Source organism: Gottfriedia acidiceleris, assembly GCF_050457485.1.
GTDB lineage: Bacteria > Bacillota > Bacilli > Bacillales > Bacillaceae_G > Gottfriedia > Gottfriedia acidiceleris_D.
Genome location: NZ_JBCMJM010000008.1, coordinates 1 through 230,686, shown reverse-complemented (window position 1 = coordinate 230,686; position 230,686 = coordinate 1). Strand labels below are relative to the sequence as shown.

Sequence of the window (230,686 nt, the reverse complement as noted above, 5' to 3'; positions counted from 1 at the left end):
GTCCATGAACTTTACTGCCTTTTTTAACAAGTAAAGATTGACCGGCATTAAAGTAAACATCAGTAAAATCAACTTCTTTTTTACGTTCTTCATTAATGGTCATTGTTGCGACTACCGCATCAACTTTCCCATTATTTAAGAGACCAACCCTAGTTTTTGACGTAACCTCTATGTACTCAGGTTTAACATCATCGCCAAACATTTCTTTAGCTAGTGCTTTGGAAAGGTCAATATCAAATCCTTCTACTTTACCTGTTGATGGGTTTTTCAATCCAAATAAACGAGTGTCATATTTTACACCAAATACGATTTTCTTATCATCCTTAATGCGAGCAAGAGCATCTTTGCTTTTTGAATCATCCTTACCACCACAACCTGCAAGAACTAAGGCGGCCGTTGTTGAAACCAAAGCCATTTTCATGAATTTTTTTAAAATCATTCCATTACCTCCTATTAATGATTTAATATACGGCTAAGAAATAAGCGAGCCCGTTCTTCACGCGGATTCTCATAAAACTCAGCCGGAGTTGCTTCTTCTAATATGCGACCCTCGTCCATAAAGACGATTCGGTCGGCAACCTCTCTGGCAAAACCCATTTCATGAGTCACGACAACCATCGTCATGCCCTCCCTAGCAAGGGTCTTCATAACATCGAGCACCTCACCAATCATTTCAGGATCAAGTGCAGAAGTAGGTTCATCAAAAAGCATAATATCCGGTTTCATCGCAAGCCCGCGAGCAATTGCCACACGCTGCTGCTGTCCACCAGAAAGCTGGGAAGGATAAGATTTCGCCTTCTCTAAAATGCCTACCTTTTCAAGAAAATGTTTGGCTGTTTCATCAGCCACTTCTCTAGATTGGCCCAGCGCTTTCATAGGAGCGAGAGTGATATTTCCAAGCACAGTTTTGTGCGGATACAAATAAAAATGCTGAAAAACCATTCCAATATTGCGTCTTAACTTATTGAGATCTGTTTTTTTATCCCCAACAGAAATCCCACTTACTGTAAGTGTCCCGTCATTAATTGCTTCCAAATGATTGATACAACGCAACAAGGTACTTTTACCAGAACCAGACGGACCAATTACAACAACAACTTCACCCTTATTGATTGTGAGATTAATATCTTTCAAGACTTGAAAATCGCCATAAAACTTATTTACATGTTTAAATTCAATCATTCCTGACCTCCTGTACAATTTTATTGAATATGTAAAATGGAGAATTTTGGGAATCAATATTTTATGTGTATGCTTGTTCACTTTTTCATATCACGATTATTTCGTTTTTAGTCTTTTTGGACGAGGACTTTTGTACTAGACATATGAAAAAAAAACAGTATTGGTCGATATAGATAAACGGGATTACCTATCAATCTAAAGGGAAGAAATTCGTCAAAGTAGTGAGACAATAAAATTTTAAAGATTAATTATAATAGTAAAAATTTACTAAAAAAATTCATTATTTTATCATAAATTCCATAATTTTCTACAAATTTATTATGTTAAGATTTTCACATAGAAAGAAATTATAACTCTTTAAGAAAGGGGGATACAAAATGAAAAGTAATAAAACATCAGATAAGCTACATTAATAAAATGATATTTATGAAAAATTGAAGATCATGTCATTTAATGACTGAAGAGTGAAAATATTAACTAACTCAAATTTTTACTAAAAAATTGGGGGAAGGCTATGAAAATAAAAATAGCAAAATTAGGCTTATTTATATTTATTATTTCTGGATGTTCAAATAAAGAAGTTATATATGAAGTTGGTAATTTAAATATAACTAATAAAGAATTTAATGATTATGTAAAAGAAAAATACCATGATATTGCTTTTGAAGATTTAATAAACTCAAAATTATTAGAGGCAAAAGCTGATGAAAAAAATCTTAAGTTTGAGTTTGAAGGCGAAAAAATTAAACCAACTGATAAAGACTTTTTACTAAAAGCCAAGCCAATTGTAAGGGAAATACTAAGAGATTACATTGATGAAGAGTCATTAGAAAATTATTATAAAGAGAATCTTAATAAATTTACAAATAAAGTTATAAAAGTAGACGTTTTTAAAATTGATCATAATTTGGCTCTTGATTTTATCAAGTTATATAACGAAGGGAAAACAATCAGTGAAGTTATGAAGAGTTTAAGTTTGAAGGATAACGTTAAAATAAGCATGGAAATTGATAGAGAAAATGAAATTTATAAAAAATTAGAGAAAATAGAGGAAGGAAAACTGACCATGATAATGGAAGAATCTGAGCATTACTTAGTTATTGTTAATGAAATTGTTAATTCGAATAAAATGAATTGGCCGAAAGACAAAGATAAAATTTTAGATAAGTATATTTCAAATAATTTAGGAGATGAATATTTAAAACTTTTAGGTACTTTAAAAGAAGAGTATAAAGTTGTAAAAAAATCTAATTAGAAGGAGTATAAGCATGAAGAAACTTAGTAAAATTTTAACAGTAATTTTGAGTAGTTTACTAGTATTATTTAGTTTTACAACCTTCACAAAAGCAGAGCAGATGAATAGTAGAGTTTTTGGAAAAGCTAAAGTTATTATGGTATTTCCAACAAATCTAGAGAATGTAGAAGGAAGCGAAGAAGATAAAAAGTTATTAGCAGCTTCAGGTTGGACAGAATCTTTGGATGGCTATATTCGCGAGTATCCTTTAGAAGAAACAGAGTTTACTATTAATGAAACAAAATACAAAACAGATAACAATGGGAATTTTGACATTGAATTAAAGAGCGGTGACCAATATGAAATGAAAATAAATCATCCCTCCTTTGAAGGACAGTCTATAAAGATAGATACGTCAGAGGAGAATGTTCATTTAAATCCAATAGTAAAAATTAATTTTTTAACTTTTATGGATACCTCTCCAGAAGAAATAGATGTAGAAGACGGTACAAAAAATCCTGTTGCTTCAAGAGCTAGTGGTCCACGTACCGGCGGATTCAATGGTGAAAAAATAACTAAACATGAAGGACATAATGATGCCACATATAAAAAGAATTCTTATGTGACATGTAATAGATTTAATGGATGGTTAGGGGATCAAAAATATTATGACAAATCTTCTCATAAAGTAAAATCTGGAATTAATTTTTCTTGGAGTGACTGTGACTGGGCAGTAGGTGATTTTGCTTCTCCGTGTTTAAGTACAACTAAAGGAGATTATGTAAAAGATCCTAAAAAACGTTATTGTAAATCCTTTTCTTTAAGTATATCAGGTTCTTCGACTTGTTCTATTGATATAGGACATAAGGCTCTATATCATGAGCATACTAAATCAAAATCACCTACTGGCTACTGACAACAGTATAAAGTTAAAAAATATTCTATGTCTATATATTAGAACTTCCTAAAAATATACATTTTAGTTAGGCTGTGAAAGCTCATGAAACTGTTATTAACTATTTTAATTCCTTGTATTAGTATATTTTTATTTACGATGTACGTAATATTTGCAGACAGTACAACTTCTAAAACTAGAATAAATGTAAGTGAGATTAGTACAAAACTAAAAACAAACAACCAAACTCTACTTATTCCTACCGGGTATAATTCATCTGTTGTATATTTACATGATAATGGCTTTACTTCTCCAAATGTTGAAGTGCGATTATCTAAAGATATTAAGATATATATATATACATCTAATGATTTAGAGATTAAAGATTCTTCTATACCTATTAAAACAAAAAAAATAAATAATACAATTATTAAAGAATATCAATCTCCGGGGAAGATTATTGATTATGTTTTTAGAGTAAATAAGCTTATCTATCTATATAGTTTTAATGAACCCTTACAAAAGGAAATAGATGAATACTTAATAAAAAACCTTCTAATTGATTCCTGTACAAAATAGCTAATAAAAGATTAAAAAGCCAAGGTATTCAACTTTTGCTTTTTTTTAACTCAATTATTTACTCCGGTTTGATACAGAGATTAATATCTTTCAAAAATCACTCTAAGAGTGTTGCTGCTTTAGCAAATTTTATTATCACGATCCTCTATAGAAAGCGTACTCCAAATGTGCACGCTTTCTATGGAGGACCGGTGAATTAGAAAAGGGGGATCTATTTTTGACACAGTATCATTTTATTTCTTCACCAATACCACTAAAAGATGGTATCTTTGGTGACAATCCTATTTCTCCTAATGTTTATGCAAATGAACTAGATTTTACACATTTATATATGGAGAAAAATTATGACCCAGAAGAAAAAAATTTTTAGTTTCTCCAAACACTTCAAATATAAATATCAAGTATGTATGATGTCTCAACAAGTTCCACTTAAAGGAGAAAAACGGATCACTCCAGAAGGTGAAAAATGTTTAAAGATTTTATATGAATATATCAAAGTTGCTGTTAATGAGAGTAGCGTAATAGAGTTTTACGCTTCATGCAATTCTGAAGAAGACTACCCAATTAACCTTAAACGCCAAATCGCACTAAAAGATTTAAAATCTCCAAGAGACTTAATAATAGCCGAAAGGGAATTTGTTACAATTTATAAGGACGTACTCTGAAGGAATTTAATAAAAAAAGCACCTTCAGGAAGAGTACTTGAATACTAGATTAATATAGGTTAAACCAAAAGCCAGGAACACTGTTAAAGGTGTTTCTGGTTTTTTTTATCTTAGATTAACTATTAAAATATTAGGCGAATTATTTTAATAGTTCTAGTTAAGATGTCTTGGATATTACCAACTATAATATTTACAAAACGATGTGGTAAAATTAAAATTAGATTAAGAAAATACTAAAATTTAGAGGAATCCATAGAAAACAGTTTAAGTTATCAAGATGAGCGAGATGTAGTTCTTAAAAGAAGGGGAGAAGTATGAATAAGATTAAACAATTAATAGTCAGTCTTTGTGTTGTGGGTCTTATTTTATCTTATTGGAAAAATGGAATCGTTTTTGCCGAGGATGAAACAGTTGTTGGAGGTAAAATTACAGCAAATACAGTTTGGACAAAGGAACATAGTCCTTACCGAGTAACTAATACAATTGTATTAGCTGATGGTGTAAATTTAACAATCGAAAAGGGAGTAACGATCCTCTTTAATGAGAACACACGTATTCTTGCAGAGAATGGGAAATTAACTGTTAACGGTACATCGGATGAAAAGGTTATCTTCCAATTTGCACAAACCTCAAACGACTTTAATGAAGATTTATGGCTAGGTTCAGAAAATCATTTAGTAAATTTTGAGATAAATGATGCAAGAATTGGACTAGATATCAATGGCCAAAATAATAAAATTGAAAATGGTTCGATTAACAATAGTACGTTACATGGAATAGAAGTAGAAGGTAAATATAATGAAATTTTAAATAATAGACTTAACTCTAACCGAACTGGAATCATGTTAAATGGTAACGAGAACCATATTATTGGAAATGAAATTCAATCCTCACTTGAAGATGGAATTAATTTACAACACTCGAATAAAAACATTTTCATTAATAATCAAATAACCCATTCTGAAAAATATGGAGTTTATTCTGATGCACCTTATTGGTCTCTAGTAAACTATTTTTATCATAATACGTTTAGTGAAAATAAATTAGGAATTAACACGTCAACTGCCAACGTTTTTACTAAAAATAATATTTATGATTTAGTAAATATTATAAAATCTGACCTGTGGATAATGGATTTGTCACAAAATTATTGGGGAACTACAGTAGAAAGTGAAATTAATCAAAGAATAACTTTGCCTGATTCTAGTTATATAGTAAATATTACACCGTACTTAACTGAAAGCTCGGGACTAGTTGAAAAAGTGATTCCTACTGAACCAGTATTGTATCCAATTAAAGATCATGATGATTTCATAAAGGGAAAAGCTGAACCACTAGCTAAAGTTACGTTTAACCAAAATGAGTGGGCACCTAAAATTGAAATTGTTGCCGATGAAAATGGGAATTTCCAGTCGCCGTATCGAAAGTTACCAGCTGGTGTAAAAGTTGAGGCATTCGTAACAAATGAATATGGTATGAAAAGTAATGTAGTTTCTACAATCGTATTAGATGAAACGAAGCCAACTCAACCAATCTTAGAAGAAGTATCGAATCAATCGAATAGTATTCGAGGAGTTGGAGAAATAGGTTCAAAAGTTTTAGTAAAAAATAGTGAACAAATTATAGCTGAAGGTGTAATAGGAGTAAATGGTCAGTTTGAAGTTAACATTCCTATCCAAAAAGCTGGAACGGTATTAACGATCATATTAACTGATTCAAGTGGAAATACGAGTGATCCATTATCAGTCAACATAAAGGATCGCATTGCACCTGAGAAACCAATATTTGTGCCAATCGACACCAGTTCAACTTCTTTAACGGGAACATCAGAGCCAGGAACTATTGTCAAATTGTATAATGAGAATGAAATGCTAATTAAGGAAGCTAAAACGAATGAAAAAGGGACTTATTTATTTAACATTGATCAATATTTTTTAGGGACAAAACTATTCCTAAAAGCAATCGATCAAGATAGTAATATAAGTGAAAAAACGGTTATCTCTGTGGGAATGGCTTCTCCAAATGTGGAAGAGTATTCTAATACATCGTCTATCTTAAAAGGAAGAACTGAACCTAATGCAACGGTCTGGATCAAGGCAGATAACTATTTAAAAAGTATTGTAGCAAATGAGAATGGTGAATTCGAAGATCCAATAGGGTATCAAAAAGAAGGAACTATCATTACGATTAGAGCCGTTAAAGATGGATTTACGAACGAAACAGTACTTGTTGTTTCTGATAAAACAGCTCCACTAATACCGGACCCCATAACTTCTGTAACAGATCTAACGAAAGAAATCATTGGATTTGCTGAGCCCAACTCCATAGTCACAGTTAAAGCGAATGGAGTATTGCTCGGAAAAGATGTAACTGATCTTGAATATATTTTTAAAATACCTATCACTATACAAAAAGCAGGGGTAAAACTTGAATTTCAAGCGATCGATCAAGCTGGAAATATGAGTGAAGTTTATGTGATTACAGTAGAGGATAGTAAGCCAGTGCTGAAGGCGACAACTAACACTTACAATAGTGTGAACTTAAGCTGGTCAGAAGTGGGTAATGTATCAGGGTATGAAATTTATAGGTCTACATCAAGTACAGGGACTTTTACTAAAATAGCAACTACTACGAATACATCGTATCTCAATACATCATTAAACACAGGTACAACTTATTACTATAAAATTAGAGCATACAAAACCGATACGCCTATACTTTACAGTGAGTTTAGTTCTATCTTATCCGTAAAACCATCATTATCTACTCCAACTTCTGTGAAAGCAGCTTCTTTATCATACAATAGTGTGAGATCAAGTTGGGGAGCAGTTAGTGGAGCAAGTGGGTATGAAGTATACCGAGCGACAACAAGTACAGGAACGTATTCAAAAGTTGGAACAACCACTTTAACAAGTTTCAATAATACTGGGCTAACAACTAATAAAGCATATTATTACAAAATTAAAGCATACAGAATGGTTGGTAGTACGAAAGTTTATGGAAATTACTCTTCAGTATTTAGTGCAAAACCAATATTAGGGACTCCAACATCAGTTAAGGCAGCTTCTTCTTCATATAATAGTGTGAAAACAAGTTGGGCAGCAGTTAGTGGAGCAAGTGGATATGAAGTATACCGAGCGACATCAAGCACAGGAACATATTCTAAAGTAGTTACGACAACTTCAACAAGCTATAGTAATACTGGTCTATCAACAAATAAAACCTATTATTACAAAATTAAATCATATAGAACTGTAGGAAGTACAAAATACTATAGCAACTATTCATCAGTAGTAAGTGCTAAACCAATTCCAGCAGTTCCAACTAATTTCAATGCGACCAGAGTAAATTCATCTAGCATAAAATTATCGTGGAGCACTGTATCCGGAGCAAGTGGTTATGAAATTTACAGATCCACGTCAAGTACAGGAACGTATAGTTTGGTTAAAACTACTACTGCATTGTCATATACAAATAGTGGTTTAACAAATGGAAAGACGTATTATTATAAAGTAAGAACCTATCGCACAGTTGGTACGATCAAAGTATATAGTGCGTGGACAGTAGTCAAAAGTGTTAGTCCTTGATTGCTTATAGATACTTAATAATAGCCGATCGGCAATTTTTTACAATATATAAGGACGTACGCTGATGGAATAATTTCAAACTAATAAAAAAGCATCTCCACCTTAAATAGTACCCTATAGAGTAGACAACTTAGTATTCTACTCTATGGGGTACTTTGTTTAAATTTAGAAAAAACGGGATCGATCGAGGAAATAAAATATTCATAAAAGTGTTTTTTCATAGATTTTTTAGTAAATGCGTACAGGTAATTTATTATTATAATCTTTACAAATTAGTTATGATAGAATTAAAATTAGATTAAGAAATATATATAATATATCTTTTGAACTTTACTACATAACGGAGGAATCCATGGAAAACCGTGAACGATTTTATAAATTAATGAAACTTCTAGAAAGTAAAACAGATATTGATCATGAGTTTACTTTTGAAGAAATAAAGAAGAAATTATCAAGTGGTGAAGAGGATTTTTCGTATAGTAAAAATACATTTTTAAAAGATATTTCGGTATTAATTGATGTTGGATTTGATGTAATTGAAAACGCTTCAGATGGGAAGGCAACGACTTATAGCCATCAGGAGCGACTATTCGAATTACATGAACTGCGTTTATTAGTTGATGCTGTTACGGCTTCAAGATTTTTAAACAAACAGGAAACGAAAAAAATAATAGATAAATTAAAAAATCTAACTAGTGAAAATCAAGCAAAAAAGCTTCATAACGGTATTATTCCTGATGCAGCAATTAAAAGTGAAAGCAATCGGATTCACTTTTCAATCGATCAAATTCATCAAGCAATTGCGGAGAAAAAGCTACTTACATTTCAGTATGGCCGATACAATGTAAAAAAAGAATTTGAATTAAGCCACGATGGAAAAGAGTATTTCGTTAGACCACTAGCAGTAATTTGGTCAAATGATTACTATTACCTTATTACGAGAAGCTTACCCGAAGATAAACTAAGACATTTTCGTGTAGACCGAATGCGTGAGGTTAAGAAATCAGAAGAAAAATTCCTAGATGAGCGCTTTAACGTTGAGGAATATTTGAGTACGGTTTTTAATATGTTTGCCGGTGAACCTGATTATGTAAAAATTAAATTCAAAAAAAGCTTATTAAATGTCGTTTTTGACCGTTTTGGATTAAAGGCTGAAATACAACAAGTAGATGAGGAACATTTCATATTAACTACTAAAGCTGCAATCAGTGATGGATTGATTACTTGGATTTTAACTTGGGGAAGGGATGCACAAGTAATAAGTCCTCCATCTGTAATTGAAAAAGTTCAGGAGCAAATTTTGGAAATGAATAAGTTGTATAGTATGAATCTACAATACTAATTTTTTACTAAAAAGAGTATCTTTTGAGGTTAAAGAGAATCTTTTATGGATTCTCTTTTTTGATGTTCAATTTTTTGAACACCTCACTTTATATAATAAAGTTATCAAATATAGGAGGTAGATTTACAAGGTATATAGTAGTGCAATAGAATGAAAGATTAAAACTTTTTAAGGGGGAAAATCATGAAAAAAAGCAATTTTATGTACTTATTTTTAACTTTTATCATTATGTTTTCATTTAATTTAAAATCGGCTTCTGCTGAAATAGGAGATCGTAGCACTCCTTATAGTGCTTGGTATAATTATAATTTTTTACTTCAAGAATATGAGTGGGATACACCTAGAGAGGTTGAATTACAATTATTCGATATTATAACTGGTGAAGAAGCAAATGAAATTGTTGCTGAAGAAAATATGTATAATCAGAAACCAGCGGAAGATGAAGAATGGATATTGATGGCTTATGACTTAAAATATGTATCAGGCCCAGAAGAACCTTTGTATGGTACGGAAGTGGTATCTAGTTACAATAGTTTTTATACAAATTCTGGACAAAAAATTACTCCAATTAGTACAGCAATTTTCTCAGATGAAATAGAGCCATACAGTGAATACAATGTACAATTATATCCTGGTGCTGAATCAGAAGTTTATTACGGAATTTTAGTGAAAAAAACAGTAGGATATCCTCTAATAAGAATTGGAATGGGATATGACTCTAATTCAGACCAAACAGTATATGGATGGTTCTCTACTGATCCAAATTATGAAGAACCGATACTAGCACCAACAAGTTTGAAGGCAACAGCTAGTTCATACAATAGTGTTAAATTAAGCTGGGGACAATCTGAAGATGCTACAGGCTATGAAATCTATCGATCTACTTCTAGTACGGGGACATATACGAAAATAGCAACTACTTCTACTAATTCGTATACGAATACATCTTTAAATACAGGTACAACTTATTACTATAAAGTAAAAGCTTATAAAACTGGTACATCAACTCAATACAGTGATTTTAGTTCTGTAGTATCCGCAAAGCCGGTATTATCGACTCCAACATCAGTGAAAGCTGCTTCATCTTCGTACAATAGTGTGAAAACAAGTTGGGCAGCGGTTAGTGGAGCAAGTGGGTATGAAGTATACCGAGCAACGTCAAGCACTGGAACATATTCTAAAGTTGGTACGACAACTTCAACAAGTTACAATAATACTGGTCTAACATTTAATAAACTATATTACTACAAAATTAGATCATATAGAATGATAGGAAGTACGAAAGTTTATGGAAATTATTCGTCAGTAGTAAGTGCAAAGCCGGTATTATCGACTCCAACATCGGTAAAGGCAGCTTCTTCTTCATACAATAGTGTGAAAACAAGTTGGGCAGCAGTTAGTGGAGCAAGTGGATATGAAGTATACCGAGCGACATCAAGCACAGGAACTTACTCTAAAGTAGGTACGACAACTTCAACAAGCTTCAATAATACTGGTCTATCAACAAATAAAACATATTATTACAAAATTAAATCATATAGAATGCTAGGAAGTACGAAATACTATAGCAACTATTCATCAGTAGTAAGTGCAAAACCAATTCCATCAGTACCAACTAATTTTAATGTAACAAGAGTTAATTCAACTAGTGCTAAGACGACATGGAGTTCAGTATCTGGAGCAAGTGGTTATGAAGTTTACAGATCAACTTCAAGCACAGGAACATATAGTTTAGTTAAAACTACGACGTCATTATCTTATACGAATAGTGGCTTAACTACAGGAAAGACATACTACTATAAAGTAAGATCATACCGAACAGTTGGCTCAACTAAAGTATATAGTGGGTGGACTGTGATCAAAAGTGTTAAGCCATAATCATTTAAAACAAAATATAGTTAAAAAAAGAGAATCTTTTGTAGATTCTCTTTTTAAATAAAGTCTTTTGTGACAAACAGAATGTATATATTTTTCTATGATGAATGTGTATAACCTGTTGAACTAATTTCAATCCAAACAATTTCGTTCGTTATGTCGCTATAGATCACTTTTAAAATTATTTTATTATTTTTATCATTATAAATGTGATGCTTAAGTTGTTGTTCACGGTCTTCCCAAGCTGCAACATAATTATCTTTAAGTAATTCAGTAATTTCACTAATACTTTTTAAATTTGATTTACCTTTTAACATTAAAAAAGTAAGTACATAATTAAAAAGGGGTAGTAAGTTGATTAAATAAAAATACTTAGTTTTTACGTATTTCTTTATTTTTCTATAAAGCATCTTTAAAACCTTTTAAAATTTCCTCATTTGGAAATCGATCATTTTTACCCTTAATTTTTACATTACCTTTTAACGGAACGATTATTCTATATCGTTCTTTGTCTTTTATATTACTTGTTGCAAATACATATGAATTTTCAGGAGATAAAAAATCATCATCGACTTCCATCTTTCTTATAGTTTTGTGACTACTTTCATAACCAATACGTTATTCAACTATAACTTCCTGATTTCCTTCCAATTCACCTTTTAAATTATTTTCGACTATAACCTTATATGGTGTATAAGGTCCGCCCTCATCTGTTTCTGTATCTAATTGTTCAACTACTCTTCCTACAAACAATTGTTTTGCTACTTCTGTAATATTTTCTTTTTTATTAATGTCAAATCCATATTCTGCATTTGAAATAATCACTCTATTAGGCGTATTAGTAGAATAAATTGCACCAACCACAAATAAAGCGATAGTTGAACTTAATGTAATCTTTGTAACCATATTCATTTGGATTCTCCTTTATAAATTAGTGGAATTACAGCTTCGATTTGTACTCGATCAATCAAATTCAATATAACATCTAATATAAAAGAGATTATAAGTAATTGTTACAATCTAAGGAACAAACGTTAATAATTAGTTCATCTTCATACATTTTTCAAATTTAGAACATTTTACCAGAAATTAATATGTTAATATAATCAAAAAACAAAACGTTTTCTCGGGGGTGGGTTAAATTTGAAAAGTTTCTACTATCTTATTTTTAGTTACTCAATTTTCATTTTAATGGATTTCCGAAAGAAGTCTCCCATCCTCAAAGAATATGAAGGTCGATAGCCCAATGAGTAGGTGGGAGATGAATTTCGGTTGGCTTTAGCCAAGAAGTTTTTGTCTGCTAACAACAGGAGGTGCTCCAATAGATACCATTAAAAAAACATTGAAAATCAAGGTCAAAAGGGAGGTGGAATGATATGGCAAAGCACAATAAAGCATATAAGTTTCGGTTATACCCAACAGAAGAACAAGCATTTCTTATGCGAAAAACTTTCGGTTGTGTGAGATTCGTATACAACAAAATGTTGGCAGAACGAAAAGAAACATACGAGAAATACAAAGATGATCAGGAACAACTAAAGAAACAAAAGTTTCCAACTCCTGCAAAATACAAAGCAGAATTTGAGTGGTTAAAAGAAGTTGATTCTTTAGCCTTGGCAAACGCTCAACTAAATTTGCAAACTTCTTATAAGAATTTCTTTAGTGGTCACAATGACTTTCCTACATTCAAGAACAAAAAGGGTAGAAATTCATATACAACCAATCTCGTAAACGGAAATATAATGTTATTTGCTCGCCATATCAAACTATCAAAGCTAAAAATGGTACGAATCAGACAACATAGAAAAATTCCACAAGACCACATAATCAAGTCATGCACGATCTCCATGACATCTACCGGTAAATACTATGTTTCTATTTTGACTGAATACGAAAAAGAAATTGTACAAAAAGAAGTGAAAAACGTTATAGGATTAGACTTCGCTATGGCTGAATTATATGTGAGTAGCGAGAATCAGAAAGCCAATTATCCTCGCTACTATCGTGTTATGTCAGAAAAATTAGCAAAAGCACAACGCATTCTGTCTAAGCGTAAAAAAGGTTCTGCACGTTGGAATAAGCAACGTCTATTAGTGGCTAGGTTTCATGAGAAAGTAGCGAACCAACGCAAAAATTTCCTTCACCATAAGTCAAAAGAATTAGCTTCTAACTTTGATGCTGTCGTGATAGAGGACTTGAACATGAAAGGAATGTCTCAAGGCCTTCACTTTGGTAAAAGCGTTCAAGATAATGGTTGGGGTATGTTCACTGCTTTCTTAGCGTACAAACTAAAAGAACAAGGAAAACAGCTTGTGAAAATTGATAAGTGGTTCCCTTCCACTAAAAAGTGTTCTTGTTGTGGTTTAGAAAAACTGATGAAACTATCTGAACGTACCTTCCATTGTTCATGCGGTTATGCGACAGATCGTGACTACAATTCAGCCGTCAATATCAAAAATGAAGGCATTCGCCTATTATTATTAGCATAGAAGCAAAAACTCTTGGAACAAGAGGGTTAGCTCGGTCAGTTTTCGTTGGCTAGTAAAAGCAACAATAAGTCGAGAAGCCCCCTCTTAAGTAGGCCGGAAGGTTAACTAAGTGGTGGGTAGTTCACATGTCACCTTCAACGGATTTAACAACTTCAATATATTTTTAATTTTAAATTGTATTAGTATCCTATTAAGCCTACTTAGTTTTCTGGTTTCAATCATTTCATCAGATAGGAGATGGAAAGAAAAGGTCAACATTGGTCTAAGTTTAAATTTAATTCATCACTTTGGATTAACATAGTATATGTTGGGGTTTAAATGGTTTTAAATAGTAATATCAAGAAATAGGTGAGTATAATAGAGAAGTTTTTTAGAGTAATATTATTTCTTATTTTAACTTTTACTGTGATCGTTTTTTTGTTGATTTTCTTTTTAAAACCAGTCAGTAATGAAATTAGCGGTTCTTCAAAAAGTGTTCATATTGTAGAAGAACAAAATTATTCTGAAGGTTTTAGTGGTGGAGATTTCTTTACAACAGTTACTGTTGAAGAGCAAAACAGGGTTGAAAATATTTCTGCACAGCAAGGTTTTGTTCCGCAAGAAAATGGAACAGGATTCTATTTTGTAAAAGAAAAAAATAACTTCAATTATCAAAATAAAACGACTGACTAACTAATAGCAGTCGTTTTACCTTATTATCTAAAACTCACTTCTTACAATCATAAGCAACCAAAGTAATATCCAATTCCTCTTCCAAATTCTCAATCTTACTCTTCGCATCATTAGTTAAATCTGCAATAAAAAAGTCACTACTTTTTAAATCTTTATTTTCATTACTCATTTCAAAAATCCCCTTTACCAAAATTTTACCTTTTCATTATTCCCTGTGGTAAAAAAACTATCCTAGTTCAAAGTTGGACAATAAAATAAATTTTATTACGTAAAAAAGCAATAAGACGGATAACTTACTTTAGTAATTCATATTTGTTAAACTATTTATATTATTTAAACAATTTAATGGGAATAATAGGTTTACAGAAAGGGTTGGATGTATGGTTAAGGATGCGATTTTTGCAATTGGAGATATACACGGAAGCACAAATGAATTAGAAATATTACTTAAACAATGGAATCCAGATAATGAAAGGTTAGTACTACTAGGAGATTTAGTAGATCGTGGTGAAAATCCATACGAGGTATTGATAAGGGCGCAGCAACTAGAAAAAGAATATGGAGCGGTTGTTATACTAGGAAATCATGAGCAAATGTTATTGGACTGGCTAGAGCAACCTGAGTTTAAACAAGCGTATTATTACGGACAAGGTGGTTTAGAAACAATTAATTCATTTTTTAAATTTGAAATTACAAATAAAAGAGGCCCTAATGAAGTAGCGCAATTAATGAAAGAGCAATTTGAATCTGAACTACAATTTATTAAATCTAGACCATTGTATTTCGAATGGGAAAATTATGTATTCGTTCATGCCGGAGTCGATCTGAATCTTGAAGATTGGAAAGAAACGACTGAGAAGGAGTTTTATTGGATTCGCGATGAGTTCCATTACGGAAAGAATGAAACAAATAAAACAATTATTTTTGGCCATACTCCAACGTCAATACTTCACAAGACTGAAGGTAAATTCGATATTTGGTATTCACCTTGTAAAACGAAGATTTGTATTGATGGCGCAGCTGCATATGGTGGGATTTTACATGGGATTAAGGTAAATAAAGATGGAATAATCTCGACTCATTCGATTTCTTCTCAAACAAGGTCTACTAAGTATGAAATATAATGATTAATTTTAATGAGGAAAGTGTTAAAAGAAAGCTAATAAAAGATATTACATGAGATTTTGGATTAATATTTCAATTTAATAATATATAGTTATAAGTCGTTGTCCTAAGATAACGGCTTTATTATTTTTAAGATATAAAAAAACAACTTTTCATAAAAAATTCTATTTTTGTATAATTTTTTAAGAGAGAATGGTCATAAAATATAGAAAACAAGTGATTTTATGGAGGTATTTCATGCATATATTTATTAAGTTATCACTTCTATTTAGGTCAGTTTGCAAATTTTATTGACGGGTTTGAAATGCGTATGATAGTATTCCTCCATAAAAATCTTTCTTGGATTGGTGGAAATCGTCCAAGTGATACAGCACGAGCTGCTTTAGATTGTGTGGAAAAAGGCTTACAAACTGTAAAAATGAATGGAATTTGGAAAAGTTGTTTCCCATAAGGTAATATTGATTAGCAAAACTCATTCAATACGAATGAGTTTTTTGTTTTTGAAACTTTATTTTTAAGGACTTCTTTCTTTTGATGAAATTGTATTTCATGAAAAAATAATCAGGTAATTCTAAAAAATTTGAAATTAGTTATTGACGTATTGAGAATTCGTTATTATGATTATCTTATGTAACCGGTTACATATAAGTTTTGTAAAAATGCTATCTTAAGATTAGCTTTTATTTTTACAGGATATGTAACCGGTTACACATAAACAAAAAATGACTATGTTAGAAGGTAGAAATGATGTCAGAAGAAATTAAAATCTTGTCCCCGTGTGGGATGCTTGGGTATGGATTTCCAGCCGCTTCATTTTTAAATGGACTAAAAGATAAAATACATGGAATTGTCGTTGATGCTGGATCTACGGATGCCGGTCCTCATAAATTAGGTGCAGGTGTTTCAATCGTTAGTGAACGAGCATTAATGAAAGATTTAGAATTAATCATTACAAATGGCGTTCCACGAAAAATACCAATTATTATTGGATCTGCTGGTGGAGCGGGAGCGCGACCACATGTAGAATCAACGATTTCAATTATAAAGAAGATATTAAAAGATAAAGAATTAAGTGCTAAGATCGCAGTGATTTGGGCTGATTTTACACAGGAGGAAATTATTGAAGCAAATCGTTCTCATAAAATTAAACCTTTAAGTCAGAATATTCCTGAATTAGAAGAAGAGACGATTAAAGAAACCATTCAAATTGTTGCCCAAATGGGTCATGAACCTATTTTAGAAGCTTTAGAGAATGATAGTGATATTATCATATGCGGCCGGGCTTATGATCCATCGCCATTTGCGGCAATTGGGATCTATCATCAAAAAGATCCAGGACTAGCATATCATTTAGGTAAAATTTTAGAATGTGGTGCACTGTGTGCCGAACCTGGAACTACAAAGGATAGTATTTTAGGAGTTTTAAAGGAAGATTCTTTCACAGTCGAATCATTAAATCCATTACGAAAGTGCACGCCGATTAGTGTGGCAGCTCATACTTTCTATGAAAAAGAACATCCATACTTATTACACGGACCTGGATTTAGACTAGATTTAAGTGATTGTGAGTTTCATGATGCTGGAAATGGCGTTGTAGAAGTTTCGAAAAGCCGTTTCATTCCTGAAGATACTACATTTATTAAACTTGAAGGTGCAAAAAAGGCTGCGTATCGAACATTTGTTATGGCAGGGATTAGGGATCCAATTTTAATCGAAAATATTCATGAAATTGAAGACCGAGTAATGGAACAAGTTTTTGAATATTATCCAGAGATTGACCGAAATGATTACAAAATTAACTTTTTAAATTATGGAATGGATGCAGTTCTTGGCTCAAAAGAAATAGAGTCATTTAAGGGCCATGAAATTGGTGTTTTATTTGAGGTTATTGCCAAGACTCAAGAACTAGCAAATAGTATATGTGCGACAGTCAGATCAACCTTTCTACACTTTGGTTATGAAAAGCGTAAGTCTACTGCAGGGAATCTAGCATTTCCATTTGCACCAAGTGATGTCGAATTTGGAGCGGTATACGAGTTCTCTATTTATCATTTAATGGAAATTAATCACAATCCGTTTCGAGTTGAGTACTTGTAGGAGGGCAAAGTAATGGTTACATTATTTGATTTAGCGAAAGTGCTTAGAAGTAAAAATTCAGGTCCATTTGAAGTCACACTGGACATTTTATTTGATTCAGAACGAGTTTATCAACTAGTAAAAAATTCAGGCAAGATTACGAAACAGACAATTTGTCATTTATATAATTTACGCGAAGAACAGGTTCACCATCTTGTTTTCTTTGACCAAGCTTTGGGAATCAAAATTACGATAGAAAGAGATGTCTCTTCAGGAAGTGTAGGAGACAGAGATGTATATGGTGCGCAACAACATGCACCGCTAATGAAGATTACTTTTGATGAGGCGGAGATAACTAGTGAGGAAGATTGCAATTGTAGGTAGTATTAATATCGACTATTTTGTTGAAGCAGAAAAATTACCGGAAATAGGTGAAACGCTATTAGGAAACCAATTCTTTTTATCTGTAGGAGGTAAGGGATCTAACCAGGCTGTGGCCGCTTCTCGTTTAGGTGCTGAAGTAGCATTATTTGGCTCAGTTGGTAAAGATGAGATTAGCGAAATCTTTATCGAAAATATGAAAAATGAAACAGTAGATATAACAAATTTAAATTTTGTAGAAGGAAGCCATACTGGTGTTGCATTTATAGAAATATGTAATAGTGAGAATCGAATTCTAGTTGTACCTGGGGCAAATGATTTTACAGATGTTAACTATATTACTAGAGTGTTAGACGAATTGCTTGCGTATGATGTCGTTTTATTCCAAATGGAAACACCGATCGAGTTGTTGGAGTATTTGATTCCTATTCTACATGAAAAAGGAAAAATAATAATTGTTAATCCTGCTCCTGCTCAAAAAATAGAAAAATATTTACTAGAAAAGATCACCTATTTAACACCAAATGAACACGAGTATGAAATCGTTTTTAATAGCAAACTTCCAATGGAAGAGATACTTAAGAACTATCCAAATCAATTAATTATTACATGTGGAACGAACGGTGTTGTTTATTATGATGGACAAGAAATTATTCGTGTACCCGTTATAAAAGTAGAACCAGTCGATACAACTGGTGCAGGAGATTCATTTTCTGGAGGGTTTGCTGTAGCGGTCTCTGAAGGGGAAAATCTTTATGACAGTATCCGATTCGGAAGCGTCGTAGCAGGATTATCTGTTACGAAAAAAGGTGCTCAAACCGGTATGCCATATCGAAGTGAAGTAGACCTGTTATGGAAAGAGGGGTTGAAACATGAAGGTAAAGACCACGTTATCGAAAATTAAAAAAGATTGGGTCATTTATTTAATGCTTCTTCCGGCAATTGTTTATTTCTTTATTTTTAATGTAATTCCTTTGCTAGGAATGAAGCTTGCTTTTCAGGACTATCGGATTATTGGAGACAATGTGTGGGTAGGGATGAAGCATTTCAAAGTTTTGTTTAACTCACCGGCTTTCTTAGATGTATTAAAAAATACGGTTATTATCAGCACGATGAAAATCATTTTTATTTTTCCGATTCCGATTATTTTATCACTGTTAATCAATGAAGTTCGAACAGGACCATTTAGAAAGTACGTTCAATCAGTTGTTTATTTGCCTCACTTTCTATCATGGGTTGTCATCGCCGGAATTTGGATTAGTCTATTAAATCCACAAGATGGTGGTGTCAATGTTATTCGTAACTTTTTTCATCTACCATCTATCGATTTTATGACTAGTAAGAGTCATATCCGTTGGGTTTTAGTCTTTTCAGAAATGTGGCGTTCTGCTGGATGGGACTCGATTCTTTACTTAGCAGCAATTATGAAAATCAGCCCATCTCTATATGAGGCAGCGCGGATAGATGGTGCATCAAGTTTACAACAAATGAGATATATTACTTTACCCGAACTAACAAGTACAATCGTAACTGTTTTTATCTTAAATTTAGGCTTCTTTTTAAACGCTGGATTCGATCAAGTGTTTAACTTAATGAATGACTCAGTTATTAGTGTTGTAGATATTTTAGATACGTATGTGTACCGAATTGGTATTTTAAATGCTCAATACTCCTATGCAACAGCGGCTAGTTTATTTAAGGGTGTAATTGGCGTAGTTTTAATTCTTGGAACGCACTTTATCTCAAAAAGGATTTCAGGTAAAGGTGTTTGGTAAAAGGGAGGTGTAGATTTGAAGAAGATTAATTTGACAAGAGCGGTTATCTATTTAGTGTTGTTTTTACTATCTTTATCAATATTAATTCCAATTTTAAACTTACTGGCAATGTCCCTTTCCGATCCTTTAAAAGTACATAAATTAAAAGGTTTAAGTATTTTGCCAGAAGGTTTTTCTTTGATTAATTATAAAATATTGCTTTCAAATCCACTAATTATACGTAGTATTTTCAACACGTTTTTAATCACAATTGTTGGTACTGCATTAAACCTGTTTTTGACTGCAATGGCAGCCTATGTTTTAGCTAGAACGAACTTTGTAGGAAAAAAAATTATCATGGTTTTCCTTATTGTTCTAATGGTTTTCGAACCAGGATTAATCCCGGAATTTTTACTTGTTAAAAATCTTGGATTACTCAATACTTACTCTTCTTTAATTCTTTACAAGGCAATTAATATATTCTATTTATTCATCTTAATGAGATTCTTTGAAGATGTTCCGGATAGTATTTTAGAGGCCGCAAGAATAGATGGGGCAGGACATTTCAAAATTTTTACTAAAATTATGCTACCCCTATCAAAACCTGCACTTGCAACATTGGGATTATTTTATGGGGTTTATCACTGGAATGAATATTTCAGAGCGACCATTTATATTACGGATCCACATAAATGGCCATTGCAAGTTGTGCTAAGACAATTTGTTGTAATGAGAGATAATACTTCAATGCTAGGAAACTTAACTGGTGGGTCTTATAAACAAATTGCTAACCTAGATTTTTCTTCCCTACAAGCAGGGACAATCATTATTTCAATGATACCTTTACTAATTTTGTATCCATTAATTTTAAAATATTACGCTAAAGGTGCGCTTGAAGGTGGAGTAAAAGACTAATAGCTAGTCTAATTTTTAAAAATAACACACATTAAATCAGGGGGTAAAAAAACAATGAAGAAATTACTTATGTTGATTTTTAGTGCATTATTAGTATTTACATCAGCTGCTTGTTCGAATGATAAAGCAACGAATGGGAATGACAAAACAGCCGATGGAAAAACAATTATCCGTGTGGTTGCAAAAGACGACTCACCATCAAATCCTGCTTCAGTAAAATATTACAATGCCTTAGAAAAAGCCTTAAAAAGGGACGAAAACATTAATGTGAAATTTAAACTAGTAGAAGTTCCACAAGGTGATTATGCTGAAAAATTAAATCTACTATTAACAGGTGGAGATATTCCAGATTTAATTTATTTCCAAGGTGGAGATCAACAAATTGCACAACAACAACTTTTAGAAAAATTAACTCCATATATTAATAAGTCTAAGTATATTAAAAATTTACTTCAACCATATAACGAAGAAAGATTAAAAAATTATCCTTACTTATTATGGATTAAACCTCTTGATAAAAAGACACCTGTTATTCGAAAAGACTGGTTTGACAAAATGGCTAGCTCTCAAGAATTAATGGCAAATCCAACAACAGATAATTATTATAAGTTTTTAAAAGAATTAGTTTCTACACATTCAGGAGGGGCTAAAAAACCTGCTTATGGTTTAACAGCTGCAGGAGATATTTCAGAATTAGATTCTATGTTTAAAATGGCATTTGGAATTAACCAAACATGGTTAAAAAATAGTGACGGCACATATGTTTACTCAAAAGTATCAAATAATGAAAAAGAATTACTAGCTTACTATAGTAAGCTTTATAAAGATGGGATCTTAGATCCTCAATACTTAACAAAACAATGGGATACAAAAGAAAAAGCTTTCTATGATGGTGAAGCAGCAATTATTACTGGAACGAATGGTAAAGTTATCGATCTTTACAATAGTAAAATGACTGAAGTGAATGGTAAGCAAGCTGAATTAGTCGTTCTTCCGGCTGCAAAAGGTATTTATCAAGGCTTTGGAGAGACAGATGTAACGAAAGAATCTCGTGGTTATGCGATTTCTTCTCAATCAAAACATAAAGATCTAGTGTTCAAAGTTTTAGATTACTTAGCAAGTCCAAAAGGTCAAATGTTAGATCGACTTGGATTTGAGAATGAAGAATATAAAATTGAAAATGGTCAAATTGCTTTAACAGATAAATATTATAGTGAATGGTTTGCTAGATATTGGGAACCTACAGAATTTAAAACAGAGCAACCATTAAAAACACCACTATTAAGCGAGCCTGCTTTAAAATCACAAGATTTAGTTAAACAATCTTATACAGAAGATAATAGTTTTATTTTGCCAGAGAAATTTGTAGCAAATTGGGATGCGATGGAAAATCTTTATAAAGAGTACGCAACTGATATTATTACAGGAAAACGTCCAGTAAGTGACTTTGACAAATTTGTGAAAGAATGGAAAAAAGCTGGTGGAGATGAGCTTACTAAATATGCAAATGACAATATAAAGTAAGGAGTTCTTAATATGGTATCGTTTCAGGATCGTGTAAGAGGTGTTATTCTGTCAACTGCCTTAGGTGATGCACTTGGGGCTCCGATTGAAAAGTTAACCTATGAAGAAATAAAAGAGAAATATAGACGAGTAGAATCATTGAATACAAGTTGGTATAAAGAAGATGCTCCATATGAAGTAACGCTTGGTAAAATGCGCGGACAAGGTATCGTAACAGACGATACCTTGATGACCGCAGCCTTAATTAATGTTTATTTAAAGGAAAAAAGACATCTTGATGCTTACGATGTTGGGAATGAATTCGTGAAAGAGATTGCTTTTAAGAAGACGTATATTCCTGAATTTGGTCGTGAAGCATTAATTATTGATCGACTTTTTTATCCTGAAAAATATATATTCATGCGTCATGTTTTAGCGAATTGTGAACCAAGGGAAGCTGGAATTGGAAACATGATTAATTGTGGAGCAGCTATGTACATAGCCCCGATTGGAATCGTTAATGCAGGCAATCCGAAAGCAGCTTATGATGAAGCTATTTTATTTGCGATGGGCCATCAAAGCAGTTACGGGCTTGAAGCAGCAGGTGTTTTAGCTGCATGTGTAGCAAAGGCTTTTGAAGAAAATGTTAGCATTGATGAAATTGTTGAGACGGCTATCTACTTTGCAAAAGACGGTACAAAACAAGCGATCATTGAAATGACTGAAGCGGCAAGAATACTACGTTCAGAGCATGCAGAAATGGATCAAGTCATTGAAACATTCCAAAACGTCATTGCTAAATTTTCACCAATGAAAGATGATGTCCATCGAAAAATTGAGAAAGTGGGCATTCCATCAAATCATTATACACCGAGTAGACTGTTTTCAATTGAAGAGCTACCAATGGCGTTGGCATTTATCGTTTTAAATAATGGTAAATTCTACAAATCAATTTATGATGGTGTAAATTCGGGGCGTGATACGGATTCCATTGGCGTAATGATTGGTGTGATCCTTGGCGCAAAATATGGATCTGAAATTATTCAACAGGAAGATATTTTACTATTAGAATCAAAAAATAAAATGAACTTAACCGAATTATCGGATACATTTGCTGAAGTTGCAAAAGAGATTATTTTACAAGATTTAAGTGTTAATGAACAAAGAAAAAGATTGCTGTGAGCATAAGTGTAACCTGGAAGTGGAGTGAATGAAATGATTTCGAATGATTATTTAGAGAAGGTATATGCTGGATTTTTAGGAATGAATGCTGGAATCCGACTTGGTGCTCCAGTAGAGCCTACTGAGTGGACACCAGAAATAATTCAAGACGTTTATGGCGATATAAAGGGATATTTAAAAGATTATCAAACGTTCTCAGCAGATGATGATGCAAATGGGCCGGTGTTCTTCCTTCGCGCATTATATGATGATGCAATAGATCGTGAATTAACTCCAGAAGACGTTGGCCGTGCATGGCTTAACTATACACGTGAAGGAATCGGAATGTTTTGGTGGGGCGGCGAGGGGATTAGTACAGAACACACAGCCTACAATAATCTGAAAAAAGGTATTTCCGCGCCAAAATCAGGTTCTGCTGAAGTAAATGGAATGGTCCTTGCAGAGCAAATTGGCGGACAAATATTCGTAGATAGCTGGGGGTTATTATTTCCAAATCAACCGAAAAAAGCAGCTGATTATGCTGAGATTGCAGCAAGCGTATCACACGACAAAAATGGGTTATTCGGGGCGAGATTTATTGCAGCATGTATTGCACAAGCATTTTCTGCAAAATCGATCAGTGAGATTATTGATGCTGGCTTAAAAGAGATTCCAGAAGATTCTACTTATGCTTTAGTTGTTCGAGCGGTTCTTGATTTTCATAAGCAGGTGCCAAACGACTTCCGCCTATGCCGTCAATATCTTGAGGACGAATGGGGATATGATAAATACCCAGGAATTTGTCATATCATACCAAATGCAGGTGTATGTGTCCTTTCTTTACTTTATGGAAATGGTGATTTTGCAAGAACAATTGAAATTGCAACAATGTGCGGCTGGGATACAGATTGTAATGCTGGCAACGTTGGGACAATTTTAGGCGTTTTCACCGGAATAAGCGGTATAACTGATGTTTATAGAAAGCCAATTAATGATTTTATTGCCACTTCAAGTGTTTCTGGTTATTTAAATATTTTAGATATCCCTACGTTCTCTAAATCTCTAGCAATCTTAGGATACAAGATGGCAAATCAAGAGCCACCTGTTGAATTAAGTGATAGTTATCTAGAAGAAGAAATTTATTTTGATTTCACATTACCAGGTTCAACTCATGGATTCCGAACGGACTTCCCTTTTAAAACCTTTTTAAGACACAGCTCCGAACAAGGGTATCAAAGAAAAGGATCACTTGAGATCTTTATCGACAGAATGATAAAAGGTGAAAGTAGTAAAGTTTTCTATAAACCGTTCTACCGAAGAGAAGAATTTAATGATGAAAAATATAAACCAACTTTTGCACCTCAGATTTATAGCGGACAAAATGTCTCTTTAAAAATTTATTCAGATAAAATTCAAGGTGAAGACTTTATTTTAACACCTTATGTACGAAAATCTTATTCGAAAGAAACGGTAAAACTGAATTCTATTAAACTGACAGATGATGAATGGAATTCGATCGAATTCGTCGTTCCAGATACTGGTGGAGATTTAATAGATGAAGTAGGCTTTATCATTGAAAGTCCGTCTGAATTAACAAAAAGAGCTTTTGGTAAATTGTATGTTGATGAATTCAGGATTTTTGGAAAGTCATGCTATTCTATCGATTTTTCTAAGCAAGCAATTGAATTTCTTAGCGTAACTCCATTTTCTCATCATAGAGGAGAGTGGACTCTTGAAAACGGAAAAATGAAGGTTAGTAGTTTAACAGACTGTGCATCATTTACAGGAAACTATTATACAAAGGATGTAATCGTACAGGCATCTATTTTCCCAAAGAAAGGTGACTCTCACAATCTACTATTTAGAGCGTCTGGTGTAGAACGTCACTACCAAGCTGGCTTTGATGGGAAAAATCAAGTTTCACTCATCGTGAACGATTTTGGAATTGAACGGTTATACTCTGTTCCTTTTGAATGGAAACATGAAGAAGAGTATCAGTTTGAACTGAAGTGCATAGGGAATGAAATCAACTTATCTATTAATAATGAAGAAATCCTCTCATTTGAGCACGATGGATTTAATCGAGGTATGATCGGATTTGCAATGTTAGAGCAAGGTGAATCGATAATCTCTCATTTTGCTGTAGAGGAATTATAAAGATGGTGTTTATGAAAGGTAGCGTTAGCTGCCTTTTCTAATACAATCAAACACATTTTTTGATTAATTAAACGAGGTGAATAGAATGAATCGAAAAGAAATCTACGAAAAAGTATATGGATGTCTAATTGGTCTTTCTGTTGGTGATGCACTTGGCGCGCCAACTGAGGGGATGACGCTAGAGGGAATTAGAGAGAAATACAATTGGGTGGATGGTTTCATTTCAGAAGATCCTGTTGGGACAGATGATACAGAGTACTCGATGTTAACTTCCTTAATTTTACTAAAATATGGTGAAAATTTAACTTATCGCGATATGACAAATGAATGGAGCCAATACTTATTAGACCAAAACGGTGGGTTTAAAGGTGGAGGTTTTAGCGAAGTTGATGCGATTTTTAATTTAAGAAAAGGTCTAGTTGCTCCTTATTCTGGTATGGATAATCATGAAATGTGGAGTGATGGTGTAGCCATGCGAATCGCTCCAGTTGGTGTTTATTTTGCTGGAGACCCAGAAAAAGCTGCAAAAATATCAGAAATTGAAGCAAGAATTAGCCACGACAGGGATGGGGTCTATTGTGGTATGGCGATTGCTGCTAGTGTTGCTTATGCGATGACTGGAGATTCGTGGGAAAAGGTTATTCAAAATGGACTAGACGTATTACCGAAAGATTCATGGTCTTATCGTAAAATAAGTGAAGCTGTAAATATAGGGATGAAATATTCCAATGTACAAGAAGCAATGGAAGAGCTTTACAATAAAGTGTCGATATTCTATTATCCATGGGCTGACGTTGCACCTGAAGCGACGGCTTTAGCGTATGGTGTATTCGCTGCGTCCAAGGGAGATTATAAACAAGCTGTTTTAGGTGGAACGAATATTGGTCGTGATTCGGATACGATTGCATCAATGAATGGTGCATTATCTGGGGCATTAAACGGTGCTAGTGTAATTCCAGAAGACTGGAAGAGTAGAATAAATGTTATTAAAGGAGTATGTGTAAAGAAAACAAAAGGAATTGACATTCGTGATTTAAGTGAAAAATTTACAGATGTCATAGTTGGGAGAGGATTTAATGAATAACCAAACTTTATATAGTAAAGCCTGTGGAGCATTTTTAGGACTCGCAGTTGGAGATTCATTAGGATTTCCGGCAATGTACCATCGCACGTCGGTTTTACCTACTAGAAGAAGGAATCGCCTTTGGGACTTTAGTAAACAGACTGATGAACATAAGATTAATAAGTTCTCATTACCATTTACACATGCAATGAATGAAAGTATTCTAGATTTTTCAGGTACTGATGATACTGAATTTGCGATGATTTCCGCACTTACATTACTTGAAAGTAATCAATTTAGTGATGAAGAATTTTTTAAACAGTGGAAAAAGCTTGTTGTTGATCACGAAAGCGAAATTTGGAGCGGAATTAGTGAGCGTGCTTCGATTGAAAATATTAAAAAAGGCTTGATTCCACCTGCAACTGGAAATGACAATCCTCATCATTTCGATGATGGAGCTGTTGCTAGAGCAGTACCAATTGGCATTAAGTTTAATGGGAATCCTGAAAAAGCGGCAGCAGTCGCAGAAAAAATGGCATCCATTACGAACGCAGAAGATGGAGTATATGCTGCAAAGGCAATGGCTGCAAGTATTGCAATTGCTCTTAGTGGAGCTTCACCAAGGGAGATTATTGATGAGGGTTTAAAACAAATCCCCGAAAATACATGGTTAAGTAGAAAAATTAACCAAGCATTTTCGATTTTGGATTCAACGAATAATGATGGATTTGCTGCTATTCCGCTTTGGAATAATCAATTAGTCAACTCAATTTATAACTATGGAAATATTGCTCCTGAGACATTAGCAGTTGCCTATGCTATAATTCTTGCTACAGAAGGAAATTTCGAAAAGAGTATCATGCTATCGCTTATGTTACCAAAACAAGCCGATAGTATGCCGGCAATGGTCGGAGCATTGGCAGGGGCAATGAACGCAATGGAATCGATTTCGAAAAGTTGGATAGATAGTGTTGATACACTTAAAGGATTCTGTGTCCCTCACTTAAAGGGCTTAACGATTACTGATACAGTAAAACGTTTAATTGAATCAGAATAAAAATATAATAAATAATCGAAAATCTGTTACATATTAGGGGAGTACAATCTAGTGAAGAATAAGAAAGCGACGATTCGAGATGTCGCAAAAGAAGCTGGTGTTTCTGTAGCTACGGTATCTAGATTTATAAATAACATAAGTTATATTAGTCCGGAAACAGAACAAAAAATTAAAGTAGTAATGAAAAAGCTTGATTATAAACCAAACGAGATTGCTAGAGGACTTGCGAAACAAAAATCGAAAACAATTGCTTTAATTATTCCTGATATTTCCAATCCGTTCTTTCCAGAATTGGTTGTCGCAATTGAAGAAGTTGCTAAGTTAAAAGGGTATAGTCTAATACTAGTTAATTCAAATAATGATGATTTAAAAAACCCTAAGTTTTGGAAGGAGTTTCAAAGTAGGTATATCGATGGTTTTGTTTTAGCTTCGTTTGAATTTAATGAAGAAATCCTAAAAAGCTTACAGAGTTTACAAATACCATTTGTTAGAGTAGACCGCGCTGTCGATACGCTTACGGCTAATTCAGTAGGCGTTGATAATTATCAAGGAGCTGTAATGGCCGTCGAACATTTGTATGAGCTTGGATGCAAGAAAATCGCTCATATCAGTGGTCCAGATGTTTTCATTCCTGCGATCGACAGGCTTAGTGGATATCGAGATACTTTGCAAAATTATTTTCCATTGCAAGAACCAATTGTTTACCAAGGGGATTTTACGATGGAAAGTGGCAAGCAATTAACCCAAAAGTTGCTTGAGGATCATCCAGATGTAGATGGTATATTTCTTGCAAATGACTTGATGGCAATCGGCTCTTTAAAGGCATTAAAAATGTTAAAGATCCATGTTCCGACTGACATTGCCATTATTGGATTCGATGGAATTAAAATAGCCGAAATGGTAGAACCAGAACTCAGTACAATTGTCCAACCCATTTATCGAATAGGCGTTGCTGCCACTAATAAATTAATCCATCTAATTGAAAATACAAATGACACCGAAGAATATCAACTAGAAGTTGCATTAGTTAAAAGAGAATCTACTTTAGGCTTTTTGCCTAAAGGTTAATGATTCAATTTTGCTTGGATCTATTTAGATTATAATTGGTAATAGAGCAAGCCAATCGAACGTAGAACTAAAGGGGTTAAGACTGTAAACAAAATCGATGAAAATCGAATTTGTTTACAGTCTTTTTTATATTTAAGGCGAGATACATACTTTTAATACATCATTGAAATCAATGAGATCAAGTAGAAATGATGGCGCTAAATTATATTCACTTCACCGAAATTAGAACTAGTCATCCAAAACTATATCTACATAGATTTATAGGTACATCGTCACGATGAAATCTAGTATCCAGTTCACTTTTGAATATTCTGATATTTTTGTATTATTAAATAAAAGTAAATAAAAAGGTGATAAACATATGTGTAAAAATAATAAAACAATCATAACTATGAATAAATATTATGTAAGACCAGGTGACGAAATCGAATTTATGCCAAAAGAGGAAAATGTAAAAGAGATCAAGTCGGGTTTAGTAAAAGGAATTGTAACAAAAGTTCTTTCAAACTCTGTCATTGTTGATATGAGAACTGATCGTAACCACCGAAATTATTACGAACATGATCACACTGTAATCAACCACAAAAAGTATAAAATTTTAGCTCAAATTTCAAAAAGTTAATTTCCTAGAAAATAGCCTTAACCCAAATAAAAGGGATAAGGCTATTTTTTATTTCGGTACTTATGAACTTATGAAATCCTAATATAGTAAAAATTAAGTATGTAAAATTACCTAAGATTTGAACACGAAAAAATAAAAACAATTCTGGAAAAAATTACAAAATAAATGAAAAATGTAATATTTTTCATATTTTCGTAACAGTAATTGTCATTTATTAACAAACTCAGACTTTAGACTGTTTTGCATTTCAATTAGTTTTGTTAAAATAGAATTAGAAATTTAGAAAATATTGGAAATAAGGAGGACGAAATGAAAAAGGCAATTGTACAAATTAAGAACTTATCAAAGGAAATAAAAGGGAAGAAGATTGTTTCTGATTTAAGCTTTGATATTTTTGAAGGCGAAGTTTTTGGATTCTTAGGTCCAAATGGAGCTGGTAAGACGACGACGATCAGGATGATGGTTGGTTTGATGAATATTTCTGAAGGTGACGTTGTCATTAATGGTCATAGTATTAAGTCCAACTTTGAAGAAGCAATTAAGAATGTAGGGGCAATTGTAGAGAATCCAGAATTGTATAAATTTCTAAGTGGTTATGATAATTTACTGCAATATGCTCGAATGGATAAGAATGTAACAAAAGAGAAGATTGATGAAGTTGTTGAGCTCGTTGGTTTAACTGGAGCTATTCGTCAAAAAGTTAAAACATATTCTCTTGGTATGAGACAACGTCTCGGTTTAGCTCAATGCTTATTGCATGATCCGAAAGTTTTAATTCTTGATGAACCTACGAATGGACTTGATCCAGCGGGTATCCGTGAAATGAGGGATCACCTGCAGCTTCTTACAAAGAAAAAAGGGATGGCCATCATTGTATCGAGTCATTTATTAGCAGAAATGGAAATGATGTGTGATCGAATTGGTATTATTCAACAAGGTAAGCTTGTAGATGTACAAACTGTAACAGAGCTTACTACTGAAGATGTCCAAACGTATTCAATTGAAGTGAATAATCACGAATCTGCACTTAAAGTATTATCTAAACATAATGCTCAATTAGTTGATGGAGAGATACATATTGAATTAACGAGAGAAGATGTACCGAGTGTAATTGAGTTATTAGTCGAAAATCGCATTCGCGTATATGGATTTAAGGCAAATGCAAAAACATTGGAAGATCGTTTCTTAGAAATTACGAATGTTTAACAACTCTTTAGTTTGTTGGTGCTTTAGAATTTCCAAAAGAAAGGAACTTAGAATATGTTAAAATTGATTCAAAATGAATGGATAAAGATTATTAAAAGACCAGGTACAATTGTGATGGTTGCTCTTATTATTTTACTTGTAGGTGCAATGGGTTCTTTTGTAAAATATAATGAACATAAAAAAGAGCAAAATGCAGATAAGAATTGGAAGCAAACATTACAAGTACAAACAGCAGAAGATAAAAAACAATTAAAAGGTATAAGTGATAAAAATGACCCTCAAAGACCATTTTTAGAACGATCAATTGCAATTAATGAGTACAGAATAGAGCATAATATATCACCATATGAAAAGACGAATGTTTGGACTTTTATGGATACTTCATCAAGTTTAATTATATTAGTAGGACTATTTACGATTATCGTTTCTGCCAATATAGTGGCGAGTGAATTTAATTGGGGTACGATTAAGCTATTACTAATTCGTCCGTTTTCTAGAAAAAAAATAATTATGTCAAAGTACTTAACTAGTATTCTATTTGGTTTTGCTTTGTTATTTATATTATTTGTCGTTTCGAATCTACTAGGTTTAGCACTTTTTGGTACAGGAAGTGGGAATACTTCATATTTAGCATATGTTGATGGCCATGTTGAAGAGCAAAGTAGACTTGTTTATTCTGCAAAGCTTTATGTAATGAGTTTCATCGAAACATTTATGCTTGCTACGATGGCGTTTATGGTTTCAACAGTATTTAGGAACAATACAATTGCGATCGGTATCTCAATTTTACTATTAACAGTCGGAAATACGGTAACAGTTATTTTGTCAGGATTCTTTGACTGGACAAAGTTTATCTTATTTGCCAATACAAACTTAATGCAGTACGTCAATGGTACTCCACCAGTTGAAGGGATGACAATGACATTCTCAGTAATTATGCTATTAGTCTATTTTGTTATTTTCCTAGGATTATCATTAGTTGTATTTTCAAAACGAGATGTAACAGCTTAAGTTGTTAGAGTGTTCTTTTTTAAGTACTAATTCAATAAAAAACAAAAACCTTATTCTGATTTATGAATAAGGTTTTTTTATTTCTAAAATAATGATTGTATTTTTTCTTTCATGATTTCATTGTACAGCTTCAAAGCTTGGTCATACTCTTTTTCTTCAAAAAATTTAGTTAATTCTTCGTACTGCTTAATATGATTTTGAACTGAACTTCTTCTATATGAATAATATTTATTTGCAATAATCTCAAATTTATTTTGTAAAGTTCCGATCGATTCCATCATTAAATCATTTTGGCTTGTTTGTAAAATAAGATTATGATATCGATTTGCTTCTTCGAAATATAAATCATGCTCTTCATCAGCAACCGCATTTTTCAATAAATGAATGCATTCATTCATTTCATTTATTGGAAAAACAAGCATTTTCCTTTTAGCTTTTTCAATGCTGCCAATTCCTAAAAATAAACGATATTCTAAAAAATTGACGATATCAATCATTGTAATTTGAATATTTTGGACCATTGAGCCTTGGTTTTTAAAATGTTTAACTAAACCGGTTGATTCCAATTTGACAAGCGCCCTTCGGATAGGGGTTCTACTCATGTTCAAATCCTTTACAAGTGATGCTTCAGTTATATATGTCCCAGGAGAATATTTACCTTGTATGATAAATTTTTTAATTTCTTCATAGGCTTTTTGCTCTAGTGTTATATTATTTGGCAAGTATTTCACCATCCTATTTTCTAGTGTTATTTTATTGCACAGATAAACAAGAGTGGGTTTTTTATAAATCCACTCATTATACTTACAAGTCAATAAAACTAATATTATACAAAAAGTATACAATAAAATTGACTAAATAGTATAGAAAAATAATTGATTCAATTATATGGTAATAAAGGGAAATATCTAATTGAATTAAGCAAAGTGATATATGAAGTAGGCGGATGTTTAAAGAATTATGAAGAAGGTAAGTTAATTTATATTAATTTTAGTGTAAAAATTGTATACAAAAATATCTTTATTAGTTAATTTTCGATAATCAATAAAAAAACATCTAAAGCCTTAAAAGCTTTAGATGTTTTTATTGCATTCATATTAAAACATTAAATCCATAAATGCTTCTTCTTTCAGTTGAGTTAAAATTTCAGTTGCTTTATCAAATTCAGATTTTTCCACACGATCAATAAGAGAATTATATAAATCTAATGTATGTGGAATTCTATTTTTTCTTACGTTAAATACATTAGATGATGTTGCTTCTTCAGTAAACCTTTTCCATAGATTATCTAGCATTTCGATGATTAAATTGTTTTGAGAGTTTTGTATGAATGTTTTATAAAACTCTGTTAACGCTCTATGATAATTATAGGCATCATCTTGACTATATGCTTTTTCCATCAAGGCAGTAATTTCTTTAAGTAGTTTGACATTAAATGGAGTATGCTTTCTTTGGGATTTTTCTACACAAAATACAGCAAAGCACCATTGTATTTCAATCATATTTATTATTTCGTGTAAAGTAAATTGAGTATATGTAACAGTCGTTCCATGAAAGTTATTATGTGATAACATTCCTTCAGATACAAGTCTTCCAAGTGCTCTTCTAATCGGTGTTCTGCTCATTTGTAATTCAGATACAAGTGTAGTTTCTTTCAAATGCATACCAGTTTGATACTCACCTGAGAGGATCAAACTTTTTAATTTTTCATATGCAATTTGTTCTAATGTTTTCTCTTTTGCCATTTTATTCTCCTACTAAAAATGTATTAACCATTTCATAAAAGGTCTCCTTATTTAATCCTTTAATTAGTATACAATAAAAATCCAATTGTTAACCTTTTGAATCAGTTATTTCATTTTTAAAAAATAAATCTATTCAGGGAATTAAGTTTAAATAGTTCTGTATGTTCTTTAAGGTGTGTAATTTTTTTCCATTAATTTGAATAATACTCATACTCATTTCAAATCATAAAATAAAAGTTAAATAGGGGATCAGTATGAGAAATAATAAAGATCATCTTAAAGAAGATCCGACCAAAAATAATTGGATTGAAGAATTATCGAAATCAAATGATTTCATTTCTTTTATAACTTCAAGTGACATAGAAAATCAAAATATTTATTCGGTCTATTTTTTTCGAACATTAATTAGGTCTGAAATCATGCATAATGAAGTACTTCCGTATTTAACAAAAAATCTGACATTACAACAATTAAAATCTCAAATTCCAGTGCAACAACTTATATTAACTTCGGATAATACGAAAATAATCAATAAGATTCTAGAAGGCTATGTTGCAATTCTGTACGGGGATAATAAAACAGAGTGTTTACTTGTTGATGTTACAAACAACATATCAAGAACAATTGGCCCACCTTTGATGGAAGCTACTACTTTAGGTCCACAGGTTGGATTTGTAGAAGATATGGATGTAAACATTAATTTAATTCGAAAAAAATTACCTATTTCAGATCTTCATGTGAAGGAACTAGTAGTGGGGACATTGTCTAAGACAAGTGTTGCGGTAATCTTCTTAAGCGGAATTGCTGATGAGGAAAACATTAATACTGTTACTCAGAGAATCAATGATATCCAATATGATCATATTCCTGATAGTTCTTTTATTTCATCTATGATTGGGGATAACACACATTCGATCTTTCCACAATCTATTCCAACTGAAAGAATTGATCGTGCAGTCTCAGGATTAACTGAAGGGAAAATTGTCATTGTTGTGGATGGTTCACCAAATGTTCTTTTGACACCTGCTTTAATAGACGAAACATTTATTGCAATGGAAGACTATTATGTCAATTGGGTACTTGCTACATTTTTCCGATGTCTTAGAATGTTTGGCTTTGCACTTTCGATCTTCATAACGGCTTTTTATGTTGCGATTCTTAGCTATCATTACGAACTCATTCCACCTCGTTTACTTGAATCATTAATCGTATCTAGAGCAGCGGTTCCATTCCCACCAATCCTTGAGGTTTTATTTTTGGAAATTACAATCGAGCTTGTGAAAGAAGCAGGTCTTCGTTTACCATCAAAAATTGGGCAAACACTTGGTATAGTTGGTGGGATTGTTATTGGTCAAGCGGTTGTTGAAGCTAAGTTAACAAGTAATATTCTTTTAATTCTCGTAGGTTTAGGTACACTTGCTTCCTACACTTCTGCAATATATAAGTTTAACAATACAATCCGATTTATGAAGTTTCCAGTTATATTAATGGCTCAGTTGATTGGTCTTTTAGGAATTTTTATGGGGTTTATTTATTTAATGACTCACTTACTTCGATTAACTTCTTTAGGAAGACCGTATATTGGGGCATACCCGTTTAGGAAAACGACAATCAATGATTTATGGATCAGATTACCATTTGCAAAGCAGAAAAAAAGGCCGACAACTTTGAGGCCAGCTAGTCTATTTCGATCAACAAATGATAAAAAAAGTCCAGGTCCACCTAGTGATTTTGATGAATAATAATGAGGAGGTATGATCATGGCAACGTATAGAAGGCAACAGGTATCACCTTACCTCCTGTTTTTTATTATTACAAGCTCTCAAATAGGAGTAGGTGTTTTAGGATTTCAACGGCTCATTGCACAAGATGCTGGGTACGATGCATGGATCAGTGTAATAATTGCTGGGTTTTTTGTTAATGCAGTAGTATGGTTTATGTATAAAATGTTAACAAAGGCACAAGGAGATATTATTGATGCACATAAACAATTTTTTGGTAATATTATTGGTTCAACCTTAAGTTTAGTCATTCTAACCTATTATCTAGTTTTAGCAATTTCTGTTCTTAGATTATATATTGAAATCGTTCAAGTTTGGATGTTTCCGACAATAACAACGTGGCTATTAGCGATTATCATTTTATTATTGTGCTATTACATCGTATCAGGTGGGTTTCGTGTAGTAGTTGGCATTGCATTTCTATCTGGAATCTTTACGGCACTCCTTTATGCTTTGCTATTTCATTTACCACCTAGATATGTTCATATGGATAATATTTTACCTATTTTTGATCATTCGTTTAAAGATTTGTTATTGGCTGCAAAAAAGTCAATTTATACAATGGCAGGGTTTGAAGTACTACTAATGGTCTTTCCATTTATTCGGAATGGAAATTCTTCGCAAAAATTTGCTCAATGGGGGGTTGTTTTTTCAACTCTAGTCTTCACTTTATCGGCTTTTACAACATTTTTACTTTTAAGTGAAAGGCAAATTGCACATGTAATCTGGGCGAGAATCTATATTGCTAGTTTAATTCATTTACCATTCTTAGAAAGGTTTGAATATTTACTAATTTCTAGTTTTTTAATTAAAGTGATTTCAATTTTAGCTCTATTATTATGGAGTACAAGCAGAGGATTAAAATTAATTTTTAAGTGGAAGCAAAAGTATACATTAATATTGATAAGTGTAATTTGTCTTATTGTTTGCCAATTACTTGAAACTCGATATCAAATTAATGCTTTTGCTGATTATACTAGTAGATTTTCTCTATATCTCTTTTATATTTATATACCACTTTTTTCAATCATTTTTATGTTAACTAAGTCTGGGAAAGCAACATGAAAAAATATAGTTTATTTTTTATTATTTGTATTGCATTCATTTTAAATGGGTGTGCACTTGTACCTTCTACGAATGTTAATGAACTAAATCTTATTGAAGCAGCAGGGTTCGACCTTCCGAATCCCCATCAATACAAAGGGACTGTTGTTTTTCCTGTGTTTCGACCATCTGGACAGATTGAGTTTAATGTGTCTTCTGCAGATGGAGAAACAATAAAAAAAGTAAGGGAAAGATTAGATAGTCAAATGAGGTATCGGTTAATATCAGGTCAGCTTCGAGTTGTAACATTTAGTATGGACTTTGCTAAAAGAGGTATTTTTCCAATCATTGATACGTTTAACCGAGATCCGGCCGTTGGGAGTGTGATTCAAGTAGCTATAGTCGATGGCGAAACAAGCGATTTACTTTCGTTAAAGCAGTATGAAAGGGAAAACATAGCTTTATATCTTTATGATCTACTACTACATAATTCAGAGACTGGACCGTTTCCGTACACTGATTTCGCAACATTCGTCTATCAATATTTTGAAGTAGGTCAGGACCCGTTTTTACCTGTGTTAAAAATTGTGAATGACAAGATGAAAATAACTGGTATTGCACTTTTTAAATACGATAAACTCGTAACAATTATTCCATGGAAATATGTTTTCATTTTTAAATCGATGAAAGAAAATTATAAACAAGGATTGCATCAGTTCAATATTGATGGAGAGTATGTAGCAATTGATAATTTAGTATCAAGAAGTAAATTTGATGTCAAAATTAAAAAAGGGAAACCAGAATTTACAGTGCAATTGAATATGAATGCTAGAATTCAAGAATATACTGGTGATAAACCAATATTATTCCCAAAACATATTAAAGAAATAAAAAAAGCAATCGAAAGGGATATCGAAAAAAATGCTCGGGACCTTATATCACTTCTTCAAAAAAATAATGTTGACCCAATTGGTTTTGGCTCAAAATTAGAAGCACATCAAAGAGACTTTGATGTGAAAAAATGGAGGAAACAGTATTCCAGTGCAAAAATTAATGTAAAGGTTAAGTTAGATATAATACATACTGGAATTGTTGAATAGACAAAAGAGATCTGAAGGATTAAAAAGGGCGCTTTAAGGTCAGAGTTGGCTTAAAGACGCCTTTTTTATATAATCTTTATTCAATATCGTTGTTGTATTGTATAAAAATTGTACACAAAGATAATGAGGAGTATGTTAATATAATATTACGGAGAAATTAACTATATTGAAAAAGTAAAATAATCTCTAAATCGTCATCAACGAAGTAGAAAATAAATGGATTGTACACCATTTAAAAATTCATATTTATTTTAAGATAATTCCTGGAGGGATTATGCTTCTTAAAAATATTTTCATAACCCATACAATCATCATTAGTTTTTTTTATTTAACCTCTTCGATCTTATGGGGAGAAGCAAGACAAAAGTTTGCAGGGAAATCGAAATTTCAAGAATTTTTTATCGGGATTCTATTGAGTATATTAACGATTGTATTGATAAATTTCCCGATTATCACGGACCATGGAACAAATATTCAAATTAGGGCTCTTGGAATGGAAATTGCAGCAATCTTTTTTGGAAATATTACCTTAGTTACTATGTTTTTCTTTGATATGATTGCTTTTTATTTTATTAAAGGATTGAATTATGTTTACCTAATTGATTCACTTTTGCTTCTGTTTGTTTTATTTTTTGGATTTTATATGAATTATCAAAAATGGGAAGAAAAGAAAAGAATTCTTATATTAACCACTATTATCATTTTGTTTAGATGTATCGGTTTTTATTTAATCGATAAATGGATGCTAAGACCGATTGGTGAAATTGTATTAGGAAGATTACTTCAAACGATTGGGTTTTGGATTTTAATGTTTGTTCCTGCATTATTAATGAGTTATTTTATCGCTTATCAAACACGTAATACAGAAATAAAATTAAAGAAAATGGAAAACATTGCAAATGTTGACAGTCTAACTGGATTATATAACCGTAGATACTTTGAAAAACAACTTTTAACTGGATGTTCCCAATCCTATGAAACATCATTCCCAATGACATTATTAATGATTGACGTGGATTATTTTAAAAAATATAACGATCTGTATGGTCACCCAAAAGGTGATGAATGCTTAAGAAAAGTAGCAACAAGTTTGCAATTAGAGACGGCAAGCTCGTCAGGTATTGTTGCACGATATGGAGGAGAGGAGTTCTCAATCTTATTACCGAAAGCTGATCTGAATGATGCTATTAAAATAGGTAATCGATTATGTAAAAATATAAAAAAATTAAAGATCGAACATGAGCAATCAGAGAAAAAATTAGTTACATTAAGTATTGGTGTAGCATCAGTAATTGCTGAAACGGAACAAGATTATCAAAAGTTAATTAAGCAAGCAGATCAGGCATTATACAAGTCGAAGCATAATGGAAGAGATCAAGTGAGTTTCTAAAATATGAAATATTCTTAAAAAAAAACATCTATTAATCACTTTGGAAAAAGGTGATTTAAGATGTTTTTTTATTTATTTTGCTGCTTTATTTTATTAGTGGATTTAAATTAAAGTGGTTCAATGCTTCGTTGACTAAATCGATATCATAAATGTTTTTCTCTAAGAAATATTTTATGACTAAATCATTTAAATCGCTGTCTGATAATGTATAGCCAGCAGAACTTAAGAGATCGCTCGTTTCAATTTTATCTAGTTCAAGTGCTAGTGATAAAGCAATTATTGTATTTTTCTTTGGAAGGTAATTAGGAACGGAGCGGATTTTTGAAAAATGTTTTCGATCAATTCCAGCCTTTTTATAGATTAATGGGTCACTGACATTTTTTTGATCAATAAAGTTAAATAACAGCTCTTTAAATGTTGGTTTCAGTTTATTTTTAATAAATGCTTCAATCTCTATATTTTCTAAAGGCTCAGTAGCATATATTTCATTTGTACTAAAATGTATTTCTTCTATTTTTACTTCATCTAAATGGCGTTTTACATATTGTTGTAATTCAATCAAAAATTCTTGGTTAAGCATGTTAAATTCCCCCTTCCAAAATGTCTCTTTTAAGGCGACCTACCTACTAATTAATTCAGTTACTATTATAACATCAAGAATGAAGGGGCTGATTTAGAATGAACAATAATAAAACAGAAATTATATTTTTAATCGATAGAAGTGGTTCAATGGCTGGGCTGGAAAGTGATACAATCGGTGGATTTAACGCATTTATAAAAAAACAAAGTAGTTTTGATGGAGAAACGAATGTAACAACAGTGCTTTTTGACGACCAGTATGAAGTCTTATGGAATGGGCGCAATGCAAATGAAGTAAAATTATCGGATAAAGAGTATTTTGTAAGGGGGACTACTGCACTTTTAGATGCAGTAGGTAAAACCATCTTAAATGTAGGCAACAGATTGTCTTTATGTAACGAGATGGAAAGACCGGGTAAAGTCATATTTGTTATTACTACTGATGGGCTAGAGAATGCGAGCGTTGAATTTACGTATAATAAAGTGAAACATCTGATCCATCACCAACAAGAAAAATATAATTGGGAATTTATATTCATGGGAGCAAATATAGATGTAGTAAAAGAAGCAAGTAGCCTAGGAATTTTAAAAGAAAATGCTTATACTTTTGAATCTTCTAATGAAGGTGTTGAAAATATGTATAGTGTAATAAGCGAAGCAGTGTCTGAAAAAAGGATTTAATTTAAATTCAAATCTAGTAAGTTTTTTTGACTTATTAGATTTTTTTATTGTAAATAAAAATTCTTTAATGATAAATAAGTAGTAAGATTAATAATGTTAGAATAGGGTACATAAAACATATTTAGAGGAGAGATGTACATATGAAACCGCAAAGTTTAGATCATCACGTTAGATATCATCCAGTTTTCCACTTTTTTGGAGCACCATTAGCATTAATCACAATCATTGGTTCAATCGTTAACTTATGTAGCGCGATAAAAAATAGCGATAACATTTGGTTAGCAGTATTTATTTTAGTCACTTCGCTTTTATTAGTTGTTGCGTTTTTTCTAACAAGACTTTATTCCAACAAAGTGCAAGACCGTGTCATTCGAATGGAAGAAAATTTTCGTCACTTTACGCTAACAGGTAAACCATTAAATCCTCAATTAACAATGGGGCAAATCATTGCATTACGATTTGCAAGTGATGAAGAATTTGTAGCGTTAAGTGAAAAAGCAGTAAATGAAGGACTGAGTTCGAAAGAGATTAAACAAAATATTAAAAATTGGCGAGCGGATGAATATCGCGTTTAATTTTGTGTTGGGGACCTAATTTAGGTCCTTTTTCTTGTTTCGAGGGGTTGTTAATTAGTTTGATCGACATACTTTTGAATTAGTCTATAAAGTTCGAGTAACAATACCAGCAAAAAAATTTGTTACCTATTAAATATAATAAATTCCCCTAATGCCGCTAACAATATGGATATAAAATAATCTTTTTGCCTTGAAATACTAAATATGCTGAATAACTCTTAGTTAGTTCACCGTATATAAGTAATGCTTTAAATATTCTCATTCAAGTTAATGGCCCCATACAAATATCTCAAAAGGAGCTCTTGCTAAACAAATGAAAGAAAAGAATAATAAAATCAGAAAAACAAAAAGAAAGTCTCTAAAAATATTGCTATTGATCGTTCTAATTCTTATAGCATTTATTGGATATAAGGGAATAAGAACATATTATAAATTACAGAATGCTACCCAGGGTGAACTTCTTCACTCAAGTTTACGTAAACAAGAAATAAAAGAAACTCAACCTTTTTCTATTTTATTTCTTGGAATTGAAAACTACGCAACAAAGGGTAAAGGTGGTAGAACTGATTCCATCATATTAGTAACTGTTAATCCCAAAGATAAAACAATACAAAAAATGAGTATTCCTCGTGATACATACGTGGAAATTCCAGATCAAAAAAGAAAAACTAAAATTAATGGTGCATATAACAGTGGTCTTCAATCAACTGTAAATACAGTAGAAAACTTTTTACATGTCCCAATCGACTATTATGTTACTGTAGATTTTGGTGGTTTTAAAAATATTGTCGATGAAATTGGTGGAATTGATGTTGATGTCCCATTTGATTTTTGGCAATATACGGATACTAAACCACGTTATAAGGTTTACTTCAAAAAAGGAAATCAACATCTAAATGGAACAGAAGCTTTAGCCTATGCTCGAATGAGAAAGCGCGATCCACGTGGTGATTTTGGACGTGAAGAACGTCAACAACAAGCTATGCTGGCAATTATAGATAAATTAAAGTCTCCGAAAACATTATTTAAAATAGATAACTATGCAAATGTATTTAGTAAAAATGTCAAAACAAATATGAGCTTGTCTGAAGGCTTATACTTATTCAATGACATGAAAGACGCTAATCCTAAAAACATCACGACATTAAAATTGCAAGGAAAAGACGATTATATTAACAGAATTTACTATTATATGCCGGATCAAACTAGCGTAAATGCTATAACAAATAGTTTGAGAAATCATCTTGAGCTTGATAAATTACCAGCTAATTCAATTGAATCAAAATAAGTGCATGTATCATAAATTTTAAAAAAAGAGGTAAATGAGTAAGCATCTCATTTACCTCTTTTCCTTTTTAATTTAATATTCGTTGTTTAACTAAACAACAATTTACTTAAAAAAAATCAACAAATCTACTCAAACAGAGCATTTAAAGAAATAACGCATTGTTGAAATTGTTTATCTATTGTAATTTATGTAATTTCCTTCGTCAGATTTTGTAATAGTCATTAATGAATAAATGGAAGGGCTAAATACCGAGTAGTCCGGGCAATTTAACTTGAATAGAAGTTGAGAACAAGCCATTTTTTTGCTGTTAGCTCAGTAATTTTAGTTAAATACTTGTAATAAACATCCGATGAAAGGAAATGATTTATCATCTCCCTGTTACTTTTTTTGAGAAAAATCTATGTTACGATTAGTGAAAATTAGCAAATAAAGGAACATGGAGGGTAAAAAGAAATGATTAACAAAATTAAAGTTACAACCATTTTAGCAGCTGCTGCACTCTCAGTATCTGTAAGTGCTAATGTGCAAGCTGCTACTGTTGAAGTGAAAAAAGGGGATACCTTATGGGATCTATCACGTGCAAATAATACCACCGTTGAAAATACAAAAATGTTAAACGGGATTACTTCAGACTTAATTCATCCAGGGGATAAACTAATCATTGCACCTGAAAAACATTATGAAGTAAAAAAAGGTGATACATTATGGGATATTGCACAAAATCATGATGTAACAGTATCGCAAATTCAAGAATGGAACAATATACATACGGATCTAATTCAACCAGGATTAAACCTAGTAATTTTTGAAGGCGTAAAAAATATAGCTCATTCAAAAATGACATATACAAATCTTGCAAAAAATTCTAAATCTACTTCAACAGTGAAGTCAGTACAAGAATCTTCAAAGACTGCATCGGCATCAAGAGAAGATGTTCCTAAAACAAAGGAAATTGTACCAGCAACAAAGGAAAGTGCATCAACAACAAAAGAAAGTGTACCAACAACAAAGGAAAGTGCACCAACAACAAAAGAGAGTGTACCAGCAGCAAAAGAAAGTGCTCCGGCAACAAAAGCTGATACATCAACAACAAAAGAAAGTGAATCTAAAACAAAAGATTCGGCTGGATCAAAAGTAATAATAATGGAAGCATCTGCCTATACAGCTTCTTGTAATGGGTGTTCTGGCATTACAGCAACTGGAATTGACTTAAAAAAGAATCCAAATACAAAAGTTATTTCCGTTGATCCAAGTGTAATCCCACTTGGAAGTAAAGTGAATGTAGAAGGTTATGGTGTAGCAATAGCTGGAGATACTGGCGGTGCCATCAAAGGAAATCGTATTGATGTATTTATTCCAAATAAACAAGACGCGATTAATTTTGGAAGAAAACAAGTGAAAGTAACAATCTTAAACTAATCATAAAAAAACACTGAAACGTATATAGGGTTTCAGTGTTTTTGATTATGTTATTTTTTAGTAGATGACTACTGGCTCATATGTGCTGAGATTATCATATACGGTTTTCATTAGACTAGGTGGAGTGTTAACGCAGCCACCCGATCCTGCAGTTAGATAGGCATTGCTTGACCAGTTGCTTCGCCAGCTAGCATCGTGGAAACCTTGTCCGCTGTTTGTGAATGGTGCCCAATAATCGACCTTAACCTCATAGGAACCAAGACCTACATGTGAGCCCCTGAGGGTCGATGGTGTTCGTTTAAAAAGGATATACCAAACTCCTTTTGAAGTATCTTCACCAGTGACGTGTTTACCAGTAACGACATTCGTTGTGATCACCAATTTGCCATTTTTATAAAGCCAAATACGCTGTTCGGCAATCGACACTTCAGCATATGTATCGCCAATTCCATTGTTTGCGGTCGTATTATATCCATAACCTTCATTGTTCCAGCCATTTCCGATAATATGAGTAGGAGAAATCGATTTTTCTCCTGTTTCAAAAGCCTGCTGAACTAGTGTTGATTCTTTATCAACATCTAATGCCCAGCCATAGCCTTCTCCTTTAACCGAGATAACAGATCCTGAATTTGTCTTAAATGTAAAATTTTTATTTAATGTAGATTGAGAATTATTTACTTCAGCAATCTTGTTTTTAAGATTACTAGAGTCAATCGTAACTTTCATATCTTTTGACACAGAAGCATTTTGAATTAATTCACTCGCATTTAAAGAATAAACTTTATCCTGAACTTTATACTGAACTGTACGCCCTAGTAGTTCTTGAAGTTTTTTCTTCTCATTTTTCACAATTTGATTGTCTTCTTTGATTGGTTGTATGTATACAGGTTTTAGACGGATTATACTAGTATATCCTTGTCCATTATAGTCTTTTAATAGACGGTCGATATCATATTGCTCACCGCTAATGCTTTTAGAGACAATAATTTTGCCTTGTTTCAATTGAACAGTCGCATCTTTTGGAGCTTTTAAGCTCTTATTAAGAGTGAGAAGTTTATCTTCAATCTGTTTTTTCATTGTGTCAATTTGATCTTCATCTCGTTTACTCGGCATTAAAGAATAATTTTTTTCTTTTGAAGAAGGAAAAAACGTGCGCTGGTTTTTAACTATTTTTTTAATAGCCGGCAGATCATTTTCCGTAAAGCTCATTTTTGTATCTTTTCCATCCAAGATTTTCTGGTCACCAACATAAACGATGTTTTTAAGTTCGCTAGTTTTTAATTTTATTAGTGCTTGGTCAGCATTCAGTCCACCTAAATTTATGCCGTTTACCTTGATTTGAGCATTAAAATGGTTAGCCCGATAGCTGAACACTATGATGAGCGTAATAATAATAATGATGCCGATCAAAATGAAATGCCAGGGCAAAGACCGTTTAAATGATCTTCCCCTTTGAATATTATTTCCTTTAACATTTAAAGTACTTTCCAAAAAAATTCCTCCCATAACCAAGTAGTCCATCTATCAATGTTTACTGAAATTTAGATTAGAATATTACAATTATATTACATTATTTACTTATATGTGACTATTCTACAATTTTCTTTGGTCGAACTCTGTCACAATTTGTTTAGATGGAGAAATTTTTTCCTTTTTTTATTTTGAACGGGCTAAGAGAAAGTATAGGACTAAAAAGTATAAATTAATTATATTATGGTTCACTGTAATTCTAATAATATTTTTCTATCTACTATTGAAGTAAAAGATTATTAAATTTACGAATCTATTAGTGTATTGAACTTAATAGACTATTTATTTATTATTCACTTTATTATATTTGTATATCAAGTTTATTAGCCTGACTATTTCGTATAGCCTTCAAAAAGCATTTTTGCAGAGACAGAGTTGAAAAGAATAGTTTACTAATGTATCATTATTAACAATCAGAATATTCTGTAAAGAAAAGAGGGACATGTAGATGAGTAAACAAATTCCTGAAAAATGGTGGAGTCAACTGAGGGTGCCAGCTATTTCTGCACCGATGTTTTTAGTTTCTGGTCCTGAGCTAGTAGAGGCAGCCTGTTTAAATGGTGTAATTGGGTCTTTTCCAGCACCGAATGCTCGCCCAATTGAGGTACTTGATCAATGGATGGGGCAATTAAATGATCATCTTGCTTTGGCACGCGCAAATGAGCCGGAGCGTAAAATTGCACCATGGGCAATGAATATAGTCGTTCATAGCTCTTATAGTAGATTACAAGAAGAGCTTGAGCTGTTGAAAAAACATAAGCCTGAGCTTGTCATTACTTCATTAGGCTCTCCAAAAGTAGTAGTTGATATTGTACATAGTTATGGTGGACTAGTATTCTCAGATGTTAGTGATATGAAGTTTGCTAAAAAAGCAGCTGAGGCTGGTGTAGATGGACTAATTTTAGTTGCATCAGGTGCTGGTGGTCATGCTGGTAATTTAAATGGATTTGCGTTCGTTGATAGTGTTCGTACGTTCTGGGACGGCATTATTGTGTTAGCAGGTGGGATTTCAACTGGTAAGAGTATTTTGGCTGCACAAGCTGCGGGCGCTGATTTAGCTTATATGGGAACACGCTTCATTGTTGCAAAGGAAAGCTTAGCAAATGATGAATATCGTCAAATGTTAGTCGATGCAACGCAAGATGATATCGTCCTAACTGATGCATTCTCTGGCGTTAAAGCGAATATGTTAATTCCTAGCATTGTGAAGGCTGGTCTTGATCCTGAAACATTGAAAAAGAAAGATAAAGTCGATTTCGATGGAATGAAAAATGAATCGAATGCGAAGGCTTGGAAAGAAATATGGTCTGCTGGTCACGGCGTTGGGGCAATTACAAAAATCAGTTCAATGGCTGACATTATAGATGAGCTAGAAGAAGAGTATGTTGAGGCAGTAGAAAAACTGAATCGAAATGCTGAGAAGTTAAAATCAACTGTTAATAAATAAAGTAAACATATGTAAGCGTTTTACTTTCATATCGTGAATCTATTGTTTAATTATCACTTTAAGATTATAATTAATTTATTGAGATGGAATCATAGTATGGGAGATGTTATGACTCTATCAATTTAGTAAACAAAAAAATGGATTGGTATGTTAGTACGATTTGCTAATAAACTATTCCACCATGAAAACATTAAACCTATTTATCGGGTAAGTGTATTTCATGGTGGATTTTTTTATGTGAAAAAAGGGGAGGAAAACCGTGAAAAATAACATGGTTACAATCACGATTGACGGGAAAGAAGTAATCGCAAAGCAAGGATCTACAATCTTACAAATCATCAATCAAAATGAAATTAGTCACCCACAAATTTGTTATGTTCCTGAAGTTGATCCAATTCAAACTTGTGATACTTGTATTGTAGAAGTTAATGGTGAACTAAAACGCTCATGTTCAACTGAAGCAATGAGCGGAATGAATATTCAATTGACTTCACCTAGAGCGAAGGAAGCTCAAACCGAAGCAATGGATCGTTTATTAGAAAATCATTTATTATATTGCACAGTTTGTGATAATAACAATGGAAATTGTAAGCTACATAATACGGTTGAAGAAATTGGCATTGAACACCAAAAGTATCCTTATCAGCCAAAGGTAGCTTCTTGTGAAGTAGACTTGACACATCCTTTTTATCGATATGATCCAAATCAATGTATTGCATGTGGACAGTGTGTGGAAGTATGTCAAAATCTTCAAGTAAATGAGACATTATCTATTGATTGGGAAGCTGAACGTCCACGTGTTATTTGGGACAAGGGTGTTTCGATTAATGATTCATCATGTGTAAGTTGTGGACAATGTGTAACAATTTGTCCTTGTAATGCATTAATGGAAAAATCAATGCTTGGTGAAGCTGGTTATATGACTGGATTAAACGATGAGTTACTTGATCCGATGATCGATTTAGTAAAAAAAGTAGAGCCTGGATATAGTGGTATTTTCGCAGTTTCAGAAGTTGAAGCTGCAATGCGTGAAACACGTACGAAAAAGACTAAAACAGTTTGTACTTTCTGTGGTGTTGGCTGTACATTCGAGGTTTGGACGAAGGATCGAAAAATTTTAAAAGTCCAACCTAGCTCTGATGCACCAGTCAATGCAATTTCGACTTGTGTAAAAGGTAAATTTGGTTGGGATTTTGTAAACTCAGAAGAACGAATTACAAAGCCATTAATTCGAAAAAATGGCGTATTTGTTGAAGCGAGCTGGAATGAAGCCCTTGATTTAGTTGCAAGTAAACTTGGTTCCATTAAACAAGAATATGGAAAAGGCTCTGTAGGATTTATTTCTTCTTCGAAAATTACGAATGAAGAAAACTATTTAATCCAGAAGTTGGCACGACAAGTATTTGAAACAAATAATGTTGATAATTGCTCACGTTACTGTCAATCACCAGCAACAGATGGATTATTCCGTACAGTTGGTATGGGTGGAGATGCAGGAACGATAAAGGATATCGCAAAGGCTGGACTAGTTATTATCGTCGGTGCGAATCCAGCAGAAGGTCATCCTGTACTTGCGACAAGAGTTAAGCGAGCACATAAATTACATGGACAAAAACTGATTGTTGCCGATCTTCGTAAAAATGAAATGGCAGAACGCTCTGACATCTTTATTAGGCCAAAGCAAGGTACAGACCAAGTATGGTTGATGGCAGTAACGAAATATATCATTGACCAAGGCTGGCATGACTTAAAATTCATCTATGAGAATGTTCATTTCTTTGAAGACTTTAAAGTTGTACTTGAGAAATATACGCTTGAATATGCCGAAAGTGTAACTGGAATTTCAAAGGAAACATTAATTCAAATAGCTGAAATGATTCGTGAAGCTGATGGAACTTGTATTTTATGGGGCATGGGCGTGACACAAAACACTGGTGGCTCTGATACCTCCGCTGCGATTTCGAACTTATTGCTCGCAACAGGAAACTATAGACGTCCTGGTGCTGGCGCTTATCCGCTTCGTGGTCATAATAATGTACAAGGTGCTTGTGATATGGGTACTCTTCCTGGTTGGCTTCCTGGTTACCAACATGTAACGGATGACACGGCTCGCATGAAGTTTGAAAAAGCGTGGGGCGTTGAAATCGGAGGAAAACCTGGTTTAGATAATATCCAAATGCTTCAATCAATCGAAAAAGGCGAAATGAAAGCAATGTACTTAGTTGGTGAAGATATGGCGCTTGTCGATTGTAATGCCAACCACGTTCATGAAGTTTTATCAGATTTGGACTTCTTTGTCGTACAAGATCTCTTCTTCTCAAAAACAGCGCAATATGCGGATGTTATTTTACCTGCTGCGCCATCACTTGAAAAAGAAGGAACATTTACAAATACTGAGCGTCGAGTACAAAGATTATATCAAGCATTACCAACTCTTGGAGAATCGAAGGCTGACTGGTGGATTGTCCAAGAAATTGCAAACCGATTAGGTGCAAATTGGAACTATCAACATCCAGGTGAAATATTCGCTGAAATGGCAAGTTTAGCACCACTATTCTCACAAGCTAGCTACGAAGTGATGGAAGGCTGGGATAGTTTCCTTTGGGGAAGTTTAGACGGAGCAAGTACACCACTGCTTTATGAGGATGGTTTTAATTTTCCTGATAAAAAGGCAAGGTTTGCTTTAGCTGATTGGATGGAACCTACTGAGTTTGCAGAAGAGTTTGACCTATTAATTAATAATGGTCGTATGCTTGAGCATTTCCATGAAGGGAATATGACGAATAAATCATACGGTATTCAATTAAAAGTACCTGAGATTTTTGTAGAGGTTTCACCAGAGCTTGCGAATGAACGTGGCATTAAAGATGGCTCACTAGTTCGATTAGTATCACCATATGGAGCACTGAAATTACCAGCACTGGTAACTGATCGAGTACAAAAAAATGAGTTGTTCTTACCGATGAATTCAACAAGTAAAGAATCTGCAATCAATTTCTTAACAGGTCCAGCTAAAGATCACCGTACAAATACACCAGCTTATAAACAAACGAAAGTACGGATGGAAGTATTACGTGTAGAAGGTGAAAGTCCGTTGCCAAAGTCGAACCCACGTAATAAAAAGCGCAACCCTCAAACTGGAGTTGAGGTACAGCGTAAATGGGAACGAAAAGGATACGTCCACTTAACGACAAAATAAAGGGGAATAAAGATGGCGCAACCAATCACGACGATTCAAAAATACGTACCAACTAAAGAAGAGCAAAACCAGCAGAAACTAGAGGATTTGAAGCTTTTATTAGCAGAAAATGAAGATTCGTTAAATAAAATTTTAAACATCGTTTCTGAATTAAATGAAACAGGTGTCCTTGAAGCTGCAAATTCAATGCTACAATCTAAAGAGAAAATTACAAAAATTGCTTTAGGACAAATGAACCGCGAGCCAGTCACGAATATCATCAATAATATTATGGGAGCTGCTGGTGCACTTTCAAATGTGGATCCAGAAACAACAACAAAGCTAATCAATTCCGTAACAAAAGGAATCGATGAAGGAAATAAACATCTTGAAAAGGATGACAAGTTAGGAATTTTTGATTTAGTAAAAGTTTTAAAAGATCCTGATGTAAATCGTGCAGTTGGTTTTGGTATTAATTTTCTAAAAGGTATGGGAAAAGGTCTAAAAGAATAATAGAAAAAACAATTTGTATTTAATAGAAAAGAGTTTAATAATAAGAGATGAACCTTTTAATCAAAAAACGAATTGAATGGTTTGTCTCTTAATGAATATTTTTTGAAAAAACCCGATATGTTCAGGAAGAAGGGAATCTTTAACGATGCTACCAACTGAAGTGAGAAGAAGAATTCTCCGCTTTGAAAATGGTGAAACAAACTTTATTGAAGACAGCGTTGTCACAGAATTTCCCGTCACGGTAAAAATCAATGGACAAGAATTCGTTACGATGGTCAGTACCCCAGAATACATTGAGGATATGGTCGTAGGATTTTTAGCATCTGAAGGGGTTATCCGAAAATTCGAGGATATAGAAAACATATGGTTCCAAGAAAAAGAAGGCTTTGTCCATGTAAAAACAAAGAATATTAATCCATATTATAAAGATATTCAGAGTAAAAGATATATTACATCATGCTGTGGAATGAGTAGACAAGGGTTTGTTTTTGTAAATGATGCATTAACTGCAAAAAAAATGAATGAAGTGAATGTTCAACTTTCATTTCAAGATTGTTTTCGATTAATGAAAGAAATGCAACAGTCCGCATTTTTGTTTCATGAAACAGGAGGAGTCCATAATGCTGCTTTATGTGATTTAAATGGGATCGTTTTGAATAGAATGGATATTGGTAGGCATAATGCATTAGATAAAATCTATGGATATTGTCTAAAAAATAATATTCGTATTTCAGATAAAATAATTGTTTTTAGTGGGCGATTATCTTCTGAAATTTTACTAAAAGTAGCTAAAATTGGTTGTGAGGTCATACTGACAAAATCAGCTCCAACAGAATTAGCTCTTCAATTAGCTGAAGAATTAGGTATTACGACAGTTGGATTTATTCGAAATCAGTCACTTAATGTGTATACTCATTCAAAGCGTATTCTGAAATAGAAACTAAAAACAGATCATTATGAAATAAAAAGAAGTGAGGCAATGGTTATGAAAAATGTTGCATTGGATAAACATCATCGACCTTTACAGGATTTACGTATATCTGTTACCGATCGCTGCAATTTTCGTTGCCGTTATTGTATGCCGGAAGAAATTTTTGGTCAGGACTATTCTTTTTTATCACAAGATAAAATACTATCTTTTGATGAAATTGAAAGATTAACGCGTATTTTTGTATCTTTAGGGGTAAGAAAAATTAGAATTACTGGTGGAGAACCTTTATTACGTAAAAATTTACCTAAACTGATTGAACGATTAAATAAAATAGATGGTGTTGAAGATATTGCTTTAACAACAAACGGTACTTTACTTAAAAAGTTTGCAAAAGATTTATATGAAGCCGGTTTAAGAAGAGTGACAGTAAGTATAGATTCTTTAGATGAAGAACGATTTTCATATATGACTGGTAATCGAGGAAATGTAAAGTCTGTACTTGAAGGGATACAAGCTGCTTCTGATGTCGGAATGAAGGTTAAAATCAATATGGTTGTTCAAAAAGGTAAGAATGAACAAGATATTATTCCGATGGCACAATACTTTAAAAAGAAAAAACATATTCTTCGTTTTATTGAGTATATGGATGTTGGAAATTATAACGGCTGGAGGCTCGATGAAGTAGTAGGAAAACAAACAATCATCGATACGATTAATGAAGTCATGCCTTTAGAATTTACAGAAGCTAATTATGTAGGAGAAGTTGCGAATCGATATCGTTACAAAGATAGTGATGATGAAATTGGCATTATTTCATCAGTGACCGATTCATTTTGTTCAACTTGTACAAGAGCACGTATATCTGCAGAAGGAAAATTATACACATGTTTATTTGCAACAAAAGGTTATGATCTAAAAGAATTGGTAAGGTCTAACCAAGATGATGAACAAATAAAAGAAACGATTCTATCGATATGGAATAATCGAACGGATCGTTATTCAGATGACCGATTAAGTAATACGAAAAAAATGAATGATAAATCATCACATAAAATTGAAATGTCCCATATAGGTGGTTAATCATTACCAATAATAGAAGGTTTGGAGTTTATGCAATTTCTGTATAATGCTTTAACTAAAAATTAGAAAGTGATGATTGGTATCTCTGTTCGTTTAGCAGAGAAATTAAGCAGCATTCAGAACTCCTTATATGATGAGGATTTCTTAATGCTGCTTTATTTAATAGAGGGAAAACAAGAAAAGCAGAAAAATTGGTGAGGATACCCGGAGAAAACTTTTTAACTCTTTCGCTAGGTCCTGCTCTTTAATGGAGGATATCTTATGTCAGAACGTTATTCACGTCAGCAGCTTTTTACCCCGATTGGTGAAAATGGACAAGAATTAATTAGAAAGAAACATGTTTTAATTGTTGGGGCAGGCGCGTTAGGAAGTGCTAGCGCCGAGGCACTTGTTAGAGCTGGAATCGGAAAGTTAACTTTAATTGACCGAGATTATGTTGAAATGAGTAATTTGCAAAGGCAACAGCTTTATACCGAAGAAGATGCATTTGAGAAATTGCCGAAAGTAATTTCCGCTAAAAAGCGTCTCCAAAAAATAAATTCAGATGTGAGCATCAATGCGCTAGTAATGGATGCAAGTGCAGATAATATGGAAGTCCATTTGAAGGACACTGATGTTATGATTGATGCAACAGATAATTTTGATATTCGTTTTATCATAAATGATTTATCTCAGAAATATGAAATTCCGTGGGTGTATGGCTCATGTGTTGGGAGCTTTGGTATGTGTTGCACGATTCTACCTAGTAAAACTCCTTGTTTAAATTGTATATTAAAAAGTTTACCAGTACCTGGTGTGACTTGTGACACAGCTGGAGTCATTAGTCCTGCGGTACAATTAGTAGCGGCATACCAGGTAGCTGAAGTATTAAAACTATTAGTTGAGGATTATTCAGCGGTTAATCCAAAATTTCTTACATTTGATTTATGGAATAATCAACATTTCTCCTTTAAAGTGACGAAACTCAAATCAGATGATTGTCCTTCATGTGGAACAAATAGGACGTATCCTTATTTAGCCTTTGAAAATCAAACGAAAACAAGTACACTTTGTGGGCGAAACACGGTTCAAATTAGACCTTCAACGACTAAAAATTACGACTTTGATGAACTAGAAATTCAACTAAAACAACACGGAAAAGTAGTACGGAATCCTTATTTGATCTCTTGTCAGATAGAAGATTATCGATTTGTTGTTTTTCAGGATGGAAGGGTTTTTGTTCACGGAACAAATGATATACAGGAAGCTAAAAAACTATATTATCGTTTATTAGGTTAATAGAGAGAGGAAGAGAGGATGAAAAGAATGGTTGAAAAACGAGTACCACTACCGGTCGAAGAAGCAGTTCGTAAAGTGATGGATTTTGCCAAACACGGATCAAAAGAAATGGTATCAATCGATTTAGCATATGGCCGAGTATTAGCTGATGATATAAAAGCTGATCAGGATATACCTGCTTTTGACCGTTCTCCATATGATGGCTTTGCGATTCGAGCTGAAGATACTATTCTTACAAGTAATGAAAATCCAACAATCTTTGAAGTAGTTGGAGAAATTGGAGCTGGTTCAGTTTTTCCAAATGAAGTAGCTCCATTACAGGCCGTTCGTATTATGACAGGAGCACAAATACCTCAAGGTTGTTCAGCAGTTGTCATGCTTGAATTAGCGAAAGAGATTAAGACTGAAGATAAAACGTTTATTGAGATTAAACGTTCTTATCAAAAAGGCGATAATATTTCATTCCAAGGGGAAGAAACGCATAAAGGCGATATTGTTGTTAAAAAAGGAACTGAAATCAACCCGGGAGTGATCGCTTTACTTGCTACTTTTGGATATAGTCAAGTTCCTGTAGCGAAAAAGCCAGTCATCGGAGTCATTGCGACAGGGAGTGAGTTACTTGATGTCGATGAACCACTTGAACCTGGTAAAATTCGCAATAGTAATTCTTATATGGTTCTTGCTCAAATCCAAAAAGCAGGTGCAATCCCAAAATATTTAGGAAAGTTTAGCGATGATTTGGATACTTGTTTTTTAGAAGTTCAAAATGCGTTAGAGCAAGTTGATATTCTAATTACGACCGGTGGAGTATCTGTCGGTGATTATGACTATTTACCAGATATTTATGCAAGATTAGGAGCTACCGTTTTATTTAATAAAATTGCTATGCGTCCAGGAAGTGTAACAACAGTAGCGCATTTTGAAAATAAATTATTATTTGGTTTATCGGGGAATCCATCTGCTTGTTTTGTTGGATTTGAGCTATTTGTAAGACCGATTATCCAATCTTATTTATTTAACGAAACACCACATTTAAAAAGAGTAAGTGCAATTTTAGGAGAAGACTTTCCAAAACCAAATCCATTTACAAGATTTGTAAGAGGTAAAATTGTTTATCATGAAGGGCAATTAACAGCAATTCCAGCAGGTTTTGATAAGTCTAGTGCCGTATCTTCATTAGCTTATACGGATGCTTTTATTGTTTTACCTGGAGGAACTAGAAAATATGAAAAAGGTATGTCGGTCGACTTATTATTATTAGAAGACCATGAAGGAAGTAAATGGCCATGGCATGATTTCATACCAGCATATAAGTAAAATAGAATGCTATTAATTTAAGAAAAGTGAAGTGGTTTACTTGGAACAAACATTATTTAATATTGTCGATACACCGATTGTTGTTGAGGAAGTTTCAGATAAAGTAAAAAGTAGAAATGCAGGAGCCATTACTGTTTTTATTGGTACAGTTAGAGAGCTAACAAAAGGAAAAAAGACTTTGTCGTTAGAGTATCAAGCATATGAATCAATGGCCGTAAAAAAACTTGCCCAAATTGGTGATGAAATTAAGCAAAAATGGCCGGAAGCAATTGTTGCGATTACTCATCGAGTTGGAAGATTAAAGATTAGCGATATAGCCGTTGTGATTGCAGTTTCCTCTCCGCACCGTAAAGTTGCTTATGAAGCAAATGAATATGCAATCGAACGAATTAAACAAATCGTTCCGATCTGGAAAAAAGAGTTTTGGGAAGATGGTACAATGTGGATTGGTGACCAATTAGAAAATACACCATACCAAGAAGGAAAATCAAGTGTGGAGGAATCAAAATGATTAAAGTTTTATTGTTTGCTCATTTACGTGAGAAAGCTGGAACTGATGAATTGACAGTAATCGATAAGAATGGAATAAACGTAAAAGAGTTAAAATACTGGCTTATGACTAACTATGATTTACCACAACTGAATCAGATTATGACTGCAGTAAATGAAGAGTTTGTAACGGATGATGAAATTGTAAATGATGGAGATACTGTGGCATTTATTCCACCAGTAAGTGGGGGCTAATGGACTTTATAGAGCTTGAAAGGAGGTAGAATGATGCATAAGCATAATGAAAAAGCGATTGTTAACGCTGCGGTTTTAACAGTTAGTGATACTAGAACTGTTGAAAATGACGAGAGCGGTAAACTAATTAAAGCTTTATTAGACGAGCAAAAACATATCGTCCATGATTATAAAATCACAAAAGATGAAATAGCATTGATCGATTCGATTGTTAGATCATGGAGCGAAGATGAAACGATTCAAGTTATCATCATAACTGGTGGTACTGGGTTTACGAAAAGAGATGTTACATATGAAGCAATTTCAAAAATGCTCGATAAAGAAATGCAAGGATTTGGAGAACTATTTCGTTCATTAAGTTATACAGAAATCGGTCCTAAGGCTATGTTTAGTAGAGCAATCGCAGGTAGCTTTCATGATAAAGCGATCTACGTAATTCCAGGTTCAAAAAACGCAGTAAATCTAGCAATGACAAAACTAATTCTACCGACATGCCAACATTTTGTGGAAGAATTAAATAGGCAATGAACATAGCTGGCGTCGTTTTAGCAGGTGGAAAGTCATCCCGTTACGGTAAACCAAAAATGTTTGAAACGTATAAAGACAAATTATTGTATGAATATAGTGTAGAAGCCTTAAAGGAAAATTCGATTTCACCGATTATCATTTCAACGAACGAAAAACTAGCTCCGTATTTTAGTAAAAATGATTTAGACTTTGTCATAGAAGGAGAAGCCAAAGAATACCAAGGACCTTTGTATGCGATGTACAATGCATTTTCCAACATACCAAACAAAGACTGGTATTTTGTCCTAGCCTGCGACACACCTTTTATTACAGCTGACTTTGTAAAAAACATGATCGAAAGGGCAGCAAATACAAATGTTGATGCAATCGTTCCAATCCAGTCCGATAAACTTCAACCACTATTCGCGCTCTATCATCGAAATTGCATCGGAAAAATGAAAGAGATCTTAGATAAAAACATTCGAAAAGTACAGTTATTATTCAGTGAAGTAAATGTAATGACTGTTCAATTTTTAAGTGACGATCTCATCTTTAAGAATATAAATAGTCCGATTGACTGGATTTAATTTATCAAATTTAAGACTTACCTGGAGGTACTCCCATGAGTGAATTTTCACATTGGAATGAAGAAGGAAGACCTAAAATGGTCGATATATCAGACAAAGACATCACTACAAGAGTTGCAATTGCACAAAGTACAATTTCGATCTCAACGGAATTATATGAAGCAATTCAAAATGGATTAATTAAAAAAGGTGATCCATTAAATGTTGCACAAATCGCTGGAATTATGGGAGCTAAAAAAACTTCTGACATTATTCCAATGTGTCACCCAATCGCACTTTCAGGAACGGACTTTACATTCGAATATGTAGAGGCACCTAATGGATATGATTTAATCATTCGTGCGACAGTGAAATGCAGCGGAAAAACTGGAGTTGAAATGGAGGCACTTACAGCTGTAAGTGTAGCTGGCCTTACATTTTATGATATGTGTAAAGCCGTTGATAAAAGTATGGTCATAAAAGAAACGTTTTTAGTTCAAAAAAAAGGTGGTAAAAGTGGCGACTTTTTCCATAAATAAGATCGGAACATAAGCTTAATTGATTAGAAGCATCTACGATCTATTCAATTAAGTTTTCCAATTTTTTATCAAAGACAAAAACTGAAATCGCAATATCTTCTTCAACTTTCATATCCGAAAAAAGATTGATAAACTTAGCATCAACGATTTCTTCTAACTTTACTGGATGATTTTTCGCATATACATCTTGAATCATCTTAGTTCTAGCATTATGTACGATATCACGCCCTTCAGAAGTTTGAGCGATAAATAGCTCAGTAGGTGTCAGATTTCCATACAAAGTTGAAACAGCCATATTTTCAACAAAAACAGTATGGATTCTTTCAGGGCCTTTACCAAATAATTCTTTACGCAGTTTTCGTATATAGTCATTAAATTCATGGATGACTTTAGACATTACATATACCCCTTAAATTAATTCTGTTTTTCTTATCATAAAACAATGATTATAAAATTTAAAGGAAAAAACTTTTAAAGAACAACTTCTAAAGACTTTACTAAACTGCTCCACCATCAATACAAGAATCGATTAAATTGATTTTTGTATTAATGGTGTTTTTTCAGTAGGCTCCTTATAATAAAAGTATTTAATAAAAAGGAATTGAGAGCGATGAAAAAGAACTATTCCATTTTGCAAATTGTAGGCTATCAAAATAGTGGGAAAACAACACTTACTAAAAAACTCATTAAAAAGGCCAATCAAAAAGGATTATTAACTGCTACTATAAAACATCATGGTCATGGCGGTGCGCCTGATGTAGAAATAGAACACAAAGACAGTAGTCGTCACTTGGATGCAGGAGCAATCGTTTCTAGTGTTGAAGGTGATGGAGTCTTACAATTAAGAACAAATTTTATTAATTGGGATTTAAAGAAAACAATTGAATTATATCGCTTTTTTTCAACAGATATTATTTTTATTGAAGGTTATAAAAGGGAAAGTTACCCAAAAGTAGTATTAATAAGAAGTGAGGATGATCTAAATTTACTAAGGTCATTAACGAATATTATCTGTGTGATCAGCCATTTTGAGATTGAAGAGGGTAGATTAAAAGATTATCAATATTTCCATCTTTATGATGAAGAAAATTATTTAGATTTCTTGATGAATGAAATGTCAAAAGGTAATTTCATAGAAGATTAAAAAAATAGATGAAAATATGGTTTATTTTGAAATGAGGAATTTAATTGATTGAAGAGTTTTTAATTCCCCTTAAGATTTCCCTTAAGGTTACGATCGTGGCAGGATTTATCGTTATTATTTTAGGGACTATAGCTGGAAGAATTCTCTCTATGAAATCCTTCAAAGGTAAGACACTTCTAGAAACAATTTTAATGTTACCTTTAGTTCTTCCTCCTACAGTTGTAGGATTTTTACTATTAGTCATTTTCGGAAGACAAAGCTTCATTGGAAAAATGATCGAATGGTTAGTTAAACAGCCAATTGTTTTTACATGGTGGGCCGCTGTAATTGCATCAATTATTGTAGCGTTTCCGCTTATGTATCAATCTGCAAAAACTGGATTCCAAGGTGTAGACAATGAGATTGAAGAGGCAGCTCGAGTTTGTGGAGCAAGTGAATGGAATGTTTTTTTCTTGATTTCAATTCCACTTTCATTAAAAGCCATTATCTCAGGAAGTATATTAAGCGTTGCAAGAGTACTAGGGGAATTCGGTGCTACACTTATGTTTGCAGGAAACATACCAGGAAAAACACAAACTGTCCCGACGGCAATTTATTTAGCAATAGATGCTGGAAATATGAAAATGGCTTGGTTATGGGTGCTTTCAATGGTCTTAATTTCTTTTATTATGCTGTTAGTCGTACAGTTGAAACAAAAATGATTTTGCAGAATGGTATTGTCTCAAATTAGTATATAATGCTGTATGTAGGATGTTTTCCTTTTTATTCCAAAATTTTAGTTTACATAAAATAAAACCCAGTTTTTCAATTAGAAACTTAAAAATGAGAGGATGGAAGGTATGGCAAATAAAGTTGAGTTAATTAATCTTGCAGTAGGATTACCGAGTAAAATGGAATACGGCGAAAACAAAGAAATGATAACGGGGATTTGTAAAGAAGGAATAGAAGAAGTTTACTTATCAAAAGAAGGCTTTAAAGGTGATGGAGTAGCTGACTTAAAACATCACGGTGGGCCCGATCGAGCTGTATGTGTGTACCCATATGAACACTACGCACTTTGGGAAAAAGAGTTTAATATAAATTTACCACTTTCAGCATTCGGAGAAAATATTACTGTCACAAATATGTTAGAAAAAGACGTATGCATTGGCGATGTCTACCAAATTGGCGATGCAATTATACAAATTACTCAAAGTAGAATACCATGTGACACAATTACAAGGAGAACAAATGTAGCACTTAAGAGAATCGTAGAAACTGGTTTTACAGGCTACTTATGCCGAGTATTAAAAGAGGGAACAATCAGAAAAGATTCAGAAATAGAATTAATTGAAACTCAAAAAAATAAAGTTTCGGTTCTTAATTGCAACAAGATTTATTTCCATGATCCCAAAAATGTTGAAGGAATAAAAGCGATATTGGAAGTTCCTGAGTTAGCTGAGGATTGGAGAATTCGGTTAAGTAAGCGTTTGGAGAGTTTAGTTTAATATTTTATTATAACAAGTTGGAAGTCGCTTTAGTTGGAGCGGCTTCTTTTTTATTAGGGTCTATTAAAATATATTGTTGATATTCTTATTTAACTAAATGGCAGTTTAGTTGAATAAGGAATGATATAATAAAAGTAGTTATTTAAATGAATTGAGGTATATGTTTATTGAAAAAGACATCACATTTCAAGAAGATTATCATATTAATTACTTTATTACTTTTATCCTGTTTATTACTGGTTAAGTGCAATATACCAGATAACGAGAGGGATCAAATTTCTATTAAAAAGCTAAACCTAAAGTATGTTAAAGAAAATGATCCTGATTTTTTTATTGAATCAATACGAGTGAACAGTAATGACAAACGTTTAGGTAATCAAGTTGAACTAAAAAGTGCGGATTACGGATGGATGTTAGATTTATTGTTAGAAAATAAGAAAGAAATTTACAATGAAAGAAAACCGAATACATATAAAGTAAGGCTAACTTTTATGGAATATGGTTGGACATTTGAACACGAAACGAGCCCATATGACGGTAAACAATCTACATTTTATATTAGTCAAAAATTGCAAAAACAGTTTATCCAGCAGTACTTAGCTTCGTATCCTAGAAATATTATTTTAACTAAAAAGAAATACAACTGGGATGAAAAAATCGAAGGGAAAATAACCATTGCAAAATACACTTCGCTTGATCAGGGCTTAATTCTTGCATTAAGTGGTAATGACGATGGTGATGATTCAGAATTTCCTATTAAAATAGCTGATTTATTCCCTCAAAACACAAAATCAAATGATGAGGTAATAACGATTCCATTTAGTTTTAAGTTATCTGATTATCGAAAGAAATTGAGAGATAGTAATCAAGTTTATATTGAATTAATAAGTACTGACGGTACGCTGGTCTATGTTGATGACAAAGTACCTTTAAGAACAAAATAATATATTCTTGTTCAACTAACGCATGCATTAGTTGAACAACAAGATCGACTATTTAGTCGATTTTTTTATTCAACAAAATGGCAGATTAGTTGCTTAAGGAATGAATATGATGAGAATTATGTTTTGAATTTGAAGGTTATTTTTAATCAAAAGATAAATAGACTTTTAAGTAGAATTTAATAGATAATCAATGTTGGAGCTTCAAAAAATTTGCTTGAGTACCTTGAGTTTCACCATAATAGTTAAATAATAAGAGAGGTAAATAATTTATGGAATATCCAATCATGGAACCACCATTTGAAATAAAATCTTTTAGAGAATTAAGTGCTAAAGAATCGAAAGCACTTTTAAATTGGTTTGAGAGTCAAATACCTATAAGGCTAGATTTATTACAAAAAGCAATAAAACATACGACCGATGATTCAAATGAATTTCTTAACTTTAGTCCTTTATCATTGATACCATTGTGGCGTTGGTTCTTAGGTCAAATTGAAATTAAGGAAAAGACACAAGAAGAGATCATCATCGAGAAATTGAATATTCCTGAACAACTTCGAAACATAATTGAAATAGAGACTCAAGAATTAAGTGTTGGAACACAAATTCTTGCTATGGATATTGCAATTTATACTGCTGAGGTATTAATAAGAAATAATTCAGAAATAAAATGGGGAAGAATTAGAAAACCCAAGAATTCTATAAATGTAAATCGTCCTGTTCTAATTAGTAATTCGTCTAAGGTGGTCATAAACCCGACTAATCAAATTAGCAATCTGACAGAGCAAATGGTGGAAATTGGAAATACTAACGAAGCAATACTTAAAGAAAAATATGAATCATGGGTTTATTTTTTCAGTAATAACCATTTAAAAGAATATTGAATAACTTTTATTAAATTTTAGAAATGTTGATTATTGCAAAAGAAAAAGGCGTTAAATTCAAAATAAAAACAACTATAAATAATCAAAAGTTGTTCAACTAACGCATGCGTTAGCCAACCATGAATCGATTATTCACCACAGTGAATGGAAGTTTATAACTTACTTCCATAGTAGTTGAAGATCACGAGTCACAAAAGTGGCTCGTTTTTTATTGAACAAACTTGCAGGATTGTTCAATAAGAAATCTGCTCTAAAACTAGGATATTGCATAGCTCACCCATTTTAATTAATTGGAATAGTTATCCAATTTATAAATAGAACATAAAGTATAAGAGCTTTAATTTTTTTTGCTTTATCAAGTTATTAATAAAGGAGATGAAAAATGAATACTAAACAGAATGAAAAAATCAACGAAGTGTCGTTGTTTCGCCTTTATTTGCTGAGGGCGCTGTATCTTCTTGTAGTCGTGGGTCTCGCTACCGTGCAATGGCCGGAAGTAATCCATCAGTTAATCCATCCGGATAAATCCTGGGAACTAATGGAAGGAGTGGTTGCCTGCATGCTGACCTCCTTTTCTCTTCTGTCAATCCTTGGGCTGAGGTATCCACTGCAGATGATACCCGTGCTTCTGTGGGAATTAGTATGGAAAACAATCTGGCTGATAATCGTTGCGTACCCTTCATGGTCATCTGGTCAAATGGACGATGCTACCAAGGCAAATGCCACATTCTGCTTGATAGTCGTGATTTTTCCTTTCGTCATACCTTGGCGCTATGTTTTTAACCACTACTTAAAGAAGCGCGGAGATCGGTGGCGCTGAAGTAGGATGATTATGTCTCAGTCCAGATGGGAAAATAAGACTGATCTTGAAATAAGAAAATACCTTTTAAGTATCTTAAAAGGTGGACTCGAATTAATGTTAAAGCGTTTGTAAAAAGAGGAATATGAAGTAAAAGAAATCGAACTATGGGAAGATTTAGATAAAGTTTAAAAGAATTTCTCACGATCTAACGCATGCGTTTATTACTTAAGAGCAAATGAACCGATTTTTGAAATTGAGGGCCAAACGGCTGAATTAGAAACTAAAAATAGTTACAATCCCAGAACAACGTAATAATCTTAAAAATGGATGAAATATAAGATTATGAAATCATTTAGTGCGCACAATAGTATCCTTAGGTATCCCTCCAGGTTCATAAATTTGAGGTATTGCTATCATCAATGCGATTGATATTTGACGAGAAGAATTTTGTGCGCAAGATCACATCAACCCAAAGTCGCAAGGGTATCATTGAGGAGGTGAGGGATCATAAGGGCGATTTGAAGAAATCGAATGAATACTCACAAAGAGCTACACAGTTGTATCGCTTTTCCGAAACGGAGCCAAGGTTGTCTCTATATCAATAAATAAATTCTTCGTAGGATATGCGAAAATATTGAATTATTATGGTTATCGTAAAATGACGTGGAATATAGGGATTACAACTTTTAATTTTATGAATGGAGATTATAATATGAATACACAAAATAAAGCACAAAATGCACTGGAAGACATCAAAGTCAGTTCGAAACTGAAGATTGCTGCGCTGTGGGCGAGTTTTATGTTTCTCTATATTTATGTTGATTATTTCCACTTATATATGCCGGGCAAAATAGAAGATATTCTGGCAGGAAAAGTATTTACATTTGACATTTCATATGTCTTTCTATTGATAGCACTGATTTTTGTAACAATTCCAGCTCTTATGATTTTCCTTTCTGTTGCCCTGCCGGCTAAAGTAAATCGCCGGGCAAATATCATTATTGCCGCGGTGTATATTCCCTATATGTTGTTTAATTTGGCAGGAGAGGCTTGGGCGCACATGGTGTTTGGCGCTGTTGTAGAAGTCGCTCTTCTTTGTCTAATTATCAGGTATGCATGGAAATGGCCTTCTTCGTAATAAAATGTAAAAATGCTACGCCCCTGAAATTACTTTGACCTATATTCCACGTCATTTTACGATATAACCCGGAAATTGCTGAATATTTCGTTGCAGTAGAGCACACATCACGGAATTCGAGAGCACCTTTCTCGGAGATATACGGCTGTGTCAGATACACCCTAGTCACGTAATCTCTTGGGATGCCTGGGATTGTGGCAGGGGAGGGGATTGGATCTCCCTTTCTCTTGCTCTATTCTTCGAACATGTGGAAGGTGTGCATCAAACGTTAGGTGTTGGGAGCAAGCCATTGTCGAGGACAGTTTCCGTAATAGGTGGATTAGGTTTTATACTAAGTTATTTTCTGAAAAAACAATTTAAAAAGTAACACCAAAAATACTCTATAGCGTAGGACACAAAATTGTCTACCTTATAGAGTATTTTATTTCTATTATTATTATTATAAATATGATAGGTATTAGAAATTAAACAAACAAATGATTCATTGGGAAACATACCCACGGTTAAGACGTATCCAAGACTCCTGTAAAGCATAATCTTATTCAACTAACGCATGCGTTTGTTGTATAACGAATATGCTGATTTGCAGAATTTTTTATTTTACTAACGGATTTTTATCTACAAAAAACCAACATAATTTTTGAATTGATCTTATAGTTCTTAACGAGGTGATTTTTATTTAAATCATGATCATTAGGAGGACGACAGAGTGTCAAATGAAATTAAGAGTTACATAGACTATCAAATGGTAAAAATTCCTGGGGGAAATATAGAATTAAGAGACGATAGAATAAAAAGTAAATGGAAAACTGAAATAAGACCATTTCTTCTTGCCCAGTATCCTGTAACTGTGGGTATATACAATACTATAACAAATACATCACTTAATACTTTTGTCAGAGATCTAAAACCAGTTGTGAATATTTCTTGGAATGATGCAATTTCTTTTTGTAATCTACTTTCACAGAAAGCAGGACTGAAAGAGTGTTATTCAATAAGTAAAGATGGTGAAAACATAATTTGTGATTGGGAATCAGATGGCTATAGACTTCCTACAGAAGCAGAGTGGCAATATGCGTGTAAAGCAGGGACGACGGGTTATAGATACGGTGAACTTGATAAAATTGCTTGGTATAATGAAAATTCTGGAGATAAAATACATGAAGTAGGAAGAAAGGAAGCGAATGCATGGGGTCTATTTGATATGTTAGGAAATGTTTGGGAGTGGTGTTGGGATTTATATGATGAACAGGTCTATGGGTCCTACCGAATTTTTCGAGGTGGTAGCTGGGCAGAGGTAGCAAGAGGTTGTGGCGCTTCATGTCGTCGTCGTAGCCATCCGTCATTTTGCATAGACGACCTTGGATTCCGTCTTGCACGGTCTTTTTAATTTCCTGAAAGGCTGGGGCCAGTTATTAGTCAATGCTTAAACATTCTTATGCAACTAAAGCAATGCATTAGTTGAACAACGCGATCGACGATTTGTCGGTCTTTTTTATTGAACAAAATGGCAGTTTAGTTGAAGAAGGATTCACTGTAAATATATGGAATTTATTTAGAGAGAATAAAAAAGATTGGAGTAAATCATGCTTTCAAGAAAATACTTTTTAACAAATTTTTTATTGAGTATTTCGTTTGTTTTAGCTTTTTTAGTGACAGCGTATCTTATGAATGATACTTTAAGAAGTTCTCATTTTGCTGGCGCTTTTGGTGGAGGAGTCGCACTCTTTCTTTATTGTATATTTAGAAAAAATAATTCTACCAAGAAATAGGAATTTATGTAAAAGTACATTGTTCTTATGTAACTAACACATGCATGAGTTGAATAGCAGTTGCCAATTCAGGTGGCTTATTCTTATTCGACTAAATGACAGGGGAGTTGTGTAAATATTTGGAATTTTATGGTAAAATATTTGTGTTAGTAGATATGAAGGGGATGAATTTATGAATAAATTACTTGGAACCTTTAAAAATATGTTTTTAGATTTATTTGCAATGGGTAAGGGGTTTTTATATGGATTTGTAATGGTTGGATTGTTAGTTTTAATTGGTATGGCTTTATTATATGGAATTCTGTTTCTAAAAAATATTGTATTTTAAACAACAACAAGATTATATTCTAATGTAATTAACGCATGCCCTAGTTGCTTAAGAAAAACTAGATAAATACTAAAGTAAAAAATTGCTTTAATTTTTTATCAAACTCTTTCCAAGTAAATAATGTATAAGGAGTATCCATATCTAAAAATATATCAGCGTACTATTTATTCAAATTTTAATTATCTTTTACTTTCTCCCCTTTTCTATCGACATATCTATATTAATTATCATGCTAAGATAAAATGAATTAAGTTTTACTTAAAAGGAGAATAAATTATGATTAAGAAATTATTTATTATACTTATTGCTGCAATGATGCTTACTTCCTGTTCCGATTCTACGAAAACAACGAAACAAAAAAATGAACAATCAACCGAAGCGTCATCTTCTGAAACATCAAAGACAGCAATAAAAAAAGTTCTTGAGCAACTTTTTACTGGTCCAGATAAGAAGCTTATTGATCTAATGTGGAATCCTAAATATAGGACTGTTGTAAATAATAAAGAAGAAAACCCAACGTTCGATAAATATGTAGCAGAGGTATACGGACCATATATGACAGATTCTTATCTCGATCCCTTCGTTTCAACAATTCTTAGTCAATATTCGAATTTTGCTTACGATAATGGATATAAGTTAAGTCTAAAGAAGATTTCAATTAAGCAAAGTGATAATGATTCAGCTCGTTATACCTTCATAGCAGAGGTTGGCTATCAGAAAAATAAAGATGAAGAAAAAACTGCAAATGTAGAAGGTAAAGTCTACTTCTATCCAAAAGAAAAAGGAAAAATCTCGGTAATCAAAATCATTAATGACAATGGCTTATTGGATAAATTACGAACGAAAAATTGAATATTTAATGTACAATACAAGTATGCATATTCTGGATCAAGAGGTTAAATTAAGAATGTAAAATACCTAACAAGTTTAACACCTTCACACCTCCCGTGAATCCTTAACTTGATTAAGCCTATCTATATTACCTAGTTATCATTATTTTCCTCGCGCATTAAAGAAGGCAGCCAATGAATTAAATATATATAAAGTCTACAAGTTACCCAAAAATATAGCCTGTATCTATGATTACCGAGTAATAATAGATACAGGCTATATTTTATGTTCCTTATTGAACTACTATGGAAGTAAGTTATAAACTTCCATTCACTGTGGTGAATAATCGATTCATGGTTGGCTAACGCATTGCTTTAGTTGAATATCATAATGGCTGCATTTGCAGTCATTTTTATTATGCTAACAAGGAGTATAGTCACATTTAATAAATTTAAATAAAAGTAACAGCCCAAAGATAAAGATAATTACCATATCCAAGCAATTATTATTGAAAAGACAAAGAACAACTATCCTAGTTAAAGGAAGGGACAGATGTTCTCGCGATAGAAATTGAATAGTATCCTATCATTCAATCAATTCCTAGTATAGGAAAAAACGAATTTCCTTTTTTCTGCTTTTTTGAACTTAAAAATTCCACCATCTGTCACTACGACGATCGAAATTATCGCGTCTTTCATCCTCGCAACGATCTACTGCACGACAGAATTCTTCTTTATCAACCGTGATTTTCGCATTAAATGTAACCTCGTTATTTCTTCTATTATTTCTATTATTATTTCTTTCGTCATTTCTTTCGTTATTACAATTGCAACCCATTTATACCACTACCTTATCCTTTAATTTCATCTCGATATCCTATGATTGGACAAGCAAAAAGAAATGGACAAGTGTTTGATTTTAATAAATATGCTATGCAATTCTGTTTATTTATTTAAGCTTTTGAATAGAAAAATCGGCTAAATAGGCGTTTGGAGTTTAATTTAAAATTTACGGAAAAGGAAGTCGCTCGAGGGAGAGGGGCTTCTTTTTTTTGTACATGAAAAGAGTCTTCTTTTTATATAGCTTTCATAAGTATATATGGATTAAAAAATATATTTCGTCCAATAAATCAAGTGATATAAATCGCATGATTTTCTTTAAAAATGTTTCTATATACAAAAAAAGTAAGTCGAGCTTCTAACTACTTTAAATAATGTAAGGTTTAATTAGTTTATTTTAATTGGAGGTAATGGCAAATGTTAGGTGCAATCGAAGCAGGTGGAACAAAGTTTGTATGTGCTATCGGAGATGAAAATGGCAATTTAATTAGGCGTATTCAATTCCCGACAACTGTGCCAGATGAAACGATTTCACAAGTAATTGAATTTTTTAAGAATTATCCCATAAAAGCAATTGGTATTGGATCATTTGGTCCGATTGATGTAAACGAGGCGAGCTCTACTTACGGATCGATTACATCAACCCCTAAAATGGCTTGGCAAGGCTTTCCTTTCGTACAAGCAATTAAACAGCATTTTTCTGTTCCAATTGGTTTTAATACGGATGTGAATGCAGCGGCACTAGGTGAAGCTATTTTTGGTGCAGCAAAAGGGTTAGATAGCTGTTTATATATAACAATTGGTACGGGTATAGGAGCTGGAGCTGTCGTAAATAGTCATTTACTTCAAGGAATCACACACCCTGAAATGGGACATATATTAGTGAGACGTCATCCGAATGATGAGTTTGTAGGGAACTGTCCTTATCATCGTGATTGCTTAGAAGGCTTAGCCTCTGGTCCTGCAATTGAAGCGCGATGGGGGCAAATTGGTTCCATTCTGATTAATCGAAAAGAGGTTTGGGATTTAGAAGGATATTATATTGCCCAAGCACTTATGCAATACATATTAATTCTTTCGCCTAAGAAAATCATTCTTGGTGGGGGTGTAATGAATCAAATGCAAGTTTTTGAAAGTGTTTACAAATATTTAAAAGAGCTAATTTGCAATTATGTTAGTTTACCAGATTTGAATGAGTATATTGTACCACCTGATTTAGGTAATAACGCTGGAGTTACCGGAGCGCTTATGCTTGCACATAATGCTTTAAATAAAAATGCACTAGTTTAAATAGCCTATAGGAGGAAATTAGCATGCAACCATTATTTTTAAAACCAGTATTTAAAGAACGAATTTGGGGAGGAACAGCTTTAAAATCAGATTTTAACTATAATATACCGAATGAAAATACAGGTGAATGCTGGGCAATTTCGGCTCATCCTAATGGTGCTTCCATTATTGAAAATGGTCCATTTGCAGGTATTGAATTAAATGAATTATGGAAAAAGCAACCCGAATTATTTGGTCACCCAAAGGAAGAAGTTTTCCCACTTTTAACGAAAATATTAGATGCAAATATGGATTTATCTGTTCAAGTACATCCTGAAGATTCTTATGCAAAAGTTAATGAAAATGGTGATCTCGGTAAAACAGAATGTTGGTATATTCTTGACTGTAAAGAAGATGCACATATGATATTTGGACATAATGCCAAAACAAAAGAAGAACTAATTAGCCAAATTAAAGAAGGAGAATGGTCAGATTTACTTCGTCGAGTAAAAATCAAGCCAGGTGATTTTTTCTATGTCCCTAGTGGAACTATTCATGCTTTATGTGAAGGAACTCTCGTATTAGAAACACAACAAAGCTCTGATACGACTTATCGGGTATACGATTATGATCGAAAAGACCATGAAGGAAATTTAAGAGAACTTCATTTAAATAAAGCAATTGATGTAACAACAGTTCCTCATCAAGAAACAGAAGTGGAATTTAAGACGGAAGAAAAAGAAAATATAAAGATTAATACATTTGTAGATTCGGAATTTTTCACCGTATATAAATGGGATATTACTGGAAAAGCTTATTTAACTTATAATGATCAATATCTACTTTTAAGTGTAATAAACGGTAATGGAAAACTGATCCATAGCGGAGAAGAATATATCTTATCAAAAGGTTCGAACTTCATCATCCCTGTTGGATTTGGTGAGTTTGTTTTAGATGGAGATTGTGAAATAATTGTTTCGCATACTTAAGGATTAAAGGAAAACAAAGACATCCTTTCAGAAGAATTTCAGACTGAATGCAAGCGCTTGCTTTTTGATATGTGAATTTACCTAGGACTTAAAAAGCACCGCAGATAGGTGAGGCAAAGAAGAAAGTGAGCGTATGTTAAGAAAAAAAGGCAGCTTATTAGCTGCCTTATTAAAATTCAACTTCACTAGTAGTTTTAGGATCAGTTAGCCAGCGCAGAGTCTGATTATGGTGTTTAATAATTTGCTTAGCCGTCAGCTCATCTGAATCCCATGTACTATGAGCATCCGTAACAAGTGTAACTTCATAGCCATTTCCAAAGGCGTTTCTAGTCGTTGTATCAACACAGATTTCCGTTTGAATTCCCGCCATGACTAAATGATTAATTTCCTGTTTTGCCAACTCTTCTTTTAAATTCGTCTTAAAAAATGAGTCTGGTGTTGTTTTATGTATAATGATATCTCCATCTATTGGAGCAATATCTGACTGAATTTCCCAACCAGGTGTACCAAATTCAAGTGGAGAACCTTCTTCAGAATGCTGTATATAAAATATTGGCGTATTCGTAGCCCTTGCTTTATCGATCAATTTGTTTAGATTATTTAATAATGTTTCAGCGTTATACACCGGATTAGATTCGGAGAACATAAAAGTCTGGACATCAATTACTAATAGAGCTGTTTTTTTTATTTATAAATCTCCCCTTAGAAAATTGGCTATTTTTTACACCTTCTAGAAGAAAATATATCATTATTAGCAGTAGAGGAGAAGGGGGATTTTCAGAAAATTTTTGCTTGTTGTAATTAAAAATTATTTTGGAGTTAGTTGGATACCGTGCCAGTTGCTTACATTACATTGGCCAAATTCATTACTACCTACAGCTACAACTGTGCCATCTGATTTAAGTCCGAGAGTATGTGTGCAACCAGCCGAAATCGCTACAATATTGCACCAGTCACTTACATTACATTCGCCATGACTATTCAACCCGGTAGCCATAACTGAGCCGTCCGCTTTAAGTCCTATCGTATGATTACTACCAGCCGAGATCGCTATAATGTCGTGCCATTCGCTTACATCGCATTGACCATCCTTATTCAATCCCACAGCGACAATCGTGCCGTCCGACTTTAGCCCAACGGTATGAAGATAACCGGCCCCAACCGCCACAATTTCTTGCCATCCACTCACTTTACATTGGCCATACCGATTATTACCTACAGTTGTAACTGTGCCATCCGCTTTAAGTCCGACAGTATGCCAGTCACCTGCCGCTGTTGCTACTATATTGTGCCAATCACATACATTGCACTGACCATCGTTGTTTCGACCTACAGCTACGACTGTACCATCTGATTTAAGCCCGACGGAACGACGCCAACCCGCAGCAATTGCCACTATATCATGCCAATCACTTACATTACATTGTTCATGCTTATTCCATCCCACAGCTACAACCGTTCCGTCTGATTTAAGCCCAATCGTATGAGAATTTCCCGTGTGAGCGTTACCCGCAGCAACTGCCACAATATCGCGCCAATCGTTTACTTCTAGTTTGCCATATTTATGATCACCAACAGCTGTCACAGTACCATCCGATTTAAGCCCGACAGTATGACGATAACCAGCTGCTATACAATCTTTAGGCCATATTTTCACTTTTAACTCCGCTTCGTTCGGTGAAGGATAATCCATGATTTTACCACTCCCATTACTAACAGATTTTAAATAATACTTCTAACTAAAAATCTTAAGATTTAATCAAATGTTAAACTTCTAATCTACAATCTTTAAACCCATCAATGTTGCAAATTGAACGGCTTGATTTGATGAAACCTTACAGCCATTTAAATTACTAATTGAAACTGTTAATTCATTAAAAGTAGAACTACTAATATCTATACCATTGAGAGATGTTTGTTCAAAATTTGCTCCATCAATATTACATCTATTAAAATCAACTTTTTTAAATTTACAATCATAAAAATCAGTACTTTTTAGAACAGAGTCTCGAAAAATTACTTTTTCTAGTTTTGATTCTCCGAATAGTGCCAAATTTAAAACAGAGTTTTCAAATTGTACATTACCAATGCTAGATTCCGTAAAATTTGCGCCTAATAATTTACAATTTTTAAAGATAACTTTGTGGACAGAAGAGTTTCTCATATTGCAATTTGATAAATCACAGTCTTCAAAATATACATCAGTCATACTGATATTTTTAAAATCTGTATTCGTAAACTTACAATTCTTGATAACGGCTTTATATAAAAATACTCGATCTACAACTTCATTTTCAAAAACAGAGCCAGAAATCTCACACATTCCTAATTCTGGATCCTCTTCATAAAAAATATCATAAAAATTTCTAGCTATTAATTCTTTGGGGATAGTGGGTGTATCGATTTTCATAGTGATTCCTCTCTTTAAATAAGTTGGATGAAACTTATATCCTTTATTAACTACTCATTACTATAAAGAACTTTGAGTTTTAAAAAAAGACTTTTAATTTTATTAGGTCTGTGTACAAAACAGCTTATTTTTTCTCTGTATATTAAGAGGAAGAGCACCATTTGTAATATGGAAAGCTACTTTTGTTATCAAACAAAGAGTAAATTTTTTTTGAGATTTCCTTTATGTAGACTCCCAATTAAAATAAAAAAGATCGACTATAGTGTCGATCAATGGGCACCAGTAACTAACGATACTAAGACTTATCATTTCTTCTGTGTAATAAATTTAATCTTATATTCGCTTCACGCTACATACTCTTTGTTTTAAAATAGTAGAAATAATAAAAACTTTAAAAAGGGGAAGCGTAGATGAATATTAAAACAACTGAAGTAAATGGGCATCTAATTGCAATTGCGAATGCAGATTCAGTAATTCTTATGGATGAACAAAGTGCTTTAGATCTTATTATGACAATCAGTTATGATCATAAAAGTAATCGTATAGCACTGAACAAAGAAGCAATTTCAGAAGAATTTTTCAATCTAAGTACGAAACTTGCAGGTGCGGTGCTTCAAAAGTTCGTTAACTACAATATTAAGTTTGCGATTATAGGTGACTTTTTAAGTTATACAAGTAAGGCACTAAAAGATTTCATTTATGAGTGTAATAAAGGGAATAATGTATTTTTTGTTTCATCAGAACAAGAAGCAATTGATAGATTATCAAAAGCAAATTAATCACTATTTTTGACAAAAGATAAAATGATCATCGTTGTTCCAAACATGTAGATGATCGGCACGGTATCCGCGAAGCCATAGTACACCATTAATTCGTCTAATGTAAAAACCTTTCGGAAAATCTTCATCTTCAGATAGTGCCTCAGATGCAATTGTGATTGAACCGGAAGGAGCTTGATGTTGCTTTACGGAATTCCCTGAAAAACCTTCTGGTTGATCTAAATACGATAGTCTTATGTAAGGTCCTAGCTCAAGAGGGCACAATTCCAAATTGAGTTCCCTTGCTTTTTTATAAATTTGAGGTGTTGTAGCTCCTTCTAAAAATCCAAGATCGCCAACCGTTAGTTCAACTGTTTGAAGGCTGTACGTTGTATTTGATATTGTAAAGTGATCATCTTTTAATAGCATCTCACCATATTCATTCATCGAGATAGATGCTTGTTGTAGTTTCTCGATTAACTGGGATTTCGTTTGGCCACCAATTTCTACTATTCTAGTAATAAATGGACAATTAGGGAATATTTTTTCTTCTTCAATATGCATTTTGTTCTCTCCTACTTCATTTATTGTGCTTAAACTATTCTATAGTTCTTGATAAATTTCCTTGTTAAACTAAGAGATAATAATAGGTCTTGATTTTTTGATGAACAGATGAGTAAAAATTTTAAAAGAAATTGGAGTTGAATGATGATGAAAACAATCGGGTTGATTGGTGGTATGAGTTGGGAGTCTTCATTACTGTATTATCAAATTATGAACGAGCGTGTGAAAGAAAAGCTTGGCGGTCATCACTCTGCAAAAAGCTTACTGTATTCAGTCGATTTTCAAGTAATTAAAACGCTTCAGTTTGAGGACCGATGGGATGAGTTAACGAAAATTATGATTGATATTGCTAAAAAGCTAGAGACAAGTGGAGCAGATTGTCTTGTTATTTGTACGAATACAATGCATAAGATGGCCAAGGAAGTTGAGGAATCGGTCAAAATTCCTTTATTACATATTGCTGATGCAACTGCTAAAGAAATTGTAAATAATGGAATTAAAAAAGTTGCTTTGTTAGGAACAGCATTTACAATGGAGCATGATTTTTATAAAGGAAGATTAATAGAACAGTTTGGTTTAGATGTAATCGTCCCAAATGAGGCTGAAAGAAAACTAATACATAATATTATTTATGAGGAACTTTGTCTTGGAATTGTGAAGGAGGAATCTAAGCAACTTTATTTAAACATAATCAATCAGTTAATTGAACACGGAGCGGAAGCGGTTATTTTGGGGTGTACTGAAATAACGATGTTAATCTCTCAGGAAAATTGCAGTATCCCTGTCTTTGATACAACAAGAATTCATGCTGAAAGTGCTGTGGATTTTGCTTTAAGTATTCAATAATAAAAGAAACCCACAAGGTATAAAAATTTTCCTTGTGGGTTTTCCTATTTCAAGATTTAGAACAATTAACCTTCAATAGGGAAATCGTTGTTTGCTTGAGCAAGTGTTTTCTCTTTTCGAATCATATATAAATTGAAAACAATATAATAGGCAAACATGATTAGCATTAACCCAGCAGACCATCCAGAAGCCATGCTTTGTAATCTGTTAGATAAATCATCATTTTGTAACCCATTTAGTTTTTCAATTGAATAAATATCATAAATTCGATAAACTAAGCGACCGAAGAATAGTAGTGTAACGGTACTGCTGATCCAAATATTTGTATTATAGAACCATGCTCCATTTCTATTTTCAAAATTTGTTTTAATTGAAGCGAAATAAGCAAGCCCAATTCCGATTAAAATACCAACAACATCTGAAGTTAAAATAATTGGTTTTAAACCACCTTGAAATAGGATTAATGCTCCAATTATAAAGAAGATCACTGTACTTATGCGCATTCTCTTCTTATTCAATTGCTGCCATCCGATACTTCGACGGAACCTTTTAAAGATGCGATAAACTAAAAGTAAAATAATAATTCCAATAAAAATATATTGTTGATTCATTGTTTTTCTCCTTAATTTGTATTGTATGTTCATATGATATTCTTTTATTAATTTTGAATCGACTTCTATTAGATAGAAATTTATTCATAAAGTCTATAACTAGAGATAGAGGAAAACAGGAAGAATATTGATTAAAATTAAAAGTGAATTTTTTAAAGGGTAAATGAGAGGAGTAAGTTTATTTTGAAGGAGAAGAATGTCTTCTTATTAAGACCAATCATAGGTGCTACTATTATTTTAATTTTCATGAGCACCGGAAAATTATTTAGTGGACCACCTCTTAAAACGGCACTTTATTTAACTATTTGGGTTACTTTAACATGCATTTTATTGATTCATAAAGATAAATGGTCGAATGTATATTTAGTTATTGCTTTTAGTATTATGGTGATTGAAGCTTTGGTAGGATTAATTATGTTTAAAGAAGTAAATGTGCTGTATTTTTTAGCATTTATGTTTCACGTAACGATTATTCGTTCCTCTTTATCGCGAACTCCGATTGCATCAATTATCGTTATGATTGTCATTGCTTTAATCTATACGCGATTTGGACACCAAGATTTATTAAACGTTTTAACTTATATTTTGATCTCAATTATTATTTATTTAAATATAAGAAGTAGAATGCAGCGAAATGAAATGTATGAATTGAATAAACAACATGTCGTTAATTTAGAAAAAGCATACAGTCAGCTACAAGAAGCGTCTTCTACTGTTATGCAAAATGCAATTTTAGAAGAGAGAAATCGAATTGCAAGAGATATTCATGATGCCGTGGGACATAGTTTAACTTCAATCATTGTTCAAATGCAAGCTGTACAATATATGATAAAAAAGGATCCAAATCAAGCCGAACAAAGTTTAAAGGATATGTTAGTAGTTGCTCGGAAAGGCTTAGATGATATACGAAAATCCGTTCATTCACTTGCTGATGATCTTCCTCAATCTGCAATTGGCACATTAGAAACTTTACTGACACATATGGAGTCCTCAACAGGTATTCAATATTCCTTTAAAGCGGAGATTGGTGATGTTGAATTAGATGTCGAGGTATACAAAATACTGTTTAGAATTTTACAAGAATCAATTACAAATGTGATACGTCATTCTCAAGCTACAAAACTAGATGTTGTACTGAGAAAGGAAGCTGAATTCATCAATATGACCGTTAGGGATAATGGGGATTTAGAAAATGCTCAAAAAATTAGTGAAGGATTTGGATTAAAATCAATGAGAGAAAGACTAGAGAAAATGAATGGAAGTCTTTCCTATTCAATTATTTTTCCACATGGCTTTGAAATCGTTGCAAAAATACCATTGTGACGAAGGAAAGGGTGAGAAAATATGTCAAATAAAAAAATTAAGGTCTTACTAGTTGATGACCAAACGATGATTAGGCAAGGTTTTAGTTATGTAATAAATCTGCAAGATGATATGAATTTAATTGGTGAGTCATCTGACGGAATAGAAGCAATCAAGTTAGCAAAAGAAAAAATTCCAGATGTCATTCTGATGGATATACAAATGCCAAATCTTTCAGGAATAGATGCTACAAAAGAAATAACGAAACTATTACCTACGACGAAAATTGTTATTTTAACTACATTTGATGATCAAGAATATATTTACCAAGGAATTCGCTCAGGAGCTGTAGGATTTTTATTAAAAGATGCTGAAGTTGAAGAAATGCTTGATGCGATTCGCTCAGCCTATCGAGGAGAAGCTATTTTTAAAACCACCCTTGCAGCAAATGCACTTTCTAGAGCGATTGTTTCTGGATTTGCCATTCCAAGTAAAAAAGGTGAATCAATACTTATCGAAAAACTAACGGAGCGTGAACAAGAAATCCTCCAGGAAATGGCCTATGGACTTCGAAATGACCAAATCGGTAAGAAATTATTTATAACGGAAGGTACTGTTAAATCACATGTCCATCGTATATTACAAAAATTTGGCTGTGAAGACCGAACACAAGTAGTAGTAACGGCACTTAGGAATGGAATGGTGAAATAAGAAGGAAGTTTAGGAAAGTAAATAAAAAGTAGATGTTATTTCTATCTGAGATAACACCTACTTTATTTGGACCGAAATCTACATAAATGAAATTTTTCAAATTGGCTTGTATTACTTTTAAAATCAATTCAGGAGAATAAGTGGAAAGGGTAGTTTAGGAGAAGAAGTTTCGAATTGAAAAGTGCTTATTTTAGATTAATTTTAAGGCTAGAAGAAGTAATTATAAGGATGACTTTATAATCAGTAATAAAATGTTGTAGAAAATCTTCGTTACATAGACTCGGTAATAAATGTGATCATAAAATACATCTAATTAAATAGATATAATATTAAATGGTCGAAAGGAAGAGTTTGTTCTAGACACTGAACTATTTTGTACAAGTTTTTTTATGAAAAAAAGAGGGAAAAATAAAAAAACTACGAACTATTATTATTATTATTAATTCATTCGTTAATCGAAGTAATTTTTTCATTAAAAGTTGGATATGTATTTTATTAAGTAAGTTTGTTAACAATACAAAAATTAAATAAAATTTACTAAAGAGGTGTAGTCAATGAGCTTCCATGATCCAAACGAATTTGATGAATTGATACCAAATGATACCGATTTAAATTTTATTAAGAAATTTCCAGAAGTTGAAGAAGCGATTGGAATTGATGAAATTCTGAAGTGGTTAGAAGATTAACTCAAAAGAGAATAATTTGAAAATAAAAAGTACTTTCTAGATTTTTAGAAAGTGCTTTTTTTCTTTCGAACGGAAATGTAATAGGGAAATAGTTAGGTAAGGAATTTTAGTGAATAAATAGAAAGAACCAATATAAAATTGAATATTTTGCTACTTTCTATTTTGTATTTTAGTCTTATTTTGGATTAAGAGTATGTAATTTTACCTATAGTATGATCTATTAAAAGGTATTACTTTCCTAAATATAGAAGTAGTCTAAGTGAATATTTTGTAAGGGTTTTCATTTAAGTTTTTGCTTTAATTAACGTTTGATCAACACGCACTTAATTAAGGAGGCTAATTAGAAATGAAGAAAAATCAGTTTGATACAAAGTTGATTCACGAAGGCTATAAAACTAGTGAGTATCACGGGAGTTTAACTCCTCCATTATTTCATACGTCTACCTATACATTTCCTACTGCACAACATGGAGAACAGTCCTTTGCTGGAGAAAGAGATGACTTTATTTACTCAAGATTAGGAAATCCAACCGTTCAAATTTTGGAAGAACGAATGGCAGCGTTAGAAGAAGGAGAAGTAGCGTTAGCATTTGGTTCTGGTATGGCTGCTGTGTCTGCTACAATTTTCTCTTTAATTAGTACCGGAGACCATATTTTATGTTCAAAAGGCATATACGGATGTACATATGGTTTTTTAGAAATGCTAGAGAGCAAATTTGGAATTGAACATAACTTTTGTGAAATGGATACTGAGGAAGAAATTCAAAACTTAATCCAAGAAAACACGAAAGTTATATTTATTGAAACACCGATCAACCCTACAATGAAAGTCATTGATATTGAAATGGTTGTCGAAGTTGCAAAGAAAAATAATATTACCGTAGTAGTTGATAATACATTTTGTTCACCTTATTTACAAAAACCATTAACACTAGGCTGTGACATTGTGCTACATAGTGCAACGAAATATATTAGTGGTCATGGTGATGTAGTTGCAGGAATTGTTGTTTGTAAAACAAAAGAGCTTGCGGATCGAATAATCCCCATCCGAAAAGATATTGGAGCAATTATGTCACCTTTTGATGCATGGCTGTTGCTTCGAGGATTAAAGACATTAGCAGTTCGAATGGACCGTCAATGTGAAAATGCAAAAAAGGTCGTTTCATTTTTACAATCGCATCCAATGGTAAAGGATGTATTTTACCCTGGAGATTTTAAAAGTCAAAATTATTTTATTGCAAGTAAGCAAATGAAAAAAGGTGGAGGAGTCTTCGCATTTACAATTGACGGGACAAAGGAAGATACACAGGAATTTATTAACCATTTAGAAATGATTAAAATAGCAGTAAGTCTAGGTGATACAGAGACATTAGTTCAGCATCCGGCGACGATGACACATGCAGTCGTTCCAAAAGAGTTACGAGAAAAAATGGGCATAACAGAAAATATGCTACGCATGTCAGTCGGATTAGAGGCATGGGAAGATATCGTAGCGGATTTACAACAAGCATTAATTAAATCTAATAGCAATACTGTATGTTAATCTCTAGTTGATAAAAAAGTACTTTCTAAAATTTTCTTAGAAAGTACTTTTTATTTTCGCTCTAACATTATATTGGAAAATCAACAATTTCATAAATTATATTTTTATCAATCCTAAACTCAATAGCAAAATGCGGATCAAAATCGATGAGTTGGTGGACTGTTATATATGAATCATGAATTTCATTAATGCAAACTACATAATGATAAATTAGTGTTTTTACGATGACTACCTCACCCTTAAACTCTTTGGCAAAACGATTAATCCTTTTTTGTGTTTGAGGAGACGTTCTTTCAGATACAGTTATATAATGTCTCTTCGCCTGCGATGACTCTTCACTTGTAAAATCACCTTGCTCATTTCTTGAAGAAACACTTTTACAAGATAATTTACCAATCTCAATCACCAACGCTAAATCAATTCTAATTTGCCTAAACACCTCATCAGAGGCCAAAATGATCATATTTAATGAAAGGTCTTCATTAATTGATACTAATCTTCCTCTATAATTAAATAAAAATGTCTCCAAAAAAACCTTTTTCCCAAGTAATTTCTTAGCTCTTTTTAAAATATGATTTCTATTCTCTGGTGAAGTGTTTTTAGATATGCTTATTCCATGTTGTTCCGACAATAGTAGTTAACCTCCATGAGTTTGTTACTACATTTTATGAAACGAATCTTACTCATCGAAACGGTCAATATCATTAGTTTAAAAATTTTATAGGACTAGCAGTCTGTCAAAGGGAAGATTTTTAAGATTTTTGACATAAGTATGGGGTATATCTAGTCAAAATCGTAATATTTTATAATAATGTCGTTGTGAAATTGCATGTTTGATTTGATTTTTTGGCTGAATAGATTGGTTAGACTAAAAAATTTAATGAAAGGCACCAGCTTATGAAGAAGCCCGATATACGGATAGTAGTTTGGCTATATTTTTAGTTTAATTGCGTTTTTCATCCTTTTAATTGTAAATACCCAATCAAAAAAAAATCCAGCAAGTCCCCATAAAAATGGACCACTAGATTTTTTTAACAAAACCTACTTTTTCAAAGAATCAATAATCGGATAAAGCTCTTCTAAATGAGTTATTTCATATGTAGGTACAACTTCATTTCGCTCTTTATTATGCCTATTAATCCAAACGTTTTTCATTCCAATTCTGCTTGAGCCTAAAATATCAGTCATAAGATTATCTCCAACCATAATGACCTCTTCTTTTGATAGTTCCATTAATGATAAGGCATGTTCAAAAATACTTGGGTCAGGTTTACCTTTTCCGAAGTCTCCAGAAATTAGTATTTGATCAAAATACTCTTTAATCTTTGGTGTAATTGAAAGCTTCGTATGTTGCAAATCAGGGGAGCCGTTTGTTAGTAAGAGTAGTTTATATTGACCATTTAATCGATTAAGCACATCAAATGTTTCATCGTATACAAAAGGATTTCCTTTGCGTTCTTCAGGGAATGTTTCGGCTAATAAATGACCAAATTCTGGATCATCTATTCCAAATGCTTTTAAGCCAAGAGTCCATGCATTTTTTCGATAGGTAGGAGAATTCGCCCTCATTTTTGGAAATTGATCATGATCATCTAAAAAATTCCCCCAAAGTCCTTCGAATGGATTAATGCCAATTAATTTTGTGAATTCGTATGTATCGTATGATTCATAAAGCTTTCTAGCCGCATCACGGACGGCATTTTCAAATTCAGCTGGATCAATACCGTATTTTTCGGTTGCTAACTTACATGTATTTGCAAATGCAACTTGAACACTTTTTTGGTCCCAAAGTAATGTGTCATCCAAATCAAAAATGATTCCTTTAATCATAAAGTATCCCCTTCCTAATATGAACTGTATAAATTATCCACTATCGTACTAGGAAAATATGAATTAGTAAATAGTAAGCTACTAAAATTTCATTTTTTTTTAGATACAAAGTAAGGATTATTTATTTTAAATTAATAATATAGTACAAATGACGATTATATGGAATATAATACCTTGTTGATTTTGTTTTAATTAATGATGAAAAGAGTGAGTATATGTCATTTGAAGATTTTGTAAACTGTCATTCAATGCAAATTAATACGAAGGCGGTCTTCGATAAACAAAATAAATTAATGCGATATTCGCTTACAAGAACTTGGGATGAATCAAAAAAGAAAGCTACTCTTGTATTACTTAATCCTTGTCGAGCAAATCATCTAAAGAGTGATTATATATTGGCGAGATGTCTTAACTTTTTTATAGATTATAAGAAAGGTAACTTCGGATCGCTAGAACTAGTAAATCTTTTTGCATTAATGGAACCGGATTCAACAAAGCTAAAAGGGAAAGAATGCGAAGTTGGCGAACATAACGATGAAGCAATTAAATTAGCGATTAGTAACGCAGATATTATTATTGTAGGTTGGGGTTCAAGTAAACGATTTAAATGGCGAATAAAAGAAGTTCTAGATCTGTTAGAACCTTATAAAGATAAATTATTTAATTTTTGTGATGACTCAAATCGGAAGGATATATTGATTCACCCAGTTATTTTAGCGGAAAGACATTGGTTAGAAAAATTAAATTATGAAGCACTTTACGAATGGAGTACAAAAGATTAATCTTAATGATATTTCTGAAGGCAACTCATCTTGAGTTGTTTTTTTTGTTGCTTGAAAATTCAAATACTTATATTTATAAAAATTGTTATAATAAATTGAGCATTAAGTTCAATGCAGAAAGCTACATTTTAAATTAATTACTAAACTTTACTAAAATTGCCGACTTTCTAGAAACTCAATTATTACTTGAGTCCATTTTCCTTAATTCAAGTAACACTTGATTTTAACTATTCAATTAACTAGATACAATGAAATTAACTTTTAAATAGAGGTGATATAAATGTTTGATATGAAAAAAGTAGGTAGACAAATTGCTCAATTAAGAAAGGCAAACAAGATTACACAGATGAAGCTAGCTGATCAATTAGGTGTTAGCTTTCAAGCAATTAGTAACTGGGAACGTGGAGAGACAATGCCTGATATTTCAAAATTACCAGAGCTTGCAGAGATATTTAATGTAAGCATTGATGAAATTTTAGGAAATGTAAAGGGTGTTAAGTTGATTAATAATTTAATTGAAAAAGATAATCCTGATTCTTCAATTGAGTTAGAAGTTGAAAAAGAAGAATTTTTAAATGTTGCACCGATTCTTAATATCGATCAAGCCGACTTAGTTTTTAGAAACGTTGAGAACGATCTAACGATTATTGATACAGCGGATATTGCTCCATTTGTTAGTGAAGATATAATTGATGAATGTGCAAAGAAAGAATTTGATTCAAATGGAATCAAAGAATTATCGCGGATGGCACCTTATATTAGTAACGATGTAATAGATGAATTTGCGAAGAAAGAGTTTGAGTCCAATGGAATTGAAGAATTAACTCGGGTTGCACCGTTTATTAGTAAAGAATTAATTGACGAATTAGCGAAGAGAGAGTTTGAAACGAATGGTATAAAAGGCTTTACAACTTTGGCACCATTTATTAGCGAAGAAATAATTAATGAATGCGCAAAGAAAGAGTTTGAAACGAATGGTATTAAAGGATTAACATCAATGGCACCATTTATCAGCGAAGAAGTAATTAATGAATGCGCAAAGAAAGAGTTTGAAACGAATGGTATAAAAGGATTAACATCAATGGCACCATTTATCAGCGAAGAAGTAATTAATGAATGCGCAAAGAAAGAGTTTGAAACAAATGGTATAAAAGGATTAACGTCAATGGCACCATTTATTAGCGATGAAATCATCGATGAGTGTGCAAAGAAAGAGTTTGAGCAAAATGGCATAAAAGAAATAACATCAATGGCAGCATTTATCAGTGACGAAATCATCGATGAATGTGCAAAGAAAGAGTTTGAAACAAATGGTATAAAAGGACTAGCATCGATGGCACCATTTATTAGTAATAAAATAATTGATGAATGCACAAGAAAGAGTTATGAATTAAACGGGATCAAGTCATTAACACCAATCTGTCCATTTATTGAGGGTGACCTACTTAATGAACTTGCATTAGATGCTATATCAAAACATGGCATAAATGAAATTTTTTCAGTGATTCCATTTTTAGATTCAAAAATTGTAAAAAATGCAGTAATTAAATAAGTTTCAAATTGAACTCGTTTTTACTAAAAGGGGTCGCAATAGGACCCTTTTTTATTTTTTCTAGACATTTTATTAATAAAAAAAGATATTTTCTGGACAATTCAGTAATATCCTTTATCATATAATTAGTAAAAATAATGAAAAGGTGACTTTATGAAAAAATTACTTGTTATCGGGGCTTTAGCAATCTGTCTAATTATTTCTGCACAAACAAATCCATCTAAAGGAGAGTTTGTCACTTGGGCAAAGGATCAACTTAAATTGGAATCAAAAAACAAATATATTGATTTCGGGATTGATTTATTAGGTGAAAAACTTATTAGTAAGGTTACAACTAAAAAAGATTATGTCTTTTTTTCAGTTTACGAGGTTAAGGCTTTAGACAAGGACATAAAAGTGGTCGGTTTATTTAATCATTTTATTCCAATTTCAAAAAAATAAATTCCAAGTGTTAGTGGAAAACTTTGATTGCTTGTATATAATAGAAGAATAAAGTTAAAAGAGGTGGAAAGAATGAGCAAATCAAAAGCAAGAAAATTACGAGACAAACTAGTTAGAGAAGGTAAACGAAATCCAGAATTAAGTAGAAGTTCATTTGCGATGTTAGATTTAAATACGCGTAGAACAAAAACGAAACAAGAAAAATTAAATCAAGTTAAACATAAAAAACAGTCCTTTGGAAAAGATGATTTTCATACAAAGGACTGTTTTTATTTAGATGCTTATCTTATTGTTGTGTAGCAGGCGCTTTTTTTACTTTATTAGCGAATTTAACTGTTAGATTTGTTTTATATACGTCGGCCGCAGCTTCAAATTGATTGTAAGTATTATTAAATTTTTTAAAAACGGTAGTTGCATTTACAAGAGCAACTTTTGCTTTTGCTACATCTCTTTTTTGAATTGCATTATCTAAGCTTTCATTATCTTCTATATCATAGAGCTCATCAAAACCATCTTTAAAATACTTTTCAAACATAGAATCTAGATCTTTTTCGATTTGACGATGTGTTGTGTAATCCATATCAAGAACATCGTATGCATAGCTAATAATTTCTTGGTCTTTAGATGTCATCCCATAAAAGTGTTGATTTACTAAAGCATATTCAGTTTCATAGTTTTTATATTCAACAGGTAATTGCTTACGAATATAAATTTCATTTTCCGTAAAAATTTGATCCTCGATATCGTATACATATGACTCGATCGTATCATATGTGTGGTTTTGGTAATTTCTAATTGCCATCAATTTATTTTTTTGAGTTGTAAAGTATGTTTTAGCACCCTTTGAATCTACTTTTTTAATATATGTATTAAACTGTGCAGTTACTTTTTTCATATCTACTGCTGCATTGTCTTTACGAGCTTTATCAATTCTTGTTTTAAAACTTGCTGTTTTTTTTACTAGCTCGTCTTTACCTGTATATCCGTACTTATTAAATAAAGTAACATCAGTTTGTAGTTCTTTATAATAATCATAAACATCTTGATCTGTATAATAGATTTCACTTTTTAAGTTGTTTAGTACTTTAATGTAAGAGCTAACTTGTTTTTTTAAATCATTTTGAGCTTGGACAACTTTAGTATTAGTTGCTGCTTGGGTTTCAGTTGGTAGCATCCCTAATAGAATACCTGCTGATAGAGTTGTTGCAGTAGCTATAGTTGCGATTTTCTTAAATTTATTCATCTCGGTCTCCTAATAATATTAAAATTTTTCATACTATTAGTATAGTACATGTTACAAAAATATTAAATATATATTAATAGGATTAAATCTAATTTAAATTACCTTTAAATGAAGTTAAAAATATTCACTTCACTTAAAGGTAAATAAATTAAGTGATACAATCATAAACTAGCAAAGTCCATTTTAGTCTCGTGAGGCATTTACAATTAATTGTGCCATTCTTCTTGGGTATATTTTTGCAGTTGACATATGATCGCCACTTCCTTGTATAAAACGATAAATTCCTAATCTACTAGCCATATGAGGGTACCAACCAGAATTTTCGCCTGCGGGTACTACTGTATCTTCTTGTAAATTAATAAAGCTTCTTGGAGTAGATAATTGGTAAAACGTTTTTAAATCTAGCTTTTCGACTAGAGGCATTACTGGTTCCGGTGTTGTCGCATTATAAATTTGCCGCGCCGTTTGTAAATCAGCCAAGTTAACAAACACATCCCGGAAGTATTGAAATGGTAGTTTGATTGTATTATCAGAAGATTGTTTTGCTAAGTCTAAAAGGAATTTTTGTGCTTGTGGTGGGAATTGATCTGCCAGGCTTTCGCCGTCATTTAAAACAAAAGCATTCCAAAAAACTAATCGTTTAATTCGGTCGTGAAGCTGTTCAGCGACTTTCTGAATGACAGTACCACCAAAGCTGTGACCTATCAAAATAATATTATTAAGCTTATTAGACGTTATATAATGAACAACTTGTTTTGTAATCATCTCATGATTTACATTTTTATCTTTATCTGTACCATGCCCAGGCAACTGTGGTGTGTGAACAATATGTCCCATTTTTTGTAGTTCTCTTGTTATTCCGTGCCAAAAAAATGGATCAACCCATGAGCCGTGAACTAAAACGAAAGTAGCTTGAGCATGCTGACGATAAAAAATGTCAGATTGGTCAATTGAATGATGCTGTTGATGAATAGGATATGATTGATATTCGTTATACCAATATTGGTGATAATCATAGTAAGGATTATTCTGATTTGGATTCATATTTTGATTTTTGTAGTTTATAGGTTGAATCATTTCATGGGATTTTTTACTGGTCATGCTAATTAGTCCCTCCTTGTTAATCTTTCTCATCGTATGCACCTATTCGTTAGAAGGTGCCCACTTAACTAATGGAAATATAAGTAAGTAAAGAGGGGAAAATAATATTTTAGGAGGAGAATATTATCAAAAGAGCTATATTTTTATTAATACTATTATTAATTGTTTGTACAAGTGTTTACTTTGCGGTGAAAGATAAAGTTTTCCAAGATTCATCAAAATCGAATCCAAATAAAAATGCAAATCATCAAACGGAGACTAATCATTCGAGTCAACTTTCAACGGAAGAAATTTTAAATAATATCCTTTCAAGCGCTAAAAAGGGAGAAATTCCAAACCAAAAAAATATAGAAGTAGGGAAGTCATCTTTAAACGATTTAACGGAGCAGTTTGGGGAATCTACCCAAAAAGATCAGGTTGCTAATGGTACGTACTTAACCTATCAAAAACAGGGATTTGCAGTAGGATATGATCATCAAAATCGAATTTATGAAGTTAGATCATATGATTTTAATTTACAACAAATTCACTATGACGATATTATGAAACAATTAACAAAGCCAAGTAAGATTAAATATTATAAGGACCAACAAGTTGATCAAATTATTTTAGTTTATGAACTGCCAAATCATATTGAACTGAAGTTTATCTTACCAAGACCAACTAGTGAAAATAATAATCCAACATTACATCATACGTCAGTATCAATGATTGAGCAGCTTAATTCTAGTACTGGCACTAATCTAGATCAGCTTTTAAATGCGATGACACTTCAAGAAAAAATAGGTCAAATGATTATCTCAGGTTTTTACGGACCGAATTACTCAAGTAGTTTAAAGGAATTAGTTGAACAATATCATATTGGTGGATTTATTTTTTACAATGAAAATCTAACGAATAACAGTCAAACGGTTAAACTTGTAAATTCAATAAAGGCTGCTAATCGAAATAATCATTTACCGATCTTATTCGGAGTTGATCAAGAAGGTGGAAGGGTTTCTCGTTTACCAGGAAATCTTGGTCAAATACCGTCAAACGAAATAATTGGAAAGAAAAATAATGGGCAATTTTCATTTGAAATTGGTCAAATACTAGGAGAACAGCTACAAGCTTTTGGTTTAAATATGGATTTTGCACCTGTTTTAGATGTAAATAGTAATCCTAAAAATCCGGTCATTGGTGATCGTTCATTTAGTAATAATCCAAAAACTGTAAGTAATTTAGGAATACAAACAATGAAAGGGATTCAATCAGAGAAAATCATCCCGGTTGTAAAGCATTTTCCGGGCCATGGAGATACTTCAGTTGATTCCCATCTAGAATTACCAGTTGTAAACAAATCGTATACTGATTTAAAATCATTGGAATTAATACCGTTTAAGGACGCGATCAACCAAAAAGCAGATGCTGTTATGGTTGCACATATTTTATTACCAAAAATTGATCCTAAATACCCTGCTTCAATGTCTAAAATGATCATTACTTCAATGTTAAGGGATGATTTAAAATATGACGGAGTGGTGATGACGGATGATATGACGATGGATGCAATAGGGAAAAATTATAATTTAGAAAAAGCAGCGGTTACTTCCATTTTAGCTGGAAGTGATATCATTATGGTTGCTCATGATCCTAACGAAGTAAAAGCTGTTTATAAAGAAATCGAAACAGCCGTGAAAAACAAAACAATTTCAGAAGAACGTATAAACGAGAGTGTAAAACGAATCATTTTACTTAAACAAAAATATAAACTAGATAATAATCAAGTAAAGCCGATGGATCTTCAAAAGCTCGTTGAAAAAACAAATAAGTTATTAAATAAGTAGAAGAATTACCAAAAAAAGGAAATCACCACCTTTTGTCGAATAAATAGTCTGAAAGGTGGTGTTCTTTCTGGGTAGTAAGATTTCAGATGCAGGATTAATGCTATTGGCCATTTTTAAAGAACTTCAAGAAAAAGAGCCAGACTTTGAAAAAGGGCTTCATAATGAAGTAGGAGTAGAAATTGATGATGTCGAACCTGCATTAATAGAATTGGAAATGCAAGGATTTATAAACGGTTTAACTTGGATTAAGAGTGATATAGATCAAAAAGAATTTGCTTCATTATTTAATATTTCAATAACACCTACAGGATTAGCTAGAGTAATAGAATTATTAAGATGATATGTATACATATAAAATGACTACCTCAAATGTTTATGACATTTGAGGTTTTTTGAAAGAAAAAAGGAGGAAATATAAATGAAAATTAAAAAAGTAAACCCTGAATCTGTTGCCGCACCTGTTGGCCAATATAGTCATGTCACAATTGTCCCAAGACATGCAGAGCTAGTTGTTTTATCAGGTCAAGTAGGAAACGACAAAAACGGCGTATTTCCAAATGATATCGAAAGTCAATTTGTCAATGCACTTGAGAACATAAAAAACATTCTTGAGAGTGAGAAAGTCGAACTTAATAATCTTTTTAAACTAAACTTTTGGCTAACGGAGAAAATCGATCGTCAATTCTTTCTAGACTGTTGGAGCCAATTTCATTCTGGTAATCCACCTGCAACAACTTATGCTTATGTATCAGCGTTAGCAAATCCAGACATAAAAATAGAAGTTGAAGCATGGGCAGCAAGATAATCAAATTAGTTCGTTACGTACCATCAATTGTTCTTGAATTCAAAACCAAGTATGGTAATGATTGGTATAACATAGCCAACTTTGGGAAACTTAATTGGAGGTAATTCGGTTCGAAAGCGAGATGAAAAATTGAAATGGATGAATTCGAGTCTCAATTAAATCCCACTGTAAGAAAAAATATAACAAAAACATTAACTCAACTTAATTTAAAAATCGAAGGCATGATTGGAAGAATTGAAAATAAAGGATGCGGCATTTTAACTGAATTTGAAAATATCCATCGGGTCTTTAATAATTTACAAATGGATGCAGCCTCATTTTATTTAAATTCATATCTTTCTCCGTATACTGATATCTTTGATGAATTGACAATCACAGTTCAACACTTATCCAAACGCAAACACGGCGGATTAATTGTTGTAAAAAGAGACGACTCACTTGAAGAATTGATGAGTTCAGGGATCCACGTCGGTGCAAAACTATCTCCAGCATTGTTAGAATCAATTTTTTATCCAGGTAGCCCGTTACATGACGGTGCAGTACTGATTGAAAGTAACATGATCATTTCAGCAGGTAATGTACTTCCACTTTCTAAAATTACATACGATAATAAAAAACTTGGAACAAGGCACCGAGCAGCAGTCGGAATTTCAGAACAAAGCGATGCACTTGCTCTAGTTGTATCAGAAGAAACAGGAAATATATCTTTCGCTTATAAAGGAAGCTTATATCCTGTTCAATATGGAGCACCTATTAATTAAAACTGAAACGATCATTTTTGATCGTTTTTTTGTTTGGTTTTGTGAAGTGGTTTGCTGATTTTTTTGATTTATATATTGCAATTATTTGGTAAACTAACATATATTTAATTCATCAAGAAAATTTGATTAAGGAGAAAGTATATGACTGAGATGACACAATATTTCCAGAATTATGAGAAGAAATTTAAAGCGTTAGCTGATCAGAAGCGTCTAGAAATCATGTATGAGCTTTGCCAAAGAGGAAGTACATGTGTATGTGATTTAACAGCAACGTTTGATATGACACAATCAAAGCTCTCTTATCATTTGAAAATCTTACTAGACGCAGGGCTCATTATTAAAGAGACAAAAGGTACATGGAGCTATTACGATTTAAACGACACAGAAGTTAATAGCTTGCTATCAGAAGAGCTTTGTTGTATTTTCCGAAAATCAGATAACGCTAATCGTAACAGTAATTGTTGCTAATTTTTTTAATCTTTAAATCAACTTTATTTGATTTAACAAATTTAGGGAGGAATTCTGTATGAAATATGTTCATGTAGGGGTTAATGTGACAAATTTAGAGGCATCAATCGCTTTTTATCAAAAGGTATTTGGATTAGTACCTGTTAAAGTGAAAGAGGGATATGCGAAATTCCTGTTAGAAAATCCAGGTCTTAATTTCACATTAAACGTTCGTGATCAAGTTGAAGGGAATTAAGTAAATCACTTTGGTTTCCAAGTTGAAACAGCTGAAGAAATCTTAGCTCATAAAGAAAGACTAGAAAAAGAAGGTTTCTTTGCCCGCGAAGAAATGGATACAACTTGTTGCTATGCGGTACAAGATAAGTTTTGGGTAACAGATCCAGACGGAAATGAGTGGGAATTCTTCTATACAAAAGCAGATAGTGAAGTTCAAAAAATAGAGAATACATCTTGTTGTAAAACTTCCACCGAATCTAAATTTAATTCTTGTTGTTAGTTTGTAAAAGGAGAAGAGAATGAAACGATTATCATTTTTAGACAGATATTTAACCCTTTGGATATTCATAGCAATGGCATTTGGGATAATTCTTGGTATTTCAACACCTGGATTTGTAGATAGCCTAAACAAATTACAAGTTGGAACGACTTCAATACCTTTAGCTATCGGATTGATTTTAATGATGTATCCGCCACTGGCTAAAGTTCGTTATGAAGAGATCGGAAGAGTATTTAAAGATGTAAAAGTATTATTTCTATCGTTAATTCAAAACTGGTTAATAGGACCAGTATTAATGTTTTTATTAGCAATTATTTTTTTAAGAGATTATCCAGAGTATATGGTTGGTTTAATCATGATCGGTTTAGCACGATGCATTGCGATGGTTATCGTATGGAATGATTTAGCTGATGGTGATCGTGAATATGCGGCTGGATTAGTAGCCTTTAACTCCATTTTCCAAATGATTTTCTTCTCTGTTTACGCATATTTCTTCGTAACAGTATTACCAAAAGTTTTTGGTTTAGAAGGAATGTCAATCGATATTACAATGCCAGAAGTGGCAAAATCAGTTTTCATTTATTTAGGAATTCCATTTTTAGCAGGACTATTTACAAGGTTATTTCTTGTAAGAGCCAAAGGTAGAGATTGGTATGAAAAAGAATTTATTCCTAAAATCAGTCCAATTACGTTAATTGCATTATTGTTTACAATTGTTGTGATGTTTTCTTTGAAGGGAGAAGTAATTGTAGAACTTCCTTTAGATGTTGTTCGTATCGCAATTCCTTTATTAATCTATTTCATCATTATGTTCTTTGTTTCTTTCTTCTTAGGGAAGAAATCGGGAGCAAGTTATGGAGTTTCAACAACTTTAGCTTTCACAGCTGGAAGTAATAATTTTGAATTAGCAATTGCAGTTGCAGTTGGAGTGTTTGGAATTAATTCAGGAGCGGCATTTGCAGCAGTAATTGGTCCATTGGTTGAAGTACCCGTAATGATTGCGTTGGTTAACACAGCGTTGTGGATGAAAAGAAAATATTTTGCAAAAGAAACAACAATATAATTTTTAAACAAAGGTGGAATAAACATGGCAGATAATAAAAAAACAATTTACTTCTTATGTACCGGAAACTCCTGCCGCAGTCAAATGGCAGAAGCTTGGGGAAAACAATATTTAGGAAATGAATGGAATGTCTTATCAGCTGGGATTGAAGCACATGGTGTGAATCCAAATGCAATTAAAGCAATGGATGAAGTTGACATCGATATTGGAAATCAAACATCAGATGTAATCGATAATAACATCTTAAACAATGCAGATATAGTCGTGACTTTATGTGGTCATGCGAATGATGTATGTCCAGTAACACCACCACATGTGAAACGTGTTCATTGGGGATTTGATGATCCAGCAGGTCAAGAATGGAGTGTATTCCAAAGAGTGCGTGATCAAATTGGACTTCGTATTAAACAATTTGCTGAAACTGGGGAATAGATAAAGAACCTTCTATCATGGAAGGTTCTTTTGTTTACATTGATAAATGGGACTCTGGTATTCACTTTTCACTTGGACGAAATGTCTTAGGGGATAATATCACAAAACAGTCTTTTCTAGTAAGCAAAAATCAACATTTTGTTTAACAGAGCCAAATATTTAAACACTACACATGCATTAGGGGTAATAAGGTCAATAGTCGCTAAAGCAACTTTTATTACCTATAAAAAAATACCTAATTTAAAATTAGGTATTAAATAGATGTCTATTGCGCAATAAATCTAAACGGTCAATTTTCTTTTTGATGACCTCTTTTTACAGCCTCTTCTGATAGTGCTGTGAAAATTTGAAAAGTAATACCGAATTTGTCGGTTACAATAGCGTAGGCAGGACTAAAATGAACTTGTTTCAGTGGCATCACCACTTGACCATCTTGTTTCAATAATTCGTAAAACTTATTTGTTTTCTCTATTTCATTGGTAGTAATACAGATGTTAACATTGTTCCCGTTTCGATATTGTAAACCTGGAAACATATCAGCAACCATGATATTGGTCTCTCCGATTTTTAATATTGCGTGTGCTACTAAATCCTTCAAATTTTCTGGTAGAGGGGAATTAGGATCTTCTGGTGCATCCCCAAATGTTTGGCAAAATAATAGATTTGCATCGAGTGATTCCTTGTAAAAATCAATAGCTTCCTTTGCATTTCCATCCATCATCAAAAATGAATTTAATTGTACTGTCAAATTAAACAACTCCTTTAGATTTTAGTGTAATATGCTTGTTTAAATCTTTGGTCAGTATAGTAATCCAATATACAAATGAGATTGTATTGTTTCCTACATCAATATTGATTACACTAACTAGTGTAGTGCCTAAAGGTGACAAAAGTAGGCACCATTAAGAGGTGTTTTTATGAAAAAATCAGAACGAATTAATCAAATACTTCGCTTCATCAATCAAAAACAGCATTTTACACTTCAAGATTTAATGCAGGAATTTCAGATTTCAAAAAGGACAGCACTTAGAGATATAGCTTCACTAGAAGAAATTGGAGCTCCAATCTATGCAGAATATGGTCGTTATGGAGGATATCGTTTACTTAATCAAATGAAGCTTCCACCTATTTATTTTAATAATCAAGAAATCCTTGCGCTTTACTTTGCAATGCAGTCACTTCGAAGTTTTTCAAATTTACCTTTTCAAGTATCCTATCGTACAATTCATGAAAAGTTCATAAAAGTACTGTCGGAATGTCAAAAACAAGAAATAGAGAGGATGCAAAATCGCGTGTCCTTTCAACATACTGAACAAATTAGAGAAAGCATACATTTAGAAATATTATTAATGGCTGCTGTTCAAAATATTGTACTAAAAATAACCTATCAAAACAGCTTTCGTACTATTCACCCGATTGCTATTTACATAATGAAGGGATATTGGTATTGTCAAGCATATGATATGGATAAAACGGCTTACCGTGTTTTTCGCTGTGATCGTATCTCTTCAGCTGAAATAACAACCATTCAACCTTTGGAGGAATTAAAAGAAATTACTAAGCAAAATTCGCATTCACTTTGGAAGCCGTCAGAAAATGCAATCCAATTTAAGTGGTTGATTAACCAAGCAGGAATAGAATTATTTCAACAGGAACATTATCCATCCATGAAATTAATCTACGAGTTGGAAAATGCATATATTATTGGTACATATGAGCCAAATGAACTTGGCTTTATCATTAAATATCTTGCCAGATTAGGACAAACAGTAAAAATCATAGAGCCTACTAATTTAAAGGAAACTTTACGACAATATTATAGAGATATTCTTGAAAATATATAATCGAAGGGTTCTATCAAATTTTTGATAAGCTTAAGGAATACAATATTGAAAAAGAACTTGGTTTAAGCAATTGACGCAATGCTTTAGTTGAATAAGAGTTTCTAAAGGTTGTCAAATTAGACAACCTTTTTTTAGTTCAACATTAATTTAAATTTGACGCAGCCTTTCGTTTTAAAATTATTTTACTTTTTTCAGAAATTATGGATTGTATTGTTTTTGAAATCATATTATGATTATACTTAATTATTCCGATACGAAAGGTTGGTTTTATGTATGTCTAATTCAAAAATAAATACAATTCCATTACCTTTAGTTCGTACAAATCAATGGACGATCTTTATTTCTGTTATATTAACTTGGGTCACTGGTCAGTATTGGCTACTACTTATTCCTTTAATTAGTGGTCTTAGTGGAATACTTTTTGATTTCCATCCGATCATAAAATTGGCTAAACGTTTTTTAAAAAAGAAACCATCGAGCTATCCGCAAGAGGATAAAGGCCAACAAAATTTTAATCAAACAATTGCAGTAACCTGCTTATCACTAGCATTTATTGGTGCATTAGTTGGTTGGAACGTATTATTTTATGTGTTTTCAATTATGGTTGCATTAGCATCGATTATCGCAATCAATGGATTTTGCATTGGATGCTATATTCATTTTCAATGGAACCAATATAAATACCGAAAAAGCTTAAGGTAAATTAAATAAAAGTCGGAGTCTTCTTATTAAATGAGAGGGCTTTTTTTATGATATGAAAACACATTTCGGTATAATAGAATTAGTCTTTGAAATTTTGGTGATCTCCATGGTTTTTAAAGTGATTTAAACGAAAAAAACAAAAATTAGAAATTGAGGATTAACTTTAAACGAAATAGATAAAATTTTTGCTTCAGGAAGGAAGAATACAACTAATGATTAAATGGAAAGAAGACATTGTTATTAATACAAATATTGAAAAAGTATGGAGTCTATTTTTAGATAAAAATATTAAGAAAATAATGCCTAAAGTTGAAGAGCATAATTTAATCGATAAAAACGAAAACGAAGTAGGTGCAAAGCATCAGCAAAGTTATAGAGAAGGAAAACGTGTAGAATCTTATATTGTTGAAACTTTAGCATACGAAGATACTGAATCCTATAAAAAAAAGCAAATCTATTTTGTTTTAGCAAATGCATTTGAAACGAATCTGACATTTACATTAGAAAAAATCGACGATACACATACAAAATTTATTTATGAAGGCACAAATGCTGGAGTAAATTTTATCGGACGAGCGATGTTAAAGCTAGCTAATCCAAAGGGGAATAATTTAAAAGCAGTACATGATTTTTTACAAAGAGTCGAACAAGAAGCTTTAAATGAGCAGGATTAATAGGAATTTCGATACATAAAAAAGGAGAGCATCTTATACTCTCCTTTTTGTTATTTATTTGAAACTTTACTTAATAATTCATATGAATATAAACGTGCTGCATGATCGAAAACAGAACCATTTACCATAATCTCATCAGCTTTTGTTATATTTAAAACTGTTTGTAGCTTTTCAGTAACGGTTTCGATTGTACCAATAGCAGATAGTTTCATTTGATTTTCAAGTGTTTCTTTTTCAAATGGACTCCAAATTTCATCCATATCGTCAACTGGTGGTTTTAAAAGAGCTGGTTTACCACCTCGAACTAAGTTTAAAAATGATTGTTGCTGTGTTGTGAAAAGTCTTTTTGCTTCTTGATCTGTGTCAGCAACGACAACATTTAAGCCAATCATTGCATATGGTTCATCTAATACATCAGATGGTTTAAAGTTATTGTGATACAACTGCATTGCTTGGACTGTATAGTCTGGTGCGAAATGTGCTGCAAATGCAAATGGTAAACCTAATTCAGCAGCTAACTGAGCACTAAAGCCACTTGATCCTAATAACCAAATTGGTATATTTAAACCTTCACCAGGTACAGCTTGAACCGTTAAACTGCCTATTCCACCTGGCGGATTAAAGTAATTACGTAATTCCTCTAATTGGGCAGGGAAGTCTTCGTGGCTGCGTAAATCTCTACGTAACGCTCTAGTTGTAGACATATCACTGCCAGGGGCACGACCTAATCCGAGATCAACACGACCTGGATGTAGTGATTCTAATGTACCAAATTGTTCTGCTATGACTAATGGAGCATGATTTGGTAACATGATGCCTCCAGAACCAACTCGAATCGTTGATGTTCCACTTGCAATATGTCCAATTATAACTGAAGTAGCTGAACTTGCAACTGCTGGCATATTATGATGTTCGGCAAACCAGTAACGGTGATATCCCCATTTTTCTGCATGCTGTGCTAAATCAAGACTATTTTTAAAAGCATCTGCAGGAGTGCTTCCTTCAACAACTGGTGCTAAGTCTAATACAGATAAAGGTATTTCACTTAAATTCTTAGCAACTTTATCTTGGAAACGATTATTCATCATAAAATTTTCCTCCTAAATAACAATTTTCAATATATGGAAATAACGAGACGTTTTCATTTGATAAACTGTGTTTTAATTATATACAGTATGCTAAGATTATAGAAAATCTAAAGACATAATACAAGCTTTTGAACTTGGAAATATTTATACAGGAAAACTTCATATGGTAACAAGAAGTACTTTTGGTAAAAAGAAAAAAATTTGTAAATAAATGTATAGAATAAATTTTTAGAATCATACTATCTTTAATCTGATAAACAACATCAGAGCATCCAAAAGACAAAGGAGTCGACAACATGGCAAACAGAAGATCTTCAAATCAATATGCTTCACCAAATGCAAATTCAGCAATTGAGCAAATGAAGTTCGAAATAGCTTCTGAATTTGGAGTGCACTTAGGACCAGACACAACTTCACGCGCTAACGGTTCAGTTGGTGGAGAAATTACGAAGCGTCTAGTTCAAATGGCAGAACAAAGCCTAGGCGGATATGCTCGTTAAATAAAAAATGAGGATGGAAAGCATACTTTCTATCCTTTTTTTATTGTCTAAAAACAACTAGATCCTTCTAGTAAATCGTTATCTACTCATTTAAACAAGACTAAAAACTACTATATACTTGCAAGGGAAACAAAAACGGGGGATAATAATATCACTGGATGGTGATAAATATGTCAAGTTGTAAAAATTCCGTTACACCTAAGTGGTTCGGATTTGCTATTCAGGCATTAGTTTTACTAGCAACAACAGAAGGGGTTACACCAAGTAAAGCAATCGCAAAACATATTAGATCAGGTGTTTCATTTATGAGAAGAATCATGGCTCCCCTCGTAAAAGAAAAAATAGTAGAAGCAAGAGAGGGACGAGATGGCGGCTATTTATTAGCTAAGTCACCTGAGGAAATTACCTTAAAACAAGTCTTCATTGCCTTACAAATGACAGAACCTCTATCAACCGCACTAATTGAATCCACATCTGACTGTACTAGTGGACGTGTAATGAACAATGTATTTTCAGACTTTGCAATTGAAGCAGAAGAGCACTTACTTGGCTTTTTATGTAACTATACTTTGGCGGATTTTGTAAGACGTGCCAGTCATAAAACAATCGAATCACTTTAAAAATATCGTACATTTGGATGTACGATATTTTTATTTTGTTGGGGACAGAGGACTACATATATAAACCAGAGTGTGCAAAGCTGTCATGTCTGCGAATAACGAGTTAGGTGCAAATAAAATATTCAAATCTGCAAATAACAGTCAATCACTATAACACACTATTTAAAAAAATACTTTAACAATGCCATAAAGAGCTCTTAATTCGTCTCAAATGACCAAGGCATCTCCTCGAAAATGTCATAAAACAAGATCAGAGTCAAACAAACTTTTTAAAAGTGTAAGTGCACTTCATTTAATATTTCTTCCGATTTTTTAATTTGGTCTATATGAAGTTGAAACTCCAGGTAAAACTTTATAATAAATATTATTTAATGCGAATGCTGTTCCTGTGAGATATGCAACTCCGCCATTGTTTTTATTCATTGATACAGCACCGCTCACTGTTGAACCCAAAGCTCCCATACCACCTATTGGAGCATCTCTCTTAAAACCAGAATGATATCTTAATTTCACAAGTCCAGAAAAACTATAAGGCCATGCTGTAGCAGGCTTAACAGACCAATATACAGTTCTACCTGTGTCGCTTGCTACAATACTAGATCGTCCACCAGGTCCAGTAGCTGATGAAAATGGTACAATACTATACTCATTCGAAATATCACTTACAGCACTATTAGGATGATTAAAAATTGCATTAGAAATTTCTGGATCATTCTTAAAACTCCTAACTGTAATCTCATCATCCATATAGATAATTTCACCAGTTTGAAGTATTTTTTCTAGTTCTTGATCAGCATTTTCACTTGCTGATGTTGTAGTAACTAATGCAAAATAAAAAAGAATAAAGAATGTGGATAAGATGATTTTTTTCATAAAATTTTCCTCCTTTTTAATTAAATATTTTTATATAATAATAAAAAATAATAATGTGGGGTGTTTTATTTGGAGCAAAATGATTATTATCAAAATTTATTAAAAAGGCTTTGTAAAGCTAATCATATCTCTCCCCGAAAACCTAGATTTGAAAGCGTTGATGGTTTCGTAATTATTCATGTTAAAAATCATTTGAAAGAAGGAGTAGATTTAGAAAGCTTTAAAATATTAAATCTTATTTATCAAACAGTTGTACCTTTAGGCATAAAGTTCAATCAACAATTATTTTTATATCCAAATGGGGATCGATTAGATAGAGTAACGATCTCTTTTAGCAGAAATGATTATATGGTTTTAAACAAGAAACTGGAAACAGGAGATATAAATAATGAGTAAAAATAGTTTTAATTAATTATTTTTTTACAAAGCATCAGTAAAGTAATTTTACGAATTCTTTTAAATATTTATATGGGATACTATAAAAGTAACAAAAATAATTTAGAAAATTTTGGGGGAAAGTGAAAAATGTATGAATTTTTTTAGATTTAATGCATCTGTCCATGGTATGCGGACGAGGTGATAGCTTTCTCCAAGCTTTCTGACATCGTACAAAAAATTAGTCCCTTACTAGTTTCAACAAGCCTAAAAATTCTAACTTTGATAGAAAGTTAAACAAAAATCAAAAATGCACTTGAAGCGAGAACAGTTATCGCATATACTGTACTTAAATCACTTACTTACAAAAAGTAACCATCTAATATCAATCACACTATTTTTTTATTCTTTACTGTCTTCGAATAAAGAACAGTAAACGAAATAAAATCAAATGCAGTATAAAATTCTAATAATAACTATGCTTAAATTAAGCTCAGTTAAACAACAAAAAAAGGGGAGAGATTTTTAAATGAAATGGTTTACCCGAATTATTCAAGGGATATTAATTATTGCATTTCTATTATCTGGATTTGTGAAATTAAGTGGAAATACTCAGATGTTACATGATTTTAAAGAGGTTTATGGTTATTCAAAAGGGATGATGTATACGATTGGTTCATTTGAAGTGTTAGGTGCAATTGGTTTATTAGTTGGTTATTGGAAGTTGCTATTAGGTAAGCTTGCTTCAGTTGGATTAGCAATTATTATGGTAGGAGCTGTATTTACTCATTTACATGCGGGTCAAGGCATGAGTGTTGCAATGGCTCCATTCGTTCTGTTAGTGTTAACATTAATTGTATTATTTTCTAGAGGAGGTAAATTAAAATGAATTTTCATCAAAAGCCAAAGGTTTATGCTCCAACAGTTGAATTAAAAGTTGCAAATTTAGAGCGTTCATTAGCGTTTTATCAAGAGGTTATTGGTTTGAAAGTTTTGGAATATTCAACTACAAATGCTAGTTTAACAGCGGATGGGGTAAATGTTTTAATTAAATTAGAGCAACCAGACAATGTTACACCTAGAAATGAGCAAAATACTGGATTATATCATTTTGCATTATTAGTACCTACTCGAAAAGATTTAGGTATCGTGCTTAAGCATCTGATTGAAACTAGAAATCCACTTCAAGGTGGTTCGGATCATTTAGTGAGTGAAGCAATCTATTTAGCGGATCCAGATATGAATGGGATTGAAATTTATGCAGATCGTCCATCAGAGAATTGGCAATGGCATAATGAGTATGTCGTTATGGATAGTAAACGATTAGATGTAGAGGGTCTATTAGAACTTGCTGAGAATGAAGCTTTTACTGGACTACCAAAAGGAACAATTATGGGTCATATCCATTTACAAGTTTCTGATTTAAAAAGCACAGAGAAGTTTTATTGTGAAGGGCTTGGATTTGATGTTGTAACGAAATATGGAAGCCAGGCATTATTTATTTCAACTGGACATTATCATCATCACATCGGTTTAAATACTTGGCATAGTGCAGGAGGAGTTGCACCTTCTGATAGCAGTGCAGGATTAAAGAATTTTACGTTGTTATATCCAAGTGAAGAAGAAAAATCGGTGGTAGTCAATCGTTTAAAGAATATGGGAGCTTTTGTTTTTGTAGAAAATGGCGTTACATTTACAAAGGACCCTTCAGGCATCACAATCCAACTATTGGTTGGTAAATGAAAAACAAAAATACAAAAAATTTGAGTATCAGACTGATTGCTAGCGCTTGTCTTTCGAGGCGTGAAGTCTGGTGAAGAGCGGAGTTACCCCGGTCGGTAATGAACACCGCAGACAGGCGAAGCAACGAAGAAAGCGAGCGTTTGGCAGGCAGTCTGAGAGACATTTTCAACTACAAAGTTGGAGATGTCTCTTTTTTTCGTTTCTCATTTTTTCGTTGCTTTCTATCATATTTTTTCAATAAAAATAATATATTTGAACAACATGTACATTTACTAACTATGGGAGACGGGAAGAAAAAGGGAGAGTGAAAAAGTGTTACATATTGTGGTTTGTATAAAACAAGTGCCTGATACGAAAATCATTAAGATGAATCCTAAAACAAATACGATGGACCGTGCAAGTGCTCCAGCAATATTAAATCCGTATGATGCTCATGCTGTGGAGGAAGCTGTTCGAATTAAGAACAAATACGGTGGAACAGTTTCGGTTATTACGATGGGGCCACCACCTGCTGTAAAAGCTATAAGAAAATGTATTGAAATCGGTGCAGATGAAGGGTATATGATTTCAGACCGAGCATTTGCTGGGGCAGATACTTTAGCGACAAGTTATGCTTTGACAAAGGCGATTGAGAAAATAGGACAAATTCAAGCGATTGATTTAATCATTTGTGGAAAGATGACAATTGACGGTGACACTGGACAAGTTGGACCAGGGATTGCACGTCGTTTAGATATACCGCCGTTAACATCAGTTAAGAAGGTTCAAGAAATTAATAAAGAAGAAGGCTATGCAATTGTTCATCGAAAAATAGAAGATGGTCATGAAGTGATTAAAACGAGTTTACCTTGTTTATTTGCAGTTGAGAAGGAAATCAATGAAGTTCCTTATTCATCACTTACAAATATGATAAAGGCTGCAAGGTATAACCCGACCATTTGGGCCGTGAAGGATTTAGAAGATATTGATATTAAACAATTAGGTCTAAAAGGTTCACCAACAATTGTATCGAAAGTATGGGCTCCACCGAAGGCTAAAGGTGGAACGGTTTTTGAAGGAACTTCATTAGAAAAAGTAAATGAATTAATGAAGATTTTAAATGAGAAGAAAGAGTTATTTGAAGTGAAAGGAGGGGTATAAATGGATTTCTCAGAGTACAAAGGTATTTGGGTGTTTATTGAAGAAAACGATAAAGTCATAGCACCCGTGTCACTTGAATTGCTTGGAGCTGGTAAAGAATTAGCAGAAAAACGTGGTTGCGAATTAGCAGGATTATTAATTGGTGAAAATGTGAAATCATTAGCCCCTACGTTATTTGAATACGGTGCTGATATCGTTTACGTATATGATGATCCAATTTTTAAGGATTATCGTACCGAGTCTTATATGAAAGCAGTACTCGAATGCTGTAACAAATATAAGCCCGAAATCTTATTGTATGGCGCAACTTCTAAAGGGAAGGATTTAGCAAGTGCAGTTGCAACTGACTTACCTACAGGTTTAACAGCCGATACAACTGTATTAGATGTTGAAGAAGATACAGGACTATTATTAGCTAGTCGTCCAGCATTTGGTGGAAATATAATGGCTACTATTCTTTGTAAGAAATATAGACCTCAAATGGCTACAGTTCGTCCAAAGGTAATGAAAGCGCTCGCTCCGATTCCTGATGCTGAGGGAGTTGTAATCGAAGAGGAAATTGATTTAAAAGAAGAAGATATTCGTACAAAAGTATTAGAGATTGTACGTGCAACAACAAAAAAGGTTCGCATTGACGAAGCCGATATTATCGTAGCTGGTGGTAAAGGATTAGGTAGTAAAGACGGATTTCAGTTGATTCATATGTTTGCTGAATCGATTGGAGCGGCTGTTGGAGCAAGTCGTGATGTAGTTGAAGCTGGCTGGGTTGAACATCATCATCAAGTAGGTCAGACTGGCGTGACGGTTACACCAAAAATTTATTTTGCAATTGGGATATCTGGCGCAATACAACATATTGTTGGGATGCAAAATTCAGGTCTCATTATTGCGATAAATAAAGATCCGAATGCGGCAATTTTTCAATCTTGTCATTATGGCATCGTAGGAGACGCATTTGAAATTGTACCAATGCTGATTAACCAATTCCAAGAAAGTTTTTCTTTAAAGGAGGAAAATCACGATCATGCCGGAAAAATTTGATGTAATTGTCGTTGGAGCAGGCCCAGCAGGAATTTCATGTGCATACGAGCTCGCAAAAAATGGTGTTAATGTTGTCCTTATTGAAAGAGGAGAGTATCCTGGTTCGAAAAATGTTATGGGTGGCGTATTGTATCGTAAAATGATGGAGGACGTTATACCTGAATTTTGGAAGGATGCACCAATTGAGCGTGTGATTGTAGAGCAACGAGTTATGATGCTTGATAAACAATCTGCCACTACCTTTGGATATAAAGGTCTTGAATTTGCTGAAGAACCTTATAATAATTTTACGGTTCTTCGCTCAAAGTTTGATCAATGGTTTGCTCAAAAAGCAGTCGAACAAGGTGCATTATTAATCAATGAAACAGTTGTTCTCGAGTGTATTGTTGAAAACGATATGGTTGTTGGGGTAAGAACGGATCGACCTGATGGTGATTTATATGCCGATGTGGTAGTACTTGCTGATGGCGTAAATTCACTTTTAGGAAAATCTTTAGGTTTCCATAAAGAATGGAGACCAGATGAAGTCGCTTTAGCGACAATGGAAATATTAAAGCTGGATAGTAAAATAATTCAAGATCGATTTGGTCTTGAAGGTAACCAAGGGGTAGCAATCGAGCTATTTGGAGATGCGACAAAAGGCATAGTTGGCACAGGATTTTTATATACAAATAAAGATTCTCTTAGTATTGGGGTCGGTACATTATTATCCGGAATGATTGAAAACAAATTGAAACCTTATGATTTACTTGAATACGTTAAGAATCATCCGATGATAAGACCGTATATTCAAGGAAGCGAACCTCAAGAATACCTTGCTCATTTAATTCCAGAAGGTGGGTACAAATCAATTCCTAAATTGGTAGGAAACGGAGTATTGGTAATTGGTGATGCAGCACAATTAGTAAACGCAATTCATCGTGAAGGCTCAAATATGGCAATGACATCTGGAAGATTAGCAGCAGAGACCATTATCGAAGCAAAAGCGATTGATAACTACTCTGATGTTGCTTTAAAACCGTACGCTGATAAATTACTAAATAGCTTCGTAGGACAGGATTTGAAAAAATATAAAGATGCAACACATCATTTTGAAAAATTCCCTCAATATTTCGAGCAATACATTCCACTATTAAATAAATCTGCCAGCCAAATGTTTACCGTAGATGGTACATCTAAATGGGAAAAACAAAAGAATATTATGAGTAATATAGGAGGAGCAAAGGCTAAACTTAAGCTTGCGAAAGATGTATACAAAGCATGGAAGGTGATGAAATAAATGAGTGAGACAAAAAAAGAAAGTACTATCGAAGAAAAGCAGTATCTCGTTCGTTTTAATGCCGATACAAAATCGCACTTAACTGTACTAGATTCCGATATTTGCATGACAAAATGTCCCGATAAAATCTGTACGATATTTTGTCCAGCAGAAGTTTATAAATGGGAAAATATTCGAATGCATGTTGGATACGAAGGATGTCATGAATGTGGAAGTTGTAGAATAGGCTGTCCTCATCAAAATATTAAATGGGAATATCCGAAAGGTGGGCACGGAATTATATTTAGATTGGGGTGATCGAAAATGTTCTCGATAGGCAACTATGTTATGTTTAGCTTAGATGGTGCTGTGGGAACGGTTATGGAAACTAAAGATAATCATTGCTTAGTAGCTTGGGAGGATCGTGTTTGTAGTTGGGCAAGTTTCGATCTACTAAGGAAAATTAGTTGCGCAGAATTAATTCAACTCTTCACTCCAAAATAATTCACCTTTTAAATGGATCGATATAAAAATGGGGGCTATATGAGAGGTAAAACAACCTCCCATATAGCCCCTAATTACATATTTAAGCACGTCTGAATGCTTGTAACTGATTCAACCTCAAAATAAGACAACTACTACTAATTTAAAAGAAAAATTTTTCACCTTAACCCGTATACCATAAAAACAATTCTATATGTTCCTTTTTCTATTTTCACTTTTTGGGGTTCTTGGATAGGTGCTTTATCCGATTTCGATTTACATCCTACTTTATTCTTACAGGATTTAATTAAGTTCTCACTGTTTTTAGGTTTAGATAATTTTGTTTTTTCTTTTTTACCAGTTTCAAGTTTAGAGTGTTTAGTTTTATAAATTATTTTGGTTGGCTTAGTACTTGTCTCTTTTTCTGTTGCTTCTTTATGTTCTGCTTCATTTGAAGGATCTGTAATAGAGGTAAAAATAAATAAAACAAATAAGGTCCCAGTAATAATAAAATTCTTTAAAGACTTTCCGTTCATTTTAAAGAAAGTGACAATCCCCTTAATAATAAAAAATAGGATTCCTATTAGACATAAAAATTCAATAAACGTGTACAATAGTTAGCCTCCCTAAATTTCGCCACATAATAACTATTCGTTATAGAGGACTAAATTACCTTTTTAAAGTTAATTGGAGTGTTACTAAAGTATAGGTAAATTCCATTTGATAAAATAGTGGGTGCTATTTTCCTGTATGCAACTATTTTATTTAGTACTTTAGTTGTTATTGTTTTGTAATTAAAAATGGAGGAGGATATACATTGCAGAACCTATTAGGCATCTAGTAATATATTCATAAAAAAAATAACTCCTTTAGAACTAATTATGATCTCTTCTTCAATAATATTCATACAGTTCATCCACTCTAACTATTAATAGGAAGATTTCTATTAATATAGAAGTATTTAGTCAAATTTTATTTAACACCTAGCCACTTAAATTAAAAAGTTCCCCAAAATGTATCTAAGTTATTTAATGTAGAATACATTTTTACACAAACCTAGGGGACACTATAGGTAATAATAAATGTTGATGTGCCAGCATTTCAAAACTATATACTTTTAAATGCTAATGTTATTAATAGATATAGTATCTAACAACTATATCTTTTTTATTTTTAGTTTAAGGGAAAGGTCGAATTAGACATTAAGGTTAAAAGAATTAGAATTTACCAAAACTATACAATTCCAACGTAATAATAAAAAAAAGCAAAGCTATAATTAAATTCGTTCAATAAAACACGAATAATATCATTGACTAAATAATAGATTGAATTTATATTTAATTTTAAATATTCGGACAATTAGGGGTGTTTAGATGGGAAATGCATTAGTGTTTCAGTCAGATTTTGGATTACTAGATGGAGCAGTTAGCGCTATGTATGGTGTTTCTTGTAGTGTAAATCAAGATATAAAGATTTACGACTTGACCCATGATATACCTCAATACAATATTTGGGAAGCTTCTTACCGACTTGTACAAACAATGAATTACTGGCCAGTAGGAACAGTATTTGTTTCAGTTGTAGACCCAGGTGTAGGCTCAGATCGTAGAAGTATAGTGGCTCGCACAAATACGAATCACTTCATAATATCACCTGATAACGGAACATTAACACATGTTGGCAAAATATATGGAATCAGCCAATTAAGAGTCATTGACGAAGAAATTAATAGACTACCAAATTCAAGTGAATCTTATACTTTCCATGGTAGAGATATATTTGCTTTTACAGGTGCAAGATTAGCTTCAGGAATAATTGACTTCGAAAATATTGGCCCAGAAGTGGATTCAAATTCTTACATAAAATTACCAATTAAAGAATGTTATAGTGAAAACAATGCGATAACAGGAACAATTGATATACTTGATGTACGATATGGTAGTATTTGGACGAATATTGGTCGATCAGATTTTCTCAAACAAGGCGTTTCTTATGGAGACTTTGTCGAGGTACTAATTACACATCAAGGAAGAAAAGTATACAAAGAAGCAGTAAAATATGGAAAATCATTTGCCGATGTAGCAATTGGAGAACCAATCTTATATGCAAACAGTCTAGATCAAATGGCAGTCGCTGTAAATCAAGGCTCGTTTACTGATGAATACGGAATTGATACAGGTATAGACTGGGAAATAACACTTAAAAGTAAGTAGGGAAGGCTCGAAAGTAACAAGTACTTTTAGGTAATGAGAAAAAGAATTATTTTTCCTTATTCCCAAATTTTTTTAGTAATTTTTCATTAAAATTTTAACTTGGAAGTTTACTTATATTTAAGTAGGCTTCTTTTTTTTTAGTGGATTTTAATCGGGAAGTTGGAGATTTCGAATTAAAATTTATAAAATCACGTGAATTATTTCACGAAATATTCATTTTTGACTCTATTAAATTTCTTATATTTAGGGGATTTGTAAAATTAAAAGTAAAAGTTTAGTGAATGTTTTCACAATTTATTCACAGACAATTGTATTTTCCTTTACTATAATTGGCTGTAACTTCTAGATAGATGTTGAGTCTTTTTTTGAAAGCATCTTTATATGAAGAATTTTTTGTAAGGGGTTTTGATTAAATGAAAGTTTCAAAAATTGTAGCAATTGGCGTAGTAAGTTTTTCAACACTTGTTGGAGCGGTAAATACATCATTTGCAGCTGTTACGTCTCAAGCAAATTCAAAAGCAGCTATTAATTTTACAGAAGGTTCTGGTCCAGTAACACCAGTAGATCCAACCGACCCATCAACTCCATTAGAGCCAATTGGTCCTACTGATCCAACAGATCCTCCTACAGGTGAGACAGGTCCGTTAACTTTGGACTTTGTTTCTTCAGTTCAATTTGGTTCGAAAGAAGTTTCAACTAGTGATCAGGTTTATTCTTCTACCTCTAAAAAGCCTTTTATCCAAGTTTCTGATCGCCGAGGTACTGGTGCAGGGTGGAAAGTGACAGCAAAAGCTAGTAAGTTTACAAACGGTGCAAGTGAATCACTGCCCGGCGCGGTTCTTACCTTTAAAAATGGATCAGTTGTAACCCCAGGTAGTGGAACTGGCCCAGCGCCTGCTCAAACGATTACACTAAATACAGATGGATTAACTGAATCTTCAGTTGTTACTGCTGAACCTGGTACGGGACTTGGTACTTGGTTAACAAGATGGTTAGGCCCAAATCCTGATGTTAATGATGGTGCAGTAAATAATAATGTAACATTACAAATTCCTGGTGGATCAGCAACGATAGGTAATCATGAAGCCGTTGTTACTTGGACACTTGTCGATGCTCCAGGTGTATAATTGAATCTACATAAAAAAGCTTAATCGATATTTATAGCCTGATAGGTACATTCTATTAGGCTTTTTATATTTTTCCAATTAAAAATTCTGTATAATTTAAACTGTCGTTAAGGACATCTTAGAAACTAAAGGTGGAGATTTTATTGGAATCGTATTCTAAATTAGCAAGTAGATCAAGTAGGTTATTAGCAATATTGGTTGATGGATTTATAACTTTTCTTTTTATTTTTGCTTTTTCTATACTTACTGGGATGACAAAGTTTTCAACGTTTATTAATCCTACTAGAGTAGACAAATTTGATATTGGTTCTTCTCTAGTATCCATCATTAGTGTCATTATATTTTTTATTTTGATCCCTACATTTGTTTGGAAAGGACAAACAGTAGGAAAGCGTTGGTTAAAAATTGCAATCGTTAAGAACGATGATCAAGAAGTAAATTTAAAGACAATGATTATAAGAGAAATTTTTTTCCTTTTTGGATACATAAAAATACCATATTTTTCATTAGTTGTAGGTTTTGTTGCATTTGTTGATCCGTTTTTCATATTTTCTGCAGATCGAAGAACATTTCATGATTTAATTGCAAAAACAAAAGTAATTGATGTTTAAAATAAAAAGAAAGCTCCTTGAGCTTTCTTTTTATTTTAATATTTTCATTTGGCTTATATGGGCACGAGTTTCTTCAGTACCTAATTCATAAATCATCGCATAGGCTTGTTTTAAAAAATAGTCATATCCATCATTATTTTCTTGGCTCCAATTTGTGATTGGAATGATGAAAGCAGTTTGAATACCTGCTGCTTCATCATAACTGTCAATCTGATGGAAAATTCTTTCGAGTCTATGTTTTTCATCGATTGTAGCATCGATTTCTAACTCATAAGGTGCGTCCCCTTGATTTGGAACAATTGTTTTTGCTTGAACGGATACATAATATCTCCTTTTTTCCATATAGATCTCCCTTTTACGTATTTTTGGTTATCATTTTTATTATCCTCACCGACCAGTGCTTTATTCAAAATTAATAATCAGCTCGAAAAACTTAAAAAGGAATTTCATAAATCATATTGAAATATAAATTTGATATTAAGATAATTTACGTATAGATAAGGGGGGAATTTATGAAGGGACTATATCGAGACTTTTTTCTTCATTTCGATATTATTGTGATGGGGGTACTTTTTTTAATTGGCATTATTTATAGTATAGGATTTCATTTATCATGGCTTACTGTCTTAATTTTCATTATAGGATTAATCTTTTTTATGTTTAGTGAGTACGTAACTCATCGTTTCATTTTTCACATAAAAGCACCAAAAAATAAACTATTTCTTAAATTTATGAAACGAATTCATTATGATCATCATACGTATCCAGATGATTTGAAATTGTTATTTTTACCGATATGGTATAGCATTCCTAATTTAGGATCACTTTGTATAATTTATTTTTTGATATCGAAAGATCTAATTCAAGCGATCGCATTTGGTTCAGGTTTAGTTTTTATGTTACTAGTGTACGAATGGAAGCATTATGTAGCACACAGGCCAATTAAACCAATAACGAAAGTAGGACGACAGATTAAAAAGCTACATATTTTGCATCATTTTAAAAATGAAAACTTTTGGTATGGCGTATCGACACCTATTTTTGATGGAATTTTTGGTACATTGAAGGATGAGAAGGAAGTAGTAACAAGTAATACTGCGAAAGCCTTAGAAGAAAGAATGTAAACTGCAAGTAAAAGAGGTATTTTGGTTTTTTAATTGGTGGTTATTGCGGCATTATTGCCGGTCGGTTGTATAATTTTAAAATGATTAAAGAAAATGCCTAGTGTTTACGCTAGGTTTTTTTGTCGGTAAAATAGCCCATTTTATAAACTTTTACTAATAAATTAATATTTTATAAATATTGAAAAAAGGGTAAATATTTGATTGGTGTGCTTACTATACTGAGAATAAGGGGGGATGATTGTGTCATTGGATCGAACTCATTTAGAAAATGTTTTTAGACAGATAAGAAGAGAGAAATTCGAATGACTAAACTAAATTACAAAAAAATTATGCTTTTAGGATTTGGATTTTTTGCAATTAGTCTTACTTGGTCCGTCTATAATGCTTTTATGCCAAAACTTTTAAGCGATTATTTAAAGTCATCTGCATTAATCGGATTTATTATGACGTTTGATAATTATTTTGCATTATTTTTACAACCTGCCGTTGGAATGTATAGTGATCGTTTAGATACACGATTTGGTAGAAGAATGCCATTTTTAATAGTCGGTATGCCACTTGCAGCAATATTTACCTTTTTAATTCCAGTGCATAAAACACTTTTTATGTTGATCTTTTTTATTGTGTTTATGAATTTAAGTATGAGTATTTTCCGTTCTCCGGTAATAGCACTTATGCCTGATTTAACAAGAGTTGAACAAAGAAGCAAGGCGAATAGTGTCATTAATTTTATGGGTGGAATTGGTGCTTTAATTGCATTCTTTATTGGTTCAATTTTGTGGGATCTAAATAAAGGATTTCCTTTTTACTTGGCAGGATTTTTAATGTTATTTAGCTTTTTAATTCTTTTTTTCTTTATTAGAGAAAAAAGAGATGTCCTAAATTATGAGCAGGCTGAAGAAAAGGTACAATTAAGAGAAGGTTTTCGTTCAGCTATTCAGAATAAAAGTGCATTATATCTATTATTAGCAATTCTGAGTTGGTTCACTGGATTTAATGGAATTGAAACTTTTTTTACACGTTATGGGGAAGTTTATTTAGGAGTAAAAGTTAGTGCAGCGGCGTTTTCATTTGCTTTCATCTCATTAGCATTTTTAATCTTTGCAATTCCTGCCGGGTTTATAGGGACAAAAATTGGTAAGAAACGAAGCATATTAATTGGTATATTTGGAATTATCATTGGTTTTATTGTTTTATTTTTCTTAAAGGATTTATTATTCATTCGAATAGTCTTTTTGATTATGGGATGTTTATGGGCATTAGTAAATATTAATTCTTATCCTTTCTTAGCCGAGATGGCACCGATTGGATTTATTGGAACATATACAGGTTTATATTATTTATTTTCATCAATTGCTAATATTATATCACCACCATTATTAGGTGCAATTATGGATTTAATTGGATTCAAGTACATGTTCTTGTATGGTTGTTTCTTTATTACAATTTCATTTTTCATGATGCTTAAAGTAAAGGATAATCATAAAACAGTAGTCGAAAAAAATTCAAATGCATCTATATAAATTTGATGCTTTGAATTTTTTTTGGCTGAGTTTTTAAATTTTAAGCTGAGGTTTCACATAATTAAAATTAAAAAACAAATAATAATAAATGCTGATATTTCAGTGTCTTTAAAAGAGTATTTTTGAAAAAAACATTAGTTAGGAGCACTACAAAATGACAACTAATATCAATAAATTGATTGATCATACAGTTTTAAAACCTGAAACAACTAAATCTCAAATTGAAAAATTATGTCAAGAAGCAAAAGAACATAATTTTGCTTCGGTTTGTGTGAATCCAACTTGGGTCAGCCGTTGTGCAAGTTTGTTAAAGGGCTCTGAAGTTTTAGTTTGTACTGTAATTGGGTTTCCTTTAGGTGCCAATACAAAAGAAACAAAAGCGTTTGAAACGAAGAATGCAATTGAAAATGGAGCCGGAGAAGTCGATATGGTGATCAATATCGGAGCTTTAAAAGATAAGGATTATGACACTGTTGAACAAGATATAGCAGCAGTTGTGAATGCAGCAAAAGGTAAAGCATTAGTAAAAGTAATTATTGAAACAAGTCTTTTAACGAATGAAGAAAAAGAAATGGCTTCTAAGCTTTCTGTAAAAGCTGGAGCAGATTTCGTTAAAACATCTACAGGATTTTCAACTGGTGGTGCAACTGTAGAGGATGTAGCATTAATGAGAAAAACAGTTGGACCTGATATTGGGGTTAAAGCATCTGGCGGAGTACGTGATATAGCAAGTGTAAATGAAATGGTGAAAGCTGGAGCAACACGAATTGGTACAAGTAATGGAATCACGATTGTCCAAGGAAACGTAGCAACAGAAGGCTATTAATTCCTTTTAATGGCAAAGGGTGTTAAGTTTCAAACTTGACATTTACCTGTTGACCTATCAATAGTTTATGTATTATAATCGTAAAAGACATGTGGAAAAGTGTTCTTTTTTGCAATGTTTTATTGATTGTAAGTGGTAGCTTGGAGGGAGGGAAAAGTAAGATGTCTAAAACAGTCGTTCGTAAAAACGAATCTTTAGAAGATGCTCTTCGTCGTTTTAAACGTTCAGTTTCTAAAACTGGTACGCTACAAGAAGCAAGAAAACGCGAATTTTATGAAAAGCCAAGTGTAAAACGTAAGAAAAAATCAGAGGCAGCGAGAAAACGTAAATTCTAAGAGAGGGTGTTACTATGAGTCTTCTCGAACGTTTGAATTCAGATATGAAACAAGCGATGAAGGAAAAAAACAAAGACAAGTTAGCAGTTATTCGAATGGTGAAAGCGTCATTACAAAATGAAGTAATTAGCTTAGGGAATAATGTGACATTGTCAGCTGATCAAGAGTTAACAATTTTAACTCGTGAAGTGAAACAACGTAAAGACTCCCTCCTGGAATTCGAAAAAGCTGGTCGTCAAGACCTTGTGGATAAATTAAAGCAAGAGTTACTGATTCTAAAAGAATACTTGCCTCAACAATTATCTGAAGAGGAACTTCTTGAAATTGTACGTGTTACAATTTCAGAAGTCGGTGCTACATCAAAAGCTGACATGGGGAAAGTAATGAGTGCAGTTATGCCTAAAGTAAAAGGACAAGCTGATGGCTCTTCTGTGAATAAAGCTGTAGCAAGTCTGTTAAAATAAACGTCTATTTATAGACGTTTATTTTTTTTGGATTTATGAGTTACTGCAATTAAAATCTTCGAAGTGAATATAAAAAAATCAAAACCGCAATTAACTCCTTCAAAATAATCCTTCATCACATAAATCTGCTTAAATTTTCACGAAACATTACGGTTCACTAAAAAATTAACTTAATTTTACCTAAAACCCTTAAATCTTCTTATCCACAATCACACATCTGCACCATATTCAGTCTTGGAGTAAACGATATCCTTTAATTGAGCTACACATATCCTTCTACCCCTTTTAAAATTTACATAATTCCAGTTTAGAGAAAACTCGAATCAAAAGAGTCAATGGAAAAATTATTAATATTTTATTCAATATTTAACTAAGTGTGTGATTTATATCACATATAAAATTAAAGTTATTCGTTATGATGAATTCAGATGAACAATGCATTTGTTTATCGCCTATTGGTAAAGGAGAGATGAATAATGACACCGTTCGGGGACTTACACAATGATCTTGGGGGAATAGCATTTGCTTTAGGTTGGTTAATAATTGTCGTACCATTTGCATTTACATTAATCTATATTACGAAAGAGATGGCAATAGGTGACGAAGAACGACTTCAAGATGAGATTAAGCAAGGGCTTCATAACTATGCTAGAACAAATAAAAAACCATTTATAACAGAAACAAATGATTCACCACAAATGGATACAACTATGGCTAAAAGGCCGTTACTTATTAAGTTGGTAGTTTTGATAGTGAGTGTACTCATCACTTATGTTACAGTCAAAGGGATATACGGTGATGGGAATAGTGATATAACTTCAATTGGTCTTGTAGTAATGTGGAGTCTTTTCTTTCTCACACAAGGGGCTCTTTGGTGGGTTGCTACTTCACAAGGAAAACAAGATGTTTATCAAGATGTTACAAACCAAAGAAGAATGTAAAAATGTAAATAAATTTAAACCGAGAATAGATGTTTGCTCTCGGTTTTTTTCTATGCTATTACTAAAAAATCGACTATAAGATGGCTCTTGGTAAACTAAATTCTTAGATTGATTTTCCGCACCACACAGATGCCAGCACCCATATAGCCCAACACTTCCTCCCATAATCTAAAATCAATAAACCCCACCTCTATAAAATCCAAATATTCATCTTAAATTTCCTTTACCATTTTCTTTTTATATCATACCTTCTCAAAATTCATCATAAATATGATATGAAAGGGGGAGGAGTCTATCTTGAAAAGATTAGCGCATAATTTAAAAACATGGATGTCAAGTAAGATGGACTTACCACCAGATGTACTATTGGAATTGCCGCGTATTACGATGTTAGGTCAACTACATATTTATATTGAAAACCATAGAGGGTTACTTGTGTATTCGGATAATGAATTACGTTTGTTAATGAAGCAAGGGCAGTTGTTGATTAAGGGGAAAGATTTTGTTTTGAAGACGATGTTACCTGAGGAGATTTTGTTGGAAGGCGAAATTGAGCATGTGTATTTTATTAATGAATAGCATCTAGAACTTACACCATGATCAGTCTAATGAACATGGGGGATTTAGGATGAAAAACCAATGGACTTCAAAACTTACGGGGATGGTTCAAGTAAAAGTAATTGGGCTTGGACCAGAACGTTTTTTAAATGATTGTATGCGAAAGGGAATCCCACTTCGTGATGTGAAGAAAAGTGGAACAAATTCGATTACGTTTACAATTGAGTTGAAAGATTATAAACGGATCAAGAATATTCCTCGTAAAAAAGAGTATAAGGTTTATTTTATTGGGAGGAAGGGGCTGCCTTTTGAAGTTAGACGAGCATGGAAGTATTTCGGATTTGTAGTTGGTGTTGTTGGCTTTTTAGTTGTATTATTTTTACTATCAAATATGGTTTGGCGAATTGATATAAAGGGTGCTTCACCTGAAGTGGAATATAAACTTCGGAAAGATTTAACTGCAATGGGTGTTAAGACTGGCGCGTCTCAATTTACTCTACCTAGAATGCAAACAATCCAGAAAAAGCTACAAGATGATAATCCAACATTAACCTGGATTGGTGTACAATTAAATGGGACTACCTTTCATTTTGAAGTAGTTGAAAAGCATATACCTAAGCCTGAGAAGGCGTTAAGTCCACGTCATATTATTGCAAGTGAAGAAGCCGTTATTTCAAGTATGTTTGTTGAAAAAGGGAAACCTCTTGTAGTGAAGAATGACTTTGTGAAAAAAGGTCAAATATTAGTATCTGGAATAATCGGAACGGAAGAACATCCTATTTTAGTCCCAGCTGTTGGCAAAATCATGGGGGAAGTTTGGAGAGAGGAAATTATTAGTGTTCCTTTAGATACTCCGTTTACGGTGCTTACAGGAGAGAGAAAAACTAGTTATTATATTGGAACTAAGGAAAATAAAATAAAATTTTGGGGTTTTGATAAGAATAAATATAAGTCTTTTGAAGATGAAAGTAGTTCGTATCAATTTAAATTTTTAAAATGGAAATTGCCGATTTTTTTCAGTAAAAAAACAATTCTGGAAAGTGAAAAATATGTTAGAACATACTCTAAAGTGCAGGCTGCTCAACTTGGAAAACAAATTGGTAAGAAGGAATTAATGAAAAAGTTAAGTCCAGATGCCAAGATTTTACAAGAAAAAGTTTTGCACGAGTCAATAGACAATGGTAAAGTTAATTTAAGAATGTATTATAAAGTTTTAGAAGATATCACAAAAACGAAAACTATTGTTCAAGGGGACTGAGTAATGCCAGAACAACTACTAACGATTAATCAACAACTAGAGGATCCAAACGAAGCAATTGCCTTATTTGGTACAAACGATAAGCATCTAGAAATAATTGAAAATTTGCTTGATGTTAAGATTGTGTCACGTGGTCAATCTGTACAAGTTTCAGGTACGAATGAAGATGTGAAAACTGTTGAGCAAATCATTCAAGCTCTTTTAGAGGTTATTCGAAATGGAGTGAGTATTACATCGAGGGATGTTACATACTCAATTCAGATGGCTAAAGAAGGAAGGCTGTCATCATTTGCTAGGTTGTATGACGAAGAAATTATTAAGAATTCAAAAGGAAAACCAATTCGAGTTAAGACTTTTGGACAAAGACATTATCTTCGTGCGATTCAATCAAATGATTTAGTATTTGGAATTGGACCTGCTGGTACAGGTAAAACATATCTTGCAGTTGTCATGGCTGTTCAAGCATTAAAAAATAATAAAGTAAGTAAAATTATTTTAACAAGACCTGCTGTGGAAGCTGGGGAAAGTTTAGGGTTTTTACCAGGAGATTTAAAGGAAAAGGTTGATCCATATTTAAGACCATTGTACGATGCTCTACACGATGTTTTAGGACAAGAGCATACTGTGCGTCTAATTGAACGAGGAACAATTGAAATTGCACCTTTAGCTTATATGAGGGGACGTACTTTAGAAGATGCCTTTGTCATTTTGGATGAAGCTCAAAATACGACAATGGCTCAAATGAAGATGTTTTTGACCCGTTTAGGATTTGGCTCTAAAATGGTTATTACAGGTGACCCTTCACAAATTGATTTACCTAAAGGCGTAAAGTCCGGTTTAGTATCAGCTCAATATACACTAAAAGGTGTTGAGGGTATTGGTATGACAATCTTGGAACAAACTGACGTAGTTCGTCACCCACTAGTACAAAAGATTATTCAAGCTTATGATTTAGCAAAAGAATGATTCGTAGTGACCCTACATTGATAGGGTCATTTCGTATTTTTATGATGAGGTGCATTTCTAGAAAGGGGAAACAATGAATAGTTTGCAAGCTTTAATTCAGCGTTTTAAGAATCAAACTCTTGTCATATTACTATGTACTATTGCATTCAGCTTATTAAGTTTTCTTCTTTTAGTTAGTCATGTTAGACCGGTAAAATACGACATTCAGCTATTATCAATTGCTGATGATAATATTTATTCACCTATCACGATTGAGGACAAAGGAGCTACAGCTAAAAAGCGACTTGAGGCTGCAGCAAGAGTTGAGGATGTATATAAATATGAAGAAAGTTACACAAAAACGGATAGACATAGTAAATTCAATCTTTGATATTGTAACAGAAGTGAAGAATGAAAATGCAAAGAGTGATAATCCTACAGGACAAGCATTAATTGATAAAGAAACAAGTGAAGTTAAGAAAAAACTGCCTGACGATATTCGTAAAAACTTAGAAGATAGTGTATTTAGCACATTAGTTAGATCGTCAGAAGAACAGTTAAATATTACGAAAGCTTCGTTAAATACGGCTATTAACAATGTAATGTCTGAGGAAATTACGACGAACCAAATCGAAGAATCTCGTGGTAAACTACGAAACGAATTATCATATGTAAGCGTTAATCCTTCACTAAAGGATGCGATGATCTCAATTGGTGAATTTGCGATTGTGCCAAACTACTTTTTTGATGCAGAGGAGACTAAAGAGAGAAAACGTCTAGAAAGTGAAAGTGTAGATAGTGTCTATATTTTACAAGGACAAGTCTTAGTAAAAGCCGGGGAAACAATTACAAAGGAAAAATATGATCAATTAAAATTAGTTGGCTTAATAAAAAACAAACAGTCGATTCAACCGTATATTGGATTAATTTTATTAATTGGAGTATTGGCCTACTTCGTATTGAAGCAAACGGCATCTTTAAAAGAAAAAGGAAATATATACATCGTTACATACTATAGCATTGTAATTTTTACAATCTTAATTTTGAAAATTGTAAGCTTGTTTCAAAAAGTTGAGTTTTCTGGCCTTGTATATGTAGCTCCAGTTGCGATTGGGACTTTATTGTTAAAGTTTTTATTAGGTAATCGATATTTAATGGTTTCGTCGATTATTTTCTCTATTTGCGGTAGTTTAATGTTTAACGAAGATGTAAATGGCGCAATTAATTACTCGACTGGAATTTATATTTTATTTAGTTCAATCGCCGTTTTATTTTTAAATGAGGTTAAAAATAAGCGTTCAATGATTCTACATGCAGGATTTTTAATTTCGCTTGTTAATATTGCCACTCTGTTTTCTTTGATCTTAATTCGGAATGGTCAATATTCATCAGTAGAAATTGGGATTTATTTATTAATGGGACTTACTTCTGGAGTTTTATCAAGTGTCATTACGATGGGGATTTTACCTTTTGTAGAAGATTCGTTTGGAATGGTTTCCTCATTTAAACTTGTTGAGTTAGGAAGTCCAAATCATCCTTTATTAAGAAAAATTTTATTAGAGGCTCCGGGTACATACCATCATAGTATAATGGTTGCAAATTTAGCTGAAGGTGCTTGTGAAGCGATCGGTGCAAATGGTTTGTTAGCTAGGGTAGGAGCATATTATCATGATATCGGTAAAACGAATAATCCAGGATTCTTTATAGAAAATCAAATGGGTGGTCATAATCCTCATGACCGTATTAAACCGATTCAAAGTAAGGATATCATTTTAAGGCATGTAAGTGATGGAGTAAAAATACTAAAAAAATATAATTTGCCAAAAGATATTATTGATATTGCAGCAGAGCATCATGGTACAACTTTATTAAAGTATTTTTACTATAAGGAAAAAGAAACGAATCCTGATGTTAAAGAAAGTGATTTTAGATATCCAGGTCCAAAAGCTCATTCAAAGGAATCGGCTATTGTAGGAATTGCTGATAGTGTTGAAGCAGCAGTTCGTTCGTTAAAGGACCCTGATATGGAAAAAATCGAGGTATTAGTTTCTTCCATAATGCATGATCGTTTGAATGATGGTCAGTTTGCAATGTGTGAATTAAATTTAAAAGAATTACACATTGTTGAGAAATCATTGTGTGAGACTTTAAAAGGAACTTTCCATTCAAGAATACAGTATCCAGATGAAAGATAAGGTGAGAATATGGTTCAACTAGAAATTGATTTTATAGATGAAACAAATGAAGTGACTAATGAACAGCAATCTGATATAAAGGGTTTACTAGAGTGCGCACTTGAATATGAGGGTGTAACGGGTGAAGTTGAAATTGCAGTTTCATTTGTAGATGATGAAAGGATTCATGAAATTAATAAAGAGTATCGAGAGAAAGACCGAGCTACTGATGTTATTTCATTTCCAATGGAAGAATTAGGAGAAGGCGAAATTGAAATCATTGGAGTGGACTTACCACGTACTTTAGGTGATATTGTCATTTCGATTCCTACTACTAAGAGACAGGCTGAGGAGTATGGTCATTCGTTCCGCCGTGAATTAGGTTTTTTAGCAGTTCACGGATGTTTACATTTACTTGGTTATGATCATATGAATGAAGCCGATGAGAAAGTGATGTTTACAAAACAAAAGGAAATATTAGAGAAATATGGCCTTGAAAGACTCTAAAAAAAGAGCGCCATTACTTAAATCTTTTGGTTTTGCATTTAGTGGTATTTTTAAAGTCATTAAGGATGAAAGAAATATAAAAATCCACTTATTTGCAGCACTTATTTCAATCGGCCTTGCGTTGTATTTACATATTAGTCGAATAGATTGGTTAATCCTTCTGCTTATTATTACAATTGTCATTTCACTAGAGTTAGTTAATTCTTCAATTGAAGCAGTTGTAGATTTAGCATCACCTAATAAACATCCTTTAGCAAAAAAAGCGAAGGATGTGGCAGCTGGGGCGGTGTTAGTCGCTGCAATCGTTTCAATCATTATAGGTGCTTTGCTATTTTTTCCGTATTTTACTATACTACGTTAATAAGACCCCACTTTTCGTGTTCGGGCTTATAATAGGAGGCTACATAAATGGATAAACAACAACTTATAAATGAAGCGATAAAAGCTAGAGTAAACGCATATGTACCATATTCGAAATTCCAAGTTGGTGCAGCGTTACTTACAAAGGATGGTCAAGTTATTCATGGTTGTAATATAGAAAATGCATCATATGGTCTAACGAATTGTGCAGAACGAACAGCATTATTCAAAGCATATTCAGAAGGCATTACGGAGTTTTCAGCAGTGGCAGTAGTCGCTGATACAGAGGGACCTGTTGCGCCTTGTGGGGCATGCCGTCAAGTTTTATTTGAACTTAGTGGTCCAGATACAGTCGTATATTTATCAAACTTAAATGGAGCAATCCAAGAAACAACAGTAAAAGAATTATTGCCAGGAGCATTTACATCGGAGGATTTGAATGAATAAAGAAAGTTATAAATCAGGTTTTGTCTCAATTATAGGTAGACCAAATGTAGGGAAAAGTACATTCCTAAATCGAGTAATAGGTCAAAAAATAGCTATAATGAGTGATAAGCCTCAAACTACTCGTAATAAAATTCAAGGCGTTTTTACAGAAGATGATGCACAAATTGTCTTTATCGATACGCCAGGAATCCATAAACCAAAACACAAGCTTGGCGATTTTATGGTAAAGGTAGCTCAAGAATCAATTAAGGATGTTGATGCTACATTATTTATGATAAATGCCAATGAAGGATTTGGTCGTGGAGATGAATTCATTATTGAGAAGCTGCAAGGAAGTCGTAGTCCAGTAATTTTAGTCATTAATAAAATTGATACAATTCACCCTGATCAGTTATTTGATTTAATCAATAAATACAAAGATTTATTCCAATTTGCTGAAATTGTTCCGATCTCAGCATTACAAGGGAATAATGTCGATCGTTTATTAAAAGTTATTAAAACTTATTTACCTGAAGGTCCGCAATATTATCCTGCAAATCAAGTAACAGATCATCCTGAAAGATTTATCATTTCAGAATTAATAAGAGAAAAAGTATTGCATTTGACTAGAGAAGAGGTTCCACATTCAATTGCTGTTATTATTGAGCAAATTGAAAGAAGACCAGAAGGAAATGCAATATACGTGAATGCAACAATTGTCGTTGAAAGGTCTTCCCAAAAAGGAATCATTATCGGAAAGCAAGGTAGCATGTTAAAAGAGGTTGGCAAGCGTGCTCGTTTAGATATAGAAAACTTGCTTGATACAAAAGTATTCTTAGAGTTATGGGTTAAGGTTCAAAAAGATTGGCGTAACCGTATGTCTCAATTAAGAGATTTAGGTTTCCGTGAGGATGAGTATTAAAAGGCAAAAATCAAGGGACTAGGGCTTAGCATCATGGTCTAGTAATATGACCATTTGTTCAAAAAAGCCCAACATATTTTTCTTGATTTTGCAAGCTTTTTATTTGTTATTTTTATAAATTTTATACACATGAAAATCGGGAGAGAAGGTCACATTATAAGTAAGCAGGGAAAGTAATTGGCTATAGGTAATGAGCAATGAGTTGTAGCTATTCTTGAAAGGTGGTTTCTCAATGTTGAATTTTACCTGGGATGTCTTTTCTAAAACTGGAAGTGTTGAGACATATTTATTGTTTAAGCAGCTTGAACAGGAACATGTGGATCAGAAAAGTTACATTGATGAAGAAATAGCTGATATTGATTCCCTACATACTTAACCTTCATCCAATTGGATGGTGAGTTAATTGTTACAGCGTGTAGAAGGAATTGTATTACGGGCAAACGCTTATGGAGAATCAAATGTTATTATTACTCTCTTAACAAGAGAATTAGGTAAGATAGGAGTTGTGGCAAGAGGAGCAAAGAAGACGAATAGTCGACTTGCTTCTGTTACACAACTCTTTACATATGGGTCGTTTTTAATTCAAAAAGGATCTGGTTTAGGTACTTTAAGTCAAGGAGAACTGATTGATTCATTTCGTGAATTAAGAAGTGATTTAGTTGCAACTGCGTATGCTTCGATTGTTGTAGAACTTACTGATAAAGCGGTTGAAGAGAAAAAAAATAATCCGTATTTATTTGAATTGGTCCTTCAATTACTACAGCACATGAATGAAGGTGCAGACGCTGAAGTTTTGACTTATTTATTTATGACAAAAATGATACCTGTATTAGGATATCACCCATTTTTTGATCAATGTGTGAATTGTAAATGTAGTGCAAATGAAAATATATTTGTAGCCTTTTCTGTTAAAGAAGGTGGGTTTTTATGTCAGCGTTGTAAACAGACGGATCCATATGCTTTTTCTGTTACCGAAAAGTCGGTTAAGTTAATGAGGCTATTTTATCATTTTGATGTAAATCGACTTGGAAAAATTGAGGTTAGTGAAGCAACAAAGAAAAACTTACAACAAATTTTATTTTCTTACTATGATGAATATAGTGGAATCTATTTAAAGTCACGCAAATTTTTAGAGCAATTAAAAAACATGGATAATTTTCTGAAAACTAATAAAAATTCAGAAACCTAAGGAAGGAAATAGGCTACCTATTTCCTTCTTTCTTTTTTAAATTGTAAAAATAGTATATAATATTTATTAGAGAGTATAACATATTGGATAGTTAGGGGTGAGGAAAATCGAACTGACAAAGCGACAAACTCAAATACTTGAAATTGTAAAAAGTAATGGACCAATTACAGGTGAACATATAGCTGATAAGCTAGCACTTACAAGAGCTACGCTTCGCCCGGATTTAGCTATTCTTACAATGACTGGTTTTTTAGAGGCAAGACCACGAGTAGGATATTATTACACAGGAAGAACAAGCGGTGCACAAGTCATTGACAGAATTAAAAAATTGACTGTAAAGGAATTTCAGGCGATTCCAGTTGTAGTAGATCGAAGTTCATCAGTGTATGATGCAATTGTTACAATGTTTCTTGAAGATGTAGGAACGTTATTTGTTGTTGATCAAAATTCGATTTTAACAGGAGTACTTTCGAGAAAAGACTTACTCCGTGCAAGTATAGGAAATAAAGATTTGCATACATTACCCGTAGATATTATCATGACGAGGATGCCAAACATTACAATTTGCTATAAAGATGATACAATTTATAATGTAGCTAAGAGTTTAATTGAAAAACAAATTGATGCTGTCCCTGTTGTTCGTGAAAGTGAGCATGGACTTGAGGTAATTGGTCGATTTACAAAAACAAATTTTACTCGTGCGATTGTAGACTTAATGAACAATGATATGTTTTAGTAAAGTTAAGAGGTGAACATATGGGCAATTCAATCGTTTATGTTGTATCAGATTCTGTTGGTGAAACAGCAGAGCATGTCGTAAAGGCGGCTATTAGTCAATTTCATCAAAAATTCGAGATTAGACGTGTACCATACGTTGAAGATAATGCAACATTAATTGAAATAGTTCAAGTAGCAAAAGAAAATAATGGTATTATTGTATTTACATTAGTAAAACCTGATATGAGAAAGAAATTATTAGAGGAGTCGCAAAGTGCAGGTGTAATCGTATATGACTTAATCGGTCCATTAATCGATAAAATTTCAACGATTCATAAACTTGAACCTAGAAATGAACCTGGTGTTGTTCGCAAACTAGATGAAGATTATTTCCAACGTATAGAGGCAATTGAATTTGCGGTTAAATATGATGATGGAAGAGACCCAAGAGGTATTGAAAAAGCTGATATAGTCTTAATCGGTGTATCTAGAACATCAAAGACTCCTTTATCACAATATCTTGCTCATAAAGGATTTAAAGTTGCCAATGTGCCTTTAGTTCCAGAAGTAGATCCACCAGAACAACTACTTAAAGTTCCAAAAGAAAAGTGCATCGGACTAATGATTTCTCCAGAAAAGTTAAACCATATTCGAAAAGAAAGATTAATTTCATTAGGACTTCACGATGGAGCTAGTTATGCTAATATTTCAAGAATTGAAGAAGAACTAAAACATTTCAATAATGTTGTTAAACAAATTGGCTGTAAAGTTGTAGATGTTTCAAGTAAGGCAGTAGAAGAATCCGCTAATGTAATATTAAATTACTATTACCAAAACAAGCAGATTAGATAATTTTATTGAAATTAAAAATGATGATCGATCTTTTTAGACTGACACATTAGAGTAATCTAATGTGTTTTCATCTTTTTTTTAAGGAATTTAGTTAAATTAGGATCTTATGTAAAAGTTAAAATTCTTTAGTACTTATTGCTAGATTTCTTAATTAAAATAGATTATAATAAAAATTGTATGAAATGAACTAATTAATAGGTTTAACTTTTTATACTTACGAATAAACTATGAATATGTGCTTCCTAGTTTATTGAAAGATGGAAATAAAACTACATAAATCGATACATGTTGAAGGAATTACAAAAGACGTGTAGAAATTAATCATAAGCGATAAATAAATGGGTTAATGAAAACCAGAACTAGCAGTTGGATGCAATGCTTATGAACTACTGTTTAGCACTTCTTTTTAGATAATTATTAATTCATATACGACTTAATAAAGTAAATTAACTTAAGTTAAAATATATGGAAATATTTTTGTCGAATCATGAAGGAATACAGTGAGTTTTATCGAATAAAATAGTATATGGAGCTGTCAGTATGGGAAACAGAATTCCCGATGAACTTGTCGAGCAGGTTCGTCAGTCAGTTGACATAGTTGATGTAGTAAGTGAGTATATTCCTCTGAAAAAACAAGGAAGAAATTATTTTGGACTATGTCCTTTTCATGGAGAAAGCACACCATCTTTTTCTGTGTCTCCTGAAAAACAAATTTTTCATTGTTTTGGATGCGGTGCTGGAGGAAATGCGATTTCATTCATTATGCAGCTTGAAGGACTTAACTTTCAAGAATCTGTCCATCAGCTTGCAAAAAAGACAAATATCACTTTACCTTCAGATACAGTTGACACAGTCAAGAATCCACAAGCTACTGAGCAAGGTATTATGCTTGAAGCTCATGAGTTTGTCAAAAAGTACTATCATCATCTATTAGTTAACACAACAGAAGGTAAACAGGCATTAGAATACCTACTTAACAGAGGAATTTCTAAAGAGGAAATAAAGCATTTTGAGCTTGGTGTTGCTTTAGATTCTTGGGATGCTGTTACTAAGGTGTTAGAAAAACGTGGCTATCCAATGCCAATCATGGAGAAAGCTGGTCTAGTTGTTCGAAGTGAACGTGATGGTAATTACTATGATCGATTTCGAAATCGATTAATTTTTCCAATTCATAACCATCAAGGAAAAATTGTTGCATTCAGTGGAAGAATAATGGGTGAAGGTTCACCAAAATATTTAAATAGTCCTGAATCTTCAATTTTCCATAAAGGAAAATTATTATATCAATTTTACCAAGCAAAGAATGTCATGCGAAAGCAAAATCGGGCAATCTTGATGGAAGGTTTTGCAGATGTCATTTCTGCGTTTAGAGCTGGTGTCCATGATGCAGTTGCAACCATGGGAACTTCATTAACAGAGGATCAAGCGAAAGTCTTGAAGACATCTGTTGATCAAATTATTATTTGCTACGATTCAGATCAGGCTGGTATTAACGCAACTGAAAAAGCAGCTAAAATTCTTCAAAAAGAAGGATTTACAATTAAAGTTGCACAAATGCCTGATGGCTTAGATCCTGATGAATATATAAGAAAATTTGGTCCAGAAAAATTTAATACCTCTATTATTGAAGCTAGTGTATCATTAATGAGTTTTAAAATGCAATATCATCGAAAAGGAAAAAATCTTTTAGATGAAACTGTTAAATTTCAGTATATAAAAGAAATGCTACAAGAAATTGCTAAACTAAGTCAACTGATCGAACAAGATTATTACTTAAATCAACTCTCAAAAGAGTTTTCTATCTCGATTGAAGTACTTAAGAAGGAATTTGGACAATATAGTAATCAGGCAAATCGTATATCTAATGTAACAGAAGTAAAAACTGATATCAAACGCGATATTACTACTAAGACACTTCTTCCTGCACATGTTAGAGCTGAACAATTACTTTTAGCTCATATGTTAAATAGCAGTGACGTGGCTGAAAAAGTAAGACAGCTATATCAGGGTCTATTCTACAATAATGATTATTCCGAGATTATAATCCATCTTTATGCTTATTATGAAGAGGGCAATGAGTCTAATATTAGTAAATTTATGAATTACCTTCCTTCAAAAAGGTTACTTGAAGTAGTTTCAAAAATTGTCAATTTACAGATAGCACCTGAACTAACAGAGCGAGAGTTAAAGGATTATTTAGATGCATTAAACAACTATGATAAACAACAACGTATACGTGAAAAAGAAATAGATCTGAAAAAAGCTGAACGTGAAGGAGATTTTGTAAAAGCTGCAACGATTCTCCAACAAATCACACAGCTAAGATCTAGTATGAAATATGTTAAATGATTCGCGAACTTTTCGAAGGAGGGGAACAGATGGCTGATAAATCGGCTCGTTCTAAAGATACGGAAACAGAAGTAACACTTGATCAAGTAAAAGCATTATTAATTGAAAATGGTAAAAAACGTGGTGTAATTACATATGAAGAAATTGCAGATCGTTTAAACGGATTTGAAATTGATTCAGATCAACTTGAAGAATTTTATGAGCAACTAGGTGAACAAGGTATTGATATTGTTGGTGATGCTGATGATGAACCTAGAGGAACTCAATTAGAGAAGGAAGAAGAATTTGACTTAAATGATTTAAGTGTTCCTCCTGGAGTAAAAATTAATGATCCAGTACGTATGTACCTAAAAGAAATTGGCCGAGTTGATTTACTTTCTGGACAAGATGAAATCAATTTAGCGAAGCGTATTGAAGAAGGCGATGAAGAAGCGAAACGACGCCTAGCAGAAGCTAACTTGCGTTTAGTAGTAAGTATTGCAAAACGTTATGTAGGACGTGGTATGCTGTTCCTAGACCTTATTCAAGAAGGTAATATGGGATTAATCAAAGCCGTTGAAAAGTTTGATTATCGTAAAGGTTATAAATTTAGTACATATGCTACTTGGTGGATTCGTCAAGCGATTACTCGTGCAATTGCAGACCAAGCAAGAACAATCCGTATTCCAGTTCATATGGTGGAAACAATTAATAAATTAATTCGTGTTCAACGTCAATTGCTTCAAGATCTAGGTCGCGAGCCATCTCCTGAAGAAATTGGTGAAGAAATGGATTTACCACCAGAAAAAGTTAGAGAAATCCTTAAAATTGCTCAGGAGCCAGTTTCATTAGAAACACCAATTGGTGAAGAAGATGATTCACACTTAGGTGATTTCATTGAAGATTCTGAAGCTACTTCACCAGCTGAGCATGCAGCTTATGAAATGCTAAAAGAGCAATTAGAAGATGTTCTTGATACATTAACAGATCGTGAAGAAAATGTTTTACGCCTGCGATTTGGTTTAGATGATGGACGCACTCGTACTTTAGAAGAAGTTGGTAAAGTATTTGGAGTTACACGTGAGCGTATTCGTCAAATTGAAGCAAAAGCTCTACGTAAATTACGTCATCCAAGCCGCAGTAAACGTCTAAAAGATTTCTTAGAATAGGATGTTTAAAAAGAGTTTATCCTTTATTGGGTAAACTTTTTTATTTTTATCTAAAATATAAAAAAATGAAAACGTTTTAATTAGTAAATATGTCACAATAAAAATTTTGTCAAAATATATCGAATGTCCGTACTAATTATATAATTGTAGTGCTATGCTACATACTAAGTAATGCTAAAACGGTTGATCTTTTAATAATTTATTCTAAAGATCAATCATAGGATAATTTAAGCAAAAATGGTTATTATAAATTATGGAGACGCTAGTAGTAATTCCATCATTTTAAACAATTGGATACCTATTTACTTCATTTTACAGAATTGTCTTTAAATTTGCAAATACTCATTTTCCCTACTTTTTTAATAATTTTTATAATTAGTTCAATACTACTAAATATAAAATAAATGGTTTAAAGACATATTACCTATATCGTAATAGCAATTATTTATTAGAGTTTTATAATAGAATGGGTTGAATCTTTTGCTTAAGCTTTTTGTGAAAATGATTAAATTCAAAATAAAAGTTTAATGGGTGACGATGGTTTTAAATGGTTTCTTAAAAAAACTTACTTATTTCATTTATCAAGAGGTGAGTTTATACAAATATAATTTGTAATTATGCTATACAGAATTTAATTCTTTATAGTAGGAAGGTTTATATAATTTTGAAATCGTTTAACAATTTTTAAATTTATCCAATATAATACTTTTTTTATTGTTTTTAATCGTATACAATAATAATGTTATAGTAATTAATTTTATTTTTTTAAGGGGTTACATAAGGGGGATCATAATGAAACGAAATCCATTAATTCCTTTTGCTCTAATTGCAGCACTAGGAATCGCAGTCATGCTAATTATTTCATTAAAAGGAGCAAAACAGGCTGATGAGATTGCTAACGGTGATAAAAAACCAGCGCAAACAGCATCAACTAAGCCAGATGAAATATATGCTCAAACATGTGTTAGCTGTCATGGTGATCAATTACAAGGGGTTGTAGGACCAAACTTAACTAAAGTAGGTTCAAAATACTCAGAAGATCAAATCAAAGACATTCTTAAAAACGGTAAAGAAGGCGGAATGCCAGCTGGTTTACTACAAGGACCACAATTAGATGCTGTTGCTAAATGGTTATCTGAGAAAAAATAAGCAAGCATATAAAATGACCTCTTCGTTAGAAGGGGTCATTTCACTGTTTAGTCAAAGTACAATTATTTGATTTTCCGACTGTTTGAAAACGCTTGTCTTTCGAGGCGCGAAGGTCGAAGAAGAGCGGAGTTACCTAAGACGGTAATGAGCACCGCAAGCGATCGAAGCAACAAAGAAAGCGAGCGTTTGTCAGTCAGTCTGAAATGACCTCTTCGTTAAGAAGAGGTCATTTTGGTTTCTTGACTACAATAGTGTAAAATGATGTTATGAAAATAAAATGAAATGGTGATTTTGTTATGAATGAAGTAAATTTATCAAAGCGTTTAAAAAGAGTATTTGATTACATACCAGAGGGCACGAAATTAGCAGATATTGGATCAGATCATGCTTATTTACCTTGTTATGCAGTTTTAAATAAAAGATGTTCTTCAGCAATTGTAGGGGAAATTACTGAAGGTCCGTATAATTCAGCACGATCTACGATTCGTCAAAGCGGTTTAGAAGGATTTGTAGAAGCGAGAATGGGAGATGGGCTGGAGGTTTTAGTACCAAACGAAGTAGATGTTATAACAATAGCTGGAATGGGTGGCTCTTTAATTTCTAGCATATTGGAAAAAGGTAAAGAAAAACTTCAAGGTGTTGAAACGTTAGTGTTGCAACCAAATATTGGTGCAAATCAAATTAGAAATTGGCTTGATCATGAAGGATATTCTCTTGTGGAAGAAGATATATTAGAAGAGGATGGAAAAATCTATGAAATTCTAGTAGCTTCTAAATCAAATCCAAATAGTGCATACAGTGAAAAGAAAGATATGGAGCTATTTATAGGTCCTTACTTATTAAAAAACAAAAATGATGCATTTAAGAAGAAATGGGAACATGAAAAAAATAATTTTGAAAGAATCTTAACTCAACTTGAATCAGCAAAACAAACAGAGGAATCAGTTCAGAAAATTAAAGAAGTTGAACAGAAACTTGAGTGGATAAAAGAGGTGCTTTCATGAAATCGGTAAATGGTTTTCAAGTAGTACAGCAATTTGAAGAACTATTCCCTAAGCATTTAGCTGAGGAAGGTGACCCAAATGGTCTTCAAATAGGTACATTATCAAAACAAGTGACAAAGGTATTAATTGCATTAGATGTCACAAAAGAGGTGGTAGAAGAGGCAATTTCAATTGGTGCTAACCTAATTATTGCTCACCATCCGATTATTTACCGTCCATTAAAAAAGATTGATACAGACAGTGAACCGGGTAAAATTGTGGAACTTTGTATTAAACATGATATAGCTGTTTTTGCAGCACATACAAATGTTGATATTGCAGAAAACGGTGTGAGTGATTTTTTAGCCGAAGCTTTACAATTAGAAAATACGAGTGTTCTCGCTCCAACTTATGTAGAAAAATTAATTAAGTTAGTTGTATACGTACCGAAAACACATGCTGAAATTGTATTAAATGCAATTTGTGATGCTGGAGCAGGTCATATTGGTCAATATAGCCATTGTAGCTTTAGTTCGAATGGAACAGGGACATTTATGCCTTTAGAGGGGACAACACCATTTATTGGGCAACAGGGGCAATTAGAAGAAGTTGATGAGGTTAAGCTTGAAACAGTTGTTCCACAATTAAAATTAAAACAAGTGCTTAGAATGATGCAAAAAGCTCATCCGTATGAAGAAGTAGCATATGATACATACACACTAGAAAATGAAGGCAAAACATTCGGGATTGGGAGAATTGGAAGCCTTAAAGAAGAGATTTCATTAGAAGAATTTGCGCATTATGTGAAAGAAAATTTAGATTTACAAGGTGTAAGAGTGGTAGGGAACTTAAGTGATCGAGTAAAAAAGGTTGCAATTGTAGGTGGAGACGGAAATAAGTTTGCTTATCATGCAAAAAGAAATGGAGCAGATGTTTATTTAAGTGGTGATATATATTACCACGTAGCACAGGATTGGAAAATGCTTAATTTAAATATAGTTGACGCAGGTCACAATATTGAAAAAGTAATGAAATCAGGTGTTAAACGTCTTTTAGACAATAAATTAAAAGAAAAAAACATTACTTGTGAAATTATTGCTTCAACGATCCACACTGATCCATTTACATTTATTTAAACGTTTTTTGCGAATTAAAAAATAGGACTTCCGGGTTGAAAATCCAGAAGTCCTATTTTTTAGTCTTTTATTCTAACTTTAGGTAGTATTTTACTTAATTCTACTCCTGATTTTGTATCCCAAGTGCTTTCATCTTTTGGATCATACTTCTCTAAAAATGCGATAACTTCACGTGTTATCGGTGTTGGAGTAGATGCTCCAGATGTAACTGCTACAGTCTCAACGCCATCTAACCATTTTAACTGAAGTTCAGTAATATCTGAAATACGAAATGCCTTTGTTCCTGCAATTTCATGTGAAACTTGTGCAAGTCTATTTGAGTTATTACTCATCGGGTCACCTACAACAATTGTTAAATCTGCTTGGCCTGCTTGATCAGCAATTGCTTCTTGGCGAACTTGAGTTGCCATACAAATTTCTTTATGAACATGAGCAGTCGGATACTTTTTAATTGCGTATTGAATTAATTCTACTACGTCCCATTGGCTCATAGTTGTTTGATTTGTAATGATAATTTTATCAGTAGGAATTTCTAAAGCATCAATATCAGATTTATTTTGAATTAGGTGAACAATCGAAGGTGCGATTCCAACTGCGCCCTCTGGTTCCGGATGTCCTTTTTTACCAATATAAATAAAGTGATAGCCTTCAGCCATTCGTTCTTTAATTAAATCATGTGTTTTCGTTACATCTGGACAAGTCGCATCAATCGTCGTAAGCCCTTTTTTAATTGCTTTTGATTTTACTTCTGGAGAAACTCCGTGAGCCGTAAAAATAACAGTACCTTTTTCAATCTTATCTAGGATATCTAATCTGCTTGGACCATCTAAAGTAATGATACCTTCTTCTTCAAATGCGTCTGTAACATGTTTATTATGAACAATCATACCAAGTATATAAATTGGTCTTGGTAATGATGGATCTTTAGCAGCATTTCTAGCAATGACCATTGCATCTACAACTCCGTAGCAATAGCCTCGTGGGGTAACTTTAACAACTTTCATGGAGTAGCCCCTCCTTTATAATATTATTGTCATTTTTTATTATAAAGGAGGGAGATACTACTATACAAAGAAAAAGAAAATTTACATAAACAATTTTGGTTTTGGATTTATGTTTGATGCAGTTTCTTCAATGTTATGGGATGGTTCTACTTCTTCCGACTTAATGGGAGCTTTTTTTCTTTTTTTTGGTTTTGTTTCTTTTGTTTGCACAACATCTATTTTTCCATTTGAATCATTTTTTTTACTTTTTTGTGTGTCGACCGGGTCGTCGGTATTTACTGCTTTAAATATTTTATAGATTGAAGGGAAATTTTTAATAGCAGGAGCGTATTGTTGAATCATAGGCGTGACTTGTTGAGCTGCTTGAACTGCTCTTTGCATACCACCGATGACACCTGTAATTGAAGTGTCACCTCCCATTAAACGCGAGAAAAACCCTGGACTGCCATCGTCTTCTTTTTCGGGTGGTTGCCCAGTCATTGGGTATTGATTTTGTGATCCTTGTTGCTGATAATTACTACCGCCCTGTGGCTGCATTACTGGCTGATTTTGAAAAGGAACAGGTTGTAAAATTTTATTTTGGCTTATATATTGTTGATGTGCGTTTAACTGCGGCTGATATGAAATTGGTTGTTGATAATGACCTTGTTGCCCTACAATTTGTTGGACAGGTGGATAAAACTGTTGTTGATGTTGCAAATAAGGTTGCTGCGGTGATTGGGGATATGGATATCGTTGATCAAAATTTGGTCTTGCACCGTATGGATTTTGTAAATTTTGATAAGGCTGTTGATAACTGTTATAAAAATCTGGACCGTTCATAGGAAAAGGCTGTTTATTTTTTTTCTTAAATTTATCAAGTATTCCCAATCTAATACCTCCTTTCAAAAATACTCTTTATTACTTAGGCTATGCACAAAATTTGAAATGGTTAGTATAGGACAGAATAAAAATTAAAATGCTACTAAAGAAGAAAGAAAAATTAGAATTAGCTATATTGGGCTAATCTATTGTATAATAGATAATTGTAGCTATTTTGTACGAGGAGATAGATTCCTCATTACATAGAAAGTTTAAATTAAGAAGGTGAGTTATATGGCAATTTCATTTAAAAATTTTCAATTAAAACCATTTATTTTGGAAGCGATAGAGAAGAAACACTTTACAGAACCAACAGAAATTCAACAAAAGATCATTCCTCAAGTTAAAACTGGACGTAGTGTAATCGGTCAATCGCAAACAGGGTCAGGAAAGACTCATGCATACCTAATTCCGACAATTAATACATTAGATCCATCTTTAGATCAAGTGCAATTAGTAATAACTGCTCCAACTCGTGAATTAGCGACGCAAATTTATAATGATGTTCAAGCAATCATTGAATGTTGTCCAGAAGATGAGCAATTAACTGCAAAAAACTTCGTTGGTGGAACCGACTACAAACGTACTGTTGAAAAACTAAAAAAACAGCCACATATCGTAATCGGGACTACTGGACGTATTAAAGATTTAGTAAATGATAATGTATTATTAGTTCATACTACGAAGTATTTAGTAGTGGATGAAGCGGACTTAATGTTAGATATGGGATTTATCCATGATGTGGACCAAGTTGCATCAAAAATGCCAAAGAAACTACAAATGCTTGTTTTTTCAGCGACTATTCCTGAGAAGCTTAAACCGTTTTTGAAAAAGTATATGGAAAATCCTGAACATATTCATATTAATCCGCAACAACTTTCAGCTCAGAAAATTGAACATATTATTGTTCCAAGCCGCCATAAAGACAAAGTTAAAATGGCTAAAGATATTTTATTAAGTTTTCAGCCATATTTAGCAATTGTCTTTACAAATACGAAGAAAAAGGCTGAAGAAGTTGCTACTCAATTAGCATCATATGGCTTAAAAGTTGGTCAAATTCACGGTGATTTAAGTCCTCGTGAACGTAAAAAAATGATGAAGCAAATTCAAGATTTAGAGTTCCAATATATTGTTGCTACTGACTTAGCTTCCCGAGGAATCGATATTGAAGGGGTAAGTCATGTAATAAATATTGAACTACCTGCAGATTTAGATTTTTATGTCCACCGTGTAGGTCGTACAGGGCGTGCAAACTTCTCTGGAACTGCTATTACAATTTATGATCAAGAAGATGAACAAGCATTAGACAAACTTCAAGATCGTGGAATTACATTTGAGCATCGTGAACTTAAAAAAGGTGAATGGGTTGATTTAGGACCTCGCTCAAAACGTAAGCTACGTAAAAAAACTGATCGAAATTTAGACGCAGTTGCTGGTAAAGCAATTAAAAAGCCATCTAAAGTTAAACCTGGCTATAAACGTAAACTGAATGAACAAAGAGAATCATTTAAAAATAAAGTGAAAAGAAAAACGAGCAGATAATTTGTAAAAAGAAAGGAAGAATATTCCTTTCTTTTTCTTTTATTAACAGGCGAACAATTTAACCATAATTGATTTTCATGTTAAAATGGTTACGATGATTAACTAAGGTAGGAGCTGAAAGAATGTTACGAATAGGATCTCATGTTTCAATGAGCGGTAAGAAGATGTTTTTAGCCGCTAGTGAAGAAGCTGCAAGCTATGGTGCTAATACATTTATGGTGTATACAGGTGCGCCTCAAAATACACGTCGTAAAGCAATTGAAGATTTAAATATTGAAGCGGGTTTAAAACATATGGCTGAAAATGGAATTGCTGATATAGTAGTCCATGCACCATATATTATCAATATTGGAAATACTACAAATCCAGCTACTTATGAATTAGGTGTTGAATTTTTACAAAAAGAAATAGACCGTACCGCAGCATTAGGAGCAAAACAAATCGTATTACATCCAGGTGCTCACGTAGGTGCTGGTGAAGATGCTGGTATCGACAGAATTATTCAAGGTTTGAATGAAGTATTAACAGCTGAAACTCCAGTACAAATTGCGCTTGAAACGATGGCTGGAAAAGGTTCAGAATGTGGTAAGTCATTCGAAGAAATAGCGAGAATTATGGAAGGTGTACACTATAACGATAAATTATCAGTTTGTTTTGATACATGCCATATTAATGACGCTGGATATGATATCGTTAATGACTTTGATGGTGTCTTACAGCAATTCGATCAATTAATTGGGATCGATAAAATAAAAGTACTTCATATTAACGATAGTAAAAATCCAATGGGAAGTCGAAAAGACCGACACGAAAATATTGGCTTTGGATCGATTGGATTTAAAGCATTAAACTATATTGTTCATCATCCACAACTAATGGACATCCCTAAAATTTTAGAAACTCCATATGTTGGTGAAGATAAAAACAACAAAGTACCACCGTATAAATTAGAAATTGAAATGTTACGCAATCAAGAATTCAATGAAAACTTAATTCAAGAATTATTGAAAGCTTAATTGAAAGAAACCAGCTCATTTTAAATAATGGGCTGGTTTTCTTTATTTTCTTTTTGGACTGCAAATAAAATCTAGCATCGCAATTAAAATCGGTAAAACTGAAATTAAAATTAGAGTATCGCAAATAAATTTATCAAAACTGCAATTAAACTCCTAAGAATCGCAAATAATATCCAAAATTACCCATACCCCTTAAGGTATTTTTGCTTAAAAATCAGATAAAAGTAGAAACCTTAAATGAAAACTTGCAAAATAAATTACAAATAGAAAGCAATATAGAGATATACGCCTACTAGCGCTAGTAATATAAAAAAGGGCACCCATATGTCAGTTAATCCGACTTATGAGACAGCCCCATTCGATCTAGTTTATAATTCTATTTCTACAACCTTTTTTAACTTACTATCCAAATATGAAGCAATTATTTTTCCGTCTTTAATTCTTTTCACAGTGACAACATTACTAACTAATTCGTGATCATGTTCGTCTAAGTGCATTAATTTAATATAGACCACATGTGCCTTGTCACGTTCGATTAAACTACTAGCGATATTAAGAGCTAAGTTATGGCTTAAATCATCCATATGAAACATGTGTTTGAATTTCACTTCGTCATCTGTTTCTTTGTCTAAATAAATTATTTCATAATGTAGCTCATGCAAATCCATATTAATCCCTCTCATTTCGTTTTAGAATAGTTAAGTGATTCTTTGTATGAGCATTATATGATTTGTGAAATGAGTAGAGTTATAAATTAAAGCTTTTTAATGAACATTTTAACCAAGCTTAAGTAAGCTTTTGAAAAATAATATCAATTTGTTGTGCAGTGGCTTTAGAGGTAACATTTGCAATTTGGGAAAGAATTTGTTTTTTATGTTCAGCGTCATAAATATTATAATTTTTCCCGTTTAATATTGCAGCCACTTTATTGGCTTGATCTGGCGTAATATACACTTGATATTGTTGGCTTAATTTTAATAAATCCTTTGGTGTTATACTATTTACCTTTTTATTTATGAGAGTTTGGATAATATTCATTCTGAACCTCCTCTTAAGTGAAATATTTCATCAATAAATTTTATGAAAGGTTATTATAAATAATGAGCAAAGGACACTAATCTCAATTGATTTTTCAAAAATAATATGTATTACAGTAGGAGGAAGTGTAAAAAACTGTGACATTTCTATGATTTCACATGGAGATTCAGAAGAAAATAAACGACGATTCTATTCGCAGTTAATCTTATTACTGGATAATTGAGGCGTCGTAAAGCGGAATTAAATAAACAACTCAATTAAACTATTAAAATAGAAAAGCTTGAATTCATGATAGAATTCAAGCTTAATTGTTTACTATTAGTGGATTGCTTTCTTCTTAAACTTTCCACCTTTAACATCAGCTATATTACCGATTGCTACAAAGGCATTTTCATCATAGTCTTCAACAATCGATTTTAATTTTGCTTCTTCAAGTCTTGAGATGACTGTAAAGATGATTTTTTTATCTTCACCCATAAAGCCACCTTCGCCATGAAAATATGTAACTCCTCGACCTAATCGGGCATTTAATGCATCGCCGATTTCTTTATCATTATCACTAATGATCCAAACAGATTTAGTATCTTGGAACCCTTCAATTGTTAAATCGATTGTTTTAAATGCTACATAATAGGCAATTAATGAATACATAGCATTATCCCATCCAAATACAAACCCTGCACTTCCGAGAATAAATACATTAAATGCCATAACAACCTCACCAATTGAAAAAGGTGATGATTTTGTTAAAAGTATGCCTATAATTTCAGTCCCATCAAGTGAGCCACCATTACGAATTACTAAGCCTACGCCAATTCCTAAACCTAATCCACCAAATAATGCTGCTAGTAAAGGGTCATTAGTTAAATGAGGAATGTCCTTAAAAAGAGAGGTAAATACTGAGAGTACAGTGATACCAAATAAAGTTGAAATAGCGAATGTTTTACCGATTTGCTTATAACCTACTATTACAAAAGGTAAGTTTAACAAGAATAGAAAAATACCGAGATTAATCGAAGTAATATGGGAGAGGATCAGAGAGATACCTACGATTCCACCATCAATGATATCAGTTGGAATAAAGAATGCTTTTAAGCAAGCTGCCATCAATGCAGCTCCTAATGTAATAAAAAACCCCCGTCTAATAATCTTAAAGTTTGAAAGCTTACGATGTGTAATTGCGTTCAAAAAACCACCTCTTTATCTATATTTATATGTTAATTGTAACATATTGTATTTTTCGTCACAAAGTGATAAGACTTATTTATTAAAAATACATTAAAAAATCACCAGAGAAATTAAGGGATTTAAAGTTTAGATAAAGATGAAATGAATTAAAAAACGAGTAAATATTTTGCCGAGTTTTCTTTGTTTACAAATAAGAAGTATTCTCTTATACTAAGAACTTGAAGTAAAACGTAATTATTCCTAAATAGATGAAGGTGTTTTAATAAATGAGTCAAGATATCATAAAAATTGAGGATTTGTCTTATAGCTATGAACGTCAAAAGGTATTAACAGACATTAATCTTCTAGTAAAAAAAGGAGACTTTTTAGGTTTAGTTGGTCCAAACGGTAGTGGTAAATCAACTTTACTAAAATGTATATTAGGTATCCAACAACCAGATGAAGGAAAAATAGAGATATTCGGTACAGATATTCGAAAAATGAAAAGTTGGGATAAGATTGGTTATGTATCTCAAAAAGCGAATAGTTTTAACTCTGGATTTCCAGCATCGGTTTTTGAAGTAGTATCATTAGGTCTTGTTTCTAAAATTGGATTGTTTAACGGTTTTAAAAATTCGGATAAACAAAAAGTCGCTGAGGCTTTAAAATCAGTTGGAATGTATGAATTTGCAAATCGTAATATCGGCGAACTTTCAGGTGGACAACAACAGCGTGTCTTTATTGCGCGAGCACTTGTAAGTAATCCCGAACTATTAATACTCGATGAACCAACCGTTGGGGTAGATGCTGAAAATGTAGAAAGCTTTTATCAATTACTTAGCGATTTAAATACTAAGCTTGGTATTACTTTATTATTAGTTTCACATGACATAGGCATTATTACTGATAAAGTATCACATGTTGCATGTTTAAATAAAAGACTACACTTCCATGGTAGTCGAGATAAGTTTAAAGATGCTACTGAGAAGGATTTGTCTCTTCTATATGGCCATTCTGTGCATGTACTATCTCACAATCACGAGAATGGAGGAGATCGAATATGATGGATTTCTTTCACTATGATTTTCTGAGAAATACATTAATCACTGGTATGATAATTGGAGTTATGGCTCCATTATTAGGTGTATTTGTTGTATTTAGAAGATTATCACTTATTTCTGATGCTTTGAGTCACGTTACTTTATCAGGAGTTGCAGCAAGTCTTTTACTTGAAAAGTTTTTCTTTACATCTGGCTTTATTAGTCCTTTATTTATGGGGATGACATTTTCAGTTGCAGGGGCATTTTTAATTGAAAAACTAAGAAGTGTTTATAAACATTATCAAGAGTTAGCAATTCCAATCATTCTTTCAGGAGGAATGGGATTAGGTGTTATTTTAATTTCATTAGCTAATGGATTTAATACAGATCTATTTAGTTATTTATTCGGTAGTGTTAGTGCTGTGTCACAAGAAGATTTAATTACTGTCATAATTATAGCTGTTTTTGTAGTAATATCTATCATAGTACTTTATAAAGAATTGTTCCTTTTATCATTTGATGAAGAATATGCAGTTGCGTCAGGTATTAATGCAAAATGGATTCATTATTTGTTTATATTATTAGTTGCTTTAGTAGTGTCCATTTCTATGAGAGTTGTAGGTGTTTTATTAGTATCTTCTCTAATGACTTTACCAGTAGCAGCGAGCATACGAATTTCGAACGGATTTAAGCAAACAATTATTTTTTCAATTATTTTTGGAGAGTTTTCAGTTGTTGCAGGTATTTTGCTTTCTTATAATTTAAATCTCGCGCCTGGTGGTACGATTGTGATCCTGCAAATCCTTATTCTTATTTTTACTTTAAGTTTGAAGAAATTAAGAACAAGACAAAGGTAGTGATTAAATGAAATTAGCAGATGCATCAAAATTATTAAAAGAAAGAGGCTTCAAAAATACGCCTAAACGATATGATATGCTTGAATATATTTTTAGGCAAAATAAATATGTAACTGCAAGAGATATTCAACAAGCATTAAAAGATAAATACGCAGGGCTTAGCTTCGATACAATCTATCGTAATTTATCAACATTTATTGAGGTTGATGTAGTGGAAGTTACAGAACTAGATGGTGAAAAACGTTTTCGATCGAAGTGTTCTTCTTCAGAACATCATCATCATTTTATTTGTTTAGATTGTGGTAATACAAAAAGTATTTATAGATGCCCTATGGACAATTTATCTGTTGATTTACCTGGTTATACAGTACAAAGTCATAAATTTGAAATATACGGTCTATGTCCAGAATGTAGTTGAATTCTATCCACTTTAGAGAGTACAGTTGTACTCTCTATTTATTTTAGGTATAAGTACATATTACATAATTTCCCAATTTTGTTTATATTTTAATTAGAAGTGAGAAATTTTTTTAATACACTTAAAATTAGAAAGGAGTAAATGGTATGGCTATAGGAGATTTAATCTTTCAGTTGATTGTATTTTTAATACCAGTTGCCATTATTATTTTGGTTGTATTTATTTTTCGTTCCATTAGAACAAATAGGCTTCAAATGCAGAGGGTTGAAGCAAAGATTGATAAGATAAACGAAAATTTAAAAAAAGATTAATAGGCTTTATAAAATTTAATTGTTGATTTTGTACTAAAAAAAGGTTGTCTAATTAGACAACCTTAGGAACTTTGATACAACTAATCCATGAGTTAGTTGCATGATTCTGAAAAAGTTGTGATCTATCTAATTTTTAAAATTATTTTCCCTTTAGCTCTTCCTAATTCCGAGTATTCCATCGCCTTTTGAGCATCTTTAAAAGAAAAAACTTTATCAATAATGGGTTTGATTTTACCTGATTCAATATAGTTTGATATAATACGTAATTGATCTCCGCTTGGCTTCATAAACAAAAAAGTATATTGAACATTATACTTTTTTTCAAGCATAGTTAGTTTATAACTTGCTGCTGAAAATAACATTGTTTTAAAAAATCCAGAACCATATTCTTTAGCAAATCGAGCGTTTGGTAATCCTGAAACGGAAACAATTTTCCCACCGTTTTTTAGAACTTTAAATGATTTTTCGAGTGTTTCTCCCCCAAGTGTATCAAATACCGCATCATAATTTTTAAATTTTTCTTCAAATTTTGTACTTTTGTAGTCGATAACTTCGTCTGCACCGAGAGATTTTACCAAATCCATCCCTTTTGCACTTGCAGTTGTTACAACGGTAGCACCCATTAGTTTTGCGAGCTGAATTGCAAAGGTGCCGACACCGCCAGATCCAGCATGAATCAAAATCTTATGTCCTTTCTTTATTTGAAGAATGTCATGCAGAGCTTGATACGAGGTTAATCCAACGAGTGGGATTGATGCTGCTTCCTCAAAGCTCAAATTTTTAGGTTTTAATGCTATATCATCTTCATGAACTGCAATATATTCAGCAAACGTTCCCATTTTCTGTTTACGTGGACGCCCATAGATTTCATCTCCAACATTAAAACGAGTTACTTTTGTACCAACCTTTACGACCACACCAGAAAAGTCATTTCCAAGGACAAGTGGCATTTTATATTTTAGTAACATTTTGACTTTTCCATCTCGTATCTTAAAATCAACAGGGTTAATACTAGCTGCGTGTATTTCTGCAAGAACTTCATTTTCTCCAATGTCAGGTATCTTCATTTCTACCATACGCATCGGGACATTCCCATACCGTTCAATAACCATTGCTCTCATTTACTATCCCTCCAAATAACAGACGATTGACTACTACGTTTCAATAAAATTTTTGCATTAGCTCTTCAATGTCCTTCACAAGATCTTTTAATAAACCTAATTTTGTTCGTACATCTATAAAATAAAAATTCTTTGTCCCTTCTTTACGCATTAAAATTACACCCGCATCTCGCAAAATCCTTAGGTGATGCGACACAGCAGGACGAGAAAGATGTGTTTGTTGAGTGATTTCACCTACACGTAATCCTGTTTGACAATCAGTTCCCATTAACACTAACAAGATGGATTGACGAGTTTCATCTCCAATAGCCAATAGCACTTTTTGGCAATTAATAAAATCCTCTTTGATTGTATTTAGTTGGTCAAATTTGTTCATTCAATTAGTTCCTCCACAAATTAGTTTAATTGTTTAAGTTGATGAACCAATGTACCGAAAACAATATACTATTGTTGTATTCCATGCAATATTGAGAAAGTAAATCGAGACGAATCAATTTATAAAAAAACGATTTCCACATTTGGAAATCGACTTTTTTAGTTCTTATGTAACATTCGCATGCGTTAGATGCATATCAAGTTAAGATTGAAATTTATGGTACGAATAAAACAATAAATAACATAAGTAATATCATTCCAATAGGGAATGATATTAACAATTGCTTCCATTTTTGATAGTTAATAATAAATACTACCATTGATACTATTTCAAAAACCCATCTAGTTAATCTTTCACTAATGTTTAATGTATCTGGTAAATACATTGCAGTTATAAATAAAAGGATTGTCCAAAATATTGAGTATTTAATAATATTTAAAGTCAATTTATAGTTCATCGTCACCAGTTCCTTATTTACCTTTTATATTGATAATATCATATAAATCTCTATTGATTTTATTGAATTAACTTGCAAAAGTATCTTATGTTTGTTCTATAAGAGTGAGTATTCTTTTCTTATAAAACACCTTAAGACATAAAACTTCTGATGTGCTTGTATCAATAGTTTCATTCTGATAATACTCTTTATTTTAAAAGTAAAAACAATCAAACCTGAAAATGAAATGATAGCGAAAATAATCATTAAAATAGGCATGTTGATTCATCTGTGCTTCCATCTTTTTTTTACAATAGTATATCATTCCTTATTCCACAAACGTGCCATTTCTGCATTAGTTGAATAAGAATTTTCGATTTTACATTAATCCCACTCTAAGATAGTCTTTCTAAATCCATAAAAACTTCTAAACTTATTGCTTTCGTAGTAGGTTTGAGATGAACTTGTCGCTAGAAGGTCAATTCGAGTTTTAGGATATATTTGATGAACATGTTTTAACAATTTTGTACCAATTCCTAACCCACGATAATTTTCATCTATTAATAATTCTGATACAAATAGGGTGATATTACCATCTGTTAACCCTCTGAGATATCCAATGATTGATTCATTAAAACACGCTACATATTTAACATTCGAATTCTCCCAAGCTTTTTGAGTATCTTCACTTTTTTCAACGAGATTATTCCATTTTTCCTTTATGTTCAAATTATGAATCTGGGAAAAGTCACCTTCAACATAAGGACGAACAGATATATCAATTTTACTATTTAATTCTTGTTTCATACTATTTCCTCCATATTAAATTCCATGATTTTACAATTATTTATTTCGACTTTTTCCAAAAAATCACCTTTACACTTAAGCAACTAAACAGCCATTTATTTTCAAAAGAAAACAATCTGAAAAATTGCTTTAACAGAGTCTAATAAAAATTATTGTCTTTTTTTCTATTATAAGGTATAGTAAGTTTCATCCTATATGTTTAAATGTTTAAACGTATAATCTTAGTTGAGATTAAATGATAAAAATATAAATGTGAAGAGTAGGGAGAAATAAAGATGAAGTCAAATGAGACTGTATTAATTACGGGTGCATCCGGAGGAATTGGTAAAGAATTAGCTGTTTTATTTGCAAAAGATGGATTCGATTTAGTTTTAGTAGCAAGATCGAATGATAATTTAATGGAAGTAAAAAGTGAAATTGAATCAATGTCGAAAGTAAAGATTCATCTATATTCAAAGGATTTATCTAAGGAAGAGGAAATAGTTTCTTTACAAAAGGAATTAAATGCTGAAAATATTCAAGTTGATTATTTAGTGAATAATGCTGGGTTTGGATTATTTGGGGAGTTTGCAACTACAAATTTAGACGATGAGTTAAACATGATTGATTTAAATATACGTACAGTTACACATCTTACAAAACTGTTTTTAAAAGGGATGATTGATCGAAATAAAGGTGGGGTAATGAATATTGCATCTACTGCAGCATTTCAACCTGGACCATTAATGGCTGTTTATTATGCTACAAAGTCTTATGTTCTTTCTTTTACGGAAGCACTTTCGAATGAAATGAAAGGAACAAATGTTAAGGTAACAGCTGTTTGTCCTGGTGCAACAGAAACGAATTTTGGAAAACGTGCCAATATGCATGAATCAAATTTATTCCAAAGTGGAGTAGGGAATGTAAAAGATGTTGCTAAAGTAGCATATAGGGGATTTAGAGATGGAAAAACAATTGTGATTCCAGGTATGACGAATAAAATGCTAGCAAATTCTGTTCGATTCATGCCAAGAAAACTAGTGACGAACGTCGTAAGGTATATCCAAAGAAGAATATAATTTATTAAAACGACTCAGACAAATTTGGCCGAGTCGTTTTTTTTGCTGCTAAATTATGTATGAAATTCTAACTAAGAATTTTTTAGAACATGGAAGTTTAGAACTATGTAAAAATAAACAAGCAATGTTTTCAAGTCTAGTTTAGGAATTAATAAATGATCTTATCGCTGCCCGGCAGGGTGTGTAAATACTTGGAATAATACGCCAAATTTGTCGACTACTTTACCATAACATGGGCTGAATCCAGTGTCTTGTAATGGTAATTCTACTTCGCCACCTTCTGAAAGGCCTTCAAAAAATCGTTTTGAAATTTCAATTTCATTTGTAGAAATACAAATTGTTACTTGGTTTCCACTTTGGAACGGGTAACCAGGATAAGTATCTGAAAGCATTAATACTGATTCTCCGATTTGGATTGTTGCGTGCATGATTAAATTCTTAGCATCAGACGGTATCTTTCCTTCTGAATCTTCTCCAACTTCTCCATAAGTTTGACTAAATAATATCTTTGCATCAAGCGCTTTTTCATAAAAATTGATTGCTTCTTGAGCATTTCCGTCCATGATTAAATAAGGGATTAATTCTAATGACATGTTCCACGTCACTCCTTGTTTAAAAATTATTTTTGTTAATTTGAAAGAAACTTAAATATTCTAAAACGCTTGTCTATCCAGTACCATATTCTATTCTATCCATATCTAAATTATAAAATAAAGAACATACGTTTGCAATGTTGACTATTTTAAAGTTTTTCGACATAAAACGGGAACTTTTGTTCTTTTTTTATTTGTTAATTTATCCGTTATATAGAGGGGAATTGCCTCTATTGTTGAATAGTATGCATTAGGGCAAGATGTTTAATAAACTTATAGCCTAGGAGGCTGAGTGGTTTGCAGGAGCTCAAAAAATATAGAAGAAATGTCTTCATATTATTGTTTGTTATTTTTATTTCATTTATAGGACATTTTGCGAACTCATTGCCAATTGTTAGCAGAAGAATCTTAGAAGGGATTTTTTGGCTTTCGCTAATTAGTTGTTTTGGAATTATTACAAATGGAGTAATTAAGTTTAGTCAAAAAATCGGTAAGTTAGCATACTTCTTTGTTTTAGGTAGTTTAATTAGTGCTATTTTTGCATTTACAATCGAAACTTTAAATACAATAAAGGTTATAGCATTTTATATTTATTATATTTGTCTTTTTGCGAGCTTAATTACTGGTGTAGTAGCAATTATAAAAGAAGAAAAAGGGTTAGCAAAATTATCGGGATTTATATTAATGTTCTTATTTGGACTAATTTTTGTGTGTACTTTTATTGTGTGGAATATAAATGGTGCTCAATATTAAGTGTCAGACTGCTTGCCAAGCATTAGTTATCATCTGACAATAAAGTTTATATACTGCTATTAATTTTTCCATCTAGAAATAGATGGTTTTTTATTTTGCCCTTTTTACTATTTAAAAAAGGTATTAAGTTACATTTATAGAATAGGTGAGATATTGATTGAATTACCCATTTCCAATTAGAGATATTGAAACTTAAATTACAGAATGATTATGGGGGACAGATATGAATAAGATGTTATGGAATTCATCCGAAAACTTGAAAACATTACTTACAGAGCTAGTTAGCTGGAAAAGTATTACGCTAACAAATGGGGAACGGCAATTTCCTATTAATTTATTTAACAAGCTATCTTCATTACAATATTTTAAAGACATACCACATCAACTGAAGTTACATGATTCAGATAAGGGTCGGAAATTTTTAACTGCATTGTATAAACGGCCAGATGTAAAAGATACGATTTGTCTTATAAGTCATTTTGATACTGTAAATACAGAAGAATATGGTGTGCTTGAACATTTGTCTTCAAAAACAGAGGATTTAACAAATGCATTTCATGAACGGCTAAATGAATTTTCTAAAGAAGTTCAAAGTGATTTGAATTCTGGTGAATATTTATTTGGTCGTGGTTCGATGGATATGAAAATGGGACTTGCGATGCATATGAGTCTTATTGAGAAAGCTAGTATTGAGGAATGGCCAATTAATCTTTTATTATTAACTGTTCCTGATGAAGAGGTAAATTCGGCTGGAATGCGTGACGCGGTCTCAACACTTGTAAATCTTCAGGAAGAATATGATTTAAATTTTAAATTATTTTTAAATGGTGAGCCCGTATTTTCACAAGAACCAGGAGATCCAAAGTATTATATTTACTCTGGTACAATTGGTAAAATAATGCCAGCAGCATTATTTTATGGTAAAGAAACTCATGCTGGGGAACCATTAAGTGGCATAACATCTCCATATATTGCATCCTTTTTAACTAGAAAAATGGAGTGGAATGAAGAGTTTCAAGAGAGTGATTTTGGTGAGAAGACTCCGTTACCTGTTACATTACAGCAGAAGGACTTGAGGATAGAGTATTCGACTCAAACACCTTTTCGTTCATGTGCGCTATACAATGTGTTTTTAATGAAAAGAAATGCTTCTGAAGTTTTTAATTTATTCGAAAAAATAGCACAAGAAGCTGCTGAAGAATGTAATTTTGAATATGAAAATATTTGTAAAAAACATAATGTAAATCCAGTTGGGAAATTAAAAGTTATCCAATATACAGACTTGCAGCAATATGCTATTAGGAAACTCGGCGAGGATTATGTGTTAAATCTTAAAAAAGAAATTCATTCGCACAGTGAGTGGGATGATCGTGAGAAGTCATTTAAAATTGCAGACAATTTAATGATTGAATGTCAGGAGCTTGCACCTGCTATCATCATTTTATTTGCACCACCATACTATCCAGCAATAAATTCTACTGGAGATGAGTTAGTGGAGCAGTGTATTAAATTTTCTTCTGAGCTTGCTAGTATTCAATTTAATTTACCCGTAAAACGTATTCACTATTTTAATGGAATAAGTGACTTAAGTTATGTTAATTACAGTGATTCGACTGGCGGATGGACAGCATTCGAGTTGAACACACCGGTATGGGGAGACAGTTATACTCTACCTTTTAGTTTAATGGAAAAATTAAATGCCCCAGTGTTAAATATCGGACCGTTCGGAAAGGATGCTCATAAGTTAACGGAGAGGCTACATATGAGAAATGCATTTGAAGAAGTGCCTTATATAGTAGAAGAAGTGATTCATATGATTAGTAAAATGAAATGAGAAAAATACCCCCTCTATATTAGAGGGGGTATTTTTATTTAGTATTCTATTTCTTCAATATCCTTTGGTTGAGGAAGTGGTTGGTTATTTTTTTTGCTCTGATTTATATTATTTATTTCGTCTTCTCTTCTTTCTCTGATCATGCTATTTTTCTTTTCACGATTTTTCAAATGTATTGCTCCCTTCACTTCGATTACATTTAATTTGTGCAAAATTAACTAATTTATTAGAAGTTTGTGGAGTAAAGTGGGTGGGGCGAAAATATTCAGTGCATGGCCAATTCGTTTAACCTTTTATTTCTGCTTTTTGATTAAATAGATTATTAAAAATGGATTGCCACTCATCTTGACTTTTTATTTCAGTTATACAGATTCTATGATTTTTGGTTACTTTTAATTGGTGATCTGATAATGAAATTCTTCCTTCATTCGTTAATAAGTTGACGATTCTATATTGGGTGAAAATTGTTTCATTACTAGTTTGGAAGTAATGAAACTGTTCTTCGAATTGTTGGAGCTGCGTTGGAATAATTGAAATGAATAGTAAATCCTTCCAAGTTCCATTGAATTTTTGAAGTATGAAATTCGAATTGTCTTGTTCGATCATTCGATAGGACCCATTTGGATCTGAGTATTCAAAATGGTCACGAAGTAAGAGTGGTTCTAAAAAACCGCCACCAATTCCTACGTCTACGAGATAGTTTTGATCGTCAATTTTTACTAATAAAGATAAATGTGAGAATTCGGGATTCCAACACTGTTTTTCATCATTCCAAAATTTAGTTGAAATAAATGATACATTGAAACCTAATTCCTGTAGAACTGAAAAAAGTAATGAATTCGTTTCAAAACAAATTCCACCACGCTTACCTGTAGCTATTTTTTTCATAATTTCAGAAGGATTCATTGAGAGCGGTATTTGAGAGATAATATCGATATTTTCAAATGGAATTGAAAGTAAATGGTGCTTATGAATTTGTTTTAATGAGGAATATGAAATTGTTTGGGTTTTATTTAAACGGATGTGTTTAAAATATGACTCGACTAGCATGAAATCCTCCATAAAATTTAATGTAAATAGTAAATATAATGAGTATACAATGAGGAGTGTATAAAAAGTGAAAAATAGGAGAAATAATTTTAAATTTTCTAAATTCATAGTTGACACATGGGAATAGTGTGTTTATTATTAAGCTTATATAAAAAATCAATATGGCTGATTGGAAGACCAAAGGCCCTTAACTATTTTCATTAGTTAAGGGTCTTTTTGCACTTTAAAAAGGATAAATTGGCAGCGATGAAGAGTACTCGGTGTAGCTGACAATTATAAAAATAAAGTATAAGTGCAACTACGTCTCTGCCTTCGCTTAAAAGGCTAGGCAATCGACGAGTTTTCTTTACATTTGTGCCTTAAAGGGGAGATTTTAATGTGTTGAAGTGTAGAGAGGGGTACAAATAAAAATCGGAAAATTGAAATTGAGAGGGGCAGATCATTGTGGGGGCAAAGAAATGGATTATTAGCTCGGTAGTTGTTGTATTAGCAGTTTCGGGAGTATTGTATGCGACCTTGAAGGATGATAAATCTAAGGCTACTAATACTGAAGCAGCAAATAAAAATGTAGAATTGTTAAATGTTTCTTATGATCCAACTCGTGAATTATATGAAAATTATAATAAAGCTTTTAGTAAATATTGGGAAAAAGAACATAACCAAACTGTAACAATTAAACAGTCTCATGGTGGTTCTGGAAAGCAAGCTAGGGCAGTAATCGACGGTTTAGATGCTGATGTAGTTACACTAGCTCTTGGATATGATATTGACTCGATCAATGAAAAGGCACAATTAATATCCCCTAATTGGCAAAAAGAATTTAAATACAATTCAACTCCTTATACATCAACAATTGTTTTTTTAGTAAGGAAAGGAAATCCAAAAAATATTAAGGATTGGGATGATTTAACGAAAAAAGGAGTTCAAGTAATTACTCCTAATCCAAAAACTTCGGGTGGTGCAAGATGGAATTATTTAGCTGCTTGGGGCTATGCGGACAAAAAATACAATGGTGATGAGAAAAAAGTAAAAGCGTTTATGAAGAAATTATATAAAAACGTTCCAGTATTAGATACTGGCGCACGTGGTTCAACAACTACATTTGTTGAAAAAGGAATTGGAGATGTATTAATTGCATGGGAAAATGAAGCATTACTTTCAGTGAAAGAATTAGGTGAGGGGAAATATAAAATTGTATATCCTTCGATTAGTATTCTAGCTGAGCCACCTGTTGCGGTAGTTGATAAAAATGTGAAGGAAAAGAAAACTGAAGAAGTGGCAAAGGCCTACTTATCTTATCTTTATAGTAAAGAAGGTCAAAAAATCATTGCAGAAAATTATTATCGTCCGAGAGATAAAGAGATACTTGCTAAATATAGTCAACAATATCCTAGCCTGCCATTATTAACAATTGATAAAGATTTCGGAGGGTGGGGTAAAGCTCAATCGAAGCATTTTGATGATGGTGGAGTATTCGACCAAATTTATCAATAATCACGTAATTGTAAAATAAGGAGGACATTGGACTTTATTGGGCGTTTTACTAGAGCTTAAGCCAAGTCTTCTTTATTTGATTTTTATTTTAAGGAGGATTGACAGAATTTGTTTAAGAAGCGGAAAAGAATCCTACCTGGATTTGGATTAACCTTTGGATTTTCAATATTATATATAAGTTTTTTTATTTTTCTTCCGGTATCGGTGCTGTTCTTACATTCTTTCGATATAGGTTGGTCAAAATTTATAAAAATTGTTAGTGAACATAGAGTACTAATGTCTTATAAAGTAAGCTTTGGAACTGCCTTTATTGCTGCGATTATTAACGCTGTTTTTGGTTTATTAGTAGCTTGGGTGCTTGTACGTTATCGTTTTCCTGGAAAACGAATTGTAGATGCATTCATTGATCTACCTTTTGCATTACCGACTGCAGTTGCTGGGATTACTTTAACTACATTGTATTCTCCTGATGGTTGGGTTGGGAAATTTTTCTCTTTTAAAATTGCTTATACACCACTCGGGATTATTATAGCTCTTACATTTATCGGGTTACCATTTGTAGTTAGAATGGTTCAACCTGTTCTTGAAAATTTTCAAAAAGATGTTGAGGAAGCAGCAGCAAGTCTAGGTGCAAACCGTTTTCAAATTTTTTGGAAGGTAATTTTTCCAGGGATTTTACCAGCGTTATTGACGGGATTTTCTTTAGCATTCGCAAGATCATTAGGTGAGTATGGGTCTGTCGTGTTTATTTCTGGAAATATGCCAATGAAGACTGAAATTACACCTTTGTTAATTATGACAAAATTAGAACAATATGATTACTCGGGTGCAACTGCACTTGCAGTTGTGTTATTAGTAACTTCTTTCTTACTCTTATTGATCATTAGTATTTTTCAAAGATACGCAAATCGTGCTTTTGTTCAAGGGGGTAAGGGTTAAGGATGGAAAGAGAATATAAGATTGAGAGAAAAATAGAAGTGATTGCTAGTACTACTGATAAAAGAGCAAAATTGAGCGTCAATACGATTCCAATCATTTTAATCAGTATTGTCATACTTTTTTTAGCACTATTTTTATTTCTTCCATTAGTTTCAATTTTTATAAAGGCTTTACAAGATGGTTTTGGAGTTTATAAAGAAGCGATTGTAAATGATGAGACATTAGCAGCAATTAAATTGACGTTTTTGGTAACGATTATTACGTTACCCCTTAATGCGATTTTTGGCGTTTCAATTGCGTGGGCTACAACGAAATTTAATTTTAAAGGAAAAAATATATTAGTAACTCTAATTGAACTACCTTTTGCGGTGTCGCCAGTTGTAGCAGGATTTTTATTTGTTCTATTATTTAGTCCGAATAATGGGATTTTTGGTGGATGGTTAAAGGAACATAATTTGAAAATCATTTTTTCAACCCCAGGAATTGTATTAGCAACAATTTTTGTCACATTGCCTTTTGTAGCGAAAGAATTAATTGCGGTTATGCAGGCAACAGGGAGTGCTGAAGAAGAGGCTGCATTAACTTTGGGTGCGAACGGGTGGCATATTTTTTGGAAGGTGACACTTCCGAAAATTAAATGGGGACTTTTGTATGGCGTTATATTATGCAATGCAAGAGCGGTTGGAGAATTTGGTGCGGTATCAGTTGTATCTGGACATATTCGCGGAGAAACAATTACAATGCCACTTCATATTGAAAATTTATATAATGAGTACCAATTTCCACAAGCATATACAGTTGCGTCACTCATGTCCATTTTTGCGATTTTGACATTAGTTATTAAAAATATAATTGAATGGAAAGTTCTAAAGGAAGAGAAACAATAGGAGAGGATAGTATGTCAATTAAAGTTTCAAATGTAATTAAAAGTTATGAAAATGAAACTGCCTTAAAAGTAATTGATCTAAATATAAAAAAAGGGGAATTGGTTGCTTTATTAGGTCCATCCGGGTCAGGTAAAACAACATTGTTGCGAATAATTGCCGGTTTAGAAAATCCAGATTTGGGTGAAATATTTTTTGAAGACCAGGATGTAGCAAATGTGCAGGTAAAAGAAAGAAATGTAGGATTTGTTTTCCAGCATTATGCTTTATTTCAGCACATGACTGTTTTTGAAAATATTGCTTTTGGTTTGAAGGTTAGACCAAGAGCTACACGTCCTTTAAAAAGAAAAATTAATGAGAAAGTGATGGAATTACTATCTTTAGTAAAATTAGAAAGCTTTGCAAATCGATTTCCTTCTCAATTATCTGGTGGACAAAGACAACGTGTTGCATTAGCTAGAGCATTAGCTGTTGAACCAAGTGTATTATTATTAGATGAACCATTTGGGGCATTAGATGCAAAAGTTCGAAAGGATTTAAGAAGATGGTTGCGTAAACTCCATGATGAAATTCATATTACGAGTATATTTGTAACGCATGATCAAGAGGAAGCACTTGAAGTTGCAGATCGAGTTGTCATTATGAATGGCGGGACAATTGAACAAATCGGAACACCTGAAGAAGTTTACCATACGCCAGCAAGTCCGTTTGTTTATGATTTTCTTGGCAAAGTAAATTTATTTCATGGAAGGATAAATAAGGGAAGCTTAATAAGTGGAGGATTAGAAATCCCATTACCAGAATTAGTTGAACAAGAACATAAAGAACATAAAGAGGTTACGGGTTATGTTCGTCCTCATCAAATTACAATCGAAAAATTTGAAACAAATCAAACTTCGATTAGTGCAATTGTAACCCATATTCATGCTGTAGGACCTATCGTATATGTGGAAGTTCTACGGGAGGATACAAATGATTATGTTGAAATCGAACTCATGAACGAATTATTCTACGAACTAAATATTCAACTTGGTGAAAGGGTATTTGTCCGTCCTAATGAATTGAAAGTATTTATTCCTCAAGATTATTCGATTTGACAAGATAGGAAAAGAATAAAAAAGGTTAAGGAGCAGTGTCCTTAACCTTTTTGTTATTATTAACCTTTTGCTGCTTCAAGTTCAGCTAGTTTTTCTTTGGCAATGATGTCAATTTCGCGTTTTAGTTCTTCAACCATAGTTGCTTCTGGAACTTTACGTACGATTTCCCCGTGACGGAATAGTAATCCTTCACCACGAGCTCCAGCAATACCGATGTCTGCTTCGCGTGCTTCACCAGGACCGTTTACTGCACATCCAAGTACGGCAACTTTAATTGGTACTTTTAATGTTGAAATGTATTCTTCAACATCATTCGCAATACTAATTAAGTCAATTTCAATTCGACCACATGTAGGGCAAGAAATTAATGTCGCAGCGTTTGAAGATAAACCGAAAGATTTAAGTAATTCTCTAGCAACTTTAACTTCTTCAACTGGATCTGCGCTTAATGAGATACGCATTGTATTTCCGATCCCTTGACTAATAATTGCACCTAAACCAGCGGCACTCTTAACTGTACCAGCAAACAATGTACCTGATTCAGTAATACCTAAATGTAATGGATAATTGAATGCTTTTGAAGCTTTTTCATATGCTTCAATTGCAAGGTTTACATCTGATGCTTTCATCGAAACGATGATGTCATGGAAATCTAAATCTTCAAGAATTTTAATATGATGTAATGCACTTTCAACCATTCCATCAGCAGTTGGGTAACCATATTTCTCTAAGATTCGTTTTTCTAATGAACCAGCATTAACACCGATACGAATCGGAATTCCTTTAGCTTTAGCAGCATTTACTACTGCTTCAACTTTTTCCTTACGACCGATATTACCTGGATTAATTCTTATTTTATCTACTCCGCCTTCAATTGCTTTTAAGGCTAATTTATAATCAAAGTGTATATCTGCAACAAGTGGTATGTTAATTTGTTTTTTAATATCAGCGATTGCATTTGCAGCTCTTTCGTCTGGTACTGCAACTCGAACAATCTGACATCCAGCTTCTTCAAGTCGTTTAATTTCTGCAACTGTTGCTTCAACATCGTGTGTTTTTGTCGTTGTCATACTTTGGATTGAAATTTCATTTGCTCCACCAACAACTACATTACCTACTTTAACTGCACGTGTTTTACTTCTATGTGTAATTTCGTTCACGAGTAACTCGCTCCTTCAAAAATAACTTTATTTCTATTTTGTATAAATCTACATTATCATATTTTCTTCATGATTACTCATTTTATCAACTGGTTCTAAAGAAATATATCACAAATTTTATTTTTGTGTAGAGTAAATTGGGAATTTATATGATTTTCCACTTTGAATTTTAGTAGGTGAAAGTCCATTGTTTAATGCACTAAAATCTTTTGTAATTTGGCTAATTGGCTGGTTAAAATCAGGGTTAAGGTCTTCAATAATTCCTAAAACAGTGTCACCGTTTTTAACTTGAATTTTTTCATATTTTGGAAGTGAGGTTGCTTTTGTTTCTGATTTTGTAGCTTTTGCCACCGTAGCAATATGTTTAGTTGGGATCGTCCCTACTTGTAGGTCAAAGAATATTATATATGCGAGCAATAAAGAACCTAGTAAAAAAGCTATTTTTTTCATTAATAATCACTCCTTTTGTAGACTATATGCTTGTCCACAACGAATATTCCTACTAGGAGCTTGCACTAATAAATATTTTAGCAAAAAAAAAGAAGTGTGAAACACACTTCAGTAAACATTATTTTTTAGAAGGTAAATTTTTAATTGTTAATGTGTACATAACAACTGTAATTAAAATAAAAATTAAAGTTTGGAATGGAATATTTACTTTCAATAATCCTAGCAATAAATAGATAACAGTAGGTAATGTTAAGCTATACGAAACCATTGCAAAGCGTTGTCTAAAAGCTAAGTGCTTAGTCGACTTAAATAAAGCTGTTAAAAACGCTAATAATGTAGCAATTATAAATATGAAGATACAAGATCCTAAATAAAATAAGAAAAATAATGCAATTAAAAATACTGGAAGAGCTTCTTTTATATTTTTAATAAATTTTGAAACGTCTGCCTTGTTTATTTTTGTAGATTTTAATGAAGGGTAAGGGAAATCTTGCTCACCTTTATCATTTTTAATAATTACTCTATTTTTTAAAACAACAACAGCAAATTGTTCACTTTTTAATTTTGAAGGAATAACTGTTTCATTTGGATAAAAAGCATATTTATATTCACCGATATTTCGTTCGAACGGTGTATTATCGTTAATTGTTATAGCTCCTTTGTTTAAAGAAATTGACTGAATATTGTCTTTAAGCAAATCAGAAACATTGTTCACCTGAAGCTTCACATTTTTTTCAAATGAAAAGAAACCCGGAAGAGTATATAAAATTGCTAGTAGGAAAAGAAAAAAGATTGTTTTACCGATTTTTTGGAGTCTATATCTTGATATTGTTTTTGGAGAGTATAAACTAAACCAAAATTGTTTAAATATATTCATAAACTCATCCTTTCTTATTTAATGTTATTTCACTTCCCGAAATTTATTATGTAACTTTCGGGCTATTTTGTATATTATAATCTTTTTTTGGTAATTGAATATTAAACTTTAATTAAAATGATAAGAGCAAATAAGAAGAGAAGGACAATGGCATAAGGATCGTATTTAAGTTTGGCTTTAAATCTAGATCAAACAATTTATTTTCACTTAAAAATAGTTAATATAAATTAATAATCAAAAAAAATAATAAAAAGTGTTGACGTCTAGTTTGAAACATGATAAATTAAATATTGTCTTAAGGAAAACACGAATTATTCCGCAGTAGCTCAGTGGTAGAGCACTCGGCTGTTAACCGAGTGGTCGTAGGTTCGAACCCTACCTGCGGAGCCATTTATATAGTTTGGCGGTGTAGCTCAGCTGGCTAGAGCGTACGGTTCATACCCGTGAGGTCGTGGGTTCGACTCCCTCCGCCGCTACCAATATTTTATTATGGAGTAATACCCAAGTCCGGCTGAAGGGATCGGTCTTGAAAACCGACAGGGGTGTAACAGCCCGCGGGGGTTCGAATCCCTCTTACTCCTTAATTAGTGAAAAAGTCTTCAACGATCATGTTGAAGACTTTTTTCGTTTTAGTTTTTAAATTAATAAAGGATGATTTTAAATCTATTACGGTCCAGTTTAATTTTTCTTCCAAAAATTAAACTTTTATACTTTCTTTCCCTTTTATGAGCATTACTATTGAAATCTTTCAGTATATTTGATAACTTTAAATTGAAATTCACTATTATCTTTGGGAGGAAATTAAAAATGTCAAAATTTGAATTACCACAATTACCTTATGCTTATGATGCATTAGAGCCACACTTTGATAAAGAAACAATGAATATTCACCACACTCGTCACCACAATACATATGTAACAAACTTAAACGCTGCTTTAGAAGGTAAAGAAGTAGCTGCTTCTTCAATTGAAGAATTAATTTCAAACTTAGATGCACTTCCAGAAGGTATCCGTACAGCTGTACGTAACAATGGTGGTGGACATGCTAACCATAGCTTATTCTGGACTTTATTAACTCCAGAAGGCACTGGCACTCCAGTTGGTGAAGTTGCTGAAGCAATTAACGCTAAATTCGGTAGCTTAGATGAGTTAAAAGCTGCTTTCACTCAAGCTGCATTAACTCGTTTCGGTTCTGGTTGGGCTTGGTTAGTAGTAAACAATGGTGAGTTAGAAGTGACTAGCACAGCTAACCAAGATTCACCTTTAATGGAAGGCAAAACTCCTATCTTAGGTTTAGATGTATGGGAGCATGCTTACTACTTAAACTACCAAAACAAACGCCCTGACTACGTTGGTGCATTCTGGAATGTAGTAAACTGGGAAAAAGTAGAAGAATTATACCAAGCTGCTAAATAATTTATAAAAAATGAACACTACTTAATTTATTTAAGTAGTGTTTTTTTTATGTTTAAAAAAGGATAAATTTTCTTTTACTCGGAAAACTAGTTCATGAGACAAAGGAGAGTTTATTATGAGTAAGTGGAAATTTTTATTAGGTGACGTAGATTTAAATAAAGATTTAATTCTTTTACTAAGTGTTGGTGGATTGTTTACTTTTGCGACAGCTTTATCTAGCACATTTGTAAATGTTTATTTGTGGAAGCAATCAAATAATTATTTACCAATTGCTTCGTACCAATTTTCGATCGCATTTTTTCAAGCTCTTACATTCGTAATAGCAGGCAGATTAGCTAAAACAATTGATCGAGTTGTCATTTTAAGAGCGGGTATTTCTTTTTTGGCAATATTCTACATAGTCGTTTTACTTTTCGAAACGAAGACATTATTAGCAACAATTTTGATTGGAGCGATTTTAGGGATAGGGAATGGCTGTTACTATTTAGCGTTTAACTTATTAACGTTTGAAGTTACTGAACCTGAAACTAGACAATTTTTTAATGGTTTTTTAGGGCTAATTAATTCGTTCACGGGAATGCTTGGCCCATTTATAGCTGGAGCGATTATTTCTTCAATGATTGGAAATAAAGGTTATCATTTTGTGTTTCTAGCTGCAGTTATTTTATTTATATGTGCAGTGGTATTAAGTTGTTTCTTAGTTAGAAGGGAACTTGATAGTGAGTTCAATATTAAGCGCGTCATTCAAGAAAGAAAATTAAATGAAAATTGGCGGAAAGTAACATATGCTAATTTCTTTCAGGGGATTCGTGAAGGGATTTTTATGTTTGTTATTTCAATTTATATTTTCTTATCTACAGGAAGTGAATTTGCATTAGGGAAATACGGATTAATTACATCGTTAATTAGCTTTATTACCTATTATATTGTTACAAGAATTATAAAAGAAAATTTTAGAATGAAAGCTATATTTATTGGTGGTTTTTTACTATTTTGCGCTGTTTTTGTAATCGCTTTTAAAGTTTCGTTTCCTTTATTAATCATTTACGGTGCAATAATTTCTTTGGCATATCCAATCATTTTAGTACCTTACTTATCTTTAACATATGATATAATAGGAAAATCGTATAAGGCCAGGGAATATAGAGTGGAATATATCGTAATACGTGAAGTGTATTTAAATAGCGGTAGAATGTTTTCTATTGCAGTTTTCATTGTATGTACATCACTATTCCAACCAGAACAAGTTATTCCATTATTAATGTGTTTATTTGGTGCAGGACACTTTTTGGTCTATTTCGTAATGAGGAAATTAGAATATAAGCATGCTTAAGTATTGTCACTAAATTGTCAAAACCTTAGCAGTGATTCCTTTTCCAATTCATTAAAATATTAATATGTAGAATTAGTAATTGTAGAAAAAAGAGGAGAAAAAATGAATAAGCCTAAGAAATATAAAATCACATTACCAACACGACTGAATACACTATTTTTTCTTGTGTTTGTCTTATTTTCTTTTTTAATTCTAAGATTAGGTGTCGTACAAATAGTTAAAGGTGAAGACTATAAATTAGAATTAGAGCGTACAGAAAATATGACCGTCGATCAAGCTGTACCAAGGGGGAAAATTTTAGATCGTAACGGAAAGGTTGTCGTAGATAATACGCCTTTACGTACAATTACGTATACAAGAAAAAAAGGGACAACTTCAGGTGAGCTATTAACAATGGCTACAAAGTTAAAAAGTTATCTTAAAATGCCAACTAATAAAATAACTGAACGAGATAAAAAAGATTATTGGTTATTAACAAATCCTGATGATGCAAAAAAACTAGTATCAAAAGAAGAGGATAAAACACTAAAAGCTCAAAATAAAGATGATGACCCTGCTTATAATAAAGCTTACTATAATTTACAGCTTGATAAAATTACAGCAGATGATATCAATTCACTTAGTGCAAATGACTTACAAATACTAGCAATTTACAAGCAAATGAGCGTTGGTTATGCACTAACTCCACAAACAATTAAAAGTGAGGGAGTTACTGAAAAAGAATATGCAACAGTAAGTGAACATCTAGATCAGCTTCCAGGTGTAGATGTAACAACAAATTGGGAAAGAAAATACGTTTATGGTGATACGTTCCGAACAATTTTAGGTAATATAACTTCTGAAAAAGAAGGATTACCTGCTCAGAATGTAGATTATTATTTAGCTCGTGGCTATGATCGTAATGATCGTGTAGGAAAAAGTTATATCGAAAAGCAATATGAAGATGTTTTACGTGGTACAAAAGGTAAGGCACAAAATGTTATTGATTCAAATGGAAATGTTGTTGATACGAAAGTGATTACAGAAGGGGAACCTGGAAGTGATTTAGTCCTATCAATTGATATTGAACTTCAAGGTAAAGTTGATGAAATTGTAAAAAGAGAGCTTTTAAAAGCTAAAGCAACGTCTAATGGTCGATATTTGGACCGTGCATTTGTTACGATGATTAACCCGAATACGGGTGAAGTTTTAGCAATGTCAGGAAAGCAAATTGTTAAAGACAAAAAGACAGGGAAAAATAAAGTTGTAGATTACGCTACTGGAAATCTTACTTCATCTTATGAGATGGGGTCAACAGTAAAAGGTGCAACTCTTTTAACTGGTTATCAAACTGGGGCAATTACACCAGGACAAAGGCAATTCGATACACCGATTAAAATTGCAGGTACACCAGTAAAAGCGTCATATAAAAACTTTGGATGGATTAATGATTTAGATGCGCTAAAGTACTCATCAAACGTTTATATGTTCAGAACGGCAATGGCTATTGGACATGCACATTACGTAGAGAATAAGCCTTTAGATATCGACGTTAAAGCGTTTGATACGTTCCGAAAAAGTTTCAGTCAATTCGGACTTGGTGTTAAAACTGGAATTGATTTACCAAATGAAGCAATTGGATTTAAAGGTGTAGACAAAAACCCAGGTTTCCTACTAGATATGGCAATTGGGCAGTATGATACTTATACTCCACTTCAATTAGCTCAATATGTTTCTACAATCGCAAATGGAGGTTACAGAATTCAACCACATGTTGCGAAAGAATTGAGACAACCTTCAATCGGCGATGATACTGGTGTCATTAGACAAGAAATTAAGCCTAAAGTATTAAATCGTATAGATATGAAACAATCATACATCGATCATGTTAAACAAGGTTTTATAAAAGTATATAACGAGACTGGTGGTACTGCTCGAAAATACTTCTTAGGTGTAGACTATAAAATAGCGGGTAAAACAGGTACAGCCCAATCATTTTACGACGGTCCAGATCGTAAAAAATACAATGGGCCACAAAAAACTTATAATGAAACATTAATGGGATATGCTCCATATGACAATCCTGAAATTGCCTTTGTAGTAGTAGTTCCTTGGTTACAAACTGACCAAGCGCCAGTAAATAAATACATTGGCCGAGATATTATGGACGAATATTTTAAATTGAAACAACAAAGACAATCAATTTATAATGACGAACCAAAAGACATTTTAGATAATCAAGACAATCAAAATAGTCAAGATAACCAAGACACTCAAAATAAAAATCAATAAGAAGAGAAGGGATTAAACCCTTCTCTTTTTTATTTGGAAAACTCCTCTCTACACCCTTCCTTCACCTTCTGAACTTATTTACATAATCTTTACATTCGGTTAAAACAGGTTTAATAGTTTGAGAATATGATTATTCATGTAAGTACTAATGAATTTTAACGATTATAAAGTTTATCTATTGTTTAGTTAATATTTTATATATCAAAAATTGAAAGCTTCCTTTAGGATGAGAGGGGATCGAAAGTTATGACAATGACATTAAATAGAGAGAATACTATTAAAAATGATGATCTTGAAGAGACAAATACAAACGTGAAAAAATCAATTGTATATGATACTCAAGATTTAAATTTATGGTATGGACAAGACAAAGCATTAAAAAATATAAATTTAAGTATTTATGAGAATGAAGTTACTGCGATTATTGGACCTAGTGGATGTGGTAAATCGACCTATTTAAAAACGTTAAATCGCATGGTTGAGTTAGTTCCTTCAGTTCGAACAGAAGGGAAGATTCTTTACCGCGAACAAGATATTTTCGAAAAAAACTATCCTGTTGAAGAATTAAGAACACACGTAGGAATGGTATTCCAAAAGCCAAATGTATTCCCTAAATCAATTTGGGAAAACGTTGCATATGGACCGAAAATACATGGTATTAAAGATAAAGCTACATTAAATCAGATTGTTGAAAAAAGTTTAAAAGGTGCAGCAATTTGGGATGAGGTTAAAGATCGTTTACATGAGAATGCTTTTGGTCTTTCAGGAGGGCAACAACAACGTTTATGTATCGCGCGCTGTTTAGCAATCGAGCCAGATGTTATTTTGATGGATGAGCCAACGTCAGCATTAGACCCTATTTCAACTTTAAAAGTTGAAGAGTTAATTCATGATTTAAAGAAGGATTTTAGTATTATTATTGTTACGCATAATATGCAACAAGCAGCTCGTGTTTCTGATAAAACTGCTTTCTTTTTAAGCGGTGAAGTAGTTGAGTTCTCAGATACAAATAAACTGTTCTCAACACCTAAAGATAAACGTACTGAAGATTACATTACTGGACGATTTGGATAATAGAAGGGAACAGGTGAAAAGAGATGAGAAATCAATTTGAAGCAGACTTAAAAACATTACAAGAAATGATTATAGAATTTGCAGAGAAAACAAAAAAAGCTGTCATTAAAAGTATGGAAGCATTTCGTACTGAAAATATAGAATTAGCTTTAGAAGTAATTGATGAAGATGATCGTATCGATAAGTTAGAAAAAGAAGTTAATGAATTAATTTTAGTTATTATAACAAGACAACAACCAGTTGCTGTAGACTTAAGAAGAAATTTAACGGCTATTAAGATTGCTCATGATCTTGAACGAGTTGCAGATTATGCAGTTAATATCGCAAAATCGACAATTCGTATTCGTAGTCGTCAAGAGAACTTACCTTTAGAGAATATAGAAAAGATGCATGAACTTGGCTTAGACATGTTAACAAAAGCTGCAGAAGCGTACCGAACTGAGGATTTACAAGCTGCAAAAGAGATTGGTGAAATTGACGATATTGTTGATGAATTATATGGAACAACTGTTAGAACACTAATGTCAAGCATTGCAGATTCTCCTGAGCATGTATCTAATATCATGCAAATGGCATTTATTTGTAGATATCTTGAAAGAATTGCAGATTATGCAACAAATATTGCAGAGAATATTTATTATTTAGTTAAAGGTAAACATTATTTATTAAATCAATAAAACAGTTAAATAAGATAAAAGGGTGTTCAGACAAAATTTACCTGAATGCCCTTTTGTCATATTTATGTAATATTAAGCATACTTCTTTAACTAGTAAAAGATATTGAGGTGGTAATAAATGAAGGTTGTTATTTTAGCTGGAGGATACGGTCAAAGGCTTTTACCAATTACTAACAACATTCCTAAGCCACTATTACCAATCGCAAATAGAGCGGCAATTGAGCATTTAATATTACATTTAACAAGACTTGGGTTTAATGAATTTATCATTCAGCTTCATTATATGTCCCAAGCAATAATCGAGACGATTAATGCAATGAAATTAAAAAATGTTTCAATTGATTATATTATAGAAGAAAAAAGTTTAGGGTCTGCTGGTTGTTTAAGACTATCTAAGCATTTTCTTCATGAACCCTTTCTATTAGTGAATGGTGATATTTTATTTGACGGTGATATTAGAGATGCATTAAAAACACATTTAGAAAGTAAAAGTAAATTTTCTATGTTTGTAAAACAAGTTGATAAGTGTGGGTCATACGGAAATGTAAAAGTAAAAAATGGACAAATAATCGATTTTATAGAAAAGCCGAATGAAGGTAGTGAAATTAGTAAATTAGTTAATACTGGAATTTATATTATGAATCCTGAATTATTCTATCAAATTCCAGAAAATCGTTATTTTGATATTAGTAATGATCTGATTCCTTTAATGTTAAAAAATAATATCTGTTTAAATGCTTTTCATTTAAAAGGTTACTGGATTGACTATGGGACACCTAGAAGATTTGCAAAGCTAAATGTAGATTGGATTGAAGAGAAATTAAACTTACCTATTCCTGCTGTTCAAATATTACCTAGAATCTTTTTAGGTGAGCATGTAACGATAAATAATAATGTAAAGATTGTTTCTCCGGTTATTATTGGGAATGATGTTACGATTGAAGAGAACTGTGTAATCGGCCCATATGTGTCGATTAGTTCTAATATTCGAATCGATCAAGGCAGTGTATTACATCATCAAGCTGTCTTTCAAAAATATACTCTGAATTATGAGAATAAGTTTGTACATAATTCAATAAAAAAAATATCAAAAGAAATACATTGAATCAATAAAAACTATGGAAATTATCGCGAAAGAATGTTATTATATACAAGTCTGATTATGTCACTATGTCAGGAGGGAAAATAAAATGCGCGTAAATATTACATTAGCATGTACAGAATGCGGAGATCGTAACTACATCACTACTAAAAATAAACGTAATAACCCAGACCGTCTTGAGCTTAAAAAATATTGCCCAAGACTTAAAAAAGTTACAGTTCATCGCGAAACAAAGTAAACAGTAGGAATTTTCCTACTGTTTTTTTTGTATTTAAATTATAATTTTAATTAGAATAAATTTTTCACTTCAATAAAACTCTTTAATGTAGAAAACTTGATCCTGACCTAAGGAGGCCATTATTATGGAAAAAAAAGAAATTAGAAATTCAATGATGAAAAACTTGAAAAATATTTCAGTAACGGACAGGGACGAAAAGTCAAAACTAATTATAGAAAAATTATTAAATACAGAACAAATGAAGAGTGCAGATATTATAGCAACTACGATGCCTATGGAGCATGAAATAAATACTAAGTATTTAATCACTGCTTGCTGGAAAATGAATAAATCAGTTGTTGTCCCTAAATGCAACCATGAGACTAGAAAAATGCATTTTTACAAAATCAATTCATTTGATGATTTAAAGAAAGGTTATTTTGGAATACAGGAGCCAATTGAAGAAAAATGCGAGGAAATAACAAAAGAATATATTGATTTAATAATTGTTCCTGGTGTAGCATATACCAAAATTGGTGAACGACTAGGATATGGTGGTGGTTATTATGATCGCTACTTAGAAGGTTATAATAAACAACTCTTAGCATTAGCTTATGACATTCAAATCATTGATGAATTACCAACAGAAAAACATGACATTAAGATGCCGTTGATTTTAACAGAATCAAGAATAATAGAAGCGATTTAATAAGTGCATAATGTGACAACATTTGTTTGAAAATAGATAAGACTGAATTAGAGTCCTATTGTAAAAAAATTAAATTTTGTATAGGAGTAATATTGTAACAAATTTGTAAAAAGTTTCACAAACTTTGAGTGGAAATACATATATAATATAGAAGTCCCAGTTACTTACACTTTTATTACACAAATGAGGTGGATATTATGTTACACAAAGAAATAAATCGTGTCGCACTTATCGGAACAGGCGCAGTTGGAGCTAGTTATGCTTTTGGTATGTTAAATAAAGGTGTTGCCGAAGAACTAGTTATGATTGATTTAAATAAAGATAAAGCGGAAGGGGACGCAATGGATTTAAGTCATTGCCTGCCTTTTGTAGATTCTAGAACAAAAATTTGGGCTGGAGATTACAGTGATTGTAAAGATGCGAGTTTAGTCGTCATTACAGCTGGAGCAGCTCAAAAGCCTGGAGAAACTCGCTTAGATTTAGTTGCAAAAAATTGTGCTATCTTTAAAGGAATCATTGGAGATATTATGGCTTCAGGATTTGACGGTATCTTTTTAATTGCTACAAATCCAGTAGATATTTTAACTTATGCGACTTGGAAATTTTCAGGATTACCAAAAGAAAGAGTAATCGGATCTGGTACTAGTTTAGATACTGCACGTTTTAGATATATGCTTGGTGATTATTTTAATGTTGACGCAAGAAATATCCATGGTTATATTATCGGTGAACATGGTGATAGTGAACTACCAGTTTGGTCTAAAACAAATGTTGGTACCTCACCAGTACACCATGTATTAAAGAAAAATCCAAAATACAGCCAAAGAGAGCTTGATGAAATCTTTTTAAATACACGTGACGCCGCATATCACATTATAAAGAAAAAAGGTGCAACATACTATGGAATTGGAATGGGCTTAGTTAGATTAACAAAAGCGATTCTAAAAAATGAAAATAGTATTATTACGGTTTCAGCATATTTAGATGGACAATATGGAGAACACGATATATATATCGGCGTTCCAGCAGTAATTAATCGTGGTGGAATTCGAGAAGTTGTTGAACTAGATTTAAATGAATTAGAGCAACGTCAGTTTAAAAACTCTGTAGAAACTTTAAGAAAAACAATGGAACCTGTTTTGGGTAACGAAAACTAAGTGAATGATGATAAATTTTAGCAAACACTAGTAATGTTTTTTTCAGAAGTTAAAAATATTATGAGTTAATAAGACCTCTTTCTATTTGAAAGAGGTCTTATTGTATAGATTATTTGAAAAATATGCCAACTTCTAATATTGTAAAAGTAACAAAAAGAATTAAGGAGGTAATTTTGAAAAAAATAAATAGTAAGTACACATGGGTATTAATAGTAATATTCATTATTGGACTAGCTCTATTTTTTGGAAACCAAAATTTTTTTAACAATTATCTAAAAATGACAAAAGAGACTTCCCTGAAATTTCCTAATTACGATGATACAGCTATCGAAGCTGAGAATGGATTATTAGCTGTAACGAATCCTACATCTAATTTAGTATTAGTTAATAAAGAAAGAAAGCTACCGGACGGGTATGAACCGCCAGATCTAGTTTATCCAATCGTTCCTTTACATGGAGTAAACAAAGAAAAAACATTAATGAGGAAAGAGGCAGCTCATGCTTTAGAAAAATTATTTGAAAGAGCAGAAGCAGATGGCATAAAACTTACTCCAGTTTCCGCATATCGCTCTTTTGATCGACAAAAAAGTTTGTATAATTTTTATGTACAAATTCATGGTGAAGATTGGACTCAATCTTTTAGTGCTGTTCCTGGTACAAGCGAACATCAAACTGGTTTATCAATAGATGTATCATCTCCAAACTTCGGTAACAAGCTTGAACAAGGATTTGGAGAAACGAAAGAAGGAACTTGGCTTGCAGACCATGCACATGAATTTGGATTTATCATTCGTTATCCAGAGGACAAAGTAGATATTACTGAATACAATTATGAACCATGGCATATAAGATATCTCGGGATAAAATACGCTACATATTTATATAAAAATGATTTAGCTTTAGAAGAAGTAATGAAGCATAAAAAATAATTATAAATGCCTACAAAATAAATGGTTTGTTTGGTATTTCACATTGACGAGTAATCGTTTCCAACTTATACTTATTACATGTTTAGAAAGATAAAATAATAGGAGTTAAGTATGAAATCCGTATATGATATTCAACAATTTCTAAAGAGTTATGGCACCATTATTTATACAGGTGATCGATTAGCTGACTTGATGTTATTGCAAGATGAGCTAAAAGAATTATTTTTAGCGAATATACTTGAAAGTAAAGATTTACAAATTGCTACCATGATATTAAAAAAAGAGATGGATGAAATAAAAAATAAAACGATTTGAAGAAATCGTTTTTTTTAGAATCTATTGCAAACGATTTCACTGTGAAGGGAGAAGGCATTATGGCTAAAATGATTGTAGGTGTAGATTTAGGTGGTACAAGCATTAAATTAGCATTATTAACAAATAACGGGGAATTCATTGATAAATGGGAAGTACCAACAGATAAATCAGATAGTGGTAAGCATATTCCTAAAACAATTACAATTGCAATTGAAGAAAAGCTTAAACAGATGGATAAAACAAAGGAAGATATCGCTGGGATCGGTATTGGAGCACCAGGTTCGGTTCGATTAGAAGATGGACTTATATTTGCAGCAGTAAATTTAGGTTGGGTTAATTTTCCTTTAAAGGAAATTCTAGAAAATGAATCAGGTATTCCTGTAATCGTTGATAATGATGCAAATATAGCAGCTGTTGGCGAAATGTGGAAAGGTGCTGGAAATGGAGCAAAAGATGTAGTAATGGTTACGCTTGGAACGGGAGTCGGCGGAGGCGTAATTGTAAATGGGGACGTTGCACATGGAATTAGTGGATCTGCAGGTGAAATTGGCCATATTACAGTACAACTTGAAAATGGAGTATTATGTAACTGTGGAAAAACGGGATGCTTAGAAACAATTTCTTCAGCTACAGGAATCGCAAGAATAGCAAACGAGAAATTACAAAATACGACAAAAGAAACAATTTTAAAAGAAATGTCGAATGATTCACCAATTACAGCAAAGGATGTTTTTGAAGCTTATTCAAATGGTGATGAAGTTGCAGAAGAAATCGTTAATCATGTAATGAGATATCTAGCTTTAGTTTTAGCCGGAGTTGGAAATACATTAAATCCTGAAAATATCATTATAGGTGGCGGAGTATCAAATGCAGGTGAAATGTTATTAAAGCCTCTAAAGAAATATTTTGACGAATTTGCTTTCACAACAGTGCGAGAATCGACAAAACTTTCAATTGCCAAGTTAGGGAACGATGCAGGTGCAATTGGAGCAGCATATTTAGTAAAAAAATTTATTACTAATGAAATTTAACTTAAATTTAAGGTACTTCTAATTGAAGTACCTTATTATGTTTATTGTATTGAATTGAAAAAAAAATTAGTTATTTGACGAGTGAACTAGTTTATGATAAATTGAATGACGTTAGAAAAAAACTTAAGGTAACGTCAAATAAAATTTTTAGATCCATACATTTAGTAGCTAATAATTGTATGAATCATTTTAAAAATTCTTGGTATTTAAATGCCAATAAAATAGATATGTGAAATGCCAAACATTGTTTTATAATAGATAAAATAGATTAATAGTCTAAAAAAGAGGAGGAACAGAATATGTGGAAAAAGTTTATTAAAAACTTTGGATTCCCGTTACTTGCTGTATTCCTTTTATGGATTAAAGCAACTATTCTAAGTCAATTTTATTTTGATTTAGAAATTGAAAATTCAATGCAAGAATTTATCTTAATAATTGCTCCTATATCTTCATTATTAATATTTATAGGTATAGCTCTTTTTGCAAAAGGACCAAAACGAAATAGAGCAGTTATTTGGATTACTATAATCATGTCCTTTATTTTAGTAGCTGATACAGCTTATTATTCATTCTTTGACGATTTCGTAACGATTCCAGTTTTATTTATGACACGAAACTTTGGGGATTTAGGTTCGAGTGTTAAAGCAATGATCAGCTATAAAACAATATTAGCTTTTTCTGATATTTTTATCTTAATTGCAGTTAATTATTTCTGGGGTAAAAAATTCTTTACTACTGGTAACATTAAAGGGAAAGCTAGAACAGCTTATTTCTTAGCAGCGGTTGCTATTTTCTTAGTTAACCTTGGTTTAGCAGAAACTGAACGCCCACAATTATTAACACGTTCTTTTGATAGAGAATACATTGTTAAATTCTTAGGATTATACAATTACCACTTATATGATATGGTTATTCAATCAAAAACATCTGCTCAAAAAGCGATGGCTGATGATAGTGAATTAGCAGGAATCGAGAACTTTATTCGTGCTAACGATACTGGTGTGAATGCACAATTACATGGTAAATATAAAGGTAAAAACGTAGTAGTCGTTTCATTAGAATCATTACAAAATTTCGTAATTGGACGAAAAGTTGATGGACAAGAAATTACTCCTTTCTTAAATAAATTTACGAAAGAAAGTTATTATTTTGATAATTTTTACCACCAAACTGGACAAGGTAAAACATCTGATGCGGAATTCTTAATTGATAATAGTTTATTCCCACTAGATCGTGGTGCTGTTTACTTTACAAACAGTAGTAATACATTTACTGCTACACCAGCAATCCTTAAACAGGATCAAAATTATTACACTTCAGTAATGCATTCAAATAATAAATCGTTCTGGAACCGTGACATGATGTATCCAAGTCTAGGTTACGATCGTTATTATAATGAAGTTGACTTTAAAGTATCTGCAGCTACTTCAATTGGCTGGGGACTAAAAGATAAATATTTCGTTGAACAAGCAGTAGACAAAATGGTAGCAGAGCCTAAACCGTTCTACAACCGTATGATTACACTAACTAACCATTATCCATTCGAATTAAATGATGAGGATTTAATGATTCCGCGTTTAAAAACTGGAGACCAAACTGTTGATAATTATGTAACAACAGTACGTTATTTAGATGAATCAATTAAACATTTCATTGAAGAAATGAAAGCAAAAGGTTTATATGATAATACAATCATTGTTATGTATGGTGACCACTATGGTATTTCCGAAAACCATGACCGTGCAATGAGTGAAGTATTAGGACAAGACATTACACCTGCAGAGCATGTTAAATTACAAAAAGTACCTTTCTTTATCCACTTACCTGGACAAACTAAGGGTGAAACGGTTCATAAAGTTGCAGGTCAAATTGATGTTAAACCGACAATTTTAAACTTATTAGGTGAAGATCCAAATAAAACATCTATCAACTTTGGTAATGATATTTTCTCTCCTAAACACAAAAACTTTGTAGTTTTCCGTGATGGAACAATTGTTACTGATAAATATATTTACACTGGTGAGAAGATGTATGATCCAAATACTGGTGAAGAATTAAAAGGACAAAAACCACCTAAAGAAGACTTAGCAAAAGCAAATAAATCACTTGAGTATTCAAACTCAATTATCTATAAAGATTTACTTCGTTTCTATGAAGTTAAATATAAAAAAGCTGATACGAAGTTTGAATAAACATGAAAAGCACTTCCTTAATGGGAGTGCTTTTTTACGTTATTGAAAAAAACTTGTCAATTAAATTACCAAATTTTCGTAAAAGGAGTAGAGTGATGTTGATTTCCACTACAGGATGCTTGCCTTTAAGTGTAGCGAGATTTAGTAGCTAACTAGCCACATTTGTCCTGCAAGTCTTTTAGCCCCATCTCTTAGCCGTTCTGTTAATCACATAAGAGCCCGAACCTCACTAAGCTTTAATAATTTAATATGACTAATTAAATCGTTAAATAAAGCACTTCCTAAACGAAAGTGCTTTTCTTTATTTTAATTACATACAATTAACTAGAAAATAACTGATGAGGTGAAAAATTTGTATAAAAACAATCGGCCTTTATCCTTTCATCCAAGAAGATACGATTTTAATGAACTTTCAAAAGATATTAGTTTATTAGTACAAGAATTTCCTTTTCTTCGTTTAAATACGATTGGACACAGCGTTTTATATCAGCCAATTTATGAGATTCAAATTGGAAATGGAAATAGAAAGGTACATTGGAATGGTTCGTTTCATGCAAATGAATGGATTACAACTTGTGTAATCATGAAAATGCTTTTTTGGATATGTAACACTTTAACAACTGAGGAGTTGCCATTTCATAAAGAATTAGTAGCTTTATTTCATGAAAATACATTGTCGATTGTCCCTATGGTTAATCCTGATGGGGTAAATTTAGTTATAAATGGATCTGTTGAACAAAGTGATTATATGGAATTTGTTCATAAAATTAACGAAGGAAATGATGGTTTTACTGGATGGAAAGCAAATATAAGAGGTGTTGATTTAAACAATCAATTTCCTGCCCATTGGGAGTTTGAAAAAGAAAGAAAGAAACAAAAAACATTCTCTCCTAGAGACTACCCAGGAGATGCTCCATTAACAGAACCGGAAACAATCGCAATGAGTAATTTAGCTATTGAAAGGAAGTTTGATCTTATTTTGGCTTTGCATACTCAAGGTAAAGAATTTTATTGGGGTTATGACAATCTTGAACCGCCTATCTCGGAAGTCTATGCTAATTATTTTTCTAGTATCAGTCCGTATAGGGCAGTAAAAACAATTGATAGCCATGCAGGTTATAAGGATTGGTATATTCAAGATTTTAGGAAACCAGGATTTACACTTGAATTAGGTAAAGGAATAAACCCATTGCCACTTTCTATGTTTGAATCCATTTTTTCCGAGACGTTTCCAATTCTGTTAGCATCATTATTTAACTTAGAAATATCCAATCATCTTTAAAATAAAAAAGCTGACAAATTTGTCAGCTTTTTTATTTTAGAACATGTTTTCTATATGTAGAAATTTGTTCGTTCCATAATAAAATAAATTTTATAAGTGCGCTGGTGGATAACCGTTATGTAAAATTGTCATAATGGCAAACCAAGCAAATAAAACTAATGTAACACCAGACCAAAAAACAGCTAAAAAGTTCTTATTCTTTAATGATCCTATTAATGCTGGAACACATAGAATAGCTACTAGTATAAAAATAATAACTGTACCCATTGTAAACCCCCTATAAATTTCTTCAAGCAACCCCTGTTTGCTATCACATCATTATTATTGTAAAACTTTTGTGAACAATTGTCTATTTGAAATTAAGTGCTAAAACAAAATTATGATATAGTATTATATAGATTAAAAAAGAAAGTAGGGTATGAAAATGAATGTTTTACAATTACCATTAGGTCCATTACAAACTAATTGTTATATCTTAAGTAATGATATGAATGAAGCCGTTATTTTTGATCCGGGCGAAGAAGCGCATGTAATCTTTAATGTTATTGAAGAAAATAAATTAAAGCCACTAGCAATCCTTTTAACCCACGCTCATTTTGATCATATTGGGGCTGTTGATGATGTGCGTGATGAATATAATATACCCGTTTATATTCATAAATATGAAGCAGATTGGCTAACAGATGGACAAAAAAATGGTTCTGAATTATTTATGAGAAATCAGTCAATTTTTGCAAGGGAAGCAGATCACTTGATTGAAAAAGAAGGTAAAATGGAAATTGGCCCTTTCTTATTTTCAATTTTCGAAACTCCAGGCCATTCACCAGGTAGTGTTTCATTTTATTGTAAAGAAATAAAGACAGTATTTTCTGGTGATGCATTATTTGAAGGAAGCATTGGACGAACTGATTTACCTGGTGGGGATCACGACCAGTTGATTAGAAGTATAAAAGGTAAGCTTCTTTCCTTACCAGATGATGTCGTTGTATGTAGTGGTCATGGAGAAACTACAACGATTGGTGATGAGAAAAGATATAATCCATTTTTATAATAGGTAATATGATGAAAAACATAATTTATAATGCGATAAATAACAGCAAAAAAGGTTTTATTACATACGAACAATTTATTTCGTTAGTGCTTTATGATAATGAAAAAGGTTATTATCAAACGGCAAATGAAAAAATTGGACGAAAAGGTGATTTCTATACTACAAGCTCAGTAGGTTCAGTATATGGAGAAGTAATTGCAGCCTCATTTTGTCGATTTGTTAAGAATAACCTAATCGAACCTTTTTTTGTTGAAGTTGGTGGTGGAAATGGCAGATTCGCCACAGCCTTTCTTTCGTACTGTGAAAAGAAAGAACCTGAAATTTATCATAATTTAACTTACTATCTTATTGATGCAAGCCAATATCATCGTAAATTACAAAAAGAATTATTGGTGAACCATTTGAATTGTAAATACTTCTCAAATATATTAGAAATCGAGCAAATCAATAATGGAATGATATTTTCAAATGAATTGTTTGATGCTTTACCTGTTCGAGTAGTTGAATTTAATCAAAACAAATGGCAAGAGGTAGTAATAATAATTGATGAACTAAATAATCTGAAAGAAAATCTCGTTAAAATACAAGATAATGAAATCAGTGATTTTCTAAGTAGATACAAATTTGTTGGAGAAGATGGGCAAAGAGTTGAAATTCCTGTGGGGATGGAAAAAGTTTATGACCTTTTACAATCGAAAATAAGTAAAGGAATCATTTTAACTGTTGATTATGGTTTCACGAGGGAAGAATGGGATGCACCCCATCGAATTAAGGGAAGTTTGCGCGGTTATTATAAGCATGAAATGAAATCAAATTTACTAGAGAATTTAGGGCATATGGACATTACAACTCATATTCACTGGGATGAATTAAAAAAGTTCGGATTACTGAATAATATCGAAAATCTATACTTTTCTAACCAAAGAGATGCAATATTAGATTTTGGTATTTTAAATTGGCTTATTCCGCATGCTCAGTCAAATCCATTTTCAAGCGAATATAAACAAAATAGAGCTGTTCAATCTTTAATTATGCCTGGTGGAATAAGTGATTCCTTCCAATGGCTATTACAAACAAAAGGTATGTCAACAAAAGATCTTACTAAGTTGAATGAATTGATTTCATTAAATGAATACAAATAAAAAAACCAGTCATATGACTGGTTTTTCTATTATTCACTAAAGCTTGGTACTAATAAGAAAGTACTATAATATGTAAATCCAATAAAGAACACAGTTAAGTATGCGCCAAAGATATAGATGTACATACGCTCAGAAAGCTTTAGATAGCCTAATACTACGAAAAATGCTGTTTGACATGCGAAAATAAGTGCAGCTGCTGACATATGTCCAACAAAGAACATTACCGTAAATATAGCTGTCCAGAATCCTAGAACGCGGAACATTCGATCCATCCTAAATCCCCCCATAAAAAATTTCTACCCATTCATTATTATAAAATAAGAAAGTTACAATTGTAAACAATGTATTAATACAATTCTAAATTGATTCTAGAGATAATGAAATTAACCATATCTGATATTATTTTTCTTATTTAATGATTTTCTATACATGATTTGAAAACATACTTTTTGTTTTAGGTTATATATTTGATTTTCTTGTACGTTATTGTGGTAAATTAACTTTAATTTGTAAATAAATTTTAGCAAAATTTAATATTTTCGTTTAGTTTCCTAATTATGATGATTTGATAGCTGAGGGAAACAAAAATATAATTGCTCATATAGAAAGGGGGACTAAAAATGGTATCAGTAGAAACAATGGTCGAAGAACTTCTAAAAAAAGCTTGCCATTTTGGGGCATCGGATATTCATCTATTACCAAAAGAGGATGATGTACAAATTTTTTTTCGTGTTGATGGTGAGTTGAAGCTTATTCAAAGAATAAATAAAGAGAAGTCTAAGAGGATCATCATGCATTTGAAGTTTTTAGGAAGTATGGATATAGGAGAAATTAGACGACCACAGACTGGAATTTTAGTTGTTAAAATTAATGAAATTTTATTATCACTTCGCTTGGCCACTTTACCAACCATTATTGATGAGTCTATGGTTATTCGTATTCATCCTCAACAAAAAATCGCTCCAATAGAAAGTCTTTCCTTATTCCCATCTACAACTAGTAAACTTTTGTCTTTATTACATCATTCACATGGTCTAATGATGTTTACAGGACCAACTGGCTGTGGGAAAACAACTACGCTTTATTCCTTATTACAGTCAGCTAAAAAAGACATAGCAAGAAATATTATCACTTTAGAGGATCCGATTGAAAGGAAATCTGATGAATATTTTCAAGTCCAAGTTAATGAAAAAGCAGGCTTAACATATGCAACTGGATTAAAAGCTATTCTTCGATCTGATCCAGATATAGTAATGGTAGGAGAAATTAGGGATGAAGAAACTGCGAAAATTGCCGTTCGGGCAGCATTGACCGGTCATTTAGTATTAACGACTATTCATTCTAATAACACAAAAGGTGCATTATATCGAATGTTAGAGCTTGGAATTCCAAAGGAGGAATTATTTCAAGCTATGGTTGCTATCGTTTCTCAAAGATTAGTTCCAATAAAATGCCGTTTTTGTGAAGGGGGATGTGAACCAAATTGTTTTGTAAACCGAAATCACAGAAGATTAGGGGTATATGAATTGCTTTATGGTAAAGCTCTAAATTCGGTTATTAATGAATTTAGAGGGATACAAGAAGAAGTTCAATTATCTACATTAAATGATCAACTCATTAAAGGTTATGCATTAGGTTTTATTGACAACAAACATTTGGACCGAAGTATAATCTATGGGTAAATTTTTTAATAAAAGAAAATTAACTTATATTGAACAGGCTAAGCTATTAAAAATATTAGGAGAACTTTTACAAAAAGGTTACCCTCTAATTCAAGCAATTGAATTCTTAACGATTCAATTCCCAGATGACCTAAAAGAATTGATTTATAAAGCTAAAATAGCTTTGGTGGAAGGAGGATCATTCATTGATTTTGCTAATATGCTTGGCCTTCATCAAGATGTACTCGTTTACTTGTATTATGCAGAAAAGCATAGTGATTTGTCCTTAGCGCTAGGTGAAGGAAGTTATATGCTTACAAAAAAGATTCAACATAGAGCTTACATAAGAAAAATCATGGGATATCCTATTTTTTTAATCACAATATTATTGCTAATTTTGTTTTTGTTTAGAAATATAATCATTCCTCAATATGAAATGCTATTTTCAACATTCCATTCTAATCAGAACTCTTTTATTTTCATCTATCTACAAGTTATAAAAAGACTACCTTCAATTATGTTTTCCTCTCTTTTCCTAATTGGATTGACCACCTATGGATACTTATTTGCAATTAATAAATTAAATTCAATCGAGAGGATGGATAAATTAATTCAAATCCCGTTAGTTAGGAAGTATTTAATTACAATGAATACTTATGAATTTTCAATGCAGTTAAGTATATTATTACATGCTGGTTTTCCCATAGTTGATGCACTAAAAACAATGCAGAATATTGATAGTAGGACATTTATTAAAGAAAAAGCAGTAGTTTTCTACAATCAAATATTAAACGGAACTTCTATGCAAGAAGCATTTAAAAATGAACGTGCATTCCATAGAGATATAATATTTGTAATTGAACATGGCATGAACAATAGTACTCTTAGTAAAGAACTTGCTGATTATGCTGATTATTTAAAGGAGAGTATAGAAGCTTACTTTCACCGATCGATAAGGATCATTCAGCCAATTATTTTAATCTTAGTTTCATCAAGTATTCTATCACTGTATATAGCCATCCTGTTTCCTATGTTTCAATTGATGAACAATATCTAGGAGGAGTTAGTTTGAATGAAAAAGGATTTACGCTAATTGAAATGTTAATTGTTTTATTTATCATTTCACTGCTTTTATTACTAGTGATACCAAATTTAGGAAAACAACAACAGTCGATTCAAGCGAAAGGTTGTTCTGCACTTCAAAAAATGGTTCAGTCAAGTGTTGAATCATATCGATTAGAAAATGAACAATTACCTGAGAGTTTATCAGTCTTAAAAGAACAGGGCTATATAACATCATATAAATGCAATAATAAAGTTGAATTATCGTATGACAAAGCAACTGGATCTGTATCAATACCTTAAAAAAAGGTTGGATAATTCGTTTGGTTTTACATTTGTTGAGATGTTATTAGTCCTTTCAATAATGATATTGTTATTAATTTTACCGATTAATGAAGTTAGGAAAATTGAAGATGAACAAAAGTTAACATTATTTATTCAAATGCTTCAAAATGATATTTTTCTTGCACAAAGGAACGCAATTATAAAACAAATCCCTACTAGGATCATTTTTTATCAAAATAAATATGAAATGGAAGATAATTTACTAAATCCCCCTGTAGTCATTCGGAATTTTGATAAATCAATTAGTATAACTAACCTTACTTTAAAACCTCCGTTAAGATTTAACTCCGACGGTAATATCTCAAGTTCTGGAACGATTTCAATTAAATATAAAAAAGCTGAATATATCGTTACTTTTTACTTAGGAAGTGGTCGATTTAAATATGATCGGAAATGAAAAAGGATTTACATTTATTGAGGCAGTTATTTCTTTAAACTTACTAATTATTTTTTGTATTATGATCGTTCCTTCAATGTCATTATTTTTACAAAAAAAAGATAAGATAACGATTAGCAATATGGCAGATGACTTATTAACTGATATGGTTCATCTTTATTTTATGGATAGGGAAGATTTTAAAGAGGATTTTTATACAAAGAATGGCAGAGAATTTTTAGTGAAAATAAACGATAGGAATAATTTTAATTCGATATGTGTTACTTGGACTGATCGAAAAAAGGAAAGTGAAATATGTGAAGAAATTACAGAATGAAAAAGGATTTACTTTACTAGAAACACTTTTTTCACTTGTTTTATTTTTAATGATTATTTCTATATCGACTTCAAGTATAAAAAGCTTTGTTAAACGAAATTACAGTTATGAATCCGTAAATAGGTTAGAATTAGATAATTTTATAAAAGAAGTTCAAAAAGAGGCAAACAAAAGCATAAGTTTTACAGTTCATTCCGACCTTCTTCTTTTTGAAGAGTTTAATCAAGTTACGATTAGTTATCGAAAATATACAACGATTGTTCGACGACAAAGGCTTGGATTAGGACATGAAATCGTACTACAGAATATAAGGGATATAAAGTTTGAACAAATAAGTGAAAGGCAAATCCTAGTAAAAGTAATCGATTTAAATGGTGGAATTTATGAAAAAACTATTCGGATGTTTATCAATTAAATTTAAAATACTTGGTGAAAATGGAGTGTATTTACCTTACACGATCTTTATGATAAATATTTTACTAATTTTTTTTCTAATACAAATAGATATATTTCATTCGATCAATACCTTTTATTCTTATACGAGAAATCAAAACAAACTAGACCGAGTACATTCACAAGCAATTTACGATTTAAAGCATGGTAATTTACCACTTCAAGGAAATACAGTAAAGTATTATAATAATACAAAAATTATATTGAATACTTATTTAGTTACAAATGATGAATATCTTATAACTTTAACTAGTAGTAATTCAGAAATAAAAAAATATGTAGTTCAATTTAAATATAAAAAAAGTACAAATCAAGTATCGGATTGGATTGATTAAGTTGGAGGATGAAATGGAATCAATTTATTTAGTAGGATTTATGGGGTGTGGTAAGACGACTGTTGGAAAGGAATTAGCTAAAAGAGTAAACAAAAAATTTATTGATTTAGACGAGGAAATTGTTTCTCAAACAGGCAAAAGTATACCAGAATTGTTTAATGAATTTGGTGAAAGTGGTTTTCGCGATATAGAAACACAAGTATTAAAAAAATTATCATCAAAAAAAATGATCACTTCAACAGGTGGTGGAATCATTCTTCGTGATGAAAACATTGGATATATGAAAGAAACTGGCAAAATAATTTATCTTGAAACTCCAATTGAAATAATATATGAAAGAATCCATTTGGATTCTAACCGACCAAATGCTGTAAATCGAACGATTGAAGAACTAACGGAACTGTTTCAAAAGAGAGAATCACAATATAAAAAAGCAGATTATGAAATTTCAACGAATAATTTAACACCAATTGAAATTGCGTTGGAAATCATTGACTGTTTAAATTATTCAAAAGGAGGAGATAGTAGAAATAAGTGATAAGAAAGTAAGGTGATTTCTATTGAAAACAAATGATTATGTAAAATATATGACAGAACAATTTATTAATTATATCGATCAACCGAAAGAGAAACGTGATTCATTAAAACAAGAAAAAGAAGAGCTGAAGGCCCCATTTTCTACTAACATGTTTGGAATGTTACCATTAAGTTTAGCTTTATTAATGAAAAAAGTTCAAAATCGTAAAGACAAAGAAAAGAAAAGTATTTAGTTAATAAGACTGATTTCAATTAAAGAAGTCAGTCTTTATTTTTTGACAGTATGAAGAAAAGGAAAGAGGGCAATCTTATTTAGATTTCCCTCTATACTTAATCTCCCCTTAAATGCCTTTAACTTAATTTATTCATTGTGTTTGGTGATAGGTAAAAAAGGCCACCATTAATTGCATCAACATGAATAATTGGTTCGTAAAGTTCTTTAAGTGCATTGAATTCTACATGATAATTTTCAGGTTTTTCTTCATCAGCTTCATAAAATTGATTTAATAAATCCAAATCATGTTGCCATCTATTCCTAGCTTCTTCAGCCCATACGGTATCTTCTTTTTCAATTATGTTTCGAAGTAATTGTTCCATTCGATTTAAACCACTTATTGGTTTAATCAAAGGTGACATGGAATAGCAAAAATCAGGTATTTTAGAGTTGAATTGGGTTTTTTCAAGTTTTGTATGAAAATCTTCAATAATTCTTCCGGAAATTAAATGGATTCCAAAAGAATATAAATAATCTTTTTTATGATCACAAGTAAAAGAAACCTGATAATTAACAGCTAACCAAGGGTGTAATGCAATTTGTTGGCCCATAGGTGCTTTTGTGTCTTCATAAAGTCTAATTGACTGTCCTAGTTCATTAACTATTGAGAAAATTTGGTGAAGGCGGGGCGACCCAAAATGAATTTGTTCACCTTTAAGATCTTCAGGAGCATTATCACTATCTGTAATCAGTGTTAACTTCATTGGATTTGGGATACCACCTGTTTTTTCTAAATAATGCCAATAGAAAGGACGATTCATTAATTTTTTATCCATCTCAATTGTTAATTGTATTTCTAAATATGTTTGTGTTTTCTCTAGAATTTCACAATCATTATGTCTGAAAAAATATTCAATATAATCATGGATTTCATGTTGCTGCATAACTATCACCTGCTTGTTTATGTTGCTGTAATTGAATGATGGACGTTAAATTTTCCATTTTAATTTTCATTTCGCCTTCAGTTTTAGAGTGAATAAATATTTCATTCATATGTGCTTCAAAATCTTTATAAGGAATTCTGGTTAGAATATCATCCAGTTCACCAATCACACGCTCAAATAAATTGATTTTTTCATAAAGTAGTCTTAGTATGTGTTCTTCAATTGAGCCAACAGTCGCAAAGTTATAGATACTTACATCCTCTGTTTGTCCAAGTCGATGTATACGTCCTATTCTTTGTTCTAGTCTCATAGGATTCCAAGGAAGGTCATAATTAATCATATTTGAACAAAATTGTAAGTTAATACCTTCACCACCAGCTTCGGTTGCTATTAGCACCTGTACACGATTTTTAAATAATTCTTTCATCCAATCTTTCTTACCACGTTTAAAACCACCCCGAAATGGTACAGATGTAATACCGTTTTGCTTTAATAACCATTGTAAATACAACTGTGTTGCACGATATTCAGTAAAAATAATAACTTTATCATTTATTTTTTTAATTAGTTCAATTACTTTATTTGCTTTTGAATTAGATGTAATTTGATTAATTTGATGAAAAATTTTCTCGATATAAGGATCGTTAATATCAATATTTTCTTTTTCAAATCTTTGAAGCATTTTTTTCATTGATACATAAACAGCTTCACGACTACTACAAGCTTCTCGTTTAAATGTTAAAAAGGAGAATGCTGAGGTTACCCCAGTATATTGTGATTTCTGCCATTCATCGATTAAATCATAAAGCTTTTGTTCTTCTTCATTAAAATTAATTAAAACTGTTTCTACCTTTCGCTTTGTCCACTCGATGCCTGTATCTTGTCTACGATTTCGAACCATTACTTTTCCAATTAGTTCTCGTAATAAGTCTTCATGCTCTAATGAGCGGTTCTTAGCAGAAAAATATTCTTCAAAACTAGATTTATTACCTAAATGGCCAGGTTTTAATAAAGAAACTAAATGGAAAATTTCTTCTATGTTATTTTGAACTGGAGTAGCAGTAAGCAGTAAACAATATTTCTTTTTAAGATGTTGTACAAACTCATAGTTTTTTGTTTTATTATTTTTAAGTTTATGAGCTTCATCAATAATGACGAGATCATAATTGATACTTAATATTTTTTCTCGATGAGGATCTCTTTTTGCAGTATCGATTGATGATACAACAACATCACAGCTATCCCATACATAATTCTTTTTTTGTTGTGCGATTGCTGGAATATGGAATTTTGTATTTAATTCAAAGGTCCACTGTGATACAAGTGATGCTGGAACTAGTATAAGCACCTTATTAACTAAACCACGAATCATGTATTCTTTTAAAATTAAACCTGCCTCAACGGTTTTACCTAATCCTACTTCGTCAGCTAAAATTGCTTTTCCATTCATTTTTTCAATTACTGTCGTAGCCACATCTAATTGATGAGGCAATGGAGTTAAATTTGGTAAATGAGTAGGAGCAATCATACCTGTAAAAGATGGAATTGCTAATTTTGTAGAAGTATGATAGGCAAGCTTATAGTTCTCCCAATTTGACCATGGTCCATCATTCTCAAGCTTCTCTAAGAACTCCTCTTGCCACTCTGTATGGAATTTAATCTCAATTGACATGCAAATCTCACCTATTTCATTTTTATATTGGATAATCATGAACGTTATAGTAAAATAACAGCTGTAATGTTCGTTATTTTATTTTTAAAAAAATTCACTTTGATATTGCTGAAACTTGTCGTTTAATGTTAGGATAATAGTGTAGAAAAAAGTAAAAATTTATTATTCTTTTATTAAACAAAAAACTCTTATTGTTAAGAAAAAACAGTTAACTAATATAGTTTGATAATATTTTCTTGTTTTCTACTAGTTTTTCCGAAAATATACAAAATATGTAAATTATTTAATGGTTAGCTGGACGAACTATTAATTTAGTTTTCCATCATGCTAGCATGTAGATAAGGGGGAAATGGCTACATGACGACTTTATTACGCACACCATTGTTTGAAGATTACAAAGTATTAGGTGGTAAAACAATTGATTTTGGTGGCTGGGAGCTACCTGTGCAATTTTCGAGCATTAAAGAAGAACACGAAGCTGTTCGTACAGCAGCTGGTTTATTTGATGTTTCTCACATGGGAGAAATTGAAGTAACTGGTAAAGATAGTCTTAAATATTTACAAAAAATGATGACAAATGATATTTCAAAATTAAATGAAGAAGGCGCATTATATACTGCAATGTGCTATGAAAATGCTGGAACGGTAGACGACTTACTAGTTTATAAGCATAACGAAGAACACTATTTATTAGTTGTAAATGCGTCTAATATTGAAAAGGATTTCGCATGGTTAATTTCACATGTTGAAGGCGATGTAAAAGTAGTTAATAAAAGTAATGAAGTTGCACAATTAGCTCTTCAAGGGCCGAAATCTGTTGCAATTTTACAACGTTTAACGAATGAGAACGTTTCTGATATTAAGTATTTCACTTTCAAAGATAATGTATTAATTGGTGATCTAAATGTTTTAGTTTCACGTACAGGTTACACTGGTGAAGATGGATACGAGCTATACTTAGCTGCTGAAGATGCGTCTAAGCTTTGGACTTTACTTTTAGAAGCAGGTAAGGAAGACGGTTTAAAACCATGTGGATTAGGTGCTCGTGATACACTTCGTTTCGAAGCAGCTCTAGCATTATATGGTCAAGAACTAACAAAAGACATTACTCCATTAGAAGCTGGTATTGGCTTTGCTGTGAAATTAAATAAAGAAGAAGATTTCTTCGGTAAAGAAGTTCTGAAAAATCAAAAAGAGCAAGGTGTACCTCGTAAACTTGTTGGAATTGAAATGATTGACAAAGGTATTCCAAGAACTCACTATCCTGTATATGTAAACGGGGAAATAATTGGTGAAGTAACAAGTGGTACGCAATCTCCAACATTAAAGAAAAATATAGGACTTGCATTAATTAAATCTGAATTTTCTGCTTTAGGTACTGAACTTGAAGTTGAAATTCGAAATAAAAAATTAAAAGCAGTTGTAGTTTCAAAACCATTTTACAAAAGAGAGAAGAAGTAACTAGGGGGAGAAAGGGGATTACCTTAATGCATCGTTATTTACCAATGACAGAGCAAGATCGTCAAGAGATGTTAAAAGTAGTAGGTGTTTCATCAGTTGATGAATTATTTAGTGATATTCCTGAAAAAGTTCGTTTTAATGGCTTATTAAACATTAAAAAGGCAAAATCTGAAACCGATTTAATTCAGGAGTTAAGCGAATTAGCAAAGAAAAACGCTAACTTAAGAGAGTATGTTTCTTTCTTAGGTGCTGGTGTTTATGATCATTATTTACCAACAGTTGTAGATCATGTTATTTCCCGTTCAGAGTTTTATACTGCTTATACACCATATCAACCTGAGATTTCTCAAGGTGAGCTTCAAGCAATCTTTGAATTCCAAACAATGATTTGTGAATTAACTGGTATGGATGTGGCAAACTCGTCAATGTATGACGGTGGTACTTCTTTAGCAGAGGCAACTACTTTAGCAGCAGGTCACAATGGTAAAAAACGTATTTTAGTTTCAAAAGGTGTTCATCCACAATCACGTGAAGTTATCTTATCTTATGCAAAAGGTCAACATTTAGAGGTAGTTGAAATTGGCATTAAAGATGGAAGAACTGATATCGAAGAATTAAAAAATGAAATGAATGACAATGTAGCATGTGTTGTTGTTCAATATCCTAACTTCTATGGACAAGTAGAAGAATTAGCTGAAATCGAACCAATTGCACATACTGGTAAAAGTTTATTCGTTGTTTCAAGTAACCCCTTAGCATTAGCAGCTTTAACTCCTCCAGGTGAATTCGGAGCGGATATCGTTGCAGGTGATGCTCAAACATTTGGTATTCCAACTCAATTTGGTGGACCTCACTGTGGATACTTCGCTACAACATCTAAATTAATGCGTAAAATGCCAGGTCGTTTAGTAGGGCAAACTGTTGATGGAGAAGGTCGTCGAGGATTTGTATTAACACTTCAAGCTCGCGAGCAACATATCCGTCGTGATAAAGCGACTTCAAATATTTGTTCTAACCAAGCGCTTAATGCATTAGCAGCTTCTGTTGCAATGACAGCTCTTGGTAAAAATGGTGCTGTAGAGATGGCAATGCAAAACATTTCTCGTACTCAATATATGAAGAAAAAATTAATTGAAAACGGTATCTCGGTTGTATTCGAAGGTGCTGCATTCAACGAACTTGTAATTGATGTAAAACAAAATGTCTCTGAAATCAATAAACAATTATTTACTAAGAAAATTATCGGTGGTTATGACTTAGCAAAAGTTGAACCTACTATGGAAAATCATATGTTAATCGCAGTAACTGAATTACGTTCTAAACAACATATTGATACATTTGTAGAAGAATTAGCATTATTAGTAGACGGAAAGGGGATTCAACATGCTGAAGGATCAACCGTTAGTTTTTGAGATAAGTAAAGAAGGTCGTATTGCATATAGTCTTCCTACAATGGATGTAGAAGAAATTGATATTAATGAAGTTATCCCAAGTGCTTATATCCGTAAAGAAAAAGCGGAATTACCAGAGGTTTCTGAATTAGATTTAATGCGCCATTATACTGCGTTATCTAAACGTAATCATGGTTTAGATTCAGGGTTCTATCCACTTGGATCATGTACCATGAAATACAATCCAAAAATTAACGAAGCTGTTGCTCGTATTCCAGGTTTTGCGCATATTCATCCACTTCAAGATGAGTATACTGTTCAAGGTGCATTAGAATTAATGCATGAGCTTCAACAAGAATTAAAAGAAATTACTGGAATGGATGAAGTAACTTTACAACCAGCTGCAGGTGCACATGGTGAGTGGACTGGATTAATGATTATCCGTGCTTATCACGAAAGCCGTGGTGACTTCAACCGTACTAAAGTAATCGTACCTGACTCTGCTCATGGTACAAACCCAGCATCAGCAACTGTTGCAGGTTTCGAAACAATCACGGTTAAATCAAATGAAAAAGGCTTAGTTGACTTAGATGATTTACGTCGTGTTGTTGATGAAAATGTTGCAGCATTAATGCTTACAAACCCTAATACATTAGGTCTTTTCGAAGAAGATATTTATGAAATCTCTGAGATCATCCACGCTGCTGGTGGTAAAGTTTACTATGATGGAGCAAACTTAAATGCTGTATTAAGTAAAGCACGCCCAGGAGACATGGGATTTGACGTAGTTCACTTAAATCTTCATAAAACATTCACTGGTCCTCACGGTGGAGGTGGTCCTGGTTCTGGTCCTGTTGGAGTTAAAGCAGATTTAATTCCTTACTTACCAGCACCAATCGTTGAGAAGGTTGGAGATGAGTACGTATTAAATTCAGACCGCCCAGAAACAATTGGTCGTGTTAAACCTTTCTTCGGAAACTTTGGAATTAATGTAAGAGCATATACTTATATTCGTTCAATGGGTCCTGAAGGATTAAAACAAGTAACTGAAGATGCGGTACTAAACGCTAACTACATGATGCGTCGTTTAGAGCCTCATTTCGATCTACCATTCGATCGTCATTGTAAGCATGAGTTCGTTTTAAGTGGAAAACGTCAAAAGAAATTAGGTGTTCGTACTTTAGATATTGCTAAACGCCTATTAGACTTTGGTTACCACCCACCAACAATTTACTTCCCATTAAACGTGGAAGAGTGTATCATGATTGAACCAACTGAAACAGAATCGAAAGAAACTTTAGATGCGTTCATCGATGCAATGATTACAATTGCTAAAGAAGCTGAAGAAAATCCAGAAATCGTACAAGAGGCTCCACATACAACTGTTGTAAGTCGTCTTGACGAAACTTTAGCAGCTCGTAAACCTGTATTACGTTATATTAAAGCATAAATCAAAAAAAGTTCCCTCATCGAAGGGAACTTTTTTTATGGTCGAACTTCTGAGTAGTATTATAGAATCATATCAAAATGAAACTCGTGTTTTTAAACCTTCTAAAAATCTATTTAATCCGATTAATCCGACCATCAAATGCCTGGACCAATGGTAACTTTTGTTCCTTTACATAATCTTCAAAAGCATCAAAATCTGTTGGACCTTCCACTTTATTTTTCCCTGTTAGTAATACCGAGAAATTGTCACCGCCATTTGCAAGATAGCTATTTGTAGTGACAGTATAACTAGTTTGTGGATTAATTGGAGTACCATCTGTTTGCATGATATTAATAACTTTTTGCCCAGAATCCTTCGTACTATCCCAAGTGTATTTTAAGCCTGATATTTGTAGCATTCGAACACTTCCATTTTCCTGCCATTGCTGATTGAGAAGCTTCCGAATTTGTTCACCAGATAATGTCATTTTAACGAGTTTAATTTTAAATGGTTGGATCGTGAACAATTCATTCAAAGTTACATCACCTTTTGGGAGATCAGCACGTATACCACTAAAGTTCATAAATGCGAAATCAGACTTCATTGCAAGTCGTTGTGAATCTGCAATCATATCTCCTAAACTAGATTCTCCATTATGATTCTTCTTACTTAAAATGTCATTTGCAGCCTTTCCAACGACTTTATTTACGATCGGTTCAATTTTAGATTCATAATTTTGTATCATTTTCTTTATTTCAGGATCTGGTTTAATATCATCTTGGTAGACCATCTTTATACTTGCCTTTTTGTCTATGATATCTGTCGTATTAGGATCAATTGTTAACTGAATGTCGGAGAAAGATATTCCATAAGAGTAGGATTGAACAATCAGCTTTCCGTCTACTTCTTTGTTAAGATAAGTATGTGTATGTCCAGAAATTATTACGTCAACTTCATCATCCATTTTTTTGGCCATTCTAACGATTGCACCTGTCGCATTTCCATTTGCTTTTGATTGATTTCCACCAATATGGGCCAGCACCACAATTGTTTTTACACCTTGTTTTTTAAGTGTTTTTACTGAATTATTGATTGCTTTTACTTCATCTATAAACTTTACGCCATCTGTTTTATTTGGTGGTGCGATCTTTGGAGTATCTTTTATTACGACGCCGATAAACCCAATTGGTACGCCATTAACATTTTTTATACTGTATGGAGGTAGAATGGTCTTACCTGTATGTTCGTCGATTACGTTGGCGCATATATATGGGAAATTTGCCCCAGTAAAATAACCAGTTTTTGGATTGTTTCCTCCTCGGATTAACCTCAACATTTCATTCACACCACGATCGAATTCATGGTTTCCTAGAGTCCCATAGTCAAAACCCATCTTGTTTAATACTTCAATTGTAGGTTCATCCTGAAGAAATGAAGAGATTGGAGGACTTCCACCGACCATGTCACCAGCATGAACTAAAATAGTATTTTTATTTTCTTTTTTCTTCTGATTCAAATATGCGGCTAAATATACTGCTCCGCCAACATTCCTGCCGTTAAATTTTCGGGTCGTATCTAATTGTCCATGGAAATCATTAATGCCAAGTAATTGTACTTGAATGAAACGATTCTTATCTTTCTTGGTGTTAATAGGAATGTCTCTCGCAGCCGGATTACCAGAGACCATAAATACTCCTGCAGATAATGTAGTCGTAAGAACAAAAGCAAGAACTGCTTTTTTCAATGCGTTCCAATTCAATATATTCGCCCTCCCAATTTGCTAGTAGGTTACTTACTAAGCATAGGGAAGGATTGTTAAAGCTTCTTTACTTTAGTGTGAATTTTCAGTTAAATTTGAAAGCATACTATAGAAAGAATGTTTGAAAGCTAATCAATTGCTCAGTCAATAACGAATCTTCTAGGTGGGACGATATCAGTATCAAGTATAGAAAACGAGTATACAAATTTCATTGTTTTACTAGATAGATCATAAAAAGCTCCCTATTTGTTAAAATAGGGAGTTTGCATATGATTATAGCTATTTTTTGCGCGCTTTCTTAGGTTATTTATTAAATATTTTTAAAATTATTTTTAATTGCATTTTTATACAATACATAAAATGGGTCAACAGTAATACAAGGCATAAATGAAGAACATGGGAGAGGAGGGGCTGAAGAGTAATAGAGTCTTTAAAAACTACTAGTATACCTTTACGCATGCTTTCTCCATTAGCTGCATTTAATTTCTTGCTTTTATAAACCTAAACTCTTCCTTAAAGAATCTACAATTATTTATTGCCATTCTTTTCACTGGATTGAATAAATACCCACAACAACATCAAATTCTTTTTGTAACATACTAAAATTTCCCAAAAAACTTAATAAATGGTGTTGATTTTTTCTCACATAAGGAGGATAATTGTAACATTATTTTTAACTGAAAATTAACTAAATTAGGGGTAATAAAAATGAAAATCGTAAAATTTGGTGGGTCTTCATTAGCCACTTCGGAACAAATTGAAAAAGTATTTCAGATTGTTACATCAGATGTTGAACGTAAAATTATCGTTGTATCTGCACCAGGTAAAAGATTTCCAGATGATATCAAAGTTACCGATTTACTAATTAGTTGCGCACAACTTGCTCTACAGGGAAAGGATTATTCGAAAGAATTCAATCAAATTATTCAAAGGTATTCTGAAATTGCAAATGGATTAGGTTTATCTGAGGGTATTATGAATGAAATTTCACTACGTATCGAACTTTCTTTAAGTAGTGAAAAGAATCATCCTGCAAGATATATGGATGCTGTTATGGCATGTGGGGAAGATAATTGTGCTAGATTAGTAGCGTCATATTTTCAGTTAAAAGAACTTGAGGCAAGTTATATTAATCCAAAAGAAGCAGGTTTAATTGTTACAAATGAACCAGGGCATGCCCAAGTTTTAGCGAAAAGCTATGAGAACTTATTTGAATTGAGAAAAAAATCTGGAATTCTTATTTTCCCAGGATTTTTTGGTTATTCAGAAGATGGACATATCGTTACATTTTCTCGCAGTGGCTCAGATATTACTGGTTCTGTTGTTGCCAACGGAGTTAAAGCTACTTTATATGAAAACTTTACTGATGTTGATGCAGTTTTTTCTGTAAATCCTGCGATTATTCATAATCCAAAGGAAATAAAAGAATTAACTTATCGAGAAATGAGGGAGTTATCTTATGCAGGCTTTAACGTATTTCATGACGAAGCATTGATACCTGCCTTTCAAGCTGGAATTCCAGTAAACATTAAAAATACGAATAATCCAACTGCTACCGGTTCACTAATTGTTAAGGAACGTACGTTATCAAACGGTCCTTTAATTGGGATTGCGAGTGATAATGGATTTTGTAGTATTTATATAAGCAAGTATTTAATGAATAGAGAAATAGGATTTGGGCGTAAATTATTGCAAATACTTGAGGATTATGAGATTTCATATGAGCATCAGCCAAGTGGAATCGACGATATTTCAATTATTATTCGTCAAAATCAATTACCAGTTGAATTAGAATCTCAAATAATTAATCGGATCCATGATGAATTAGATGCAGACCATGTGGTTGTTGAAAGAGACCTTGCTTTGATCATGTTAGTAGGTGAAGGGATGCGTCATAATGTTGGTACTACTGCAAGAGCGAGTAAGGCGTTAGCAAATGCGAGAATAAATATTGAAATGATAAACCAAGGTTCTTCAGAAGTAAGTATGATGTTTGGAGTAAAATCATGCGATGAGAAAAAAGCAGTACAAGTTATTTATGAAGAATTCTTCTCAAAAATTGTCATCTAACTAAATTACTAAAATATAGATGAATAGAATGAACATCTAACGTAATTCCAGAAAATGGAATACATAAGGAGTATATGAATATGACAGAAAAAGAAATACAATTACTTCAGTGTATTGAACAAAATGGACGCTTAAGTAATGACGTAATAGCAAAAATGATAGGAGCTACAGAAGAAGAGGTAGCTGATATATTAACAAAATTTGAAAACGATCGTATTATTCTTCAATACATTACGCTTATTGATTGGGGGAAAGTCCCAGTCCAAGAAAGTATAACTGCTATGATTGATGTAAAAGTAGCTCCAAAACGTGGGGTAGGGTTTGATGAGATTGCTGAAAAAATCTATTTATACCCAGAAGTTAAATCAGTTTATTTAATGTCAGGAACATATGACCTATCAGTTGTAGTTGAAGGGAAAACAATGACTTCAATTGCTTCATTTGTATCCCAAAAACTATCGACTTTAGAATCTATTTTATCAACGACTACCCATTTTATTTTAAAACGTTATAAACATGATAGTATCGTATACGGTCAAAAACAAAGTGATAAGCGTATGGTGATTACGCCATGAGTAAATTTAATTTATCAAATACAGTAACTACACTACAACCATCAGGGATTCGAAAGTTTTTTGATTTAGCGGCTAGTATGGATAATGTCATTTCACTTGGGGTAGGTGAACCAGATTTTGTCACGCCTTGGAACGTGAGAGAAGCAAGTATTTATTCGTTAGAAACAGGACATACGGCATATACTTCAAATGCTGGACTGCTAGAATTACGTCAAGAAGTAAGTCGTTATTTTGCTAAGAAATTTGATGTGCATTATAGTCCAGAAGATGAATTAATTATAACTGTAGGGGCAAGTCAAGGGATTGATATTGCTTTAAGAACAATTTTAAATCCAGGGGACGAAGTAATCGTTATTGATCCATGCTTTGTTTCGTATGCTCCTTTAGTTTCACTAGCAGGCGGTGTTCCAGTTCATTTATCAACGACAGGAGAAGAAGAGTTTAAAATCAATCTTCAAGCGTTGAAAAAGAAACTTACACCGAAAACAAAGGCGATCTTACTTTGTAATCCTAATAATCCAACTGGTACTCTACTAGAAAAAGAATTATTAGAGGATTTAGCCGTATTTGTTAAAAAACATAATTTAATCGTCATTTCTGATGAAATATATGCTGAGCTTGTTTATGATGGTGAATATACAAGCTTTGCAAATATCGATGGAATGCGAGACCATACAATTTTAATTTCTGGATTTTCTAAAACATTTGCAATGACAGGCTGGAGACTTGGAATTGTTGCAGCACCTTCGGACATTATTTCCCATATGCTTAAAGTTCATCAATATGCAATTATGTGTGCACCAACTATGTCACAGCATGCTGCAGTTGAAGCACTTCGAAATGGCGATCATGATGTAGAAGCAATGCGACGCAGTTATATGCAACGTCGTAATTTCCTTGTGCAATCTCTTCAAGAAATTGGATTATCATGTCATCTTCCAGGTGGAGCTTTTTATGTATTCCCATCAATACAGAATACTGGCTTAACATCAGAGGAGTTCGCTGAACAATTATTATTAAAAGAGAGAGTAGCGGTCGTCCCGGGAAATGTTTTTGGAGATTGTGGTGAAGGGTATATTCGATGTTCTTATGCAACTTCATTAAATCAACTAATAGAAGCTACAAAAAGGATTAATCGATTCTTACAGACTCTTCCAACTTACCAACCAACACATTTTATTAAAGTTGAAAGTAAATAAACGAAAAATAAAGCTCTTGTTCTCTATTTTAGGAAACAAGAGCTTTTATTTTATGGCAGTATATAATTCCTTTGTTTGAGCTTCATGTATTCTTTCAGTAAAAATTGATGTAATTAAGTGATCATAACCTAAGGTTTCACATAGTATCCAGTTATTTTGCATATCTCGAGGTAGCGCTTTTATTTTATCTTTTAATTCATTCATAAGAGTTCCTGAAAAAAATAAATACGGAACGATTATGACTTGATGATTTTTTTCATTCAATAGCTGATTCCAAGCTTCGTGAATCGACGGCTTTGAAACTGCCATAAAAGCGGGGAGAACAGGATGCTTTAAATTTGCTTGAAGGAGTTTAACGATTGAATTGAAATCATCTATCGTTAATGGATCACTACTTCCTCGTCCAACTAGCAGTATTTTAGTTGGCTTTATTAAATGCTTAACCTTTTCATTAATTCGCTTTTGGATTAATTTGATCATATTTTTGTGTATTCCAATTGGAGTGGCAATTTTTATTTTTATATGTGGATATTCCTTTTGAAATTTCGCGATTTCCAGAGGAATATCCACCTTTGCATGATTTGCAGAAAGGAGTAAAACCGGCAATACTGTTACCGATTTTGCTCCTTTACGCAAACAATTCTCTAATCCAGCTGAAATTGATGGTTCTGCGAGTTCAATAAAACTAATTTCTTGAACAGGGCAATCGATTTGTTTTTGTACTTTTTTAACAAATTGTATGGCTGAATGGACAGCTGATTTTACACGGCTTCCATGACATACATATAAGATTGCATCCATTCTAAAGCACCTCATTCCATTTTAAGGGAGAATTTATAGACTTGAATAATTAATGTTTTTATGTTCAGTGATCGCGTTATAGTTAGTCTCAAACCATTGTAATTGATGGTGTAATTTAACTACTTCTCCTACGATAATCATACTAGGATTGGTTATTTTTTCTTTTTCAACGTCTGTTATTACATTTTTTAATGTACTAATGACAGTTCGCTGTTGATCAGTAGTACCATAGTGGATCAGGGCAACGGGTGTGTCTTGATGTTTTCCATTTGAAATTAGTTGATGACGAATATATGGTAAGTTATTAACTCCCATATAAATTGCAAGTGTGTCAATGCCTTTTGCTAAAGAGGCCCATTTAACCGTATCTTCTTCTTTGCAATGACCTGTTACAAAAGCAAAGGAACTACTATAATCACGATGGGTGACAGGGATACCAGCATATGCTGGAGCTGCTATACCTGATGTAATACCAGGAACGATTTCAAAAGAGACACCACGTTCTACAAGATAAGTTGCTTCTTCACCACCACGACCAAAAATGAAAGGATCTCCACCTTTTAATCGAACTACGTTTTTTCCTTTTTTTGCATACTTTACTAAGAAAGCATTTATTGTTTCTTGTTTTAATGCATGGTAGTTTGGGAGTTTACCAGCGTATATTAACTCGACGGATTCTTTTGCATACTCTAATAGTTCTTTATTAACTAGTCGGTCATATATAATGACATCTGCATTTTGAATGCACTTTAGTCCTTTTACTGTAATTAGATCAACATCCCCTGGTCCAGCACCAACTAAATAAACTTTTCCAATCATTCCACACACCTCATCATTATCGTTTACTTAAAACTTCTAGATCTAAAACAAATCCACCACTTTGGCTAACTTTCTTTTTTTCATACATCAGTAGTTCTTTAACGTCCGGCTTCTTAACATAAAACTTCTCAAGTTCTGTATCAACTAGTTTAAATGCTTTTTCATCATCACTTGCTAATATAACAATAGGAACGATACGACTTTCGATTGATGCTTCAAATCGATATAAAAACATATGTCACCGACTTTCTTTAAGATGCATTGACAGTTTCAAGAATGGAAGTTAAATAGGTTTGTAATTCATCAATTCCAACTCTTGATACATAATCTAAAAAGGTTTCTGAAGGTAGTTTATTTTCGCTAAAGTGCTGTAAGAATTTTTCTAATACTAGGTGAAGGGCAGGGGATTCAACCTTCCCTTTTAATTTTTCATTTAATTTACCACCGTTGGCTAATGTACCACCTACATAGATTTCAAAAGCCTCTACTAATTCTTTTTTCTCATTACGAGCCTTAATTCCTTGAAGTCCTATATCAGCGATTGCTCTTTGACCACAAGAGTTAGGGCAACCAACCATATGAATTCTTACAGGTACATCTAAAGTAATTTTTTCATCTAAATAAGAAGCTGTTTCCTTCATACGAGCCTTTGTTTCGACTAAAGCTAAATTGCAGTATTCATTTCCGGTACAAGCAACAGAGTAACCAATAAATTTTGGCGGTATTGGAGTGAATTTTTCAAGTATTGGTTCTTTCAATAATTCATCAATATTTTCAGTTGGAATATTTGGCAAAATTAAATTTTGTGAATTACAATTACGTATTTCACCATTACCGTATTTTTTAACAATTCTAGCTAACTCAAAAACTTCCTTAGAATGCAATCTTCCAACAGGTATACTTAATCCAACATAATTTAATCCTTCTTGCTTTTGTGGATGAACTCCATAAAAATATCCTGCATTCCATGACTCTTCAAAGCCAGATCCTTTTGTTAATAGCTTACCTGTATATCCTTCTAAAACTTCTTTAAACTTTTCAACGCCCCAATCAGCGACTAAAAATTTTAAACGAGAGTGATGACGTTTCTCACGGTAGCCATAATCTCTAAAGATTGTAGTAACGGCGATTGAAACTTCTTTCACTTGATGTGGCAACAAGAATACATCTAGTTCTTGAGCTAAGTGTGGAGCAGAAGATAGCCCGCCACCAACTTTTAAATGGAAACCAGAAGTTTCTTTGCCTTCAATTTCTTTAATAGCTGGAATAAATGAAATGCAGTTAATTTCAGCATTTGATGCATTATTTTTATTTGTACTGATCGACATTTTATATTTTCTAGGTAGATTAGAGAACTCTTCATTAAACTGAAAGAATTCATAAATTTCCTTTACGATAGGTGTAGTATCAAATAATTCATTTGGATCGATCCCTGCAAGTGGATTTCCAACGATATTACGAGTAATATCACCACATGCACCAGCACTAGATAGACCAACTTTTTCTAAACGAGTGAAAATATCTGGTATTTGATCAATTGTTAACCAATGAAATTGGATCGCTTGACGGGTTGTAATATCATACACATCTCGGCCATAATCACGAGCAATTTCTGCTAATGTTATAAGCTGTTCATTTGTTAATATGCCAGACGGAACATTAACCCGCATCATAAAATATCCGGCTTCTTTTGGTTTTTGTAAATAGCATCCAGCCCACTTGAATAAATCCCATTGATCTTTTGGAATTGATTCAAACCCATTTTCAGCATAGTAGGGAATGTCATCATAAATTTTAAGTCCATCTTTAACGAGTTTCTTTTTTTCAGTTTCATTTAGCTTTAGATTGTCTTTCCAAATTTTTTCAAATGCCATCGAACATCACCTTACCTAATATAATTTTTACTTTTTAAAAATTGAAGTATTGTTTCAACACATTCTTGTACAGATTGCTTATCAGTATTTAATGTAATTTCTGGATTTATTGGTGCCTCATACGGAGAGCTGATACCTGTAAAGTTTTGAATTTCACCATTTTTTGCTTTTTTATAAAGTCCTTTCGGATCTCTACTCTCACAAGTTTCAACGGAGCATTCTACGTAAACTTCAATAAACTCGTCTTGTTCGACTAATGACCGAACGATATTTCGATCAGCAATAAATGGGGAAATGAAAGCCGTTAAGACAATTTGCCCGTTATCAACAAAGAGCTTTGCTACTTCACCAATTCGTCTTATGTTTTCAGTTCTGTCAAAATCAGTGAATCCTAGATCTTTGTTTAAGCCGTGACGAATATTATCACCATCTAATACGTATTGTTGAACATTATGATGGTATAAAGCTTTTGCAATCTCGTTAGCAATTGTCGATTTACCTGAAGCAGATAAACCAGTAAACCATAAAATACAGCTATGGTGATTGTTTTTTTGTCGACGGTCTTCTTTTGAAATACTAGCCTGATGCCAAACGATATTTTTAGACATTTAACTTTTCTCCTATTCTACAGAAATTGATTCAGGTTCTTTTAAACCTTCAATTAGTACTTCAACAACTTCTTTTCTACTAAAAGCAGAAGGAGGAACTTCACCTTTTTTTAGCATTTCACGAACCTTTGTACCTGATAATGTTACGTGATGCTCACTACCATGCGGGCATGTTTTTGTAGATGCCATATTCTCGCACTTTGAGCAATAGAAACTATTTTCAAAGAATAGGAGAGAGATTCCTAATTCTTCTTGTGAAAATTTTTGAAAGATTTTTTGTGCATCATAAGTTCCGTAGTAATTGCCAACGCCAGCATGATCACGCCCTACAATAAAATGTGTGCAGCCGTAATTTTTTCTAACAATTGAATGGAACACAGCTTCTCTTGGTCCCGCATATCGCATTGCGGCAGGGAATACGGCTAAAAATACACGATCTGTAGGATAATAGTTTTGGAGTAATACTTTATAGCTTTTCATTCGGACTTCTGCAGGAATATCGTCCGATTTTGTCTCTCCAACTAATGGGTTTAAGAACAAACCATCTACAATCTCAAGTGCGGTTTTCTGAATATATTCATGGGCACGATGAACTGGATTACGAGTTTGAAACCCAACTATTTTCTTCCAATTTAATGATGCAAATTTTTCTCTCGTTTCTTTTGGGCTTAAATAATGTTCAGTGAATTGAGTACGATTAATTTGTCTAATAACAGTTACTTCACCACCCAAATAAACATCACCACGGGAATACATTTTTGCTACTCCAGGGTGGTTTGTGTCAGTAGTACCATAAACAAACTGTGCCTCAAGTAATTTGTTAGGTGTATAAATATCATCAATCTTTAACAAGCTATACACATTATTTTCCCAAGTTAGCTTAACTAGTTCTCCAAGTTTTAGATTGCTAGCTATTTGTCCACTAACAGGAAGGCTAATTGGAATACTCCATACAGTCCCGTCTTTTAATCTCATAGTGCTTACGACTTGCTCATAATCATCTTTTCCTAAAAAACCAGTAAGGGGGCTATAAGCTCCATTTCCAATTAACTCTAGATCACTTAACGCAACTAAATCTAAAGGAATTTCCTTCAAACCTTCTTTAATAGTAACTTCTGGATTAAATCGATTAATTAAGACTCCGCCATGTGGGGGTAAGCTCATTTCTAAACACTCCTTAAATTTTCCTATTTTAATAGTTAGTAAGAATAAACTTTTATTTTTTAGCATCTAATAAAGACAACTAATCATGTAATCCACATTCAGTTTTTTGTGAACCAGACCAACGACCAGAGCGACTATCCGAAGAATTTGAAGCAGGTAATGTACATACCTCACAACCAATACTTGGGTACCCTATATCGTGTAAAGGATTGTATGGGAGATTTTTGTAATATACATATCGCCAAACTTCCTTCCAAGTCCAATGGATTAAGGGACAAACTTTAATTGAGCTGAACTTATTATCTAGATTAAGAAATTCTGTTTTTTGTCTTGAAGGAGATTGTTCCCTTCTTAAGCCTGACACCCATGCTGGAGCACCATTTAGAGCTTCTTGAAGTGGTAAGATTTTGCGAATATTACAGCACTTATTTGGTTCACGCTTCCATAACTCATCTCCATGAATACTAGCTTGTTCTTCTAAAGTTAGACTTGGTGTTTTCTTTTCTATTTGTAAGCTTGGATATTTAGCTTGCACGCGGTCTATTAATTCATAAGTTTCCTTGAAATGTAGGCCGGTCTCTAAGAAAACAACCTTTGCATCAGGTTTTACTTTTGAAATTAAATCAATTAATAAGATTCCCTCAACTCCAAAGCTACAAGCATAAATTAGGCCATCACCATAGGTTTTGTAAGCCCACTTTAGTACTTCAAGTGCACCTTTTGTTTCATTATCAATCGAAAAGTCAGGAATACTTTTCTCGTTCCAATTTTCAAATCTCATTTTCTTTTCCTCCAATTGACTAAAGAAGCCAAGTTATCCTAAAAAGAAAAGGCAGCTCAAATCTACATTTTTCATACGTAGACTTGAGCTGCCTCTAGTTTTTCTAGTCAGCAGGAACATATTTACTTTAATCGTATTTTTTCTTGCTTTTCTACTTGAATAATTCTCCCATCTTGAACGACTAATGTGATTGTTCCAAATCTTAAACCATTAAGTAACGATTCCACGACCTCGATGATGGGTTTTAAGTCGTTGGTTTGGCTCATGAGCTTCCTCCTAGAATTTAATTACAACTAAGTCTATCAGAATTATATGGATTGTCAATTTCAAAAATGATAATTTATTAAAAATTTATATATTTCTTAATTTTGTATTATGTGATTGGAGCTCTCCAATATATGTCAAATATTAAATAAAAATTATATGTAAAAACAGTATGATAAATAATTCATTGTACTAATAATATTGGTACAAAAGTAAAAATCTGTTTTACATTTTAATATTTAACAAAAATTATTTTGTTCTTATAAGCTATTAATGAATATACAATTATTTAAGATAGATAATAATGGAATAACAATTAGTTATACTTAAAGGAGGATCCTTTTGACGATACTTCATAACGAACCATTAATTTCAGCTGTTATAGCGTGGTTTATTGCGCAGTTTTTAAAGGTCATTATCCATTTATTTAAAGAAAAAGAATTTGATATATCTAAGTTTTTTGCTTCTGGTGGTATGCCAAGTTCACATTCCTCAACAGTTACTGGATTAGCATTAAGTGTTGGATTAACAGAAGGTTTTGGAAATGTTACTTTCGCAATCTCAGCAATTTTTGCTACGATTATTATGTATGATGCTTCAGGTGTAAGATTAGCAGTTAGTAAACATGCAAAGTTATTAAATGATTTTTTTCATGGAAGAATAAAAAATTATAAAGCATTAAATGAACTAGTAGGTCATACTTCATATGAAGTTGTTGTTGGAGCATTAATTGGAATCATCATTGCAATCATAGTTTCAAAATTTTAACGCTCTAATATAAATCAATTGATTTATATTATGGGCGTTTTTTTACACATTGAGAAAAGATCGAATGTCATTGAGGAAGTCATTGCGACGGGATGGCAACTTCCCCATGTGTCTTCGCCTTAAGACTTGCACTCGGAGAGCTTTCTTTCTCTATTTTCTGACTCAAAATATAAATCGATAGGCGAATTTACATCAGTTTGATAAGATATTGGTAGGATATGTAAATAAGGAGTGGAAGAATGAAAAGTACAGTAAGTGAAAATAGTGCTTGGAAAAAGGTGGGTCGATCGATTTATCAATTCCGTTATATTGTGATTGCAATTTTAGCTATATTTTCAATCATTCTAGGTATTTATTCGAAGCATTTACCTGGCATTTTAGATGGAGATGGTTTTAGGACACCTGGAGAGTATGAAAAAGCTAAGAATGTGCTAGAAAAAGAATTTGAACAATCGCCAGATTCACTCATTATTATACTTGAGCGGAAAAAGGGTGCCTCTAACGCCGAATTCCAATCTGATATTGAACGGATTGTGAAGGAAGTTCAAAAGGAAAAGAATATAAAACAATTTCATCACCCTTTACTGAATCCGGGGATGAAAAAAGATAATATTGCCTACTTATCTTTTTTATACAATGAGAAGAATCACGATAAGCTTGTTGATCTAAACAATAAATTTGCAAAAAAAGTAGAGTCTTTTTCAAATGATACTGTAAAGGTAGGAACAACTGGATTTACAATCATTAGTGATGTAATGAATAAAACTAGTCAAGAAGACTTAAAGAAAGCAGAAATGATTGGTGTACCGATTGCATTTATCGTTCTATTTTTTGCATTTGGAAGTTTAGTTGCATCTGCGATTCCAATTATAATCGGTATTATTAGTATTTTAAGTACATTTGGAATTTTATTCTTTATAGGTAAGCATGTTGATTTATCAATCTTTGTTTTAAATGTAGCACCGATGATTGGATTAGCGTTATCAATCGATTTTGCCTTATTATTCGTAAGCCGTTATAAGAGTGAATTACAGAATCATTCATCAGTAAAAGAAGCGATTAGTATAACGTTTGCAACTGCAGGTAGAGCGATTATTTTTTCTGGTATTTGTGTATTTATTGGATTATCAGCTCTGTACTTCATAAATATTGATCTATTTAGAAGTGTCTCAATAAGTGGTGCAGTTGTTGTCTTAGTTAGTTTATTTTTATCTTTAACTCTATTACCAGCAGTACTTTCAGCTCTTGGTAAAAATATTAATAAAGGTACGTTAAAATCAATTGCGAATCGAAGCCAAGACCAACAACAAGCAGTTTGGAGAAAATTTGCAAATTTCGTTATGAAAAGACCAATCATCATGGCACTAACATCATTAATCATTTTAGGTCTTTTCGTCATTCCAATTAGGGATGTGCACCTAAATATACCTACAATTGATGCATTACCAAAGGATGCAACGTCGAGAATTAATTATGAAAAATATCAAAAAGCTTTTCTTCCGGAAGCTCAAACACATGGCACGATCTCACTTGTACTAGAATCCAATACTGATTTTTTAAAACAAAATAATGTAAACGCATTAGATAAGATACAGAAAAAGCTTGAAGATGACAAAAATGTTTATGAAGTTAAAAGTGTGTTAAATGCTGTTAATTTAAATGCACAGCAATTATTACCTGCTTTAAAATCTCCAAACGCATCAAAAATTCAACCTGCCATTGATGCCTATATTAAAAAGAATAAAACTTATATTCAAGTATTCTTGAATTCTGATCCTAAATCAGAAAAAGGGAAACAATGGGTAAGAGATTTTGAAGATAAATACAATGGGAAAATTGAGGGACTTGATTATACTGTCGGTGGACAAGTGAAATTCGAACAAGAATTATTTGATGAGATTACAGATAATATTGTATACGGTTTACTTGTGATTATGGTTAGTACTTTTATCATATTAATGATTGCATTTAGGTCGATTATCATTCCAATCAAAGCGATCTTAATGAATGTATTATCTTTAAGTGCAACGTTTGGAATCATCACTTGGTTATTCCAAGGTGGTAATTTTGGCTTGCCTCAATCTGATATTATGTTGATTTTGCCAGTGTTTGTCTTTGGATTAGTATTCGGTTTAAGTATGGACTATGAAGTATTTTTAATGTCTAGAATGCAAGAGCTATACTATGAATCGGGAGATAATACTTATTCAACAAGAGAAGGCTTAGTATCGACGAGCCGTATTATTACATCAGCGGCATCTATTATGATTGTTATTACAGGAGCGTTTGCTTTTACGGATATGGTACCTGTTAAACAGATGGGAATCGGGATTGCTATAGCCATTTTCTTGGATGCTACAATCGTTCGCTTAGTTTTAGTTCCTAGCTTAATGCAGTTATTTGGAAAATGGAATTGGTGGTTTCCATTTGCAAAAAATAAAATCGAGGAACCATCTAAACGAGTTGGATAAATGAATTAAAAGAAACTGTTATTCATTTTATATTTGAATAGCAGTTTTTTAATACTTATGTGAACGAACTGGCTCTGTGTAAAAATTCCCAATTTTTCGAAACTATAGTAAATACATGGTCAAATTTGGTAAACTAAAAAATGAAAGAGGGGGAGAAGGAAAAATGTTAAAAAGATCGATTAGGGCAATTTTAATAAGCTGTCTTGTATTAACAATCAGCTTATTGGCAGCATGTGGTAACAATAATGAAAAATCTGCAAACGGTAAAAAACATGATAAATTACCAATAGCAACAATAAAGGTAAAGGATTATGGTGTCATTAAAGCTGAATTATATCCTAATATTGCACCAAACACAGTAGACAATTTTATAACACTAGCAAACAAAGGATTTTATAATGGATTAACATTCCATCGAGTTGTTAGAGACTTCGTAATTCAAGGTGGCGACCCTGATGGAACTGGTGGCGGGGGTCCAGGATATGCAATTGATGGAGAATTTACATCAAACGGCTTTAAAAATAACTTAAAACATACAACAGGTGTACTATCTATGGCACGAACTGGTGACCCAAATAGTGCTGGAAGTCAATTTTTCATAATGGCAAACGATACACCTGACCTTGATGGGCAATATGCTTCATTTGGTAAAGTGACAGAAGGAATCGATATTGTTAAGAAAATTGACGCAGTTGAAGTGGATTCAATGGAAAAACCTGTTACTCCAGTAATTATCGAGTCCATAAAGGTAGATACAAAAGGTGAGAAATACGCTAAACCAAAAACTCATAAAGAATAAAAAGCAAAAAACTACTTCACAAAAATGAAGTAGTTTTTTCATTTAATTTAAATATGGATTATAAACCTTTTTTTATTTTACCAGACCAAAGTTTGTAGCCGCCTTTAAGTTGGTAAAGTTCTGTTACACCTTGTTTACGTAAAATACGTGCAGCTTGTCCAGGACGAACGCCCATTTGATCATATAAATATACTGCCTGATCTTTACGAATTTCTTTTGAACGCGTTTTTAATTGTGCGAACGGAATATTACGAGCACCTAATATATGGCCGTTCTTAAAATCTTCTTGATCACGTAAGTCAATTAGCTGAGCTTTACGGTAGCCAGCACGAAATTCTTCCTCAGTTAACGTTTTAATTAAACGTTTTTGGTAGAAATACATAACTGTTGAGTATACAATGATACCTAGTACGACAAAAATTATTGGTAAAAACTGACTCAAATTTTTCAACACCTTTCAATTACCTACTTATCTTATTATAATTCTCTAGTAGGATTGTGCAAGAAACTTTCATTAAAAAAGTAAAAATTTATCGAAAAATGAGGAGATTTTCAACATGACAAAGACAAAGTGGAATTTTATTAATAGCGGAGTAAAATCAGGTAGCTATAATATGGCTCTTGATGAATGCTTAATCAAGTGGCAAAGTGAAGAAGGGTTTCTTCCAACACTGCGTTTCTATGAATGGGAAAACCCTACTGTAACAATCGGATATTTCCAAAAAAATCAAGAAATAAGTTTAGAAGCATTAAAAAAATACAATGGTGATTTCGTAAGACGCCAAACTGGTGGAAGAAGCGTACTTCATCACGATGAACTAACTTATAGTGTAATTGTCCCAGAAAGCTACCCAAATATGCCTGTATCAGTTACAGAAGCATATCGAGTGATTTCAATGGGAATTTTAGAAGGGTACAAGCTACTTGGTTTAGATGCTTCTTTTTCTGTACCAAAAACTGCTGAAGAAAAAAATCAATTAAAAAATCCAGCAAGTGCCGTTTGCTTTGATGCTCCATCATGGTATGAAGTTGTTGTAAATGATAAAAAAATTGCTGGAAGTGCTCAAACGAGACAAAAGGGATCAATTCTTCAGCACGGTTCAATTCCTTTAAATATTGATGTTGATATGTTATATGACTTATATATTTTCTCTTCTGATGCAGTAAGAGAAAGAATGAAAAAACGATTCTTAGATCGTGCAACTTGGATTAATGCAGAAAGTACTTCTCCTAAAACAATGGCTGACCTGTATGAAGCATTTGAAAAAGGCTTCGAAATCGGCTTAGATATCGAGTTGGTGCCTTATGAACTAACTGAGGCTCAAGAGAAGGAAGTACAGGATTTAGCTGCTACTAAATATGGTACTGAGGAATGGAATTTACGTAAGTAATATATAGTTTTTTATTGAAAGCCTTTTTGGCTTTCTTTTTTTTGCATTGATTGAGGGGGGAGAGGTGCGAATAAATTAGAAGTGCAAATAAAAAAGGTCAATGTGCAATTAAAATTCAAAAATCGCAAATAGTTTAAGTGTAAATTTAACGTAAAACTTTAATGGAACCCCCAAAATGTAGTGAAATACCCTCAATCCATTCAATTTTGGGCATCAAGAAAAAATAAAGGAGCATCACAAGAGAACTTCCTACCTTTTCCACTGTTTTAATTATTATCGGGGTTAATACTAAACAAAAAAGTGGAGAAGGAGTATATTATATGAAGCCTTTTATACCAAAGCTTGTTTATTTCGAGCCCCAAGCTTTAGAGTATCCGTTAGGAAAGGAATTAAAGGAGAAATTTGAGCAGATGGGTTTAGAAATAAGAGAAACAACATCCCATAATCAAATTCGAAATTTACCTGGTGAAAATGATGTGGAAAAATACCGGATTGCTAAGTCAACTTTAGTAGTTGGGTTGCGTAAGACGTTAAAGTTTGAAACATCTAAACCTTCAGCGGAATATGCAATTCCTCTTGCTACAGGCTGTATGGGGCATTGTCATTATTGCTACTTACAAACAACGCTTGGTTCCAAGCCTTATATTCGGGTATATGTAAATTTAGAGGATATTTTTGAGCAAGCCCAGAAATATATAAAGGAACGCGAGCCTGAGATTACACGGTTTGAGGCTGCGTGTACGTCTGATATAGTTGGCATAGATTATTTAACACACTCTCTTAAGAAAACGATTGAATTTATTGGTGAAACAGAATACGGTCGTTTACGATTTGTAACGAAATTTCCTCATGTAGATCATTTACTTGATGCAAAACATAATGGAAAAACTACATTTAGATTCAGTATAAATTCTAGGTATGTTATCAAAAACTTCGAACCTGGAACTGGTTCTTTTGATGAGAGAATAGAAGCTGCGAAAAAAGTTGCATATGCAGGATATCCATTTGGTTTTATTGTTGCACCTATTTATATGCATGAAGATTGGGAAGAGGGCTATGAGGAGCTTTTTATTCGATTAAGGGATGCATTAGGTGAATTGGCAAATGAGAAGATGACATTTGAGCTTATACAGCATCGTTTTACTAAGCCTGCCAAAAAAGTGATTTTAGAGAGATATCCTAATACTAAACTTGAAATGGATGAAGAGAAAAGGAAATATAAATGGGGCAAATATGGAATTGGAAAATATGTTTATCAAAAGGAAGAGGCTGCTTCAATTGAAGATACCATTTCGGGTTATATAAAAAAGTATTTTCCTAATGGAGAAATTCAATATTTTACATAATGAAGTGTATCTATTTTATAGGTACACTCTTATTGTTTTCATCATACTCTTATACAGTATGAAGTTCTATTATCATTTAAATGTGTTCATGTTAATTGCACTTTTGGTTTATGTGTTGTATCATTTTATTGATGCTTATTGTAACGGAATAAAGTTTGAATGAGTGTATTGGAGGAAGAACATGCCCACACCTAGTATGGAAGATTATATTGAACAAATTTACCTTTTAATTGAAGATAAAGGGTATGCTCGTGTATCTGATATTGCTGAAGCATTATCTGTACACCCATCGTCAGTAACCAAAATGGTGCAAAAACTAGATAAAGACGATTACTTAATTTATGAAAAATATAGAGGATTAATCCTAACACAAAAAGGTAAAAAGATGGGAAAAAGACTTGTCTATCGCCACGTATTGCTTGAGCAATTCTTAAGAATTATTGGTGTGGATGAAAACTTAATTTATCAAGATGTTGAAGGAATGGAACATCATATGAGTTGGGAAGCGATTGATCGAATTGGAGAATTAGTTCAGTTCTTTGAAGAAGATAAAAATCGAATCGAAGCATTAAAAGATATTCAGAAGTCGAATGAAGCCCAATCGAATTCAAATAATTAAAAAGACCGTGCTTAGTAGGAAGCACGGTCTTTCTTTTTGCCCTTTTCACCTTCAATCACAGTTAAGTGACTTGCATCCTTTGATCGTTTTTTTAACAAAGGCGTGGAGGTACTTTTTCTTGAAGTGGGCTTTGATTTGTTAATCGATTTTTTAAACGAGCTAGATTTTTGAGTGTTATATTTTTTTATAGTTTGTTTTGCAGCCTTACGATAGGAGTCTTGATGGCTTCTTTGACTGTTTGAAGATGAAAAAACTCTATAAATAAAATAAATAATTAAAAGGATTAATCCAATAAACAAAAATCGTTGTAATAATTTTGCTGGATCGTTTATCAACTGAGCAATTAAGCCAAAAAGTGCTAATGCTATTATTCCATAAAATATTGATGAGTACACTTTTTGATTCACTTTAAGCACCTCCTATGGTGAAGAGTAAATAATGTATTAGAAAAATATTGTTTCTTATAGTTTATTACATTTTATCCAATAAGTTGATATTTTTTATAAAATTCTGTCAATTAAATCTTGTTATTTTTTTCCACTTCTAAAAGTCGGTTAAATGAAGCGATTGAGACTTCAACTTGATCATCGGATGGCTCCTTAGTTGTTAATAATTGAAGCCATAATCCAGGGTAACCTACCCATCTTAATATAGGAATATTTCGAACTTTATTTGTTATTTGAAGAACTTCGAACGAAACACCTATAACGACTGGAATTAATAAAAGTCGATCAACAATTCTTAGCCATAGTGGGCTTGTTGGAACTAAGAAGTATATGAACATACCAACTATTACAGTAAAGAGGATAAAGCTACTTCCACAACGATAATGAAGTCGTGATTGTGATTGGACTCCTTCAATCGTTAAAGGAATATTGTTTTCATATGCATTAATCACTTTATGCTCGGCACCGTGATACATAAACACTCTTTTTATAAATGGAGTCAATGAAACTAAGTAAATATAAATTAATAAAAAACCTAGTTTTAAGATACTTTCTATTACGACTTGTTGAAAATCGGTTTCAAATATTGGTTTCAATGTTGCTGCTAGTAGTACAGGTACAAGTGTAAAAATAACTTTTCCAACTAAAAATGATAAAACGGCTAGTAATGAAAGTCCGAGATAAGTTGCAAGCGTTCCTTTTTGTTTTTCACGCTCAATTGCAATTTTCTCATCATCTTTTGGATCAATACCGTATCTTTCGGTTGAGTAATTTAAATGCTTGGATCCATTTATACTTGCTTGTATAATCGCGACTACACCACGGACAAAAGGAATTTTCTTTAATTTTTGCATTGTCCGATTTATATGTATCGGTTCTTCATAATATTGAATTTCTTCATTTGTCCTGCGGATTGCAGAGACTGTATGTGTTTTGCCACCAAACATTACGCCCTCTACGATTGCTTGACCCCCATAAACTGCTTTATTTTTCTCTCTCATGCTGCACCAACCTAAACTTGTTTTTTTCTATTACTATCTATTGTAAATGTAAGCATAATAATGGTGCAAGTAAGAAGTAAGAAAATCTAAATAATAATCGAAATATTTTTAATTTTCTAATAAAAAATCAGAATCACATTAAAAATTTCTTTGTTGGACATAATACTCAGAGATATTTAGCAATGTATGGAAAGGGAAATGTTAAATGCAGGAAAAAGATAAAGAACAAGAAAAAAAGCAAGGTCAGGATCAAGAACAAGAAAAGGAAATGCAGGGTCAAGAAAATAATCAAAACCAAGATGAAAATCAAAATCAGAGTGAAAGTCAAAATGAATACCTAGTCCAAGGTGGCGATCGTGATTCGAAAGGAAATAAGAACTTTAATAAGATTGTAAGTATTGGTTTTTTTGGTGGCATATTTTGGTCTACTGTTTTGTTAGTTCTTAGTTATTTTGACTTTACTCAAATTGGTCCAAATTTTGTTTTAGAAAGAATCAAACTTGGAAAATGGGCAAATGGTTATGTTGAAAACTTAATTTCTATAGTTGGTATAGGTATTATTTCAATCATTATTGCATTTATATTTTATTTTATTGGAAGAAAATTTAATGGAGTTCTGCCAGGTATATTTTTTGGATTACTCCTGTGGGTTATTGTTTTTATTCTTCTTGGTAAAATAGCATTCGATTTAAAATCAATTAAGGATTACTCATCTGATACGACAGTTACTACAATCTGTTTATTCATTTTATACGGAACTTTTATTGCATATTCTGTTTCTTTTGCTTTTCAAGAGCAAAAGGCATATTTGCGTGGCTATTCAAAATAGTCTGGCCTATGATAAAATAAACCTTGGGTATTCCAAGATATGTGTATTTGGGATAAATATGCCGAAATGATGGGTGGAGACTTTTAAAATGGCTAAGTTTTTATTATTGAATGGACCTAATTTAAATATGCTCGGTCAGAGAGAAGTTTCTATCTATGGTTCAACTACATTAAAGGATATTGAGGATCATTTAACATCGCTTGCACATGAAGATGGGGATACGATTGATTGCTTTCAATCGAATCATGAAGGTGAATTAATCGATCAACTGCATGCGGCAAATGATGTCTATGATGGGATTCTGTTTAATCCTGGCGCATTTACTCATTACAGTTATGCAATTCGTGATGCAATTGCAAGTATTACCGTACCAACTATTGAAGTACACATTTCAAATATACATAAAAGAGAAGAGTTCCGACATACTTCAGTTTTAGCTGCAGTATCTGTAGGGCAAATCGTTGGTTTAGGTGTGTATGGATATGATTTAGGTTTAAGTGCGTTAAAAAAGATTAGTGGGGGAGAGAAAAACAATGGAAAAAATTAAAAAGTTACGTGAAGCTTTAGTAGAAAAAGGATTAGACGCATTATTAGTTACTAGTACATACAACAGACGTTACATGACGAACTTCACAGGTTCTGCTGGTGTTGCATTAATTACTCAGGACAAAGCTTTATTCATTACTGATTTCCGTTATATTGAACAAGCTACTAGCCAATGTGAAGGTTATGAGATTGTGAAACATGAAGGTTCAATTCCAGCTGAAGTTGCAGCTTTAACAGAGAAATTTGGGGTAGCAAAACTTGGATTTGAGCAAGATCATGTTACGTTTACAGAATTTGGTTCTTACCGTAAAGTGGTAAAAGCAGAATTAGTTCCTGTAAGTGGATTAATTGAAAAATTACGCTTAATTAAAACGGATGCAGAGATTTCAATCATTAAGGAAGCTGCTAAAATTGCAGAATCTGCTTTTGATCATATTTTAGGATTTATCCGTCCAGGTGTTACTGAATTGGAAGTATCAAATGAGTTAGAATTTTTTATGCGTAAATTAGGTGCTACTTCATCATCATTTGATACGATCGTTGCTTCTGGTACTCGTTCTGCTCTTCCTCACGGTGTAGCATCAGAAAAAGTAATTGAAACAGGTGATTTTGTAACCTTAGATTTTGGTGCATACTATAAAGGTTATGTATCAGATATGACTAGAACAGTTTCTGTAGGTGAGCCTCATTCTGATTTGAAGAAAATTTATGATATCGTTCTTGAAGCTCAATTACGTGGTGTTAATGGGATTAAAGCAGGTATTACAGGTAAAGAAGCAGATGCTTTAACACGTGATTATATTACGGAAAAAGGTTATGGAGAATATTATGGACATGGAACTGGCCATGGTATTGGTCTAGAAGTACATGAGGGACCTGGCGTATCATTCCGTTCTGATACAGTATTAGAGCCAAATATGATCGTAACTTGTGAACCAGGTATTTATATTCCAAATCTAGGTGGAGTTCGTATAGAAGATGATTTAATCGTTAAAACTGGTGGTAACGAAAACTTAATGTCTTCACCAAAAAATCTTATCATTTTATAAGTTTTCATTAGATTAGAAATTAGAACTACACAAAAAGCGTATTTTACTTTATGATATAAAGTTGTAAAAGAAATTCATGGTAAGAGAAATGGTTCTTTTTTTACACAATACATACTTATAGAACCATTTTCATTTTTTAGGAGGATATTTAATGATTTCAGTAAACGATTTTCGTACAGGTTTAACAATTGAAACTGACGGTGGACTTTGGCAAGTAATGGATTTCCAACACGTTAAACCGGGTAAAGGTGCTGCATTCGTACGTTCAAAACTTCGTAACCTACGTACAGGTGCTGTACAAGAAAAAACATTCCGTGCTGGTGAGAAAGTAGCGAAAGCACATATTCAAAACCGTAAAATGCAATATTTATATGCTAATGGTAACCAACATGTATTCATGGACAATGAGTCTTATGAGCAAATTGAATTACCAGAAGCAAATATTGAACGTGAACTAAAATTCCTTAAAGAAAATATGGAAGTTTATATCATGACTTTTGAAACTGAAATTTTAGGTGTTGAATTACCAAACACAGTTGATCTAAAAGTAGTTGAAACTGAGCCAGGTATTAAAGGTGATACTGCTTCTAACGTTACAAAACCAGCTACAATGGAAACTGGTTTAGTAGTACAAGTACCAATCTTCATTAATGAAGGCGAAGTATTAATTATTAACACAACTGAAGCTAGCTATGTTTCACGTGCAAAATCTTAATTTAATGTAAAAATGGAGGCACTTATTTAAAGAGTGTCTCCTTTTTATTAACAAATTTAAATAAGTAAGGGTGATTAAATGGTTACATCAATTGTTCTTTGGACATTGATTATCATTTGTTTTGCATTGGCGTTTATTGCGCTAATCAAACCAATAATTCCAGGTGTACCAGTATTATGGGTAGGCTTTTTAATTTATTACTTTGGTATTAATAAAACCAATTTAAATATGTCGTTTTGGATTATTATGCTGATTTTTACAGCTGTTATTTTTCTAGCGGATATTCTAGCTAATAAATATTTTCTAAAAAAATACGGCAGTACAAAAACTGGTGAAAGAGTAGGTTGTTTGGCTGTAATCGTTGGATCGTTTGTTTTTCCTCCCTTTGGCTTAATTATTGTCCCATTCATTTCTGTTTTTATTGCTGAGAAATTACAAGGGAAGAATACGAAAGAGTCAATAAAATCTGCATGGGCGACAGTTGTCTCTTTTATTAGTAGCTCATTAGCAAAAGCGGTATTGCAAGTTATTATGGTAATAATCTTTTTTGTTTATATTATATTTTAATTTGTTTGAGAATCTTAAACAATGAGGTTATAGTAATATTGATTTTCACTATAGCCTGTCGTGAGTAAGTTGTTTGTCATATACACATCAATCGTTCATAAGCAAGTCTAAAGAGAGAAGTTATACGACTTCTCTCTTTTTTTGTGCCTTCGAATTAATGTTTGTCTTCTGAAATGGACATGTTCAGCATATTAGTAATAAAAAAGAATGAAAAAAGGTGTGTAGCTATGAAGGATTGGATTGATTCGATGGATCGAGCAGTTCTTAGTATGGGAATGCTCAGAGTTTTTGGTGGAAGTGTAGAATTGATTGCTGCTTTTACGATTTTGTATTTAAACGACATTAAGAAAGCATTAGCAGTAAATAGTGTTTTGGCGACTGTAGGACCTATTATTCTCATTTCAACAATGGCTATTGGAATTATAGGGGTTGCATCTAAATTGGACCCTATTCGATTAGTTTTAGTAGTTTGTGGTGTGTTTTTAATATTGTTGGCAGTTTTTAAATGATAGGATGTGACCTTTTATGGAAGAGGTTTTCAACGTATTGCCTACATTAATTAAAGAAAAATTACAGCGTTCATATGGAGACTTGCATCAAGTCGAGGAATTAAGGTTAAGGATTGGGCGTCCAGTTGAAGTGATTTCTAATAATCAGTCAAATTTTATACCTTATATCCTAACAGAAGAAGAAGGCGGGCAGATTCTTGGAAAGTTAAGTCAATTTTCAATTTATACGATTGAGGAAGAATTGAAAAAAGGCTATATCACAATTAAAGGTGGGCATCGAGTCGGGTTAGCTGGTCGCGTTGTAACCGAAAACGGAATGGTTAAAATGATTCGAGATATTAGTTCGTATAATTTTCGTATTGCAAAAGAAAAAGTAGGAATAGCTAGTCCATTTGTAAAGTATGTTTATGAAGGAAGATGGAAAAATACTATGCTGATTGGCCCGCCACAAGCAGGGAAAACAACATTACTTAGGGATTTTGCTAGAGTGGTGAGTCAAGGTGATGCCATAAGGGGAATAAGACCTGGTAAAGTTGGCATTGTTGACGAGCGATCTGAGATAGCAGGTTCAGTTAAAGGGGTACCTCAATATACATTTGGTGAAAGAATCGATGTATTAGATGCATGTCCAAAGGCTGAAGGAATGATGATGCTTGTAAGGTCGATGAGTCCTCATGTCATTCTAGTAGATGAGATTGGCAAAAAGGAAGATGTAGATGCAATTTTAGAAGCGATTTTTGCCGGTGTTCAATTAATAGTGACCGTCCATGGCTATTCACTTGAAGAAATAAGAAAACGCCCTTCTCTTTTGCCTTTGTTTCAAAATGGGACATTTGAACGATTTATTGAAATTTCAAATTTCCCATCACCTGGTACTGTAACGGATATTAAAAATAAGGATTTCACTAGTTTATTTCATCCGAAGGCGGTGCTTTAGATGAGGTGGATTGGGGCACTTATTATCATTTTTTCGACAAGCTGGCTTGGATTTTATTTTGCAGGTAGATTATCAGAACGAACAAAAGAATTAAGGGGCTGGAAGTTGGCTCTCCAATCTCTAGAAGCAGAGGTAATGTATAGTCAATTGCCACTGCAAGAAGCGTTTAGAAGAATTTCCAGTCAATTGAAAGGACCGATTAATAGTTGCTTAAAGGATTTTGCAATTCAACTTGAAACGAGTGCATTATCAGCGAAAGAAGCCTGGGAAAATTCATTAATGAAATATGCTAAAACTGTCTCGATTAAAGAGTCTGACATACAAGTGTTATTACAATTTGGTGAGACGATTGGTATGCATGATAAATATTCACAACAAAAACAAATCATTTTAGCATTAAAACATTTGGAAAGGGAAGAGCAAGAAGCAATCGATTCGCAGGGCAGTTATGAACGAATGTCTAAAATGCTAGGCGTTTTAAGTGGAATATTAATCGTTATATTACTCTTGTAGGAGGAATTTAAATTGATTACAAATTATGCTCTGATGTTTCAAATAGCTGGGATTGGAGTAATTGCTGCAATTATTCATGCGGTCTTAAAAAAAGCCGGACAGGAAGAGTTTGCTACATGGACAATTATTACTGCATTCATTATCGTATTTCTTCAAGTGATCACTAAAGCTGGTGATCTATTTAATAAAGTTAGGGATGTATTTCTATTTCATTAGATTAGGGGTGAGAGTTTTTGGAAATCATCCAAATTGTTGGCATTGGGTTAGCAGCTACATTTGTCATTCTTCTATTAAATCAATTTAAAATGAATAATTTTACTTTAGCAATAACTGTTTTTATAAGCTGTGTTTTGTTTTTATTTTTATTAGATAAGGTGCAATTCTTATTAGATCAAATTCAAAAACTAGCAAATCAAGCGAGTATTAAAAATGTGTATGTTGAAACTTTATTAAAAATAATTGGGATCGCATACATAGCTGAATTTGGAGTTCAAATTACGAAAGATGCAGGCCAAGGGGCAATTGCTTCCAAGATTGAATTAGGGGGAAAAGTACTCATTTTGGTTCTTGCAGTACCGATTTTAACAGCTTTAATTGAAACAATCTTAAGTTTTTTACCAAAAATTTCTTAGATGTAAGGGAAGGAGGACATTATGTCAAAAAGGATGAAAGTTTTTCTTCTTTTCTTTACTCTCTTTTTTTTAGTACCAAGAATTGTACAAGCTGCTCCTCCACCTGCTGAAATAGTAAATGAACAAATACAAAAGTTAGGAATTGATGACGTTCAACAATATTGGGATGAAGTTGTTCATCAATATGGTGGTTTTTTGCCAGAAAGTCAAAAAGGGGATTTTATCCAATTTGTAAAGGGAGAAAAGAAATTTTCATTGCAAGAGTGGTTTATTGCATTTGCTAAATATATATTTTTTGAGTTATTAAGTAATGGAAAAATATTAGGGATCTTAATTATGTTAGTTATTTTTAGCTCTTTACTCCAATCATTACAAAATGCATTTGAGAAGAGTACGGTCAGTAAGATTGCTGATAATGTGGTTTTTCTAGTATTAGTAGTTTTTGCATTAAATAGTTTCTATGTTGCCACGCAGGCCACCCAAGATGCAATTACAGTCATGATTGATTTTTTACGAGCACTAATACCTATTTTACTAGCTTTGATTGCGACATCAGGTGGTGTCATATCAGTTGGCGTTTTCCATCCAATCTTAATTTTTTTAATGCATACAAGTGGATTACTAGTGACGTATTTTGTACTACCTTTAATTCTTGTATCTACAATTTTAAGTATTGTAAGCATTATAAATGATGAGTTGAAGGTGACAAAACTAGCTTCTTTAATAAGAAATGTTGCTGTAGGTGTACTAGGAATCTTTTTAACTATTTTTTTAGGGGTATTAAGTGTACAAGGTTTGACGACTGCCGTTTCGGATGGGGTAGCAGTAAAAACAGCAAAATTTGTAACAAGTAATTTTGTTCCGGTTGTTGGTAAAGTTTTTGCAGACGTTACAGATACAGTTATAAGTGCGTCTTTATTATTAAAAAATACAGTTGGGATAGTAGGTTTAGTTACTTTACTAGCAATCGTTGTATTCCCAGCTATTAAAATATTAGTTTTAGCTTTAATTTATAAATTCTCTGCAGCGATTTTACAACCAGTTGGAAGTAAAAATATCATTAGCACGATTGATACGATCGGAAAAAGTGTAACTTATTTATTTGTTTGTTTATCAATTGTTTCATTAATGTTTTTCTTAAGTATGACTTTAATAATAGCGGCAGGAAACATTGTCGTCATGTTTAGGTAGGTGAAAAAATGGACTTCTTTATACACTGGGTTTCTAATATTATCGTCTATATATTAGTTGCAACCGTCATTATGATGTTAATTCCAAATACCGGCTTAGCAAAATATGTACGATTTGTCGCCAGTCTATTATTAATTGTCATGATGCTCCAACCAATTTTTCAATTATTCAGAGTAAATATAAAAGAAGTACTAGCTGGGTACCAGTCTAAAACGTATGAAGCAAATGGAGAAATAAAAAATGAAATAAATAATAAGAAAAATGAAATACAAGAGGCAGAACGTGCATATATATTAAAACAAATGGCTGTCCAAATGAAAAAGGACGTTGAAAAAAGCTTTACAAAAGAATTTGAACAGGTCATTACAAATGTAGATTTACAAGTAAAAGATGGAGTTAATACAGTCAAAACAGCTCAAGATCTTTCTAAAGTTATCGTTTACGTCGGTCCTAAAAAAGATGAGACAAGCAATGTAGAGCCTGTTCAAGAAGTATCAATTAATACCGATCAGCCAGTTCAGACAGACAATGAAAAAATTAAACAGCAAGAGTTACAAACTTTTTTAGCAAATAAATGGGAGCTTGAGGACAAGCAAATCGAAGTCAAGATGGAAGGAGGGGAGTAATGACAAATGAAGAAAAAGATTCCACCAATAAAATTAGCAGACTTTCTAAAAGGAAATGGCGATGACAAAACCTCTTCTGACAAAGAAAAAAGTCCATTTAAACTGACGAGAAAATATGTACTAGCTCTACTGGGACTCGGGATTTGTTGGATGATTGCAAGCAGTCTATTTGCTAATACAAATCAAAAAACGAATTCAATGCTTTCACCTATTTCCACAGAAACGAGTGGAACACCAAAAAATAATGAACAAGCTGTTGAGACTCTTGGAAGTGGTGGTGGAAAATCCTCATCGAACAAAATAGAAGAAATTGAAAAAAAATACGAGCAGCAGCTTACAGACACATTAAATAATATGGCTGGTGTAAGTAATGTAAAAGTAGAAGTAAATCTTGATGGTAGTGAAAAGAAAGTCTACCAAACAAATAAAACAAATCGAACTCAAGAAACTAATGAAACAGATAAACAAGGTGGAACGCGAAATATTGATGATCAGTCTCAAGAAGAGCAAGTTGTCATAATTGATAACGGAGATAAACAAGAACCAGTAATAGTCGAGACTGAAATGCCAAGGATTAGAGGAGTTCTAATTGTAGCCAAAGGTGCACAAAACCTAGAAATTAAACAAATGATTAGAGAAGCTGTTACACGATTACTTGATGTACCAAGCTATCGTGTCTCTGTACAACCAAAAAAATAAGAGGAAGAAGGTAAAAGTTAAATGAAAAAACAAACAATTTGGTTATTAACAATGTTAAGTTTAGTAGTTGTATTATCAGTTTATTATGTGACGACACCTGATAATTTAAAAACAACAAGTTTTATGAATATGAATAATAGCACAAATACAGATTCATTAGACTCAACTCCTAAAGATACTAAGAAAACAGATTCAAAAACAGATACTTCTAAACAAAACTCAGATACTTCTAAACAAAACGATAAAGAAACTGCTTCTCAAGAAAATTCTACTAGTGAAGTATTCTTAAAACAACGTATGGAACAAGAAGATCAAAGAAGTCAATTAATTGATGAATATAAAGCTACTGTTGACTCAGCAACTGCATCAGCACAAGAGAAGAGTGAAGCATTCACTAATATGAACGAACTTCAAAAATTAACTGCATTAGAATCAGATGTAGAAACTATGATTAAAGAAGCTGGTTATAAAGATGCACTAGTTCGTTCTGACAATGATGAAGTAAAAGTAGATGTAACATCTGCAAAACCAAGCAGAAAAGCAGCGAATGACATCATTCAAATGACTAGAAGTGTCTTAGGTGAAAAATTAGTAGTTGTAAAATTCCAAGTTAAATAATTTTTTGGACAAAGCCAGTAGAAGTCATTCTACTGGCTATCATTTTGTATAAAAGCAAGTTGTCAGTTTGACCAATTTTCCACAATAAATGAAGCCCACGTTTTGGTGATTTTCAACCTGGAATGGAAATCGACTAAGTACTAGTTAGAAGAACATTGTGTATGTAATAGCCAATATATAAGGCTTAACATTGTTTAGATCGCCTATTGCCAGTGGGAATAACTATTGGCTCTTCATTTTTTAAATAAGCTTATAAATAATTAATGTGAATTTTAGGACTATTCCTAATTCCTATGCACTTTCTGTCTTTGGTTTTCCCTGATATAATAGTTTATATTGAATTATTTTTGGTAAGGAATAATATATAAATATTCCTTGTAAAATAGCTAAAAATAATTAGGAATTACTTAGGTTAAAATAATTTGTTGAAAAGTTTAGTATTAGGTTATAAGATTAGACTATATGTCTTAAGGGGTGAACAGAATGAAAATTCATGAAATTAGAGAATTAATTAAGTTAATCGATCAATCAACAATAAATGAATTCGAATTTGAGGATAATGGTGCTATCGTTAAAATTAAAAAAGGTGGACAAACAACTGTCGTTACATCTGCTCCAGTTGTACACCAAGAGTTAGCTCCTGTTGTTACATCTGCTCCAGTTGCAACTTTAGAAAGACCAGTTGCTGCAGAAGTTGCTGCACCTGTAGTGGAAAAAGAAGATACAAGTAACTTACATAAGATTACATCACCGATGGTAGGTACTTTCTACGCATCTCCATCTCCTGATGCAAAAGAATACGTATCAATAGGTGATCGTATTAAAAACGATTCAATCGTTTGTATCGTTGAAGCAATGAAGCTATTTAATGAAATTGAAGCTGAAATTGAAGGCGAAATCGTTGAAGTACTTGCTAAAAATGGTCAATTAGTAGAATACGGTCAACCATTATTCTTGGTAAAGGCCTAATATCTACAAAATTAACAGTACTTTACTAGAGAAGGTGAAGAAATGAAAAAGGTTTTAATAGCGAATCGAGGAGAAATCGCCATTCGAATTATTCGAGCATGTAAAGAATTAAATATTGAAACAGTTGCTATTTACTCTGAAGGAGATAAAGAAGCATTACATGTTCAAATGGCTGATGAAGCTTATTGTGTCGGTCCTAAATTATCAAAAGATAGTTATTTAAATATGACTAATATCATTAGTATTGCAAAATTAACTGGCTGTGACGGCATCCATCCTGGTTATGGTTTCTTATCAGAAAATGCTAGTTTTGCAGAATTATGTACAGAGTGCAATGTGAAATTCATTGGGCCAACGGCTGATTCTATTTCTAAAATGGGTACAAAAGACGTTGCTCGTGAAACAATGAAAGAAGCAGGAGTACCGGTAGTACCTGGTTCACAAGGTATTATTCAAAGTATTGAAGATGGTAAAAAGATTGCTGCAGAAATCGGCTATCCAGTTATTATCAAAGCTACAGCTGGTGGCGGAGGTAAAGGGATCCGTGTAGCAAAAGATGAAATCGAACTTGAAAAAGGTATACAAATTACTCAACAAGAAGCTCAAACAGCTTTCGGTAATCCGGGTGTATATCTTGAAAGATATATTACAGATTTTAGACATGTTGAAATTCAAGTTTTAGCAGATGAACATGGGAATACGATTCATCTTGGAGAACGTGATTGCACAATTCAACGTCGTCTTCAAAAATTAGTAGAAGAAGCTCCATCACCTGTTTTAGACGAAGAAACTCGTCAAAAAATGGGTCATGCAGCTGTTCGTGCAGCTGAAGCAGTAAATTACTGGGGTGCTGGTACTGTTGAGTTTATTTATGAACCACATACTAAAAACTTCTTCTTTATGGAGATGAACACACGTATTCAAGTTGAGCATCCTGTAACTGAATATATTTCTGGTATTGATCTTATTAAGCAACAATTATTAATTGCTAAAGGTCATCCATTAAAAATAACTCAATCAGAAGTATCTTTAAAAGGTTGGTCAATTGAGTGTCGTATTAATGCTGAAAATCCAGATAAGAACTTTATGCCGTCTCCTGGTAAAATCATTACGTATTTACCACCAGGTGGTCCAAATGTTCGTGTTGATTCTGCTGTATATAGCGGGTACACAATTCCGCCATATTATGATTCAATGATTGCGAAAGTTATCGTGCATGGCAAGACAAGAGAAGAAGCAATTGCTATAATGATAAGAGCACTTGAAGAATTTGTGGTAGAAGGAATTTACACAACAATTCCATTCCATTTAAATTTATTGCAAAATGAAATCTTCGTAAAAGGGAAGTATAATACTAAATTCCTTGAGGAGCATGCGCTTGTTAAAGGATAAAGTGGAGGGATCTGTATGAACGAAAATCAAATTTTAGAAATGGGTACTGCGACATTAGGTCGAGTAGAAATCGCACCTGAAGTAATCGAAGTAATTGCTGGTATTGCAGCTGCTGAAGTTGAAGGTGTTTCAAGCATGCGTGGAAACCTAGCATCTGGTATTTCTGAAATTATCGGTAAGAAATATCACGGTAAAGGTGTCCGAGTTGATTTATCAGAAGATCGAATTACAATCGATGTATACATTCTAGTTAAATTTGGTAAGTCAATCCCAACTGTAGCAGGTAATGTACAAGACAATATTCGTCAAGCGTTATTAACGATGACAGGTCTTGAATTATCTGAAGTAAATGTTCACGTAGTAGGAGTTCAATTCGATACAAAACCTGAGCAAGAAGCTCCAATTGAACTTTAATATTGAAAAAGAGTCTCTATGTAATAGAGGCTCTTTTTTTGTTTTGCTAGATAAGAAGTAACGACAGTCTTTAAAGTTTTATGCAGTTCTTTCATTTTGGTGTACCCTTCACTGATTAAATATTTTGAAATGTGCTAAAATTTATTTATAAATGAAAAAGAAATAGGTGACAATATGATCTTAAATTTGAGCACAAATCGAACAAACTTACGTGAATTTGTTGAAAGCGATTGGCAGCAAGTACATAAATATGCATCACAATCAGTTGTTTGTAAATTTCAGCCCTGGGGACCTAATACAGAGAGTGAAACAAAGGAATTCATTCATAACATACTAAGAGATATGAAACAAATAAATAGGACTAGATTTGCATTTGCAATAATAGAAAAGAAATCCGATGAATTAATAGGATCAATCGAGTTTAATATTAGGGATGAAATTAATCAAATAGGTGAAATAGGGTATATAATTCATCCGAACTATTGGGGCATGGGATTTGCTAGTGAAGCTACTAAAGAGGTCATTTCATTTGGGTTTAAACATTTTAAACTTCATCGAATATTTGCGACATGTGATGTTAGAAATATTGCATCAGCAAAAGTACTTGAAAAATGCGGATTAAATTTAGAAGGTAAAATGCGTGAAGATCTATTATTAAGAGACGGTTGGAGAGACACTTATTTATACAGCATACTAGAAAATGAATGGCTTGTGAGTCAGAAATGACAGGAAAGATAATAAAATCTGGTATAATCTGTAAAGTTTTTTATTTCTTAAAAATCTTTTGCACCCCCTTTAATCCCACATTTTCTTAATGTATCTATTTGAATGTTCGTGTTTTGGTGTATAAATATTATTTTAAAGTAAGAAAAAGGAATTTTTTTTAAAAAAACACAAACATTGTTCTGTTATTTTATTGGATTTTAAGTTAAAATGTAGAAAACAGTTTAAAGTATTGAGTTTGCTTAGAAACGTTAATAATAATAAAAATTAGAGTTGATACAGACAGTCGTTGGAACTTATTAAAAAAAATGGTAAAATAACGTGTTACTATACAAAATTAGAATTCGTTATTACCTATGCAACGAATGATGAATTTAGCTTAAAGGAGTTTATTATTTTGATGAAACGTAGAAAAGCAAGGGAACTTGCATTACAAACATTATTCCAAATGGATTTAAGTGAAGCGAATGCTTCAGATGCATTAGAGCATGTATTAGAAGAAGCTGAAGAAAAACAAGATGCTTTTTTAGAGGCAATTGTAACAAATTTTGTTAGTCATAAAGAAGTGATTGACGAACAATTAGCTTCAAATATCGAAAGCTGGACGATTGATCGTTTAGGCAACGTTGATCGCAATATCCTTAGAATCGCTCTAGTAGAAATTAATTACTTAGAGGATGTTCCAAAAAGTGTAACAATCAATGAAGCGATTGAAATTGCTAAAGTTTACGGTGATGATGATTCTAGTAAATTTATCAATGCGGTATTATCAAAATTCTAAATAGATAGATTGTTTATATGCATAGGGGGAAACTAAAATGGTAGCAACATTAATTAATGGTAAAGAAGTTTCAGTATCAATTCGTGAGGAATTAAAGAATGGTGTTTCAGAATTAAAAAATCAAGGTGTTACACCAGGTTTAGCAGTTGTTTTAGTTGGAAATAATTCTGCTTCAAGAACATATGTGAATTCGAAGCATAAAGCATGTAATGAATTAGGAATGTATTCTGAAGTAATTGAATTACCTGAAACAGTTACTGAAGATGAGTTATTATCCGTTGTAAACAAATTAAACGATGATCAGTCAATTCATGGTATTTTAGTTCAGTTGCCATTACCTGCTCATATCTCAGAAAAGAAAGTAATTGAAACAATTTCTCCATTAAAAGATGTTGATGGATTTCATCCAATTAATATTGGAAGAATGATGACTAATCAAGATTCATTACTACCTTGTACTCCTTTTGGTATATTAAAATTAATAGAAAATACAAATATTCCGATTAGTGGAAAACATGTGGTTGTTATTGGACGTAGTAATATTGTAGGGAAACCAGTTGGACAACTATTCTTAAACGAAAATGCAACGGTTACTTATACACATTCACGTACAACTAATCTAAAAAATATTACAAAGCAGGCTGATATTTTAATTGTTGCTATTGGTGTAGCAAAATTAATTACAGCTGATTATGTTAAAGAGGGAGCAATTGTGATTGACGTCGGCATGAATAGAGACGAAAATGGCAAATTATGCGGAGACGTAAATTTTGAAGATGTAAAAAATGTTGCTGGTTATATTACTCCTGTACCAGGTGGAGTAGGTCCAATGACAATTACAATGCTACTTCATAATACGGTAAAAGCAGCTTCTCAAATTGATAGTAAATTAAATTTGAGTACTAAACTTTAATTTTATTGCTTTGTAAGAATGAAAGAAGGGCTATGCATGACGGAAAAGCTACCAGTTACTGTTACCGCATTAACTAAATATTTAAAAGCAAAATTTCAAGCGGATCGTAATTTGCAAAATATACTTCTCCGTGGAGAAATCTCAAATTTTAAACGTCATTCATCTAGCGGTCATTATTATTTTACGTTAAAAGATGATGGTGCTAGAATTGCAGCGGTCATGTTTCAATCCTATAATGCAAATATCGCATTTCAACCAACTGATGGTATGCAGGTTATTGTACAAGGTGAAATAAATGTATACCCAGGATCTGGTAGCTATCAAATCTACATAAGAGACATGCAACCTGATGGGGTTGGTGGTCTCTTTGTAGCTTATGAACAATTGAAGAAAAAACTATTAGAAGAAGGACTCTTTGATCAGAAATTTAAGAAAAAGATTCCTTCTTTTCCTAGTGTAATCGGGGTTGTTACTTCACCGACTGGAGCTGCTGTTCGAGATATAATTACAACAATTCAAAGAAGATACCCGATTGGGAAAATAGTTGTAATTCCGACTCTTGTACAAGGTGAAGGGGCGAAAGCGTCAATTGTAAAGTCAATTGAAACAGCGGGTAAAATGAAAGAAATAGATGTGTTAATAGTCGGACGAGGCGGAGGATCAATTGAGGAACTCTGGGCCTTTAACGAAGAAATAGTAGCGAGAGCGATCTTTGAATCAAAAATCCCAATCATTTCCGCAGTTGGTCATGAAACTGATACGACAATTGCTGATTATGTCGCTGATCTAAGGGCACCTACACCAACAGCTGCAGCAGAATTAGTTTCGTTAAGCCAAAGAGAAATACTTGAACAATTTACAGTTCGAAAATCAAGGCTTAATAAAGCGATGGATACGATTATTGAACGAAAACAAGCGCAATTAAAGGCTGTTCAAGATGCTTATGTTTTTAGATATCCAAATTCACTATTCCATCCAAAACAAGAGCAATTTGACCGGATTAATGAACGTTTACATACATCAATAAATGAAATTGTTAAGTCTAAAATAAACAAGCATAAAGAACTAAATTCGTCGCTGCTTATACATCATCCAAGTAATAGAGTTCAGCTTGAGAAGCAAAAGCACCAGCAATTACATATGGCTTTACAAAAAGAATTTAATCGACTAATTACCCAGAAGAAATTTGAAATGGAACGAGTAGTTCATACACTAGATGCACTTAGTCCATTAAAAGTTATGGCCAGAGGTTATTCATTAGCATATAAAAATGATAACGAATTAATGAAATCGGTTAAACAAGCAAAAAGCGGAGACCAGTTCCAATTACAAATGACCGATGGGAAATTAAATTGTGAAGTACTTGAAGTAAAAGGAGAGTGATTCAATTGTCACAAAATGAGCGTTCTTTTGAAGAAGCAATAAAAGAAATTGAAATAATCGTACAAAAATTAGAGCAAGGTGACGTACCACTTGAAAAAGCGATCGAATACTTTCAAGAAGGTATAAAACTTTCTCAAATTTGTCAAGAGAAGCTTACTAAAGTTGAAAAACAAATGACTTCTATATTAAATGAACAGGGTGAACAAACTCCTTTTACTGTTGAGGAGGAATAATATGAACACTTTCAAAGATTTTATGGAGTATTCCAGTAGAATAGTAAATGATGAGATGATTAAATCGGTTGAAAGGTTAAAAGCACCAGAAAAATTAAAAGAATCTATGTCCTATTCATTGCAAGGTGGAGGGAAAAGAATTAGACCTCTTTTACTTTTCGCAACTCTAGATGCATTTGGTAATGACCCATTAATAGGGATTAAACCTGCATGTGCTTTAGAAATGATTCATACTTATTCATTAATTCATGATGATTTACCGTGTATGGATGATGATGATTTTCGAAGGGGGAAACCGACAAATCATAAAGTATTTGGCGAAGATCTTGCGGTATTAGCAGGTGATGGTTTATTGACATACGCATTTAAATTAATTACGGAAATGAATGATTTTCATGTGTCTGATCAAGTGAAACTACAATTAATTAGTGAATTAGCGATTGCTGCAGGTCCTGAAGGTATGGTTGCCGGTCAGGTAGCAGATATGGAAGGGGAAAGTAAAGAGCTGAGTGGAGAAGAATTGCAATATATCCATGAAAGAAAAACGGGTAAAATGCTAATGTATCCAGTTATTGCAGGTGCAATTATTTCAAAAGCAACAGCCGAACAATTATCTCACTTAACGCAATTTGCTTATAAACTCGGTATCGCATTTCAAATACAAGATGATATTTTAGACGTAATAGGTGATGAAGAAGTACTTGGTAAGCCAGTTGGTAGTGATATAGAAAATGATAAAACTACTTATGTTAAGTTGTATTCAGTCGAGGGTGCTAAAGAAAGGCTTCATACATTTATTACTGAAGCTAAACAACATGTTCGAGCATGTGGGATTAAAGATGACTATTTAATCTCAATTTGTGATTTTGTTGAAAATCGCAGTTTTTAAACTTAGATTATGTAATTAATTCCATGTCCATTGAATAGATTTATTCATTTATGTATAATGTAACTACTTTATAACCGTTAATGTTGTTAATAAAATATACAGAAATGTAGGCCGTTAACACATTTGTGCTAGCGGCTTTCTTTACATTTTGCAAAAAATATTTATTATTTTGTTCTATAAAAATAAAAAACATTAAACAGATTTTAATAAAAATGGTATTATGATACATGGTGTTAAGAGTTAGTCATTTAAGAAACTAGCGTTTAACTACAAGTATGGTAAAATCATTTTATAGATAAAATTACATAATAATGAATTATTTATATAGATTTAACATCTAGGAAGGTGAGTGATCCAAGATGGATCTTACGACAATTGAAAATCCGAGCTTTTTAAAAAATAAAACGAACGGTGAATTAGAAGTATTAAGTGAAGAAATTCGTAAATTTCTTATTCAACAGCTTTCTGAGACAGGTGGGCATATTGCGCCAAATTTAGGAGTTGTTGAATTAACGATTGCATTACATAAAGTCTTTGATTCGCCTAAAGACAAATTTTTATGGGATGTAGGACATCAATCGTATGTTCATAAAATATTAACTGGTCGCGCTAAAGAATTTACAACACTAAGACAATTTAAAGGATTATGTGGCTTTCCTAAACGAATTGAAAGTGAGCATGATGTATGGGAAACTGGGCACAGCTCGACTTCACTATCTGCGGCAATGGGGATGGCTATTGCTAGAGATATTAAAAAAACTGGTGAATACATTATTCCGATTATCGGAGATGGTGCATTAACTGGTGGGATGGCTCTTGAAGCAATGAATCATATTGGACATGAGCAAAAAGATGTCATCGTTATTTTAAATGATAATGAAATGTCTATAGCTCCGAACGTAGGTGCTTTACATAGCATTTTAGGAAGATTGAGAACTACTGGGAAATACCGTTGGGCTAAAGGTGAACTTGAAGGTGTAATCAAAAAAATTCCTGGAATCGGGGACAAACTATCAAGTACATCAAAAAAATTAAAAGATAGCCTTAAATACTTAGTTACACAAGGAATGTTTTTTGAGGAAATGGGATTCACTTATTTTGGACCAGTTGATGGTCATAATTTTGAAGACTTATTTGAATCTCTTGAATATGCTAAGAAAACTAAAGGCCCGGTATTAGTACATGTACTAACGAAAAAAGGAAAAGGATATAAGCCAGCAGAAAGTGATGATATTGGAACTTGGCATGGCACAGGTCCTTATAAAGTTGAATCTGGAAAGTTAATTAAGCCGGATAAAACACCACCAGCATGGAGTAAACTTGTTAGTGATACTGTGTTAAAATTAGCTTTAAAAGATGAGCGAATCGTGGCGATTACTCCTGCAATGCCTGTCGGTTCAAAATTGGAAAATTTCCAAGCTCAATTACCTAACAGAATTTTTGATGTCGGTATTGCAGAGCAACATGCGGCAACAGTAGCAGCTGGTTTAGCAACGCAAGGAATGAAGCCGTTTTTAGCAATATATTCAACATTCCTTCAAAGAGCATATGACCAAGTATTACATGATATTTGTAGACAAAATTTAAATGTATTCATTGGAATCGATCGTGCAGGGTTAGTAGGTGCTGACGGTGAAACTCATCAAGGTGTGTTTGATATTGCCTTCCTACGACATATTCCAAACTTAGTTTTAATGATGCCTAAAGATGAGAATGAAGGCCAACATATGGTAAACACTGCAATTCAATACGAAGATGGTCCAATTGCGCTGCGTTTCCCTAGGGGGAATGGTATCGGCGTACCAATGGATGAGCAATTAAAAGAAATCCCGATTGGATCATGGGAAGTATTAAGAGAAGGTTCTGATGCAGTTATCTTAACATTTGGTACAACAATTAAAATGGCATTAGATGCAGCGGATGAGTTAGAGAAAGAAAATATTTCTGTTAAAGTAGTAAACGCAAGATTTATTAAACCAATGGATACTGCAATGTTAAATGATATCTTTAAGGACGGAAAACCGATTTTAACGATTGAAGAAGCAGTATTACAAGGTGGTTTTGGAAGTGCTGTTTTAGAATTTGCAAGTTCAAATAATTTTCAAAACGTCCGCGTAGAACGTATAGGTATACCGGATTTATTTGTTGAACACGGTGATGTTGATAAATTACTTGATGAAATTCATTTAACAAAAGATGAATCGGTTAAGAAAATCCGTGAAATGGTTTGTAATAAATAAGAGGATGACATATAAATGGCAAAAAAGGAACGAGTAGACGTACTTTTAGTAGATCGTGGTTTAATCGAAACACGTGAAAAAGCTAAACGAGCAATTATGGCAGGACTTGTCTATACAAACGAACAAAGATTAGATAAGCCTGGAGAAAAAATAGATATCGAACTCCCTTTACAAATTAAAGGTGAAGTTATGCCTTATGTGAGCCGTGGAGGGTACAAATTAGAAAAAGCTATAAACACATTCGATCTATCAGTTAAAGATAAAATTATGATTGATATTGGATCATCGACAGGTGGATTTACGGATTGTGCTCTTCAAAATGGGGCAAAAAAATCATATGCACTTGATGTTGGATACAATCAACTTGCTTGGAAATTAAGGCAAGATGAACGTGTTATAGTTATGGAACGAACAAATTTTCGTTATGTTAAACCAGAAGATTTAATTGAAGGTTTACCTCAATTTGCTTCAATTGACGTATCCTTTATTTCGTTACGTTTGATTTTACCAGTCTTAAAAACATTATTAGTACCTTCAAGTGATGTTGTCGCGTTAATTAAACCACAATTTGAAGCTGGTAGAGAGCAAGTTGGTAAAAAGGGTATTGTACGCGATCCAAAAGTGCATGAACAAGTGATCGAAATGATGATCGATTTTGCGCTTCGCCAAGGATATGATATAAAAGCTTTAACTTTTTCTCCTATAACTGGTGGAGACGGTAATATTGAATTTTTAATTCATCTTCATTGGGAAGGTTCAAAGGAAATTGGAAATAGCGAGTTAAATCGATTACCGATGGCAATTGTAAATGAAGCACATAGTGAATTAAAGAAGGTAAAATAATAAAAAGGAAACTTTCAGACTGCCCGCCAAACGCTTGCAATCAGTCTGAAAATCAAGTTTTTAGTACTCTTTGTTACACACTGAAAGGAAACCGAATAGGTTTCCTTTTTCTCCTTTTTTCAAATTAAGTAATTAATCAGATAGTAAATCAAAACTAGATAAAAAAATGATAATAAAAATTATGGTCAAAAATGCATTTTATGAAAACGTTTAAAAAAATATATACAATAACGAGTAGATTAGATAAGATATTCTTTAAGTAAGATATTTGTCGGAATTTGCAAAGAGGTGTATTATGAATAAAGGTCAGCGTCATATAAAAATACGAGAAATTATCGCAAAAAATGAAGTCGAAACACAAGATGAATTAGTACAATCATTAAGAGACTTAGGGTTTAAAGTAACCCAAGCAACGATTTCACGTGATATAAAAGAACTACATCTAGTAAAAGTACCGTTATCTGATGGGCGATATAAATATAGCTTACCTGCAGATCAACGATTTAATCCATTACAAAAATTAAAAAGACTTTTAATTGATTCATTCATTAAAATTGATAGTTCAAGTCATTTAATTGTAATGAAAACTTTGCCAGGTAATGCAAATGCAGTTGGTGCATTAATTGATCATTTAGATTGGTCAGAAATTATGGGTACAATCTGTGGTGATGATACAATCTTAATCATTTGTCGTACACCTGTAGATGCTGAGGATTTAAAAGAAAAATTTATTGACATGCTTCAATAGGAGAATGGTTTTAAAAAGAGGAGAGAAACTCATTGTTATCTGAAATTATCATTAAAAATTTTGCAATCATTGAGGAAGTTTCCATTTCATTTGAAAAGGGTTTAACTGTACTAAGTGGTGAAACAGGAGCGGGGAAGTCGATCATTATTGACGCTATCGGTCTGTTACTTGGTGGTCGTGGATCTGCAGAATTCGTAAGATATGATACTGAAAAAGCAGAAATTGAAGGCTTATTTCATATCGAAAATGAGAATCATCTAATTTATTCAAGATGCAGAGAATTAGGCTTTGACATTGAAGATGAAATGATTATTTTAAAAAGAGATATTACTTCATCTGGTAAAAGTGTATGCCGTATCAATGGGAAATTAGTGACAACTTCTATACTGAAGGAAATTGGTGGTTTACTTGTTGATATTCATGGTCAGCATGAGAGCCAAGATTTAATGGACCAAGAACATCATTTACCGATGTTACAACAATATGATGAAAAAGCAATTGCTCCTTTGTATACTGAATATCAAAATATATTTAATAACTATACAGACTTAAAAAAACAGTTAAAGCAATTAACTGAAAATGAACAACAAATGGCTCATAGATTGGATTTAATTCAATTTCAGCTAACTGAAATACAAAATGCGAATTTGCAAGAAAATGAAGACGATCAGTTGATGGAAGAAAGACTCAAAATTTCTAATTTTGAACGCATTTATAAGTCTTTAGTTGAAGCATATCAAAGTTTATCGCAGGATGGATCAGGTTTAGATTCGGTTAGATCGTGTATGTATTCTTTAGAATCAGTAACAAATATTGATAATGATATTAAAGAAATGCATGAAGGAATCAGTAGTAGCTATTACTTATTAGAAGATATATCGTATCGATTACGTGATTCTATTGAACAAATGGAATATGATCCAAATAGATTAAACGAGATTGAAACTCGTTTAAGTGAGATCTCTATGTTAAAAAAGAAATATGGGCACAGTGTTGCTGATATCTTAAAATACGCAGAAGATATCGAACAAGAGTTGGATACTATTCAACATAAAGATATGCATATCGAGAAGTTACAAAAAGACTTAGATAATGTAACAATCAAGCTAATTAGTGCTGGTAAGACTCTTTCAAATAAAAGAAAAGAATTAGCAATCAAATTGACTGCTGATATACATAAAGAATTAAAAGAGCTTTATATGGATAAAACAACCTTTGAAATTATGTTTGATGTTGAAGACGGACAAGAATCTGATCCAATAATAGATGAACAACATATAAAGTTTAAAAAAGATGGATTTGATTTTGTTGAATTTTATATTTCAACAAACCCAGGTGAGCCATTAAAGCCATTAGCAAAGGTTGCATCTGGTGGAGAACTTTCAAGGATGTTCCTAGCATTAAAGAGCATTTTCACGAAGCATCAGGGGATTACGTCAATTATATTTGATGAAGTTGATACAGGAGTTAGTGGAAGAGTAGCGCAAGCAATAGCGGAAAAAATACACAAGGTATCTATAGATTCTCAAGTTCTTTGTATAACTCACTTACCACAAGTTGCTTCTATGGCAGATACGCATTTATTTATCGCCAAATTAATTGATGGAAATCGAACGAAAACTTCTGTTACACCATTACGAAATGATCAAAAAATTAATGAAATTGCAAGAATGATCGCTGGTGTTGAAATTACAGATGTAACGATTCAACACGCTAAAGAATTGATCGATCAGGCAGCTTCTGCAAAATACCAATCTCAATGAACATAAAGAGAATGTTTAATGATGGAATTTGTTTTCTATACATTAAATATTCTCTTTTTTTTATGGGAATTATTGATAAATTAGTAATTGGAAAATGCTAAATGAAACATACTAATACAACATTATACGTTAAAGAATCTATCATATTTTTACAATCATATTTTGCTTTTGCAAAGCTAACATTAACTACATAGCCACGAATTAAAAAAAATGAAATTTGGCGCTAAGGAGAGTGATTCGCTTGTGAAAAATATAAATGTTCATCGAATAATAAAAATTCTTCTCCTTTTATTTATAGTTGGTATTGGCGTGTTTAATATAAATCAAAATAATGTGTTTTCATCTACCATAAAAAATAAGGATCAACAAGAAATTGTTAATGTAGCACTTGGTATGAATGAATTACCAATTAAAACGGTAGATGTTAAAGTATTAAACAGTTTAAGAATAATACCAGGGGGACAGTCAATAGGAGTAAAACTTAACTCAGTAGGTGTCTTAGTCGTTGGACATCATTTAGTAAATACTAGTTCAGGACAAAAGTCTCCAGGTGAAATTGCCGGTATTAAGGTTGGAGACATGATAATAAAAATGAATGGTAAACAAATCGAAAAAATGTCAGATGTATTACCGTTTATTCAAAAAGCAGGAAAGTATGGAAAACCTATAAAAATCACTGTAAAACGCGAGGGTAAGTATTACACAAAAATGTTACAACCTATTCGGGATCAAGGTCACAATAGCTATCGAATTGGTTTATATATAAGAGATTCTGCTTCTGGTATCGGCACGATGACATTCATTGAACCTAATTCATTAAAATATGGTGCACTAGGACATGTTATCTCTGATAGCGATACGAGAAAAGCCATTGAAGTAGAAGATGGGCATATAGTCTATTCAACAGTTACTGCAATTGAAAAAGGTGCAGATGGCTCACCAGGAGAAAAAATAGCGCATTTTGCTTTAGATCGTGGAACGATTGGTAATATCACTTCAAATAGTCCATTTGGCATTTTCGGTAAAGTTAACAATAAAATAGACAATGGGATCATGTCACAACCATTACCAATTGCATTATCAAATGAAGTGAAAAAAGGTCCTGCTAAAATACTTACCGTAATACATGATAATAAAGTAGAAGCATTTGACATTGAAATAGTAAGCAGTATTCAACAAAAATTCCCATCTACAAAAGGAATCATTTTAAAAGTTACTGATAAACGTTTACTTAAAGAAACTGGCGGGATTGTACAAGGAATGAGCGGCTCACCGATCATTCAAAATGGAAAATTAATCGGAGCAGTTACACATGTTTTTGTAAATGATTCGACTAGTGGGTATGGGGTTCATATTGAGTGGATGCTTGATGAGGCTAAAGTACCGATTTATGATTATCAAAATAAAAAGGCTTCTTGATTTAAAAAATACACCTAACAAATTATGTAGGTGTATTTTTATGCTTATTTGCACTACAGAATGCTCGAGTTCTGTAAAGCGATAACTTCCTACTCATCACTTCTGTGAGAAGGCTCAAAGGGCTATACTGCATCTCTCATAAGTGTTAAATATCCTTTCAAAGTAACTCTCATTAAATGGATAGCACAAAAAAATACTCTAAAATAACCTTTCCCATTATGAATTGGTTTCAACACTGTAAATATTTTGTAGTGTATTTTGTTAAAAATAAGTCAAAATAGGAAAAAAATGGTAATATACTATTAGCAACATCGAAAGATTAAAAAAAATTTAATGTAAAGGATGGTTGATATGACAGTTAATGTTACAGAATTGTAAATTTATATTAAAAATTATAAATTTACATACTATTTCATTTTTTATATAATGAATTATATGTATAATTCGACTTAATACATAGTAGTTTTTAATGCAATCGTCGAATGCTAGAAGAAATTGAAGAAAACTATCTATATTAATAAAAATATTCAGAATTTATAATAAAAACAGGAAATAAATTTTTATTGTCGAAATTATCGGTAATAAGTAATGAAAATTCACTATAGAGGATGAGGGAGGAACGGGCGTGGAGAAAATTAAAGTATTATTAGTTGATGATAATAAAGAACTTGTTATTATGTTAGAAAACTACATTAACGCACAAACAGATATGGAAGTGGTTGGGGTTGCGTTTAATGGACAAGACTGCTTACCTCTAGTGAAGGATAAAAAGCCGGATGTACTAGTCTTAGATATTATTATGCCACATTTAGATGGATTAGCGGTTTTAGATCGTTTACGCGCTGGCTTAGTTGAAAAAATTCCAAACGTTATTATGCTAACAGCATTTGGTCAAGAGGATGTTACTAAAAAAGCTGTTGACCTTGGTGCATCATATTTTATCTTAAAACCATTTGATATGGAGCATTTAATCAGCAATATCCGTCAAGTAGTTGGAAAGGGTAGTGCGGTGACTAAACGTAATGCACCTTCTTTAGTTTCTAATTACGAAAGCAAGCCACGTAACTTAGATGCTAGTATCACAAGTATCATCCATGAAATTGGGGTACCTGCACATATTAAAGGATATATGTACTTGCGTGAAGCGATTTCGATGGTATATAACGATATTGAGCTTCTAGGTTCAATTACAAAAGTTTTATATCCAGATATCGCTAAAAAGTTTAATACAACAGCTAGCCGAGTTGAACGTGCAATTCGACATGCGATTGAAGTAGCATGGAGCCGTGGCAATATCGATAGTATTTCTACATTATTTGGTTATACAATTTCAATGTCAAAGGCAAAACCAACTAATTCAGAATTTATTGCAATGGTAGCTGATAAATTACGTTTAGAACATAAAGCTTCTTAATTTATTTTTATTATTTATTACTCAAGAAAAATTCAATTCCGATTAACTTCTAATAGTGATTCCGCAGACATTTCTCTAAGCGAATAACTTCTTACGAGATCTTCGGTACTTTTTCGCATTAGCAATTATATTATTTGTAAAAAGAAAACGTTGTCTATAGTAGACAACGTTTTCTTTTGTGTTTAAAAACAATCTTGTCAATTAATTATCAAATTTTCGTAAAGGAGTAGAGCGATGTTGATTTCCACTACAGGATGCTCGCTTTCCATGGGTCGAGATTCTTTAGCCTCCTCGTCACGTTTGTGTTCTATTAAGCTTTTAATATAGTTCTTTTACTCTACTTTTTTTCTCAACCTAATGAGATAAACTATTTTACTTTTTCATTTTTACTACT

At 32.6% G+C, this 230,686-nt stretch carries 249 protein-coding genes, 3 tRNA genes and 5 pseudogenes (1 of these 257 cut by a window edge); 200 read left to right on the top strand and 57 right to left on the bottom strand.

Translation table 11 applies throughout. The features are described from left to right. Together ABEY15_RS09850 and ABEY15_RS09845 are read right to left on the bottom strand one after the other, a co-directional pair. Positions 1-439, bottom strand: partial view of a transporter substrate-binding domain-containing protein gene (locus tag ABEY15_RS09850; RefSeq protein WP_429889875.1) — the 5' portion only. Its footprint begins 359 nt before the window's first position; 439 of the gene's 798 nt are visible here — the first part of the coding sequence; it begins with the start codon at positions 437-439; the stop codon falls past the left edge of the window. Between the two features lie 14 nt (positions 440-453). Continuing rightward, complete coding sequence (locus ABEY15_RS09845) at positions 454-1,182, bottom strand: amino acid ABC transporter ATP-binding protein (protein WP_429889874.1); 729 nt, start codon at positions 1,180-1,182, stop codon at positions 454-456. A gap of 514 nt (positions 1,183-1,696) precedes the next feature. On the opposite strand from ABEY15_RS09845, the gene ABEY15_RS09840 reads away from it, so the two are divergent. The 8 genes from ABEY15_RS09840 to ABEY15_RS09805 all read left to right on the top strand — a co-directional run bounded on the left by ABEY15_RS09840 (position 1,697) and on the right by ABEY15_RS09805 (position 11,362). Beyond that, positions 1,697-2,437, top strand: a complete 741-nt coding sequence (locus ABEY15_RS09840) for a hypothetical protein (RefSeq protein ID WP_429889873.1) — start codon at positions 1,697-1,699, stop codon at positions 2,435-2,437. Between the two features lie 13 nt (positions 2,438-2,450). Continuing rightward, positions 2,451-3,332, top strand: a complete 882-nt coding sequence (locus ABEY15_RS09835) for a hypothetical protein (RefSeq protein ID WP_429889872.1) — start codon at positions 2,451-2,453, stop codon at positions 3,330-3,332. 84 nt (positions 3,333-3,416) lie between these two features. Further along, positions 3,417-3,890, top strand: coding sequence for a hypothetical protein (locus ABEY15_RS09830; RefSeq protein ID WP_429889871.1), 474 nt, complete (start codon positions 3,417-3,419; stop codon positions 3,888-3,890). 217 nt (positions 3,891-4,107) lie between these two features. Continuing rightward, positions 4,108-4,260, top strand: coding sequence for a hypothetical protein (locus ABEY15_RS09825; protein ID WP_429889870.1), 153 nt, complete (start codon positions 4,108-4,110; stop codon positions 4,258-4,260). After that, positions 4,235-4,555 (top strand): hypothetical protein, encoded by a 321-nt coding sequence (locus ABEY15_RS09820; RefSeq protein WP_429889869.1) that lies wholly within the window; start codon positions 4,235-4,237, stop codon positions 4,553-4,555. Before ABEY15_RS09825 ends, ABEY15_RS09820 begins: the two co-directional genes overlap by 26 nt. Before the next feature lie 314 nt (positions 4,556-4,869). Continuing rightward, a complete protein-coding gene (locus ABEY15_RS09815; protein ID WP_429889868.1) occupies positions 4,870-8,142 on the top strand; it encodes an Ig-like domain-containing protein in 3,273 nt (1,090 codons plus the stop codon). A gap of 352 nt (positions 8,143-8,494) precedes the next feature. Next, positions 8,495-9,484 (top strand): helix-turn-helix transcriptional regulator, encoded by a 990-nt coding sequence (locus ABEY15_RS09810; RefSeq protein WP_429889867.1) that lies wholly within the window; start codon positions 8,495-8,497, stop codon positions 9,482-9,484. 183 nt (positions 9,485-9,667) lie between these two features. Then, entirely contained in the window at positions 9,668-11,362 is a 1,695-nt protein-coding gene (locus tag ABEY15_RS09805) for a fibronectin type III domain-containing protein (protein ID WP_429889865.1), read from the top strand. Positions 11,363-11,457: 95 nt separating this feature from the next. On the opposite strand, the gene ABEY15_RS09800 is transcribed toward ABEY15_RS09805, so the two are convergent. The 3 genes from ABEY15_RS09800 to ABEY15_RS09790 are packed head-to-tail and all read right to left on the bottom strand — an operon-like array spanning position 11,458 to position 12,271. Further along, positions 11,458-11,769, bottom strand: a complete 312-nt coding sequence (locus ABEY15_RS09800) for a hypothetical protein (protein ID WP_429889863.1) — start codon at positions 11,767-11,769, stop codon at positions 11,458-11,460. Next, a complete protein-coding gene (locus tag ABEY15_RS09795) occupies positions 11,759-11,938 on the bottom strand; it encodes a hypothetical protein (RefSeq protein WP_429889861.1) in 180 nt (59 codons plus the stop codon). The genes ABEY15_RS09800 and ABEY15_RS09795 overlap by 11 nt, the downstream gene beginning before the upstream one ends. Before the next feature lie 39 nt (positions 11,939-11,977). Continuing rightward, entirely contained in the window at positions 11,978-12,271 is a 294-nt protein-coding gene (locus tag ABEY15_RS09790) for a hypothetical protein (RefSeq protein ID WP_429889859.1), read from the bottom strand. Positions 12,272-12,644: 373 nt separating this feature from the next. Between ABEY15_RS09790 and ABEY15_RS09785 the strand changes: the two are divergent. From ABEY15_RS09785 to ABEY15_RS09775, 3 genes and pseudogenes are all read left to right on the top strand, one after another. Continuing rightward, positions 12,645-12,721: pseudogene (locus ABEY15_RS09785) on the top strand (IS200/IS605 family transposase); the annotation flags it as partial. Positions 12,722-12,735: 14 nt separating this feature from the next. Continuing rightward, positions 12,736-13,848, top strand: coding sequence for an RNA-guided endonuclease TnpB family protein (locus ABEY15_RS09780; RefSeq protein WP_429889858.1), 1,113 nt, complete (start codon positions 12,736-12,738; stop codon positions 13,846-13,848). Between the two features lie 417 nt (positions 13,849-14,265). Next, positions 14,266-14,520 (top strand): hypothetical protein, encoded by a 255-nt coding sequence (locus tag ABEY15_RS09775; RefSeq protein ID WP_429889856.1) that lies wholly within the window; start codon positions 14,266-14,268, stop codon positions 14,518-14,520. A gap of 34 nt (positions 14,521-14,554) precedes the next feature. On the opposite strand, the gene ABEY15_RS09770 is transcribed toward ABEY15_RS09775, so the two are convergent. Next, positions 14,555-14,689 carry a hypothetical protein gene (locus ABEY15_RS09770; protein WP_429889855.1) on the bottom strand — a complete coding sequence of 45 codons (135 nt, stop codon included), beginning with the start codon at positions 14,687-14,689 and terminating at the stop codon, positions 14,555-14,557. 211 nt (positions 14,690-14,900) lie between these two features. Here ABEY15_RS09770 and ABEY15_RS09765 point away from each other — a divergent pair, with 211 nt between their 5' ends. The 16 genes from ABEY15_RS09765 (at position 14,901) to ABEY15_RS09690 (ending at position 31,619) form a co-directional block, all read left to right on the top strand. Continuing rightward, on the top strand, positions 14,901-15,644 hold the full coding sequence (locus ABEY15_RS09765) for a metallophosphoesterase family protein (RefSeq protein WP_429889853.1): 744 nt from the start codon (positions 14,901-14,903) through the stop codon (positions 15,642-15,644). Positions 15,645-15,949: 305 nt separating this feature from the next. After that, the gene (locus tag ABEY15_RS09760) at positions 15,950-16,096 is read left to right on the top strand and encodes a hypothetical protein (protein ID WP_429889852.1); all 147 of its coding nucleotides are present in this window, start codon (positions 15,950-15,952) and stop codon (positions 16,094-16,096) included. A 296-nt stretch (positions 16,097-16,392) separates the two neighbouring features. Then, a complete protein-coding gene (locus tag ABEY15_RS09755; protein ID WP_429889851.1) occupies positions 16,393-17,742 on the top strand; it encodes an acyclic terpene utilization AtuA family protein in 1,350 nt (449 codons plus the stop codon). 12 nt (positions 17,743-17,754) lie between these two features. Further along, entirely contained in the window at positions 17,755-18,105 is a 351-nt protein-coding gene (locus ABEY15_RS09750; RefSeq protein WP_429889850.1) for a DUF4387 domain-containing protein, read from the top strand. Then, positions 18,080-19,006, top strand: coding sequence for a ribokinase (locus ABEY15_RS09745; RefSeq protein ID WP_429889849.1), 927 nt, complete (start codon positions 18,080-18,082; stop codon positions 19,004-19,006). The genes ABEY15_RS09750 and ABEY15_RS09745 overlap by 26 nt, the downstream gene beginning before the upstream one ends. Further along, entirely contained in the window at positions 18,975-19,877 is a 903-nt protein-coding gene (locus ABEY15_RS09740) for an ABC transporter permease (RefSeq protein ID WP_429889848.1), read from the top strand. Before ABEY15_RS09745 ends, ABEY15_RS09740 begins: the two co-directional genes overlap by 32 nt. Before the next feature lie 15 nt (positions 19,878-19,892). After that, the gene (locus ABEY15_RS09735; protein WP_429889847.1) at positions 19,893-20,771 is read left to right on the top strand and encodes a carbohydrate ABC transporter permease; all 879 of its coding nucleotides are present in this window, start codon (positions 19,893-19,895) and stop codon (positions 20,769-20,771) included. 54 nt (positions 20,772-20,825) lie between these two features. Next, a complete protein-coding gene (locus ABEY15_RS09730) occupies positions 20,826-22,295 on the top strand; it encodes an extracellular solute-binding protein (protein WP_429889846.1) in 1,470 nt (489 codons plus the stop codon). Between the two features lie 12 nt (positions 22,296-22,307). Next, positions 22,308-23,456, top strand: coding sequence for an ADP-ribosylglycohydrolase family protein (locus ABEY15_RS09725; protein ID WP_429889845.1), 1,149 nt, complete (start codon positions 22,308-22,310; stop codon positions 23,454-23,456). A gap of 33 nt (positions 23,457-23,489) precedes the next feature. Then, positions 23,490-25,592 (top strand): ADP-ribosylglycohydrolase family protein, encoded by a 2,103-nt coding sequence (locus ABEY15_RS09720; protein ID WP_429889844.1) that lies wholly within the window; start codon positions 23,490-23,492, stop codon positions 25,590-25,592. An 85-nt stretch (positions 25,593-25,677) separates the two neighbouring features. Continuing rightward, on the top strand, positions 25,678-26,676 hold the full coding sequence (locus ABEY15_RS09715) for an ADP-ribosylglycohydrolase family protein (RefSeq protein WP_429889843.1): 999 nt from the start codon (positions 25,678-25,680) through the stop codon (positions 26,674-26,676). After that, positions 26,669-27,712, top strand: coding sequence for an ADP-ribosylglycohydrolase family protein (locus ABEY15_RS09710; RefSeq protein WP_429889842.1), 1,044 nt, complete (start codon positions 26,669-26,671; stop codon positions 27,710-27,712). Before ABEY15_RS09715 ends, ABEY15_RS09710 begins: the two co-directional genes overlap by 8 nt. Before the next feature lie 51 nt (positions 27,713-27,763). Beyond that, a complete protein-coding gene (locus ABEY15_RS09705) occupies positions 27,764-28,780 on the top strand; it encodes a LacI family DNA-binding transcriptional regulator (protein ID WP_429889841.1) in 1,017 nt (338 codons plus the stop codon). A 361-nt stretch (positions 28,781-29,141) separates the two neighbouring features. Continuing rightward, entirely contained in the window at positions 29,142-29,402 is a 261-nt protein-coding gene (locus ABEY15_RS09700; RefSeq protein WP_429889840.1) for a DUF2187 family protein, read from the top strand. Between the two features lie 309 nt (positions 29,403-29,711). Beyond that, entirely contained in the window at positions 29,712-30,608 is an 897-nt protein-coding gene (locus tag ABEY15_RS09695) for an ABC transporter ATP-binding protein (protein ID WP_429889839.1), read from the top strand. A 54-nt stretch (positions 30,609-30,662) separates the two neighbouring features. After that, entirely contained in the window at positions 30,663-31,619 is a 957-nt protein-coding gene (locus tag ABEY15_RS09690) for an ABC transporter permease (protein WP_429889838.1), read from the top strand. Positions 31,620-31,702: 83 nt separating this feature from the next. Here the strand turns inward: ABEY15_RS09690 and ABEY15_RS09685 are convergent, their stop codons facing one another. Both ABEY15_RS09685 and ABEY15_RS09680 read right to left on the bottom strand, forming a co-directional pair. Next, the gene (locus tag ABEY15_RS09685; RefSeq protein ID WP_429889837.1) at positions 31,703-32,341 is read right to left on the bottom strand and encodes a GntR family transcriptional regulator; all 639 of its coding nucleotides are present in this window, start codon (positions 32,339-32,341) and stop codon (positions 31,703-31,705) included. 375 nt (positions 32,342-32,716) lie between these two features. After that, complete coding sequence (locus ABEY15_RS09680) at positions 32,717-33,364, bottom strand: GntR family transcriptional regulator (protein ID WP_429889836.1); 648 nt, start codon at positions 33,362-33,364, stop codon at positions 32,717-32,719. 254 nt (positions 33,365-33,618) lie between these two features. On the opposite strand from ABEY15_RS09680, the gene ABEY15_RS09675 reads away from it, so the two are divergent. The 4 genes from ABEY15_RS09675 (at position 33,619) to ABEY15_RS09660 (ending at position 38,679) form a co-directional block, all read left to right on the top strand. After that, positions 33,619-35,106, top strand: a complete 1,488-nt coding sequence (locus tag ABEY15_RS09675) for a spore germination protein (RefSeq protein ID WP_429889835.1) — start codon at positions 33,619-33,621, stop codon at positions 35,104-35,106. 18 nt (positions 35,107-35,124) lie between these two features. Further along, complete coding sequence (locus tag ABEY15_RS09670; protein ID WP_429889834.1) at positions 35,125-36,210, top strand: GerAB/ArcD/ProY family transporter; 1,086 nt, start codon at positions 35,125-35,127, stop codon at positions 36,208-36,210. Further along, positions 36,207-37,289: a Ger(x)C family spore germination protein gene (locus ABEY15_RS09665; protein ID WP_429889833.1), complete on the top strand. Its 1,083-nt coding sequence runs from the start codon at positions 36,207-36,209 to the stop codon at positions 37,287-37,289. Before ABEY15_RS09670 ends, ABEY15_RS09665 begins: the two co-directional genes overlap by 4 nt. A 274-nt stretch (positions 37,290-37,563) precedes the next feature. Further along, the gene (locus ABEY15_RS09660) at positions 37,564-38,679 is read left to right on the top strand and encodes a GGDEF domain-containing protein (RefSeq protein ID WP_429889832.1); all 1,116 of its coding nucleotides are present in this window, start codon (positions 37,564-37,566) and stop codon (positions 38,677-38,679) included. Positions 38,680-38,764: 85 nt separating this feature from the next. Here the strand turns inward: ABEY15_RS09660 and ABEY15_RS09655 are convergent, their stop codons facing one another. Further along, complete coding sequence (locus ABEY15_RS09655; protein ID WP_429889831.1) at positions 38,765-39,259, bottom strand: hypothetical protein; 495 nt, start codon at positions 39,257-39,259, stop codon at positions 38,765-38,767. Positions 39,260-39,357: 98 nt separating this feature from the next. Between ABEY15_RS09655 and ABEY15_RS09650 the strand changes: the two genes are divergently transcribed. The 4 genes from ABEY15_RS09650 (at position 39,358) to ABEY15_RS09635 (ending at position 43,221) form a co-directional block, all read left to right on the top strand. Then, on the top strand, positions 39,358-39,939 hold the full coding sequence (locus tag ABEY15_RS09650) for a vWA domain-containing protein (protein ID WP_429889830.1): 582 nt from the start codon (positions 39,358-39,360) through the stop codon (positions 39,937-39,939). Between the two features lie 140 nt (positions 39,940-40,079). After that, complete coding sequence (locus ABEY15_RS09645) at positions 40,080-40,514, top strand: DUF6526 family protein (protein WP_429889829.1); 435 nt, start codon at positions 40,080-40,082, stop codon at positions 40,512-40,514. Positions 40,515-40,827: 313 nt separating this feature from the next. Further along, positions 40,828-41,802, top strand: coding sequence for an LCP family protein (locus ABEY15_RS09640; protein WP_429889828.1), 975 nt, complete (start codon positions 40,828-40,830; stop codon positions 41,800-41,802). A gap of 453 nt (positions 41,803-42,255) precedes the next feature. Beyond that, entirely contained in the window at positions 42,256-43,221 is a 966-nt protein-coding gene (locus tag ABEY15_RS09635) for a LysM peptidoglycan-binding domain-containing protein (RefSeq protein WP_429889827.1), read from the top strand. Between the two features lie 57 nt (positions 43,222-43,278). Here ABEY15_RS09635 and ABEY15_RS09630 read toward each other — a convergent pair whose 3' ends face one another. Further along, a complete protein-coding gene (locus tag ABEY15_RS09630; protein WP_429889826.1) occupies positions 43,279-44,727 on the bottom strand; it encodes a L,D-transpeptidase family protein in 1,449 nt (482 codons plus the stop codon). A 472-nt stretch (positions 44,728-45,199) separates the two neighbouring features. On the opposite strand from ABEY15_RS09630, the gene ABEY15_RS09625 reads away from it, so the two are divergent. From ABEY15_RS09625 to moaC, 12 genes are all read left to right on the top strand, one after another. Then, positions 45,200-46,198: an NAD(P)H-dependent flavin oxidoreductase gene (locus tag ABEY15_RS09625; RefSeq protein WP_429889825.1), complete on the top strand. Its 999-nt coding sequence runs from the start codon at positions 45,200-45,202 to the stop codon at positions 46,196-46,198. A gap of 271 nt (positions 46,199-46,469) precedes the next feature. Further along, positions 46,470-49,397 carry a formate dehydrogenase subunit alpha gene (gene fdhF / locus ABEY15_RS09620; protein WP_429890068.1) on the top strand — a complete coding sequence of 976 codons (2,928 nt, stop codon included), beginning with the start codon at positions 46,470-46,472 and terminating at the stop codon, positions 49,395-49,397. Between the two features lie 12 nt (positions 49,398-49,409). Beyond that, positions 49,410-49,889: a DUF1641 domain-containing protein gene (locus tag ABEY15_RS09615; protein WP_429889824.1), complete on the top strand. Its 480-nt coding sequence runs from the start codon at positions 49,410-49,412 to the stop codon at positions 49,887-49,889. A 145-nt stretch (positions 49,890-50,034) separates the two neighbouring features. Beyond that, on the top strand, positions 50,035-50,826 hold the full coding sequence (gene fdhD / locus ABEY15_RS09610) for a formate dehydrogenase accessory sulfurtransferase FdhD (RefSeq protein WP_429889823.1): 792 nt from the start codon (positions 50,035-50,037) through the stop codon (positions 50,824-50,826). A 48-nt stretch (positions 50,827-50,874) separates the two neighbouring features. Further along, positions 50,875-51,900 (top strand): GTP 3',8-cyclase MoaA, encoded by a 1,026-nt coding sequence (moaA, locus tag ABEY15_RS09605; protein ID WP_429889822.1) that lies wholly within the window; start codon positions 50,875-50,877, stop codon positions 51,898-51,900. Positions 51,901-52,161: 261 nt separating this feature from the next. Beyond that, entirely contained in the window at positions 52,162-53,178 is a 1,017-nt protein-coding gene (locus ABEY15_RS09600; RefSeq protein WP_429889821.1) for a molybdopterin-synthase adenylyltransferase MoeB, read from the top strand. A gap of 27 nt (positions 53,179-53,205) precedes the next feature. Further along, positions 53,206-54,495 (top strand): molybdopterin molybdotransferase MoeA, encoded by a 1,290-nt coding sequence (locus ABEY15_RS09595; protein ID WP_429890067.1) that lies wholly within the window; start codon positions 53,206-53,208, stop codon positions 54,493-54,495. Between the two features lie 40 nt (positions 54,496-54,535). Then, positions 54,536-55,006: a molybdenum cofactor biosynthesis protein MoaE gene (locus tag ABEY15_RS09590; protein ID WP_429889820.1), complete on the top strand. Its 471-nt coding sequence runs from the start codon at positions 54,536-54,538 to the stop codon at positions 55,004-55,006. Beyond that, complete coding sequence (gene moaD, locus ABEY15_RS09585; RefSeq protein ID WP_429889819.1) at positions 55,003-55,239, top strand: molybdopterin converting factor subunit 1; 237 nt, start codon at positions 55,003-55,005, stop codon at positions 55,237-55,239. The genes ABEY15_RS09590 and moaD overlap by 4 nt, the downstream gene beginning before the upstream one ends. A gap of 33 nt (positions 55,240-55,272) precedes the next feature. Continuing rightward, positions 55,273-55,767, top strand: a complete 495-nt coding sequence (locus ABEY15_RS09580; protein WP_429889818.1) for a MogA/MoaB family molybdenum cofactor biosynthesis protein — start codon at positions 55,273-55,275, stop codon at positions 55,765-55,767. Continuing rightward, complete coding sequence (locus tag ABEY15_RS09575) at positions 55,764-56,333, top strand: molybdenum cofactor guanylyltransferase (RefSeq protein WP_429889817.1); 570 nt, start codon at positions 55,764-55,766, stop codon at positions 56,331-56,333. The genes ABEY15_RS09580 and ABEY15_RS09575 overlap by 4 nt, the downstream gene beginning before the upstream one ends. Before the next feature lie 35 nt (positions 56,334-56,368). Beyond that, the gene (moaC, locus tag ABEY15_RS09570) at positions 56,369-56,851 is read left to right on the top strand and encodes a cyclic pyranopterin monophosphate synthase MoaC (RefSeq protein WP_069034221.1); all 483 of its coding nucleotides are present in this window, start codon (positions 56,369-56,371) and stop codon (positions 56,849-56,851) included. 40 nt (positions 56,852-56,891) lie between these two features. Here the strand turns inward: moaC and ABEY15_RS09565 are convergent, their stop codons facing one another. Further along, positions 56,892-57,248: a DUF2294 domain-containing protein gene (locus ABEY15_RS09565; protein ID WP_429889816.1), complete on the bottom strand. Its 357-nt coding sequence runs from the start codon at positions 57,246-57,248 to the stop codon at positions 56,892-56,894. A gap of 213 nt (positions 57,249-57,461) precedes the next feature. Here ABEY15_RS09565 and mobB point away from each other — a divergent pair, with 213 nt between their 5' ends. The 12 genes and pseudogenes from mobB (at position 57,462) to ABEY15_RS09505 (ending at position 66,199) form a co-directional block, all read left to right on the top strand. Further along, complete coding sequence (mobB, locus tag ABEY15_RS09560) at positions 57,462-57,995, top strand: molybdopterin-guanine dinucleotide biosynthesis protein B (protein WP_429889815.1); 534 nt, start codon at positions 57,462-57,464, stop codon at positions 57,993-57,995. Positions 57,996-58,039: 44 nt separating this feature from the next. Continuing rightward, the gene (gene modB / locus ABEY15_RS09555; protein ID WP_429889814.1) at positions 58,040-58,696 is read left to right on the top strand and encodes a molybdate ABC transporter permease subunit; all 657 of its coding nucleotides are present in this window, start codon (positions 58,040-58,042) and stop codon (positions 58,694-58,696) included. A 138-nt stretch (positions 58,697-58,834) separates the two neighbouring features. Further along, entirely contained in the window at positions 58,835-59,482 is a 648-nt protein-coding gene (locus tag ABEY15_RS09550; RefSeq protein ID WP_429889813.1) for an MOSC domain-containing protein, read from the top strand. Between the two features lie 167 nt (positions 59,483-59,649). Then, positions 59,650-60,426: a hypothetical protein gene (locus ABEY15_RS09545; protein WP_429889812.1), complete on the top strand. Its 777-nt coding sequence runs from the start codon at positions 59,650-59,652 to the stop codon at positions 60,424-60,426. A 269-nt stretch (positions 60,427-60,695) separates the two neighbouring features. Then, positions 60,696-61,307, top strand: coding sequence for a hypothetical protein (locus ABEY15_RS09540; protein ID WP_429889811.1), 612 nt, complete (start codon positions 60,696-60,698; stop codon positions 61,305-61,307). A 382-nt stretch (positions 61,308-61,689) separates the two neighbouring features. Then, positions 61,690-62,127, top strand: coding sequence for a hypothetical protein (locus ABEY15_RS09535; protein WP_429889810.1), 438 nt, complete (start codon positions 61,690-61,692; stop codon positions 62,125-62,127). Between the two features lie 413 nt (positions 62,128-62,540). Then, positions 62,541-62,714, top strand: a pseudogene (locus tag ABEY15_RS09530) (ADP-ribose pyrophosphatase); the annotation flags it as partial. Between the two features lie 107 nt (positions 62,715-62,821). Continuing rightward, positions 62,822-63,247: a DUF6326 family protein gene (locus ABEY15_RS09525; protein ID WP_429889809.1), complete on the top strand. Its 426-nt coding sequence runs from the start codon at positions 62,822-62,824 to the stop codon at positions 63,245-63,247. Between the two features lie 745 nt (positions 63,248-63,992). Further along, the gene (locus ABEY15_RS09520; RefSeq protein ID WP_429889808.1) at positions 63,993-64,637 is read left to right on the top strand and encodes a formylglycine-generating enzyme family protein; all 645 of its coding nucleotides are present in this window, start codon (positions 63,993-63,995) and stop codon (positions 64,635-64,637) included. A gap of 196 nt (positions 64,638-64,833) precedes the next feature. Next, positions 64,834-65,019, top strand: a complete 186-nt coding sequence (locus tag ABEY15_RS09515; RefSeq protein WP_429889807.1) for a hypothetical protein — start codon at positions 64,834-64,836, stop codon at positions 65,017-65,019. 172 nt (positions 65,020-65,191) lie between these two features. Next, a complete protein-coding gene (locus ABEY15_RS09510; RefSeq protein WP_429889806.1) occupies positions 65,192-65,347 on the top strand; it encodes a hypothetical protein in 156 nt (51 codons plus the stop codon). Positions 65,348-65,623: 276 nt separating this feature from the next. After that, entirely contained in the window at positions 65,624-66,199 is a 576-nt protein-coding gene (locus tag ABEY15_RS09505) for a hypothetical protein (RefSeq protein WP_429889805.1), read from the top strand. 624 nt (positions 66,200-66,823) lie between these two features. Here the strand turns inward: ABEY15_RS09505 and ABEY15_RS09500 are convergent. Then, positions 66,824-67,015: a hypothetical protein gene (locus tag ABEY15_RS09500; RefSeq protein ID WP_429889804.1), complete on the bottom strand. Its 192-nt coding sequence runs from the start codon at positions 67,013-67,015 to the stop codon at positions 66,824-66,826. Between the two features lie 419 nt (positions 67,016-67,434). Here ABEY15_RS09500 and ABEY15_RS09495 point away from each other — a divergent pair, with 419 nt between their 5' ends. Both ABEY15_RS09495 and manA read left to right on the top strand, forming a co-directional pair. Then, on the top strand, positions 67,435-68,307 hold the full coding sequence (locus tag ABEY15_RS09495) for an ROK family protein (RefSeq protein ID WP_429889803.1): 873 nt from the start codon (positions 67,435-67,437) through the stop codon (positions 68,305-68,307). Between the two features lie 23 nt (positions 68,308-68,330). Then, positions 68,331-69,275 (top strand): mannose-6-phosphate isomerase, class I, encoded by a 945-nt coding sequence (gene manA / locus ABEY15_RS09490; RefSeq protein ID WP_429889802.1) that lies wholly within the window; start codon positions 68,331-68,333, stop codon positions 69,273-69,275. 169 nt (positions 69,276-69,444) lie between these two features. On the opposite strand, the gene ABEY15_RS09485 is transcribed toward manA, so the two are convergent. From ABEY15_RS09485 to ABEY15_RS09475, 3 genes are all read right to left on the bottom strand, one after another. Continuing rightward, on the bottom strand, positions 69,445-69,963 hold the full coding sequence (locus tag ABEY15_RS09485) for a cysteine hydrolase family protein (protein ID WP_429890066.1): 519 nt from the start codon (positions 69,961-69,963) through the stop codon (positions 69,445-69,447). 120 nt (positions 69,964-70,083) lie between these two features. Then, positions 70,084-70,968: an RCC1 domain-containing protein gene (locus ABEY15_RS09480; RefSeq protein WP_429889801.1), complete on the bottom strand. Its 885-nt coding sequence runs from the start codon at positions 70,966-70,968 to the stop codon at positions 70,084-70,086. Positions 70,969-71,049: 81 nt separating this feature from the next. Beyond that, a complete protein-coding gene (locus ABEY15_RS09475; RefSeq protein ID WP_429889800.1) occupies positions 71,050-71,685 on the bottom strand; it encodes a pentapeptide repeat-containing protein in 636 nt (211 codons plus the stop codon). Positions 71,686-72,095: 410 nt separating this feature from the next. Here ABEY15_RS09475 and ABEY15_RS09470 point away from each other — a divergent pair, with 410 nt between their 5' ends. After that, positions 72,096-72,464: a DUF4180 domain-containing protein gene (locus ABEY15_RS09470; protein WP_429889799.1), complete on the top strand. Its 369-nt coding sequence runs from the start codon at positions 72,096-72,098 to the stop codon at positions 72,462-72,464. A 3-nt stretch (positions 72,465-72,467) separates the two neighbouring features. Here ABEY15_RS09470 and ABEY15_RS09465 read toward each other — a convergent pair whose 3' ends face one another. Beyond that, positions 72,468-73,007, bottom strand: coding sequence for a helicase (locus ABEY15_RS09465; RefSeq protein WP_429889798.1), 540 nt, complete (start codon positions 73,005-73,007; stop codon positions 72,468-72,470). Positions 73,008-73,154: 147 nt separating this feature from the next. On the opposite strand from ABEY15_RS09465, the gene ABEY15_RS09460 reads away from it, so the two are divergent. Beyond that, entirely contained in the window at positions 73,155-73,853 is a 699-nt protein-coding gene (locus ABEY15_RS09460; protein ID WP_429890064.1) for an aspartate/glutamate racemase family protein, read from the top strand. 65 nt (positions 73,854-73,918) lie between these two features. On the opposite strand, the gene ABEY15_RS09455 is transcribed toward ABEY15_RS09460, so the two are convergent. Next, the gene (locus ABEY15_RS09455; protein WP_429889797.1) at positions 73,919-74,464 is read right to left on the bottom strand and encodes a hypothetical protein; all 546 of its coding nucleotides are present in this window, start codon (positions 74,462-74,464) and stop codon (positions 73,919-73,921) included. A 183-nt stretch (positions 74,465-74,647) separates the two neighbouring features. On the opposite strand from ABEY15_RS09455, the gene ABEY15_RS09450 reads away from it, so the two are divergent. The 4 genes from ABEY15_RS09450 to megL all read left to right on the top strand — a co-directional run bounded on the left by ABEY15_RS09450 (position 74,648) and on the right by megL (position 78,706). Next, complete coding sequence (locus ABEY15_RS09450) at positions 74,648-75,787, top strand: sensor histidine kinase (RefSeq protein ID WP_429889796.1); 1,140 nt, start codon at positions 74,648-74,650, stop codon at positions 75,785-75,787. 21 nt (positions 75,788-75,808) lie between these two features. Then, complete coding sequence (locus tag ABEY15_RS09445) at positions 75,809-76,477, top strand: response regulator (RefSeq protein ID WP_429889795.1); 669 nt, start codon at positions 75,809-75,811, stop codon at positions 76,475-76,477. A 554-nt stretch (positions 76,478-77,031) separates the two neighbouring features. Beyond that, positions 77,032-77,163, top strand: a complete 132-nt coding sequence (locus tag ABEY15_RS09440; protein WP_282439847.1) for a hypothetical protein — start codon at positions 77,032-77,034, stop codon at positions 77,161-77,163. Between the two features lie 346 nt (positions 77,164-77,509). Beyond that, positions 77,510-78,706, top strand: a complete 1,197-nt coding sequence (megL, locus tag ABEY15_RS09435) for a methionine gamma-lyase (protein ID WP_429889794.1) — start codon at positions 77,510-77,512, stop codon at positions 78,704-78,706. 67 nt (positions 78,707-78,773) lie between these two features. On the opposite strand, the gene ABEY15_RS09430 is transcribed toward megL, so the two are convergent. Both ABEY15_RS09430 and ABEY15_RS09425 read right to left on the bottom strand, forming a co-directional pair. Further along, positions 78,774-79,337 carry a hypothetical protein gene (locus tag ABEY15_RS09430; protein WP_429889793.1) on the bottom strand — a complete coding sequence of 188 codons (564 nt, stop codon included), beginning with the start codon at positions 79,335-79,337 and terminating at the stop codon, positions 78,774-78,776. A 410-nt stretch (positions 79,338-79,747) separates the two neighbouring features. Continuing rightward, a complete protein-coding gene (locus ABEY15_RS09425) occupies positions 79,748-80,536 on the bottom strand; it encodes an HAD family hydrolase (protein ID WP_429889792.1) in 789 nt (262 codons plus the stop codon). A gap of 215 nt (positions 80,537-80,751) precedes the next feature. Here ABEY15_RS09425 and ABEY15_RS09420 point away from each other — a divergent pair, with 215 nt between their 5' ends. The 4 genes from ABEY15_RS09420 (at position 80,752) to ABEY15_RS09405 (ending at position 83,611) form a co-directional block, all read left to right on the top strand. Continuing rightward, the gene (locus tag ABEY15_RS09420) at positions 80,752-81,318 is read left to right on the top strand and encodes a DUF1643 domain-containing protein (RefSeq protein ID WP_429889791.1); all 567 of its coding nucleotides are present in this window, start codon (positions 80,752-80,754) and stop codon (positions 81,316-81,318) included. 280 nt (positions 81,319-81,598) lie between these two features. Beyond that, positions 81,599-82,870: a helix-turn-helix domain-containing protein gene (locus ABEY15_RS09415; RefSeq protein ID WP_429889790.1), complete on the top strand. Its 1,272-nt coding sequence runs from the start codon at positions 81,599-81,601 to the stop codon at positions 82,868-82,870. A gap of 153 nt (positions 82,871-83,023) precedes the next feature. Next, positions 83,024-83,311, top strand: a complete 288-nt coding sequence (locus tag ABEY15_RS09410) for a hypothetical protein (RefSeq protein WP_429889789.1) — start codon at positions 83,024-83,026, stop codon at positions 83,309-83,311. A gap of 72 nt (positions 83,312-83,383) precedes the next feature. Then, positions 83,384-83,611, top strand: a complete 228-nt coding sequence (locus ABEY15_RS09405) for a hypothetical protein (RefSeq protein WP_429889788.1) — start codon at positions 83,384-83,386, stop codon at positions 83,609-83,611. Here ABEY15_RS09405 and ABEY15_RS09400 read toward each other — a convergent pair. After that, a complete protein-coding gene (locus ABEY15_RS09400) occupies positions 83,598-84,554 on the bottom strand; it encodes a hypothetical protein (RefSeq protein ID WP_429889787.1) in 957 nt (318 codons plus the stop codon). The genes ABEY15_RS09405 and ABEY15_RS09400 overlap by 14 nt on opposite strands. A gap of 183 nt (positions 84,555-84,737) precedes the next feature. Next, a complete protein-coding gene (locus tag ABEY15_RS09395) occupies positions 84,738-85,655 on the bottom strand; it encodes an alpha/beta hydrolase (protein WP_429889786.1) in 918 nt (305 codons plus the stop codon). Between the two features lie 188 nt (positions 85,656-85,843). Between ABEY15_RS09395 and nagZ the strand changes: the two genes are divergently transcribed. The 8 genes and pseudogenes from nagZ to arsC all read left to right on the top strand — a co-directional run bounded on the left by nagZ (position 85,844) and on the right by arsC (position 91,506). Next, positions 85,844-87,481, top strand: a complete 1,638-nt coding sequence (gene nagZ / locus ABEY15_RS09390; RefSeq protein WP_429889785.1) for a beta-N-acetylhexosaminidase — start codon at positions 85,844-85,846, stop codon at positions 87,479-87,481. Positions 87,482-87,584: 103 nt separating this feature from the next. Next, the gene (locus tag ABEY15_RS09385) at positions 87,585-87,821 is read left to right on the top strand and encodes a hypothetical protein (RefSeq protein ID WP_429889784.1); all 237 of its coding nucleotides are present in this window, start codon (positions 87,585-87,587) and stop codon (positions 87,819-87,821) included. Between the two features lie 78 nt (positions 87,822-87,899). Further along, positions 87,900-88,286 carry a RidA family protein gene (locus ABEY15_RS09380; RefSeq protein ID WP_429889783.1) on the top strand — a complete coding sequence of 129 codons (387 nt, stop codon included), beginning with the start codon at positions 87,900-87,902 and terminating at the stop codon, positions 88,284-88,286. 134 nt (positions 88,287-88,420) lie between these two features. After that, on the top strand, positions 88,421-89,047 hold the full coding sequence (cdaS, locus tag ABEY15_RS09375) for a sporulation-specific diadenylate cyclase CdaS (RefSeq protein ID WP_429889782.1): 627 nt from the start codon (positions 88,421-88,423) through the stop codon (positions 89,045-89,047). Positions 89,048-89,197: 150 nt separating this feature from the next. Beyond that, entirely contained in the window at positions 89,198-89,515 is a 318-nt protein-coding gene (locus ABEY15_RS09370) for an ArsR/SmtB family transcription factor (RefSeq protein WP_429890063.1), read from the top strand. A 58-nt stretch (positions 89,516-89,573) separates the two neighbouring features. Beyond that, positions 89,574-90,011, top strand: a pseudogene (locus ABEY15_RS09365) (ArsI/CadI family heavy metal resistance metalloenzyme). Between the two features lie 19 nt (positions 90,012-90,030). Continuing rightward, positions 90,031-91,074 carry an ACR3 family arsenite efflux transporter gene (arsB, locus tag ABEY15_RS09360; protein WP_429889781.1) on the top strand — a complete coding sequence of 348 codons (1,044 nt, stop codon included), beginning with the start codon at positions 90,031-90,033 and terminating at the stop codon, positions 91,072-91,074. 24 nt (positions 91,075-91,098) lie between these two features. Next, a complete protein-coding gene (gene arsC, locus ABEY15_RS09355) occupies positions 91,099-91,506 on the top strand; it encodes an arsenate reductase (thioredoxin) (protein ID WP_429889780.1) in 408 nt (135 codons plus the stop codon). Between the two features lie 289 nt (positions 91,507-91,795). On the opposite strand, the gene ABEY15_RS09350 is transcribed toward arsC, so the two are convergent. Continuing rightward, the gene (locus tag ABEY15_RS09350) at positions 91,796-92,254 is read right to left on the bottom strand and encodes a VOC family protein (RefSeq protein ID WP_429889779.1); all 459 of its coding nucleotides are present in this window, start codon (positions 92,252-92,254) and stop codon (positions 91,796-91,798) included. 169 nt (positions 92,255-92,423) lie between these two features. Between ABEY15_RS09350 and ABEY15_RS09345 the strand changes: the two genes are divergently transcribed. The 3 genes from ABEY15_RS09345 (at position 92,424) to ABEY15_RS09335 (ending at position 94,726) form a co-directional block, all read left to right on the top strand. Continuing rightward, positions 92,424-93,350 (top strand): helix-turn-helix transcriptional regulator, encoded by a 927-nt coding sequence (locus ABEY15_RS09345; protein WP_429889778.1) that lies wholly within the window; start codon positions 92,424-92,426, stop codon positions 93,348-93,350. Positions 93,351-93,623: 273 nt separating this feature from the next. After that, positions 93,624-94,052, top strand: coding sequence for a DUF4395 domain-containing protein (locus tag ABEY15_RS09340; RefSeq protein ID WP_429889777.1), 429 nt, complete (start codon positions 93,624-93,626; stop codon positions 94,050-94,052). A gap of 212 nt (positions 94,053-94,264) precedes the next feature. Next, positions 94,265-94,726 carry an SRPBCC family protein gene (locus tag ABEY15_RS09335; protein WP_429889776.1) on the top strand — a complete coding sequence of 154 codons (462 nt, stop codon included), beginning with the start codon at positions 94,265-94,267 and terminating at the stop codon, positions 94,724-94,726. 50 nt (positions 94,727-94,776) lie between these two features. On the opposite strand, the gene ABEY15_RS09330 is transcribed toward ABEY15_RS09335, so the two are convergent. Beyond that, on the bottom strand, positions 94,777-95,814 hold the full coding sequence (locus tag ABEY15_RS09330; protein ID WP_429889775.1) for an LLM class flavin-dependent oxidoreductase: 1,038 nt from the start codon (positions 95,812-95,814) through the stop codon (positions 94,777-94,779). A gap of 296 nt (positions 95,815-96,110) precedes the next feature. On the opposite strand from ABEY15_RS09330, the gene ABEY15_RS09325 reads away from it, so the two are divergent. Continuing rightward, positions 96,111-96,314 (top strand): alpha/beta-type small acid-soluble spore protein, encoded by a 204-nt coding sequence (locus ABEY15_RS09325; protein WP_056474875.1) that lies wholly within the window; start codon positions 96,111-96,113, stop codon positions 96,312-96,314. A 170-nt stretch (positions 96,315-96,484) separates the two neighbouring features. Beyond that, positions 96,485-96,934, top strand: a complete 450-nt coding sequence (locus ABEY15_RS09320; protein WP_335411778.1) for an RrF2 family transcriptional regulator — start codon at positions 96,485-96,487, stop codon at positions 96,932-96,934. A 312-nt stretch (positions 96,935-97,246) separates the two neighbouring features. Here the strand turns inward: ABEY15_RS09320 and ABEY15_RS09315 are convergent, their stop codons facing one another. Continuing rightward, entirely contained in the window at positions 97,247-97,807 is a 561-nt protein-coding gene (locus ABEY15_RS09315) for a hypothetical protein (RefSeq protein WP_429889774.1), read from the bottom strand. 69 nt (positions 97,808-97,876) lie between these two features. Here ABEY15_RS09315 and ABEY15_RS09310 point away from each other — a divergent pair, with 69 nt between their 5' ends. From ABEY15_RS09310 to ABEY15_RS09275, 8 genes are all read left to right on the top strand, one after another. Further along, the gene (locus ABEY15_RS09310; protein WP_429889773.1) at positions 97,877-98,203 is read left to right on the top strand and encodes a hypothetical protein; all 327 of its coding nucleotides are present in this window, start codon (positions 97,877-97,879) and stop codon (positions 98,201-98,203) included. Positions 98,204-98,711: 508 nt separating this feature from the next. Continuing rightward, positions 98,712-99,071 carry a DoxX family protein gene (locus ABEY15_RS09305; RefSeq protein WP_429889772.1) on the top strand — a complete coding sequence of 120 codons (360 nt, stop codon included), beginning with the start codon at positions 98,712-98,714 and terminating at the stop codon, positions 99,069-99,071. Continuing rightward, positions 99,068-99,925, top strand: coding sequence for a VOC family protein (locus tag ABEY15_RS09300; RefSeq protein ID WP_429889771.1), 858 nt, complete (start codon positions 99,068-99,070; stop codon positions 99,923-99,925). The genes ABEY15_RS09305 and ABEY15_RS09300 overlap by 4 nt, the downstream gene beginning before the upstream one ends. A gap of 312 nt (positions 99,926-100,237) precedes the next feature. Beyond that, on the top strand, positions 100,238-101,065 hold the full coding sequence (locus ABEY15_RS09295) for an electron transfer flavoprotein subunit beta/FixA family protein (RefSeq protein ID WP_429889770.1): 828 nt from the start codon (positions 100,238-100,240) through the stop codon (positions 101,063-101,065). Next, complete coding sequence (locus tag ABEY15_RS09290) at positions 101,066-102,106, top strand: electron transfer flavoprotein subunit alpha/FixB family protein (protein ID WP_429889769.1); 1,041 nt, start codon at positions 101,066-101,068, stop codon at positions 102,104-102,106. Further along, the gene (locus tag ABEY15_RS09285; protein ID WP_429889768.1) at positions 102,090-103,385 is read left to right on the top strand and encodes an FAD-dependent oxidoreductase; all 1,296 of its coding nucleotides are present in this window, start codon (positions 102,090-102,092) and stop codon (positions 103,383-103,385) included. Before ABEY15_RS09290 ends, ABEY15_RS09285 begins: the two co-directional genes overlap by 17 nt. Next, the gene (locus ABEY15_RS09280) at positions 103,386-103,682 is read left to right on the top strand and encodes a ferredoxin family protein (protein WP_025568180.1); all 297 of its coding nucleotides are present in this window, start codon (positions 103,386-103,388) and stop codon (positions 103,680-103,682) included. It abuts the gene before it with no gap. A gap of 6 nt (positions 103,683-103,688) precedes the next feature. Further along, positions 103,689-103,868 carry a hypothetical protein gene (locus ABEY15_RS09275; protein ID WP_025568179.1) on the top strand — a complete coding sequence of 60 codons (180 nt, stop codon included), beginning with the start codon at positions 103,689-103,691 and terminating at the stop codon, positions 103,866-103,868. 158 nt (positions 103,869-104,026) lie between these two features. Here ABEY15_RS09275 and ABEY15_RS09270 read toward each other — a convergent pair whose 3' ends face one another. Then, positions 104,027-104,461 carry a hypothetical protein gene (locus ABEY15_RS09270; RefSeq protein WP_429889767.1) on the bottom strand — a complete coding sequence of 145 codons (435 nt, stop codon included), beginning with the start codon at positions 104,459-104,461 and terminating at the stop codon, positions 104,027-104,029. Positions 104,462-105,220: 759 nt separating this feature from the next. Between ABEY15_RS09270 and ABEY15_RS09265 the strand changes: the two genes are divergently transcribed. From ABEY15_RS09265 to ABEY15_RS09255, 3 genes are all read left to right on the top strand, one after another. Next, complete coding sequence (locus tag ABEY15_RS09265) at positions 105,221-106,060, top strand: SAM hydrolase/SAM-dependent halogenase family protein (protein WP_429889766.1); 840 nt, start codon at positions 105,221-105,223, stop codon at positions 106,058-106,060. Between the two features lie 413 nt (positions 106,061-106,473). After that, the gene (locus ABEY15_RS09260; protein ID WP_429889765.1) at positions 106,474-107,187 is read left to right on the top strand and encodes a WxL domain-containing protein; all 714 of its coding nucleotides are present in this window, start codon (positions 106,474-106,476) and stop codon (positions 107,185-107,187) included. A 143-nt stretch (positions 107,188-107,330) separates the two neighbouring features. Then, positions 107,331-107,798, top strand: coding sequence for an RDD family protein (locus ABEY15_RS09255; protein WP_429889764.1), 468 nt, complete (start codon positions 107,331-107,333; stop codon positions 107,796-107,798). 30 nt (positions 107,799-107,828) lie between these two features. Here the strand turns inward: ABEY15_RS09255 and ABEY15_RS09250 are convergent, their stop codons facing one another. Further along, positions 107,829-108,140, bottom strand: a complete 312-nt coding sequence (locus ABEY15_RS09250) for a hypothetical protein (protein ID WP_025568175.1) — start codon at positions 108,138-108,140, stop codon at positions 107,829-107,831. A gap of 170 nt (positions 108,141-108,310) precedes the next feature. On the opposite strand from ABEY15_RS09250, the gene ABEY15_RS09245 reads away from it, so the two are divergent. From ABEY15_RS09245 to ABEY15_RS09135, 23 genes and pseudogenes are all read left to right on the top strand, one after another. Then, the gene (locus tag ABEY15_RS09245) at positions 108,311-108,922 is read left to right on the top strand and encodes a sterol desaturase family protein (RefSeq protein ID WP_429889763.1); all 612 of its coding nucleotides are present in this window, start codon (positions 108,311-108,313) and stop codon (positions 108,920-108,922) included. A 302-nt stretch (positions 108,923-109,224) separates the two neighbouring features. Further along, complete coding sequence (locus ABEY15_RS09240) at positions 109,225-110,445, top strand: MFS transporter (protein WP_429889762.1); 1,221 nt, start codon at positions 109,225-109,227, stop codon at positions 110,443-110,445. Positions 110,446-110,599: 154 nt separating this feature from the next. Further along, entirely contained in the window at positions 110,600-111,271 is a 672-nt protein-coding gene (gene deoC / locus ABEY15_RS09235) for a deoxyribose-phosphate aldolase (RefSeq protein WP_429889761.1), read from the top strand. A 161-nt stretch (positions 111,272-111,432) separates the two neighbouring features. Continuing rightward, the gene (gene rpsU, locus ABEY15_RS09230) at positions 111,433-111,606 is read left to right on the top strand and encodes a 30S ribosomal protein S21 (protein ID WP_003152957.1); all 174 of its coding nucleotides are present in this window, start codon (positions 111,433-111,435) and stop codon (positions 111,604-111,606) included. 14 nt (positions 111,607-111,620) lie between these two features. Continuing rightward, positions 111,621-112,070 carry a GatB/YqeY domain-containing protein gene (locus ABEY15_RS09225; protein WP_069034181.1) on the top strand — a complete coding sequence of 150 codons (450 nt, stop codon included), beginning with the start codon at positions 111,621-111,623 and terminating at the stop codon, positions 112,068-112,070. A gap of 476 nt (positions 112,071-112,546) precedes the next feature. Then, positions 112,547-113,011: a hypothetical protein gene (locus ABEY15_RS09220; RefSeq protein ID WP_429889760.1), complete on the top strand. Its 465-nt coding sequence runs from the start codon at positions 112,547-112,549 to the stop codon at positions 113,009-113,011. Between the two features lie 330 nt (positions 113,012-113,341). Further along, positions 113,342-113,590 (top strand): sporulation protein YqfC, encoded by a 249-nt coding sequence (yqfC, locus tag ABEY15_RS09215; RefSeq protein WP_088011443.1) that lies wholly within the window; start codon positions 113,342-113,344, stop codon positions 113,588-113,590. Between the two features lie 49 nt (positions 113,591-113,639). Beyond that, entirely contained in the window at positions 113,640-114,827 is a 1,188-nt protein-coding gene (yqfD, locus tag ABEY15_RS09210) for a sporulation protein YqfD (RefSeq protein WP_429889759.1), read from the top strand. Positions 114,828-114,830: 3 nt separating this feature from the next. After that, positions 114,831-115,793 (top strand): PhoH family protein, encoded by a 963-nt coding sequence (locus ABEY15_RS09205; protein ID WP_429889758.1) that lies wholly within the window; start codon positions 114,831-114,833, stop codon positions 115,791-115,793. A gap of 73 nt (positions 115,794-115,866) precedes the next feature. Beyond that, positions 115,867-117,967, top strand: a pseudogene (locus ABEY15_RS09200) (HD family phosphohydrolase). A gap of 9 nt (positions 117,968-117,976) precedes the next feature. After that, on the top strand, positions 117,977-118,453 hold the full coding sequence (gene ybeY / locus ABEY15_RS09195; protein WP_056474934.1) for an rRNA maturation RNase YbeY: 477 nt from the start codon (positions 117,977-117,979) through the stop codon (positions 118,451-118,453). Next, entirely contained in the window at positions 118,434-118,814 is a 381-nt protein-coding gene (locus tag ABEY15_RS09190) for a diacylglycerol kinase family protein (RefSeq protein WP_429889757.1), read from the top strand. The genes ybeY and ABEY15_RS09190 overlap by 20 nt, the downstream gene beginning before the upstream one ends. A gap of 47 nt (positions 118,815-118,861) precedes the next feature. Further along, positions 118,862-119,260: a cytidine deaminase gene (locus tag ABEY15_RS09185; RefSeq protein WP_429889756.1), complete on the top strand. Its 399-nt coding sequence runs from the start codon at positions 118,862-118,864 to the stop codon at positions 119,258-119,260. Beyond that, entirely contained in the window at positions 119,253-120,161 is a 909-nt protein-coding gene (era, locus tag ABEY15_RS09180; RefSeq protein ID WP_429889755.1) for a GTPase Era, read from the top strand. The genes ABEY15_RS09185 and era overlap by 8 nt, the downstream gene beginning before the upstream one ends. A gap of 232 nt (positions 120,162-120,393) precedes the next feature. Continuing rightward, positions 120,394-120,537 (top strand): YqzL family protein, encoded by a 144-nt coding sequence (locus tag ABEY15_RS09175; RefSeq protein ID WP_429889754.1) that lies wholly within the window; start codon positions 120,394-120,396, stop codon positions 120,535-120,537. 27 nt (positions 120,538-120,564) lie between these two features. Further along, positions 120,565-121,350: a DNA repair protein RecO gene (gene recO, locus ABEY15_RS09170; RefSeq protein ID WP_429889753.1), complete on the top strand. Its 786-nt coding sequence runs from the start codon at positions 120,565-120,567 to the stop codon at positions 121,348-121,350. Positions 121,351-121,447: 97 nt separating this feature from the next. Further along, the gene (locus ABEY15_RS09165; protein ID WP_098428876.1) at positions 121,448-122,086 is read left to right on the top strand and encodes a helix-turn-helix transcriptional regulator; all 639 of its coding nucleotides are present in this window, start codon (positions 121,448-121,450) and stop codon (positions 122,084-122,086) included. A 20-nt stretch (positions 122,087-122,106) separates the two neighbouring features. After that, entirely contained in the window at positions 122,107-122,919 is an 813-nt protein-coding gene (locus ABEY15_RS09160) for a pyruvate, water dikinase regulatory protein (protein ID WP_098428875.1), read from the top strand. Between the two features lie 540 nt (positions 122,920-123,459). Next, the gene (gene dnaG / locus ABEY15_RS09155; RefSeq protein WP_429889752.1) at positions 123,460-125,268 is read left to right on the top strand and encodes a DNA primase; all 1,809 of its coding nucleotides are present in this window, start codon (positions 123,460-123,462) and stop codon (positions 125,266-125,268) included. Between the two features lie 29 nt (positions 125,269-125,297). Beyond that, positions 125,298-126,416, top strand: a complete 1,119-nt coding sequence (gene rpoD / locus ABEY15_RS09150) for an RNA polymerase sigma factor RpoD (RefSeq protein WP_069034168.1) — start codon at positions 125,298-125,300, stop codon at positions 126,414-126,416. Positions 126,417-127,208: 792 nt separating this feature from the next. Further along, positions 127,209-127,565: a cytochrome c550 gene (cccA, locus tag ABEY15_RS09145; RefSeq protein ID WP_129688412.1), complete on the top strand. Its 357-nt coding sequence runs from the start codon at positions 127,209-127,211 to the stop codon at positions 127,563-127,565. 296 nt (positions 127,566-127,861) lie between these two features. After that, on the top strand, positions 127,862-128,569 hold the full coding sequence (locus ABEY15_RS09140) for a tRNA (adenine(22)-N(1))-methyltransferase (RefSeq protein WP_429889751.1): 708 nt from the start codon (positions 127,862-127,864) through the stop codon (positions 128,567-128,569). Further along, positions 128,566-129,684 (top strand): Nif3-like dinuclear metal center hexameric protein, encoded by a 1,119-nt coding sequence (locus ABEY15_RS09135; protein WP_429889750.1) that lies wholly within the window; start codon positions 128,566-128,568, stop codon positions 129,682-129,684. Before ABEY15_RS09140 ends, ABEY15_RS09135 begins: the two co-directional genes overlap by 4 nt. Before the next feature lie 59 nt (positions 129,685-129,743). Here ABEY15_RS09135 and ABEY15_RS09130 read toward each other — a convergent pair whose 3' ends face one another. Further along, on the bottom strand, positions 129,744-130,688 hold the full coding sequence (locus tag ABEY15_RS09130) for a 4-hydroxy-3-methylbut-2-enyl diphosphate reductase (RefSeq protein ID WP_429889749.1): 945 nt from the start codon (positions 130,686-130,688) through the stop codon (positions 129,744-129,746). Positions 130,689-130,769: 81 nt separating this feature from the next. Further along, complete coding sequence (gene vrrA, locus ABEY15_RS09125; RefSeq protein ID WP_429889748.1) at positions 130,770-131,558, bottom strand: VrrA/YqfQ family protein; 789 nt, start codon at positions 131,556-131,558, stop codon at positions 130,770-130,772. A gap of 225 nt (positions 131,559-131,783) precedes the next feature. Here vrrA and ABEY15_RS09120 point away from each other — a divergent pair, with 225 nt between their 5' ends. Next, the gene (locus tag ABEY15_RS09120; protein WP_429889747.1) at positions 131,784-133,091 is read left to right on the top strand and encodes a DEAD/DEAH box helicase; all 1,308 of its coding nucleotides are present in this window, start codon (positions 131,784-131,786) and stop codon (positions 133,089-133,091) included. 122 nt (positions 133,092-133,213) lie between these two features. After that, positions 133,214-134,107 carry a deoxyribonuclease IV gene (locus ABEY15_RS09115; protein WP_098233001.1) on the top strand — a complete coding sequence of 298 codons (894 nt, stop codon included), beginning with the start codon at positions 133,214-133,216 and terminating at the stop codon, positions 134,105-134,107. A gap of 368 nt (positions 134,108-134,475) precedes the next feature. Here the strand turns inward: ABEY15_RS09115 and ABEY15_RS09110 are convergent, their stop codons facing one another. The 3 genes from ABEY15_RS09110 to ABEY15_RS09100 all read right to left on the bottom strand — a co-directional run bounded on the left by ABEY15_RS09110 (position 134,476) and on the right by ABEY15_RS09100 (position 136,333). Next, positions 134,476-134,775, bottom strand: coding sequence for a hypothetical protein (locus tag ABEY15_RS09110; RefSeq protein WP_129688419.1), 300 nt, complete (start codon positions 134,773-134,775; stop codon positions 134,476-134,478). 118 nt (positions 134,776-134,893) lie between these two features. Further along, positions 134,894-135,145, bottom strand: a complete 252-nt coding sequence (locus tag ABEY15_RS09105) for a DUF2624 family protein (protein ID WP_069034160.1) — start codon at positions 135,143-135,145, stop codon at positions 134,894-134,896. 318 nt (positions 135,146-135,463) lie between these two features. After that, positions 135,464-136,333: a YitT family protein gene (locus ABEY15_RS09100; RefSeq protein ID WP_069034159.1), complete on the bottom strand. Its 870-nt coding sequence runs from the start codon at positions 136,331-136,333 to the stop codon at positions 135,464-135,466. 266 nt (positions 136,334-136,599) lie between these two features. Here ABEY15_RS09100 and ABEY15_RS09095 point away from each other — a divergent pair, with 266 nt between their 5' ends. The 4 genes from ABEY15_RS09095 to ABEY15_RS09080 all read left to right on the top strand — a co-directional run bounded on the left by ABEY15_RS09095 (position 136,600) and on the right by ABEY15_RS09080 (position 138,938). After that, positions 136,600-137,376: a metal ABC transporter ATP-binding protein gene (locus ABEY15_RS09095; protein WP_097974272.1), complete on the top strand. Its 777-nt coding sequence runs from the start codon at positions 136,600-136,602 to the stop codon at positions 137,374-137,376. Beyond that, positions 137,373-138,209, top strand: a complete 837-nt coding sequence (locus ABEY15_RS09090; protein ID WP_429889746.1) for a metal ABC transporter permease — start codon at positions 137,373-137,375, stop codon at positions 138,207-138,209. Before ABEY15_RS09095 ends, ABEY15_RS09090 begins: the two co-directional genes overlap by 4 nt. A 7-nt stretch (positions 138,210-138,216) precedes the next feature. Then, positions 138,217-138,627 (top strand): Fur family transcriptional regulator, encoded by a 411-nt coding sequence (locus tag ABEY15_RS09085; protein ID WP_429889745.1) that lies wholly within the window; start codon positions 138,217-138,219, stop codon positions 138,625-138,627. 146 nt (positions 138,628-138,773) lie between these two features. Next, positions 138,774-138,938 (top strand): DUF4083 family protein, encoded by a 165-nt coding sequence (locus ABEY15_RS09080; RefSeq protein ID WP_429889744.1) that lies wholly within the window; start codon positions 138,774-138,776, stop codon positions 138,936-138,938. 122 nt (positions 138,939-139,060) lie between these two features. Here the strand turns inward: ABEY15_RS09080 and ABEY15_RS09075 are convergent, their stop codons facing one another. From ABEY15_RS09075 to ABEY15_RS09060, 4 genes are all read right to left on the bottom strand, one after another. After that, positions 139,061-140,059, bottom strand: coding sequence for an NADP-dependent oxidoreductase (locus ABEY15_RS09075; RefSeq protein WP_429889743.1), 999 nt, complete (start codon positions 140,057-140,059; stop codon positions 139,061-139,063). Between the two features lie 40 nt (positions 140,060-140,099). Beyond that, complete coding sequence (locus tag ABEY15_RS09070; RefSeq protein WP_429889742.1) at positions 140,100-140,435, bottom strand: ArsR/SmtB family transcription factor; 336 nt, start codon at positions 140,433-140,435, stop codon at positions 140,100-140,102. Positions 140,436-140,649: 214 nt separating this feature from the next. Next, positions 140,650-140,892: a hypothetical protein gene (locus ABEY15_RS09065; RefSeq protein ID WP_429889741.1), complete on the bottom strand. Its 243-nt coding sequence runs from the start codon at positions 140,890-140,892 to the stop codon at positions 140,650-140,652. A 363-nt stretch (positions 140,893-141,255) separates the two neighbouring features. Beyond that, complete coding sequence (locus ABEY15_RS09060) at positions 141,256-141,678, bottom strand: GNAT family N-acetyltransferase (protein WP_429889740.1); 423 nt, start codon at positions 141,676-141,678, stop codon at positions 141,256-141,258. Between the two features lie 275 nt (positions 141,679-141,953). On the opposite strand from ABEY15_RS09060, the gene ABEY15_RS09055 reads away from it, so the two are divergent. Further along, positions 141,954-142,736 carry an SDR family NAD(P)-dependent oxidoreductase gene (locus ABEY15_RS09055; RefSeq protein WP_429889739.1) on the top strand — a complete coding sequence of 261 codons (783 nt, stop codon included), beginning with the start codon at positions 141,954-141,956 and terminating at the stop codon, positions 142,734-142,736. 161 nt (positions 142,737-142,897) lie between these two features. Here ABEY15_RS09055 and ABEY15_RS09050 read toward each other — a convergent pair whose 3' ends face one another. Next, on the bottom strand, positions 142,898-143,329 hold the full coding sequence (locus ABEY15_RS09050) for a VOC family protein (protein WP_429889738.1): 432 nt from the start codon (positions 143,327-143,329) through the stop codon (positions 142,898-142,900). A 297-nt stretch (positions 143,330-143,626) separates the two neighbouring features. Here ABEY15_RS09050 and ABEY15_RS09045 point away from each other — a divergent pair, with 297 nt between their 5' ends. Further along, positions 143,627-144,082: a hypothetical protein gene (locus ABEY15_RS09045; RefSeq protein ID WP_429889737.1), complete on the top strand. Its 456-nt coding sequence runs from the start codon at positions 143,627-143,629 to the stop codon at positions 144,080-144,082. Between the two features lie 223 nt (positions 144,083-144,305). Further along, positions 144,306-145,916, top strand: a complete 1,611-nt coding sequence (locus ABEY15_RS09040; protein WP_429889736.1) for a M20/M25/M40 family metallo-hydrolase — start codon at positions 144,306-144,308, stop codon at positions 145,914-145,916. A gap of 38 nt (positions 145,917-145,954) precedes the next feature. On the opposite strand, the gene ABEY15_RS09035 is transcribed toward ABEY15_RS09040, so the two are convergent. Together ABEY15_RS09035 and ABEY15_RS09030 are read right to left on the bottom strand one after the other, a co-directional pair. Next, complete coding sequence (locus ABEY15_RS09035) at positions 145,955-146,086, bottom strand: hypothetical protein (protein WP_429889735.1); 132 nt, start codon at positions 146,084-146,086, stop codon at positions 145,955-145,957. Positions 146,087-146,201: 115 nt separating this feature from the next. Further along, entirely contained in the window at positions 146,202-146,966 is a 765-nt protein-coding gene (locus ABEY15_RS09030; RefSeq protein WP_429889734.1) for an arylamine N-acetyltransferase family protein, read from the bottom strand. A 444-nt stretch (positions 146,967-147,410) separates the two neighbouring features. Between ABEY15_RS09030 and ABEY15_RS09025 the strand changes: the two genes are divergently transcribed. The 4 genes from ABEY15_RS09025 to ABEY15_RS09010 all read left to right on the top strand — a co-directional run bounded on the left by ABEY15_RS09025 (position 147,411) and on the right by ABEY15_RS09010 (position 151,380). Further along, positions 147,411-148,460 (top strand): sulfate ABC transporter substrate-binding protein, encoded by a 1,050-nt coding sequence (locus tag ABEY15_RS09025; RefSeq protein WP_429889733.1) that lies wholly within the window; start codon positions 147,411-147,413, stop codon positions 148,458-148,460. Between the two features lie 108 nt (positions 148,461-148,568). Beyond that, a complete protein-coding gene (cysT, locus tag ABEY15_RS09020; RefSeq protein ID WP_429889732.1) occupies positions 148,569-149,399 on the top strand; it encodes a sulfate ABC transporter permease subunit CysT in 831 nt (276 codons plus the stop codon). Between the two features lie 2 nt (positions 149,400-149,401). Beyond that, positions 149,402-150,286 (top strand): sulfate ABC transporter permease subunit CysW, encoded by an 885-nt coding sequence (gene cysW / locus ABEY15_RS09015; protein WP_429889731.1) that lies wholly within the window; start codon positions 149,402-149,404, stop codon positions 150,284-150,286. A gap of 11 nt (positions 150,287-150,297) precedes the next feature. Next, on the top strand, positions 150,298-151,380 hold the full coding sequence (locus tag ABEY15_RS09010; RefSeq protein WP_429889730.1) for a sulfate/molybdate ABC transporter ATP-binding protein: 1,083 nt from the start codon (positions 150,298-150,300) through the stop codon (positions 151,378-151,380). A gap of 59 nt (positions 151,381-151,439) precedes the next feature. On the opposite strand, the gene ispG is transcribed toward ABEY15_RS09010, so the two are convergent. The 3 genes from ispG to ABEY15_RS08995 all read right to left on the bottom strand — a co-directional run bounded on the left by ispG (position 151,440) and on the right by ABEY15_RS08995 (position 153,867). Further along, positions 151,440-152,540, bottom strand: a complete 1,101-nt coding sequence (ispG, locus tag ABEY15_RS09005) for a flavodoxin-dependent (E)-4-hydroxy-3-methylbut-2-enyl-diphosphate synthase (RefSeq protein WP_429889729.1) — start codon at positions 152,538-152,540, stop codon at positions 151,440-151,442. Positions 152,541-152,657: 117 nt separating this feature from the next. Further along, positions 152,658-152,990: a hypothetical protein gene (locus ABEY15_RS09000; protein ID WP_429889728.1), complete on the bottom strand. Its 333-nt coding sequence runs from the start codon at positions 152,988-152,990 to the stop codon at positions 152,658-152,660. Between the two features lie 118 nt (positions 152,991-153,108). Continuing rightward, positions 153,109-153,867: a DUF1189 domain-containing protein gene (locus ABEY15_RS08995; RefSeq protein ID WP_429889727.1), complete on the bottom strand. Its 759-nt coding sequence runs from the start codon at positions 153,865-153,867 to the stop codon at positions 153,109-153,111. Between the two features lie 315 nt (positions 153,868-154,182). On the opposite strand from ABEY15_RS08995, the gene ABEY15_RS08990 reads away from it, so the two are divergent. From ABEY15_RS08990 to ABEY15_RS08910, 17 genes are all read left to right on the top strand, one after another. Then, a tRNA-Asn gene (locus ABEY15_RS08990) sits at positions 154,183-154,257 on the top strand. Positions 154,258-154,269: 12 nt separating this feature from the next. Further along, positions 154,270-154,346 (top strand) — tRNA-Met (locus ABEY15_RS08985). Between the two features lie 12 nt (positions 154,347-154,358). Next, positions 154,359-154,448 (top strand) — tRNA-Ser (locus ABEY15_RS08980). A gap of 226 nt (positions 154,449-154,674) precedes the next feature. Further along, positions 154,675-155,283: a superoxide dismutase gene (locus ABEY15_RS08975; protein WP_088010981.1), complete on the top strand. Its 609-nt coding sequence runs from the start codon at positions 154,675-154,677 to the stop codon at positions 155,281-155,283. Positions 155,284-155,398: 115 nt separating this feature from the next. Continuing rightward, positions 155,399-156,616 (top strand): MFS transporter, encoded by a 1,218-nt coding sequence (locus ABEY15_RS08970; RefSeq protein WP_429889726.1) that lies wholly within the window; start codon positions 155,399-155,401, stop codon positions 156,614-156,616. 102 nt (positions 156,617-156,718) lie between these two features. Continuing rightward, a complete protein-coding gene (locus ABEY15_RS08965; RefSeq protein ID WP_429889725.1) occupies positions 156,719-158,887 on the top strand; it encodes a peptidoglycan D,D-transpeptidase FtsI family protein in 2,169 nt (722 codons plus the stop codon). 246 nt (positions 158,888-159,133) lie between these two features. After that, the gene (pstB, locus tag ABEY15_RS08960) at positions 159,134-159,961 is read left to right on the top strand and encodes a phosphate ABC transporter ATP-binding protein PstB (protein ID WP_429889724.1); all 828 of its coding nucleotides are present in this window, start codon (positions 159,134-159,136) and stop codon (positions 159,959-159,961) included. A gap of 23 nt (positions 159,962-159,984) precedes the next feature. Continuing rightward, complete coding sequence (gene phoU, locus ABEY15_RS08955; RefSeq protein WP_429889723.1) at positions 159,985-160,638, top strand: phosphate signaling complex protein PhoU; 654 nt, start codon at positions 159,985-159,987, stop codon at positions 160,636-160,638. Positions 160,639-160,756: 118 nt separating this feature from the next. Then, the gene (locus ABEY15_RS08950) at positions 160,757-161,743 is read left to right on the top strand and encodes a sugar phosphate nucleotidyltransferase (RefSeq protein ID WP_429889722.1); all 987 of its coding nucleotides are present in this window, start codon (positions 160,757-160,759) and stop codon (positions 161,741-161,743) included. 85 nt (positions 161,744-161,828) lie between these two features. Further along, positions 161,829-161,978: a 50S ribosomal protein L33 gene (gene rpmG / locus ABEY15_RS08945; protein ID WP_056475024.1), complete on the top strand. Its 150-nt coding sequence runs from the start codon at positions 161,829-161,831 to the stop codon at positions 161,976-161,978. A gap of 124 nt (positions 161,979-162,102) precedes the next feature. Then, positions 162,103-162,666 carry a 5-formyltetrahydrofolate cyclo-ligase gene (locus ABEY15_RS08940; protein WP_429889721.1) on the top strand — a complete coding sequence of 188 codons (564 nt, stop codon included), beginning with the start codon at positions 162,103-162,105 and terminating at the stop codon, positions 162,664-162,666. Between the two features lie 197 nt (positions 162,667-162,863). Beyond that, a complete protein-coding gene (locus ABEY15_RS08935) occupies positions 162,864-163,823 on the top strand; it encodes an L-lactate dehydrogenase (RefSeq protein ID WP_429889720.1) in 960 nt (319 codons plus the stop codon). Between the two features lie 173 nt (positions 163,824-163,996). Then, entirely contained in the window at positions 163,997-164,752 is a 756-nt protein-coding gene (locus tag ABEY15_RS08930; protein ID WP_429889719.1) for a M15 family metallopeptidase, read from the top strand. A gap of 111 nt (positions 164,753-164,863) precedes the next feature. Then, positions 164,864-165,067, top strand: coding sequence for a YqgQ family protein (locus ABEY15_RS08925; protein ID WP_429889718.1), 204 nt, complete (start codon positions 164,864-164,866; stop codon positions 165,065-165,067). Positions 165,068-165,123: 56 nt separating this feature from the next. Further along, entirely contained in the window at positions 165,124-166,098 is a 975-nt protein-coding gene (locus ABEY15_RS08920; RefSeq protein ID WP_429890062.1) for an ROK family glucokinase, read from the top strand. Positions 166,099-166,397: 299 nt separating this feature from the next. Further along, positions 166,398-168,290 carry an LTA synthase family protein gene (locus ABEY15_RS08915; protein ID WP_429889717.1) on the top strand — a complete coding sequence of 631 codons (1,893 nt, stop codon included), beginning with the start codon at positions 166,398-166,400 and terminating at the stop codon, positions 168,288-168,290. Between the two features lie 352 nt (positions 168,291-168,642). Beyond that, positions 168,643-169,572 (top strand): M14 family metallopeptidase, encoded by a 930-nt coding sequence (locus tag ABEY15_RS08910; protein WP_429889716.1) that lies wholly within the window; start codon positions 168,643-168,645, stop codon positions 169,570-169,572. A gap of 90 nt (positions 169,573-169,662) precedes the next feature. On the opposite strand, the gene ABEY15_RS08905 is transcribed toward ABEY15_RS08910, so the two are convergent. Further along, positions 169,663-169,839, bottom strand: coding sequence for a DUF2759 domain-containing protein (locus ABEY15_RS08905; RefSeq protein ID WP_097978526.1), 177 nt, complete (start codon positions 169,837-169,839; stop codon positions 169,663-169,665). A 157-nt stretch (positions 169,840-169,996) separates the two neighbouring features. Between ABEY15_RS08905 and ABEY15_RS08900 the strand changes: the two genes are divergently transcribed. Together ABEY15_RS08900 and ABEY15_RS08895 are read left to right on the top strand one after the other, a co-directional pair. After that, complete coding sequence (locus ABEY15_RS08900) at positions 169,997-170,623, top strand: MBL fold metallo-hydrolase (protein ID WP_429889715.1); 627 nt, start codon at positions 169,997-169,999, stop codon at positions 170,621-170,623. An 11-nt stretch (positions 170,624-170,634) separates the two neighbouring features. Beyond that, entirely contained in the window at positions 170,635-171,765 is a 1,131-nt protein-coding gene (locus ABEY15_RS08895) for an SAM-dependent methyltransferase (protein ID WP_429889714.1), read from the top strand. Positions 171,766-171,794: 29 nt separating this feature from the next. Here the strand turns inward: ABEY15_RS08895 and ABEY15_RS08890 are convergent, their stop codons facing one another. After that, the gene (locus ABEY15_RS08890; protein WP_429889713.1) at positions 171,795-172,037 is read right to left on the bottom strand and encodes a DUF2626 domain-containing protein; all 243 of its coding nucleotides are present in this window, start codon (positions 172,035-172,037) and stop codon (positions 171,795-171,797) included. Positions 172,038-172,385: 348 nt separating this feature from the next. Between ABEY15_RS08890 and comGA the strand changes: the two genes are divergently transcribed. From comGA to ABEY15_RS08845, 9 genes are read left to right on the top strand one after another with little or no spacing between them, the layout of a single operon-like run. Beyond that, positions 172,386-173,447: a competence type IV pilus ATPase ComGA gene (comGA, locus tag ABEY15_RS08885; RefSeq protein WP_429889712.1), complete on the top strand. Its 1,062-nt coding sequence runs from the start codon at positions 172,386-172,388 to the stop codon at positions 173,445-173,447. After that, complete coding sequence (gene comGB, locus ABEY15_RS08880; protein WP_429889711.1) at positions 173,440-174,483, top strand: competence type IV pilus assembly protein ComGB; 1,044 nt, start codon at positions 173,440-173,442, stop codon at positions 174,481-174,483. The genes comGA and comGB overlap by 8 nt, the downstream gene beginning before the upstream one ends. Positions 174,484-174,494: 11 nt before the next feature. Continuing rightward, on the top strand, positions 174,495-174,791 hold the full coding sequence (comGC, locus tag ABEY15_RS08875; RefSeq protein WP_429889710.1) for a competence type IV pilus major pilin ComGC: 297 nt from the start codon (positions 174,495-174,497) through the stop codon (positions 174,789-174,791). Then, entirely contained in the window at positions 174,757-175,230 is a 474-nt protein-coding gene (gene comGD, locus ABEY15_RS08870) for a competence type IV pilus minor pilin ComGD (protein ID WP_429889709.1), read from the top strand. Before comGC ends, comGD begins: the two co-directional genes overlap by 35 nt. Beyond that, on the top strand, positions 175,217-175,546 hold the full coding sequence (locus tag ABEY15_RS08865) for a hypothetical protein (RefSeq protein ID WP_429889708.1): 330 nt from the start codon (positions 175,217-175,219) through the stop codon (positions 175,544-175,546). The genes comGD and ABEY15_RS08865 overlap by 14 nt, the downstream gene beginning before the upstream one ends. After that, a complete protein-coding gene (gene comGF, locus ABEY15_RS08860; protein WP_429889707.1) occupies positions 175,527-175,961 on the top strand; it encodes a competence type IV pilus minor pilin ComGF in 435 nt (144 codons plus the stop codon). Before ABEY15_RS08865 ends, comGF begins: the two co-directional genes overlap by 20 nt. Then, positions 175,930-176,334: a hypothetical protein gene (locus ABEY15_RS08855; protein WP_429889706.1), complete on the top strand. Its 405-nt coding sequence runs from the start codon at positions 175,930-175,932 to the stop codon at positions 176,332-176,334. Before comGF ends, ABEY15_RS08855 begins: the two co-directional genes overlap by 32 nt. Before the next feature lie 13 nt (positions 176,335-176,347). After that, complete coding sequence (locus ABEY15_RS08850) at positions 176,348-176,872, top strand: shikimate kinase (protein ID WP_429889705.1); 525 nt, start codon at positions 176,348-176,350, stop codon at positions 176,870-176,872. A gap of 22 nt (positions 176,873-176,894) precedes the next feature. Continuing rightward, positions 176,895-177,104 (top strand): YqzE family protein, encoded by a 210-nt coding sequence (locus ABEY15_RS08845; protein ID WP_429889704.1) that lies wholly within the window; start codon positions 176,895-176,897, stop codon positions 177,102-177,104. Between the two features lie 118 nt (positions 177,105-177,222). Here the strand turns inward: ABEY15_RS08845 and ABEY15_RS08840 are convergent, their stop codons facing one another. Together ABEY15_RS08840 and ABEY15_RS08835 are read right to left on the bottom strand one after the other, a co-directional pair. Further along, positions 177,223-178,029, bottom strand: coding sequence for a YqhG family protein (locus ABEY15_RS08840; RefSeq protein ID WP_429889703.1), 807 nt, complete (start codon positions 178,027-178,029; stop codon positions 177,223-177,225). Next, positions 178,016-179,701, bottom strand: a complete 1,686-nt coding sequence (locus ABEY15_RS08835) for a DEAD/DEAH box helicase (RefSeq protein WP_429889702.1) — start codon at positions 179,699-179,701, stop codon at positions 178,016-178,018. The genes ABEY15_RS08840 and ABEY15_RS08835 overlap by 14 nt, the downstream gene beginning before the upstream one ends. 357 nt (positions 179,702-180,058) lie before the next feature. On the opposite strand from ABEY15_RS08835, the gene gcvT reads away from it, so the two are divergent. From gcvT to gcvPB, 3 genes are read left to right on the top strand one after another with little or no spacing between them, the layout of a single operon-like run. After that, a complete protein-coding gene (gene gcvT, locus ABEY15_RS08830; RefSeq protein ID WP_429889701.1) occupies positions 180,059-181,162 on the top strand; it encodes a glycine cleavage system aminomethyltransferase GcvT in 1,104 nt (367 codons plus the stop codon). A gap of 26 nt (positions 181,163-181,188) precedes the next feature. Continuing rightward, a complete protein-coding gene (gene gcvPA, locus ABEY15_RS08825) occupies positions 181,189-182,574 on the top strand; it encodes an aminomethyl-transferring glycine dehydrogenase subunit GcvPA (protein WP_056475079.1) in 1,386 nt (461 codons plus the stop codon). Further along, complete coding sequence (gene gcvPB / locus ABEY15_RS08820) at positions 182,546-184,003, top strand: aminomethyl-transferring glycine dehydrogenase subunit GcvPB (protein WP_429889700.1); 1,458 nt, start codon at positions 182,546-182,548, stop codon at positions 184,001-184,003. Before gcvPA ends, gcvPB begins: the two co-directional genes overlap by 29 nt. A 109-nt stretch (positions 184,004-184,112) precedes the next feature. On the opposite strand, the gene ABEY15_RS08815 is transcribed toward gcvPB, so the two are convergent. Then, positions 184,113-185,669, bottom strand: a complete 1,557-nt coding sequence (locus ABEY15_RS08815; protein WP_429890060.1) for a bifunctional metallophosphatase/5'-nucleotidase — start codon at positions 185,667-185,669, stop codon at positions 184,113-184,115. Positions 185,670-186,449: 780 nt separating this feature from the next. On the opposite strand from ABEY15_RS08815, the gene ABEY15_RS08810 reads away from it, so the two are divergent. From ABEY15_RS08810 to ABEY15_RS08800, 3 genes are all read left to right on the top strand, one after another. Continuing rightward, positions 186,450-187,811 (top strand): aspartate kinase, encoded by a 1,362-nt coding sequence (locus ABEY15_RS08810; RefSeq protein ID WP_429889699.1) that lies wholly within the window; start codon positions 186,450-186,452, stop codon positions 187,809-187,811. 74 nt (positions 187,812-187,885) lie between these two features. Next, positions 187,886-188,386, top strand: coding sequence for an Lrp/AsnC family transcriptional regulator (locus ABEY15_RS08805; protein ID WP_175403500.1), 501 nt, complete (start codon positions 187,886-187,888; stop codon positions 188,384-188,386). After that, complete coding sequence (locus tag ABEY15_RS08800) at positions 188,383-189,585, top strand: aminotransferase (RefSeq protein ID WP_429889698.1); 1,203 nt, start codon at positions 188,383-188,385, stop codon at positions 189,583-189,585. Before ABEY15_RS08805 ends, ABEY15_RS08800 begins: the two co-directional genes overlap by 4 nt. 45 nt (positions 189,586-189,630) lie before the next feature. On the opposite strand, the gene ABEY15_RS08795 is transcribed toward ABEY15_RS08800, so the two are convergent. The 8 genes from ABEY15_RS08795 to ABEY15_RS08760 all read right to left on the bottom strand — a co-directional run bounded on the left by ABEY15_RS08795 (position 189,631) and on the right by ABEY15_RS08760 (position 195,898). Then, positions 189,631-190,386 (bottom strand): sirohydrochlorin chelatase, encoded by a 756-nt coding sequence (locus ABEY15_RS08795; protein WP_429889697.1) that lies wholly within the window; start codon positions 190,384-190,386, stop codon positions 189,631-189,633. 33 nt (positions 190,387-190,419) lie between these two features. Next, entirely contained in the window at positions 190,420-191,205 is a 786-nt protein-coding gene (gene cobA / locus ABEY15_RS08790; RefSeq protein ID WP_429889696.1) for a uroporphyrinogen-III C-methyltransferase, read from the bottom strand. Between the two features lie 16 nt (positions 191,206-191,221). Continuing rightward, positions 191,222-191,440: a DUF3906 family protein gene (locus tag ABEY15_RS08785; RefSeq protein ID WP_098428819.1), complete on the bottom strand. Its 219-nt coding sequence runs from the start codon at positions 191,438-191,440 to the stop codon at positions 191,222-191,224. Between the two features lie 16 nt (positions 191,441-191,456). Beyond that, a complete protein-coding gene (locus ABEY15_RS08780; RefSeq protein WP_429889695.1) occupies positions 191,457-193,079 on the bottom strand; it encodes a nitrite/sulfite reductase in 1,623 nt (540 codons plus the stop codon). Positions 193,080-193,090: 11 nt separating this feature from the next. Next, entirely contained in the window at positions 193,091-193,687 is a 597-nt protein-coding gene (cysC, locus tag ABEY15_RS08775; RefSeq protein WP_429889694.1) for an adenylyl-sulfate kinase, read from the bottom strand. A gap of 12 nt (positions 193,688-193,699) precedes the next feature. Continuing rightward, positions 193,700-194,851 (bottom strand): sulfate adenylyltransferase, encoded by a 1,152-nt coding sequence (gene sat, locus ABEY15_RS08770; RefSeq protein ID WP_429889693.1) that lies wholly within the window; start codon positions 194,849-194,851, stop codon positions 193,700-193,702. A gap of 79 nt (positions 194,852-194,930) precedes the next feature. Continuing rightward, positions 194,931-195,632, bottom strand: coding sequence for a phosphoadenylyl-sulfate reductase (locus ABEY15_RS08765; RefSeq protein WP_429889692.1), 702 nt, complete (start codon positions 195,630-195,632; stop codon positions 194,931-194,933). 122 nt (positions 195,633-195,754) lie between these two features. Then, positions 195,755-195,898 carry a YezD family protein gene (locus ABEY15_RS08760; protein ID WP_056475111.1) on the bottom strand — a complete coding sequence of 48 codons (144 nt, stop codon included), beginning with the start codon at positions 195,896-195,898 and terminating at the stop codon, positions 195,755-195,757. 340 nt (positions 195,899-196,238) lie between these two features. Between ABEY15_RS08760 and ABEY15_RS08755 the strand changes: the two genes are divergently transcribed. The 3 genes from ABEY15_RS08755 to ABEY15_RS08745 all read left to right on the top strand — a co-directional run bounded on the left by ABEY15_RS08755 (position 196,239) and on the right by ABEY15_RS08745 (position 199,934). Beyond that, on the top strand, positions 196,239-196,664 hold the full coding sequence (locus tag ABEY15_RS08755) for a divergent PAP2 family protein (protein ID WP_069034094.1): 426 nt from the start codon (positions 196,239-196,241) through the stop codon (positions 196,662-196,664). 239 nt (positions 196,665-196,903) lie between these two features. Further along, complete coding sequence (locus ABEY15_RS08750; protein ID WP_429889691.1) at positions 196,904-199,135, top strand: MMPL family transporter; 2,232 nt, start codon at positions 196,904-196,906, stop codon at positions 199,133-199,135. Between the two features lie 163 nt (positions 199,136-199,298). Then, a complete protein-coding gene (locus tag ABEY15_RS08745) occupies positions 199,299-199,934 on the top strand; it encodes a peptidylprolyl isomerase (protein ID WP_429889690.1) in 636 nt (211 codons plus the stop codon). Positions 199,935-199,992: 58 nt separating this feature from the next. Here the strand turns inward: ABEY15_RS08745 and ABEY15_RS08740 are convergent, their stop codons facing one another. Next, positions 199,993-200,316, bottom strand: a complete 324-nt coding sequence (locus ABEY15_RS08740; RefSeq protein ID WP_084006937.1) for a rhodanese-like domain-containing protein — start codon at positions 200,314-200,316, stop codon at positions 199,993-199,995. Positions 200,317-200,491: 175 nt separating this feature from the next. Here ABEY15_RS08740 and ABEY15_RS08735 point away from each other — a divergent pair, with 175 nt between their 5' ends. The 3 genes from ABEY15_RS08735 to mntR all read left to right on the top strand — a co-directional run bounded on the left by ABEY15_RS08735 (position 200,492) and on the right by mntR (position 203,290). Then, positions 200,492-201,325 (top strand): lipoate--protein ligase family protein, encoded by an 834-nt coding sequence (locus tag ABEY15_RS08735; protein ID WP_429889689.1) that lies wholly within the window; start codon positions 200,492-200,494, stop codon positions 201,323-201,325. 320 nt (positions 201,326-201,645) lie between these two features. Then, the gene (gene splB, locus ABEY15_RS08730) at positions 201,646-202,671 is read left to right on the top strand and encodes a spore photoproduct lyase (RefSeq protein ID WP_429889688.1); all 1,026 of its coding nucleotides are present in this window, start codon (positions 201,646-201,648) and stop codon (positions 202,669-202,671) included. Positions 202,672-202,852: 181 nt separating this feature from the next. Then, positions 202,853-203,290 carry a transcriptional regulator MntR gene (gene mntR, locus ABEY15_RS08725; protein WP_069034089.1) on the top strand — a complete coding sequence of 146 codons (438 nt, stop codon included), beginning with the start codon at positions 202,853-202,855 and terminating at the stop codon, positions 203,288-203,290. Between the two features lie 11 nt (positions 203,291-203,301). Here mntR and ABEY15_RS08720 read toward each other — a convergent pair whose 3' ends face one another. Beyond that, a complete protein-coding gene (locus ABEY15_RS08720; protein WP_429889687.1) occupies positions 203,302-203,697 on the bottom strand; it encodes an SA1362 family protein in 396 nt (131 codons plus the stop codon). 110 nt (positions 203,698-203,807) lie between these two features. Then, positions 203,808-204,737, bottom strand: coding sequence for a DUF1385 domain-containing protein (locus tag ABEY15_RS08715; RefSeq protein WP_429889686.1), 930 nt, complete (start codon positions 204,735-204,737; stop codon positions 203,808-203,810). A gap of 205 nt (positions 204,738-204,942) precedes the next feature. Between ABEY15_RS08715 and ABEY15_RS08710 the strand changes: the two genes are divergently transcribed. The 29 genes and pseudogenes from ABEY15_RS08710 to spo0A all read left to right on the top strand — a co-directional run bounded on the left by ABEY15_RS08710 (position 204,943) and on the right by spo0A (position 230,292). After that, positions 204,943-205,566, top strand: coding sequence for a YqhR family membrane protein (locus tag ABEY15_RS08710; protein ID WP_429889685.1), 624 nt, complete (start codon positions 204,943-204,945; stop codon positions 205,564-205,566). A gap of 88 nt (positions 205,567-205,654) precedes the next feature. Further along, positions 205,655-206,113, top strand: a complete 459-nt coding sequence (aroQ, locus tag ABEY15_RS08705) for a type II 3-dehydroquinate dehydratase (protein ID WP_429889684.1) — start codon at positions 205,655-205,657, stop codon at positions 206,111-206,113. After that, positions 206,100-207,161, top strand: coding sequence for a M24 family metallopeptidase (locus tag ABEY15_RS08700; protein ID WP_387327261.1), 1,062 nt, complete (start codon positions 206,100-206,102; stop codon positions 207,159-207,161). The genes aroQ and ABEY15_RS08700 overlap by 14 nt, the downstream gene beginning before the upstream one ends. A 151-nt stretch (positions 207,162-207,312) precedes the next feature. Next, positions 207,313-207,876, top strand: coding sequence for an elongation factor P (gene efp / locus ABEY15_RS08695; protein WP_429889683.1), 564 nt, complete (start codon positions 207,313-207,315; stop codon positions 207,874-207,876). A gap of 78 nt (positions 207,877-207,954) precedes the next feature. Next, a complete protein-coding gene (locus ABEY15_RS08690; protein WP_429889682.1) occupies positions 207,955-208,443 on the top strand; it encodes a DUF456 domain-containing protein in 489 nt (162 codons plus the stop codon). A 227-nt stretch (positions 208,444-208,670) separates the two neighbouring features. Beyond that, a complete protein-coding gene (locus tag ABEY15_RS08685) occupies positions 208,671-208,952 on the top strand; it encodes a YqhV family protein (protein ID WP_025672203.1) in 282 nt (93 codons plus the stop codon). Positions 208,953-208,968: 16 nt separating this feature from the next. Beyond that, on the top strand, positions 208,969-209,889 hold the full coding sequence (spoIIIAA, locus tag ABEY15_RS08680) for a stage III sporulation protein AA (protein ID WP_429889681.1): 921 nt from the start codon (positions 208,969-208,971) through the stop codon (positions 209,887-209,889). Further along, positions 209,890-210,402 (top strand): stage III sporulation protein SpoIIIAB, encoded by a 513-nt coding sequence (gene spoIIIAB, locus ABEY15_RS08675; RefSeq protein ID WP_025672205.1) that lies wholly within the window; start codon positions 209,890-209,892, stop codon positions 210,400-210,402. A gap of 12 nt (positions 210,403-210,414) precedes the next feature. After that, entirely contained in the window at positions 210,415-210,618 is a 204-nt protein-coding gene (gene spoIIIAC / locus ABEY15_RS08670; RefSeq protein ID WP_088072847.1) for a stage III sporulation protein AC, read from the top strand. A gap of 26 nt (positions 210,619-210,644) precedes the next feature. Continuing rightward, a complete protein-coding gene (spoIIIAD, locus tag ABEY15_RS08665) occupies positions 210,645-211,034 on the top strand; it encodes a stage III sporulation protein AD (protein ID WP_069034314.1) in 390 nt (129 codons plus the stop codon). A 21-nt stretch (positions 211,035-211,055) separates the two neighbouring features. Then, entirely contained in the window at positions 211,056-212,225 is a 1,170-nt protein-coding gene (gene spoIIIAE / locus ABEY15_RS08660; RefSeq protein ID WP_429889680.1) for a stage III sporulation protein AE, read from the top strand. A gap of 8 nt (positions 212,226-212,233) precedes the next feature. Then, positions 212,234-212,851, top strand: coding sequence for a stage III sporulation protein AF (gene spoIIIAF / locus ABEY15_RS08655; RefSeq protein ID WP_429889679.1), 618 nt, complete (start codon positions 212,234-212,236; stop codon positions 212,849-212,851). A 6-nt stretch (positions 212,852-212,857) separates the two neighbouring features. After that, the gene (gene spoIIIAG, locus ABEY15_RS08650) at positions 212,858-213,550 is read left to right on the top strand and encodes a stage III sporulation protein AG (RefSeq protein ID WP_429889678.1); all 693 of its coding nucleotides are present in this window, start codon (positions 212,858-212,860) and stop codon (positions 213,548-213,550) included. Positions 213,551-213,571: 21 nt separating this feature from the next. Continuing rightward, positions 213,572-214,168 (top strand): SpoIIIAH-like family protein, encoded by a 597-nt coding sequence (locus ABEY15_RS08645; RefSeq protein ID WP_429889677.1) that lies wholly within the window; start codon positions 213,572-213,574, stop codon positions 214,166-214,168. 483 nt (positions 214,169-214,651) lie between these two features. Then, positions 214,652-215,137, top strand: coding sequence for an acetyl-CoA carboxylase biotin carboxyl carrier protein (gene accB, locus ABEY15_RS08640; RefSeq protein ID WP_429889676.1), 486 nt, complete (start codon positions 214,652-214,654; stop codon positions 215,135-215,137). A gap of 42 nt (positions 215,138-215,179) precedes the next feature. Beyond that, positions 215,180-216,529, top strand: coding sequence for an acetyl-CoA carboxylase biotin carboxylase subunit (accC, locus tag ABEY15_RS08635; RefSeq protein WP_429889675.1), 1,350 nt, complete (start codon positions 215,180-215,182; stop codon positions 216,527-216,529). 15 nt (positions 216,530-216,544) lie between these two features. Continuing rightward, the gene (locus ABEY15_RS08630; protein WP_056475162.1) at positions 216,545-216,943 is read left to right on the top strand and encodes an Asp23/Gls24 family envelope stress response protein; all 399 of its coding nucleotides are present in this window, start codon (positions 216,545-216,547) and stop codon (positions 216,941-216,943) included. 174 nt (positions 216,944-217,117) lie between these two features. Continuing rightward, positions 217,118-217,669 (top strand): GNAT family N-acetyltransferase, encoded by a 552-nt coding sequence (locus tag ABEY15_RS08625; protein WP_429889674.1) that lies wholly within the window; start codon positions 217,118-217,120, stop codon positions 217,667-217,669. 397 nt (positions 217,670-218,066) lie between these two features. Further along, a complete protein-coding gene (nusB, locus tag ABEY15_RS08620) occupies positions 218,067-218,447 on the top strand; it encodes a transcription antitermination factor NusB (protein WP_429890059.1) in 381 nt (126 codons plus the stop codon). A gap of 37 nt (positions 218,448-218,484) precedes the next feature. Next, positions 218,485-219,360 (top strand): bifunctional methylenetetrahydrofolate dehydrogenase/methenyltetrahydrofolate cyclohydrolase FolD, encoded by an 876-nt coding sequence (gene folD, locus ABEY15_RS08615; RefSeq protein WP_429889673.1) that lies wholly within the window; start codon positions 218,485-218,487, stop codon positions 219,358-219,360. A gap of 36 nt (positions 219,361-219,396) precedes the next feature. Next, entirely contained in the window at positions 219,397-220,743 is a 1,347-nt protein-coding gene (gene xseA / locus ABEY15_RS08610; RefSeq protein WP_429889672.1) for an exodeoxyribonuclease VII large subunit, read from the top strand. Beyond that, positions 220,743-220,976 carry an exodeoxyribonuclease VII small subunit gene (locus ABEY15_RS08605; protein ID WP_429890058.1) on the top strand — a complete coding sequence of 78 codons (234 nt, stop codon included), beginning with the start codon at positions 220,743-220,745 and terminating at the stop codon, positions 220,974-220,976. The genes xseA and ABEY15_RS08605 overlap by 1 nt, the downstream gene beginning before the upstream one ends. 1 nt (position 220,977) lies before the next feature. Next, complete coding sequence (locus tag ABEY15_RS08600; RefSeq protein WP_069034071.1) at positions 220,978-221,865, top strand: polyprenyl synthetase family protein; 888 nt, start codon at positions 220,978-220,980, stop codon at positions 221,863-221,865. A gap of 359 nt (positions 221,866-222,224) precedes the next feature. Beyond that, positions 222,225-224,105 carry a 1-deoxy-D-xylulose-5-phosphate synthase gene (gene dxs, locus ABEY15_RS08595; RefSeq protein ID WP_429889671.1) on the top strand — a complete coding sequence of 627 codons (1,881 nt, stop codon included), beginning with the start codon at positions 222,225-222,227 and terminating at the stop codon, positions 224,103-224,105. A 15-nt stretch (positions 224,106-224,120) separates the two neighbouring features. Next, entirely contained in the window at positions 224,121-224,948 is an 828-nt protein-coding gene (locus ABEY15_RS08590; RefSeq protein ID WP_429889670.1) for a TlyA family RNA methyltransferase, read from the top strand. A gap of 295 nt (positions 224,949-225,243) precedes the next feature. Then, the gene (ahrC, locus tag ABEY15_RS08585) at positions 225,244-225,696 is read left to right on the top strand and encodes a transcriptional regulator AhrC/ArgR (RefSeq protein ID WP_069034068.1); all 453 of its coding nucleotides are present in this window, start codon (positions 225,244-225,246) and stop codon (positions 225,694-225,696) included. 32 nt (positions 225,697-225,728) lie between these two features. Further along, positions 225,729-227,459, top strand: coding sequence for a DNA repair protein RecN (recN, locus tag ABEY15_RS08580; RefSeq protein WP_429889669.1), 1,731 nt, complete (start codon positions 225,729-225,731; stop codon positions 227,457-227,459). A gap of 309 nt (positions 227,460-227,768) precedes the next feature. Continuing rightward, positions 227,769-228,878: pseudogene (gene spoIVB, locus ABEY15_RS08575) on the top strand (SpoIVB peptidase); the annotation flags it as partial. Positions 228,879-229,503: 625 nt separating this feature from the next. Then, entirely contained in the window at positions 229,504-230,292 is a 789-nt protein-coding gene (gene spo0A / locus ABEY15_RS08570) for a sporulation transcription factor Spo0A (RefSeq protein WP_069034065.1), read from the top strand. The last annotated feature ends 394 nt before the right edge of the window (positions 230,293-230,686 follow it).

Excerpts from the sequence above, each read along its gene's own strand:
- ABEY15_RS09845 (WP_429889874.1), bottom strand. The coding sequence starts at position 1,182 with ATGATTGAATTTAAACATGTAAATAAGTTTTATGGCGATTTTCAAGTC.
- ABEY15_RS09840 (WP_429889873.1), top strand. The coding sequence starts at position 1,697 with ATGAAAATAAAAATAGCAAAATTAGGCTTATTTATATTTATTATTTCT.
- ABEY15_RS09835 (WP_429889872.1), top strand. The coding sequence starts at position 2,451 with ATGAAGAAACTTAGTAAAATTTTAACAGTAATTTTGAGTAGTTTACTA.
- ABEY15_RS09830 (WP_429889871.1), top strand. The coding sequence starts at position 3,417 with ATGAAACTGTTATTAACTATTTTAATTCCTTGTATTAGTATATTTTTA.
- ABEY15_RS09820 (WP_429889869.1), top strand. The coding sequence starts at position 4,235 with ATGACCCAGAAGAAAAAAATTTTTAGTTTCTCCAAACACTTCAAATAT.
- ABEY15_RS09815 (WP_429889868.1), top strand. The coding sequence starts at position 4,870 with ATGAATAAGATTAAACAATTAATAGTCAGTCTTTGTGTTGTGGGTCTT.
- ABEY15_RS09810 (WP_429889867.1), top strand. The coding sequence starts at position 8,495 with ATGGAAAACCGTGAACGATTTTATAAATTAATGAAACTTCTAGAAAGT.
- ABEY15_RS09805 (WP_429889865.1), top strand. The coding sequence starts at position 9,668 with ATGAAAAAAAGCAATTTTATGTACTTATTTTTAACTTTTATCATTATG.
- ABEY15_RS09800 (WP_429889863.1), bottom strand. The coding sequence starts at position 11,769 with ATGCTTTATAGAAAAATAAAGAAATACGTAAAAACTAAGTATTTTTAT.
- ABEY15_RS09795 (WP_429889861.1), bottom strand. The coding sequence starts at position 11,938 with ATGGAAGTCGATGATGATTTTTTATCTCCTGAAAATTCATATGTATTT.
- ABEY15_RS09790 (WP_429889859.1), bottom strand. The coding sequence starts at position 12,271 with ATGAATATGGTTACAAAGATTACATTAAGTTCAACTATCGCTTTATTT.
- ABEY15_RS09780 (WP_429889858.1), top strand. The coding sequence starts at position 12,736 with ATGGCAAAGCACAATAAAGCATATAAGTTTCGGTTATACCCAACAGAA.
- ABEY15_RS09770 (WP_429889855.1), bottom strand. The coding sequence starts at position 14,689 with ATGAGTAATGAAAATAAAGATTTAAAAAGTAGTGACTTTTTTATTGCA.
- ABEY15_RS09765 (WP_429889853.1), top strand. The coding sequence starts at position 14,901 with ATGGTTAAGGATGCGATTTTTGCAATTGGAGATATACACGGAAGCACA.
- ABEY15_RS09760 (WP_429889852.1), top strand. The coding sequence starts at position 15,950 with ATGCGTATGATAGTATTCCTCCATAAAAATCTTTCTTGGATTGGTGGA.
- ABEY15_RS09755 (WP_429889851.1), top strand. The coding sequence starts at position 16,393 with ATGTCAGAAGAAATTAAAATCTTGTCCCCGTGTGGGATGCTTGGGTAT.
- ABEY15_RS09750 (WP_429889850.1), top strand. The coding sequence starts at position 17,755 with ATGGTTACATTATTTGATTTAGCGAAAGTGCTTAGAAGTAAAAATTCA.
- ABEY15_RS09740 (WP_429889848.1), top strand. The coding sequence starts at position 18,975 with ATGAAGGTAAAGACCACGTTATCGAAAATTAAAAAAGATTGGGTCATT.
- ABEY15_RS09730 (WP_429889846.1), top strand. The coding sequence starts at position 20,826 with ATGAAGAAATTACTTATGTTGATTTTTAGTGCATTATTAGTATTTACA.
- ABEY15_RS09725 (WP_429889845.1), top strand. The coding sequence starts at position 22,308 with ATGGTATCGTTTCAGGATCGTGTAAGAGGTGTTATTCTGTCAACTGCC.
- ABEY15_RS09720 (WP_429889844.1), top strand. The coding sequence starts at position 23,490 with ATGATTTCGAATGATTATTTAGAGAAGGTATATGCTGGATTTTTAGGA.
- ABEY15_RS09715 (WP_429889843.1), top strand. The coding sequence starts at position 25,678 with ATGAATCGAAAAGAAATCTACGAAAAAGTATATGGATGTCTAATTGGT.
- ABEY15_RS09710 (WP_429889842.1), top strand. The coding sequence starts at position 26,669 with ATGAATAACCAAACTTTATATAGTAAAGCCTGTGGAGCATTTTTAGGA.
- ABEY15_RS09700 (WP_429889840.1), top strand. The coding sequence starts at position 29,142 with ATGTGTAAAAATAATAAAACAATCATAACTATGAATAAATATTATGTA.
- ABEY15_RS09695 (WP_429889839.1), top strand. The coding sequence starts at position 29,712 with ATGAAAAAGGCAATTGTACAAATTAAGAACTTATCAAAGGAAATAAAA.
- ABEY15_RS09690 (WP_429889838.1), top strand. The coding sequence starts at position 30,663 with ATGTTAAAATTGATTCAAAATGAATGGATAAAGATTATTAAAAGACCA.
- ABEY15_RS09680 (WP_429889836.1), bottom strand. The coding sequence starts at position 33,364 with ATGGCAAAAGAGAAAACATTAGAACAAATTGCATATGAAAAATTAAAA.
- ABEY15_RS09675 (WP_429889835.1), top strand. The coding sequence starts at position 33,619 with ATGAGAAATAATAAAGATCATCTTAAAGAAGATCCGACCAAAAATAAT.
- ABEY15_RS09670 (WP_429889834.1), top strand. The coding sequence starts at position 35,125 with ATGGCAACGTATAGAAGGCAACAGGTATCACCTTACCTCCTGTTTTTT.
- ABEY15_RS09665 (WP_429889833.1), top strand. The coding sequence starts at position 36,207 with ATGAAAAAATATAGTTTATTTTTTATTATTTGTATTGCATTCATTTTA.
- ABEY15_RS09660 (WP_429889832.1), top strand. The coding sequence starts at position 37,564 with ATGCTTCTTAAAAATATTTTCATAACCCATACAATCATCATTAGTTTT.
- ABEY15_RS09655 (WP_429889831.1), bottom strand. The coding sequence starts at position 39,259 with ATGCTTAACCAAGAATTTTTGATTGAATTACAACAATATGTAAAACGC.
- ABEY15_RS09650 (WP_429889830.1), top strand. The coding sequence starts at position 39,358 with ATGAACAATAATAAAACAGAAATTATATTTTTAATCGATAGAAGTGGT.
- ABEY15_RS09645 (WP_429889829.1), top strand. The coding sequence starts at position 40,080 with ATGAAACCGCAAAGTTTAGATCATCACGTTAGATATCATCCAGTTTTC.
- ABEY15_RS09640 (WP_429889828.1), top strand. The coding sequence starts at position 40,828 with ATGAAAGAAAAGAATAATAAAATCAGAAAAACAAAAAGAAAGTCTCTA.
- ABEY15_RS09635 (WP_429889827.1), top strand. The coding sequence starts at position 42,256 with ATGATTAACAAAATTAAAGTTACAACCATTTTAGCAGCTGCTGCACTC.
- ABEY15_RS09630 (WP_429889826.1), bottom strand. The coding sequence starts at position 44,727 with ATGGGAGGAATTTTTTTGGAAAGTACTTTAAATGTTAAAGGAAATAAT.
- ABEY15_RS09625 (WP_429889825.1), top strand. The coding sequence starts at position 45,200 with ATGAGTAAACAAATTCCTGAAAAATGGTGGAGTCAACTGAGGGTGCCA.
- fdhF (WP_429890068.1), top strand. The coding sequence starts at position 46,470 with ATGGTTACAATCACGATTGACGGGAAAGAAGTAATCGCAAAGCAAGGA.
- ABEY15_RS09615 (WP_429889824.1), top strand. The coding sequence starts at position 49,410 with ATGGCGCAACCAATCACGACGATTCAAAAATACGTACCAACTAAAGAA.
- fdhD (WP_429889823.1), top strand. The coding sequence starts at position 50,035 with ATGCTACCAACTGAAGTGAGAAGAAGAATTCTCCGCTTTGAAAATGGT.
- moaA (WP_429889822.1), top strand. The coding sequence starts at position 50,875 with ATGAAAAATGTTGCATTGGATAAACATCATCGACCTTTACAGGATTTA.
- ABEY15_RS09600 (WP_429889821.1), top strand. The coding sequence starts at position 52,162 with ATGTCAGAACGTTATTCACGTCAGCAGCTTTTTACCCCGATTGGTGAA.
- ABEY15_RS09595 (WP_429890067.1), top strand. The coding sequence starts at position 53,206 with ATGGTTGAAAAACGAGTACCACTACCGGTCGAAGAAGCAGTTCGTAAA.
- moaD (WP_429889819.1), top strand. The coding sequence starts at position 55,003 with ATGATTAAAGTTTTATTGTTTGCTCATTTACGTGAGAAAGCTGGAACT.
- ABEY15_RS09580 (WP_429889818.1), top strand. The coding sequence starts at position 55,273 with ATGCATAAGCATAATGAAAAAGCGATTGTTAACGCTGCGGTTTTAACA.
- ABEY15_RS09575 (WP_429889817.1), top strand. The coding sequence starts at position 55,764 with ATGAACATAGCTGGCGTCGTTTTAGCAGGTGGAAAGTCATCCCGTTAC.
- moaC (WP_069034221.1), top strand. The coding sequence starts at position 56,369 with ATGAGTGAATTTTCACATTGGAATGAAGAAGGAAGACCTAAAATGGTC.
- ABEY15_RS09565 (WP_429889816.1), bottom strand. The coding sequence starts at position 57,248 with ATGTCTAAAGTCATCCATGAATTTAATGACTATATACGAAAACTGCGT.
- mobB (WP_429889815.1), top strand. The coding sequence starts at position 57,462 with ATGAAAAAGAACTATTCCATTTTGCAAATTGTAGGCTATCAAAATAGT.
- ABEY15_RS09550 (WP_429889813.1), top strand. The coding sequence starts at position 58,835 with ATGGCAAATAAAGTTGAGTTAATTAATCTTGCAGTAGGATTACCGAGT.
- ABEY15_RS09540 (WP_429889811.1), top strand. The coding sequence starts at position 60,696 with ATGGAATATCCAATCATGGAACCACCATTTGAAATAAAATCTTTTAGA.
- ABEY15_RS09535 (WP_429889810.1), top strand. The coding sequence starts at position 61,690 with ATGAATACTAAACAGAATGAAAAAATCAACGAAGTGTCGTTGTTTCGC.
- ABEY15_RS09525 (WP_429889809.1), top strand. The coding sequence starts at position 62,822 with ATGAATACACAAAATAAAGCACAAAATGCACTGGAAGACATCAAAGTC.
- ABEY15_RS09520 (WP_429889808.1), top strand. The coding sequence starts at position 63,993 with ATGGTAAAAATTCCTGGGGGAAATATAGAATTAAGAGACGATAGAATA.
- ABEY15_RS09515 (WP_429889807.1), top strand. The coding sequence starts at position 64,834 with ATGCTTTCAAGAAAATACTTTTTAACAAATTTTTTATTGAGTATTTCG.
- ABEY15_RS09510 (WP_429889806.1), top strand. The coding sequence starts at position 65,192 with ATGAATAAATTACTTGGAACCTTTAAAAATATGTTTTTAGATTTATTT.
- ABEY15_RS09505 (WP_429889805.1), top strand. The coding sequence starts at position 65,624 with ATGATTAAGAAATTATTTATTATACTTATTGCTGCAATGATGCTTACT.
- ABEY15_RS09500 (WP_429889804.1), bottom strand. The coding sequence starts at position 67,015 with ATGGGTTGCAATTGTAATAACGAAAGAAATGACGAAAGAAATAATAAT.
- ABEY15_RS09495 (WP_429889803.1), top strand. The coding sequence starts at position 67,435 with ATGTTAGGTGCAATCGAAGCAGGTGGAACAAAGTTTGTATGTGCTATC.
- manA (WP_429889802.1), top strand. The coding sequence starts at position 68,331 with ATGCAACCATTATTTTTAAAACCAGTATTTAAAGAACGAATTTGGGGA.
- ABEY15_RS09480 (WP_429889801.1), bottom strand. The coding sequence starts at position 70,968 with ATGGATTATCCTTCACCGAACGAAGCGGAGTTAAAAGTGAAAATATGG.
- ABEY15_RS09475 (WP_429889800.1), bottom strand. The coding sequence starts at position 71,685 with ATGAAAATCGATACACCCACTATCCCCAAAGAATTAATAGCTAGAAAT.
- ABEY15_RS09470 (WP_429889799.1), top strand. The coding sequence starts at position 72,096 with ATGAATATTAAAACAACTGAAGTAAATGGGCATCTAATTGCAATTGCG.
- ABEY15_RS09465 (WP_429889798.1), bottom strand. The coding sequence starts at position 73,007 with ATGCATATTGAAGAAGAAAAAATATTCCCTAATTGTCCATTTATTACT.
- ABEY15_RS09460 (WP_429890064.1), top strand. The coding sequence starts at position 73,155 with ATGAAAACAATCGGGTTGATTGGTGGTATGAGTTGGGAGTCTTCATTA.
- ABEY15_RS09455 (WP_429889797.1), bottom strand. The coding sequence starts at position 74,464 with ATGAATCAACAATATATTTTTATTGGAATTATTATTTTACTTTTAGTT.
- ABEY15_RS09445 (WP_429889795.1), top strand. The coding sequence starts at position 75,809 with ATGTCAAATAAAAAAATTAAGGTCTTACTAGTTGATGACCAAACGATG.
- ABEY15_RS09440 (WP_282439847.1), top strand. The coding sequence starts at position 77,032 with ATGAGCTTCCATGATCCAAACGAATTTGATGAATTGATACCAAATGAT.
- megL (WP_429889794.1), top strand. The coding sequence starts at position 77,510 with ATGAAGAAAAATCAGTTTGATACAAAGTTGATTCACGAAGGCTATAAA.
- ABEY15_RS09425 (WP_429889792.1), bottom strand. The coding sequence starts at position 80,536 with ATGATTAAAGGAATCATTTTTGATTTGGATGACACATTACTTTGGGAC.
- ABEY15_RS09420 (WP_429889791.1), top strand. The coding sequence starts at position 80,752 with ATGTCATTTGAAGATTTTGTAAACTGTCATTCAATGCAAATTAATACG.
- ABEY15_RS09415 (WP_429889790.1), top strand. The coding sequence starts at position 81,599 with ATGTTTGATATGAAAAAAGTAGGTAGACAAATTGCTCAATTAAGAAAG.
- ABEY15_RS09410 (WP_429889789.1), top strand. The coding sequence starts at position 83,024 with ATGAAAAAATTACTTGTTATCGGGGCTTTAGCAATCTGTCTAATTATT.
- ABEY15_RS09405 (WP_429889788.1), top strand. The coding sequence starts at position 83,384 with ATGAGCAAATCAAAAGCAAGAAAATTACGAGACAAACTAGTTAGAGAA.
- ABEY15_RS09400 (WP_429889787.1), bottom strand. The coding sequence starts at position 84,554 with ATGAATAAATTTAAGAAAATCGCAACTATAGCTACTGCAACAACTCTA.
- ABEY15_RS09395 (WP_429889786.1), bottom strand. The coding sequence starts at position 85,655 with ATGACCAGTAAAAAATCCCATGAAATGATTCAACCTATAAACTACAAA.
- ABEY15_RS09380 (WP_429889783.1), top strand. The coding sequence starts at position 87,900 with ATGAAAATTAAAAAAGTAAACCCTGAATCTGTTGCCGCACCTGTTGGC.
- cdaS (WP_429889782.1), top strand. The coding sequence starts at position 88,421 with ATGGATGAATTCGAGTCTCAATTAAATCCCACTGTAAGAAAAAATATA.
- ABEY15_RS09370 (WP_429890063.1), top strand. The coding sequence starts at position 89,198 with ATGACACAATATTTCCAGAATTATGAGAAGAAATTTAAAGCGTTAGCT.
- arsB (WP_429889781.1), top strand. The coding sequence starts at position 90,031 with ATGAAACGATTATCATTTTTAGACAGATATTTAACCCTTTGGATATTC.
- arsC (WP_429889780.1), top strand. The coding sequence starts at position 91,099 with ATGGCAGATAATAAAAAAACAATTTACTTCTTATGTACCGGAAACTCC.
- ABEY15_RS09345 (WP_429889778.1), top strand. The coding sequence starts at position 92,424 with ATGAAAAAATCAGAACGAATTAATCAAATACTTCGCTTCATCAATCAA.
- ABEY15_RS09340 (WP_429889777.1), top strand. The coding sequence starts at position 93,624 with ATGTCTAATTCAAAAATAAATACAATTCCATTACCTTTAGTTCGTACA.
- ABEY15_RS09335 (WP_429889776.1), top strand. The coding sequence starts at position 94,265 with ATGATTAAATGGAAAGAAGACATTGTTATTAATACAAATATTGAAAAA.
- ABEY15_RS09330 (WP_429889775.1), bottom strand. The coding sequence starts at position 95,814 with ATGATGAATAATCGTTTCCAAGATAAAGTTGCTAAGAATTTAAGTGAA.
- ABEY15_RS09325 (WP_056474875.1), top strand. The coding sequence starts at position 96,111 with ATGGCAAACAGAAGATCTTCAAATCAATATGCTTCACCAAATGCAAAT.
- ABEY15_RS09320 (WP_335411778.1), top strand. The coding sequence starts at position 96,485 with ATGTCAAGTTGTAAAAATTCCGTTACACCTAAGTGGTTCGGATTTGCT.
- ABEY15_RS09315 (WP_429889774.1), bottom strand. The coding sequence starts at position 97,807 with ATGAAAAAAATCATCTTATCCACATTCTTTATTCTTTTTTATTTTGCA.
- ABEY15_RS09305 (WP_429889772.1), top strand. The coding sequence starts at position 98,712 with ATGAAATGGTTTACCCGAATTATTCAAGGGATATTAATTATTGCATTT.
- ABEY15_RS09300 (WP_429889771.1), top strand. The coding sequence starts at position 99,068 with ATGAATTTTCATCAAAAGCCAAAGGTTTATGCTCCAACAGTTGAATTA.
- ABEY15_RS09290 (WP_429889769.1), top strand. The coding sequence starts at position 101,066 with ATGGATTTCTCAGAGTACAAAGGTATTTGGGTGTTTATTGAAGAAAAC.
- ABEY15_RS09285 (WP_429889768.1), top strand. The coding sequence starts at position 102,090 with ATGCCGGAAAAATTTGATGTAATTGTCGTTGGAGCAGGCCCAGCAGGA.
- ABEY15_RS09280 (WP_025568180.1), top strand. The coding sequence starts at position 103,386 with ATGAGTGAGACAAAAAAAGAAAGTACTATCGAAGAAAAGCAGTATCTC.
- ABEY15_RS09275 (WP_025568179.1), top strand. The coding sequence starts at position 103,689 with ATGTTCTCGATAGGCAACTATGTTATGTTTAGCTTAGATGGTGCTGTG.
- ABEY15_RS09265 (WP_429889766.1), top strand. The coding sequence starts at position 105,221 with ATGGGAAATGCATTAGTGTTTCAGTCAGATTTTGGATTACTAGATGGA.
- ABEY15_RS09260 (WP_429889765.1), top strand. The coding sequence starts at position 106,474 with ATGAAAGTTTCAAAAATTGTAGCAATTGGCGTAGTAAGTTTTTCAACA.
- ABEY15_RS09250 (WP_025568175.1), bottom strand. The coding sequence starts at position 108,140 with ATGGAAAAAAGGAGATATTATGTATCCGTTCAAGCAAAAACAATTGTT.
- ABEY15_RS09245 (WP_429889763.1), top strand. The coding sequence starts at position 108,311 with ATGAAGGGACTATATCGAGACTTTTTTCTTCATTTCGATATTATTGTG.
- ABEY15_RS09240 (WP_429889762.1), top strand. The coding sequence starts at position 109,225 with ATGACTAAACTAAATTACAAAAAAATTATGCTTTTAGGATTTGGATTT.
- deoC (WP_429889761.1), top strand. The coding sequence starts at position 110,600 with ATGACAACTAATATCAATAAATTGATTGATCATACAGTTTTAAAACCT.
- rpsU (WP_003152957.1), top strand. The coding sequence starts at position 111,433 with ATGTCTAAAACAGTCGTTCGTAAAAACGAATCTTTAGAAGATGCTCTT.
- ABEY15_RS09225 (WP_069034181.1), top strand. The coding sequence starts at position 111,621 with ATGAGTCTTCTCGAACGTTTGAATTCAGATATGAAACAAGCGATGAAG.
- ABEY15_RS09220 (WP_429889760.1), top strand. The coding sequence starts at position 112,547 with ATGACACCGTTCGGGGACTTACACAATGATCTTGGGGGAATAGCATTT.
- yqfC (WP_088011443.1), top strand. The coding sequence starts at position 113,342 with ATGTCAAGTAAGATGGACTTACCACCAGATGTACTATTGGAATTGCCG.
- yqfD (WP_429889759.1), top strand. The coding sequence starts at position 113,640 with ATGAAAAACCAATGGACTTCAAAACTTACGGGGATGGTTCAAGTAAAA.
- ABEY15_RS09205 (WP_429889758.1), top strand. The coding sequence starts at position 114,831 with ATGCCAGAACAACTACTAACGATTAATCAACAACTAGAGGATCCAAAC.
- ybeY (WP_056474934.1), top strand. The coding sequence starts at position 117,977 with ATGGTTCAACTAGAAATTGATTTTATAGATGAAACAAATGAAGTGACT.
- ABEY15_RS09190 (WP_429889757.1), top strand. The coding sequence starts at position 118,434 with ATGGCCTTGAAAGACTCTAAAAAAAGAGCGCCATTACTTAAATCTTTT.
- ABEY15_RS09185 (WP_429889756.1), top strand. The coding sequence starts at position 118,862 with ATGGATAAACAACAACTTATAAATGAAGCGATAAAAGCTAGAGTAAAC.
- era (WP_429889755.1), top strand. The coding sequence starts at position 119,253 with ATGAATAAAGAAAGTTATAAATCAGGTTTTGTCTCAATTATAGGTAGA.
- ABEY15_RS09175 (WP_429889754.1), top strand. The coding sequence starts at position 120,394 with ATGTTGAATTTTACCTGGGATGTCTTTTCTAAAACTGGAAGTGTTGAG.
- ABEY15_RS09160 (WP_098428875.1), top strand. The coding sequence starts at position 122,107 with ATGGGCAATTCAATCGTTTATGTTGTATCAGATTCTGTTGGTGAAACA.
- dnaG (WP_429889752.1), top strand. The coding sequence starts at position 123,460 with ATGGGAAACAGAATTCCCGATGAACTTGTCGAGCAGGTTCGTCAGTCA.
- rpoD (WP_069034168.1), top strand. The coding sequence starts at position 125,298 with ATGGCTGATAAATCGGCTCGTTCTAAAGATACGGAAACAGAAGTAACA.
- cccA (WP_129688412.1), top strand. The coding sequence starts at position 127,209 with ATGAAACGAAATCCATTAATTCCTTTTGCTCTAATTGCAGCACTAGGA.
- ABEY15_RS09140 (WP_429889751.1), top strand. The coding sequence starts at position 127,862 with ATGAATGAAGTAAATTTATCAAAGCGTTTAAAAAGAGTATTTGATTAC.
- ABEY15_RS09135 (WP_429889750.1), top strand. The coding sequence starts at position 128,566 with ATGAAATCGGTAAATGGTTTTCAAGTAGTACAGCAATTTGAAGAACTA.
- ABEY15_RS09130 (WP_429889749.1), bottom strand. The coding sequence starts at position 130,688 with ATGAAAGTTGTTAAAGTTACCCCACGAGGCTATTGCTACGGAGTTGTA.
- ABEY15_RS09120 (WP_429889747.1), top strand. The coding sequence starts at position 131,784 with ATGGCAATTTCATTTAAAAATTTTCAATTAAAACCATTTATTTTGGAA.
- ABEY15_RS09115 (WP_098233001.1), top strand. The coding sequence starts at position 133,214 with ATGTTACGAATAGGATCTCATGTTTCAATGAGCGGTAAGAAGATGTTT.
- ABEY15_RS09110 (WP_129688419.1), bottom strand. The coding sequence starts at position 134,775 with ATGGATTTGCATGAGCTACATTATGAAATAATTTATTTAGACAAAGAA.
- ABEY15_RS09105 (WP_069034160.1), bottom strand. The coding sequence starts at position 135,145 with ATGAATATTATCCAAACTCTCATAAATAAAAAGGTAAATAGTATAACA.
- ABEY15_RS09095 (WP_097974272.1), top strand. The coding sequence starts at position 136,600 with ATGAGTCAAGATATCATAAAAATTGAGGATTTGTCTTATAGCTATGAA.
- ABEY15_RS09090 (WP_429889746.1), top strand. The coding sequence starts at position 137,373 with ATGATGGATTTCTTTCACTATGATTTTCTGAGAAATACATTAATCACT.
- ABEY15_RS09085 (WP_429889745.1), top strand. The coding sequence starts at position 138,217 with ATGAAATTAGCAGATGCATCAAAATTATTAAAAGAAAGAGGCTTCAAA.
- ABEY15_RS09080 (WP_429889744.1), top strand. The coding sequence starts at position 138,774 with ATGGCTATAGGAGATTTAATCTTTCAGTTGATTGTATTTTTAATACCA.
- ABEY15_RS09075 (WP_429889743.1), bottom strand. The coding sequence starts at position 140,059 with ATGAGAGCAATGGTTATTGAACGGTATGGGAATGTCCCGATGCGTATG.
- ABEY15_RS09070 (WP_429889742.1), bottom strand. The coding sequence starts at position 140,435 with ATGAACAAATTTGACCAACTAAATACAATCAAAGAGGATTTTATTAAT.
- ABEY15_RS09065 (WP_429889741.1), bottom strand. The coding sequence starts at position 140,892 with ATGAACTATAAATTGACTTTAAATATTATTAAATACTCAATATTTTGG.
- ABEY15_RS09060 (WP_429889740.1), bottom strand. The coding sequence starts at position 141,678 with ATGAAACAAGAATTAAATAGTAAAATTGATATATCTGTTCGTCCTTAT.
- ABEY15_RS09055 (WP_429889739.1), top strand. The coding sequence starts at position 141,954 with ATGAAGTCAAATGAGACTGTATTAATTACGGGTGCATCCGGAGGAATT.
- ABEY15_RS09050 (WP_429889738.1), bottom strand. The coding sequence starts at position 143,329 with ATGTCATTAGAATTAATCCCTTATTTAATCATGGACGGAAATGCTCAA.
- ABEY15_RS09040 (WP_429889736.1), top strand. The coding sequence starts at position 144,306 with ATGAATAAGATGTTATGGAATTCATCCGAAAACTTGAAAACATTACTT.
- ABEY15_RS09030 (WP_429889734.1), bottom strand. The coding sequence starts at position 146,966 with ATGCTAGTCGAGTCATATTTTAAACACATCCGTTTAAATAAAACCCAA.
- cysW (WP_429889731.1), top strand. The coding sequence starts at position 149,402 with ATGGAAAGAGAATATAAGATTGAGAGAAAAATAGAAGTGATTGCTAGT.
- ABEY15_RS09010 (WP_429889730.1), top strand. The coding sequence starts at position 150,298 with ATGTCAATTAAAGTTTCAAATGTAATTAAAAGTTATGAAAATGAAACT.
- ABEY15_RS09000 (WP_429889728.1), bottom strand. The coding sequence starts at position 152,990 with ATGAAAAAAATAGCTTTTTTACTAGGTTCTTTATTGCTCGCATATATA.
- ABEY15_RS08995 (WP_429889727.1), bottom strand. The coding sequence starts at position 153,867 with ATGAATATATTTAAACAATTTTGGTTTAGTTTATACTCTCCAAAAACA.
- ABEY15_RS08975 (WP_088010981.1), top strand. The coding sequence starts at position 154,675 with ATGTCAAAATTTGAATTACCACAATTACCTTATGCTTATGATGCATTA.
- ABEY15_RS08970 (WP_429889726.1), top strand. The coding sequence starts at position 155,399 with ATGAGTAAGTGGAAATTTTTATTAGGTGACGTAGATTTAAATAAAGAT.
- ABEY15_RS08965 (WP_429889725.1), top strand. The coding sequence starts at position 156,719 with ATGAATAAGCCTAAGAAATATAAAATCACATTACCAACACGACTGAAT.
- pstB (WP_429889724.1), top strand. The coding sequence starts at position 159,134 with ATGACAATGACATTAAATAGAGAGAATACTATTAAAAATGATGATCTT.
- phoU (WP_429889723.1), top strand. The coding sequence starts at position 159,985 with ATGAGAAATCAATTTGAAGCAGACTTAAAAACATTACAAGAAATGATT.
- ABEY15_RS08950 (WP_429889722.1), top strand. The coding sequence starts at position 160,757 with ATGAAGGTTGTTATTTTAGCTGGAGGATACGGTCAAAGGCTTTTACCA.
- rpmG (WP_056475024.1), top strand. The coding sequence starts at position 161,829 with ATGCGCGTAAATATTACATTAGCATGTACAGAATGCGGAGATCGTAAC.
- ABEY15_RS08940 (WP_429889721.1), top strand. The coding sequence starts at position 162,103 with ATGGAAAAAAAAGAAATTAGAAATTCAATGATGAAAAACTTGAAAAAT.
- ABEY15_RS08935 (WP_429889720.1), top strand. The coding sequence starts at position 162,864 with ATGTTACACAAAGAAATAAATCGTGTCGCACTTATCGGAACAGGCGCA.
- ABEY15_RS08925 (WP_429889718.1), top strand. The coding sequence starts at position 164,864 with ATGAAATCCGTATATGATATTCAACAATTTCTAAAGAGTTATGGCACC.
- ABEY15_RS08915 (WP_429889717.1), top strand. The coding sequence starts at position 166,398 with ATGTGGAAAAAGTTTATTAAAAACTTTGGATTCCCGTTACTTGCTGTA.
- ABEY15_RS08905 (WP_097978526.1), bottom strand. The coding sequence starts at position 169,839 with ATGGGTACAGTTATTATTTTTATACTAGTAGCTATTCTATGTGTTCCA.
- ABEY15_RS08900 (WP_429889715.1), top strand. The coding sequence starts at position 169,997 with ATGAATGTTTTACAATTACCATTAGGTCCATTACAAACTAATTGTTAT.
- ABEY15_RS08895 (WP_429889714.1), top strand. The coding sequence starts at position 170,635 with ATGAAAAACATAATTTATAATGCGATAAATAACAGCAAAAAAGGTTTT.
- ABEY15_RS08890 (WP_429889713.1), bottom strand. The coding sequence starts at position 172,037 with ATGGATCGAATGTTCCGCGTTCTAGGATTCTGGACAGCTATATTTACG.
- comGA (WP_429889712.1), top strand. The coding sequence starts at position 172,386 with ATGGTATCAGTAGAAACAATGGTCGAAGAACTTCTAAAAAAAGCTTGC.
- comGB (WP_429889711.1), top strand. The coding sequence starts at position 173,440 with ATGGGTAAATTTTTTAATAAAAGAAAATTAACTTATATTGAACAGGCT.
- comGD (WP_429889709.1), top strand. The coding sequence starts at position 174,757 with ATGACAAAGCAACTGGATCTGTATCAATACCTTAAAAAAAGGTTGGAT.
- ABEY15_RS08865 (WP_429889708.1), top strand. The coding sequence starts at position 175,217 with ATGATCGGAAATGAAAAAGGATTTACATTTATTGAGGCAGTTATTTCT.
- ABEY15_RS08855 (WP_429889706.1), top strand. The coding sequence starts at position 175,930 with ATGAAAAAACTATTCGGATGTTTATCAATTAAATTTAAAATACTTGGT.
- ABEY15_RS08850 (WP_429889705.1), top strand. The coding sequence starts at position 176,348 with ATGGAATCAATTTATTTAGTAGGATTTATGGGGTGTGGTAAGACGACT.
- ABEY15_RS08840 (WP_429889703.1), bottom strand. The coding sequence starts at position 178,029 with ATGCAGCAACATGAAATCCATGATTATATTGAATATTTTTTCAGACAT.
- ABEY15_RS08835 (WP_429889702.1), bottom strand. The coding sequence starts at position 179,701 with ATGTCAATTGAGATTAAATTCCATACAGAGTGGCAAGAGGAGTTCTTA.
- gcvT (WP_429889701.1), top strand. The coding sequence starts at position 180,059 with ATGACGACTTTATTACGCACACCATTGTTTGAAGATTACAAAGTATTA.
- gcvPA (WP_056475079.1), top strand. The coding sequence starts at position 181,189 with ATGCATCGTTATTTACCAATGACAGAGCAAGATCGTCAAGAGATGTTA.
- gcvPB (WP_429889700.1), top strand. The coding sequence starts at position 182,546 with ATGCTGAAGGATCAACCGTTAGTTTTTGAGATAAGTAAAGAAGGTCGT.
- ABEY15_RS08815 (WP_429890060.1), bottom strand. The coding sequence starts at position 185,669 with ATGGTCTCTGGTAATCCGGCTGCGAGAGACATTCCTATTAACACCAAG.
- ABEY15_RS08810 (WP_429889699.1), top strand. The coding sequence starts at position 186,450 with ATGAAAATCGTAAAATTTGGTGGGTCTTCATTAGCCACTTCGGAACAA.
- ABEY15_RS08805 (WP_175403500.1), top strand. The coding sequence starts at position 187,886 with ATGAATATGACAGAAAAAGAAATACAATTACTTCAGTGTATTGAACAA.
- ABEY15_RS08800 (WP_429889698.1), top strand. The coding sequence starts at position 188,383 with ATGAGTAAATTTAATTTATCAAATACAGTAACTACACTACAACCATCA.
- ABEY15_RS08795 (WP_429889697.1), bottom strand. The coding sequence starts at position 190,386 with ATGGATGCAATCTTATATGTATGTCATGGAAGCCGTGTAAAATCAGCT.
- cobA (WP_429889696.1), bottom strand. The coding sequence starts at position 191,205 with ATGATTGGAAAAGTTTATTTAGTTGGTGCTGGACCAGGGGATGTTGAT.
- ABEY15_RS08785 (WP_098428819.1), bottom strand. The coding sequence starts at position 191,440 with ATGTTTTTATATCGATTTGAAGCATCAATCGAAAGTCGTATCGTTCCT.
- ABEY15_RS08780 (WP_429889695.1), bottom strand. The coding sequence starts at position 193,079 with ATGGCATTTGAAAAAATTTGGAAAGACAATCTAAAGCTAAATGAAACT.
- cysC (WP_429889694.1), bottom strand. The coding sequence starts at position 193,687 with ATGTCTAAAAATATCGTTTGGCATCAGGCTAGTATTTCAAAAGAAGAC.
- sat (WP_429889693.1), bottom strand. The coding sequence starts at position 194,851 with ATGAGCTTACCCCCACATGGCGGAGTCTTAATTAATCGATTTAATCCA.
- ABEY15_RS08765 (WP_429889692.1), bottom strand. The coding sequence starts at position 195,632 with ATGAGATTTGAAAATTGGAACGAGAAAAGTATTCCTGACTTTTCGATT.
- ABEY15_RS08760 (WP_056475111.1), bottom strand. The coding sequence starts at position 195,898 with ATGAGCCAAACCAACGACTTAAAACCCATCATCGAGGTCGTGGAATCG.
- ABEY15_RS08750 (WP_429889691.1), top strand. The coding sequence starts at position 196,904 with ATGAAAAGTACAGTAAGTGAAAATAGTGCTTGGAAAAAGGTGGGTCGA.
- ABEY15_RS08745 (WP_429889690.1), top strand. The coding sequence starts at position 199,299 with ATGTTAAAAAGATCGATTAGGGCAATTTTAATAAGCTGTCTTGTATTA.
- ABEY15_RS08740 (WP_084006937.1), bottom strand. The coding sequence starts at position 200,316 with ATGTATTTCTACCAAAAACGTTTAATTAAAACGTTAACTGAGGAAGAA.
- ABEY15_RS08735 (WP_429889689.1), top strand. The coding sequence starts at position 200,492 with ATGACAAAGACAAAGTGGAATTTTATTAATAGCGGAGTAAAATCAGGT.
- splB (WP_429889688.1), top strand. The coding sequence starts at position 201,646 with ATGAAGCCTTTTATACCAAAGCTTGTTTATTTCGAGCCCCAAGCTTTA.
- mntR (WP_069034089.1), top strand. The coding sequence starts at position 202,853 with ATGCCCACACCTAGTATGGAAGATTATATTGAACAAATTTACCTTTTA.
- ABEY15_RS08715 (WP_429889686.1), bottom strand. The coding sequence starts at position 204,737 with ATGAGAGAGAAAAATAAAGCAGTTTATGGGGGTCAAGCAATCGTAGAG.
- ABEY15_RS08710 (WP_429889685.1), top strand. The coding sequence starts at position 204,943 with ATGCAGGAAAAAGATAAAGAACAAGAAAAAAAGCAAGGTCAGGATCAA.
- aroQ (WP_429889684.1), top strand. The coding sequence starts at position 205,655 with ATGGCTAAGTTTTTATTATTGAATGGACCTAATTTAAATATGCTCGGT.
- ABEY15_RS08700 (WP_387327261.1), top strand. The coding sequence starts at position 206,100 with ATGGAAAAAATTAAAAAGTTACGTGAAGCTTTAGTAGAAAAAGGATTA.
- efp (WP_429889683.1), top strand. The coding sequence starts at position 207,313 with ATGATTTCAGTAAACGATTTTCGTACAGGTTTAACAATTGAAACTGAC.
- ABEY15_RS08690 (WP_429889682.1), top strand. The coding sequence starts at position 207,955 with ATGGTTACATCAATTGTTCTTTGGACATTGATTATCATTTGTTTTGCA.
- ABEY15_RS08685 (WP_025672203.1), top strand. The coding sequence starts at position 208,671 with ATGAAGGATTGGATTGATTCGATGGATCGAGCAGTTCTTAGTATGGGA.
- spoIIIAA (WP_429889681.1), top strand. The coding sequence starts at position 208,969 with ATGGAAGAGGTTTTCAACGTATTGCCTACATTAATTAAAGAAAAATTA.
- spoIIIAB (WP_025672205.1), top strand. The coding sequence starts at position 209,890 with ATGAGGTGGATTGGGGCACTTATTATCATTTTTTCGACAAGCTGGCTT.
- spoIIIAE (WP_429889680.1), top strand. The coding sequence starts at position 211,056 with ATGTCAAAAAGGATGAAAGTTTTTCTTCTTTTCTTTACTCTCTTTTTT.
- spoIIIAF (WP_429889679.1), top strand. The coding sequence starts at position 212,234 with ATGGACTTCTTTATACACTGGGTTTCTAATATTATCGTCTATATATTA.
- spoIIIAG (WP_429889678.1), top strand. The coding sequence starts at position 212,858 with ATGAAGAAAAAGATTCCACCAATAAAATTAGCAGACTTTCTAAAAGGA.
- ABEY15_RS08645 (WP_429889677.1), top strand. The coding sequence starts at position 213,572 with ATGAAAAAACAAACAATTTGGTTATTAACAATGTTAAGTTTAGTAGTT.
- accB (WP_429889676.1), top strand. The coding sequence starts at position 214,652 with ATGAAAATTCATGAAATTAGAGAATTAATTAAGTTAATCGATCAATCA.
- accC (WP_429889675.1), top strand. The coding sequence starts at position 215,180 with ATGAAAAAGGTTTTAATAGCGAATCGAGGAGAAATCGCCATTCGAATT.
- ABEY15_RS08630 (WP_056475162.1), top strand. The coding sequence starts at position 216,545 with ATGAACGAAAATCAAATTTTAGAAATGGGTACTGCGACATTAGGTCGA.
- ABEY15_RS08625 (WP_429889674.1), top strand. The coding sequence starts at position 217,118 with ATGATCTTAAATTTGAGCACAAATCGAACAAACTTACGTGAATTTGTT.
- nusB (WP_429890059.1), top strand. The coding sequence starts at position 218,067 with ATGAAACGTAGAAAAGCAAGGGAACTTGCATTACAAACATTATTCCAA.
- folD (WP_429889673.1), top strand. The coding sequence starts at position 218,485 with ATGGTAGCAACATTAATTAATGGTAAAGAAGTTTCAGTATCAATTCGT.
- xseA (WP_429889672.1), top strand. The coding sequence starts at position 219,397 with ATGACGGAAAAGCTACCAGTTACTGTTACCGCATTAACTAAATATTTA.
- ABEY15_RS08600 (WP_069034071.1), top strand. The coding sequence starts at position 220,978 with ATGAACACTTTCAAAGATTTTATGGAGTATTCCAGTAGAATAGTAAAT.
- dxs (WP_429889671.1), top strand. The coding sequence starts at position 222,225 with ATGGATCTTACGACAATTGAAAATCCGAGCTTTTTAAAAAATAAAACG.
- ABEY15_RS08590 (WP_429889670.1), top strand. The coding sequence starts at position 224,121 with ATGGCAAAAAAGGAACGAGTAGACGTACTTTTAGTAGATCGTGGTTTA.
- ahrC (WP_069034068.1), top strand. The coding sequence starts at position 225,244 with ATGAATAAAGGTCAGCGTCATATAAAAATACGAGAAATTATCGCAAAA.